At 41.0% G+C, this 230,686-nt stretch carries 193 protein-coding genes (2 of these 193 only partly in view); 107 read left to right on the top strand and 86 right to left on the bottom strand.

All coding sequences use genetic code 11. The features are described from left to right. The 4 genes from PP2015_RS17570 to PP2015_RS17585 all read left to right on the top strand — a co-directional run. Nucleotides 1-690 carry the 3' portion of an efflux RND transporter periplasmic adaptor subunit gene (locus tag PP2015_RS17570; protein ID WP_058031737.1) on the top strand. 591 nt of this gene lie to the left of the window's left edge, so only the last 690 of its 1,281 coding nucleotides appear in the window; its start codon lies beyond the left edge, outside the window; its stop codon occupies nucleotides 688-690. Nucleotides 691-767: 77 nt separating this feature from the next. Then, nucleotides 768-1,460 carry an ABC transporter ATP-binding protein gene (locus PP2015_RS17575; protein ID WP_058031738.1) on the top strand — a complete coding sequence of 231 codons (693 nt, stop codon included), beginning with the start codon at nucleotides 768-770 and terminating at the stop codon, nucleotides 1,458-1,460. A gap of 6 nt (nucleotides 1,461-1,466) precedes the next feature. After that, nucleotides 1,467-2,789, top strand: a complete 1,323-nt coding sequence (locus PP2015_RS17580; protein ID WP_227009269.1) for an ABC transporter permease — start codon at nucleotides 1,467-1,469, stop codon at nucleotides 2,787-2,789. Between the two features lie 9 nt (nucleotides 2,790-2,798). Beyond that, nucleotides 2,799-4,007, top strand: coding sequence for an ABC transporter permease (locus PP2015_RS17585; RefSeq protein WP_058031740.1), 1,209 nt, complete (start codon nucleotides 2,799-2,801; stop codon nucleotides 4,005-4,007). 79 nt (nucleotides 4,008-4,086) lie between these two features. Here the strand turns inward: PP2015_RS17585 and PP2015_RS17590 are convergent, their stop codons facing one another. Both PP2015_RS17590 and PP2015_RS17595 read right to left on the bottom strand, forming a co-directional pair. Beyond that, nucleotides 4,087-4,827 (bottom strand): 5-oxoprolinase subunit PxpA, encoded by a 741-nt coding sequence (locus PP2015_RS17590; RefSeq protein ID WP_058031741.1) that lies wholly within the window; start codon nucleotides 4,825-4,827, stop codon nucleotides 4,087-4,089. Nucleotides 4,828-4,838: 11 nt separating this feature from the next. Then, nucleotides 4,839-6,635 (bottom strand): glycoside hydrolase family 3 protein, encoded by a 1,797-nt coding sequence (locus tag PP2015_RS17595; protein ID WP_058032540.1) that lies wholly within the window; start codon nucleotides 6,633-6,635, stop codon nucleotides 4,839-4,841. A 227-nt stretch (nucleotides 6,636-6,862) separates the two neighbouring features. Here PP2015_RS17595 and PP2015_RS22135 point away from each other — a divergent pair, with 227 nt between their 5' ends. The 5 genes from PP2015_RS22135 (at nucleotide 6,863) to PP2015_RS17615 (ending at nucleotide 10,345) form a co-directional block, all read left to right on the top strand. Beyond that, entirely contained in the window at nucleotides 6,863-6,994 is a 132-nt protein-coding gene (locus PP2015_RS22135) for a hypothetical protein (protein WP_257720525.1), read from the top strand. After that, nucleotides 6,987-7,937, top strand: coding sequence for an ABC transporter ATP-binding protein (locus PP2015_RS17600; RefSeq protein ID WP_058031742.1), 951 nt, complete (start codon nucleotides 6,987-6,989; stop codon nucleotides 7,935-7,937). Before PP2015_RS22135 ends, PP2015_RS17600 begins: the two co-directional genes overlap by 8 nt. Next, nucleotides 7,934-8,671 carry an ABC transporter permease gene (locus PP2015_RS17605; RefSeq protein ID WP_058031743.1) on the top strand — a complete coding sequence of 246 codons (738 nt, stop codon included), beginning with the start codon at nucleotides 7,934-7,936 and terminating at the stop codon, nucleotides 8,669-8,671. The genes PP2015_RS17600 and PP2015_RS17605 overlap by 4 nt, the downstream gene beginning before the upstream one ends. Before the next feature lie 189 nt (nucleotides 8,672-8,860). Continuing rightward, the gene (locus PP2015_RS17610) at nucleotides 8,861-9,319 is read left to right on the top strand and encodes a transcriptional regulator (protein WP_058031744.1); all 459 of its coding nucleotides are present in this window, start codon (nucleotides 8,861-8,863) and stop codon (nucleotides 9,317-9,319) included. A 360-nt stretch (nucleotides 9,320-9,679) separates the two neighbouring features. After that, complete coding sequence (locus PP2015_RS17615) at nucleotides 9,680-10,345, top strand: hypothetical protein (protein ID WP_058031745.1); 666 nt, start codon at nucleotides 9,680-9,682, stop codon at nucleotides 10,343-10,345. Nucleotides 10,346-10,407: 62 nt separating this feature from the next. On the opposite strand, the gene PP2015_RS17620 is transcribed toward PP2015_RS17615, so the two are convergent. Together PP2015_RS17620 and PP2015_RS17625 are read right to left on the bottom strand one after the other, a co-directional pair. Then, the gene (locus PP2015_RS17620) at nucleotides 10,408-12,975 is read right to left on the bottom strand and encodes a serine hydrolase (RefSeq protein WP_058031746.1); all 2,568 of its coding nucleotides are present in this window, start codon (nucleotides 12,973-12,975) and stop codon (nucleotides 10,408-10,410) included. A 169-nt stretch (nucleotides 12,976-13,144) separates the two neighbouring features. Beyond that, complete coding sequence (locus PP2015_RS17625) at nucleotides 13,145-13,882, bottom strand: helix-turn-helix transcriptional regulator (RefSeq protein ID WP_083496663.1); 738 nt, start codon at nucleotides 13,880-13,882, stop codon at nucleotides 13,145-13,147. A gap of 111 nt (nucleotides 13,883-13,993) precedes the next feature. Here PP2015_RS17625 and PP2015_RS17630 point away from each other — a divergent pair, with 111 nt between their 5' ends. Then, complete coding sequence (locus PP2015_RS17630) at nucleotides 13,994-14,509, top strand: hypothetical protein (protein WP_058032542.1); 516 nt, start codon at nucleotides 13,994-13,996, stop codon at nucleotides 14,507-14,509. 98 nt (nucleotides 14,510-14,607) lie between these two features. Here PP2015_RS17630 and PP2015_RS17635 read toward each other — a convergent pair whose 3' ends face one another. Beyond that, nucleotides 14,608-16,686 (bottom strand): TonB-dependent receptor, encoded by a 2,079-nt coding sequence (locus PP2015_RS17635; RefSeq protein WP_058031747.1) that lies wholly within the window; start codon nucleotides 16,684-16,686, stop codon nucleotides 14,608-14,610. Between the two features lie 93 nt (nucleotides 16,687-16,779). On the opposite strand from PP2015_RS17635, the gene PP2015_RS17640 reads away from it, so the two are divergent. The 8 genes from PP2015_RS17640 (at nucleotide 16,780) to PP2015_RS17675 (ending at nucleotide 27,123) form a co-directional block, all read left to right on the top strand. Continuing rightward, nucleotides 16,780-18,201, top strand: a complete 1,422-nt coding sequence (locus PP2015_RS17640; protein WP_058031748.1) for a PQQ-dependent sugar dehydrogenase — start codon at nucleotides 16,780-16,782, stop codon at nucleotides 18,199-18,201. 258 nt (nucleotides 18,202-18,459) lie between these two features. Then, a complete protein-coding gene (locus tag PP2015_RS17645; protein ID WP_058031749.1) occupies nucleotides 18,460-19,323 on the top strand; it encodes an AraC family transcriptional regulator in 864 nt (287 codons plus the stop codon). 314 nt (nucleotides 19,324-19,637) lie between these two features. After that, nucleotides 19,638-22,343, top strand: coding sequence for a tetratricopeptide repeat protein (locus PP2015_RS17650; RefSeq protein WP_161568531.1), 2,706 nt, complete (start codon nucleotides 19,638-19,640; stop codon nucleotides 22,341-22,343). Between the two features lie 131 nt (nucleotides 22,344-22,474). Beyond that, on the top strand, nucleotides 22,475-23,377 hold the full coding sequence (locus PP2015_RS17655; protein WP_058031751.1) for a prenyltransferase: 903 nt from the start codon (nucleotides 22,475-22,477) through the stop codon (nucleotides 23,375-23,377). 85 nt (nucleotides 23,378-23,462) lie between these two features. Continuing rightward, nucleotides 23,463-23,804 carry a transporter substrate-binding domain-containing protein gene (locus tag PP2015_RS17660; RefSeq protein ID WP_058031754.1) on the top strand — a complete coding sequence of 114 codons (342 nt, stop codon included), beginning with the start codon at nucleotides 23,463-23,465 and terminating at the stop codon, nucleotides 23,802-23,804. Further along, complete coding sequence (locus PP2015_RS17665; RefSeq protein ID WP_058031757.1) at nucleotides 23,801-24,133, top strand: hypothetical protein; 333 nt, start codon at nucleotides 23,801-23,803, stop codon at nucleotides 24,131-24,133. Before PP2015_RS17660 ends, PP2015_RS17665 begins: the two co-directional genes overlap by 4 nt. Before the next feature lie 77 nt (nucleotides 24,134-24,210). Then, the gene (locus PP2015_RS17670; protein WP_058031758.1) at nucleotides 24,211-25,629 is read left to right on the top strand and encodes a mannose-1-phosphate guanylyltransferase/mannose-6-phosphate isomerase; all 1,419 of its coding nucleotides are present in this window, start codon (nucleotides 24,211-24,213) and stop codon (nucleotides 25,627-25,629) included. A 45-nt stretch (nucleotides 25,630-25,674) separates the two neighbouring features. Continuing rightward, nucleotides 25,675-27,123 carry a phosphomannomutase gene (locus PP2015_RS17675; RefSeq protein WP_058031760.1) on the top strand — a complete coding sequence of 483 codons (1,449 nt, stop codon included), beginning with the start codon at nucleotides 25,675-25,677 and terminating at the stop codon, nucleotides 27,121-27,123. Between the two features lie 32 nt (nucleotides 27,124-27,155). On the opposite strand, the gene PP2015_RS17680 is transcribed toward PP2015_RS17675, so the two are convergent. Further along, a complete protein-coding gene (locus PP2015_RS17680; RefSeq protein ID WP_058031762.1) occupies nucleotides 27,156-27,482 on the bottom strand; it encodes a hypothetical protein in 327 nt (108 codons plus the stop codon). Nucleotides 27,483-27,617: 135 nt separating this feature from the next. Next, on the bottom strand, nucleotides 27,618-28,328 hold the full coding sequence (locus PP2015_RS17685) for a DUF4097 family beta strand repeat-containing protein (RefSeq protein WP_058031764.1): 711 nt from the start codon (nucleotides 28,326-28,328) through the stop codon (nucleotides 27,618-27,620). Between the two features lie 209 nt (nucleotides 28,329-28,537). Between PP2015_RS17685 and PP2015_RS17690 the strand changes: the two genes are divergently transcribed. Both PP2015_RS17690 and PP2015_RS17695 read left to right on the top strand, forming a co-directional pair. Continuing rightward, complete coding sequence (locus PP2015_RS17690; RefSeq protein ID WP_058031766.1) at nucleotides 28,538-28,969, top strand: DUF3293 domain-containing protein; 432 nt, start codon at nucleotides 28,538-28,540, stop codon at nucleotides 28,967-28,969. 126 nt (nucleotides 28,970-29,095) lie between these two features. Then, nucleotides 29,096-30,223, top strand: coding sequence for a hypothetical protein (locus PP2015_RS17695; RefSeq protein ID WP_058031768.1), 1,128 nt, complete (start codon nucleotides 29,096-29,098; stop codon nucleotides 30,221-30,223). Between the two features lie 96 nt (nucleotides 30,224-30,319). Here PP2015_RS17695 and PP2015_RS17700 read toward each other — a convergent pair whose 3' ends face one another. Beyond that, nucleotides 30,320-33,547 carry an EAL domain-containing protein gene (locus PP2015_RS17700; protein WP_058031769.1) on the bottom strand — a complete coding sequence of 1,076 codons (3,228 nt, stop codon included), beginning with the start codon at nucleotides 33,545-33,547 and terminating at the stop codon, nucleotides 30,320-30,322. Further along, entirely contained in the window at nucleotides 33,534-34,499 is a 966-nt protein-coding gene (locus PP2015_RS17705; RefSeq protein ID WP_058031772.1) for a cytochrome-c peroxidase, read from the bottom strand. The genes PP2015_RS17700 and PP2015_RS17705 overlap by 14 nt, the downstream gene beginning before the upstream one ends. A gap of 238 nt (nucleotides 34,500-34,737) precedes the next feature. Between PP2015_RS17705 and PP2015_RS17715 the strand changes: the two genes are divergently transcribed. After that, nucleotides 34,738-37,140: a hybrid sensor histidine kinase/response regulator gene (locus PP2015_RS17715; RefSeq protein WP_058031776.1), complete on the top strand. Its 2,403-nt coding sequence runs from the start codon at nucleotides 34,738-34,740 to the stop codon at nucleotides 37,138-37,140. Between the two features lie 22 nt (nucleotides 37,141-37,162). Here PP2015_RS17715 and PP2015_RS17720 read toward each other — a convergent pair whose 3' ends face one another. Then, nucleotides 37,163-37,786, bottom strand: coding sequence for an arylesterase (locus tag PP2015_RS17720; protein ID WP_058031778.1), 624 nt, complete (start codon nucleotides 37,784-37,786; stop codon nucleotides 37,163-37,165). Between PP2015_RS17720 and PP2015_RS17725 the strand changes: the two genes are divergently transcribed. Genes PP2015_RS17725 through PP2015_RS17735 form a run of 3 tightly spaced genes read left to right on the top strand, consistent with a single transcriptional unit; the run spans nucleotide 37,785 to nucleotide 41,376 of the window. Continuing rightward, complete coding sequence (locus tag PP2015_RS17725; protein ID WP_058031779.1) at nucleotides 37,785-38,498, top strand: ABC transporter ATP-binding protein; 714 nt, start codon at nucleotides 37,785-37,787, stop codon at nucleotides 38,496-38,498. The two genes, PP2015_RS17720 and PP2015_RS17725, sit on opposite strands and share 2 nt — an antisense overlap. Next, nucleotides 38,488-40,989: an ABC transporter permease gene (locus tag PP2015_RS17730; protein ID WP_058031781.1), complete on the top strand. Its 2,502-nt coding sequence runs from the start codon at nucleotides 38,488-38,490 to the stop codon at nucleotides 40,987-40,989. Before PP2015_RS17725 ends, PP2015_RS17730 begins: the two co-directional genes overlap by 11 nt. A gap of 36 nt (nucleotides 40,990-41,025) precedes the next feature. Next, nucleotides 41,026-41,376: a VOC family protein gene (locus PP2015_RS17735; protein WP_058031783.1), complete on the top strand. Its 351-nt coding sequence runs from the start codon at nucleotides 41,026-41,028 to the stop codon at nucleotides 41,374-41,376. Between the two features lie 92 nt (nucleotides 41,377-41,468). On the opposite strand, the gene PP2015_RS17740 is transcribed toward PP2015_RS17735, so the two are convergent. Together PP2015_RS17740 and PP2015_RS17745 are read right to left on the bottom strand one after the other, a co-directional pair. Then, complete coding sequence (locus PP2015_RS17740; RefSeq protein ID WP_058031785.1) at nucleotides 41,469-42,200, bottom strand: oxygen-binding di-iron domain-containing protein; 732 nt, start codon at nucleotides 42,198-42,200, stop codon at nucleotides 41,469-41,471. Continuing rightward, on the bottom strand, nucleotides 42,197-42,814 hold the full coding sequence (locus tag PP2015_RS17745) for a hypothetical protein (RefSeq protein ID WP_058031787.1): 618 nt from the start codon (nucleotides 42,812-42,814) through the stop codon (nucleotides 42,197-42,199). Before PP2015_RS17745 ends, PP2015_RS17740 begins: the two co-directional genes overlap by 4 nt. 152 nt (nucleotides 42,815-42,966) lie before the next feature. On the opposite strand from PP2015_RS17745, the gene PP2015_RS17750 reads away from it, so the two are divergent. Next, complete coding sequence (locus tag PP2015_RS17750; protein WP_058031789.1) at nucleotides 42,967-45,855, top strand: sensor domain-containing protein; 2,889 nt, start codon at nucleotides 42,967-42,969, stop codon at nucleotides 45,853-45,855. A gap of 22 nt (nucleotides 45,856-45,877) precedes the next feature. On the opposite strand, the gene PP2015_RS17755 is transcribed toward PP2015_RS17750, so the two are convergent. Continuing rightward, complete coding sequence (locus tag PP2015_RS17755; protein WP_058031792.1) at nucleotides 45,878-46,153, bottom strand: Rdx family protein; 276 nt, start codon at nucleotides 46,151-46,153, stop codon at nucleotides 45,878-45,880. A gap of 55 nt (nucleotides 46,154-46,208) precedes the next feature. Between PP2015_RS17755 and PP2015_RS17760 the strand changes: the two genes are divergently transcribed. Next, nucleotides 46,209-47,357, top strand: coding sequence for an exo-beta-N-acetylmuramidase NamZ family protein (locus PP2015_RS17760; RefSeq protein WP_058031794.1), 1,149 nt, complete (start codon nucleotides 46,209-46,211; stop codon nucleotides 47,355-47,357). Here PP2015_RS17760 and PP2015_RS17765 read toward each other — a convergent pair. Beyond that, entirely contained in the window at nucleotides 47,354-48,208 is an 855-nt protein-coding gene (locus tag PP2015_RS17765) for a MurR/RpiR family transcriptional regulator (RefSeq protein ID WP_058031796.1), read from the bottom strand. The genes PP2015_RS17760 and PP2015_RS17765 overlap by 4 nt on opposite strands. 252 nt (nucleotides 48,209-48,460) lie before the next feature. On the opposite strand from PP2015_RS17765, the gene PP2015_RS17770 reads away from it, so the two are divergent. Next, complete coding sequence (locus PP2015_RS17770; RefSeq protein WP_058031798.1) at nucleotides 48,461-49,834, top strand: Na+/H+ antiporter NhaC family protein; 1,374 nt, start codon at nucleotides 48,461-48,463, stop codon at nucleotides 49,832-49,834. 9 nt (nucleotides 49,835-49,843) lie between these two features. Here PP2015_RS17770 and PP2015_RS17775 read toward each other — a convergent pair whose 3' ends face one another. The 3 genes from PP2015_RS17775 to PP2015_RS17785 all read right to left on the bottom strand — a co-directional run bounded on the left by PP2015_RS17775 (nucleotide 49,844) and on the right by PP2015_RS17785 (nucleotide 51,735). Next, complete coding sequence (locus PP2015_RS17775; RefSeq protein ID WP_058031800.1) at nucleotides 49,844-50,443, bottom strand: hypothetical protein; 600 nt, start codon at nucleotides 50,441-50,443, stop codon at nucleotides 49,844-49,846. Continuing rightward, nucleotides 50,433-50,984: an RNA polymerase sigma factor gene (locus PP2015_RS17780; protein ID WP_058031802.1), complete on the bottom strand. Its 552-nt coding sequence runs from the start codon at nucleotides 50,982-50,984 to the stop codon at nucleotides 50,433-50,435. The genes PP2015_RS17775 and PP2015_RS17780 overlap by 11 nt, the downstream gene beginning before the upstream one ends. Before the next feature lie 115 nt (nucleotides 50,985-51,099). Beyond that, complete coding sequence (locus PP2015_RS17785) at nucleotides 51,100-51,735, bottom strand: energy transducer TonB (RefSeq protein ID WP_058031804.1); 636 nt, start codon at nucleotides 51,733-51,735, stop codon at nucleotides 51,100-51,102. 128 nt (nucleotides 51,736-51,863) lie between these two features. Here PP2015_RS17785 and PP2015_RS17790 point away from each other — a divergent pair, with 128 nt between their 5' ends. From PP2015_RS17790 to csrA, 7 genes are all read left to right on the top strand, one after another. After that, nucleotides 51,864-52,370, top strand: a complete 507-nt coding sequence (locus tag PP2015_RS17790) for a DUF3087 domain-containing protein (protein WP_058031806.1) — start codon at nucleotides 51,864-51,866, stop codon at nucleotides 52,368-52,370. A 73-nt stretch (nucleotides 52,371-52,443) separates the two neighbouring features. Beyond that, complete coding sequence (locus PP2015_RS17795) at nucleotides 52,444-53,058, top strand: GTP cyclohydrolase II (protein WP_058031807.1); 615 nt, start codon at nucleotides 52,444-52,446, stop codon at nucleotides 53,056-53,058. 105 nt (nucleotides 53,059-53,163) lie between these two features. Continuing rightward, nucleotides 53,164-53,970, top strand: coding sequence for a BPSS1780 family membrane protein (locus PP2015_RS17800; RefSeq protein WP_058031809.1), 807 nt, complete (start codon nucleotides 53,164-53,166; stop codon nucleotides 53,968-53,970). Continuing rightward, on the top strand, nucleotides 53,970-54,431 hold the full coding sequence (locus tag PP2015_RS17805; RefSeq protein ID WP_058031811.1) for a regulatory protein RecX: 462 nt from the start codon (nucleotides 53,970-53,972) through the stop codon (nucleotides 54,429-54,431). Before PP2015_RS17800 ends, PP2015_RS17805 begins: the two co-directional genes overlap by 1 nt. Before the next feature lie 4 nt (nucleotides 54,432-54,435). Continuing rightward, entirely contained in the window at nucleotides 54,436-57,039 is a 2,604-nt protein-coding gene (alaS, locus tag PP2015_RS17810; protein WP_058031813.1) for an alanine--tRNA ligase, read from the top strand. Between the two features lie 14 nt (nucleotides 57,040-57,053). Further along, nucleotides 57,054-58,274: an aspartate kinase gene (locus tag PP2015_RS17815; protein WP_058031815.1), complete on the top strand. Its 1,221-nt coding sequence runs from the start codon at nucleotides 57,054-57,056 to the stop codon at nucleotides 58,272-58,274. A gap of 91 nt (nucleotides 58,275-58,365) precedes the next feature. Beyond that, nucleotides 58,366-58,557 (top strand): carbon storage regulator CsrA, encoded by a 192-nt coding sequence (gene csrA / locus PP2015_RS17820; protein ID WP_058031817.1) that lies wholly within the window; start codon nucleotides 58,366-58,368, stop codon nucleotides 58,555-58,557. Between the two features lie 37 nt (nucleotides 58,558-58,594). Here csrA and PP2015_RS17825 read toward each other — a convergent pair whose 3' ends face one another. Continuing rightward, on the bottom strand, nucleotides 58,595-59,065 hold the full coding sequence (locus tag PP2015_RS17825) for a YcxB family protein (RefSeq protein ID WP_058031819.1): 471 nt from the start codon (nucleotides 59,063-59,065) through the stop codon (nucleotides 58,595-58,597). Between the two features lie 430 nt (nucleotides 59,066-59,495). Here PP2015_RS17825 and PP2015_RS17830 point away from each other — a divergent pair, with 430 nt between their 5' ends. The 4 genes from PP2015_RS17830 (at nucleotide 59,496) to PP2015_RS17845 (ending at nucleotide 69,261) form a co-directional block, all read left to right on the top strand. Further along, nucleotides 59,496-59,732 carry an OadG family protein gene (locus PP2015_RS17830; RefSeq protein WP_058031821.1) on the top strand — a complete coding sequence of 79 codons (237 nt, stop codon included), beginning with the start codon at nucleotides 59,496-59,498 and terminating at the stop codon, nucleotides 59,730-59,732. Nucleotides 59,733-59,746: 14 nt separating this feature from the next. Continuing rightward, nucleotides 59,747-61,528: a sodium-extruding oxaloacetate decarboxylase subunit alpha gene (oadA, locus tag PP2015_RS17835; RefSeq protein ID WP_058031823.1), complete on the top strand. Its 1,782-nt coding sequence runs from the start codon at nucleotides 59,747-59,749 to the stop codon at nucleotides 61,526-61,528. Nucleotides 61,529-61,536: 8 nt separating this feature from the next. After that, nucleotides 61,537-62,667, top strand: a complete 1,131-nt coding sequence (locus PP2015_RS17840) for a sodium ion-translocating decarboxylase subunit beta (RefSeq protein ID WP_058031825.1) — start codon at nucleotides 61,537-61,539, stop codon at nucleotides 62,665-62,667. 282 nt (nucleotides 62,668-62,949) lie between these two features. Further along, nucleotides 62,950-69,261, top strand: a complete 6,312-nt coding sequence (locus tag PP2015_RS17845) for a M4 family metallopeptidase (RefSeq protein ID WP_058031826.1) — start codon at nucleotides 62,950-62,952, stop codon at nucleotides 69,259-69,261. A gap of 61 nt (nucleotides 69,262-69,322) precedes the next feature. Here the strand turns inward: PP2015_RS17845 and PP2015_RS17850 are convergent, their stop codons facing one another. Next, nucleotides 69,323-69,505, bottom strand: coding sequence for a hypothetical protein (locus PP2015_RS17850; protein ID WP_058031829.1), 183 nt, complete (start codon nucleotides 69,503-69,505; stop codon nucleotides 69,323-69,325). 193 nt (nucleotides 69,506-69,698) lie between these two features. On the opposite strand from PP2015_RS17850, the gene PP2015_RS17855 reads away from it, so the two are divergent. Then, nucleotides 69,699-70,289 carry a DUF938 domain-containing protein gene (locus PP2015_RS17855; protein ID WP_058031831.1) on the top strand — a complete coding sequence of 197 codons (591 nt, stop codon included), beginning with the start codon at nucleotides 69,699-69,701 and terminating at the stop codon, nucleotides 70,287-70,289. Here PP2015_RS17855 and PP2015_RS17860 read toward each other — a convergent pair. Continuing rightward, nucleotides 70,269-71,396 carry a GNAT family N-acetyltransferase gene (locus tag PP2015_RS17860; RefSeq protein WP_058031832.1) on the bottom strand — a complete coding sequence of 376 codons (1,128 nt, stop codon included), beginning with the start codon at nucleotides 71,394-71,396 and terminating at the stop codon, nucleotides 70,269-70,271. The genes PP2015_RS17855 and PP2015_RS17860 overlap by 21 nt on opposite strands. Before the next feature lie 474 nt (nucleotides 71,397-71,870). Here PP2015_RS17860 and PP2015_RS17865 point away from each other — a divergent pair, with 474 nt between their 5' ends. From PP2015_RS17865 to PP2015_RS17910, 10 genes are all read left to right on the top strand, one after another. Continuing rightward, a complete protein-coding gene (locus PP2015_RS17865) occupies nucleotides 71,871-72,080 on the top strand; it encodes a cold-shock protein (RefSeq protein WP_058031834.1) in 210 nt (69 codons plus the stop codon). 232 nt (nucleotides 72,081-72,312) lie between these two features. Continuing rightward, a complete protein-coding gene (locus tag PP2015_RS17870) occupies nucleotides 72,313-72,720 on the top strand; it encodes a hypothetical protein (RefSeq protein WP_058031836.1) in 408 nt (135 codons plus the stop codon). Between the two features lie 211 nt (nucleotides 72,721-72,931). Then, on the top strand, nucleotides 72,932-73,591 hold the full coding sequence (locus PP2015_RS17875) for a GntR family transcriptional regulator (RefSeq protein WP_058031839.1): 660 nt from the start codon (nucleotides 72,932-72,934) through the stop codon (nucleotides 73,589-73,591). A 58-nt stretch (nucleotides 73,592-73,649) separates the two neighbouring features. Further along, nucleotides 73,650-74,528, top strand: a complete 879-nt coding sequence (prpB, locus tag PP2015_RS17880; RefSeq protein WP_058032543.1) for a methylisocitrate lyase — start codon at nucleotides 73,650-73,652, stop codon at nucleotides 74,526-74,528. An 84-nt stretch (nucleotides 74,529-74,612) separates the two neighbouring features. Continuing rightward, on the top strand, nucleotides 74,613-75,734 hold the full coding sequence (gene prpC, locus PP2015_RS17885) for a bifunctional 2-methylcitrate synthase/citrate synthase (RefSeq protein WP_058031841.1): 1,122 nt from the start codon (nucleotides 74,613-74,615) through the stop codon (nucleotides 75,732-75,734). Between the two features lie 157 nt (nucleotides 75,735-75,891). After that, nucleotides 75,892-78,483 carry a Fe/S-dependent 2-methylisocitrate dehydratase AcnD gene (gene acnD, locus PP2015_RS17890; RefSeq protein WP_058031843.1) on the top strand — a complete coding sequence of 864 codons (2,592 nt, stop codon included), beginning with the start codon at nucleotides 75,892-75,894 and terminating at the stop codon, nucleotides 78,481-78,483. Between the two features lie 47 nt (nucleotides 78,484-78,530). Continuing rightward, complete coding sequence (prpF, locus tag PP2015_RS17895) at nucleotides 78,531-79,703, top strand: 2-methylaconitate cis-trans isomerase PrpF (protein ID WP_058031845.1); 1,173 nt, start codon at nucleotides 78,531-78,533, stop codon at nucleotides 79,701-79,703. Nucleotides 79,704-79,830: 127 nt separating this feature from the next. Further along, nucleotides 79,831-80,424 carry a LysE family translocator gene (locus PP2015_RS17900; protein WP_058031847.1) on the top strand — a complete coding sequence of 198 codons (594 nt, stop codon included), beginning with the start codon at nucleotides 79,831-79,833 and terminating at the stop codon, nucleotides 80,422-80,424. Between the two features lie 322 nt (nucleotides 80,425-80,746). Next, nucleotides 80,747-81,211, top strand: coding sequence for a nuclear transport factor 2 family protein (locus PP2015_RS17905; RefSeq protein ID WP_058031848.1), 465 nt, complete (start codon nucleotides 80,747-80,749; stop codon nucleotides 81,209-81,211). Nucleotides 81,212-81,364: 153 nt separating this feature from the next. Then, nucleotides 81,365-82,486 (top strand): FAD-dependent monooxygenase, encoded by a 1,122-nt coding sequence (locus PP2015_RS17910; protein ID WP_058031850.1) that lies wholly within the window; start codon nucleotides 81,365-81,367, stop codon nucleotides 82,484-82,486. A 75-nt stretch (nucleotides 82,487-82,561) separates the two neighbouring features. Here the strand turns inward: PP2015_RS17910 and PP2015_RS17915 are convergent, their stop codons facing one another. Beyond that, on the bottom strand, nucleotides 82,562-83,122 hold the full coding sequence (locus PP2015_RS17915) for a mechanosensitive ion channel family protein (protein WP_058031852.1): 561 nt from the start codon (nucleotides 83,120-83,122) through the stop codon (nucleotides 82,562-82,564). Nucleotides 83,123-83,181: 59 nt separating this feature from the next. Beyond that, nucleotides 83,182-83,490: a DUF952 domain-containing protein gene (locus PP2015_RS17920; RefSeq protein WP_058031854.1), complete on the bottom strand. Its 309-nt coding sequence runs from the start codon at nucleotides 83,488-83,490 to the stop codon at nucleotides 83,182-83,184. Between the two features lie 104 nt (nucleotides 83,491-83,594). On the opposite strand from PP2015_RS17920, the gene PP2015_RS17925 reads away from it, so the two are divergent. Beyond that, a complete protein-coding gene (locus tag PP2015_RS17925; protein ID WP_227009270.1) occupies nucleotides 83,595-84,719 on the top strand; it encodes a Kelch repeat-containing protein in 1,125 nt (374 codons plus the stop codon). 61 nt (nucleotides 84,720-84,780) lie between these two features. Here the strand turns inward: PP2015_RS17925 and PP2015_RS17930 are convergent, their stop codons facing one another. Beyond that, nucleotides 84,781-86,142 carry a sensor histidine kinase gene (locus PP2015_RS17930; protein ID WP_157599108.1) on the bottom strand — a complete coding sequence of 454 codons (1,362 nt, stop codon included), beginning with the start codon at nucleotides 86,140-86,142 and terminating at the stop codon, nucleotides 84,781-84,783. Further along, entirely contained in the window at nucleotides 86,075-87,445 is a 1,371-nt protein-coding gene (locus PP2015_RS17935; RefSeq protein WP_058031858.1) for a sigma-54-dependent transcriptional regulator, read from the bottom strand. The genes PP2015_RS17930 and PP2015_RS17935 overlap by 68 nt, the downstream gene beginning before the upstream one ends. 177 nt (nucleotides 87,446-87,622) lie before the next feature. Here PP2015_RS17935 and PP2015_RS17940 point away from each other — a divergent pair, with 177 nt between their 5' ends. The 3 genes from PP2015_RS17940 (at nucleotide 87,623) to PP2015_RS17950 (ending at nucleotide 92,038) form a co-directional block, all read left to right on the top strand. Continuing rightward, a complete protein-coding gene (locus PP2015_RS17940) occupies nucleotides 87,623-88,870 on the top strand; it encodes an efflux RND transporter periplasmic adaptor subunit (protein WP_058031860.1) in 1,248 nt (415 codons plus the stop codon). 62 nt (nucleotides 88,871-88,932) lie between these two features. Continuing rightward, the gene (locus PP2015_RS17945; protein ID WP_058031862.1) at nucleotides 88,933-89,622 is read left to right on the top strand and encodes an ABC transporter ATP-binding protein; all 690 of its coding nucleotides are present in this window, start codon (nucleotides 88,933-88,935) and stop codon (nucleotides 89,620-89,622) included. Next, nucleotides 89,615-92,038, top strand: a complete 2,424-nt coding sequence (locus PP2015_RS17950; protein WP_058031864.1) for an ABC transporter permease — start codon at nucleotides 89,615-89,617, stop codon at nucleotides 92,036-92,038. Before PP2015_RS17945 ends, PP2015_RS17950 begins: the two co-directional genes overlap by 8 nt. 131 nt (nucleotides 92,039-92,169) lie before the next feature. Here the strand turns inward: PP2015_RS17950 and PP2015_RS17955 are convergent, their stop codons facing one another. The 8 genes from PP2015_RS17955 to PP2015_RS17980 all read right to left on the bottom strand — a co-directional run bounded on the left by PP2015_RS17955 (nucleotide 92,170) and on the right by PP2015_RS17980 (nucleotide 99,702). After that, a complete protein-coding gene (locus PP2015_RS17955) occupies nucleotides 92,170-93,720 on the bottom strand; it encodes a Calx-beta domain-containing protein (RefSeq protein ID WP_058031866.1) in 1,551 nt (516 codons plus the stop codon). 686 nt (nucleotides 93,721-94,406) lie between these two features. Beyond that, nucleotides 94,407-95,783 carry a M23 family metallopeptidase gene (locus PP2015_RS17960; protein ID WP_058031868.1) on the bottom strand — a complete coding sequence of 459 codons (1,377 nt, stop codon included), beginning with the start codon at nucleotides 95,781-95,783 and terminating at the stop codon, nucleotides 94,407-94,409. 209 nt (nucleotides 95,784-95,992) lie between these two features. Next, complete coding sequence (locus tag PP2015_RS17965) at nucleotides 95,993-96,172, bottom strand: hypothetical protein (protein ID WP_058031871.1); 180 nt, start codon at nucleotides 96,170-96,172, stop codon at nucleotides 95,993-95,995. Between the two features lie 318 nt (nucleotides 96,173-96,490). Further along, nucleotides 96,491-96,664, bottom strand: a complete 174-nt coding sequence (locus PP2015_RS21935; RefSeq protein ID WP_157599109.1) for a hypothetical protein — start codon at nucleotides 96,662-96,664, stop codon at nucleotides 96,491-96,493. Between the two features lie 318 nt (nucleotides 96,665-96,982). Further along, nucleotides 96,983-97,159 carry a hypothetical protein gene (locus tag PP2015_RS21940; protein ID WP_157599110.1) on the bottom strand — a complete coding sequence of 59 codons (177 nt, stop codon included), beginning with the start codon at nucleotides 97,157-97,159 and terminating at the stop codon, nucleotides 96,983-96,985. Continuing rightward, on the bottom strand, nucleotides 97,140-97,673 hold the full coding sequence (locus tag PP2015_RS17970) for a hypothetical protein (RefSeq protein ID WP_058031873.1): 534 nt from the start codon (nucleotides 97,671-97,673) through the stop codon (nucleotides 97,140-97,142). The genes PP2015_RS21940 and PP2015_RS17970 overlap by 20 nt, the downstream gene beginning before the upstream one ends. After that, nucleotides 97,674-97,928, bottom strand: coding sequence for a helix-turn-helix transcriptional regulator (locus PP2015_RS17975; RefSeq protein ID WP_058031874.1), 255 nt, complete (start codon nucleotides 97,926-97,928; stop codon nucleotides 97,674-97,676). Between the two features lie 1,120 nt (nucleotides 97,929-99,048). Next, on the bottom strand, nucleotides 99,049-99,702 hold the full coding sequence (locus tag PP2015_RS17980; protein ID WP_058031875.1) for a glutathione S-transferase family protein: 654 nt from the start codon (nucleotides 99,700-99,702) through the stop codon (nucleotides 99,049-99,051). Nucleotides 99,703-99,785: 83 nt separating this feature from the next. Between PP2015_RS17980 and PP2015_RS17985 the strand changes: the two genes are divergently transcribed. Next, the gene (locus PP2015_RS17985; protein WP_058031876.1) at nucleotides 99,786-100,316 is read left to right on the top strand and encodes a TetR/AcrR family transcriptional regulator; all 531 of its coding nucleotides are present in this window, start codon (nucleotides 99,786-99,788) and stop codon (nucleotides 100,314-100,316) included. A 630-nt stretch (nucleotides 100,317-100,946) separates the two neighbouring features. Beyond that, complete coding sequence (locus PP2015_RS17995) at nucleotides 100,947-101,822, top strand: DUF2971 domain-containing protein (protein ID WP_058031878.1); 876 nt, start codon at nucleotides 100,947-100,949, stop codon at nucleotides 101,820-101,822. Between the two features lie 571 nt (nucleotides 101,823-102,393). Here the strand turns inward: PP2015_RS17995 and PP2015_RS18000 are convergent. After that, nucleotides 102,394-103,194: a DUF2145 domain-containing protein gene (locus tag PP2015_RS18000; RefSeq protein ID WP_058031879.1), complete on the bottom strand. Its 801-nt coding sequence runs from the start codon at nucleotides 103,192-103,194 to the stop codon at nucleotides 102,394-102,396. Between the two features lie 72 nt (nucleotides 103,195-103,266). After that, nucleotides 103,267-103,617, bottom strand: a complete 351-nt coding sequence (locus tag PP2015_RS18005; RefSeq protein ID WP_058031880.1) for a hypothetical protein — start codon at nucleotides 103,615-103,617, stop codon at nucleotides 103,267-103,269. A 241-nt stretch (nucleotides 103,618-103,858) separates the two neighbouring features. Between PP2015_RS18005 and PP2015_RS18010 the strand changes: the two genes are divergently transcribed. The 4 genes from PP2015_RS18010 to PP2015_RS18025 all read left to right on the top strand — a co-directional run bounded on the left by PP2015_RS18010 (nucleotide 103,859) and on the right by PP2015_RS18025 (nucleotide 107,974). Beyond that, nucleotides 103,859-104,605, top strand: a complete 747-nt coding sequence (locus PP2015_RS18010; RefSeq protein WP_058031882.1) for a helix-turn-helix domain-containing protein — start codon at nucleotides 103,859-103,861, stop codon at nucleotides 104,603-104,605. 13 nt (nucleotides 104,606-104,618) lie between these two features. Then, on the top strand, nucleotides 104,619-106,016 hold the full coding sequence (locus PP2015_RS18015; protein ID WP_083496669.1) for an alpha/beta hydrolase: 1,398 nt from the start codon (nucleotides 104,619-104,621) through the stop codon (nucleotides 106,014-106,016). A gap of 210 nt (nucleotides 106,017-106,226) precedes the next feature. Continuing rightward, entirely contained in the window at nucleotides 106,227-106,673 is a 447-nt protein-coding gene (yiaA, locus tag PP2015_RS18020) for an inner membrane protein YiaA (protein ID WP_227009271.1), read from the top strand. Nucleotides 106,674-106,960: 287 nt separating this feature from the next. Beyond that, the gene (locus PP2015_RS18025; RefSeq protein ID WP_058031885.1) at nucleotides 106,961-107,974 is read left to right on the top strand and encodes a LacI family DNA-binding transcriptional regulator; all 1,014 of its coding nucleotides are present in this window, start codon (nucleotides 106,961-106,963) and stop codon (nucleotides 107,972-107,974) included. 70 nt (nucleotides 107,975-108,044) lie between these two features. Here the strand turns inward: PP2015_RS18025 and PP2015_RS18030 are convergent, their stop codons facing one another. Then, nucleotides 108,045-108,941, bottom strand: a complete 897-nt coding sequence (locus PP2015_RS18030; RefSeq protein WP_206646086.1) for a LysR family transcriptional regulator — start codon at nucleotides 108,939-108,941, stop codon at nucleotides 108,045-108,047. Between the two features lie 143 nt (nucleotides 108,942-109,084). On the opposite strand from PP2015_RS18030, the gene PP2015_RS18035 reads away from it, so the two are divergent. Continuing rightward, the gene (locus PP2015_RS18035) at nucleotides 109,085-110,077 is read left to right on the top strand and encodes a quinone oxidoreductase family protein (protein WP_058031889.1); all 993 of its coding nucleotides are present in this window, start codon (nucleotides 109,085-109,087) and stop codon (nucleotides 110,075-110,077) included. Nucleotides 110,078-110,136: 59 nt separating this feature from the next. Here the strand turns inward: PP2015_RS18035 and PP2015_RS18040 are convergent, their stop codons facing one another. The 7 genes from PP2015_RS18040 to PP2015_RS18070 all read right to left on the bottom strand — a co-directional run bounded on the left by PP2015_RS18040 (nucleotide 110,137) and on the right by PP2015_RS18070 (nucleotide 122,556). Next, nucleotides 110,137-111,249 carry a cytochrome-c peroxidase gene (locus PP2015_RS18040; protein ID WP_058031890.1) on the bottom strand — a complete coding sequence of 371 codons (1,113 nt, stop codon included), beginning with the start codon at nucleotides 111,247-111,249 and terminating at the stop codon, nucleotides 110,137-110,139. A 298-nt stretch (nucleotides 111,250-111,547) separates the two neighbouring features. Beyond that, nucleotides 111,548-113,032, bottom strand: coding sequence for an MFS transporter (locus PP2015_RS18045; protein WP_058031892.1), 1,485 nt, complete (start codon nucleotides 113,030-113,032; stop codon nucleotides 111,548-111,550). Nucleotides 113,033-113,246: 214 nt separating this feature from the next. After that, on the bottom strand, nucleotides 113,247-117,383 hold the full coding sequence (locus PP2015_RS18050; protein ID WP_083496671.1) for a hybrid sensor histidine kinase/response regulator: 4,137 nt from the start codon (nucleotides 117,381-117,383) through the stop codon (nucleotides 113,247-113,249). A 199-nt stretch (nucleotides 117,384-117,582) separates the two neighbouring features. Then, nucleotides 117,583-118,560, bottom strand: a complete 978-nt coding sequence (locus PP2015_RS18055; RefSeq protein WP_058031894.1) for a glucokinase — start codon at nucleotides 118,558-118,560, stop codon at nucleotides 117,583-117,585. Nucleotides 118,561-118,573: 13 nt separating this feature from the next. After that, entirely contained in the window at nucleotides 118,574-120,109 is a 1,536-nt protein-coding gene (gene treF, locus PP2015_RS18060; protein WP_058031896.1) for an alpha,alpha-trehalase TreF, read from the bottom strand. 18 nt (nucleotides 120,110-120,127) lie between these two features. Further along, a complete protein-coding gene (locus PP2015_RS18065; RefSeq protein ID WP_058031898.1) occupies nucleotides 120,128-121,357 on the bottom strand; it encodes an MFS transporter in 1,230 nt (409 codons plus the stop codon). 173 nt (nucleotides 121,358-121,530) lie between these two features. Then, nucleotides 121,531-122,556: a LacI family DNA-binding transcriptional regulator gene (locus PP2015_RS18070; RefSeq protein ID WP_157599111.1), complete on the bottom strand. Its 1,026-nt coding sequence runs from the start codon at nucleotides 122,554-122,556 to the stop codon at nucleotides 121,531-121,533. A 261-nt stretch (nucleotides 122,557-122,817) separates the two neighbouring features. On the opposite strand from PP2015_RS18070, the gene PP2015_RS18075 reads away from it, so the two are divergent. Then, nucleotides 122,818-125,076 carry a TonB-dependent receptor gene (locus PP2015_RS18075; protein ID WP_058031900.1) on the top strand — a complete coding sequence of 753 codons (2,259 nt, stop codon included), beginning with the start codon at nucleotides 122,818-122,820 and terminating at the stop codon, nucleotides 125,074-125,076. A 132-nt stretch (nucleotides 125,077-125,208) separates the two neighbouring features. On the opposite strand, the gene PP2015_RS18080 is transcribed toward PP2015_RS18075, so the two are convergent. Together PP2015_RS18080 and PP2015_RS18085 are read right to left on the bottom strand one after the other, a co-directional pair. After that, nucleotides 125,209-126,189: a glucokinase gene (locus PP2015_RS18080; RefSeq protein WP_058031902.1), complete on the bottom strand. Its 981-nt coding sequence runs from the start codon at nucleotides 126,187-126,189 to the stop codon at nucleotides 125,209-125,211. A 1-nt stretch (nucleotide 126,190) separates the two neighbouring features. Further along, on the bottom strand, nucleotides 126,191-128,695 hold the full coding sequence (locus tag PP2015_RS18085) for a TIM-barrel domain-containing protein (protein WP_227009272.1): 2,505 nt from the start codon (nucleotides 128,693-128,695) through the stop codon (nucleotides 126,191-126,193). 237 nt (nucleotides 128,696-128,932) lie between these two features. On the opposite strand from PP2015_RS18085, the gene PP2015_RS18090 reads away from it, so the two are divergent. Beyond that, complete coding sequence (locus tag PP2015_RS18090) at nucleotides 128,933-130,570, top strand: alpha-glucosidase family protein (RefSeq protein ID WP_058031904.1); 1,638 nt, start codon at nucleotides 128,933-128,935, stop codon at nucleotides 130,568-130,570. A gap of 74 nt (nucleotides 130,571-130,644) precedes the next feature. Then, on the top strand, nucleotides 130,645-132,453 hold the full coding sequence (locus PP2015_RS18095) for an alpha-amylase family glycosyl hydrolase (protein WP_058031905.1): 1,809 nt from the start codon (nucleotides 130,645-130,647) through the stop codon (nucleotides 132,451-132,453). An 86-nt stretch (nucleotides 132,454-132,539) separates the two neighbouring features. Here the strand turns inward: PP2015_RS18095 and PP2015_RS18100 are convergent, their stop codons facing one another. Further along, complete coding sequence (locus tag PP2015_RS18100) at nucleotides 132,540-133,556, bottom strand: hypothetical protein (RefSeq protein ID WP_157599112.1); 1,017 nt, start codon at nucleotides 133,554-133,556, stop codon at nucleotides 132,540-132,542. A 243-nt stretch (nucleotides 133,557-133,799) separates the two neighbouring features. Here PP2015_RS18100 and PP2015_RS18105 point away from each other — a divergent pair, with 243 nt between their 5' ends. From PP2015_RS18105 to PP2015_RS18140, 8 genes are all read left to right on the top strand, one after another. Beyond that, a complete protein-coding gene (locus PP2015_RS18105) occupies nucleotides 133,800-134,474 on the top strand; it encodes an ABC transporter ATP-binding protein (protein ID WP_058031907.1) in 675 nt (224 codons plus the stop codon). Continuing rightward, complete coding sequence (locus PP2015_RS18110) at nucleotides 134,471-135,469, top strand: HlyD family secretion protein (protein WP_058031908.1); 999 nt, start codon at nucleotides 134,471-134,473, stop codon at nucleotides 135,467-135,469. The genes PP2015_RS18105 and PP2015_RS18110 overlap by 4 nt, the downstream gene beginning before the upstream one ends. Then, nucleotides 135,462-136,643: an efflux RND transporter periplasmic adaptor subunit gene (locus PP2015_RS18115; protein ID WP_058031909.1), complete on the top strand. Its 1,182-nt coding sequence runs from the start codon at nucleotides 135,462-135,464 to the stop codon at nucleotides 136,641-136,643. The genes PP2015_RS18110 and PP2015_RS18115 overlap by 8 nt, the downstream gene beginning before the upstream one ends. Beyond that, nucleotides 136,640-137,830, top strand: a complete 1,191-nt coding sequence (locus PP2015_RS18120; RefSeq protein ID WP_058031910.1) for an efflux RND transporter periplasmic adaptor subunit — start codon at nucleotides 136,640-136,642, stop codon at nucleotides 137,828-137,830. The genes PP2015_RS18115 and PP2015_RS18120 overlap by 4 nt, the downstream gene beginning before the upstream one ends. Then, the gene (locus PP2015_RS18125) at nucleotides 137,827-139,062 is read left to right on the top strand and encodes an ABC transporter permease (RefSeq protein ID WP_058031911.1); all 1,236 of its coding nucleotides are present in this window, start codon (nucleotides 137,827-137,829) and stop codon (nucleotides 139,060-139,062) included. The genes PP2015_RS18120 and PP2015_RS18125 overlap by 4 nt, the downstream gene beginning before the upstream one ends. Before the next feature lie 1,096 nt (nucleotides 139,063-140,158). Next, nucleotides 140,159-140,656, top strand: a complete 498-nt coding sequence (locus tag PP2015_RS18130; RefSeq protein ID WP_058031912.1) for an SRPBCC family protein — start codon at nucleotides 140,159-140,161, stop codon at nucleotides 140,654-140,656. A gap of 41 nt (nucleotides 140,657-140,697) precedes the next feature. Then, nucleotides 140,698-141,552, top strand: a complete 855-nt coding sequence (locus tag PP2015_RS18135) for an AraC family transcriptional regulator (protein WP_058031913.1) — start codon at nucleotides 140,698-140,700, stop codon at nucleotides 141,550-141,552. Between the two features lie 175 nt (nucleotides 141,553-141,727). Continuing rightward, nucleotides 141,728-142,642, top strand: a complete 915-nt coding sequence (locus PP2015_RS18140) for an SDR family NAD(P)-dependent oxidoreductase (RefSeq protein WP_058031914.1) — start codon at nucleotides 141,728-141,730, stop codon at nucleotides 142,640-142,642. A gap of 579 nt (nucleotides 142,643-143,221) precedes the next feature. Here PP2015_RS18140 and PP2015_RS18145 read toward each other — a convergent pair. The 6 genes from PP2015_RS18145 to PP2015_RS18170 form a co-directional block, all read right to left on the bottom strand. Then, nucleotides 143,222-144,853 carry a methyl-accepting chemotaxis protein gene (locus PP2015_RS18145; RefSeq protein ID WP_058031915.1) on the bottom strand — a complete coding sequence of 544 codons (1,632 nt, stop codon included), beginning with the start codon at nucleotides 144,851-144,853 and terminating at the stop codon, nucleotides 143,222-143,224. Between the two features lie 257 nt (nucleotides 144,854-145,110). After that, nucleotides 145,111-146,118 (bottom strand): alpha/beta hydrolase family protein, encoded by a 1,008-nt coding sequence (locus PP2015_RS18150; RefSeq protein ID WP_058031916.1) that lies wholly within the window; start codon nucleotides 146,116-146,118, stop codon nucleotides 145,111-145,113. 82 nt (nucleotides 146,119-146,200) lie between these two features. Beyond that, complete coding sequence (locus PP2015_RS18155; RefSeq protein ID WP_058031917.1) at nucleotides 146,201-146,812, bottom strand: HAD family hydrolase; 612 nt, start codon at nucleotides 146,810-146,812, stop codon at nucleotides 146,201-146,203. Between the two features lie 6 nt (nucleotides 146,813-146,818). Continuing rightward, a complete protein-coding gene (locus PP2015_RS18160) occupies nucleotides 146,819-147,028 on the bottom strand; it encodes a hypothetical protein (RefSeq protein WP_058031918.1) in 210 nt (69 codons plus the stop codon). Nucleotides 147,029-147,037: 9 nt separating this feature from the next. Then, nucleotides 147,038-147,646, bottom strand: coding sequence for a DUF998 domain-containing protein (locus PP2015_RS18165; RefSeq protein WP_058031919.1), 609 nt, complete (start codon nucleotides 147,644-147,646; stop codon nucleotides 147,038-147,040). Between the two features lie 47 nt (nucleotides 147,647-147,693). Further along, nucleotides 147,694-148,542 carry a LysR family transcriptional regulator gene (locus tag PP2015_RS18170; RefSeq protein ID WP_058031920.1) on the bottom strand — a complete coding sequence of 283 codons (849 nt, stop codon included), beginning with the start codon at nucleotides 148,540-148,542 and terminating at the stop codon, nucleotides 147,694-147,696. A 132-nt stretch (nucleotides 148,543-148,674) separates the two neighbouring features. Here PP2015_RS18170 and PP2015_RS18175 point away from each other — a divergent pair, with 132 nt between their 5' ends. After that, nucleotides 148,675-149,358 (top strand): FMN-dependent NADH-azoreductase, encoded by a 684-nt coding sequence (locus tag PP2015_RS18175; protein WP_058031921.1) that lies wholly within the window; start codon nucleotides 148,675-148,677, stop codon nucleotides 149,356-149,358. Between the two features lie 24 nt (nucleotides 149,359-149,382). Here the strand turns inward: PP2015_RS18175 and PP2015_RS18180 are convergent, their stop codons facing one another. From PP2015_RS18180 to PP2015_RS18220, 9 genes are all read right to left on the bottom strand, one after another. Further along, the gene (locus tag PP2015_RS18180) at nucleotides 149,383-149,727 is read right to left on the bottom strand and encodes a hypothetical protein (protein WP_058031922.1); all 345 of its coding nucleotides are present in this window, start codon (nucleotides 149,725-149,727) and stop codon (nucleotides 149,383-149,385) included. Nucleotides 149,728-149,942: 215 nt separating this feature from the next. Then, complete coding sequence (locus tag PP2015_RS18185) at nucleotides 149,943-150,149, bottom strand: hypothetical protein (RefSeq protein WP_058031923.1); 207 nt, start codon at nucleotides 150,147-150,149, stop codon at nucleotides 149,943-149,945. Between the two features lie 213 nt (nucleotides 150,150-150,362). Next, the gene (locus PP2015_RS18190; protein ID WP_058031924.1) at nucleotides 150,363-151,535 is read right to left on the bottom strand and encodes a response regulator; all 1,173 of its coding nucleotides are present in this window, start codon (nucleotides 151,533-151,535) and stop codon (nucleotides 150,363-150,365) included. Further along, nucleotides 151,522-151,875, bottom strand: a complete 354-nt coding sequence (locus tag PP2015_RS18195; protein WP_058031925.1) for an Hpt domain-containing protein — start codon at nucleotides 151,873-151,875, stop codon at nucleotides 151,522-151,524. Before PP2015_RS18195 ends, PP2015_RS18190 begins: the two co-directional genes overlap by 14 nt. Then, complete coding sequence (locus PP2015_RS18200) at nucleotides 151,868-154,522, bottom strand: ATP-binding protein (protein ID WP_058031926.1); 2,655 nt, start codon at nucleotides 154,520-154,522, stop codon at nucleotides 151,868-151,870. The genes PP2015_RS18195 and PP2015_RS18200 overlap by 8 nt, the downstream gene beginning before the upstream one ends. A gap of 245 nt (nucleotides 154,523-154,767) precedes the next feature. Beyond that, the gene (locus tag PP2015_RS18205; RefSeq protein ID WP_058031927.1) at nucleotides 154,768-155,124 is read right to left on the bottom strand and encodes a cupin domain-containing protein; all 357 of its coding nucleotides are present in this window, start codon (nucleotides 155,122-155,124) and stop codon (nucleotides 154,768-154,770) included. A gap of 149 nt (nucleotides 155,125-155,273) precedes the next feature. Next, nucleotides 155,274-155,966, bottom strand: a complete 693-nt coding sequence (locus tag PP2015_RS18210; protein WP_058031928.1) for a polyphosphate polymerase domain-containing protein — start codon at nucleotides 155,964-155,966, stop codon at nucleotides 155,274-155,276. Next, nucleotides 155,963-158,599: a CotH family protein gene (locus PP2015_RS18215; RefSeq protein ID WP_058031929.1), complete on the bottom strand. Its 2,637-nt coding sequence runs from the start codon at nucleotides 158,597-158,599 to the stop codon at nucleotides 155,963-155,965. Before PP2015_RS18215 ends, PP2015_RS18210 begins: the two co-directional genes overlap by 4 nt. A gap of 2 nt (nucleotides 158,600-158,601) precedes the next feature. Next, nucleotides 158,602-159,327 carry a DUF4956 domain-containing protein gene (locus PP2015_RS18220; RefSeq protein ID WP_058031930.1) on the bottom strand — a complete coding sequence of 242 codons (726 nt, stop codon included), beginning with the start codon at nucleotides 159,325-159,327 and terminating at the stop codon, nucleotides 158,602-158,604. A gap of 212 nt (nucleotides 159,328-159,539) precedes the next feature. On the opposite strand from PP2015_RS18220, the gene PP2015_RS18225 reads away from it, so the two are divergent. Both PP2015_RS18225 and PP2015_RS18230 read left to right on the top strand, forming a co-directional pair. Then, complete coding sequence (locus PP2015_RS18225; RefSeq protein WP_058031931.1) at nucleotides 159,540-160,940, top strand: Lcl C-terminal domain-containing protein; 1,401 nt, start codon at nucleotides 159,540-159,542, stop codon at nucleotides 160,938-160,940. 9 nt (nucleotides 160,941-160,949) lie between these two features. Further along, nucleotides 160,950-161,570, top strand: coding sequence for a hypothetical protein (locus PP2015_RS18230; protein WP_058031932.1), 621 nt, complete (start codon nucleotides 160,950-160,952; stop codon nucleotides 161,568-161,570). Nucleotides 161,571-161,595: 25 nt separating this feature from the next. Here PP2015_RS18230 and PP2015_RS18235 read toward each other — a convergent pair whose 3' ends face one another. Further along, nucleotides 161,596-162,273, bottom strand: a complete 678-nt coding sequence (locus PP2015_RS18235; RefSeq protein WP_083496726.1) for a tRNA (adenine(22)-N(1))-methyltransferase — start codon at nucleotides 162,271-162,273, stop codon at nucleotides 161,596-161,598. Nucleotides 162,274-162,394: 121 nt separating this feature from the next. Between PP2015_RS18235 and PP2015_RS22020 the strand changes: the two genes are divergently transcribed. From PP2015_RS22020 to PP2015_RS18280, 9 genes are all read left to right on the top strand, one after another. Continuing rightward, nucleotides 162,395-162,787, top strand: coding sequence for a GFA family protein (locus PP2015_RS22020; RefSeq protein ID WP_227009273.1), 393 nt, complete (start codon nucleotides 162,395-162,397; stop codon nucleotides 162,785-162,787). 10 nt (nucleotides 162,788-162,797) lie between these two features. Beyond that, entirely contained in the window at nucleotides 162,798-163,289 is a 492-nt protein-coding gene (locus PP2015_RS18245) for a GNAT family N-acetyltransferase (protein WP_058031933.1), read from the top strand. Further along, the gene (locus tag PP2015_RS18250; RefSeq protein ID WP_058031934.1) at nucleotides 163,274-163,672 is read left to right on the top strand and encodes an ACT domain-containing protein; all 399 of its coding nucleotides are present in this window, start codon (nucleotides 163,274-163,276) and stop codon (nucleotides 163,670-163,672) included. Before PP2015_RS18245 ends, PP2015_RS18250 begins: the two co-directional genes overlap by 16 nt. Before the next feature lie 9 nt (nucleotides 163,673-163,681). After that, the gene (locus tag PP2015_RS18255; RefSeq protein ID WP_058031935.1) at nucleotides 163,682-164,278 is read left to right on the top strand and encodes a class I SAM-dependent DNA methyltransferase; all 597 of its coding nucleotides are present in this window, start codon (nucleotides 163,682-163,684) and stop codon (nucleotides 164,276-164,278) included. Between the two features lie 107 nt (nucleotides 164,279-164,385). After that, nucleotides 164,386-165,087, top strand: coding sequence for an aspartate/glutamate racemase family protein (locus PP2015_RS18260; protein WP_058031936.1), 702 nt, complete (start codon nucleotides 164,386-164,388; stop codon nucleotides 165,085-165,087). Then, nucleotides 165,065-165,514: a hypothetical protein gene (locus PP2015_RS18265; protein WP_058031937.1), complete on the top strand. Its 450-nt coding sequence runs from the start codon at nucleotides 165,065-165,067 to the stop codon at nucleotides 165,512-165,514. The genes PP2015_RS18260 and PP2015_RS18265 overlap by 23 nt, the downstream gene beginning before the upstream one ends. 124 nt (nucleotides 165,515-165,638) lie before the next feature. After that, nucleotides 165,639-166,190 (top strand): nucleoside/nucleotide kinase family protein, encoded by a 552-nt coding sequence (locus PP2015_RS18270; RefSeq protein ID WP_058031938.1) that lies wholly within the window; start codon nucleotides 165,639-165,641, stop codon nucleotides 166,188-166,190. 26 nt (nucleotides 166,191-166,216) lie between these two features. Next, a complete protein-coding gene (locus PP2015_RS18275; RefSeq protein WP_058031939.1) occupies nucleotides 166,217-167,086 on the top strand; it encodes an NAD-dependent epimerase/dehydratase family protein in 870 nt (289 codons plus the stop codon). A gap of 102 nt (nucleotides 167,087-167,188) precedes the next feature. Then, nucleotides 167,189-167,905: an SIMPL domain-containing protein gene (locus PP2015_RS18280; protein ID WP_058031940.1), complete on the top strand. Its 717-nt coding sequence runs from the start codon at nucleotides 167,189-167,191 to the stop codon at nucleotides 167,903-167,905. Nucleotides 167,906-168,178: 273 nt separating this feature from the next. Here the strand turns inward: PP2015_RS18280 and PP2015_RS18285 are convergent, their stop codons facing one another. The 10 genes from PP2015_RS18285 to PP2015_RS18330 form a co-directional block, all read right to left on the bottom strand. Continuing rightward, nucleotides 168,179-171,277, bottom strand: a complete 3,099-nt coding sequence (locus PP2015_RS18285) for an efflux RND transporter permease subunit (protein ID WP_058031941.1) — start codon at nucleotides 171,275-171,277, stop codon at nucleotides 168,179-168,181. Further along, nucleotides 171,277-172,392, bottom strand: a complete 1,116-nt coding sequence (locus tag PP2015_RS18290) for an efflux RND transporter periplasmic adaptor subunit (protein WP_058031942.1) — start codon at nucleotides 172,390-172,392, stop codon at nucleotides 171,277-171,279. The genes PP2015_RS18285 and PP2015_RS18290 overlap by 1 nt, the downstream gene beginning before the upstream one ends. 12 nt (nucleotides 172,393-172,404) lie before the next feature. Next, nucleotides 172,405-173,130 carry a TetR/AcrR family transcriptional regulator gene (locus tag PP2015_RS18295; RefSeq protein WP_058031943.1) on the bottom strand — a complete coding sequence of 242 codons (726 nt, stop codon included), beginning with the start codon at nucleotides 173,128-173,130 and terminating at the stop codon, nucleotides 172,405-172,407. Nucleotides 173,131-173,720: 590 nt separating this feature from the next. Continuing rightward, nucleotides 173,721-174,158, bottom strand: coding sequence for a hypothetical protein (locus tag PP2015_RS18300; RefSeq protein WP_058031944.1), 438 nt, complete (start codon nucleotides 174,156-174,158; stop codon nucleotides 173,721-173,723). A gap of 170 nt (nucleotides 174,159-174,328) precedes the next feature. Then, nucleotides 174,329-174,922 (bottom strand): Crp/Fnr family transcriptional regulator, encoded by a 594-nt coding sequence (locus PP2015_RS18305; protein WP_058031945.1) that lies wholly within the window; start codon nucleotides 174,920-174,922, stop codon nucleotides 174,329-174,331. An 81-nt stretch (nucleotides 174,923-175,003) separates the two neighbouring features. Beyond that, nucleotides 175,004-175,588 (bottom strand): DUF6151 family protein, encoded by a 585-nt coding sequence (locus PP2015_RS18310; protein ID WP_058031946.1) that lies wholly within the window; start codon nucleotides 175,586-175,588, stop codon nucleotides 175,004-175,006. A 180-nt stretch (nucleotides 175,589-175,768) separates the two neighbouring features. Next, nucleotides 175,769-176,896 (bottom strand): serine hydrolase domain-containing protein, encoded by a 1,128-nt coding sequence (locus PP2015_RS18315; protein WP_058031947.1) that lies wholly within the window; start codon nucleotides 176,894-176,896, stop codon nucleotides 175,769-175,771. 225 nt (nucleotides 176,897-177,121) lie between these two features. Beyond that, a complete protein-coding gene (locus PP2015_RS18320) occupies nucleotides 177,122-177,595 on the bottom strand; it encodes a hypothetical protein (RefSeq protein ID WP_058031948.1) in 474 nt (157 codons plus the stop codon). Between the two features lie 151 nt (nucleotides 177,596-177,746). Further along, a complete protein-coding gene (locus tag PP2015_RS18325) occupies nucleotides 177,747-179,141 on the bottom strand; it encodes a S41 family peptidase (protein WP_058031949.1) in 1,395 nt (464 codons plus the stop codon). An 81-nt stretch (nucleotides 179,142-179,222) separates the two neighbouring features. Next, nucleotides 179,223-180,101, bottom strand: a complete 879-nt coding sequence (locus PP2015_RS18330) for a helix-turn-helix domain-containing protein (protein ID WP_058031950.1) — start codon at nucleotides 180,099-180,101, stop codon at nucleotides 179,223-179,225. Between the two features lie 411 nt (nucleotides 180,102-180,512). On the opposite strand from PP2015_RS18330, the gene PP2015_RS18335 reads away from it, so the two are divergent. From PP2015_RS18335 to PP2015_RS18345, 3 genes are all read left to right on the top strand, one after another. Further along, nucleotides 180,513-182,327, top strand: coding sequence for a cytochrome c peroxidase (locus PP2015_RS18335; RefSeq protein ID WP_058031951.1), 1,815 nt, complete (start codon nucleotides 180,513-180,515; stop codon nucleotides 182,325-182,327). Between the two features lie 166 nt (nucleotides 182,328-182,493). Then, nucleotides 182,494-184,095, top strand: coding sequence for a sensor domain-containing diguanylate cyclase (locus tag PP2015_RS18340; protein ID WP_169792733.1), 1,602 nt, complete (start codon nucleotides 182,494-182,496; stop codon nucleotides 184,093-184,095). A gap of 194 nt (nucleotides 184,096-184,289) precedes the next feature. After that, on the top strand, nucleotides 184,290-185,036 hold the full coding sequence (locus PP2015_RS18345) for a substrate-binding periplasmic protein (RefSeq protein WP_058031953.1): 747 nt from the start codon (nucleotides 184,290-184,292) through the stop codon (nucleotides 185,034-185,036). Here PP2015_RS18345 and PP2015_RS18350 read toward each other — a convergent pair whose 3' ends face one another. Further along, nucleotides 185,037-186,089 carry a porin gene (locus PP2015_RS18350; RefSeq protein WP_058031954.1) on the bottom strand — a complete coding sequence of 351 codons (1,053 nt, stop codon included), beginning with the start codon at nucleotides 186,087-186,089 and terminating at the stop codon, nucleotides 185,037-185,039. Between the two features lie 112 nt (nucleotides 186,090-186,201). On the opposite strand from PP2015_RS18350, the gene PP2015_RS18355 reads away from it, so the two are divergent. Then, nucleotides 186,202-188,163, top strand: a complete 1,962-nt coding sequence (locus tag PP2015_RS18355; protein ID WP_058031955.1) for a methyl-accepting chemotaxis protein — start codon at nucleotides 186,202-186,204, stop codon at nucleotides 188,161-188,163. A gap of 53 nt (nucleotides 188,164-188,216) precedes the next feature. On the opposite strand, the gene PP2015_RS18360 is transcribed toward PP2015_RS18355, so the two are convergent. The 5 genes from PP2015_RS18360 to PP2015_RS18375 form a co-directional block, all read right to left on the bottom strand. Then, nucleotides 188,217-188,633, bottom strand: a complete 417-nt coding sequence (locus PP2015_RS18360; protein WP_058031956.1) for a BLUF domain-containing protein — start codon at nucleotides 188,631-188,633, stop codon at nucleotides 188,217-188,219. Between the two features lie 149 nt (nucleotides 188,634-188,782). Continuing rightward, complete coding sequence (locus PP2015_RS18365) at nucleotides 188,783-190,084, bottom strand: DUF2252 family protein (protein ID WP_058031957.1); 1,302 nt, start codon at nucleotides 190,082-190,084, stop codon at nucleotides 188,783-188,785. A gap of 221 nt (nucleotides 190,085-190,305) precedes the next feature. Further along, entirely contained in the window at nucleotides 190,306-190,494 is a 189-nt protein-coding gene (locus PP2015_RS21710) for a DUF1272 domain-containing protein (protein ID WP_083496674.1), read from the bottom strand. A 10-nt stretch (nucleotides 190,495-190,504) separates the two neighbouring features. Then, on the bottom strand, nucleotides 190,505-191,740 hold the full coding sequence (locus tag PP2015_RS18370) for a S41 family peptidase (RefSeq protein WP_058031958.1): 1,236 nt from the start codon (nucleotides 191,738-191,740) through the stop codon (nucleotides 190,505-190,507). Further along, nucleotides 191,737-192,687 carry a GlxA family transcriptional regulator gene (locus PP2015_RS18375; protein ID WP_058031959.1) on the bottom strand — a complete coding sequence of 317 codons (951 nt, stop codon included), beginning with the start codon at nucleotides 192,685-192,687 and terminating at the stop codon, nucleotides 191,737-191,739. Before PP2015_RS18375 ends, PP2015_RS18370 begins: the two co-directional genes overlap by 4 nt. A 427-nt stretch (nucleotides 192,688-193,114) precedes the next feature. On the opposite strand from PP2015_RS18375, the gene PP2015_RS18380 reads away from it, so the two are divergent. From PP2015_RS18380 to PP2015_RS18395, 5 genes are all read left to right on the top strand, one after another. Next, the gene (locus tag PP2015_RS18380; RefSeq protein ID WP_058031960.1) at nucleotides 193,115-193,789 is read left to right on the top strand and encodes a TorF family putative porin; all 675 of its coding nucleotides are present in this window, start codon (nucleotides 193,115-193,117) and stop codon (nucleotides 193,787-193,789) included. Between the two features lie 158 nt (nucleotides 193,790-193,947). Continuing rightward, nucleotides 193,948-194,751 (top strand): substrate-binding periplasmic protein, encoded by an 804-nt coding sequence (locus PP2015_RS18385; protein WP_058031961.1) that lies wholly within the window; start codon nucleotides 193,948-193,950, stop codon nucleotides 194,749-194,751. 99 nt (nucleotides 194,752-194,850) lie between these two features. Further along, the gene (rraA, locus tag PP2015_RS18390) at nucleotides 194,851-195,330 is read left to right on the top strand and encodes a ribonuclease E activity regulator RraA (RefSeq protein WP_058031962.1); all 480 of its coding nucleotides are present in this window, start codon (nucleotides 194,851-194,853) and stop codon (nucleotides 195,328-195,330) included. A gap of 265 nt (nucleotides 195,331-195,595) precedes the next feature. Continuing rightward, nucleotides 195,596-195,766, top strand: a complete 171-nt coding sequence (locus PP2015_RS21950; protein WP_157599113.1) for an RraA family protein — start codon at nucleotides 195,596-195,598, stop codon at nucleotides 195,764-195,766. A 104-nt stretch (nucleotides 195,767-195,870) separates the two neighbouring features. Next, nucleotides 195,871-196,734: a hypothetical protein gene (locus tag PP2015_RS18395; RefSeq protein WP_058031963.1), complete on the top strand. Its 864-nt coding sequence runs from the start codon at nucleotides 195,871-195,873 to the stop codon at nucleotides 196,732-196,734. Nucleotides 196,735-196,841: 107 nt separating this feature from the next. Here the strand turns inward: PP2015_RS18395 and PP2015_RS18400 are convergent, their stop codons facing one another. Continuing rightward, the gene (locus tag PP2015_RS18400; RefSeq protein ID WP_227009282.1) at nucleotides 196,842-197,822 is read right to left on the bottom strand and encodes an ABC transporter substrate-binding protein; all 981 of its coding nucleotides are present in this window, start codon (nucleotides 197,820-197,822) and stop codon (nucleotides 196,842-196,844) included. Between the two features lie 288 nt (nucleotides 197,823-198,110). Here PP2015_RS18400 and PP2015_RS18405 point away from each other — a divergent pair, with 288 nt between their 5' ends. Beyond that, on the top strand, nucleotides 198,111-201,332 hold the full coding sequence (locus PP2015_RS18405) for a S41 family peptidase (protein ID WP_083496675.1): 3,222 nt from the start codon (nucleotides 198,111-198,113) through the stop codon (nucleotides 201,330-201,332). 36 nt (nucleotides 201,333-201,368) lie between these two features. On the opposite strand, the gene PP2015_RS18410 is transcribed toward PP2015_RS18405, so the two are convergent. Both PP2015_RS18410 and PP2015_RS18415 read right to left on the bottom strand, forming a co-directional pair. Beyond that, the gene (locus tag PP2015_RS18410) at nucleotides 201,369-202,148 is read right to left on the bottom strand and encodes a substrate-binding periplasmic protein (protein WP_161568609.1); all 780 of its coding nucleotides are present in this window, start codon (nucleotides 202,146-202,148) and stop codon (nucleotides 201,369-201,371) included. 4 nt (nucleotides 202,149-202,152) lie between these two features. Beyond that, a complete protein-coding gene (locus PP2015_RS18415; protein ID WP_058031967.1) occupies nucleotides 202,153-203,283 on the bottom strand; it encodes a porin in 1,131 nt (376 codons plus the stop codon). A 94-nt stretch (nucleotides 203,284-203,377) separates the two neighbouring features. Here PP2015_RS18415 and PP2015_RS18420 point away from each other — a divergent pair, with 94 nt between their 5' ends. Beyond that, entirely contained in the window at nucleotides 203,378-205,255 is a 1,878-nt protein-coding gene (locus PP2015_RS18420; RefSeq protein ID WP_058031968.1) for a methyl-accepting chemotaxis protein, read from the top strand. A gap of 14 nt (nucleotides 205,256-205,269) precedes the next feature. Here PP2015_RS18420 and PP2015_RS18425 read toward each other — a convergent pair whose 3' ends face one another. Both PP2015_RS18425 and PP2015_RS18430 read right to left on the bottom strand, forming a co-directional pair. Then, the gene (locus tag PP2015_RS18425; protein ID WP_058031969.1) at nucleotides 205,270-205,758 is read right to left on the bottom strand and encodes a GNAT family N-acetyltransferase; all 489 of its coding nucleotides are present in this window, start codon (nucleotides 205,756-205,758) and stop codon (nucleotides 205,270-205,272) included. A 15-nt stretch (nucleotides 205,759-205,773) separates the two neighbouring features. Further along, a complete protein-coding gene (locus tag PP2015_RS18430; RefSeq protein ID WP_058031970.1) occupies nucleotides 205,774-206,370 on the bottom strand; it encodes a TetR/AcrR family transcriptional regulator in 597 nt (198 codons plus the stop codon). 121 nt (nucleotides 206,371-206,491) lie between these two features. Here PP2015_RS18430 and PP2015_RS18435 point away from each other — a divergent pair, with 121 nt between their 5' ends. From PP2015_RS18435 to PP2015_RS18445, 3 genes are all read left to right on the top strand, one after another. After that, nucleotides 206,492-207,592, top strand: a complete 1,101-nt coding sequence (locus PP2015_RS18435) for an MBL fold metallo-hydrolase (protein WP_058031971.1) — start codon at nucleotides 206,492-206,494, stop codon at nucleotides 207,590-207,592. A 203-nt stretch (nucleotides 207,593-207,795) separates the two neighbouring features. Continuing rightward, nucleotides 207,796-209,658, top strand: coding sequence for a S8 family peptidase (locus PP2015_RS18440; RefSeq protein ID WP_058031972.1), 1,863 nt, complete (start codon nucleotides 207,796-207,798; stop codon nucleotides 209,656-209,658). A gap of 332 nt (nucleotides 209,659-209,990) precedes the next feature. Then, entirely contained in the window at nucleotides 209,991-212,093 is a 2,103-nt protein-coding gene (locus PP2015_RS18445) for a PDC sensor domain-containing protein (protein ID WP_227009274.1), read from the top strand. Between the two features lie 39 nt (nucleotides 212,094-212,132). Here PP2015_RS18445 and PP2015_RS18450 read toward each other — a convergent pair whose 3' ends face one another. The 3 genes from PP2015_RS18450 to PP2015_RS18460 all read right to left on the bottom strand — a co-directional run bounded on the left by PP2015_RS18450 (nucleotide 212,133) and on the right by PP2015_RS18460 (nucleotide 216,674). Next, a complete protein-coding gene (locus PP2015_RS18450) occupies nucleotides 212,133-213,023 on the bottom strand; it encodes a leucine-rich repeat domain-containing protein (protein ID WP_058031973.1) in 891 nt (296 codons plus the stop codon). 127 nt (nucleotides 213,024-213,150) lie between these two features. Then, a complete protein-coding gene (locus PP2015_RS18455) occupies nucleotides 213,151-214,974 on the bottom strand; it encodes a PKD domain-containing protein (RefSeq protein WP_058031974.1) in 1,824 nt (607 codons plus the stop codon). A 263-nt stretch (nucleotides 214,975-215,237) separates the two neighbouring features. Further along, entirely contained in the window at nucleotides 215,238-216,674 is a 1,437-nt protein-coding gene (locus PP2015_RS18460) for a chitinase (RefSeq protein ID WP_083496676.1), read from the bottom strand. Nucleotides 216,675-217,173: 499 nt separating this feature from the next. Between PP2015_RS18460 and PP2015_RS18465 the strand changes: the two genes are divergently transcribed. From PP2015_RS18465 to PP2015_RS18475, 3 genes are all read left to right on the top strand, one after another. Next, nucleotides 217,174-217,962, top strand: a complete 789-nt coding sequence (locus PP2015_RS18465; protein ID WP_058031975.1) for a thioesterase family protein — start codon at nucleotides 217,174-217,176, stop codon at nucleotides 217,960-217,962. A gap of 188 nt (nucleotides 217,963-218,150) precedes the next feature. Further along, nucleotides 218,151-219,632, top strand: coding sequence for a methyl-accepting chemotaxis protein (locus PP2015_RS18470; RefSeq protein WP_058031976.1), 1,482 nt, complete (start codon nucleotides 218,151-218,153; stop codon nucleotides 219,630-219,632). Beyond that, nucleotides 219,622-220,155 (top strand): DUF6436 domain-containing protein, encoded by a 534-nt coding sequence (locus tag PP2015_RS18475; protein ID WP_058031977.1) that lies wholly within the window; start codon nucleotides 219,622-219,624, stop codon nucleotides 220,153-220,155. The genes PP2015_RS18470 and PP2015_RS18475 overlap by 11 nt, the downstream gene beginning before the upstream one ends. Nucleotides 220,156-220,166: 11 nt before the next feature. On the opposite strand, the gene PP2015_RS18480 is transcribed toward PP2015_RS18475, so the two are convergent. Next, entirely contained in the window at nucleotides 220,167-220,682 is a 516-nt protein-coding gene (locus tag PP2015_RS18480) for an RNA methyltransferase (RefSeq protein ID WP_058031978.1), read from the bottom strand. An 826-nt stretch (nucleotides 220,683-221,508) separates the two neighbouring features. Between PP2015_RS18480 and PP2015_RS18485 the strand changes: the two genes are divergently transcribed. From PP2015_RS18485 to PP2015_RS18515, 7 genes are all read left to right on the top strand, one after another. Continuing rightward, nucleotides 221,509-221,982, top strand: coding sequence for an NYN domain-containing protein (locus tag PP2015_RS18485; protein WP_058031979.1), 474 nt, complete (start codon nucleotides 221,509-221,511; stop codon nucleotides 221,980-221,982). 198 nt (nucleotides 221,983-222,180) lie between these two features. Next, nucleotides 222,181-222,591, top strand: coding sequence for a YjfI family protein (locus tag PP2015_RS18490; RefSeq protein WP_058031980.1), 411 nt, complete (start codon nucleotides 222,181-222,183; stop codon nucleotides 222,589-222,591). 14 nt (nucleotides 222,592-222,605) lie between these two features. Next, on the top strand, nucleotides 222,606-223,292 hold the full coding sequence (locus PP2015_RS18495) for a PspA/IM30 family protein (RefSeq protein ID WP_058031981.1): 687 nt from the start codon (nucleotides 222,606-222,608) through the stop codon (nucleotides 223,290-223,292). Nucleotides 223,293-223,297: 5 nt separating this feature from the next. Then, nucleotides 223,298-223,636: a hypothetical protein gene (locus tag PP2015_RS18500; RefSeq protein ID WP_058031982.1), complete on the top strand. Its 339-nt coding sequence runs from the start codon at nucleotides 223,298-223,300 to the stop codon at nucleotides 223,634-223,636. A 32-nt stretch (nucleotides 223,637-223,668) separates the two neighbouring features. Further along, entirely contained in the window at nucleotides 223,669-224,271 is a 603-nt protein-coding gene (locus PP2015_RS18505) for a hypothetical protein (RefSeq protein ID WP_058031983.1), read from the top strand. 84 nt (nucleotides 224,272-224,355) lie between these two features. Then, nucleotides 224,356-226,518, top strand: a complete 2,163-nt coding sequence (locus PP2015_RS18510) for a flotillin family protein (RefSeq protein WP_058031984.1) — start codon at nucleotides 224,356-224,358, stop codon at nucleotides 226,516-226,518. A 216-nt stretch (nucleotides 226,519-226,734) separates the two neighbouring features. Further along, on the top strand, nucleotides 226,735-230,686 hold the 5' portion of the coding sequence (locus PP2015_RS18515) for a DNA repair ATPase (RefSeq protein WP_083496678.1). Its footprint extends 1,856 nt past the window's final position; the window shows 3,952 of its 5,808 coding nt (coding positions 1-3,952); it begins with the start codon at nucleotides 226,735-226,737; its stop codon lies off the right edge, out of view.

A 230,686-nucleotide genomic window follows, 5' to 3' on the forward strand; every position in this document is an offset into this window, starting at 1 on the left:
CTGCGCGAGTTTGAACATGTGAATAAAGAAGTGGCGCTACTAAAAGAAAGTCAGCAATTTGAAATTCAAACCTATGAATTTGAATTCAATGCACAAAAGGTAAAAGTCGCTGAATTACAAAGGCAAGTGTTAGGCCTTGAAGTACGTTCTCCGGTTGCTGGTTTGGTAGGCAATTTAAATCTAGAACAAAAGAATACAGTCAGTAAAAACCAGCCATTAATGAGTGTCGTTGACCTCAGCGAATATGAAGTCGAAGTGTTAATTCCAGAAACTTATGCCGATGATTTAGCCCTAGGCATAGAAGCCGAAATCAATTTTAACGAGCAAAGCTTCATGGGAAATCTAGTTGCCATGTCTCCTGAAATAACCAAGGGGAGTGTGCAAGGTAAGGTGAGATTCACGGGCACAGCGCCCGATAATTTAAGACAGAATCAGCGGCTCACTACACGTTTGATATTAGAACAAAGATCACAAGTAAATTATCTGCCAAGAGGTCGATTTTTACAAAACTATGATGGTATGCACATCTATGTACTACGCGATAACGAAGCGGTAAAAGTACCAGCAAAGCTCGGTACGAAAAGTTTGTCTAAAGTCGAGGTGATTTCAGGTCTCGCGCTTGGCGATACTGTGATTATTTCTGACTATCGAGTATTTGAAAAGGCTGCAAGCGTTAAAATCCTTCAATAAAATATATTTATTAAGTTTGCTTAGCGGGGTAGCAACTTATCTCATCGTTTTGGAAGAATGAAAAATAAGGAAAGGAAATGTTGAAAATGACTGGGCTTGCAAAAGCCTATATAACTTCTGATATTAAAACACAGGCGCTTCAGCCATTTGATTTGGCTATAGGGCTGGGAGAATTTGTTTCAGTCATCGGTCCTTCAGGTTCGGGTAAAACCACTTTTCTGAATATTGCTGGGCTACTCGAAAACCATAGTAATGGCGTATACGAGCTCGATGGACAAGATGTTTCAAAGATGTCTGATAAACAAAAATCAGCGTATAGAAATGAAAAAATTGGCTTTGTTTTCCAGAGCTTTAATCTGATCCCTGAACTTAATTTATACGACAACATTGATATGCCTCTGCGCTATCGAAAATTTAATGCGAAAGAGCGTGATGAGCGCATCATGAAAGCATTAGAACAAGTAGGTCTTGCTGGTCGCAAAAACCATTATCCAACACAATTATCGGGTGGTCAGCAGCAGCGTGTTGCAATTGCCCGTGCGATTGCAGGTTCGCCAAGTGTTATTTTTGCCGATGAACCTACAGGTAATTTAGACTCAAAAATGGCTCAAGGTATTATGACATTGCTGCAAGACATTAATGCGTCAGGCACTACGATTATTATGGTGACTCATGATAATGAACAAGCACAGCTTGCGCAGCGAATTGTGCAAATAAAAGATGGTGTGCTCAGTGAAGAGTCGCCTGTTTTGACTCAAGCTATCGCTTAAGGGGTCATGATGTTTTCATATTATGTGAAATTAGCGCTGATCAGCTTAAAGCGAACGCCATTACTCAGTTTTTTAATGGTAATGTTGATAGCTATGGGGATTGGCGCAACAATGACGACCTATACCGTCAACTATATGATGAGCCAAGACCCCATACCCTCAAAAAGCGATAACTTATACTCAGTGCAAATTGATAGTAGAGGTGATGGCGTAGATTATAGTTACCTTGATACTATCCCACCAGAAATGACTTATCAGGATGCAATGAGCATCCTCAAATCTGATATTCCTAAATATCAAGCTGTGATTAGTGCAATCCGTACTACCGTAAAAAATCCAGCAAAGCATGACACTGCAGTAACAAGAGAAGTACGTACAACCAGTGCTGACTTTTTTCCTATGCTTGAAGTGCCATTTTTATATGGTAGAGGCTGGGATGAAACTGCGGATAACAACGCAGAGCTAGTCGTTGTATTGACTAAACAAGCGAATATGCGTTTTTTTGGTGGAGAAAACTCAGTTGGCCAAACACTGCAATTAGGCGAGGATTTATATCAAGTGGTGGGCGTGCTTGATGATTGGTTAATAGTTCCAAAGTTCTATGGCCAAAATAATGCTATGTATTCACAACCATTCGATATTTTCATGCCATTTAGCGCACAAATAAGCAAAGAAATTTTTACCACCTCACTCATTAATATTACGTGTTGGAAGCCTGCTGAAGATGAAAGTACAGCTGCTTTTCTCGCTTCGGAATGTTCTTGGATAAAAATTTGGGCTGAGCTAGAAAATGATGAAAAAAAGCAGCAATTCCAACTATTTTTAGATAACTATGCGCAACAGCAGCAAGCACAAGGGCGCTTTGCTAACCGCATTTTGAATAAACTTGTATCTGTTAAACAATATCTTAACGAAGAAAAGATTGTCCCTGAAGATAGCAAAATAGCAGTGTCGCTTGCCGCATTATTTTTGATTGTTTGCTTACTTAATTGCATGGGGCTGATGATGGCGAAATTCCATGGTAAAGCCGGAGAAGCAGGATTGCGCCGAGCTGTCGGGGCGAGTCGACAACATTTAATTGCTCAATTTTCAGTGGAACTAGCGGTTGTAGGCTTTATTGGGGGCGTTTTAGGTCTGCTTTTAGCACAACTTGGCTTAGTTGCTATGACGAATTTATACAGTCACTTGCATAGTTCGCTAATGCAAATGAATGCCCTGATTGTGGTTATTACTTTGGCTTTAGCTGTAGTGATCAGCTGCATTTTTGGTTTGATACCGATTCTAAAAGCCAGCCGAATTCAACTTTCAAGTCAGCTAAAAAGCTTATAGGAGTTAATTATGAGAGATTTAGCCCCGATAATTAAAGCTTTATTTAAAGAGAAACTGGTACCTTTTCTGCTGATTTTACAGATAGCAGTCACTTTTATGGTGATGGTGAATGCTGTAAATATGATCAGTGAGCGCGAGAAGTTGATGTCTAGGCCCACTGGTGTTGATGAAGAAAATGCTTTTTATGTTTTGACTAATTTGCAGGGACCTGCTGAGAATTATATCGCAAACTTGAGCCATGATTTGGCAAGCTTACGCGCAATTGAGGGGGTTGAAGCGGTCTCTCCTTTAAACGGTGTACCTCTAGGGTTATGGGGTAATTATACTTCTGTTTATCCTAACTTAGATACAGAGTACCCAATTGATGTGGCAGGATATTATGGTTCTGATGAGCATATTGTTGAAAACTTAGGCCTTACATTAATTGCTGGAGACAACCTGACTTTAAGCGATACTACGATTACCGCTAATGGTGGTCATAATATTTCTTCTAATATTTTAATTACCAAAGCCTTTGCTGAGTTAGTGAGCCCCGAAGATTGGCGTCAAGCTGTAGGGCAGACTGTTTATACATCTAATACACCTCAGCGCATTAAAGGGATAGTAGAGGCTATGCAAGGTGCTTGGCCACGGTGGTATGGTGTAAATGGTTCAATTATTTATCCCGTTATCGAAGTAAATAATACAATTCGTTATTTTGTGCGGGCAGAGCCAGGCCAACTTGATAATATAATGGAAGAGGTCAATAAAGTACTTCTAAACACACCCGGACGCGTCATTGAAAAAATGCTGACGATGGAAGAGGTGAGGTTAAGGGCGTATAAAGATGATAATGCAAGTAGCAAGCTACTTATATCAGTCTGTATTGGATTGTTACTTGCAACAAGCTTAGGTATTTACGGGCAAGCTCGATTTTCGGTTAATCGTCGTAAAAGGCAGATTGGCACGCGCAGAGCATTAGGGGCTAGTAAAGGGCAGGTAATGCGATTCTTTATGCTTGAAAATGCTGTGGTGAGTGTTACGGGGCTTGTTATTGGCTTTATTGCTGCATTATCCCTAAGCGAACAATTTGTTCAACATTTTGGTTTAACACCTGTACCGTTGCCGTATTTATTATCGGGTATGGCTGCATTGTTTGTGTTAGGTCAGTTATCAGTGAGTTATCCTGCACTGCAAGCGTCAAGAGTGGAACCTGCTATCGCAACGCGCAGTGCTTAAATACTTTCGCTTAATTGAAAAAGCCAGATCATATTTTTACTAGGTAAAATTTTGATCTGGCTTTTTTGTGTCTGAACAGTTATTTCAGCATCTCCTTATCGATCAATTGCTTAATCTCTTTCACTAAGGCAATACTGGCTTCGTTATCACCGTGAACACATAAGGTATCTGCTCTTAGTGCGAGCGTGCTTCCTGAGCCCGTGGTGACTGTGCCTTGAGTCAATAACTGCTCGACTTGTGCCATCAAAGCAGGCTTGTTATGCACTGCATTCGGCTCAGTTCTAGGAGTTAAGCGCCCTTCGTTGGTATATAAGCGATCCGCAAAAGCTTCAAACAACAATGGTAGGTTATATTTTTCAGCCATGGCCAAGTGCGCAGTTTGCTCGTTGGTCGCCAGTAGCATTAACTTTAGCGGTTTGGCATAGCTACTCACTGCCTGCATGACAGTTTCTAAAATGCCGTTATCGGCCATCATATCGTTATAAAGGGCTCCATGTGGTTTTACATAACTAATTGATAAACCATGTACTTGTGCCATACCGTCAAGGGCTGCAATTTGATAATGCAAACAATTTACTAACTCATCATGACTGAGCTTCATAGAGCGACGACCAAAGCCTTGCTTGTCGGGGTAGCTTGGGTGAGCACCAATTTGCACATTATGCTTTTTAGCAAGCGTGAGGGTTTGAGCCATCACATCAGGGTCACCAGCGTGAAAGCCACAAGCAATATTTGCCAAATCAATTACTTGCATGGCGTGGCTATCTAATCCCATTTGCCATGCGCCAAAGCTTTCGCCTAAATCGCAATTTAATAACATGTTTGCTTCCTTTAAATACTGACAGGGAGTTGGCCTTCAGGCTTTTCTAAACCCAAAATCACTTTTGCTAGCGCAGTAAACGCAGGACCAGAGATCATATTTTTACTAACTACATCGACATTGTAGGCATAACTGGCCAAAACCGCTTGTGCGTATGACACATAAGTCGGTATCTCATAGGGCGCGCGCAGGCTAATAAATAGCGTTGGCTTTCCAGCAAGCTTTGCCTGCTTAAGCAGCGCTAATAGTGCTTTTGGCTGTTCATTACGTTTGAGCTTAAAACTGTCAAGGGCCTTTACATCATCCATACCACCAATCTCAACAGCACTTTGTTGTGGGTTGGCATGGGCGGCTATGATCAGGTCTGAGTTAGTAATATTTTGATCTGCTTGTTTTGGATCGAATCCTTGTAAGCTGCTACACGTGATGTTTAATTCTTGCTTGCTTAAAGAGAGTAAAGCTTGCTCAAGAGCATGGCATTTTTGCGTGTCAGGCATGACCAAATGGATGCGCTTATGTTTAGCTTGAATAGGCAATAGATCTTGGTTTTTCACTTGAGTGATGGCGGCAACAGCGAGTTCACTTTCAAGTTGTCGGTGACTCGGGTTCCCTAATGTTGCTTTAGCAATGGCGGCAGAGCGGGGCGCTTGGTCTGCCAAAAATTGTTGTTTGAGTGAAATGATACGCTGTGCCGATTGTGCTATTTCAGTTTTATTTAGCTCACCTAAAGCAACAGCCGCGTTCAGCGCACTCATTAGTTCATCAAGCTTTTTAATATCGTCAGGAGTACGAATGGCAATCGGCATTAGGGCTATATCAACCCCAGCTTTAAAGGTTTCAATCACTGCGGATGTTGGGGTAAAAAAGTGGCTGATCCCCGCCATATCGAGTGCATCGGTCACCGTCACACCTTGGTAGTTCAGCTTTTCTCGTAGCAAGTCGTGCATAATTTTTCGCGACAATGTAGCCGGTTTAATCATGGCTTCGCCTTGTTTGTTCACAAAGGTGCTGTTATCAAGTACGGGATATTGAATATGCGCCGTCATGATCATACCAGGCGCGTGCTTATCAATAATGTATTTAAAAGGTGCAAGCTCAACCTGTTCAATGCGTTGTAAATCGTGTTTAACAAGCGGCAAACCAGTGTGGCTATCGACCGAGGTATCACCGTGACCCGGAAAATGCTTAAGCGCTGAAACGACGTTTTGCGCTTCAAATGCTTCAACTTGTGCTGCACCCATTTTTGCTACTTCGAGTGGGTTCTCTGAGAAAGAACGAACGTTGATCACCGGATTATCCGCGTTGTTATTCACATCAACGGTTGGCGCAAAGTTTACATTAATGCCAAGGCTGTTTAGCTCTTTACCAATGGCGGTGGCCACTACACTGGCATAGTGCGTACCGTGCTTTTGGTAAGTTGCCCCTATGCTCATATTACCTGTGAACGAAGTCGCCTCAGCACGGTTGATACGAGCTACACGGCCACCTTCTTGGTCAATAGAAATAAACAAGGGTTGAGGATGTTTAGCTTGCTGAGCAGCCGTTTGTAAGTCATTGGTGAGCTTTACGATTTGTGTAGTATCTGGCACGTTTTCGGCGAATAAGATCACGCCACCAATGTGGTGTTTAGCAATCAAATCTGCAAGTGCTTTGGGCAACTCGGTCATACCTTGTCTACAGGCTTTTGACCTGCCGCTATCGCAGTAATAACGAAAATCTAGCATCAACTTTTGACCAAGTTGTGCTTCTAAAGGTAGTTCAGAGGCATGATTGAGCGATTTCGCTGCACCGCTGGCACTGATTGTCATGGCGATCACCATCCCGATATGTTTTAAAAATTGCGTCACAGGCTACCTAAATTATCTGGCCTTAAACTGAATGAGCTAATTTAGCATTTGCAGCACGGAATTAATAACCTACGTCGATAAAAACATGACACTTGTCATATCAATCAATGACAAACCTCACTGAAAACGTTTCATGCCTTTAGCCATACTAAACCCATCAAAGTTAATCTCGCACTGAGGAATTGGTTATGGAAAGCATCATGTGGGCAGTATTAGGTATGGCATATTGCTTAATCGCAGTCGCATTAAGCACTTATAAATACAATCGAGGTAAGCCATTTTATAGTAAATCAAGAAACACCGAGGTGAACTATGACTAATTCAGTAGTGGTTTCGGTTAACAACTTACACCATAGCTATGGTGACAAATCCGTCCTTAAAGGTTTAGATTTATCATTAAAAGCAGGCCGAGTTTACGGATTTTTAGGTGCCAATGGTGCAGGTAAAACAACGTTAATTAACTTGCTACTAGGCCGATTAAAAGCGTCACAAGGTAGCGTTGAAATACTGGGTAATAGAGCGGGTTCTGCTGCTGCGAAAGCTAAAGTAGGCGCTATGCTACAAATCGGCAGTTTACCTGCGAATTTGACTGTACTTGAACAACTCAATTTATTCGCGAGCTACTATCAGTCTCCAATGCCTGTCTCTAAAGCGCTGCGTTTGAGTGACTTAAATGCCCATGAAAATTCACCATTTAGCAAATTATCAGGTGGCCTAAAGCAACGTTTGTTGTTTGCCATTGCCATTATTGGCGACCCACAACTGGTATTTTTAGATGAGCCTAGCTTGGCAATGGACGTAAATGCCCGTCAACAAATGTGGCAAACCATTCGACAATTAAAAGCACAGGGTAAAACGGTGGTTTTAACCACGCATTATATGGAAGAAGCTGAAGTCCTAAGCGATGAGTTATTCATTTTAAATGAGGGAAAGATCATCGCACAGGGCTCGCCAAGTGAGTTAAGTCACAATATGCAGTTAAGTGAAGTGAGTTTTGCTTGCGAACTGAATGAGTCAGAACTCTCGGCTTTATTACCTGAGTGGTCGTGGCAAGTGAATGAGGGGAAGGCTGCAACCCGCTGTAAAGCACCAAACGCAATGTTAAAGCAAGCATTTGTAAATGGGCTTAGCTGCGATTTACTCAGCGTTAAACCTTCATCGTTAGAGCAAACCTTTCTTTCACTGACAGAAACCGCTGAACACGAAGACAAAACACCAGTAAATTCAGCATCAGAAAAATCTGCCAAGGAGCAAGCAGCATGAGTAGCATAAGTTTATATAGTCTCAAACAAGAAGCGTGGTGCGACTCTAAAAGTGTATTTAGAAACTTAGGCTTTGTGATCCCGACCTTAGCGTTTCCATGTGCCTTTTACTTGTTTTTTGGAGTCGCTATGGGAGATGAAAAAACCAGTAGCTATTTGCTAATAAACTACATTATTTTTGGAGTGATGGGCCCCGCTTTATTCAATTTCGGGGTTAATGTCGCAACTGATAGAGAGCAAGGTCTATTGGCGTTGAAACAACTATCGCCTATGCCTGCTAGTCAGTACTTAATGGGTAAAACCTTTACGGCTTTGTTGTTTTCGACGCTGATATTTATTCTTCTTTCTACTTTTGCTGTGTTATTCTCAGGCGTGAGTATGTCGCTACTTAAGTGGGGGCAGGTCTATGCGTTAGCGCTGTTAGGTACTTTACCATTTTGCATGCTTGGCCTAGTGATGGGCTTAAGTTTTTCAGCAAAATCGGCCCCTGCGCTTGTAAATCTAATTTACTTACCCATTTCGATGCTGTCAGGTTTATGGCTACCAATTACTATGTTTCCTGAAGCACTACAGTGGTTTGCTTGGGTATTGCCAAGTTATCATTTATCTCAGTTAGGTCTGAGCATTTTAGAGATGCACCAAGGCTTTAACTTAGCGTGGCATTTATTAGGCGTTGCATTATTTACATTGCCGTGTGGATATCTAGCTACAAAAAAGTACAACTCCATGAAATAAAATCATATTGTAACGCCCCTTTACAGAGAGGGGCTTTACCTCTGGGCTTCATTCCTTTACTCTTAACCTGTTGTTAATTATTTCTTAAAAAACATGAAGTTTAGTTTTCAGATTTTCCAGTTCGATTGTGAACACAAAATCCTTACCCGCCACGGAAAGGTTATTAAGCTAAAAGACAGAGCTGCGAATATGCTCAAGTTCTTTATTTTGAATAACGATAGAATTCTGTCTAAAGCAGAGCTATTAGAAACGGTTTGGCCAGAAAAAACCGTGTCTGAACAAGTCGTTTTTCAGAACATCAGTCACTTACGTGCCATTTTTGGTAACGATGCCATTAAAACCTTTTCAAAAAGAGGCTATCAGTGGCAATTAGAGCTTACCGAAGTCACACAGCAAGCTGAAGAAGTTGTCGCGGCCCCAGCGTCACAAGCAGCTACAAAAACCGCGCCTGTTACAGAAGAAAGCAAAGCTGAGAGTGAGTCAAAAAATAGTGAAAGCTCAGACAGTGCTCAGCAAAATGATGCGCCAGCTTCTGACAGTTCACCTGAGCAGCCTGCAAAAGAGAGTAAGTCGACAGCTTGGCTCGGCATTTTGGGCGCTGCAGCCTTAGTTGTAGCAACAGCGATTTGGATGGCTGTTAAGTCTTAATTTATTTCTCTCTTTCTTTTAATAAAGCGATGGCAAACGTCGCTTTATTGCCCTCTTTTTTTTCATAAAAATCAAAATCTTTAAAAATCCTTTTGAACTTTCCTGTATGCATCTAAGTCAGTTATACCAATCCTCTTAATTAAGCGAGCTATTTTGAGGCAAGAAAAACTTGTCGATAGTGAGGCGAAAATTTTGATGTTTAGTTGTTCTCGGCAATTGCTCCTGCATTGCTCTACCTTCTGCATCCATGCAGTCGTAAATGAGAAGTTTTTAACGAAGCTAGCGTCAGTTTTAGTCCCTCAAAATGATTGAGTATTATTGAGGGTTGGTATTTCACATAACTACCAAGGAAGCATAATAATGAAATTATCAACAGTATTTGCAGTAAGCGCATTAATTAGCAGCTCTCTTTTTAGTCATTTTAGTTACGCAGAAGGGCGTAGTATTGAATATGGCGAGATGAATCAAGTGCGCGACATCGCCACTAATCAGACAAAATCAAAGTATTTTAAAACTGCATTTAAACTGAAAATTAATAACCCCGACATTAAGTTTAGTGATGTAAAAATTTGGCTTGAGCGAGAGGGTCAGGTAATTGCCAATGCAGTCATTGATATAGAAGGTAATATCAGTCTACCTATTCTGCCTCAAGACGAAGCAGAAAAGACCATGTTACACACAAATAAAAATAAAGATGATGTGGGTATTAGCTTATATACGGATGTGATCCCACTCGATAGTGCTTTGCTCAAATATTCCGACGTATTTGTTTTGCTTGATGATATTAACGCTTTCACCGAGCAGATGGCCGGTGGGTTTTCTATGTTCATTCCTAGTATGGACGAAATCAAATTCACCTTTGATGCCCCTGCAACCATTACTGTAAAAGACAGCAAAGGCAAAACCAAAACATACAAAACAGACGATGACTTTGTGATTGAAATTCCAAAAAAGAAACGCTGGATGCAAAGCGACACTTGGCTGCAATTTAGTGCTCTACCAACTAGATACGAGCCGATTAATTAACTCTTACATTAAGTATACAGAGCGTAAAGGGGCTTTACGCTCTATTTAGGTAGCATTCCTATCTACTCTTCATAACCATTAGCAAAGGTTCTTACTAACGCTTCTATTTCAGTAAATGTTTGTTCACTGTTTTCGTTAAACGCATCGGCGTTGGTCAATAAAACAAAGCCGTTTTTACGTTTTAGGTCGGCAAATATTTTATTTCGAACACCAAAGTCGGTGCCGCCATGAGAAATAAACTGCTGGTCGATATTCCAAAAATAACCATGGTGGATTACGGTTTGTGCAGGCTCATATTGTATTGATAGCATGTTTTTAACGGCGTTTTGGTCAAGTACTTGTTCATCACCGATTTTGCCTTCATGGATACTGGCAAGCAAAAACTGATTCAAGTCTTTCACGCTAGAGACGGCATTACCATCGCTGTAGGTGATAGAGCCGTAATCGGGTAGAGTAAATAATTCGCCGGTTTGTGGGCTAAATCCAGCTCGCTGAACAATGGGCTTTTGAGGTTTGTCGATGGCCCATTCTGTGTTGTGCATATTGAGTGGACCAAACACCGTTTTTTGGCTCAAGCTAGGTAGGCTTTGCTGACTATCTTGTTCAAGTACATAGCCGGCCAGTGCTGCGCCAACATTTGAATAAATAGAGGCATCACCCGGTGTGAGTCCAAATTGGCTGCTAAAGTTTTCATTAAAATAATAGTCACCTTGTGCTGATAAATAGTTTTCGAAAAAGCGAGGCATATCAGGGTCAATCACTTGCGGGCAGTTGTTATTCTGTGCCAATAAGTTCATTAAGCTGCTATGGTTGTCACGTAAATAGTAGCTACACAAATAGACGGCGTTATTGTCGAGAATACCACTGCTGTGGGTGATCAAATGTCTTAGGGTAATGGGTTTATCAGAAGTCGGGTTATCAATTGAAAACGGCAGCTGTGGCGCGATGTTTTTATCTAATTTAATCTGCCCTTGGCCTTCTGCATGAGCCAGTGTGGCACCCAGCAGAGTTTTACTGACTGAAGCAAGGTAAAAGCGACTATCTGCTGTTACTGGGGTACCGCTTTCATCTGCGATCCCAAAACCATTTTGATAAACCACTTTGCCGTCATGAATTACGCCCACTGCGATGCTAGGAATATTGCCTTTGGTTTGTAATTGCTCAAGTGCGGTTTCGAATTCATCTACTGCAAGTGTTGGGTGAGTGTGTTTGTTCAGTTGCTCAAGCGCAAAGTCATAACTAGAAAAGCGTGCTTCGTCGAATGAATGAACTGAGAAGGCGCTCTGTGCGTGCTTAGGCACAATACCTATTAACTCAAATGCTTTGCCTTGAGCGTTGCGATACACCTCGTTTGAAAGGCCTACCTCCCAGCCATTTGGCAGCGTAAACGTTAATATGTCAGACAGTGCGCCTGAGGTTGGTTCGCCAACAGTATGAATATGGTCGAACTGTTCTAAAGTCATAGCCAGTACTTCACCTGCACTTACAGTCATTTGACTGGTTAGTAAGTAAACTGGGTTCGTATAAGCGCTGTCATTTTTAAGCACTTGATACCTAACTGGTAGGCCCATGCCAGCAGGTGTCACTGCTTGTTTATTAACTGCGAGTACGGTTTTATCTGCAAAATAGTTGGCAACTTCTAAGGCGATGGCATCGTGTCCACCTTGATTATTACGTATATCTAAAATGAGGCCATCAGTGTCTTTTAATTGCGCCATTACTTTATCGAGTAATGTTTCTGCAGCTGCCAGTTGTGCTTCGGCGGTGACATCTTCGGTGTCGCTAAAGCTCTCCAAGTTATTGAGTACAATCACCCCGACGTTGTCAGCGGTTTTGCCCCAAAGTAAGGTTGGAAAATCACTCTGCGCAGGAAATTGCGACATGCTGTCAGGTTGTAAGTAAGCTTTGCTAATTTCAGTATAATGGCCAAGCATGGTATTAAATACGTCATCTAAACTGGTTTGCTCGCCAGCTCTTAAAAAGTTTCCTTGAATACCGACTGCCGCTTTCATAAAAGGGCTATCTTTACCGACATAAAAGTTGGCATCTTTGGCCCAGATATTCACGTGTCCGTCTTTTAATGGGGCAACCATCGCCGCGAGTGTGCTAAATAGTGCTTCGTCAGTCATGTCGTCACTAATTTGCGGTTTAAATTTTACATATTGCTGTGACCAATCGACGCCTCTTAACTCAAAGAAGGCATAGTAGTCGTTGAAGGCATGCCAAAAATACTCAAAAACTTGGTTAGGACTTGCGTCCTCAGTGACATTAATCGGTGTATTACACTGTGTTGGTAGGGCTTTATTTATGGTATAGGTTTGCGCATGAATTTCGCCTTTTTCGCGCAAGTTTAATGCGGTATCGGTCGATTTAAGCTCAGCGATGAACTCTTTATTGGCTTGTTCATGACTTAATTGGTTCACTTTTATGCAACCAAAAGTATTGTATTCATAAGCACTTACCTTGTTATCTTGAATGTCTAACACGGCGCCGTAAGCGGTTTTATTCCATACGCCTTCGGCTTTTTGCAGTTCGGTGCGCGTATCTTTGTCACTAGAACATCCGCTGAGTACTAGGGTGGCGAAAAGTGCGGTTGCAATGGGTGTACGAGAAAACAATTTGACTGACATTTTTTATATCCCTTGATGAAATGAGCGTTTAGCTTAGAGGGATGAAGGGTAATAAACTGTTGTTAAGTTGCGCGAAAATGTGTGCTCACAGGTACAGCTTTAAACACTTTTCAACATTCTTTTTGAATATTTCGACTAGCGGTGCAAAGGCAAAGTTGAAACCCAATGCTTACAGTAATATTGGGCTGTCGGTTGCGATTAGGTGTGAAAACTCAGTAAAAGGCCGCAAAACAAATGTTTCTTCTATGACGTTTGAATCTTGAATGCGGTCAATTCGAAAAGTGCGATAATCTTGCCTTAGATGATCCCACGCAAATACATACCACACTGGGTAGTTAAAGTATAAATAGTGAGGTTCTATTAGTCGCTCGGTGACCGTCTTTTTTTCATCTATATAGCTGATGTTGATTGGTTGCTGATATAAAAATGCAGCACTTAACGCATGGCATTCAGGAAACTGTGATTGTTCATAAGAGGCATGAACTTGCGGTGAGGCTGAACTACCAATGAGCACGCGATTTCTCAGTGCTTTAATATTGGCTTTTTGATCTGGAGACAACAAAGCCAATAATTTGTAGCGAATAGAGTTTAAGCTTTTCATAAACAAAGGCGAGTTCATCTTTTCGCAAATGGCGATACTGATCAGTAAATCTATCGTTTCACTTGTGGTGAGATTAATTTTGCCAAGTCCCCATTGCCGATGAAGCCGCACACCACCGCCTCTGCCTTTGTCAGTATCAATTGGCATACCACGCGCTTTGAGAATATTGAGATCGCGAAATAGCGTACGTGTCGATACATTCAAAGCGTCTGATAAATCTTTCGTGGTCAGAAAGTCTTCGGACTTTAGCATGCTTGCTAATTTGTCTAGCCTTTCAAGATGGCTTTGGGTTTTTGCTCTTTTCATATATTAAATATGACACAAAATGTCACCCAAGTTAATAAGCTACTCATTCTTGGTGCTTTAATCCGTTTTCAAAGTGCCAACTTTCAATTTAATTATTTGATGGAGCTACAAATGACAGAGCAACAAGCGAGTAAAAATGGTGTAGGCGTGCAAGCAGATGTAGCAGGGGCGCAGGATTTTGATTTTGTTATAGGCAACTGGCGTGTGCATCACAAGCGCCTAGATAATATGTTTAGCGAAGACAAGCGTTGGGTTGAATTTGAAGGGCTTTCTTCAACTTCACACATTCTAGGTGGAGCAGGTAACGTTGAAGATAACCTATTGTACTTTCCTGATGGTGCCTTTCGTGCTGTGGCAATGAGAGCATTTAATGCTCAAACTGGCCGTTGGTCTATTTGGTGGTTAGATGGTCGCTTCCCAGATAAGGTGGATACGCCTGTGGTCGGTTCGTTTAAAAATAACATTGGCCTTTTCTATGCCGATGAAGTTATCAAAGGTAGAAAAACCAAAGTAAGATTTCAGTGGGACGCTAGCATGCCAAATAACCCTAAATGGGCGCAAGCATTTTCATTTGATGAGGGAAAAAGTTGGGAAACAAATTGGACTATGAGTTTTATTCCTCAATAGTCAGAATAGATTTCAACTATCACTGCCTTTTTGAGAGTGGACTCACGCGAAAACGCTTTGCTTGGGTCCACCTTTGAGCTTAGGGCTAAATCATCGCTTTAAAAAGCGTATTTTAATTTTAAGCTCATATTTCTCGGCTCACCAACAAAGTAGCGATGATTACCAAAGGCAAAATCTGCACGCTCTGCGTAGCGCTCGTCTGTGAGGTTCATCATCGCAAATGACGCGCTTAACTGTGGGTTAATTTGCCAGTCGGCTCGCAGATTATAAATTTTATGGCCTGCATAGCTTTGTGTATTGGCAGCATCTAAAAAGTAGTCGTCTATTTGCTGGCGTTCTAACTGAGCCATGATAGTTCGTGTAACTTGCCAATTGATATGCAGGTTAAGTAATAGTTTTGGCGCGGTATCTATGTCGTTTCCCTTGATTTGAGCGCTATTAGTTGGGTTATTTAAATAAGTGTGCTCGCTATAGCTAAAGGCCAGCTTAGTACTGATGGTACGCGTTACTTGGCGGTTAAGTGCAAACTCGATGCCCTGGTGTTCGGTATCTAGGCCATTTAAATATTGGCGGTCGGCGTCTTGGTAAATGCCGTCTTTTTTCTTTAAATGATAAACCGAGAGCTCAGCAAAGAGGTCTTTATCTACATATCGAACACCGGCTTCAGTTTGTCTGGCTTTGACACTTTTTACATCGCTGGTGAGCTGACCGTTCTGAAGGCGGTATAATTCGCTGGTATGGGGTGCTCTAAAGCTTCGATCATGTTTGGCGAATAGTCGTGTTTGTTTATCAATTTTATAGCTGTAGCCAAGTGCATAACTGATATCGTCAAATTGGTTACTTTGGCTTGCAGGGCGAGTATAACGACATCCCCCGAAGCCACAGGCTGTGCCATCGTCTTTTAAATTACCAGGGCTTAAATTGTTTTGATAATCGTAGTCGGTGTTATCGTAACGCAGTGCGGCAAAAGCATTATGTTCGTCTGTGATTTTGGCGTCGAGCTGAGCGTAAGTGGCAAAACTTAGCGCATCAACGTCATAATCATAGTGCTTTCCTTGCGGTAATACGCCACGTAAAAACGCAGAGTTTGATTCGGTGTCGTTAGCTTGGTTTTGTTTTAAAAAGCCGCGAGTGATGTCGATGTCAGAGCCAAGCGTTAAACTTAACATATCAGACAGCTGACTTGCGCGACGTAATTGTAAACCTATACTCGAATGGCCGTTTTCTTCGACAGGCGTGCCCGGTAAAAAGTGCATTAAAAAGTCCATATCTGTATGGCGTAAATATGGATTAACCTGCCAGACCGCATTTGGCGTACTTAATGTGTTAAACATGGCGTAGCGCATCGACAAACTGTTTCGGTATGCATCTGGAAAATCATTAATACGCAGTAATGATTTATCTTGATAGGCATTTTCACCACGCTGCAAATAGCCCGCTGTATCTTGCTCTAAATTGGTTAGCGTCACTCTGTGGGTAGTTTGCCAATCACCTAAACTGTGCGAAGCTGCCACTGAGAGTTTTTGCTGCTCGTAGCCCGAACTATCTTGAAAGCCGCCATCTGAGGTAAGTGTTAAGCCCACTAAAGTATCGAGGGCTTCAGTTTGTTGGCTGTAAAGGCCATTTACACGATAAAAGCTATCTTCACCTAATTCTAAGCTCACCATAGGCGTTGCATATAAACTTGGGCTAAATACGTTGATGGTGCCATGAATGGCATTTGAGCCGTAGCGAGATGAATTCGCGCCTTTAACCACTTCGATGTTATCTGCAAGCTCAAAGTGGGTGTCGAATAATTGGTTTACGTTACAAAAGCCTGGCGCGCGTAAGCTAATGCCATTTTCAAGCGTTAAAAACTCAGCACACGAGCCTGCGCCGGTTAAAACAGGTGAACGCACCGATAACAATGATTCTTGGCCGTTACCACGACTTAACCAAGTGCTAGATGCTTGGCTTAGCAATTGGTTTAAATGCTCTGCGTTGCTTTGCTCAATGCTTTGTTTAGTGATTTTATTGGCGTTACCAATCAAGTCTAAATGCTGGGTTTGTGTGCGGTTGGCGGTGGTGATTAGGGTTTCGATGTCTTTATCATTGGCGCTTGATAAGGCTTGAAAACTGATGCTCGCGCAACTTAAAAGAGCCAAAGACAAAATAGAAAATTTAAACGTTTCTCGCACAGAAGTGGTCCTTTATCGCAACTTGACGGTAATTATAAAAGTGCCTCATTATACTGAATAAATTCAAAACACGATCTACCGTCGAGCAAAATTATGTATCAAAAAGTGTTTAAAACCACGCTGTTAAGTGCAGCTTGTATGTTGAGCATGGCCTCGCATGCTAATAACCAGAACGTTGAACAGCTATTTAAAACAACCTGTGCGTCGTGCCACGGTCAAGAGTTAACAGGTGGTATGGCTGGTTCTTTAATTGATAACCAGTGGATGACGGAAGGCACAGATACTGCGCTGGCGAATGCCATTAAAAACGGTATTGTTTCGGCTGGTATGCCCGCATTTGGCGCGACGTTAAATGAAGAGCAAATTCGTACTCTGGTTGTATACATTCGTGAAGCAGGTGCAAAAGCAAAGCAAGCGAAACAGCCAGAATCGCAAATGGGCAAGTCGTTTAATACGGATTATCACAAGGTGACAACCAAAGAAGTGACAAAAAGTGATGGCATCATCTGGGCGATGGATTTTTTACCTGACGGCAGTTTGCTTTATACCTTACGCGAAGGCGAGCTTTGGCACATGACCAAAGGCGGTAAAAAAACGCAGATTAAGGGCACGCCTAAAGTATGGCATAAGCGTCAAGGTGGGCTGTTAGATGTGTATCCTGATCCAGATTATAAAAACAATGGCTGGATTTACTTGTCGTTTAGTAAGGGTGCAGGAAAAAACAGCCAAGGCCAAGAGGTGGCGTTCACAGCCATTGTTCGCGGAAAAATTAAAAATGGTGAGTGGGCAGATCAGCAAACCTTATTTGAAGCCAAGCCAGAAAATCATCAAAATCGCGGTTGGCACTTTGGCTCTCGTTTTGCCATTAAAGACGATTACTTATTCTTTACCAATGGTGACGAAGGGTTACAAGATGGCGCTCAGGATATCACCACGCAAAACGGTAAAGTACACCGTATTTTCAAAGATGGTCGCGTGCCAAAAGATAACCCGTTTTATAACGAAAAAGGTGCGCAACAAACTATTTGGACCTACGGCAACCGTAACCCGCAAGGCTTAACGTTACACCCTAAAACAGGAGCACTGTGGTCTACAGAGCATGGTCCGCGTGGTGGTGACGAATTAAACTTGATCACCAAAGGCACTAACTATGGCTGGCCAAAAGTGACATATGGTATGAACTATAATGGTACGCCTATCACGCCACATACTGATTTACCTGGTATGCAACTACCTGTGCACCAATGGACGCCATCTATTGCTGTTGCGGGTATGAATTTCTACACGGGCAACAAGTTTAAACATTGGCAGGGCGACTTATTTGTCGGCAGTTTGGCTAAGAAGCAATTGCACCGCTTGCGAATTGAAAACGGCAAAGTCACAGAAGATGAAATCATCTTAAAAGGTCTAGGTCGTATTCGCGATGTCGTGACTGCACCCAATGGTGAGATTTATTTAACCATTAATGACCGTAATGCGAATCAAAGTAAGATCATTGCAATCGCGCCTAAATAACGCTTAGAACAGACGAAAAATAAAGTCGGTGCTACCGGTATTTTACTCGGTAGCACCGACTTTACGTCTGGCTACTCTTGACATGCTCATCATCGTAAAGCCCCTTTACATACTCTTTTATTCAGATTCAAACCTCACGACATCATCTTTAATTTCTTGCTTTGATTTGAAACATTGAACATACAGCAATTTCGGTCAAGTAAAGCGTTTGCTGTATGATTAAGCTTGTCTGCAGTTTTACTAACACATAGGCGCTTTATGCAAAGCAATCTTTTACAGCAACGTATTTCGCTGGTTTGCGATTACATCAATCAACATTTAGATGATGAATTAACGGTGAGTTTGCTTAGCGATGTAGCTGCTTTATCTAAATTTCATTTTCATCGCGTATTTATGGCTTTTATGGGCATAAATGTGGGCAAGTATATTTTGCTGGCGAGATTAAAGCGGGCATCTTTTCGCTTAGCGTTTGAGCGCGATATTAAAATTATTGATATTGCACTTGAAGCTAAATATGACAGTGCTGACGCGTTTTCACGCGCTTTCAAGCGTACGTTTGAGCAAAGCCCTTCAAAATTTAGACAAGGTGCAAATTGGCCTAGTTGGTATGACGTATTTGATTTTTCACCGCAACCAATAGAGCAACAAATCATGCAAGTAGACATTATCAACTTTGAGCAAATTAACATCGCGTTTTTAGAGCATAAAGGCGCAGCAAATCGCATCTTCGAAACAGCTGGGCAATTCATTGCGTGGCGAAAAAATAGCGGGCTTTCACCACTCAATATGAGCCGAACATTTGGTATGCCAAATGGTGACCCTGAAACTATGGCTGAAGACGAATTTCGCTTTAAGCTGTGTGGCTCAGTAAAAGCTGTCGTACCCGATAACACATTTGGTGTCGAAAATGGGGTTATTCCAAACATGCGCTGCGCCAAAGTCAGACATTTGGGGAGTCACGATAACATGGAACAAACTATACGTTGGCTTTACCAGCAGTGGCTTCCACAAAGTAGTGAACTTCCGAGCGATCATTGCTGTTTCTTCGAGTATCATAATTTTGTGCACCAAGTTGATGAGTGCGACCTTATCACTGATATTTATTTGCCGCTTCAGGAGTAAAAGATGGCTTTCTTTGAGTTACAGCTATGGATAGTTGATACTTCAGACTGTTTAACCTTGAGCTTTGGGTATTTAATATTATTGTCATGCATACTTTTTTATCTTAGTTGCACATTGATGAAACATGCACGGGTGAGCAACAACACGCCTTAATGTGTTGTTGCTGATTTTGCATTACTAATTAATGCTTATAGATTCGCGAACCTACCAATTAGGCTCTACACTTTGACTATGTTCATGGTTTAAAGAGTCAATCAATGCGCTATTGTTTACTCGTCTTTTTCTTTACGATGAGCTTTTTTGTGAGGGCTGATGTGCCCAGCACTGAGGACGTAAAAGCTGCAAAAGGACATAAACAATTAGTGCTTTTAAATCAATATATGCGCTCGCAAGCTTTTATTGATGCAAGAACTGCACTTTCACTCGCTGAGTCACTTAAGCCTAACTTACCCCTAAATCAATTTCCGAAAGAAAAGCTATATCTGCATTTGTGGCAAGGTGTTGCGCTTAATTTTATTGGTAATCGTCGAGATGCTTTAATCTTGCTTGATACTGTGATTAATGAATCGACCAGTGCAGGTTTATCGGATGTGACTGTTGAAGCGCTTTTGCAACGTGCAACCATCTATGAAGAGCAGTCGAATAGCGATTTGGCTTTAACCGATCGCTTTAATGTTTTGTCTATGATTGAACATAAAGGCGATTACAAGTTGCTGGCAGATACACAAAGCGCCATAGGCATGACTTATTTCTCTCAGGCAAAGTTTACCCGCGCCTTTGAATGGTTATTGAATGCCAAAGAAAACTATAAAGCGATCGATCTCGAAAGGGGGGTTGTTCACACCTTAGGTCGAATTGGCTCAATTTATCGGTCGATAGGGGATTTAGATAACGCGTTAAGTTATCAATTAAAAACGATTGAAGGGCAAAGAAAAGTAGGCAATAAGAAAAGCTTAGCCATCGCTTTTAATAACACCGCCATTGTTTATAAAGACCTCGGGAAATACCAAGAAGCCATTGAGATGCATACTGAATCACTCGAACTCAAGCGTGAGATTGGTTATGAGCGCGGTATGGTGTATTCATTTAATAATTTGGGTGAAACCCACCGATTAGCTGGAGATTTAGCAACAGCAAAATCGTACTTAGCACAAGCAGAGGAGTTGGCGAATAAATTAAATAATCGCATGCTATTAGGCTCAACCAATTTGTACTTAGGACGGATAGCGATCACCGAGAAGCGTTATGAAGATGCTGAACGCATTTTAGCGATGGCTATGGAAACCTACCGAAAACGAAACTCTGCATCTCGCATAGCTGAAGGATTAGTGGAGCAGGCTAACTTAGCGATGCAAACTCAACAGTATCAGTCGGCGGTATCTCTTTTAAAAGAAGCGATTGAGTACGCCCAAAAAGCACAGAAAAACGTGGTGTTGTTTAAAGCCTATGATTTGTTATCTCAAGTGTATGCCAATATTGGGGACTTTCGCTCAGCGTATGATATGCAAGTTACCTTTAGACAGAGCAAAGACAAGCTATTTGATTTAAACAGTCAGCAGCGGGTCGAAATGCTTGTTGTGCAGAATCAAATTGAAGAAACCAAGCGCAACTTGGAGTTTGTGAGGCAGCAAGCCAAATTAACCGAATCAGAATTAAATAACAAAATCAGTAAAAGAAATTTATTGATGCTTGCAGTAATGAGTTTTGTGTTGTTGCTTTGGTACTTATATAGACAAAGGGTAAATAAACGAGAGCTGAAATTAGTTAAACAAAGTCAATCAGAAATAGCCGAAAAAGAGCAAAAGCTAAGTTTGGCACTTTGGGCGAGTGGTGATGTGTTATGGAGCTGGGACTTAAAAGCTCATACTGTATCGAGAGAGAATGCTGACGACTTGAGTGCATTACCCGATGGAAAAGTAGATCCAACCTGGCAAAACTTAAGGGCTCACGTGCATCAAGATGATTTTAACCGCCTGACAACGCATTTGGAGTCAATAAAAAATCAGCAAGAAGCCGCTTTCGAAGTTGCATATCGTGTAAAAAATAAAGCCGGTGAGTGGGCGTGGGTACAAGATAAAGGCAAAGTCGTAGAGATTGACTCCGAAGGACGACCTTTAAGAGTGGCAGGGATCCAGCATGATATCACCATTTTGAAGCAGCAAGAGGCTGACTTGGTTGTGTTAAATACTGAGTTAGAGCAAAGAGTACAGCAACGAACCAAAGACTTGGTGGCTGCATTGAATGACTTAAAAGCAACGCAACAAAGTTTGGTCGAAGCTGAAAAAATGGCCGCTTTGGGCTCTTTAGTTGCAGGGCTTGCACATGAGCTCAATACACCACTTGGTACAGCTATGATGGCAGTGACTCATTTACATGCTGAATTACAACAACTTGATGCCAAGGTCCAAGATAATAGGATAACTAAAACGGAATTAACCGAAGGCTTTAAGGTTCTGGCTGAAAGTGGGGACCTAATTTTCAGCGGGGTTAATCGCACCTCCGCTTTGGTTGAACAATTTAAGCGAGTCTCGGTTTCAGAGCGAGGCGAAGGACGAGCAAGCGAAAGCTTTGCTGTTTTGGTTAATGCTGCGTTTAAAACTGCTTGGCAAGCATCTGGAGCCCCTAAACATGTTGAGCTTCTAGAGGTATCTGACGGGAACATTACTACTTATAGTGACCCGTTAATGCAAGTCTTGGAACTGTTGATCAGTAACGCCATCAATCATGCCGAATCGAATGATCAGTTGAGTATTAAAGTGTCTTGTTATGAGCGTAACAACTTTTATGAGGTGCTGGTTGAAGATAATGGTATTGGAGTGGCTGAAAACGAATTAACTAAGATATTCAACCCTTTCTATACACTAGCGCGTCACAGAGGTCACGTTGGTCTTGGGCTTAATATTGTGTTTAACCTTGTATCACAGGTTTTGGGTGGAGAAATCAATTGTGAGCGCTCTGAACTTGGCGGGGCAAAGTTTAGATTCACAGTCGAAAAAGTGCATGAGAAATTACTTGTGTAAATGTTTAAATAGGATGCTATTTGGCTTTGACTGCTTCATTGTACTTCAGCTATTACTTACCTTGTGCTAAATCAATGTTCACAAAAAGAAACTTGCTAATCTAAGTACTCTAGTTCTTAACTGGGCAAGTCATGAAAAACTTTATCTCAGCATTACCAAGTACACGGCCGCCTTTCTTGCTCTTAGCACCGCTGTGTGTGCTGTTAGGCAATGCGATTGCGCAATATCATGGTGCAGAGTTTCATGGCTGGCATTTTCTTTTCGCCTGCATGGGGTCTGTATTGTCTGCGGTTGCAGTGAATACACTAAACGAGTATCAAGATTTTCATAGCGGCTTAGATTTAATCACTAAGCGAACACCATTTAGTGGCGGTAGTGGCTTACTTAAGCAAAATAGTGCATTGGAAAAGTCAGTTTTAAGTCTTTTCCAACTGGCATTAGGCAGCTTGTTTCTTATAGGTATTTATTTTGTGTATCGCTTTGGTTTGCCTATGTTGACGATAGGCTTACTGGGGCTTGCGGTTATTATTACTTATACAAACACCTTAAATCGACACCCTTGGTTATGTTTAATATCACCGGGCTTGGGGTTTGCATTACTGATGGTACTGGGTAGCTACATCACACAAGGACTAACACTGAACTGGCAAGTGTTGCTGATAGCGCTTATCCCTTTCTTCACCATAAATAACCTGCTGCTAGTGAATCAATTACCTGATATTAAAGCTGATCAACAAGTAGGTCGTAAGCATTTTGCGATTTATTACTCAGTGAATGCAGCTGTCATCTGTTTTTCGGTATCAGCAGCTTTGGCATTGCTTCTTATGGCCATAGCATTGTATTTGGCAGTCTTGCCATTTAAAGTCATCTGGCTGACGCCTATTTTACTATTAAACTTTTTGGCTATTCCTAAATTAGCAAAGTTGAAACATGATATAGCAAAGCATCCCCAAAGTATGGCGTTAAACGTTGTTGCAGCGAACTTATTGCCTCTTGTTTTGTCGGTCATACTCCTTTTAAACGGGCCTATCTGATTTGTATATTCGAGTACTTCTTGTTTTTTTATTAAGCGTTTCATTTTCTTTATGGGCCGAGCCTAAGAAGCAGATAGATCTACCTATGCTTACTTCTTTAACCTACTACGCTGAAGATTATCCGCCATCGGTATTTTATGAGGGCGAGGTGTTGCGAGGGATTTCAGTGAGAATGCTTCGGGCAATATGGCAAGAATTAGGAGTGAAAGCTCAGCCCATAGAAATAGTGCCATGGGCACGTGGTTATAAAGAAATTATCAGTAAGCCAAAAACCGTCTTGTTTGCCATGTCGAAAACAGCTCAAAGAGCCGATAAATTTAAGTGGGTAGGCCCCATCTACTCCGTTGATTACATATTAATTGCAAAAAAAGCAAAATATTCAAATCCAAGCGGTTATCAGAGTTACATAGTCATTCAGTTGCGGTGATACGCCATGATGCCACAGAGCAAATCGTATTAGATGCTAATTTTGTCGAACAGCAAATTGTAGAAACAAACAATATGTATCAAGCACTGGCAATGTTTAAGGCTGACCGTGTTGAGTTAATGGCAATCTCTCGTTCAGGGTTACGTAAAGCCATCAGTGAAAAAATGCTACAAGTCGACGATTTTGAAGAGGTGTTTCTACTAGACACAGTCGAAGACTATTTTGCATTTAGTAAAGATGTTCCCGATGTGGTCATCAACGCATTTCAGCGTGCTTTCGATAAGCATAAACGGTTAAATTTAGCCCTCATCGACGAATTTAAACTTTAAAAGCTAAGGTTTTGCGATTAAGCACAAAGGCTTTTAGAATAACGAGGTGAACCTCATCTAAAAGCAAAATCCATACTATGATCGTACCCGTTGTTATTGCTGGTGGCTCAGGCACCCGTTTGTGGCCTTTGTCTCGTACTCATTATCCGAAGCAGTTTTTGCCTTTGACTGGCGAGCAGTCATTGTTGCAACAAACGTTGCTGAGATTAAAAGGCTTGGAACATGATCCTGCGATTATTATTTGTAACGAGGCGCATAGATTTTTAACCGCAGAGCAAGTGCGATTAAGTGAGATACCACACTTTCCTATTATCTTAGAGCCAGAGGGGCGCAATACAGCGCCCGCGATTGCATTGGCAGCATTTAAAGCGTTAGAGACAAATCCTGATGCAACTTTGTTAGTGATGCCTGCCGATCATGATATTGGCGAGCTTGAACCGTTTTTAAATGCGATAACACTGGCTACAGAGAGTGCTGGAGAGGGCAAATTAGTCACCTTTGGTATTGAACCTACCTCTGCGCATACTGGCTATGGTTACATTCAGAAAGGCCAGCCTTTGGAAAGGGGCTTTACAGCTAAACAATTTGTTGAAAAACCCGATGAATTAACCGCAAAGGGGTATGTTGAATCAGACCAGTTTGTATGGAATAGCGGTATTTTCATGTTTAAAGCTCAAGTATATTTAGACACTCTAAAGCGTTTTAACCATAACATATTTGAAGCTTGTTTTAACGCCATGCAAAAGCAGCAAGATGATTTAGATTTTACGCGTGTAGATGCCTCAGCCTTTCTAGCTTGCCCAAGTGATTCAATAGATTATGCGATCATGGAGCCTTTAACAGCACAACAAAATGATGCTGTGGTGATGATCCCCATGGCAGCTAAATGGAGTGATGTAGGCAGTTTCGATGCGCTTTGGCAGTTACTTGATAAAGATGATGAACAAAATGCAATTGGTGGTGATGTGATCGCAATCGACACGCAAGGCAGCCTGTTGCTGAGTGAAAATAAACTATTAGCCACGGTTGGTGTAAAAGACGTGGTGGTAGTACAAACCAAAGATGCAGTGTTAATTGCAGATAAGAATAATACTCAAGCGATAAAACAAGTGGTTGCTCAGCTAGAACAAAAATCTCGTGTTGAAATGCACCAACATCGTGAAGTCTATCGCCCTTGGGGGAAGTTTGATGCCATTGACGAAGGCGAGCGCTTTTTAGTGAAGCGGATCACAGTAAATCCAGGTGCACGTTTATCAATGCAAATGCATCACCATAGAGCAGAGCATTGGGTGGTGGTAAGTGGCACAGCCAAAGTTAAAATAGATAACAAAGTTCAGTATGTGACCGAAAATCAGTCTGTATATATTCCTATTACAGCTGTTCATAGCCTTGAAAACCCAGGAAAAACAGCTTTAGAGCTGATAGAAGTTCAGTCGGGTAGCTATTTAGATGAGAGTGATATTATTCGTTTTGAAGATGATTATGGGCGTGAATAAGGCGCTATTTCTCAATAGAAAAGTTATTAATAGGCACCATAAAAAGTGAATGTCTCAAAGCTAATTAAAAATACTTCCATTAAATTTGGCACCAGTGGGGCGCGTGGTTTAGCCGAAGATTTTTCGCAAAATGTGTGTGTTGCGTTCGCAATGGCTTTTATTGAGCATGGTAAGCGTTGCGGCAAATTGAGCGATGACAACCTGTGTGTCGCTATTGGTATTGATAATCGCCCTAGTAGCTACGAAATGGCCCAAGGTGTTGCTACGGGTCTAATAGCATTGGGTCTGGATTATAAGTTTCATGGGGTCTTACCTACACCTGCCTTAGCCTATGCCGCAATGCAGAGAGGGGAGGCTTGTATCATGGTAACAGGCAGTCATATTCCGTTTGATCGAAATGGTTTGAAGTTTTATTACCCAGAAGGCGAGATCAGCAAGTTTGATGAGCAAGATATTTTAAGTCAATACATCGAGCTTCCTGATGAACTTAGTGCTCCAGAGTTAATTGAATGTGAGTCGGCTACAAATACCTATATCAATCGTTATTTAAATTACTTTTCTGAGCTGAATTTAACAGATAAGCGAATAGGCGTTTATACCCATTCAAGTGCAGGTCGAGAGCTATACCTCAGACTACTCCAGCAAGTGGGTGCAACCGTTGTTGAGCTTGGCAGAAGCTACACCTTTGTGCCAATCGACACCGAAGCGGTAAGTAAAGAAGATCAGCAAACAGCCAAAATTTGGGCTAATGAACTCAATCTAGATGCCATTATTTCTACTGATGGTGATGGCGACAGACCACTTGTGGCGGATGAGTGCGGTAATTGGCTTAGAGGCGATGTACTCGGTTTAATTGTTAGTCAATTTTTAAAAATAGAAGCTCTAAGCGTGCCCATTAATTGCAATTCAGCGATTGAGTTGAGTGGTTGTTTTAAGCAAGTGGCGAGAACAAAAATAGGCTCTCCGTTTGTTATTGAGGCATTTGTACAATTACAAAAGCAGCACAAAAAAGTCGCTGGATTTGAAGCAAACGGCGGGTATTTACTTGCAAGCGATATTGATGAAGACGGTAAGTTATTATCTGCGCTGCCAACCCGAGATGCCTTATTACCTATTTTAGTTGTTTTAACTCAATTAGCTAAGCTGCCAATATCTAAAATGATGCCGGGTTTACCAAAACGCTACACTGCCAGTGGCAAAGTAGAACATGTGCCTTCTTATGTTGGGCTTGCTTTCTTAAAGGCGCTACAAAGCGATACAGAACGTTTACTTGCCGAATTGGATATTACATATCGTGTCATTGAGTTCGATAATACAGACGGTACTCGATTGATTCTGAGTAACAAAGACATAGTGCATTTTCGTTGTTCAGGTAATGCACCTGAAATGCGCTGTTATGTTGAGTCTGACTCTGGAAAAAGAGCCGAAACATTATTGTATTGCTTAAAAAACAAATTGAGCTATTTAACTGAACAGGCAGCAACAACGAAGTGACATTCACTTTGCTACACTGTCTCCAAAAAGTGCTAAACCTTACTGATAAGTTGAAATACAACTGGGGTTTGAGCTGCTAACACCAGTACTGAAGAATAAAATACAGCTTTAATGGCATTTTTTAGGCCACGATATTCAATTAATGATTGCGAGATAATTAAACTTGCTAAAGGAAGTGCTAGAGCGCTGCCGATCACAAATGCGAGCTTTTCATTTGCTTGTAGGTTAAATCTATCAAAGTCAACCATATACAACGATGTAATGTAAGCGGTTAATGCCATACAAATAATAGACACAACCACCATTAAGATTTGTTTTATTGACACTGATTTTTGGCGTACTTCAATGATAACTTCCATGTTTGCTCCTTGTATCGCTGATATATTTCATTGTTTGTTATTGCGCCATCAGTCAATGCGACTGATGGGCAGACTATTCATACTAACCCTCAAAACAGCTCACTTAATTAAGAGAGTTGGTGCTAAGTTTATAGGTTACTCGTCAATCTCAACTTTGCCCTTGATGTTCTTGATTTGCAATCCGCCTGAACCTGAGTCTTCAATGACTAAAGCGCCGGCACCATTTACACTGATACTGCCTGAGCCATCGTCAATGGTGACTGTGCCTAACACTTGATTAGCATAAATATCGCCGCTGCCATCATCAACTTTTAGGTCGCCTTGAGCGTTGTTTACGGTAATGCTGCCTGAGCCATCTTCAATCTCAATATGCTTACCACCTGAGATTTCAATGCTGCCAGAGCCATCGTCAATTTCAATGTCACCATTTACTTGTTTGATATCGATACTGCCAGAGCCGTCGTCAATGATAAGGCCAATATTACTCGGTACTGTAATCGTTAGATTAATTTTAGGTCCCGGGCTATTTACTTGCCAACTATTTGAATTACTTGCTCTTGCAACCAGCTCGGCTCTGCTGCCTTTGTTTTCTAGGGTGAGTGTGAAGTCATCAGCGCTGTAAGCAAAAATCTCTGCATCTACGGTAATGTCAGTGGCGCTGTCGCTACCAACAATTGATAAATTACCAGCGCCAGCTTCGGTTTCTAAGAATTTTAGGTTTGTGGCACTTAAAGTGAGCTGTTGGTTATCGAAATATTTTGGTGCGCTACCAGGGCCACTTTTAACATGAACAATACAACCACTTAATAAAATTGCTGCGCTTAAAGGTAAAAGGGTTTTTAGCATCTTAATTCCTACATGTGCTTTTTTGTTATTATAGTTAAAGCAATATAGTGACCAATTTGCAAGTGTTTGATTTGTAATGAATTGTAAGTTTTCGTGTAAAATGTGATTTTTAATTTAGCGAAAAGTTAGTTTTTTTCCTCACTATATTAGTCAGTTAGTTAAATTTCATAATGGATCTGAACTCAAGTTAACTCGTTTAAGGTGATTACATGATCGAAGAAACACTCTGGCAAATTTATCAGCTCAGTTACTTTCAAAGTACTTGTCGAGTTATGCCTTATCAGACAGTAACAGGTCATCAATCAGGTGCGATTATCAGCGTATGGAACCCTCATGGGCAGAATTTAACTTTGGCGCATAATAAACGGCTCGAAAGATCGGCGATGCGTTACCTCCGCGACCAAAACGTTGCTTACAAAAGGTTGTGGGGCGGTAATAAGGATATGAGCTATCGCGAGTTAAGCATATTTGTTCCTTGCTCGTTGCAGCAGGCGCAGCATTTATCTGTCCATTTTAAGCAATTAGCATTTTATTATGTCAGCGCTCGAGGGCGAGTGAGTTTGCATTGCTCGAAGCAAACTAAGCCTATGTGTTTTGTAAGCAAACACCTAAAAAAGCGCTGGATTGCTAGTCATGCTTGAATATCTCAATTCTAAATGATCATCTAAACCAACTTACTTTACTAACGTGTTAGTTGATGAATAATTTTTTTGTAGTGATTTTGTTGGTTTTTTGTTATTTTTTTATTGTGATATAAGGATATATTAATGAAATTACCAATCTACTTTCTAGTCTTACTTTTTTGCTTTTTTGATAAAGCACATGCCCGTATTAACTATGAATCAGTTATTTGTGATGACTGTAGCTACACTGAAGCAAAGTCAATTGCAAGGCGTTATAAATATCAACCAGAGCTTGAGTGTTTTGTTGAGTCTGTAGGTACACCCGATGATCAGCAATGTCGATCATCAACAACTGAGTTAGTGGTTTATGATCTTCAACAAGAACAGTTTTATGGCTTCTACATTGGTTATACCAATCAAGGTCGGCCTTTTCATGAGATGTCTGTTGAAATCAGAGAAATGCAGCAAATCCCAGCTCAAATAAAGGAAATGCTTATTAACACCGGAAATGGCTATAAGATTATGACTAATGTAACTCGTGATCTTAGAGCTAACTTTGACCTTAATTCTCTTATAAAAAAACAATCTCGCAACTCATTTTCGATGTTTAATCAGCAAAGAGTCGAAAATGATATATTGCTTATGGCTACAGACTGTTCTAATAGTCCAGAAAGTAAGGCTATGGAACTAGCTCATAACCTTATCGCAATGAGTGATATAATGATGCATGCGAATGATAAAGCCAGTAATGATGGTAATTATAAAAATTCATTCCAAGGTACTCGCATCACAGGTGCAAACTTTCAAGTTGCTTTAGGTGGTTTAGGAGTAGGTGGAACGGTTGAGTATTTTGATGAAACTAAGAATGTGATCACTGACTTTACGATAAGTCATTCATGGCACCTTGGAGGTGCAGCCAGAAATAAAGTAGTGTTTAAGCTTGAGATGGTTGAGGGCTCCATCGATGTAAGCACTGATGAAAAGTTGACTTATGTTGGCGGGGTTTCATTAAGTTCAATTAAAAAAAGTGGCTCCTCCGCTGGAACACTCAAAGCAAGTGACATCTCACCTTGTTTAGCTGATGCTATAGATAGACAGTTCCAAAAGACGGTATCATCTGGCAGCAACCCTGGAAGTGGCGCTGCGCCAAGTTGGCGTAATACACCTCTTAACTCTAGAGGTGGAGGGAGCTTGCAAAGGGATACATGTAAACACACATATTACGACTTAAACGGAAATCCATTGTTTTCTTTTGAGGGCCCCTGCCCTTAAGTAGATGTGACTAGCAAAGTAGTAAAGTTGCTTTTATTGCTTTGCTTTTTCCTATTTATCCGTTTTTTCAAATTCAACTTATCTATCTTTAGTTATTTATATTACAAAATCACTTGTACTTTCTGTTAACTTATTTTTCTTGCAACAAAAACGACAAATGTGTTCATTTACCCAAGTTTGCAGTGCGTCAATAGGAAGTGGTTTAGCGTAAAAATATCCTTGTACATACTGTCCACCTAAGTCGTTTAGGCTTTTCAATTGAATATTGTTTTCTACGCCTTCAGCAATAACTTTAAGGTTTAAGCTGTCAGCCATTGAGACAATCGCTTTAACCAGAACTGCTGAGTCTTCACTGGCAGTCAGGTCTGAAATAAAGCTACGATCTATTTTAATGGTGTTGATCGGGAAGCGACGCAGATAACTGAGAGAAGAATAACCTGTACCAAAGTCGTCAATAGCAAGTTGTGCCCCTGTAGCACGCAAATCTTGTAACCAATTCATCACGGCTTGGTCGTTGTCGAGTAAGATACTCTCTGTAATTTCTAAATTTAATAAGTTGGCATTAAACTGCGTATCATTAAGGATAGTTGAGAGTATTTCAGCATTAAACCCTAAGCGGTATTGTTGACTAGAGACGTTAACTGACAACATACACTGACAGTCACAATTTGAATTGAGTAACTGAATATCAGAACAGGCTTGTTTAATGAGCCACTCGCCCATTTCGTTGATTAGCCCGCTTTCTTCGGCAACCGGAATAAACTCTTCCGGAGAAATAAAACTGCCATCACTCAGTTGCCAGCGCATAAGCGCTTCAACTCCATACAAAGAAGCGCTTTGGGTATCGACAATCGGCTGATAAAAAAGGTTCAACTCCTGATTCTTAATGGCATTACGGAGTTTATGTTCTAGCTCAACGCGACGATTGACTTGCTGCTGCATGCTTTTTGCGAAAAAGTGGAACTGATTTCGGCCATTTTCTTTGGCTTTATACATGGCTAAATCAGCCAGTCTAAGTAATTCTTTTGAATTGTCTGCGTCTTCAGGCAGCAAAGTGATCCCTATGCTTGCACCTGAGAAGATTTCAAAGCCGTGGATCACAAAGGGCTTAGACATTTCGTTTATAATTTTTTGTGCCACGGTCGTACAGTGCTCAATTGATGCGATGTTATTGAGTAAGATCACGAACTCGTCGCCACCAAATCGTGAAACAGTATCGCTTTTTCGCACAATGTGATTTAATCGCGTCGACACCTCAATAAGTAACGCATCGCCAGCTTCATGACCCATGGTATCGTTAATCCGCTTGAAACGGTCCAGATCAATAAATAATAAGGCACTTAATTGTTTGTACCGTTGGCTATACAATAAACTCTGTGAGATACGTTCAAGCAGTAAGCTACGATTCGGTAGATCTGTAAGGGCATCATAGTAGGCTTGATATTGGATCTTTTCTTCTTGTGTTTTACGCTCAGTAATATCAGAAATCACCGCAATATATTGTTGGATATCTCCGTCTTCGTCACGCACCGCACTTATCGAAAGCCACTCAGGGTAAAGCGACCCATCTTTGCGTTTGTTCCAAATCTCTGAGGCCCATTGATCTTTTTCACTCAGCGTTTGCCACATTTGTTCATAAAAAGATTTATCGTGTTTACCCGAACTAAGCATAGAGGGTTTTTTGCCTAAAACATCGTTGCTACTGTAGCCAGTAATGCGAGAAAAGGCAGGGTTTATGGCGGTAATTTCAAGTTTACTGTTCGTTGTCATGATCCCTTCTTGGGTTGCATTAAATACTGCCGCCGCCGTCTTTAATTTTGCATGGGCATGTTTTTGCTCGGTGATATCTTCTTTTACTGCGATATAGTGAGTAACTTTTCCTGCTTGGTCCCTTATTGCAGAGATCCGTGCTTGCTCCCAGTAGTGTTCGCCATTTTTCTTTTGATTATGGAACTCACCCCGCCATTGCCCTTTTTCTTTTAACTCATGCCAAAGCGCACGATAATCTGTCGCAGTTAACTCTGAACGAAGCACTCGAGGTGTTTTTCCTAATACTTCCTCTAACCTGTATCCTGTAATACGTTCAAATTTAGGGTTCACATACTCTATTTTGCCTCGGGTATCGGTGATCACGATAGATACAGGGCTTTGCTCTATGGCATGGCCCCATTTTTTTAACGTTTCTTCGGCATGTTTGAACGAAGTAACATCGACACTCACACAAGCGGTTGCACCATCATGCGCCTGGTTTAATGTGGTTCGGATCCATTTACCAGCTAAGCTGCAGTGTAAGGTTTGATTATGCGACTCAATTTTATTTATTAGCTGACTACTTTGTAATCTTTGCCATTGTTTAAGTGTTTTAGGAGCATTATTTTGATCTATTTCATGGTGATCAAACCAACTATGATTCGAGAGGATCAACTGATTATTTTTATCGAATAGCGCAAACCCTTCCTCAATGGAGGTAAGCGCCTCTTTGAGTAGCTTGCCAGATCTAAAAGCACTAAAGCGAGCATGGTTTAAACGTCTGAAAATAATGATTAGGGTGAGTAATAACGCTGCACTGAGCAGTAAAGTAAGTTGACGATTCTCTTTACTGCTTTGTAATTTTTGCAAGTGATACCGGTTGTAACTGCTATTGAGTGTATTAAATGCAGACTTACTCTGGGTTGCAACAAAAGCGTTGTATAACTGTTTTAAATCGTGTTGTTGTGCTAGTTGAACCTGTAAATGTTGTTCTAAGTTTTTGATTAGTGGGCTTTGACCTTTGTCTTTGATAGCCGCTAATTTACTTTGTATTTCTGCCAGCTTTAATTCGTCAGCATGAAAGTTATAAGTCAGCACATCGCCATATAATTGTTGGGCTAACAATGCATTTTTATCGCCTTGAAGCTGTAACTCTCTGTTTAGTTGAGGTAAATAAAGTAAAGTATTACGCATTAAAGAAGCTGCTGTTTTCAAGCGTTCTAACTGCTGCATCTTTTCATCTAAAAGCACAAAATATTGAGTTACTTTTTGCTGTAAATCTTGCGTTGTGGTCGCAAAAGGTGAGATTTGAGCATTAGTAAGAGATTTAAGGTTATCTAGGTTTTTTGTGAGTGTAACCAGTTCATCATACTCTGGCATATCAGCTGCAATGATTTTTAAAGCAAACTGATTGAGCTGAGCATCAACAGCATTACTTGCAAATAAAAACTGAACTCTATTTTGGTGAGCTGTATTGTCATCTTGTGCACTGCTTACCAGTGCATATGCAACCCAAACCAGCATAAAAAGTATCGCTAGATTAATGACTTTACTTAATAAATTACTCTGCTTCATGAGGACTTGTTAATTCTGGATGTTGGCCGACTAGGCTTGTTAAAAAGGCGCGGATTAATTGAATATCTTGTTCAGGAATAGCTCGACCTAATTGGTATTTGGCCATCACTCGAATGGCATCACTGAGATTGTCTTGACTGCCATCATGGAAGAAGTGAGTTTGCAAGCTGCTCAGTCTGAGACTAGGAACCTTAAAGACATGCTTATCATATGGTTTTTTTGTCACCATATAACGGCCTAAATCCGCTTCAGTGATCTCGCCGCCACGGTCTTGAAAATAGTTACCAAAATGACCTATTTTTGAAAACATATTGCCACCGACATTTCTGCCTTGATGACAGCTAATGCAGCCATAACGCTTAAACAGTTGATAACCTTGCTTTGTTTGATTATCAATGGCGTTTTGCTCGCCTTGTAACCAACGATCAAAAGGGGCATTAGTGGTCACTAAAGATTGCTCAAACTCGGCAATGGCATGCTGAATGTTTTGTTGGCTGATTGGGGATTGGTAAATTCGATTGAATTTTGCTGTTAGTTCTTTATCTGTGGACAATTTTGCGATTACCTCTGACCAAGTTGTGCCATGCTCCTTCGGGTTCGTAATAGGGGCATCGACTTGATCAAATAAATCAATTCTGGCACCACTCCAAGTTTGTCGTATGTTAAAGACTGCATTGTAAACAGTGGGCGTTCTAGTTGCGGTTTTCTGGCCCTCTACACCATTAGACAGAGCTTTGTTGTCAGCGCCATTGGTCGTAAGCTGGTGACAGCTTGCACAGCTAATCTTATTATTCTTGGAGAGACGCTCGTCAAAGAAAAGGGCTCTACCTAATGCTACTTTTTCATTATTTAATTTTGATAGAGCAAAAATAGGGGATATTGGTTCTTTGGCAAATGCCACATTGAGAAAGAAGACTGACAATAAAACTACAAACGGGCGAGTTAAAGTCATGGCGAGTTACTTATCACGAGAAAACTAAGTAGAAATTAGCATCGGTTTCGCTTTAGGTTTTTGATATGGGTTAAGAAACTGATAAATGATTAACCACAATACGACCATTTCATTCTTTTGTATTGTTTTTAAATTGTTTTGGAGTGCATTGTTAATAACTGAATATTTGCAAGCTTTTGAGTTATTCCATAATTCGTAGTCTACAGTTAAGAGAGTTGGATTCATTTGCTTGTTTTGTATGAGATTAAAAGCTCGTTTGACCTTAGTATTCTTTTTATCTTCTTTACTGCCATTGTTGGTTGTATTTGTGGTGGTTATTTCCCATAGCAGTCAGCAAGCTCGACGATTTAGTCTAGATGCTGCGCAAGCTAAGTCTCAAAACGTGGCGGCTGTATTTGAGCAGTATTTTGTCGCTAAAGTGGCCGAAGTTGCATTGATGTCACAGGATCCACGAGTTAAATCTATGGACTTCGCATCGATGCGTTCTTATTTAATTGCTGAAAAGTTTCGCCAAACGCATTCGTTTGAAAAATTTATTGTGGGTACGCTTGAAGGTACCTTTTACAACACAGAAGGCGGGAACCCTTACCAAGGTTTACGTAGAACGTTTGATGACAAATCTCCATCTGCCAAGCCTAAAACCATCATTAAGAGAGACTATTGGCAAGCAACCATTGGCACCAATAAAACGGGAAGTGTCGTTAATTATGTATCAGAGCCTATGATTTCGTATACAACCGGCGTTAGGCAAATTGTGATAGCGAGTACTATTTTTGATGAAAATTTTAATTTGGTTGGCTTGTTAGGTGGAGCAGTGCCATGGCAAGAGGTAGACCGATTGGTAGAGCAAGTTCAAAGAGAGGTCATGCATTCTTTTTGGTCTGATGCGAAGTTTTTACTGGTTTCAAAAAGTGGTATTTATATGTATCACTGGGAGCCTGACAAAGTGATCCAGTTAAAGTCAGAAAATAACAAATGGGTACTTAATGATATTGGTGAGAAGATCAGTATTCGTAAAAAAATCACCCAAGAATCTGACCCTCAACTTCAGAAGATAGGGCTTCATATGCTTGCAGGCTACAGTGGCATTAGAGAGGTATATGATCCGATATCAGAACAACAAAAACACTACTTTTACTCGCCTATTCCTAGTACGGGATATGCCATTGCCGTGGTATTACCAAATGAAGTTATTTTTGCACCTGTTAAAGCACTGCAAATGCAGCTTTGGGGGATTTTATGTATTTTGAGTCTGGCACTTATTTTTCTTTCCCGGTGGTTATCAACTCGTTTTTATCAACCAATTAATTCACTTATCAATGCCGCTACGTGTATTTCAAAGGGGAACTATGATTTTAAAGTGAACATCAAAGGTAAGGACGAAATCGGGCAATTATCACGTGCTTTTATGGTAATGAAAGATCAAGTTTTTTTGCGTAATGCAGAGCTTGAGCGCAGAGTAGATAGTCGTACTAAAGATCTACAAAATGCGATTGAGCAAGCGCAAGATGCGCTGAATGTGAAATCTCGATTTTTGGCGAATATGAGTCACGAAATTCGCACTCCGATGAATGGGATCCTCGGTACGTTAAATTTATTGAAATTAGAGGGGCCTTTGTCTGGTAAACAACAGGAGTATTTAGATATTGGCATAAAATCGAGCGAACATTTACTCGAGATCATTAATAATATTCTTAACATAGCTAAGTTAGAAGCGGGAAATGAAAAGGTTGAGTATACGGTTTTTTCTCTTAAAGGCTCTGTAGAACATGTTATTAAGATGCTCTCGCCTATGGTTGACAAAGAGTATATTCAATTTAAGGCTTGTTGGGGTGAAGGAGCGCCTGATTTTATTGAGACAGATAAAACCCGTTTGGAGCAGTTATTAGTGAATTTAATAGGTAATAGCATAAAATTCACAGAGTCGGGTCATATCTTTATTCATATTGATACAGGCTCGCGAGAGAACGTGTCTGAATTATCTATTTGCGTTGAAGACACGGGTATTGGGATCGACAGCGGTGATCAGCAAAAAGTCTTTGAGCCGTTCTCACAAGTAGATGAGAGCCATTCTAGACAGTTTGGTGGGACAGGCCTTGGGCTTAGCCTTTGTAAACAAATCGTCAGCTTACTTGGAGGAAATATAAAGCTTGAATCTGAACCCTCTAAGGGAACGAAGATCACTTTTACTATCCCGATTCGCGTTGCTGTATTAGAATCAATAGAAACCCCGCCAGAGCCCTTGGAGAATAGCTTACCTAAGCTTAATGGCGATATTCTGCTCGTGGAAGACAACCCCGTTAACCAAATTGTTATCAAGGCATTACTAGAAAAAGTTGGATTACAAGTCGTACTCGCACAAGATGGTGAAGTTGCTTTGGATATCCTTAAACAACGGTCTTTTGATTTAGTATTAATGGATATGCAAATGCCCAAGCTTGACGGTCTTGAAGCAACGAAGCTCATTCGACAACAACCTAAATGGCAAAACTTACCAGTTATTGCGTTGACCGCGAATACACAAAAATCTGATATGGAAAGCTGTTTTCAAGCTGGCATGGATGATTTCATCGCTAAACCAGTCGAGATAGCCAAGTTGTGCCACATACTATCTCGCTGGTTAGTTCACAAAAGAACTTAATGTGTGATAGGAGTACTGGTCATTAATTCTGTTTTAACCAAGTATTAAACTCTCGATACATGAAATCACGAATAATAGGTTGTGCCTCGGCATTCGGGTGAAGGTTATCCTGCATCATCAATGATTTATCTGTTGCGATTTCAACCATAAAATACGGCATTAAATAGCTATCTGTCGAATCAGTGACCTTCTTATAAGTGTCTGAAAACATCTTGGTGTAACGAGGGCCTAAATTAGGTGGGATTTGAATGGCCATCACCGCGACTTCGGCACCCGCTGCTTGGCTTTTTTCAACGAGGGTAGTGAGGTTCTTATGAAGAATTTTCACGGGAAAGCCGCGAATACCATCGTTCCCGCCTAGCTCAATTAATACATGGGTGGGTTTGTGGGCTTGTAACCACGCATCAATTTTTAAAATTGCATTATCGGTTGTTTGGCCGCTAATGGCTGTGTTGATGATTTCGATATCGCTTTGTTCTTGCTTATATTTATTTTGTAACAAATAAACCCATGCTTGCTCTTGTTCAAGCCCGTAGCCAGCGCTTAAGCTATCTCCAATGATCATGATCTTGTCTTTTGCAAAACTCGTAGAAGAAATAAGTAAAAATGCAAGAAATACAGCTAACTTAAGGAATTCTCGTAACATGTCGGTACTTTCTCAGTTGAATATTATAAATGTCGAGGGACTCAGCAAACGCGTAAACACCCTTGAAGGTGAGCTTATTATCCTTAGTGATATCAATTTTGCTGTCAAGCCCGGTGAGTCAGTTGCGATTGTCGGCGCGTCGGGTTCAGGTAAGTCTACCTTACTCAGTTTGTTGGCCGGTCTTGATGTTGCCAGTAGCGGTGATGTGCATTTGGACGGTGAAGCATTAAGTAAGCTAGACGAGGAGCAAAGAGCGAGAATTCGCGCCGAAAAAGTCGGCTTTGTATTTCAATCTTTCATGCTAGTACAGAGCTTAACGGCGCTTGAGAATGTGATGTTACCCGCTGAGCTTGCAGGCGATCACAGTGCTAAAGAACAAGCCGTTGAATTACTTAAAAAAGTAGGATTAGAGCACCGTCTAGGCCATTACCCATCTCAGTTGTCTGGTGGTGAGCAACAGCGTGTCGCCATCGCAAGAGCCTTTATTGGCACCCCAAAAATTCTGTTTGCAGATGAGCCATCGGCTAATTTAGATACTAAGAACGGTCATATTATTGAAAACCTCTTGTTCGATTTAAACAAACAAAATGGCACTACACTTATTCTTGTCACCCATGATGAGCAATTGGCTCAGCAGTGTGATCGTATCATTCATATCGAAGGCGGTATGTTGGAACAAATTCGAGAAGGAGTGACTGCGAATGTGGGTTAAATTAGCGTTTAAGTTATTCTCTCGAGAATTTCGACGCGGTGAACTGAGCATTATTTTTGCGGCGATTGCGCTTGCAGTGCTGACAGTATTTAGTTTGGCATCGGTGACGGAGCGTATCGGTTTAAACATAGAGCAAAAAACCGCAGATTTTATTGCCGCTGATCGCCGTCTTTCAAGCAACCATGAATTTGAACCAATCGTACAAAAAACAGCAGAAGAGTTTGGTTTAGAAACAGCTGAAATGCTGTTTTTCGATTCTATGTTGTTTGCTAATGACGAGCTGGTGCTTGGCTCTGTAAAGGCGGTATCTAGTGCTTACCCTCTAAAAGGCCAAGTCGAGTTAAAAGATAATCTCGAAGGGCAAAGTTACCCAATTCGTGGTGCACCAGAGCCAGGCACTTTATGGCTGAGTGAAGGCTTGTTTTACAGTATGGGCTTAAAAGTGGGTGATACCGTTGAGCTTGGTGCGGGTGAATTTACTGTGGCTAAAGTGCTCATGAGCGAGCCTGATGCGCCTTTGTTTTCTTTGGCGGGTAACAAGCGCGTCCTGCTGAACTATGTTGATATTGCAAGAACGCAAGCGGTACAGCCGGGTAGTCGTGTATTCCACCGTTTATTATTTGCAGGTTCAGAACAAGCTCTAACCGATTATTATGCGTGGCTAAAGCCACAACTAAAACCGAATCAAAGTTGGCAGGGAATAAAAGACAGGCAATCGCCACTTGGCGAAAATTTAGCCCGTGCTGAGCGTTTCTTATTACTTGCTGGTTTATTTGGGATAATGCTGGCAGCAGTAGCGATGGCGGTTTCAGCCAAGCGTTATTGTGAGCGCCAATACGACCCTGTGGCGATGATGAAAACCTTAGGTGGTAGCCGTGCAACAGTACGCAAAATCTTTCTTACTCACTTAACTTTGGTGACGTTATTCTCAATCGTGATAGGTCTAGTTATCGGTTCTATGCTGCAAAGTGTCGCCGCAGATTACCTAGCAAATTTTATGGATACGACGTTACCAGAAGCGGGTCTTAAGCCTTGGCTTTTAGCCGTATTCATTGGTCTTGTATGTGCTTTGATGTTCTCGCTTAAGCCACTATTAGATTTGTTCGACATTCCGCCGCTGCGAGTTTTACGCCGTAACCTTGGTGACAGTCTTGCGTTGAGTAAGGTACATATTGGTGTGTCGATTTTGACGATTTTCGTCTTAATGTGGCTGTTTAGTGGTCAAATCATCACAACATTGGTGCTGTTTGCATCTACTTTATTGGTGATTGGCGTGCTGTTTGGTATCTCTCGTTTAATCTTCGCTGCAGGTCGTAAACTTGGTCTTCGCCCAGGCTCTAGCTGGTCGCTTGCAATTGCAACACTGCAAAAACGTGCAAACACCAATGCGGTGCAGTTGATCACGTTTGCGCTCGCAATAAAGTTAATGCTGTTTTTAGTGGTCTTGAAAAACGACATGATCTCAGATTGGCAGATGCAGGTGCCAGAAGATGCGCCAAATATGTTTTTAATCAACATTGCAGAAGACGAAATCTCGCCGATCAAGCAGTATTTTGACGAGAATCAAATAACGCATGAAGCATTTTTCCCGGTATTTAATGCGCGTGTAAACGCAGTTAATGGTGAAGAGTTTGCGCGTCGAGTATCAAAACAAGAAGGTGAAGAGGAAGACGATAATGCCCGCCAAGGGGTTAACCGTGAGCCGAACTTAACGTGGTTAGACGAAGTGCCAGAGGGCAATGAAATCGTTGAAGGTGAATGGTTTAGTGGTTCAGAACGGTTAGAGGTCTCGGTATTCGATGGCTGGAAAGAGCGCCTTGATTTAAAGCTTGGCGATGAAATTGAGTTTTTAATCAATGAGCAAAAGTTCACAGCAACAGTTACTAGTTTCAGAACCGTAGATTGGGGCACGCTTAAGCCAAACTTTGTGATGATTTTAAGCCCTAACTTTGCCGGTAAAATACCGGTTACTTACTTCAGTGCTGCAAAGCTTGAGGCGCAACATACCAAAGGCATTAGCAAGCTGTTACAGCAGTACCCAACAATCAGTATGATTGATATTAAAAATCGTATTCAACAGGCGCAGTCGATGATATCTCAAGTGTCACTGGCCATAGGTTTTGTACTTATGATTGTATTGTTTAGTGGCGCGCTTGTGCTTATCTCTCAAGTGCAAGCAAGCCTTGCTGAGCGTATGCAAGAAGTGGTGATATTAAGAACCCTAGGGGCTAAAGGCAGTTTAATTAAACTTGCGACACTGTATGAGTTTTTATTGCTTGGTGCGATTGCAGGCGTTGTCGCTGCACTGGTGAGCGATATTGCTCTGTTAGTTATTCAGCAGCAACTCTTTGGTGTTGATGGTCGTTTACACCCTTATATTTGGGTGTTAGGGCCGTTAGCGGGTGCGAGTTTTGTGGCTTTCATAGGTTACTTTATGGTGGCAAAAACTATGCGGCAGAATACCCAGAAACTGCTACGTTCATTGGCTTAAACTGTAAGTTACTTGATTTATTAAAGGAATTAAAAGATGAAACATCATGCTATTAATTATGTTGAATTTGCAGCGAAAGATTTAGGTAGTACAGAAGCGTTTTTTCACCGAGTGTTCGGTTGGGATTTTACCCCTTATGGCCCAGAATATATTGCTTTTAGCGGCTCTGGTTTAGAGGGGGGCTTTTATCAAGCTGACAAGATGGCGAATGTGAATTCTGGTAGCGCACTGGTGGTGATTTATAGTGAAGACTTAGAGCGCAGCTTGGAAGAAGTGCAAAAAGCGGGTGGTACAATCAGCCAAGACATTTTTACCTTTCCAGGCGGTCGACGATTCCACTTTTTAGAGCCCAGTGGTAACGAGCTGGCAATTTGGTCTGACAAGTGACCAAATCGCTCATGACTCGTTAATCATTTTAATTAAAAAACCCAAACTTGATGTTTGGGTTTTTTGTCTAAAATACTGTGGTACTGAGCCGTCTAAGAAGCGATTCCAACATCTAATTTGGCAAACCACTCTAAAAATTCTTGAACTGCCTCGCCTTTGAAAATGCGACCATGTTGCGGCGCCATTATCTCGATATCGAGTTCTTTGACACGAGAAACCCAATTATTTTTAGCTTTATTAGATGGCATCCAACGGCGGTGGAAGTATTCCATATGCTTGACATGTTTTGCAAAGTCCTCAACAAACATAGGAACCTCACCATGCTCTAAAGATGCGCCTATATCGCCACTCATCAATATTTTAGCCTGCGGGTCATAGACATTAAAATTGCCAGATGAATGCAAGTAATGAGCAGGCACAAACTTTAAAGTGGCAGAGCCAATTCTGACCTCGCCGCCATCATCTTTAATTGGCACATACTCGATATTTTCCATACCAAAGTGTCGAATAAAACCTTCCCATAGCCAGGGAGCATAAAGTTTTGCATTCGGAATGGTTTTATCCCAAAGACCCAGTGATGAGATTATGTCCGGGTCTTGATGAGAGGCAAATAGAGTGGTCACATGCTCAAGATCAATATGCCTTAAAATGCTGGCTAACATGGGGGAGAATAGTTCTACACCGCCAGGATCCAGAATTATCGCTTCTTGTGCACTTTTAATGAGATATTGGTTAGTATCAATAATCTTTTCTGGCTTACTTTCATCTCGCCCCAGTACTATCCACGTGTGACTCGCACTTGAATATAGTTCGGTTGATTTCAACGCATCACTCCTCTTAATTTTGATATTTCACTGAGGTTGTCAGTTACAGCTGCTTTTATTCTTTTAGCAGCGCTGGCTATGAAGTCAGAAACTCCTTGCAGACTTTCGCTAAAGTCACCCGCGTTTGAGGCTTCTACACGGCTCGTAACAGCAATGTATTCGGCACTTCTCATCTGTTTTTGTATGTCTTCAAAATAGCTCTCTAAATTAAAAATGGCGTGTTCGAGGGCTTTAGACTTAATAGTCAGGTCATCACATCCATTTGAAAGCAATATGTCTAATGCTTTGTTGTCTGAAGCGCTTTTTGCCATCTGAATATGATTAATAAAGTTACTACAGCGAACAACAGCAAGGGCTAAGGTAAAAAGTTGGTTTGATAAGTTGGTAATTTCAGCTGTTGTTTTGATGGTTTGGTCAGAAAATTCATCAATAAAATTAGTTATGGGCTTAAAACCAAACGCTGAATCGCCAGCACGAAGCGCAACAACGCGCGCGTTTTTTGCCGTCAGAGATAGGTTCTTCGCCTCGGTCAAGATGATATCTAAGTTGGCAATGATATTGGCAACCCTAATAAAATTTCCAACAGCATCAGATGATTGAGCAGCTTTAAGCATTGTTTCGCTCTGGTGAATATTTTTATTGAGCATAGATAATAAATTCGGAAGTTTCTAGGTTTGGATTTTTATTATAGTTACTTAGTTACCTTGATTATTTGAGCTTCATCATAAACACTTATATTTGGTCAATGTTGATTTGGGAAGAATGGATGCATCGCAACAACATAGCATTATCATTCCTTATTGTTTTTATCGCTTACTTGTGCGCGGCCTTGTTGGGTGAAGCGTTCAAGGTCTCAGAAGCACCCTTTTCAAATCATTTAATCTTGGTAGATGTCGCTTGCTTGTTGATTGCTCATCGTTTTTGGCAAGGTTCTAATCATTTTATTTTTCCACTCTTGGTACTTTCTCTGACTTTTTGTTTCTGGCTATTTTCACTTCCTTTGTTAATCATTATTAGTGTGGCTTGGCATCTAGTGATCGTTGGGCTGGTTTATTTTCTGGCTACAAAAATTCGTCAATATCAAATTAAGGGGGGTGGACTAAAGCAGCTTTCGCTCGTATACATGCTTGGTGCGGTGTCGTTTATATCTCTAGCTTTCGTTTTGTCTCAAGGAAGTATGTATTTTATCGCCATAGAACCAGAGCAAGGGTTTGAACACTTGTTACAAACCTGTTCAGTATTATTTTTTGCTTCACAGGCCTTGTCTGAAAATGACCAGCATAAGGAAAGTTATTTTTCTAAGCCTTTAATGCTTATTTGTGCTGCTTGTTTAATGCTGGTACCCATTGCTTGGTTTTCGTTAAGTAGTTTTTTCTTACTCAGTTTACTGCTTTTTATTGCGAGCCGATTACGGTTAGGTGTTAATCAATTTGTGACGCTAAATATACTTGTAACAGTATTATTCTCTTTGCTACTAACCCTATCTCAGCGAGTTACCAGCCTGTCAACGTTGGGTGTTAGTGGCAGTGTTGAGCTTCTGGTTTTGGTATTCGTGTCTTTATTTTTATTGACAGTTTTATTGGCGCATGCACGAGTTCAGCATAGCTTTGAATTCAGCCAAGTGATGCTAGTCACTATCGACGAGCAAGGGAAAATCGTTCATGCCAGTAAAGGTTTCACAGACGCGATGCAGTGTAACTTTGAGGATTTACATGGGCGTTCTCTGAGTGAATATATGAGCGAAGAAAATGCCAGTGATTTACTGAAGTGTGGTGCACAAGGTCAGTCACATTTTTACCTTCCTGAAGTTAAGCTAACTACTTTCTCAAAAACTAAACTTTCATTAAGTTTGTTTGCTGATGTTATCGATGATAAAGACAAGCACACTCAGACAACCATTTCATTTCAAGATATTTCTGACAAATTAATGCTCACTCAAGCTCTGTCAGAAGAAAAAGAGTTGTTAGAAGTAACGCTCAGTTCAATAGGTGATGGTGTTATATGTACTGACAAAGCCAGCCGAATTACTTATATGAACCCTGTGGCTGAGGCGGTTCTAGCTAGATTGACTAAAGAAGTAAAGGGTAAGCCTTTTGGTGAAGTCATGCCTTTATTTCATGAAGATACACTTGAGCCAATAGAGCGAGTGACAGATGATTGTATGAGACAGCGTGAAACTTTAGGGTTACCAGAGCTTACATGTATAAAAAATCACTTAGGTTTAGTGTTTGCTATTCAAGACTCCATTTCGCCTATTTATAGTAAATCAGGTGAAATCATTGGCTCTGTGATGGTGTTTCAAGATGTCACAGAATCTAGAATGATGAGTAGAAAAATGAATCATCTAGCCCATCATGACTCTTTAACTGGTTTACCGAACCGTTTATTACTACAAGACAGGCTAGCGCAAGCTTGTAAACGTGCAGATAGAAATCAGCATGTTTTCGCGGTTATCTTTATTGACCTTGATAAATTTAAAAATATCAATGACTCATTGGGTCATGATGCAGGTGATCTGTTACTTCAAGAGGTTGCGCACCGATTAAATCGAGGGTTGAGAAATTGTGACACTGTTGCGCGTATGGGGGGAGATGAGTTTGTTATTTTAGTAGATAGTATCAAAGAGCGTGCACATATTCATACTGTCATAGAAAAGGTACTAATGACTTGCAGTGGAGAATATGAGTTAAAGGGGATCCAGTTGAATGTAACCTTGAGTGCCGGTATTGCAGTTTACCCTGATGATGGTACTAACTCTGAAATGTTGATGAAGCATGCAGATACGGCGATGTATCGTGCAAAAAAAATCCAAAAAAGTAATTATCAATTTTATAATTCTCAATTAGATAGAGAAGTTGAGCAGCGTATTGAGCGAGAAGCTGAGTTAGTTAAGGGCCTGAAGCATGGGCAGTTTGAACCCTATTTTCAAGCTATTGTTAACGCGAAAAGCTTTACTCTTGAAAAACTTGAAATGTTGGCTCGCTGGCAAACTCAAGATAAATTAAAAGGGCCTCATGAGTTTATTGGTATTGCTGAAGAAGCGGGGTTGATGAATAAAGTAACGCTTCAATTGCTAGAGAAGGCTATGACGTCGCTGGTGCGCTGGATCACAACTTCAGTGAATTTGCAGCTCAGTGTAAATTTAACAGCTGAACAGCTACTAGATGAAGGTTTTCTTGATGATTTTGAATCCTTGCTTGAACGTTATCAAATCTCTCCTAAAAATATTGAATTAGAAATTACAGAAACATCCCTGATTGCAAATTTGGACCAAATGCGACAGTCTTTGGAGGTTTTACAAGATAAAGGGTTTAGTATTGCTATTGATGACTTTGGTACTGGTTATTCAAGTTTAACTTACCTAAAGTATTTGAAGTTCAATACTCTAAAAATAGATAAAAAATTTGTTGATGATTTGAACTACGAAAGTGAAGAAGATGACTTAGCCGTGGTGATCATTAACATGGCCAAAAGCTTAGGAGTGAGTACCGTTGCTGAGGGCGTAGAGTATTGTGAACAAGCAAAGCGATTAGCAGATGCTGGTTGTTCACAACTACAAGGATATTGCTTTGCTAAACCAATGCCCATAGATGCCATTGGTAATATGGTTGAATTGGGTACCGTAATGAGCCAAATACACAGAAAAATGACTTAATCAGGCTAAACTTAAGCCAACGCTATTTATCTATGTGCCCCAAGTCTCGACTTGGATCGAGTTTGTCTCTGACACGGCGTTTTAGTTCTTTTGCCTCAGGAAAACCGCCATCTTGCTTTCGACACCAAATTAACTCGTCATCGTAGTAAATTTCAAACACGCCTTTTGAAGCTGGGGCCAGTGCTACCTGTTGTAAGTCATCAGAAAATGTTGAGAGTAGCTCTTGGGCTAACCAGCCGCTTCGCAGAAGCCATTGGCATAAAACACAGTAATGAATGGTAATGGTCGGTTTTTTCATTGTTTTTCAGCGCAAATTGGTATGATGCTCATATTATGTCTGAAAGGGTTTTGTTGTGAAAGCCAAGCTATTATTGATCTTAGTCTTGTTGTTTAGTCCTTTATTAAAAGCACTAGAAGTCGGTGCTGAGCAAGTGCAAACATATTTACCATTAATAAAAGGTAAACGTGTAGCTTTAGTTGTGAATCAATCAGCGCGGGTAAAAGAGCAGCACTTGCTTGACGTGCTATTAGAGAAGCAAATTGACGTTAAGAAAGTATTTTCTCCTGAGCATGGTTTTCGAGGCAAGCAAGATGCAGGTGCAAAAATCAATGACCAATTAGACAGTAAAACCGGGTTGCCGATTATTTCTTTGTATGGCAAATCCAAAAAGCCAAGATTGGATGATTTGGCGGATGTGGATGTCATTATTTTTGATATTCAAGATGTGGGCGTTCGCTTTTACACTTATATCAGCACTATGCATTATGTACTTGAGGCTGCCGCTGAAGCTGGAAAAAAAGTCATCGTGTTAGATAGACCTAACCCTAATATTAACTTAATTGATGGGCCAGTTTTAGAGCCAGAGTTTCAATCATTTGTTGGTATGCACCCAATCCCAGTATTGCATGGCATGACAGTTGGAGAGCTGGCAAAAATGATAGTGGGAGAGGGGTGGTTAAGCACCGTAACTCAACCTGAATTAGTTGTTGTCGCAGTATCAGATTACGACTTATCAAAACCGTTTGGATTGCCGATTAAGCCGAGCCCAAACTTGCCTAATAGTCAATCAATTGCGCTCTACCCTTCATTGTGCTTTTTTGAGGCAACGCCGGTGTCTGTTGGTCGTGGCACCGATTTTCCATTTCAGGTCTTTGGGCACAATGAAGTTAAGTTGGGCAAGTTTCAATTTACGCCCATCTCGACGCCTGGTGCTGCGCTAAATCCAAAACTGCAAGATACAATCGCTTATGGTCAAGACTTAAGAGCTTATAAAAGAGTAGGGTTTGACTTAGCTTGGTTTGTAGGCGCTTACAACGCATTTAAGTCTGAAAATAAGGTGTTTTTTAAATATCCAAAGTTTATGGATAAGCTGGCTGGCACTGATAAATTAAGAAAAGCGATGCTTTCCGGACAGTCTTTAACTGAGATCAAACAAAGTTGGCAGCCTGCGCTCAAGCACTTTAAACTGCGACGCCAACCTTATTTGATCTATGAACGCTAGTTGTGGCGGATAGCGCGCATATTGTCAGTGGCAAGGCTTGCGCGCTTTTGCCAACGACTATGAGATTGCGTTAAACCTAAAAATAGTACGTCAGTAATGAGTGTACACGCCGTACGAGTCAGTATGCCTGCATGCTCTACAGGTTCTTTTTCGAACGCAGTAAATAGATTTAATTCAGCTTGCTCTGTTAGGGCGTTGTTTCCGTATTTAGAAATTGAGACCACGCAGCATTCGTTTCGTGTTGCTTGCTCTGCTAACGTTACAATACTCTTGCTATCGCCAGATGAGCTGATTGCGATAAATAAGTCATCTTTATGCATAGTCGCTAAGTAAGCGGATGCGCTGATCTCATCAACTTGTGATAATGCAGGTAAGCCTATTTGTTGCAGTTTTAACGCAAAGTCATTTGCAACGAGGTTACTGCTGCCTATACCACTTATCAAAATTTTGCGTGCACTTTTAATTTTGGAAATGACCTGATTAACATCTTCACTTTGGTTTAATTGAAGTGTTTCCTCTAGAACCGTAGTTTTATGCTGTATCAATTTTGCGGCTAAATCAGCAATAGGGTCATCGTTATTTGTTGGTAGTCGTTCATTCGTATTAAGCTGCTTTAAGCTCTGTAGGTTTAGATCATCAACAATGGCTAATTTAAAAGCAGGGAAGCCTTTATAGCCAAGTTTTTGCGAAAACTTGATGACACTTGACTGGCTCACCCCCGCAGCTTGAGCAAGCTCGATAGATGATAGCGTTCTGATCTGCTGTGCGTTGTCTAGCACAAAGTTTGCTAGCTTAGCTTCGCTGGCTGAAAGCTGAGGCAACAATGCTTTTATTTTCGAAAATGATGACATGATGTTTACTTCTTAGATAACGTTGTACCTATTATAGGGTTTTATATTAAAAAAGGTAGTACGTTTATTATTGTTATTTTCGACACAGTGTACCATTTTTAGTGAAAGTGTTACATAAGTGTTTTTTCTTAAAAACGCAAAAGCTTGGTTTTTCAAACATTACTCATTAAGCTTACGTGTTTAATCGTGCTTAGCGAATTACACTTCATTACAGTAATTTGTAGAAAATAATAACTGCACTTAAGGAAATTTATGTCTTGGTATGCAATTTTACCACCGCTCATAGCCATTTTGGTGGTTTTTTGGCGTAAAGAAGTCATCATGGCTTTGCTGTTAGCAGTGATTAGTTCTGAGTTTTTGTTGCTATATACGCAAGGACAGTCTGGGCTACTGACATTTGTTAACAGTGTTGAACGAGTCATTTCAGTGGCAACGTCAGCAGGAAATAGTCGAATTCTGATATTCAGTATCGTGATTGGAGCGCTGCTTGCTTATATTCGAGAATCAGGTGGTGTGGCTGCGACAGTTAATAAATTGATGAATATTGGGGTTGCAAAAAGTAAGCGTCAAGTTGGGTTACTTACCATGTTTACCGGTACTTCGGTGTTTATTGAATCGAATATGAGTGTGCTGACGTCAGGTATTGTTTCACGAGGCTTGTTCGATAAATTTAAAATGAGTCGAGCTCGTTTGGCCTACATTATAGATAGTACCAGTGCGCCTGTGTGTATCTTGATATTATTGAATGGCTGGGGGGCTTATGTGCTCGGACTGTTAAGTAACTATGAGCTTGAGCAGTCAGCAGTGAGCATTCTTTGGAGTTCTGTGGCATTTAACTTTTACGCCATTATTGCTTTATTGATTGTGCTTTACACCATTGTATTTGATAAAGTGCACGGCCCTATGAAAGAAGCCGAGCTACAACTTGAAAAACAAAGCTTAGAAATCGATGTGGGCCCTGCTGCGAGTAAAGCACGGTTTATGTTAATCCCTCTACTGACTTTAATTGTCAGTATGATTGGTTTTATGTTTTGGACTGGTAATGGCGAACTGGCCAGTGGGAGTGGCTCTAAGTCGGTACTTTATGCAACGGTTTTAGCCTCTATGGTTGCTTATTTACAGTTAATTGCGCATAAGCAATTTACCCATCACCAGCTTGTTGATATTGGCTTCAAAGGCATGGGGGAGCTATTACCACTAGTCAGTATTGTTTTGTTGTCTTTGACTTTAGGCGCGAGTTTAAAAGAGCTGGGTACAGGGCAATTTGTTGCTTCTTTAGTTGGTGACTACTTACCTATTTATTTGATTGTGCCAGTCTTATTTTTAACTGGTGCGGTAATGTCATTTACTACGGGGACGTCTTGGGGCACATTCGCTATTCTTATCCCAATTGGTGTACCGCTCATTCAAGCATTGGGCTTGCCTGCTCCGCTGGTGGTTGGGGCGATTTTAAGTGGAGGTATTTTTGGTGATCACTGCTCGCCTATCTCAGACACCAGTGCGGTTTCAGCACTGGCATCAGGATGTGATTTATTGACACATGTGAAAACACAATTACCTTATGCGCTTGTCGGTGGGTTACTTGCATTGTTAAGCTTCTTTGTTGCAAGTCTTATCATGATTTAAGCTGATAGATTAAGGGCAGCTATAGATCCCCTGGTTTTGATTAAGGGTTGTTAGGTTTACTAGCAGCCCTTTTTTATTACTAGTAAGGGCTAGCATTTCACCTTGACGAAGTTGCCCCTCAAGGTTGATATCTGATAAATCCCTGACCAGCGATTTTTCAATCTCCAGCAAAGTGTTTTCTTTACAGTCAGCTATTAACAAGAATTCTGTGTTGTTATCAATGATTCGGCCATGGAATGAACGCGCTTGTGCGAGTAACTCTGAATGTTTTGCTTGTATGCTTTCAGGGTTTTGTAATGTGTGATTTCGAGTAATATGCACTTTATATTGACCATCTTCTTTGCTGTGGTGTTCTATATGTTCATACTGGGTCAAGTCAAGCGCGTACATCTGGGTGGTTTCATTTTCAGGTTGTATCCATAACGCACCTAAAAATAGCAAACCAGCGCAAGCCATTGCCCATTGTGCCTGTTGCCAAAATTTATTTTGTTTAGGCTGGCGACATTTGGCCTTCATCAGCTCAAGGTCTTGTTTCGTTAAACCCTGCTGTTGCTTACGCTGTTGGTAAGCGTGTTTCAAGGTCTTATCAAAATCATCTTCATTCGCCATGGGAGTCTCCTAAACGCTGTTTTAAAGCTTGTTTGGCGTAGCGTAATCTGGTTTTTATGGTTTCTACTTCGCTATGTGTGATCGTTGAGATTTCTTGTAAGCTGAAGCCTTCTAATTGCAGACTGAGCGCTTCTCTTTGCAAAAAAGGCAGAGTAAGGAGTGCAACATAGAGTGCGTTTTTTTCATCCCTTTCAGCTTCGTTACTCACAGCTTCATGGTGTTGCTCATCGAGTGAAGATAGACGGTTCTGTTTCTTAAATTCGTCTAGTAGAGCATTGCGAGCGATTGAGAATAGCCATGCTTTTGGTGTTTGCTGATCACGGTATAGATGGCTTTTTTCTACAACGGTGAGCCACGTTTTTTGGCAAATATCTTTTGCCAGTTCACGATCGCTTTGTCCACTCAAAAAATGAAACAGGTCTTGGCTATAGGTATTGATTAAAATCTCTATATAGATATCTTCGCCAGTCTGTTTATACGCCTCTAGTGGATCTCTGCTGGGTGAAACCTTATGTAACCATGTCTTTAATGCTATCAGCATAGGCACTTTCCCGATTGTTCTTTTCCCTATTGATTGGCTTATCTCGCTGACAAGCCAATCAACTCAACTTATACCAATCCTCTTAATAAAGAATTATTGAGGATTGGTATTTAGCTTATTGCTGTAATTTGAACTCTAACACAACTTGTAAACCGGTTTGCACTATCGTCTGGCCGTTTTCCATTTTTGGGCGATACTTCCATTTCTTTAATGCTCTTAAAGCCTCACGGTTAAAGATTCGTTTAGGTTCAGCATTAATCACTTGCGCATCAATTACATTGCCTGCTTTATCAATTGAAAATGCCATTTCAACCCAGCCTTCTTTACCATCACGAGCAGCATCAGTAGGGTATTTAGGGTCAACCCTGACAATGGGAGTTGCATCGCCATCTTGAGGTGCAAATACTTGTGCGTTGATAGGCGTGCTATCTAATTCAATGACTGGACCGCCAATACTGATTTGAGGCCCCGTTACTTCCGTCGGTACGGATGTCTGTGTTCTAGGTGGTTGTGCTTTAGGTTGAGGTGGCTCAGGCAACTGCCTTGTTTTAACTTCTACGTCTGAGTCAGGTCTGTTTTGCATGATTTCAAACTCTATAGGTGGTTTTACCTCTTGTGGTGCACGTTCGTCACTAGTGATCAAATAGTCCATAAATGCAAATGCAGCCATGGTTACTATGGCACCGATTAAAATTGATGCAGATACTTTCGTCATGGTTTGAGCTGGAGTTGGCATGGTGTAAGTCATCATAATGAGCGCCTCTTTATTGTTTGCTTACTCCTAGAACGACGCAGCATTAAAAAAGGGGTGAAAAAATTTTAAATTTTTTTATCAACCGTTCCACAGTACAATACGTATAGGTTTGCCGAGGAAGTAATATGCAGTTACAACAAATTGATAAAACGCGTTATAGAAAACATCTAAATAAAGTGATTTTTGCCTGTATTGCCGCGCTCACAGTGGGCAGTTTAGGGATAGCACAATTGCTTATTTTATTGTTCCCAGATGCAGATGGTAGTCACTTTCATTGGAATTTACTGGGCGTGGTTGTGACTTCAATTGTAATTGGTTTGACTTTAAAAAAGGTCAAGTCGCACCCATTTATGTTTGAAGTTGCGTATGTGTGGGATCTGAAACAAGCACTTAATCGCATCACACGTAAGATGATGGCTATTAAGAAAGCCTCTAAAGAGGGCGATGTTGACGCGATGTTGGCTATGCAGTTCAGTTATTCTGGGTCTAAACAACTTTGGACGCTAGATGACAACACCATCACGATGGAAGACTTGAGTATGTGGCAAGCTGAGTTAGATGCATTGGCGCGTGAATATCAAGTTGAATTGGATATTACTAAATACGATGAGCGCATTTTAACTAAGTTTTAATGAGCTTCTGAATTTCAAGCCATTATTTTAATTAATGGCATAACATTTTTAAATTATTAGGTTCGCAAAAGTCGTGGCAGAAGTAAGAGCGAGAGTGAAGCTGAATGTAGGACAGCACAGTCATATTCCTGCAGAAATTGTATCGTTTCATGGTTTGAAAGATGGTGAAGAGCACGTTGCTTTAATCTTTAATGAAGCTGATAAGAATGAAGTGCCGCTTATTCGTATGCACTCAGAGTGTTTAACGGGAGATGTATTCCATTCTTCGCGTTGTGACTGTGGTGAACAATTAAATGAATGTATCGAAACCATGCATGAGCAAGGTGGTATCATTTTATACTTACGCCAAGAAGGTCGTGGTATTGGCCTTTACAACAAAATCGATGCGTATGTTCTACAGTCGCAAGGTATGAATACCTACGAAGCGAATAACCACTTAGGTTTTGATGATGACTTGCGTGATTTTTCAGACGCTGTTTTGATGCTTCAGGCGATGGGCTTAAATCACGTTAAACTCATGACGAATAATCCACGTAAACTAAATGCGTTAAATAATGCAGGCATTGAAGTTGATAAGGTTGTAGGTACTCACGCACACATTAAAGACGGTAATCGTCATTATTTAGAAGCGAAAGTGAAGCATGGTTCACACATGTTAGATATGGAAAAAGTACCTGAGAAAAAGTAGCTTTTTCATCCTCTTTTGTATCCGAGAACACAATGCGACCTACTATGGTCGCATTTTGTGTTTTGATAGGTATAATTCCAGTGTTTTGATTAGTTTTAGGTCTTTATGTCTTCAAAGATAAATGTTTTTAGTGCTTCTGCGGGTTTGCAGTGGTTAAAGCAAGGTTGGAATATCTTTAAAACCCAGCCTATGACTTTTATGTTTATGTACATCTTTATGATTGTTGTTGCATTGATTCCGTTGGTGCTTCCTCCTCTGCAATTAGTAGCAGCATTTACGGCGCCTTTTTTAACGATCGGCTTTTATTTGGCCGTTATTAGCAAGCAGCAAGGTAAAACCATTAGCCTTGCCGATATACTTAAACCGTTTTCGATCAAAGGCCGTCGCCTAAACTTATTTAGACTTGGCTTATATCAAATGGGCGCAGTAATTTTACTGACACTATTAGCTGACAGTTTATTTTCTGAAACTTTCGCGCTGATGCAGCAGGCAACAGAAAACCACAATCATGAGCAATTATTAGCTGAAGTGATGAGTACCTTGTCGATTGGCAACATTGGTATATTTTTATTAGCTCATGCAGTGAATTTAATGGCCTTCGCTTTTGCGCTACCTTTGGTCTTTTTTAAAGGTGAAAACCGTATTTTTAAGGCGCTGGGGCAATCTTTAAAGGTGTTTCAAACGAATATGGTACCGCTTACTGTATTTAGCTTAGTGATCGGTGTATTAATGCTGGCGGCAATGCCATTAAGCTTTGTGCCTTTACTGGTTATTATGCCGGTGGCTTACATAGGCTTTTTCTGTTCATATCAGGCGATATTTCCTGCTGATGATGCCAGTGACAATAGCGGGCAGGGCGAAAAACAAGCGTCGCAATCAAGCGCAATCAACACAGGCAGATTTGACGCTTAATGGATGAGCAAACAAAGCAAAAGCTAAAAAACTACGTGTTGTGGCTGTTAGGCCGTCAAGAGTACTCAAAAAAAGAACTCGCACAAAAACTGAGAATGAAAGATGCGAGTGAAGACTATATTGAACAGCTTTTAAGCTGGTGTGAGTCCTTAGGGTATATTGATGAAAAGCGCTACTGCGAGAGCTTTTTACGCAGACAAATAAATAAAGGCTTAGGTCAAAAACGTGTTTTGGCCGAAGCGACAAATAAAGGGGTTGATCGGGCCCAACTGATGACGCTAATCGAAGAACAAGAAATAGATTGGTTTGAATTAGCGTTAGAGACCTACCAAAGAAAATACGGCTTAGGCGATAAACAACTCGATTATAAAGAAAAAGCCAAACGGGTGAGATATATGATGTACCGTGGATTTGGCTATGAAGAAATTAATTTTGCAATGCAAGCAACAATAGGTGACTGATCAAATGCAGCAAATGACTACCGCACAGTTAAGGCAATCGTTTTTAGATTACTTTGCCAAACAACAACACCAAGTTGTACCTTCAAGCTCACTAGTGCCGGGTAACGACGCAACGTTACTTTTCACTAACGCGGGTATGGTGCAATTTAAAGACGTATTTTTAGGTGGCGAAAAGCGCCCTTACACGCGAGCGACTAGCTCACAGCGTTGTGTTCGTGCTGGTGGTAAGCACAATGACCTTGAGAATGTAGGTTACACTGCACGTCACCATACTTTCTTTGAAATGCTTGGTAACTTCAGCTTTGGTGATTACTTCAAGCAAGACGCCATCAAGTTTGCATGGCAGTTCTTAACAGAAGTTGTTCAGTTACCAAAAGAAAAGTTGATGGTAACGGTTTATCACACTGATGATGAAGCATTCGACATTTGGGCAAAAGAAGTGGGTGTGCCTGAAGATCGCATTATCAAAATTGATACGTCTGATAACTTCTGGTCTATGGGTGATACAGGTCCTTGTGGTCCATGCTCTGAAATTTTCTATGATCACGGTGAGCACATTTGGGGCGGTCCTCCAGGTTCTCCAGAAGAAGACGGTGACCGTTTCATTGAAATCTGGAACCTAGTATTCATGCAATACAACCGTCATGCTGACGGCACAATGGAGCCACTACCTAAGCAGTCAGTTGATACAGGTATGGGCCTTGAACGTATCGCTGCAATTTTGCAAGGTGTTCACTCAAACTATGAAATCGACTTATTCCAAAACCTAATCAAAGCCGCTGCGGCAGTAACTAATGCACAAGACTTAGAAGATAAGTCACTTCGCGTTGTTGCCGATCACATTCGTTCATGTGCGTTCTTAGTGGCCGATGGCGTGATGCCTTCAAACGAAGGTCGTGGTTATGTACTGCGTCGTATTATTCGTCGTGCAGTTCGTCACGGTAACAAGTTAGGCGCAGAAGGCGCATTCTTCTTTAAGCTTGTTGCGGCACTTGTTCAAGAAATGGGTGAAGCGTATCCAGAGCTTGCTAAGCAACAAGAGATCATCGAAAAAGTACTGCGTATTGAAGAAGAGCAGTTCGGTAAAACACTAGACCGCGGTTTGGCAATTCTTGAAGAAAACCTAGCAGACCTTAAAGGTGATGTGATCCCGGGTGACGTGGTATTCAAACTTTACGACACTTATGGTTTCCCAGCTGACTTAACTGCTGATGTTGCGCGTGAGCGTTTCATGACAATCGACGAGCGCGGCTTCCAAGAGTGTATGGAAGTTCAACGTAAGAAAGCTCAGCAAGCTGGTAAGTTTGGTGCTGATTACAATGAGCAACTTAAGTCAGAAAAGACAACTGATTTTAAAGGGTACGATGCAACTCATTATAGCGGTACTGTGGTTGAACTATTCAGCCAAGGTGAAGCTGTTAATGTATTAGAAGATGGTCAAGAAGGTATTGTTGTATTAGACCGCACACCATTCTATGCAGAGTCTGGTGGTCAAGTTGGTGATACTGGTTCATTAAAAGTAGCTGGTGGCGAGTTTGTTGTTACAGACACGACGAAACTAGGTAATGCATTTGCACACCACGGTAAAGTCGTTGGTCGCATTGGTGTAAATGATAAAGCCGATGCACACATTGATGCTGAACGTCGCGAAAACATCAAGAAGAATCACACGGCAACTCACTTAGTACATGAAGCGTTACGTCAAGTGGTTGGTGAGCACGTAGCACAGAAAGGCTCATTAGTGATGCCAGATCGTTTACGTTTTGACTTCTCTCATTTTGAAGGTGTGACGAAAGCACAGCTTCGTGAAGTAGAGGACTTAGTGAACGCTGAAATCCGTAAGAACTTCGCACTACAAACAGAATTAATGGACATCGACGAAGCGAAAGCAAAGGGTGCGATGGCGTTATTCGGTGAGAAGTACGATGATGAAGTACGCGTTGTTTCAATTGGCGATTACTCTATCGAATTGTGTGGTGGTACACACGTATCACGCGCTGGTGACATCGGTCTATTCAAGATTGTGTCAGAGGGCGGTATCGCAGCAGGCGTTCGTCGTATCGAAGCGGTAACCGGTGAAGATGCGGTTAACTATGTGTCTGAGCAAGAAGCACAGCTAAGTGAAATTGCAGCCCTTGTGAAAGGTGACGCAAGTAACGTACTTGAAAAAGTGGCTGCGCTTATTGAGAAATCTAAAGGCCTTGAAAAGCAAGTTACTCAGCTTAACGACAAGCTTGCAAGTGCAGCTGGTGCCTCATTAATTGAGTCAGCCGTTGATGTAAATGGCGTCAAACTATTAGTTGCAAATGTTGCGGGTACTGAATCGAAAGCACTTCGCGGCATGGTTGATGACCTTAAGAACAAGATGGGTTCTGGTGTTATCGCGCTAGGTGTTGCAAATGGCGATAAAGTAAGTCTAATTGCCGGTGTGACGAAAGATTTAGTTGGCAAAGTAAAAGCTGGCGAACTAGTTAATCACATGGCAGCACAAGTGGGCGGTAAAGGTGGCGGTCGTCCAGACATGGCCCAAGCGGGTGGCTCTCAGCCTGAAAACCTTGACGCAGCGCTGCAAAGCGTTAAAGCATGGGTGAGCGAAAAGACGCAATAATTGCGATGTAACTCGTGGCATTAATTGTTCAAAAATTTGGTGGCACTTCGGTAGGCTCGATTGAGCGTATCGAGGCTGTCGCCGATATCATCATAAAAACCCAACAACAGGGTCATCAAGTCGTTGCCGTTGTCTCTGCAATGTCTGGTGAAACCAATCGTTTAATCTCTCTCGCACACGAGATCGACAGCCGTCCTAGCAGTCGTGAACTCGATGTGTTGGTGACTACTGGCGAACAAGTGACTGCGTCGCTTTTGGCTATGGCCATCATTCGTCGTGGACATCCTGCAATTAGCTTACTTGCTGATCAAATTGGTATTCAAACTGACAATATGTTTGGTAAAGCGAGAATTGAGTCCATCTGTACCGACCGTTTAAATCAAGAAATGGAACATAACCGTATCGTGATTGTGGCGGGGTTTCAGGGGCGAGATCGAGAAGGCAATATCACGACACTCGGTCGCGGTGGCACAGACACAACCGCGGTAGAGTTAGCGGGTGCATTAAAAGCGGCTGAATGTCAGATATTCACAGACGTAGATGGTGTTTACACCACAGATCCTCGCATTGAGCCAAATGCACGTCGTCTTGAGCAAATTACCTTTGATGAAATGTTAGAGATGGCAAGCCTTGGCGCGAAAGTCTTACACTTACGTTCGGTTGAAGCGGCGGGCCACTATCGGTTACCACTTAGGGTTTTATCGAGCTTTTGCCACTCAAAAGGGACGTTAATTACTTACGAGGAGCCAGATATGAATAAAGCCCCAGTTTCAGGTGTGGCTGCAAGTAAAGATGAGGTATTAATTACGCTTAAGCAGTTACCAAATCAGCCACAGATCTTAGCAAGCCTGCTCACCGTACTGGCTGAAGCGGGCATTGCAGTAGATATGTTGACTCAATTAAACCACCAACTTGATAAAATAGACTATGCTTTTACTGTGCACAGTAATGATCATCATCAAGTTATTGAGCTTTTGACACATAAGCAAGAAAGCCTCGGTTTTGTTGAATTAGTGTGTGATAAGGAAGTGGCTAAAGTGTCTGTGATAGGCATTGGCCTGAAGTCTCATGTAGAAGTTATCGCACAGTTTTATACGGCAATGTCTCACGAGAATATTCGAGCTGACTTAGTGACAACATCCGAAATGAAAATTTCGGCTTTGCTGCCGCAAAAGTACTTAGAATTGGCTGTTAGAGCATTACACAGCACATTTTTATTGGAAAGTATTGAGTAAATTGGTTTTTTTGCTTACTTTTATGACAACTTTTCATTAAAATGAAATTGACGCGGAATCTTCTAATTTTTGGAATAACAGGAGCAATAGAATGCTAATACTAACTCGTCGAGTGGGTGAAACCCTAATGATTGGTGATGAAGTAACTGTAACTGTACTAGGTGTTAAAGGTAACCAGGTACGTATTGGTGTTAATGCACCTAAAGATGTTTCAGTTCACCGTGAAGAGATTTACATGCGAATTCAGGCTGAAAAGTCTGGTCCTGCAACAGGTAACATCTGATCAGCTTTTAGCGAATAATTTAAGGAGCCACTATTCATTAGTGGCTTTTTTTTTGCGCTAAAATAAATTTAACCGTCTCATCATCCAATGCACTTAAAGATAAATATTGTGCACCTCGCAGCGAGTAGATAAGTAGACCTTTGTCTGTTTTTATAACTTTAGTGATGTCTTGCCAATTGAACACAAAGGATTTGTATGGGTTGGCTGCTTTTATTTTATCTTCGTCAATTTCAACAGTTACTTTGGAGCCACTTGCTCTGCTGATCATCTGTCTTGCAACCCACCATGGGCGACGGTAGTAATATGACACACATTCTATAACCGCCAAAATGATTAAGAAGTTCCCTAGATAACCGTTCTCCAAGCCGTAAATTGAGACTAAACCAAGGAGAGTTAAAAAACCAACTAACGCATATTTAGGTTTATTTGCTTTGCCAAACTTTTCAGACTCGTCAAAACACTCCTGATAATAGGGTTTATCAAGGGTAAACTCGTGTTTATACATAATGACTCACATCGTTTTATGAAGTCGATATTTTAACAAAATTTATATCGACTGCGTATTTGAATTTTAAAATGTTTATTCTAATTATTGGAAAGCAATTCTTTGAATGAAGAGAATGATTAATGAATTAACTATTGGTCTTACCATTTCTTTTCTTGTTTTAGCTTGTGGTTCTTGTAACTTTTTTGTCACCTATATTTAAATTTTTCTAAATAAACTTACGCTATTTTGAATATTTTTCATATTTATCTTCCGAATGATGCTGTTTTATCAGTGTTTTAGAGTTAAGTCTTTGCTGTGGTTTGACTTTTATTATTGGTAATACCAATTTACAATGTTGTTTACAAGTTGAACTCGTTTGTTATGATGTTGAATAAATATTTATAAAAAATGATTAATGACGCAAAGTGCGTTGTGAACAAAGGGGGAGAACATGGATATAGGCGCTTTATTGCTAGAAGCTGCTAGCTTGATGCTCACTGGTATGGTGGGGGTTTTTGCTTTTTTATCTATCTTAATTTTTGCAGTGAGTAAGCTTTCACTTGTGGCTGGTGGAGATGAACCAACTAAGCCGCAACGCCAACCTGCTAAACGTCCAGTATCAAACGGCGTACCTAACGCACATATTGCTGCTATTAGTGCTGCTGTAGCTCAATACAGAACAAAATAATAAAGGGGTCCACTATGTCAAAGTTAAAATTAACTGAATTGGTTTTAAGAGACGCACACCAATCGTTGCTTGCTACGCGAATGCGCCTAGAAGATATGCTGCCGATCGCAGAGAAATTAGATAAAGCAGGGTATTGGTCTGTTGAGTCTTGGGGTGGTGCAACTTTTGATTCTTGTATTCGTTATCTAGGCGAAGATCCTTGGTACCGTATTCGCGCTTTAAAAGAAGCTATGCCAAATACCAAACAGCAAATGCTTTTGCGTGGTCAGAACTTACTGGGTTATCGTCATTATGCCGATGATGTGGTAGAGAAATTTATTGAGCGTGCACATCATAATGGTGTAGATGTTTTCCGTATTTTCGATGCCATGAATGATGTTAGAAACCTTGAAACAGCAATTAAAGCGGCGATAAAAGTCGGTGCACATGCACAGGGCACCATTTCTTACACTGTCAGTCCGGTTCACACTTTAGATATGTGGCTAGATCAGGCGAAAAAGCTTGAAGCCATGGGTTGTCACTCGATTTGTATTAAAGATATGGCGGGTTTATTAAAGCCATATGATGCAGAAGAGCTGATCACTGAGCTTAAAAATACTGTATCGGTACCAATCGCCATGCAGTGTCATGCGACAACAGGCTTAAGCACTGCCACATACCAAAAAGCCATCGATGCAGGTATTGATATGCTTGATACCGCTATTTCGTCTATGAGTATGACTTATGGCCATAGCGCCACAGAGACCATGGTGGCGATCACAGAGGGTACAGCGCGTGATACAGGTTTAAATCTTGGCGAGCTAGAAGAAATTGCGAGTTATTTCCGCGAAGTACGAAAGAAATATGCGGCATTTGAAGGTAGTTTAAAGGGCGTTGATGGCCGTATCCTACTCGCTCAAGTGCCTGGTGGCATGTTAACTAATATGGAAAACCAGCTTAAAGAACAAGGCGCGGGCGATAAGCTAGATGATGTTTTAAAAGAGATCCCAGCTGTTCGTAAAGACCTTGGTTTTATTCCGCTTGTGACACCAACATCACAAATCGTCGGTACTCAGGCGGTACTAAATGTTCTAACTGGTGAGCGTTACAAGACCATCACTAAAGAAACGGCGGGTGTGTTAAAAGGTGAGTATGGTTCAACTCCTGCTGAAGTTGACTCAGAGTTACAACAACGCGTATTAGATGGAGCTGAAGCGATCACGTGTCGCCCTGCTGATTTAATCGATGCAGAACTTGATAGCCTTGAAGCTGAGCTAGTTGCTAAAGCTAAAGAAGACAATATTGAGCTGGCTGATGATCAAGTTGATGACGTGTTAACTTATGCGTTATTCCCGCAAATCGGTCTTAAATTCCTTAAGAATCGCAATAACCCAGATGCGTTTGAGCCGAAACCAACTCTAGTTACCACTGAAAAGCCTACGCCTGCAGCAAAACCGGCTTCTCCACAAAAACAATCAACAGAGCGTTACAGCGTGCAAGTTGATGGCAAAGTATATGACGTTGTTGTGGCACCAGGTGGTGAACTTAAAGAAGTGCAAGTGAAAGACAGTGAACTTATTCCACAGTCAGCATCGGTCAGTACGAGCGAAACACTGAATGCACCGCTTGCCGGTAACATTTTTAAGTTATTGGTGCGTGCAGGAGATGCAGTCGCTGAAGGCGATGTAGTCATGATCATGGAAGCCATGAAGATGGAAACAGAAGTGCGTGCAACGCACAGCGGTACGGTTGCAAATGTCTTAGTCTCTGAAGGTGACTCTGTCGCAACGGGCGATGCCATGATTGAGCTTGCATAGGGGGTCACATGGACGGGTTGTTAAATTTATGGCAAGCAACGGGCCTTGCCAACTTTACCGTGCCAGCTCTAGTCATGATGGCGGTGGGCTGTGGTTTACTTTACCTTGCTATAGCAAAAGGGTTTGAACCTTTACTCCTTGTGCCAATTGGCTTTGGTGCAATCTTAACGAATATTCCAGTTGCAGGCTTAGCAGAGCCTGGTGGCTTGTTGTATTACGTTTATTATATCGGTATTGATAGTGGTGTTTTTCCGCTGTTGATATTTATGGGCGTGGGCGCGATGACAGACTTTAGTGCACTAATTGCAAACCCACGTATGTTATTACTGGGTGCTGCAGCGCAGTTTGGTATTTTCGCGACACTATTCGGCGCTATTGCGCTGAATTTTGTGCCGGGCTTTGAGTTTACCCTACAGGATGCCTCTGCAATTGCCATCATTGGTGGTGCGGATGGCCCAACGGCAATTTTCTTAGCATCAAAGCTCGCACCTGAACTTCTGGGCGCGATTGCAGTAGCTGCGTACTCTTATATGGCATTAGTACCAATCATTCAGCCACCGATCATGCGTGCACTAACGTCTGAAGAAGATAGAAAGATTGAAATGCCACAATTACGCCATGTGACTAAGCGTGAGAAAATAATCTTCCCGCTTGCGGTACTTGGTTTAGCGATTATGTTCTTACCGTCAGCATCTCCGCTGGTTGGTATGTTCTGTTTAGGTAACTTAATGCGTGAGTGCGGTGTTGTCGACAGGTTAAGCAATACAGCACAAAATGAGCTTATCAATATCGTGACTATTTTCTTAGGTTTAGCTGTGGGCTCTAAATTATCCGCGTCAGAATTCTTAACGGTTGAGACGTTAGGTATTTTAGTGCTTGGTGCTTTGGCTTTCTCAATTGGTACAGCGTCGGGTGTTTTCATGGCGAAAATTATGAATAAGTTCTCGAAACACCCAATTAACCCATTGGTCGGTGCGGCAGGGGTATCTGCGGTTCCAATGGCGGCGCGAGTAGTGAACAAAGTGGGCTTAGAGAATAACCCGCATAACTTCTTGTTAATGCATGCTATGGGACCAAATGTAGCGGGTGTACTTGGTAGTGCAGTTGCTGCGGGCATTTTATTAGCTCTTGTAGGGTGATCTCTAACTTAATATAAATTTCTTCCAACCTAAATGCGCAGCTTCTGGCTGCGCTTTTTTTTGTTCTGGGTTTTTACACCAAACCTCAAAATTGATTGCTTAATTAAGAGAGTTGGTATTATTAAAATATTCCTAAAATACTAGTTTTTTTAACAATTCTTTACTTTCTCTGTATTTGCTGTTTGTTTATCGGACATCATTAAAGGTATAATTATTCTTTTGGCAAAAAGCACTTCGTGCTTTTCGTCTATCATTTGTTTTCTATGTTAAAAAAGGAATAGCATGGCTAACTGGACAAAGTTAGGGCTAATTTCTTCGGCGGTTTTTGCTAGCCTCGCAGCACATAGTGCTGACTCACAAAGGGTTACGAGTAAGAACCAAGCTGAGGTTAAAGCTCTCATATCAGCTCAATCTACTTTATCAACAAACCATACTTATTTTGCCCCAATTACGAATCATGGTGTAAAACAACTAAAAACAAGTCACCAGCGTATGCAGCAATATGTGCTTGATACGCCTATTTGGGGTCAACAATTAAGTATTCAAAGCACCTCGCAACATGTTTCAGGTTTTTATGCTGCTAACTTAGACGTAAAACAGCTAAAACAATTTCAAACTCAAACTTCTAGTGCGAATGATTTTGCTCACGTAATTCTAAAAAAAGCAAAACTTGATGCTAATACAGCTTATGAGATTCATAAAGTTAAGCGCTATGTATATTTAGAGAATGGAAGTGCTGTTTTTGCACAATTAGTGCAACTGGAAATTGAGTTGCCAAATGAAGTACTTAAACCTACTGCTTTGATTACAGAGCATAACAATAAAGTTGTAAAATATTGGGATGATATTCACCACGTTGAGGCTACAGGTCCTGGCGGCAATGAAAAGATGGGCCGCATAGAGTTTGGCGATGACTCGCCAGCTATGCAAGTGACACAAGATGGTGATACATGTTACTTAGAAAATGATAAGGTAAAAACAGTTTCTTTAGAGTCTGACTCTAATAATACTGAAGCATTTTCATTCCCATGTAGTCGCAATACGCATAAAGAAGTTAATGGTGCCTATTCCCCATTAAATGAAGCTCATGCTTATGGCACAGCTGTATTCGATATGTATAACGATTGGTATGGTACGGCTCCGTTAACGTTCCAATTACTAATGCGTGTTCACTATGGTAATAGCTACGAAAATGCCTTTTGGGATGGCAGGGCAATGACATTTGGTGATGGCGCTAATAGATTCCATCCTCTTACTTCTCTTGATATTGTCTCTCATGAAGTTAGTCACGGCTTTACTCAGCAAAATTCTAACTTGATTTACAATGAGCAATCAGGTGGCATTAATGAAGCTTTCTCAGATATGGCTGGTGAAGCTGCCGAGTTTTTCCTCAGAGGCCAGAATGATTGGTTATCAGGTGCTGATATCGCTAAAGAAGGTGAGGCACTAAGGTTTTTTGAAACCCCTTCTCTAGATGGTGTATCAATCGATCATGCTGACGATTATTACGGCGGTATCGATGTGCACTACAGCAGCGGTGTGTTCAACCGAGCGTTTTATCTTCTTTCTAACACAGAAGGCTGGGATACCCGCAAAGCATTCGACATCATGGTTAAAGCGAATCAGCAGTACTGGGTGCAAAGTACCGACTTTGTTGATGGTGCATGTGGTGCAATTAACTCTGCTATCGATTTAGGTTATGGCATTTATGATGTTATAGCTGCTTTTGAGCAAGTTGGAGTGAGCTGTGACAATATTCGCTTTGTCGATAACGATGAAGATGGGATGGATGACAACTGGGAAATTGCTTATGGTTTGAACCCAGAAGATTCATCAGATGCTGCGCTTGATTTAGACGAAGACAACTTAACCAACCTGCAAGAGTACCAGTTTGGTTCTTATCCTAATAACACAGATAGTGATGATGATGGTTTATTAGATGGTGAAGAGGTTAACCAGTATAATACCTCACCTGCTAACTCTGATTCTGATTCTGATAAGATGCCTGATGGTTGGGAGGTTCTCCATAGCCTAGATCCTACTTCAGCGATAGATGCCAATGGCGATGCTGATGAGGATGGGTTCAGTAATGTGATTGAGTTTTTCCAAAGCACAGACCCGAATGATCCAACGTCTTTCCCTGAAGGTCCAATTGAACATTACTTTAACTTTGAAGATGGTTTAGTACCAGCTGGATTTACTCACTCAGATAGCAACTCGCCTTGGTTTGTTAGTGAAGTTGATGGTAGGAAAGTGCTAACCAATAATGATATTGGTGATGATCAACGAACAAAGACTAAATTTGAATTTGTTTCTGAGCAAGCTTTCGTTACCTTTGATTATAAACTAGATACCGAAGCGTGTTGTGACTTCTTAAAAGTTTACATCGATGGTCAGGAGGTGCTGAGCGTAGCAGGTCAAGAGGGCTGGTTTAATTTCACTGAATCAATCTCCGTGGGCGCTCATGAAATTGAATTTGAATTCACGAAAGACGGTAGCGTAAGTACTGAAGCCGATGCGGTTTATATCGATAACCTTTATATTGGTAGCACGCTCCCAGATTCTGACCAAGATGGCATGCCTGATTTTTGGGAAGAGCGTTTTGGACTGAACCCGAATGATGCCTCAGATGCTGAAACAGACACTGATAATGATGGTTTATCTAATCTAAACGAGTTCTTAAATTCAACCAACCCAAGTTTAAATGATACTGACAATGACGGAATGCCTGATGGTTGGGAAGTACAGTATGGTCTAGCACCTACAAATCCTGAAGATGCAGCTTTAGACGCTGATAATGATGGCTTCAGTAATTTAGATGAGTATAGAGTGGGTACTGCGCCAAATGATTCAGAATCAGTTCCAGAGCCAATAGATATTACGACCTCTTTTGAAGCTAATACGTTACCAGATTGGATGAAAACACCAGATACTTCTGATGCAGCTTGGATTATCGATGGGGATATGACGTCAGACGGCCAGCAAAGTATCCGTTCAGGTGTTATTACCGACTCTCAAAATAGTGCTTTTGAGATTTCAGGTGCATTTGAACAAGGCCATTTATTGTTTGAATTTTATCAAGATAGAGAACAGTGTTGTGATAACTTGGTAATTAATATAAACGACCAAGAAGTTTATCGTTCGAGTAATGAACAGAACCAACAGTGGCTATCTCGAAGTATCAGTATACCTGCTGGTATCAATAACATTAAATTTATTTATGACAAAGATGGCTCTGTATCATCCGGTGAAGACCTGATCCGTTTAGATAATTTTGTGTGGTTAGCAAATAACAGTACTCGTGACACTGACAATGATGGTTTACCTGATGTATGGGAGCTAGAGTATGGATTAGATTGGAATGACGCAGCTGATGCGCAGACCGATTCAGATTTCGATGGCTTGACTGCGTTACAAGAGTTCCAAGCTCAGACTAGCCCAATTAATTCAGATACAGATTCAGACTTATTACCTGATGGTTTTGAAGTAAGTAATGCATTAAACCCGCTTGATAGTAATGATGCAGCGTTAGATTCAGATAATGACAGCTACACCAATCTTCAAGAATTCTATGCTAACAGCGATGTTAACTCGTCAGTTTCTATACCTCGTGAAATTACTCAGCTAAATGAAGATTTTGAGGGTAACGAATTACCTGAATGGTTTGTACAAACTGTGGATTCAACGACAACTTGGCAGTTGTCTACAGATTGGCATCAATCAGGTAATCAAAGTATAAAAGTAAATCAAAACAACAACAGTAATAGTGAACAGGTTGCAGGTTTTGCAATTGCTGGAGAGTTTGAAGCTGGTTTGATGGTGTTTGATACTAATGGTGGGAATCTACGAGTCTATTTAAATGATCTGCTAGTCAAAGACTTTTATTCTTATCAAGAAATGATGAGTGCGATTCCGCTCACAAATGGTTTTAATGTAATTCGGTTTGTAGGTGACAGTAACACGTTTATTGATGACATCACGTTCGGTATAGAGATACCAGCAGACAGGGATTCTGATAACGATGGTATCCCAGACCTTTGGGAACTAGAATATGGATTGAACCCTAGAGATAGCTACGATGCAAGTCGCGACGTCGACTATGATGGTTTGACCAATATTCAAGAATACAGCTTAAATGCTGATCCAACATCTAGCGATACAGATAATGATGGTGTTCATGATAGTGAAGACTCACACCCTAACGATGCTTCTCAAGGTGAGAATCAGGCTCCAGTATTTGGGGATTTAAGTGAGCAAACAATAGAAGCACTAGGTAAGCAAACATGGATTACAGATGTTTATAGTCCTGAAGTAACAGACAACGGTCATCTAGAGCCTAATGTCTATTTGGTGAGTAGTGATTACTTAGAGTTGGGGTCGCATCAAGTTACTTGGCGTGCTCGTGATAATGTAGGTAATGAAACAGAAGACCATGTTCAAACAATTACTATTGTGGACACCACTGCACCAGAGTATAGGTCACGCCTGTCTGAAGTAGTTGTTACAACTCATGAACAGCTAGCAGCTTTAATGCTTGAACGTAATGTATTTTACGACAGCGTAGACCATAACGATGTATCAATTAGTATTGACTCAAGTGTTAGCTTACATGCAGGCAATCGTCGTATACCAGTGTCAGTATCTGATAAAAGTGGAAACTCTGTGACTCACTTAGTCGAAGTTCAGGTATTACCTGAATTAAGAATCCCTAAAGTATTAGTGATTGCGAAGGAAGGTGAAATGAGTCTACCGCTAATTCTTGATGGTGAAACGCCTTTAGGTTCAATTCGATTGGAACTAGAAGCCGATGGGAACTATCTTGGCTATTATTATCTAAATTCTAATGAGCTAAAAGTTTCGCCTCAAGTTAGAATTGAATCTGAGCTGTTACTTAATGGAACAAGTATCAAGATAAGTGATGTTCGAGGCGCTTATTTAGTTGACCATGATACGTCATTGTTGACTGTTCAGGCGGAACAATATGCACCAAGTGTCACAGCAAGTATCATGTTTAATCAAGTTCCAACATCTGTTTTAGAGTCAAATAAAACTTATGCTGAGCTAAGATTTGCTGTTGAAGATTTAAATGTTAGTGATGAACATACGGTAGAGATCAGTTCTGAATTTTCATCAGGCTATCTGAGTTATGAAAATTGGAGCCGAGCTGGAGTATATAGCTTTAATCCAAGTGAGTTAGAAGTTGGAACTTATAACATCACCATTAAAGTCACAGAAACCAACACAGATTCAGCATTATCTAGCGAAATTGTTGTGCCAATCACTATCATTGCGCCATTAGAACTAACTGATGCCGATACTGACAATGATGGTATCAGTGATGCTGAAGAAGGGATAACTGACAGAGATCGTGATGGTATTGTTGACTATCTTGATGCTATTAGTAGCCCAAGTATTGCAATACTAGGTGATGACCAGTCTCTAAATGTGTTAGACATGGGCGCGCGAGTTACGTTGGGTCGAGTTAAGTCAGGCCTTACGGATGGTTTCGCAACGGATATGTCAATCACTTCTGAGATGGTTGAGCAATATAGTGAAGATAAGTTTGGTACTACTGAGCAGTTATTTGATCCTCATTATAGAGATATCAGTAAAACAGCTAACGTAACAGCTATTTTGTACGCTAATAATACAAATGCGACATTATCACTACCAAGTCAAGTAACCACGTTAATAGACACAACGCCAAAAGTAAGAGCTTTAACCTCAAATGGCTGGGTGACTTTAACTGAGATTACAACAGAGACTTCATGTGCGAATTGTTTGGTATTTAGTGTAACTGACGGCGGTGAAATGGACTTGGATGGTTCAGTTAACGGCCGAGTAGAAGTTGTTGCTAAGTTGGCAGTTGCAGATGCAAACCGTTTACCAGAGCTAGTTCTAGAAACTCCTGAAAGTATTGACGAGAACTCTTCTTTTGAACTAGATGCATCACAAAGTTTCGATTTAGACAAAGACGAAATTAGTTTCACTTGGTCCATTTCGGATACTGTGATAGGTCTAGAACCTGGAGAGTCAGGCAAAGCGACACTTACTGTAGGTGAATTATCAGAATCTATCGATACTGTATTAACTTTAGTATTGAATGATGGCTATGGTGTTGTGGAACATGAGTTTAATATAACCTTTAATCATGTTAATGCTTTGCCTGTAATTACTATGACTGACTTTATTGAGGTGAATGAGCAGACTGAAGTTACAGTCTCAGCATCGGCTTCAGATAAGGAATCAGAGTCACTAAGTTATGAGTGGACACAGAAAACTGGTGTCGTTGTTGAAATTCAAGATGCAACATCACAAACTTTAGCTTTTACAGCACCAAATGTAACTGCTGATACAGAGCTTGAGTTCGAGTTAGCGGTAAGTGATGGCACAGATATCACTAAATCTGTACTTAAAGTAAAAGTGATGAATACACAATCTGATGGCTCTACCGATAATTCTAACAGTGGCAGCAATGGTAATGAGGCTAAATCAGACGGAGGCTCAGGTGGGGGCTCTATGCCTCTTTGGCTTCTGGTTGCGAGCTTAGCTGCTGTACTTATAAGACGTCGAAGCCATGTAACGCTTCACTAATTATGTCTAAAACCCAAAAGGCCAGAGTTTTTCTGGCCTTTTTTGTTTAGCGTCACGCGTTTTAATTATAACCATATAGAAAGTTTTGTTCTGTATGTTCTTTTTCTTGCTCTTCAAGCTGCATGAGGTTTGCGACTTCTTGTTTGTAGGAACTGCTTTGCTTTACGTCTTCTTCTCGGCGCTTTTTAATAACGCCTTGGCTTTTTAATTCAGATGGCATTTGGGTGATCTCTGAAATTTTCATTTTATCTCTCCTCGAGTTGCACGCTTTGAAGTATTGATATTCTGTATAGGTTGTTCTGCAGAAGTTGTACCAAGAAAAACTTATGTAGACACTTTAAGTATTTATAGAAAAGATTTATTGATCTCGCTTGCTATTTCTTAAATTAATTGCATCAATAACGGGCAGTAACTCCTCAATTTAGTGCAAAACAACCATGACTAAGCCATATTCTCAAGCGTGTGAAAACAACAAAGACCCAATTCTAAGTAAGATAAGAAGATATTTAACGGGCAAAGAAAGAATTTTAGAAGTAGGAAGCGGTACTGGGCAGCATGCAGTGCACTTTGCAAGGCATCTTCCGAATATAAGTTGGTACACGGCAGATCAAGCCATGCATCATGAAGGGATTAACGCTTGGTTAGATGAAGCTAACTTGAGTAACTTAATTGCGCCAATAACACTAGATTTGAACCATGATTGGCCTGTGACTGAAAAGTACGATGCAATTTACACTGCTAACACGTTTCATATTGTGTCTGAGCCTTTGGTTGAAAGGTTAATCAAAGGCGCTACCAAACACAGTCAAGCGCAAAGTCATTTATTCATTTATGGGCCTTTTAACTACAATGGTCAGTTTACCAGTGAAAGTAACCAAGGCTTCGATGCCATGTTAAGGGCAAGAGACCCACAAAGTGGTATTCGAGATCAAGAATGGGTTGTATCTTTGGCAAAGAAACACGGCTTTGAATTAGTTCAAGACCACGAAATGCCTGCAAATAATAGGCTATTGGTGTTTAAACGGTAATTTAGCTTCACACTCGGTAAAGTACAGCTGTAAGGCTTGGGCTTCTCTTTCGCAATAGTCTTGTAGCGCAATTCTAAACTCTGGCCTAAACAAGGTGTGGTAAGAGTGACGCCAAACTGGCTCAAAACCTCGAGCGAGCTTATGCTCGCCTTGAGCGCCGGCATCAAAAGTGGTGATGCCTTCTTTTATCGCAAGTTCAATGCCTTGGTAATAACAGAGCTCAAAGTGAAGCGAGTCATACTGGGACTCAATTGCACCCCAGTAGCGGCCGTATAGAGTATCACCTGAAACAAAATAAAGGCTAGTGGCTACAATATCATCATCTTTGAATGCGCAGCATAAACGAACAGCATACGATAAGTTTTTTATAATCAAGGCGAAAAATTCGCGATTTAAATAGCCATTATGGCCCGAGCGCTTTAAATAAGTCAGGCGGTAACTTAAATAAAAGGCATCGAGTAAGGCATCATCAACTTCGTCACCTGAAAACCAGTGTATGGATAAATTCTGTTGTTGTACTTTTAATCGCTCTTTAGTGATCATTTTCCGCTTTCGAGCATTAAGCACTGATAGAAAGTCATTGAAGTTTTGATAGTCTTTATTTTGCCAGTGAAATTGTACATTGCGTCTTGGGATCAATGTGGTATTGCCAAAGTTTGCATGTTCAGATAAAAAGTTAAGATGGATGCCACTGAGACCATTTTCACCAAACTCAAGTAAAGTTGCTTCTATATAACTAATTAATTCAGGCGTGATGTGTTTGCAAAGAATGCGAGGACCTTGCACAGGGGTAAAAGGTACACCACACAGCCATTTAGGGTAATAATCTAGCCCATACCTTTCGTACGCTTCAGCAAATGCCCAATCAAAGACATATTCACCATAAGAGTGGTTTTTTATAAAGCCAGGTAAGATAGCCACAATATGATCGCTTTGTTTAATGACAAGGTGCTGAGGCTGCCAACCTGTTTGTTTATTTACGCATCCGCTTTTTTCTAACGCACTTAGCCAAGCATAACCGGAAAAAACATGCTCATTTGTGAGTGAGTCCCAGGTTTGTTCCGAGATATTTAAAATCGAGTCTACAAAGTCATGCTGATAGGTCATCGGGTACACAAAAAATTAAGGCTATTTTAAATGGCATGATATCAGATTTAATTTTGCCTTAAACCGCCCTTATGCTCTAAATGAAAAAGCAAGCTTAGAACTTAGCGTGCTCAATAAGTATTCAACTTTTAAACACCTGTGACTTAAGCCAATTTATCACCCGGTTTAATTGATGGATCATAACTATATTGATTTATATACAATAATATTACATGTAAGCGTATGCCTAACGCAGTGTGAGAGATCTACCTGTAATTAAAAATTAATCATTTTTTGACCTAAAATCGTTTGACTTAGCATGAGAGGGCTTTACTATGAAGACAGACAAAAATTTGTCAGTGTTTATAAATTTCCACCACGTTATTGTATGAGTCATACTTGTAGTACCGTCCTGAAGTTTTTAAGTACCGTCTAGTTTTTGCTCTATGCGCCCACAAGGGCATAGTTAATTTTAAAGATCAGGATATACATATTATGTCTAATACAGTTACTGGTACCGTTAAGTGGTTTAACGAGTCAAAAGGTTTTGGTTTCATTGCACAAGAAAATGGTCCAGATGTTTTCGCACACTTCAGCGCTATCAAAGGTGACGGTTTCCGCACTTTAGTTGAAGGTCAGAAAGTAGAGTTCACATTAGCTACAGGTCAAAAAGGCCCACAAGCTGAGAACATCACTGTACTTTAAGTGTTAATCACTTAACAAGAAAGCAAGCACTAGCTTGCTTTTTTTATGTGTGGTGCAAACTAGTGAACGAAGTTCGCGCTGTTTGCGCAAGGTGAAACGAGCAAGTTTAACCACATTAAAAACAGACACCTTATCGAAGCAAGGTTACTTTTGCGCAAGGGCGACGAGTGACCGAAACGAAGTTTCGCAGCACGAGGAGGTGAGGGTATGGATACCCGATGGACGTAGCTACATGGATGTAAAACAACACAGCATCCAAAATTTGTCATTTATAGTGCGCGCAGCAAGACTAGCGTTGAGCGTGAGGCCTTGGATGGCCGAACCGGACCCAAGCTACATGGAAGTATTACAACTCAACTCTTATCAAAACCGAAACGAAGTTTCGCAGCGCGAGGAGGTGAAGGTATGGATACCCGATGGACGTCGCTACATGGATGTAAAACAACACAGCATCCAAAATTTTTCGTTTATAGTACGCGCAGCAAGACTAGCGTTGAGCGTGAGGCCTAATCGTGCAAAATATACGTTGCGTAGCAAGGTTAGTTTTGCGCAAGGTGAATTAGGCAGTTTTAAAAAGTGCCAAGACATTTTCAGGCTACATGGATGTAAAACAACACCGAGCCTAATCCCTCAGAATTAGAACACTAGAAAGTAACTCTGGTTATAAAGCTACACCCCAACAAAGACCTCTTCATCTATAACCAAATCTATACACTCACCCCCCCAATATTCATCAAAATTATAGACACTATATCTAAAATTGTCGACAATCTTGTCGTTTCTAGGTTGACGTTCACGTAAAGCACTACTATATTGTCTACAACTTATTAAACACGGCTTTAAGATTTACTATGTCGATTTTTCAAGAAAATGCTGTAACAGCCTCAGATAAAGCGTTTTTTCGCTTAAGAAAAGAGATTGTAGAGGGTGAAATCCCAGCATCAGCAAAACTCAGTGAAACTGAGTTGTCGACAAAATATGAAGTAAGCCGTGCAGTAGTCCGAGAAGCAATTAACCGTTTAGAAAGCTGTAACTTGGTTGAGCGCAAGCCAAATGTGGGTGCACGTGTGGTGGCATTAAGCCCTGAGGGATTAATTGAACTTTACCAAGTGCGTGAGTCACTAGAAGGCATGGCAGCGCGTCTTGCTGCAACTAATATGTCTGATAACGAAGTAGCTGAGCTTAAGCTGTTACTGAATAGCCAGTCAGAAAATATCAAAACCACAGAGCGCTATTATCAAGAAGCGGGTGATTTAGATTTTCACTATCGCATTATTCTCGGCAGCAAAAATAATCATTTAATTAATATGCTGGTCAATGGTCTATATCACTTAGTGCGTATGTATCGCGTGCAGTTAGGCATGGCGGGTCCTCGTGTGAGTACCGCTTTTGATGAGCATAAACATATAGTGCAAGCAATCAGCAATCGCGACCCTGAGTTGGCCGAAATGTTGATGCGCCGACACATTATGTATTCAAAAAATAATATCGAAGCCAAGCTAAACCAGTGAGCTTCTTACACACATTTTCAGGATAACCAGAGAGATCATCAAGATGACAACAGGAACTATCAGTGCGGGTAAAAAATTCCGTGATGCATTAAAAGCCAATCAACCACTGCAGATCGTGGGCACAATTAATGCCTACAGTGCAATGATGGCGAAGAAAATCGGCCACCAAGCAATTTATTTATCAGGTGGCGGTGTTGCAAATGCCTCTTATGGTCTTCCTGATTTAGGCATGACTTCTCTAAACGACGTTATTGCTGACGTACAGCGTATTACTTCAGCATGCGATCTACCACTGATGGTTGATATCGACACAGGTTGGGGCGGTGCATTCAATATCGCAAAAACAGTACGTGATATGGAAAAAGCCGGTGCAGCAGCTGTACATATGGAAGACCAAGTTGCGCAAAAACGTTGTGGTCATCGTCCAAATAAAGAGATCGTTTCAACAGAAGAAATGGTTGACCGTATTAAAGCGGCAGTCGATGCGCGTACTGATCCTGACTTCTTCATCATGGCGCGTACAGATTCATTCGCGCAAGAAGGCTTAGAAGCCGCGATTGAGCGTGCAAAAGCTTATGTTGCCGCGGGTGCTGATGGCATTTTTGCAGAAGCCGTACAAACGGAAGAACACTACCGTGCATTTAGCGAAGCGCTAGATGTGCCAATTTTAGCGAACATCACAGAATTTGGTAAAACAGAGCTTTGGAATAAAGAAGAGCTTGGTGAGTGGGGCGTAGATATGGTGCTTTACCCATTAAGTGCATTCCGTGCAATGAACAAAGCCGCTGAACTAGTTTATCAAAGCATTTTACAAAACGGCGATCAAAAAGCTGTCATCGATACCATGCAAACTCGTATGGATCTTTATGATTACCTTGGCTATCACGACTACGAGCAGAAGCTTGATGCGTTGTTCGCCGAAGGCAAAAATAAGTAGTAGTAATTTTGAAGTGCAGGCAATGAACCTGCACTCAGCACATATCAATACCCAGCAGGTAAAAATAATTCAGGAGACAACATCATGGCAAAAGTACTAAGCGGTGCAGGCCTACGCGGACAAGTAGCGGGTAAAACAGCATTATCAACAGTAGGTAAATCAGGTTCTGGCCTAACTTACCGCGGTTACGACGTAAAAGACTTAGCTGAAAACTGTCAGTTTGAAGAAGTGGCGTACCTTATCTTAAAAGGTCACCTACCAACGCAAGCAGAGCTAGACGCATATAAAGACAAGCTACGTGCAATGCGCGGTCTGCCACAAGCCCTTAAAGATGTACTAGAGCGTATTCCAGCAGACGCACACCCAATGGATGTGTTACGTACGGGTTGTTCAATGTTAGGTAACCTTGAAGGTGAAGCGACATTTGATGAGCAAGACCAAGTAACTGATCGCATGCTAGCGGTTTTCCCAAGTATCATTTGTTACTGGTACCGTTTTAGCCATGATGGTGTGCGTATTGACGTTGAAACAGATGATGATTCAATTGGTGGTCATTTCCTTACAATGCTACACGGTGAAAAAGCCAAAGAGTTACACGAGCAAGTTATGCATGTGTCTTTAATTCTTTATGCAGAGCATGAGTTTAATGCGTCAACGTTTACAGCGCGCGTTTGTGCATCAACGCTTTCTGACATGCACTCATGTGTAACAGGTGCGATTGGTTCACTTCGTGGTCCACTACACGGTGGTGCTAACGAAGCAGCGATGGAACTGATCGAAGGCTTTACTTCACCAGATCATGCTGAAGCTGAAATGATGGGTAAACTTGAGCGTAAAGAAAAAATTATGGGCTTCGGTCACGCGATTTACTCAGAATCAGATCCTCGTAACGAAATCATCAAAGGCTGGTCTGAAAAGCTAGCAGCAGATGTGGGTGACGACGTACTTTACCCTGTATCAGTACGTTGTGAAGAAGTCATGTGGCGTGAGAAGAAGCTTTTCTGTAACGCTGATTTCTTCCATGCATCAGCTTATAACTTCATGGGTATTCCGACTAAGCTATTCACGCCTATCTTCGTAATGTCTCGCCTAACGGGTTGGGCTGCACACGTGATGGAGCAACGTGCTGACAACCGTATTATCCGTCCTTCTGCGGAATATACAGGTGAAGAGCTACGCCCTGTAACGCCAATTTCAGAGCGTTAATTTAAAGTTTGAGTGACAAAGGCCGACTTTGTCACTCGCTACCGTCACTCAAACTTAAGCCTAGAGCTTGAGTTTTACCCTATGGATTTCATATTTCACCTAGGCAGCTAAAACCTATGTAATTTGAAAGACGATGGGATAAAGAAGTCAGAAAGTTATGAATACCAAATACCGTAAGATCTTACCCAACTCTCAACTCGCTTATTACGATACACGTGAAGCTGTTGATGCCATTAAACCGGGCGCGTATGCCACACTCCCTTACACATCGCGTGTACTTGCAGAAAACCTAGTTCGTCGTTGTGAGCCTGAAAAGCTAGATGCAAGTTTGTCACAGCTAATTGACCGCAAACGCGATCTAGATTTCCCTTGGTTCCCAGCACGTGTTGTGTGCCACGATATCTTGGGCCAAACCGCCCTTGTTGACCTTGCTGGCTTACGTGATGCAATTGCTGCAAAAGGTGGCGATCCGTCTAAAGTAAACCCAGTTGTTCCGACTCAGCTTATTGTTGACCACTCGTTGGCGGTGGAGCACGCAGGTTTTGAAAAAGATGCATTCGAGAAAAACCGCGCCATTGAAGACCGTCGTAACGACGACCGCTTTCATTTTATCAACTGGACAAAAACTGCATTTAAAAACGTTGACGTTATCCAGCCGGGTAACGGCATCATGCACCAAATCAACCTAGAGAAAATGTCGCCGGTTATCCATGCGCGCGACGGTGTAGCATTCCCAGATACCCTAGTTGGTACCGATAGTCACACGCCACACGTTGATGCACTCGGTGTAATTGCAGTAGGTGTAGGTGGTCTTGAAGCCGAAAGCGTTATGCTAGGTCGAGCTTCTTACATGCGCCTACCAGATATTGTCGGTGTTGAGCTGAAAGGTAAAGCACAACCAGGTATCACCGCAACGGATATCGTATTAGCAATTACCGAATTTTTAAGAGCTGAAAAAGTAGTTGGCGCTTACTTGGAGTTTTATGGTGAAGGTGCGGCAAGCTTAACACTTGGCGACCGTGCAACCATCTCAAACATGACACCAGAGTATGGCGCGACGGCGGCGATGTTCTACATCGATCAGCACACCATCGATTACTTAAAGATCACCGGTCGCGACGACGAGCAAGTTCAGCTTGTTGAAAACTACGCAAAAGAAACAGGTCTTTGGGCTGACAGTTTAGAAACCGCTGAATATGAGCGCGTTCTTACTTTTGATTTATCAACGGTTGGCCGTAACATCGCAGGCCCTTCAAATCCGCACCGCCGTGTATCTACTTCTGAGCTTGCACAAGCGGGTATTGCAGGCACAGTTGAAAACGAAGAAGGCAAAATGCCAGATGGTGCGGTGATCATTGCGGCAATCACCAGCTGTACTAATACCTCTAATCCGCGTAATGTAATTGCCGCTGGTCTACTCGCACGTAATGCCAACGCAAAAGGATTAACTCGTAAGCCTTGGGTTAAATCATCTCTGGCACCGGGTTCAAAAACAGTAAAAATGTATCTTGAAGATGCAGAGCTATTACCAGAATTAGAGCAACTTGGTTTTGGTGTTGTGGCATTTGCGTGTACAACTTGTAACGGTATGAGTGGCGCGTTAGACCCGAAAATCCAACAAGAGATCATCGACCGTGACTTATACTCAACGGCGGTACTGTCGGGCAACCGTAACTTTGATGGTCGTATTCACCCATATGCAAAACAAGCTTTCTTAGCGTCTCCACCATTGGTTGTAGCGTATGCGATTGCCGGAACCATTCGTTTTGACATCGAAAAAGATGTCCTTGGTCATGACCAAGACGGTAACCCAGTTACCCTAAAAGATTTGTGGCCAACGGATGAAGAGATCGATGCAGTGATCGCTAAAAGCGTGAAGCCAGAGCAATTCCGCCAAGTATACGAACCAATGTTTGACTTAAACGTCGATTATGGCGAGAAGAACGATCCGCTTTACGACTGGCGTGAAATGAGTACCTACATTCGTCGCCCACCATATTGGGAAGGCGCACTAGCCGCTGAGCGCACCATGAAAGGCATGCGTCCACTTGCTGTACTAGGCGACAACATCACTACCGACCATTTATCACCTTCAAATGCGATTTTAGCAAGCAGTGCAGCAGGTGAGTATTTGGCGAAGATGGGTCTGCCAGAAGAAGACTTTAACTCATATGCAACCCACCGTGGTGACCACTTAACCGCGCAGCGTGCAACCTTTGCGAACCCGAAATTGTTTAACGAAATGGTGTTAGACGAAAACGGTGAGGTAAAACAAGGTTCATTAGCGCGTATTGAGCCAGAAGGTAAAGTAACGCGCATGTGGGAAGCCATCGAAACCTACATGGAACGCAAGCAGCCGTTGATTATTGTGGCAGGTGCGGACTATGGTCAGGGTTCATCACGTGACTGGGCGGCCAAAGGTGTGCGTTTAGCGGGTGTTGAAGTGATTGCGGCAGAAGGTTTTGAGCGTATTCACCGTACAAACTTAATCGGTATGGGTGTATTACCTCTGCAATTCGAAGCCGGTACAACCCGCAAAACTCTCGGTCTTGATGGTACTGAAACCTATGACGTTATTGGTGAGCCAAGCCCGGGTACAACGTTAACCTTATTGATTAATCGTCAAAACGGCGAGCGTGTAGAAGTGCCTATGCTATGTCGTCTTGATACTGCAGAAGAAGTATCAATCTACGCGGCTGGCGGTGTTCTTCAAAGATTCGCACAAGACTTTTTAGAAGCTAATAATTAATAAATAAGCGGATGGGGCTTTCTCATTCGCTTTTGAAGGATTTTTAAATGGCTTTCAAACCACAAATTAAAGTACCAGCAACTTATATGCGTGGCGGCACCAGTAAGGGCGTTTTTTTCAACCTTGCTGACTTACCTGCTGCGGCGCAAGTTGCTGGCGAAGCACGCGACAACTTATTGCTACGCGTGATTGGTAGTCCTGATCCATACGCAAAACACACAGATGGTATGGGCGGTGCAACATCAAGCACCAGTAAAACTGTGATTTTGGCAAAAAGTGATGTGCCAGATCACGATGTAGATTATCTATTTGGTCAGGTAGCAATTGATAAGCCTTTTATCGATTGGAGCGGAAATTGCGGAAATTTAACTGCCGCGGTAGGCGCATTTGCAATCAGCAACGGACTAGTTGACGCTGAACGTGTGCCTGAAAACGGCATTGCGGTTGTGCGTATTTGGCAAGCAAACATCAAAAAAACCATCATCGCGCACATTCCTATGACCAATGGGGAAGTGCAAGAAACCGGTGATTTTGAGTTAGATGGCGTGACTTTCCCTGCAGCCGAAGTCGTGGTCGAGTTCATGGACCCAGCTGACGGCGAAGGCGATATGTTCCCATCTGGTAACTTAATTGACAGTCTTGAAGTGCCAGGTATTGGCACTTTCCCTGTGACCATGATCAACGCGGGTATTCCGACCCTATTCTTCAATGCAGAAGATTTAGGTTACACAGGCACAGAGTTACAAGAAGCCATTAACAGTGATGCTGCCGTGCTTGAGCGTTTTGAAACCATTCGCGCTCATGGCGCAGTGAAAATGGGTTTAATCAAAGATATCGAAGAAGCAAAAGTACGTCAGCATACGCCGAAAATCGCATTTGCTGCACCTGCTCAGGCTTACACTGCCTCAAGTGGTAAAGCAATTGCTGAGTCTGACATCGATGTGTGTGTACGTGCACTTTCGATGGGTAAGCTTCACCACGCCATGATGGGCACAGCGGCTGTTGCAATTGCGACCGCAGCTGCAATTCCTGGCACCATAGTGAACTTGGCTGCTGGTGGTGGTGAGCGTGAAAGCGTCACCTTTGGTCACCCATCGGGCACATTAAAAGTCGGTGCAGCTGCAAAACTTGCCGATGGTAAATGGCTGGCTGAAAAAGCGGTCATGAGCCGAAGCGCAAGAGTGCTAATGGAAGGCTCAGTACGCGTACCGCAGGGTTAATCTTCAAGAATGACAGTATTTAAGCAAATTGTTCATGAGTTGTGATACTCCCAAGGCCCGAGAGGGCCTTTTTTAATGGCTGAATCACTCCGTATTTATATTTTCAAAGTAAAGGGATTAGGAATAAATGATAGAAGCAGTTACCACCTTGGCACTCACTACCGCACTTTTATTAGGCTCACCTGGGCCTGCACCACTTGCCCTAGCAGGTGTCGGTGCCAGTTTTGGTTTTAAGCAAGGATTAGGGTTTCTTGCTGGTATTCTACTCGGCTTGCTGGTGGCAATTAGCTTAGTGGCATTGGGGTTAGGCAGTTTGTTTGAGCAATTCCCAACGGTCAAACTCATTTACCAAGGTATCGCAACCGCTTACTTAATTTATGTGGCGTATAAGATCGCGAGTAATACCAGCGGTATAGAGCAAAGAGCTGGGGCAGCACCAAGCTTTAAAGATGGTTTTATATTAAATTTAATCAACCCTAAAGCCTACGCCGCGTTTTTAGCTATTTTTGCAAACTTTATGATCCCTGCTAGTTCACCGGTTTACAGTGCCATGTTAACTGCTACGGTTAGCTTTATTGTTGCTGTTATCGTTGATGGATTATGGATGGCTATCGGCAGTAAACTCAGGCCTTTTTTTGCAAAACCCGAGCAAGCAAAATGGCTGAGGATTGCGTTTGCATTGCTGTTATTAGTGAGCATTGGCGCGTCTTATTTCCTCTAAGTTTTCACACCAAGCTTTTGTTGAAAGAAACACACAAATTGTTACTTATTAGTCGTTTACATAGTAAGCAGGGTGAGAGAGGCTAATACCAATCCGCAATAACACTTAATCATTTTGAGGGATTAAACCTGATGATAGCTACGTTAAAGATTTCTCATTTAGAATAACTAAATAACGAAATATTTGCCTTGCCTACATGGATGTAGGTACCTCAGCGATAGCAGGACGCGTGAGCGGTGCTACCAACAAGGTTTTCTTGCCTCAAAATAGACTACTTAGTTAAGCGGACTGGTATAAGAGCAGAACTTCCAAGGAATCACCGATGTTGAATTTAAAATCTAGTCTACAAGTCATTGCGTTTGCAGCTGTTGTGTCTTTCTCTGGCGCAAGTAGTGCAAAAGCCACCTTTAATGCTGAACATAACGATATCGTTAAAACAGTAAACAGTTACTTTAAAGGCATTGCAGAGTCAGACGAAGGCTTAATAGCACAAGCTTTTGAGCTAGAAAATGGTCATATAAAGTCTATCGTGACAGATAAAGAAACTGGCAAGCAAAGTATTCGCAGTCAAACCTTAGGTGACTTTGCCAAGATATTTAAGCAGCCGACTAAAGATCACTGGCAAGCCCATATCCTTTCGATTGATGTTGTTGACGAGCAAATGGCCATGGTTAAGTTGAATTTTGAAACATCAAAAACCCATTACATAGATTACTTAGTGTTATATAAATTCAATGACGCTTGGCGGATCGTGAATAAGACGTTTGTGGCTAAGCCAAGAACATGAGCATTTTGATGACAGCGGCACTTGATTGTTTATTGAGAGCTTTTTTGCATCTAACACTTTAAGTAAAGACCTAAAGCTTAACAGATAAGATGACTTTTCAGGCTAATCTAATGCTATATTGCGCTTAAATTTACATGTTATAAGAATAATCTAATGCGCATATTAGTTGTTGGAGCGGGTATTGCAGGGTGTGCTCTGTATCGTCGCTTAAAGCCACTCGGTCATGAGATTGATATTATTGAAAAGTCATCAGAGTTAGCTTCTGAGGGCGCCGCGATTTGTTTACCTGCCAACGCCATGCTTGCGCTAGAGCAATTAGATTTAGCCGAGCAGGTTAAACAGCTTGCTTTTCAAGTTGATCACATAGAATATGCGCTGTCATCGGGCAAGACCTTAGCTTCTGCTTCACTACATGAAGCGCCTTTAAATAAAGCGCCTTTTGTCGCTTTGAAGCGCGATGCGCTGATGTCTGTTTTAAGAGACGGCATGGCTGCTGATGTGCAGTTAAACACTTGGCCAACAGAACTAAGTCAAGAAAATAAAGAAGTGTCGGTGACTTTCAATACAGGTGCTTGTAAAACGTATGACCTTGTCGTTGCGGCTGATGGAATTAACTCAGCCACAAGAGGTATGGTTCAATCAAATACATCATTGCTGACTCATCAAGTCACTAACTGGCGTTTTATTACTAAAAAGCCTAAAGCCAATATACAGCCGACTTACTATGTGGGAAATGACTCTGCATTTATGATTTACCCAATCAGTGACAGCGAGGTGTATTGTTATGGTCAAATTATGGATGAGCAAGGTCAGTATGCTGCATTATCGAGTGATAAAGCACTGCAAGATATCTTCTCAGAATATGATGTGCCCGTTGCACAATGTGTAAAAGGCTTAACCGAAAAACAGCATATAGTGCTTGGGCAACTTAAGAGTGTAGGGCAAACAGAGTCAGTATTTGATCGCGTGGTTTTAGTTGGGGATGCGCTGCATGGTTGCCCGCCGAGCCTACAGCAAGGTGCAGGCATGTCTTTAGAAGATATAAACTGTCTTGCAGATAACTTAAGTAATAAGCCTGTAGATAAAGCACTAGAGGCCTATAAAACAGCAAGGGCGGAGCGAATCGCTTGGACGGTATCTGAATCTAATAAAATCATTAAGCTAGCAGGGTTAGGACGTTCGCCAATCGGTCGATTTATTCGCAATAGTATTATTCGATTGAAAGGCCCAGCTAATGTTGTGGGTTGGCGAAAGCTACTTACAGATTGGCAGTAATAGCTTTAAATAATCTAGAAATTAGATTATTGGTTACAAACCCCTATGTAGATATCCACAGGGGTTTTCGTGTTATTAAAGAGGTGAAGTGTTTTTAGGCTCAACCGCTTCTTTAGCTTCAAGCTTTTGCTCTGAGCTAGCAGGCTCTTTTGACTCTACTTTCTTTGGGTTTTTAATCACCCCCTTTTGCAGAATAAGTGTATTCGGATAGGTGATCAGCTCATCTTCACGGCGAATAAGAACATGAAACAGCGAAATCTCTTCAATAACGCCTGAAATATCGTCGTCTTTGTCCATGACTTTAATTCTGTCACCAACACGGTATGGAAAGCCGAAGAAAATGATTAAGCTGGCTGTGATATTACTTAAAATCGACCACTGGGCAAAAAGTGCCACACCTAATACAGCAAACACTGACGACATAAATAACGCCACTTGCGAGTAGGCTAGCCCCGAAATACTCACTATTAGCGGAATAATGAACAGCAACGCAACGATATAAATGGTTTTACTGATGTATTTGATACGAAAAATACTGACGCCTTTTTTATTGCCATAACGATGGATCAAAGAGTCGATAAATTTTAGTGAAAGAAAAAAGCCCAAAATAATGAGCACGATCGTTAAGGTTTTCATGTTATTCCTAAACTTGTCTTAAAAATATGTGGTAGGTAAACACACTACTACTGTACAACTTAAATCTCAGTGACTTCAACAATCGCATCAGTATTGAGCTGACCATAAATATGTGGAAAAAGCCCAAGCTCAGGGTTATTAGTAGCCCCTTCGTACTTAACTTCAGGTTTGATGAGGTTTGGGTCAACTTTCAACAACGATAGAGGACCTTGGTCTTTATAAAAGCGCGCCAACACGTAATTAATTTGTGTCTCCGAGCATGCATGAATAAAGCCCTCAGTTTCAATTGAAGGCGTGCTGTAAAAAGCTTTACCAAGAGTTACTGCCACCTGCTCTGTCGGCAAAATTAAGTAAATAGCATCTTGCATTAAAAGTTCCTCATTCTGTATTGGGCGAGATTGTACCTTAGAGTTTGCATTCATTGAGATCTGTTTTCTAAATTTCGCTCTATAATCATTCAGATGAAAGAATTATGTATGACTTATTTGGTTGTTGGACCCAAATCAATACATTGACGGTTATGTTTGTGATAATCATGTATGAACAGATCAGAGACGAAGGAGTTTTAGTGAGGCTTTTAAACAAATTAGTTCTGTTAACTTGCATGCTAGTAGGCGCAAAGTCATTAGCGGCTGACTCGCCTACGCCTTCACAGTGGAAGCCTGCGCCAGACTTACCGATTACTTTTCAAGAAGTGTATCCTGCCGTGTTTATGGACCGAGTGTTCATCGGTGGTGGCTTTACCACGACAGATTCTGACAGTTTTTATGGTTTAGGACCGACACGAAAGGTATTCATCCTAAATCCCGCAGAGCAGTTTTGGGAAAAAGCGCCTGACTTACCTGAATCTCGACATCATTTGGGGATGACGAGCAATATTCATTATGTATATGCCATCGGTGGTTTTACTGGTCCTAAAGAGGATGCGTGGCAGCCGCAGCGGGCGGTGTATCGCCTAGATAGTAGAAAAAGTCGCTGGATGAGTGCGTCTTCTTTACCTATTCCTATGGCCGAGTCTGTTTATGCAAACGTCGGTAAAAATATTCATGTGATTGGCGGGAAAACGCGAAAACGTGGTGAGACGCAAAACATCGACACCAACGCCCACTATGTGTTGGTGAATAACGCGTATTGGCGAAAAGCCAAACCCGCACCGACAGCCCGCGCTTCGGCCGCAGGTGCAGTGATCGGTAATGACATCTATGTGATTGGCGGACGGACTGGCGGTGAAAATCGACAGAACTTAAACACTGTTGAAGTATACGATACCCAAACTGAAACTTGGCAAACTCGCGCTCCTTTACCGATTGCCGCGGCTGGCCTTGCTGCTGCCGTGATTGATGGCAAGATTATCGTCTCAGGCGGCGAAGCTTTTTCGAACACCGGCAATTGGCAAGATGGCAAAGTGTTTAACTCAGTGTTTTTGTATGACCCTAACATTGACGAGTGGCAGGAGCTTGAGCCCTTACCGACCCCGCGTCATGGTCACGGTAAAGTGAGCCTAAACGGAGAAGTATATGTGCTCGGTGGTGCCGCTAAAATTGGTCCGCAAGAAACTCTATCAAGCACTTTGATTTATCATCCAACACAAGACTGATTAAAAGTAGAAAGCGTTAGAGTCTTCTAACGCTTTTAATTCAGGCTCTTCTTAGAAGCAATTATAAAACCAGAGTAAACTTAGCCCCTTCACCTACCTCAGAGGCCACTTTTATACGTCCTTTATGGCGATGAATAATTTGCTGACTAAGGGCTAAGCCTATGCCTGAGCCCTTAGATTTAGTGGTAAAAAAAGGCACGAAGATCTTCTCAAGTGCACTCTCTTCTATGCCATCGCCGTTATCCTGTATGGTGATTTCGCATTTTCCATAGCGGTTAATGCTCGCAGTGATATTCACTGCTTTCTCATTTTTTTGACTTATCATTAAGGCATCTAGCGCATTGGTGATTAGGTTAACTAGCACTTGCTCAAGCATCTTTTTATCGCCTGAGACAGTTAAGTTTTCGGGCTCAATCGAAAGTGTTAAAGCGATATTGGCCTCATCAAACTGTGGTTTAACGAGCGGCTGCAAATCATCAAATAGGCTTTGCACAGAGAGTGGTTGTAGCTCTAAATGAGGAATATGTGTGAGCTTACGATAATCTTCAATAAACCCAAGCAAAGACTGACTGCGAATGCCAATGGCGTTCAGGCTTTGCAGGTAATCGTCGACTAAATCTTGATCATCTACTTGGTTTGCAAGCTGCTGCTCTGTGATGGTCGCCAGGGTGTTTGAGAGCGAATAAATAGGAGCGACAGAGTTACCAATTTCATGAATTAATACGCGAATAAGCTTTTGCCATGAATCCATTTGCGTACTTTCTATTTGCTCAGAAATGGCTGTAAACAGCCAAAGCTCATAGCGACTATTATGGTAATTAAAGGCGAAATATTTAAATAGCATGTCGTCTTCGACACTGGCACCTTGTTTGGTTTGTTCAAGAATAGACTTTGCGCTTAGGAGTTCTTTCGCATCGCTAAACGTTCGAATGTCTAGGCTTTGCTTAGCGGTATTGTTACACACAACTACGTCTTGCTGATTCTTGATGAGGATCACCCCTGCATCAATGTGTTGTAGCATGGTCTCAAAAATAGCGACTTGTTCTGCTTGCTTGAATTTATCGTCTTGTACTTTTTTGATCAGGTCATTGCAGATTTTTTGCTCTTTTGCACCTAGGGTGTGGGTTTCACTGAGGCGAAAACTACTGTCTTGATATTTCAGTGCATTGATGACTTCGTTGAATTGCTGTTGCTGTTTGGCAAAAAGCTTGAGTGTCAGGGCTGCAAATAGAGCTGAGCCAAAGAAAGCCAAAATGCTGAGCAAAGTGGCATGGCTGAATGCAACACCATAAAGCCCAATACAGGCAAAACCGACTGCCGAAACAAAGTAACCCAACACCGCTGCGCTGTTTTTATTAAACACCGTACTTCTCCATTTTGCGATATAACGACGCACGGGTGATACCGAGTGCTTTAGCTGCATGGCTAATGTTGCCTTTAAAATCAGCAATGGCGCGCTCTATGGTCATTTGTTCAATGTCAGCAAGGTCATAGGTGTCGAGCTGCGCAGCAGCGCTTTGCGTCTCTTGGCTAGGCATGAGCTGAAATTGCAGTTGTTCACCGTCTGATAAAATCACTGAGCGCTCAACTAAGTGCTGTAGCTCACGAATATTGCCCGGCCAATCATAGGCAAGTAACTGCGCCATGGTCTTATCACTCACCGTTTTATGGCCTAGTTTGTATTTTTTGGAGTAAAGATCGGCATAAAACTCTATCAGCAATGGAATATCTTGCGGTCTATCGCGTAGTGCCGGCAGTGTGATCTCGACGGTATTGATGCGATACAACAAGTCTTGTCTGAACGAGCCTTCACGCACCATGTCGTATAAATTCATGTTGGTCGCGGTGATCAAACGAATATCGACCGAAATTTCTTTGCTACCGCCAACAGGGGTGATCACGCGGTTTTGAATAGCAGTTAATAGCTTGCCTTGTAATTCGAGTGGAATATTCCCGATTTCATCTAAAAAGAGAGTGCCGGTGTCGGCCAACTCAAAGCGACCTTGCTTGTTTTCTTTGGCATCGGTGAATGCGCCTTTGGCATGGCCAAATAGCTCACTTTCAAATAACGAGCTGGCAATGGTACCCATATCAACCGATAAAAAGGTATCGTTAGCACGCAATGATTGTTTATGAAATTCTCGGGCGATAACTTCTTTTCCTGTGCCACTTTCACCTAAAATCAGTACATTGGCATCGGTCTTTGCGGCTTTTTCGAGGGTTGTGAACACTTGCTCCATGGCAGGGCTTTTGGCAATGAGGTTCTCAAATGGACGATTTTGATCTGCCAAAGACAGCGCCGCGATTTGGTTCAGCTTTTTGCTTTTTTGGCGCTGTGCGCTCAAGTCAATACAGTTCGCAACGGTTGCCAGTAGCTTTTCGTTTTGCCAAGGCTTGAGCACAAAATCACTGGCCCCTTGTTTGATGGCATCCACTGCCATCGACATATCGCCAAAAGCGGTAAATAGCACCACAACGGCGTCTTCGTCGATGGCTTTGATTTGTTTTAACCAGTAAAAGCCTTCAGCCCCTGAGGTTGATTCCCGGGTGAAATTCATATCGAGTAAGATAAGAGAAAAAGACTCTTTCTCCATGGCGTCACTGATGTTGTGTGGGTTATCTAGTGTGACAACACGTTTGTAGTGTTGTTTTAATAACATCTTAGTGGCAATTAAGATCTCGGCGTTGTCATCAACCACCAAAATCGACTTATCAATTACAGCCATGGCGCATTTCCTTACTTTCAAAGTGTACGATATCGTACACCAAGTGTTTTAAAGTTTTACACTTTTATCTGTGTTAAATCGCACTTAAAATGGTAACTGATTGTTTTATATTGGTTTTTGTTTCTGGCATAGTAATTGTCTTATATCTAACAAATCTAAACGATTAGGATGTTAGAAATGGATAAAGTGATCAGCAAAAAACGCACATTTAAAGCAGGGTGGTTGGCAGCGCCAGCAATTGCCATCGCGTATTTTTTAATAAGCAATACCGCGAATAGTAGTGGCAGTCATTACAACCTAGAAATGGACAAAATTAAGGTCAGTACAGTCACTCGTGGTGAATTCACCGATATGATCCCACTGCGCGGCAATATTACCCCGAGTAAATCAGTGTATTTAGACGCCATTGAGGGCGGCCGTGTAGAGCAGCGCTTTGTAGAGGAAGGCGCTATGGTTAAAAAAGGCGATAAGATTTTAGCCTTAAGCAATACTGGTTTGCAGCTAGATGTTATCTCTCGTGAAGCACAAATTTCTGAGCAGTTAAATAACCTACACAATACTCGTTTAGCCATCGACCAAAACCGTTTAAATCTAAAGCGCAACTTATTAGAGCTGGATTTTGAAATTAAACAGAGTGAGCGCAAACTAGCTCAGCATAAAAAGCTGGTGGCGAACAACCTAGTATCGCAAGACGAATTAAAAGCCGTGATTGACCGCACACAGTACTTAAAAGATCGCCGCACGCTGGTAATTGAACAGCAAGAGCAAGATGAGCTTATTCGTACTGCACAAATTGCCCAACTTGAAGACAGTGTTGCACAGCTTAATAAGAACTTAAGTTTCGCCCGTAAGAACCTTGAAAACCTAGTGATCAAAGCGCCGATTGACGGCCAGCTAACCGCATTCAATGCTGAGCTGGGAGAATCGAAGTCGCGAGGTTCACGTTTAGGTCAGGTTGATATTGTCGGTGAGTACAAGGTCAGTGCGTTAATTGATGAATTTTATCTGGGCCGTGTATTTGCTGGGCAAACCGCAAAAATCACCCATCAAGGTCAAGATTACACACTGACACTTGCAAAAGTGTATGCCGAGGTAAGTAATGGTCGTTTTGAAGTTGATTTAACCTTTAACGATGCCTTACCTGAGCGTATTCGTCGCGGCCAAACGTTACAAATGGAACTGCTACTTGCCGATGCAAAACCAGCCAAGATGATCCCAAATGGCGGCTTCTTCCTTGATACAGCTGGTAAGTGGGTGTTTGTAATCGAGCAAGGTAGTGATGTTGCTGTTCGTAAACAAGTTCGCTTAGGCCAGCGCAATAACAAATTCATTGAAGTGTTAGAGGGATTAAATGAGGGCGACAGAGTTATCACCTCAAGCTATAGCACTTTTATCAACATGCAGACTTTAAAGCTGACGCAGTAAACGTGCGTCACCAATTAACAATTAGAAAGATTTAAAAATTAAAAAGAATTAGGACTAAACAGATGATCAACTTAACTAACATTAGCAAAATATTCCGCACAGAATCAGTCGAAACACATGCGCTTGATAGCGTCTCGCTGCACGTAGAGAGAGGTGAGTTTGTGGCCATTATGGGTCAGTCTGGCTCGGGTAAATCAACGCTACTGAATATCGTCGGCATGCTCGATCACATCGACCAAGGTGAATACATTTTTGATGGCAAAAACATTAGTGGCTTTACCGAAAATAAGCTGGCCGACATTCGCAAAGACAACATTGGCTTTATCTTCCAAAGCTTTAACTTAATTGATGAGCTAACCGTTTTTGAAAATGTTGAACTGCCATTGGTTTACCAAGGCATAGCGAAAAAAGAGCGTGAGCAGCGCGTATTGGCGATTTTAGAAAAGGTCGACATTGCGCACCGCAAAGATCATTACCCACAGCAGCTCTCAGGCGGTCAGCAGCAAAGGGTCGCAGTAGGGCGTGCCATTGTCGCAGAGCCAAAAATGCTCTTGGCCGATGAGCCAACAGGTAACCTAGATTCCAAAAACGGTGAAGAGGTCATGAAGTTACTTGCGCAATTAAATCGTGAAGGTGTAACCATTGTGATGGTTACTCACTCAGATCACCATGCCAATTACGCACACCGCGTGATCAATGTATTAGACGGTCATATCGTGTCACAAAATATGCAGGAGGTGCGTTGTGCTTAATAACTATTTGACCATTGCCTATCGCAATCTGTTAAAACAAAAACTTTACTCAGGCATTAATATTTTGGGCTTAGCCATAGGCTTGGCGATTTGCATCAGCATGGCAATCTTTGTTGAGTCTGAGTTGGGTTACGATAAACACATTAATAACCATGAAAACATCTACCGTACGTCTTTAAAAATGACAGTGCCAGGCTCGCCAGCACAACATTTTGCACAAGGCTCGGTATATAACGCTGAACGTTTTTCGGCAAACTTTGATGAGATCCAAGAAGCAACGCGACTACGTGAAATTGGTGCCACTTTAGGGTTTGGTAATACACATTTTAGTTATGATGGCATTAATCTAGCCGATGCCAATGCGATTGAGTTTTTCTCTTTAGAAATGTTACAAGGCGATGCACAAACAGCCCTTGCTGCTCCAAATTCTGTGGTGCTGACAGAATCTGCGGCACAGCGTTACTTCTCAAGCACTAATGTGATGGGCGAAACCCTAATGTTAGCTAATCGCATTAGTTTAAAAGTCACAGGGGTAATTAAAGACTTACCAACACGTACTCATTTAGATATTTCAGCGCTAATTAGTATGGGTACTGCCCCTGAGTTTTTACAAAACCCAAATTGGGATCAAAACCCAAGCTTTAACTATCTGACTTATTTTCAGCTTGCGCCGAATACAGATATCAAAGCCCTTGAAGCTGGCTTTCCTGATTTCTTAGAAAACCATGTTGGCGAAGGGGTGAGTGATGCGCTGAATTATACGCTGATTAACATCACTGATATTTATCTCAACTCTCACTTCTATGGTGAAATGAAAGAAAATGGCGACATCAATATCGTCTATTCATTCAGTATTATTGCCGCGCTTATTCTACTGATTGCGTGTGTGAACTTTATGAACCTGTCTACCGCAACGGCGACTAAACGCGCAAAAGAAGTTGGGGTACGTAAAACCCTAGGTGCGAAGAAACACAGCTTAATTACTCAGTTTATGGTTGAAGCTATTATGCTTTGCTACATTGCTTTATTCATCGCCATTGCACTGGTTGAGGCGACCTTGCCTATTTTCGCTGACTTTATTGGCAAAGAGCTGGCATTTACCTACTTTGATTTAGGTACATTAGCTATTTTATTATCTCTGGGTTTATGTGTCGGGTTGATTTCAGGTGCGTATCCAGCGTTTTATTTAAGCGCCTTTAAACCCGCTAAGGTGCTGAAAGGTGAAGTGACGCAAGGTAAAGCTGGGGCGTTACTGCGTAAAGGTCTTGTAGTTTTTCAGTTCAGTGTGGCAATTATCTTGATTGTGGCGACCGTGGTTGCAAGCTTGCAGTTAAGCTATGCGCGTAACATTGACCTAGGTTATGACAAGTCGAATACCTTTGTACTACGTGGTTTATATACCACTGAAGCCAGCCCACAGCGCGATGCCATTAAAACGCAACTATTGGCGAACCCAAATATTAGTAGCGTAACCAAAACATCACGTTTTCCGACGGGAGCTTTAACAGATGCTATGGGCTTAATTCACCCAGCAACAAACGAAATGCAGCTTATGCCTGTGCTGTCAGTCGATGAAGACTATTTCTCGTCTTACAACATTAAGTTGCTTAGTGGCCGAGGGTTCAGCCGTGACTTCACTGCAGATGTGATTTCTCGACCTTCAGAAGAAAATCCAAACCCAGAGTTTAGTGTGGTCATTAATAGCGTAGCCGCTAAAACATTGGGTTATACCCCTGAAGAAGCAGTAGGTAAGCAGTTTAAAGTGTTATTTACTCGCACTTCTGAAGGCACAGCGACCATTGTAGGTGTAACAGAAGATTATTATTTCTCGTCTTTAAAAACAGAAGTGGCGCCAACCTATCACTTACTTAACCATAACAACGGTTACAACATGTCGATTAAGTACACAGGCGACACGGCGCAAGTACGCGACTACATTGAGCAAACATGGAGTAAATTTGTACCTGAGCAGCCGATCGCATTGGATTACTTAGACGATAGATTCAACCAGATGTATCAGCAAGAAGATAGAGAATTCATTGTATTCAACCTGTTCTCTTTACTGGCTATTTTCATTGCATGCTTAGGATTATTTGGCCTGGCATCCTTTACCACACAACGTCGTACCAAAGAGATTGGTATTCGTAAGGTGCTAGGCGCATCTGTGCTAGATATTGTTATCTTAATTAATAAAGAGTTCTCAAAGCAGGTGTTGATTGCCAACATCATTGCATGGCCTGCTGCCTACTTCATTATGCAAGAATGGTTAAATAGCTTTGTGTATCGTATTGATTTATCAATATTGCCATTTGCAGTTGCAACGACTTTGGCCTTTGTGATTGCGTGGGTAACGGTTGGCTCGCTATCAGCAATTGCAGCGAAAGAGCGACCAATTACAGCATTACGGTATGAATAGGGTATATCAAGATATATTAAACTTTGATAAAGCCAGATAGTGATAACTGGCTTTATCTCTCAGCAAAAAAATGGCTTCTATAATGAAGCCATTTTGCGTTTGCACTATTGTGGGAGAGTACTTGAGTTACATTACCAACAACCGTTTGCGCAATTTACATTGTGATGATTGTGTATTTGAGATTTATGACCGATGTGAACATTCACCGTCACACCGTTATAAGTCAACGTTGCCCATGCCACCGTACCATTGTTCATCCACCAAGTACTTTGACTGTCTCCTGCATAAGCAAAGCTGCCAGACAGTGTTTTCGTTGCTATTTTTTGGCTACTGATATAAAAGTTAACTACGGTGCCAGCTGGTGCATTTGGAAAATACCCTTTGATGCCTCTAATGCGTTGGCCATGACAGCATCCATCAGACCCTTCCCAATTTACTTGACCATTTTTCGCCGCATTTTGTAACTGTTCAGCGGTATTAGGGTCATTTTCTATAATGGTTGCTGTTTGCTGTGAGCTTCCTGAGGCATTGTCAGTAGCAGATACATGTACATTAAATTGCTTGTTTCCTTCGTATACTGAGTTATCAATGGTGGGGATCTGTATCCGATGATGAGTTTCACCGGCAGCAATGGTAATAGTTTGGTCAGGGTAGGTGTAATCATTATTAGGCGAAGTAATAGGGGTTGTTGAAACATCAACTTTCACGTCTTGCCCGATTGGCCGACTAAGAATTATATCAAACTCTAATGTGCCTCCTTCATTAACTGAAGCAGTAATAGCAGATAGTGATATTTCGGGCAATGTGAGGGGTTGGCAGAGCGGAGTTTCTGGACAACCTATATTATTCGAATTATCTATCGCTAGATCATTTAGTTGTGCTGGGAGCGTTGTCATTTTACAGGCCTCCCCAGTCAAAGGATGAACTTGATAAAGATCGGTTTTATTTAAGCTTCCATAATCATTCGTTTTATCACGGCTGACTATTAAAGCACCTTCACCATTAAACACTGCTCCTGTTAAAGTCGTAATTGCATGGTCGGTTAGTTTACTTAAATTTAATGTTTCCAAGTTAACAGTAAAAATAGCCGAGTTAGTGATTAAAAACAGCTGGTCTTGATAAAAAGCCAAATCGCCTCGCCACATCTCACTGTCTTCCGAGTAACCAGAGAGTGTGCCAAGCAATGTTGTTGCGCCAGAGTTTGGGTCAATACTGTACAGCTTATTAAAATATGAGCCGATCAGCAGGCCTGTATTTTGGTTATAAGCTAGGCGGTACATAGGTTTACTTTTGGCGAGCGAAATATGGTTTTTGGTTGTCATATCAACATAAGCAACCCGTGTGTACTTGTGTCGACTTGCTGAAATCGGCAAAGATTTAAGTTCTGTGCTATTTAATTCAACATCATTTAAATCAAGCTGATACTCATATGCTCTAGGGGCACTGATATAGTACAAGCGATCCAAATCACTAGCATAAGCCAAAGCCGCGGAGCTAAAGAGCGCTTTTGAGTGAATATAGGTATCTCCACTGTACTCATTCACATCAAATATGAGACCGACTTCACCTCGACCAGCATTAATACCATAAAGTTTGCCAGTACAATGTGCTGAGTAAACCTCCGCTGATAACAAGCAGCATAAAGTTATGAATAAAGTAGTTAAATGGTGGATTTTCAACATAGCTTACCTCTCTAAAAATTAGATGAGTTCTGGCCAATCCTTGAAAGAATGTTTTATTTTTGAGCTGTTAGTAATCCATAAAAACCATCGTTTGTAAACATTTATTTTACATTTAATAATGATAAGGTGCTGTTTATTTGCTTCTGGATGTGGTTTTTTTGTGTGTTTTTAGCAATTTACTTCATATCAAGTAACATCAATTTAGAAATAAAATATACTGCTTATCAGACTTGTGTATTATTTATATCTAGCTTTGATTTTCCAAGTGAAGATATTAGGTACAAAGAGTGACATTTCATGTGAGGCTGAAAGGTACATAAAGTCATGTTTATTGAGTTCAAGCAATTTGAGGTGGTTTGTGATAGCCGTTTTGAGTTTTTTACACTATTGCGTTTTGTGATGTTTAACTTTCCCGAAAGTGCGAACGATTTAGTAAACCCTAAGTAGGTTAATACCAATCCGCAATAACATTTAATCATTTTGAGGGATTAAAACTGACGCTAGCCACGTTAAATATTTCTTAATTAGAACGGCTAAATAACGAAATTTTTGCCTTGCAATCGACAAGTGTTTCTTGCCTCAAAGTAGACCACTTAATTAAGAGGATTGGTATTATTCCAGTATTAAGTTTTACCTTAGCGCACCTATAAAGCTATGAGTGTTTGGTGTTAAGCTAAACAGCACGTTTACTCGGCAATTTGAGTTTCATTTTTGCTAATGGCTGCATATCTTTGATTGACTCCTTGAATATACGTTTTAAATGCCACTAACTCTTCACCTTTCAACTGAATATTGCTTGGTTGCTTCATGGTTAATGGGTTAATTGCTTTGCCATTTTTATGCACTTCATAGTGTAAGTGACGAGCTGTAGACATACCGGTATTACCTAAGTAACCAATTATTTGGCCTTGTTTTACACTCGCGCCTTTTTTAATGCCTTTTGCGAACCCTTTTAAATGCGCATACAGGGTGCGATAGCCGCCATGATGCTCTAATAAAACACGATAACCAAAGCTTTTACTGTAGTTGGCCTTGAGTACTTTGCCTTTACCTGCCGCCATAATAGGCGTACCAGTTGGTGCACTGAAATCAATGCCTTTGTGTTGGCGAGTGTAGCCTAAAACAGGGTGTTTTCTCTTACCAAAAGACGATGAGAGTCGTGCGCCATTGAGCGGCGTTTTCATTAAAAAGTTTTGTGCGAGCTTCCCATCTGCAAAGTAATAGGCGTCTTCGAACTGGTAGAGTTGGTAGACGTCTTTATTGTTCACAAACTCTATGGCAACGAGTTTTTGCGGGGCACTAAACTTTTCGAATAAATGCGCGTCTTGTTGTACCGTTGATTGGCTAAAGTTCAATGTAATCTTATCGCCAGTTCTGATCTCACGTTGAAAGTCGACAAAATGAGACATAGCTAAAATCGCACTGTTTATCACATTGGCGGGGATCTCTGCCTGACTCGCGGCTTTATAAAGACTTTGACTGATCTCAAACGATTTACTGAAGCGACGCTGTCTCACTTCTATTGAAATAGGCGACAACTGCCACGTGTTATCAATTAATGTGGCTTCAATTAATTCGCCATAGCTAGTGGCAAAGCGAAGGTGTTTTTGTTCTTTTGCTGTGTCAGTGTCTGTTGTGTCGTTGCTGTTTATGTCTGCATCAGTCATTGTTTCAGCGTTCATAACAGGCGTATTGACTATGTGTGTGACAACATCGAATTGAGTCCCAGATTTAATTTTCTTAAAATCAAAATGAGGCTTTATGTCGCGGGCTAGCGCATAAATTTGCGACAAACTGAATCCGGCTTCTTTTAAAACATGAGTAATGGTTTGGCCGCGTTTTAACGTATACGTTGTGACTTGAGGTGGAACTTCAAGCGGCTCTGGCTCAGCGATAATCTCTGCTGGTAATTCAGTATTAGCAGCATCTTTGTGGTTGTCTGCTACAGCTGTATCAGCGGCTGTCTGCGCTGAAAGAGGTTCATTTGGTTGTTTTGCTTGCTCATTGTTGTCATTGCAGCCAACTAGAAATGTGCTTAACAATAACAGTCTTTTTAAAGCCATATTACTTCCTTGAAACATCGCTGTTGAACGAATGTATTTTCATTTTATTTTTATAGTTAGATTTTTGTCTGCTCAGGCATTCTAATCGCGCAGGGTGCACGTCAGCTGAACGGGTTATTTAGTGTAGGGGCTTTTTGGTAGGAATAAAACAAATAAACCCTGAAAATCAGGGTTTATTTAGGTGATTGAGTTAATTAGTGAAGACTAAATTAACCTTCGTCAGGTGTATTAGTTTCGACAGGTAAAGTTGATGCTTTGTAGCTTCCGTCGGCGTTGGTTAACTTTTTTTCTTTTTCACCTGTGCGTGGAGGAAGTTCTGGAACTCCAGTTCCACCTCCAGCTGTTCCACCTGCAATGAACTTTAAATCACACTGCTCTAGCTGTTTCATAATTAGATCCTTTTTTATTTTTCATCACCACGAGTTGGGGGAGGAGGGCTGATAACTACACCGCCACCGCCACCTTTAATTTTCTTTAGTTCATTAAATTCTAGCTGCTTCATTGTTATGTCCTTTTATATGTAATGAATGAAAATTGTACTGCTAAATACTATGTAGCGCTTTACATACAAAGTCAATATTAGGTACAAGCAATGTAAGTGTTTTAGAAGGTTATAATTTAACTTTTGAGATTTTTTTGATTTGATAAAAATAAACCCTGAAAATCAGGGTTTATTTAGGTGATTGAGTTAATTAGTGAAGACTATATTAACCTTCGTCAGGTTCGATAGGTAATGTTGCTGGTTGGTAGCTACCATCGGCGCTTTTAGTTTGATCAACCTTATCTTCACCACGAGGAGAATCTTTAGGTACTACCGTACCACCTGCAGGGCCTGTGCCACCAAAAATTAATCTTAAATCACTAAGTATTAGTTGTCGCATAATTTAATCCTTTTTTATTTTTCATCACCACGAGTTGGGGGAGGAGGGCTGATAACTACACCGCCACTGGCTCCTTTCACTTTTTTTAGTTCATTAAATTCTAGCTGTTTCATTATTATGTCCTTTTATATGTAATGAATGAAAATTGTACTGCTAAATACTATGTAGCGCTTTACATGCAAAGTCAATATTAGGTACAAGCAATGTAAGTGTTTTAGAAGGTGATAATTTAACTTTTGAGATTTTTTTGATTGGATAAAAATAAACCCTGAAAATCAGGGTTTATTTAGGTGTTTGGATTAGTTAGTAAAGACTAATTTAACCCTCGTCAGGTGTATTAGTTTCGACAGGTAAATTTGCAGGTTGGTAGCTACCATCGGCTTTGGTAGATTGATCTACTTTCTCGTCACCGCGAGGAGGGTTTTCTGGTTGTTTAACGCCACCACCAACACCACCTTTTATTATTTTAACTTCTCTAAGATTCAGCTGTTTCATAATTATATCCTTTATTATTTGTTGATAATGACAAAGCCGCTAGACAACTAAAGATATGTAATACTAACTGAAGTTTACCTAAGATGTAACTTTTGAAATACATATCGTCAATAACGAATGATTTATATAAAAAAACTTCGCTGTAAGATATTAAATTAGCCAGCATGGATATCAAAAACAATATTATTAACGCAGCTTCTTGTTGGCTAAACTCAAGCGTTTTAGCTCGTTCAAAAAACTTTAAATTTGTAATATTATGAAGATAAGTAGCTAAAGAGTTCCTATATAGTGAGGGCAGTAAAAATAAACTATTCATGAACATCACCCAACCATAATAATGCGTTGTCCATTTGATAGTGTATTGGTAACTGTATAGGTCAATGCATTCAATAGTAACGAGTAGAATTAAAAGCCATCTAGCCCCAATATTCTTCCAACATCTAACTAAAGCAAATAAAAAAATTGGCAATGGAGCGTATGTGAAGTAATTTAAATATTCTGATAATGCTTCCATTTAATCTTTCCTTAAAAACGAAAAATAAGAATCTAGGTCGACACCGAAAATGAATAACACATCTAATAGTTGTGTCATGGTCATTTCACTTTTGCCTGACTCCCAATTACTTATCGTAGATTGATCAACATTGGATATCATTTTTTTAGCCAATTGCGCTTGTGACATACCTTTACTTTGCCGCATTTGCCGTAGTGAACGTTGCACATGAAGCTTAAAGCTTTCTGCACTGCGCTTTCTTTCGATTTCCTTCATTCAACCCCTATCCGTGTTTTAACAAATTAATAGATAAAAACGGGGACAGGCTACCATGAGAATATTCATTTGTATATATTTTGTTAATTGTCGTGCGAAATATACTTTGCGAAGCAAAGTTATTTTTGCGCAACCATAAATTAGCCATTTTAGCCGAAGTTGAAGTAATAGCTGTTGTGTGCGAAGCAAAGTTACTTTCGCGCAAGGGCGACGAGTGACCGAAACGAAGTTTCGCAGCGCGAGGAGGTGAGGCTATGGATACCCGATGGGCGTAGCTACATGGATGTACATCAACATTTCTCTCAAAACTTTTTAGCATCTCGTCATTTATGGCGACATTTTAAATTAGCCTTCAATTTTACTTCTTGTCGCGTTGGCGACGGCAACCAAAGGGCGGCTGAGTCATTCAATTTGAAATAGCTCCGAAATTCCTCCTTGAAGCATCAGCCTGTCGGCATCCATGCCTCCACTTCCTCGCGCTGCGATGCTTCGCATCGTTCACTCGTCACCCATCCATGGACTAAATCAGCCTTGCAGCGCATCCATGCGCTGACATTACTCATCAATTGCTTACTTTAAGGCAAGATAGAAGGGGGTAGAGGAGTTGTCTGTTGGTTTTGTGTATTTCGTTTAGCAAATTTTGAGTCTGACAGTTTTGTGGGTCGTCATTTATTGCGACATTTAACACTAAATCAGCCTTGCAGCGCATTGCCTAGATGGATTTAGGTACTTGGGATTTGTCTGGAACAAAAATCCCGCCATGCGCTGACATTACTCATCAATTGTTTAATTTCGGCGATATAGAAGGGGTAGGGGGCTGTCTGTTGGTTTTGTGTACTTCGTTTAGCAAATTTTGAGTCTGCCAGTTTTGTAGGTCGTCATTTATGGCGACGGCAACCAAAGGGCGGCTGAGTCATTCAATTTGAAATTGCTACGAAATTCTTCCCTGAAGCATCAGCCTGTCGGCATCCATGCCTCCACTTCCTCGCGCTGCGATGCTTCGCATCGTTCACTCGTCACTTATCCATGAATTATTTTCAGATGAGGTGGAAGGGGAAAGGGGCCTCAGTTGGTTCTAAGAATAGATTGCACTGTGCAGACCTTCCCCCCCGTCTATTTGTTAACGATTAAAACTCAACACCTCAGCGCAATGCGGGTAGTCAAAAGCTGCTTGATAATACCGCTTAAGATCAGGGTATTGGTTAAGCAAGTTCAAATCGCCCTCTAATCCATGAATGTAATCCAGCATTGGTAGTGAGATCGCATCAACTAAAGTGAATTGCTCCCCTAAAAACCAATTACTTTTCTTACTTTGCGAGTTATATTTTTCTGCCAATATTTTCAATGTTGAATGTGCTGCTTGCTTTCCTTTTTCTAAAGCTTCTAAACAAGGTGTTCCATCTTGATTTGCTGGAAACTTTAAGGTTAAAACATACAAAGAGATCAAATCACGATAACCATAAATCGACAGCATGCTACTCCAAGCATCGATTGAGGCAGCTTTTTTTGGGTCACTTGCAAACACGCTTGGGCCTGTAAGTGTATCTAGATAACGAGCAATGGCATTAGATTCAGGCAAGATAAAACTACCATCAATTAATACCGGCACCTTGCCATAAGGGTGGAGCTTTAATAGTCCTTCAGAGCCCAATGTGACATCTTCACCTTGCCACTGGTTATGCAACGAATAGGGTAATGACTTTAATTTACAGATCATCTCAATCGAGCGAACAAATGTTGAAAAATCAGGACCTACAATCTTAAGTGTGTTCATTTTTACTTTCCTTTTCTGAATGGTTGCACTCGATATTATTTGCAACGACAATATGTTCAAGATCATATTTTTAAGGAATAGCCATGCCTTGGGATGTTACGCATAAAACTAAAAGCAAAGAGAAAATTCTGATCTGCGCTGCCAAGCTTTTTGTCGAAAAGGGCTTTGATGCTGTTGGGATCAATGACGTGATGAAATCAGCAAACATGACACGTGGTGCATTTTACGCGCACTTTAAGTCAAAGGCTGACTTATATAATCAAGCGCTGGTTGTTGCAGCATTTAAAGCCAGAGAAAATATCACGCATGGTTGCGACCAAGGTTTTGCAAGTTTGCAACATAACTACTTACAACAAGGGCAAGATCCTGCCCTGAAAGATAACCAGCAATGCCCGATAGCTTTGTTGATCTCAGACATCAGACAGCGAGAGCCGTTAGTCAGAGAAACTTACGAAAAAGTATTTAAAGGTTTTGTGAAATTTATAGAATCGCAAGGATTAACAGAAGCAGAAGCGCTTAAAGAAGCTGCGACTATGATTGGTGCAGTAGCCTTATCGGAGTCGTTGACTGATAAAAACTTGGTGGAGAAGCTATTGGTTGCCTGTCAGAGGTAAGGTGCAAAATATACGTTGCGTAGTAAGGTGAAATGAACTGTTTTGACTGAAGTTGAGGCAATTGAAATGTGCCTTCAATTTTGCTCTTTGTCATGTTGGCGAAGGCAACCAAAGAGGGGTAAGTATTTCAATTTATACTGAGCAGAAAATCATCCTTGAAGCCTTTGCCTGTCGGCATCCATGTCACTATTTTGAAGAGCTCATTTTGTAGGTCGTGCTTTAGCGCGACAGGTTTAAAGGCTGCCTTCAATTTTACTCTTTGTCGCATTGGCGACGGCAACCAAGGGGAGGCTGCCGCCGACCGCCCCTTGGAACCCCATGGCGCCCCTCTATCTCGCTGTTTCTTCAAATAATGCAATTGATGTGAACGTAAACGGCTGAATAGTCCATCCATGGACTAAATCAGCCTTGCAGCGCATCCATGCGCTGACATTACTCATCAATTGCTTATTTTCAGGCGAGATAGAAGGGGTAGGGGAGTTGTCTGTGGGCTTTGTAGTTGAGCAATACGATATTGATATTTAATATTTCTATGTAGCAGGTAAGTCTAAGATTCATCGTTTGTGGTTTTACGTCTAAGGTGTTTATTATCAACTTCAAGTTGAATAAATTATTTTAAAAGGGAGTGGAATGGATAGTTGTAATGAAGAAGTTATTTATCATTACACTTCAGTGGAAGTGTTGATGAATATGTTTAATGGCCGAAATGGAAAGTCTTCCTTATGGGCTTCAGGGGCTAACTCGATGAATGATTATTTAGAGAATCATTGGGTTATAGAGGTCGTAAAAAGGTTGCCGATCCAAAAAATTCTTAGTGGTATTTTGAATCGACCTGACCTAGGAATAAATGCAAAGACAATTAAGAAGTATGAATCTATCTATTTTGAAGATTTAATTCTAGATATCTGTTCAAATAGAGATAGTAATGTTATTACCTTTCTATCTTCATTGAGTTATGAGAAAGACAAATTGAGTCAATGGAGAGCTTATGCGGATAATGGAAGAGGTGTTGCAATTGGTTTTACTAAATCGAAGCTTAAGCCTTTTTTGAAAGCAAATAACTTTCGTTTGAATGATGTTGTGTACTGTGAAAAAGAACAATATAACGAACTAGAACGTTTTATGTACAACCTAATTATTGAAGATGTACAAAATGAAAACGATAACATATTTGAATCTTTGAACGATACACTCCTTAAAGATGATAGAAGGCTAGATTGTTTGCTTGAATGGTGTGCTACTTATAAAAACCCAGCTTTTGCAGAAGAAAAAGAAGTCAGGATTTGGTGTAGTCGAAAATTATACAGAGAGAAAATCGAGTTTAGACACTCGCAGGGGTCCATTATACCATTTATGAACTTTTCATTCGACGCAAGTTGTATCGCCGAAATTGTTCTAGGTCCGAAGTTTACGGAAGCAAATGAACCAGCATATTTAGAAAGCTTTCTTTTTCATAATAAATTAGAACATGTAAATTTAATATCATCTAAAGCTACTTATAGATAGTTTGTGTAAGCATAATTCTTACAGACAACTCCAATTCCCTTTTATCACACCCTGAAAATAATGAATTGATGAGTAATGTGCTCTCATAGATGCGAGCCAAGCCATGCTTGTACATGGACGTACCATCATGGCGTGTACGTTCATCGATATTTTTAACAACAGTTAAAATTGCTTTTTTCACCTTGCGCAAAAATAACCTTGCTTCGCAACGTGTATTTTGCACGATTAGTGTGATGAAGGGCGCCGTGGGGGTGACGAGTGACCGAAACGAAGTTTCGCAGCGCGAGGAAGTGGAGGCATGGATGCCGATAGGCCCAAGCTTCAGGGATGAATCTCAGCTCAGTAACCAATTGAAATGCTTAGCCTCCCCTTGGTTGTAGTCGCCAATGCGACAAAGAGTCAAATTGAAGACTAACCTCAAAATGTCGCCATAAATGACGACCTACAAAAGGCTTGAGAGAACAATGTTGTTATATATCCATGAGCTAGAAAATTCCTCTGCATTTTTTAAGCATGCTCATTTCATCTTGCGCAAAAATAACCTTGCTTCGCAACGTATATTTTGCATGTACTAAAACAATTTACTCACCTCTCCACCCTCATAAACTACCGCTTCTTCCATCAAGCCAAACTCTTTTAAGTATCGGCCAATACTCGTAAAGCTAGTCGTTTGAATCTTTCGTCCATGGTCGTCGGTGCTCACGCCTTTGGCAAACCAATTCCCTAATGCCAATTTAAAGCGGCTCACTTTCACTGGCTGTGGCGTGAAATAGGCTTCGGTATTGGCTTTAATACGCATCATGTCGTCGGTTTCGTATATTGCTGCATTGATCACATTCAGCGTATGCTCTGTACAGTTTTGAAATTGGTTGTTAAACGGGTTGGCGATTAATGAGTAATTTGGGTTATGTAGTGCTTTATTTTTACCTGACGCGATGGCTTCAATTAAACGGTATTGCAAGTCAGGCGAGGGAATAATAACCCCGGCTTTTAGACGCTCTACGCCCCAGAAAAAATCGACAGGGTAGTCAGTCATTAACGCACTCTTTGCTGGGTTATCGGCATTTTGATAGAGGTTATAAATGGCATAGCCTTTAGCCTTGTCGCCATTGTCTAGCGTGATCTGAGAATAAACGGCAATAGCAGTATGAGTGAATTGAAAACCACGAGGTAAGTCTTTTTGTGGTTGACCTAAACGCGCAATTATAAATGCACGCGCGCCCTGTTTAGCTGCATATTTTTCGACTGATTTGGCAAAGCTTGCGACTTCTTCGGCTGAAAATTTAGATTCACTGTTTTGCTGGCTGCCTGCAAAGGTGTCTAAAGAAAGCAGCAGAACAAATGAGAAGAAAAAAGAATTAAAGTAGCGCATAATTTGCTCCTTAATTAAAAGCTGTAAAGGGGCTTTACAGCTTTTGTTAGGTATTTAAGTTAAATAGCTTTATTAGTCTTTATTATCTGACTTCTTCATTTGTTCTGCGGGTGAGCGGTCAACGGTAATGGTGATCTCGGTAATTTCGAGTGGTTCATGCTTATCGATTTTATGTTTACCTGATGCGGCATCTATTAGTGACTCGCCAACGGCTTGGCTTGCTGATGCGGTGCTGCCAACAACTAATAGTGGCACTGCGACAACACCACTGGCTACTTGAGCGCTGGCTGTAGTGCTGTGTGCACTAGCCAGGACTGAGTGGCGGCTGCCTTTGCTGGCATGTTCAGACGCTGACTCTGCGTTCGATACAAATGACGTCAATGCAATTAAACCTAATGTGAAAAGTTGAGAAATGCGTTTCATAGTGGTGTCCTTTAAAATCCAACATACTGTGTTTGTTTGCGTTGACTACAAGTTAGACCAGAGGATTAATTACGTAAACTCAGTTATTAGATGTAGCAATTTAAGAAACTCTAAGTATAGTAATCCTAAACTATCTGGCGTTTTACACTGGCTATTTCAATTTTCTAGGTTGTTGGCAGTAATGACTCTCTTGTCATCTATTCGCTTTTGAAAGCCATTGGTAATAAATTTAAGGAACACTATGAGCCAAATTTCGCAGGTGAGCGATACACTTAAAATGCTGCTTAAACAGCAAAAGCTAACTTACAAAGACATTGCCGAAAAACTCGACATGAGTGAGGCTAATATCAAACGCATTTTTGCTCAGCAAAGCTTTACCTTGCAACGCTTAGAAGAGATCTGTCATTTATTGCAGATTAGCTTGTCTGATTTATTTACCATCACCGAGAAGCAGCAAGACCAACTAACAGAGTTAACGTTAGATCAAGAGCAAGAGCTTATTGATAATCCTAAGTTGCTGCTCGTGGCGGTCTGTGTGCGAGATGCATGGCAGTTTGATGACATTATTGATCAATATGATATCGATAAGTTTGAGCTTATTCGCTTATTTGCAAGGCTTGATAAAATAAAGCTAATACAACTATTGCCAAACAACCATTATAAACTGCTTATTGCCCAAGATTTCAGATGGATCAAAAACGGTCCGTTAGAGCGCTTTATGGAACAAGAAGTGTTGCATCGTTTTATGGCAAGCAAGTTTGATGAAGAAGATAGCTTTCGTTTTTATTTACGTGGACGTTATTCCAATTCTTCGATTGAGATTATTCAACGAAAATTAAATCAGTTGACTAAAGAGGCGGCGATCTTAAATCAAGAAGATTCAGCGCTTCCAATTTCGAAACGCAAACATATGGGGCTCTTATTCGCGATGCGAGCATGGGAACCAACTTTATTCGAGCAGTTTCGACGCAATAAATTAAAAGATTAGAGGGACACTTTCCATGTCAGTTAATACTATTTTCAAAAAAGCGATGTTGAGTACTGCAGTTTTCTTTACAAGTGCTTTCTCAGCCAATGTGTTTGCGGTCAATGTGTTTACGACTAAAGCCGCTAGTTCGCTTAATTGCGTGACGATTAATAACGACCTTGTGCAAATCGAAAAATTTAAACAAGCAGGTACCTATCGATTTGCCAAAGGCGGTGTTCAGCGCATCAACTTCGATTTTGCATCAGAGCAACCTTTTAAAAATTACTTGGTTGCTGCGCGCGCGCATATTAATGCGCAAAACCCTAAAGCAAACATGCCTTGTCCAATTAAAACAGAAACCAGCAAACGCTTGTATGCAGATAAGCCACTTCAAGTTGTAGACTTAATCACGCCGTTTGAACTCAAAGCCGTTAACGAAAAGGCAGCGGTATTGCTTATTCATGGTTTAACGGATTCGCCATATTTATTTCATGATTTAGCCAACTCATTTGTAGAGCAGGGTATATCTGTGCGTACTCTGTTATTACCTGGGCATGGTACGGCAGCAGAAGCCTTGGTTGATATTGACCAAGCTGATTGGCGACAGGCGGCATCATATGCCATTAAAAGTATGCTTAATGATTTCGATAATGTTTATTTAGGTGGTTTTTCAACAGGTGGTGCTTTGGTTGTTGATTACTTGAATCACAATGCTTTGAACGAAACTGAGCAGCAAAAACTTAAAGGGGTAATGCTGTGGTCACCTGCCAGTGAAGCAAAAGCGGGGATGGCATGGGCAGCGAAATACGTCAGTTGGTTTCAAGACTATCTAGATGAAGCGGCAGATATCGACTTTGCTAAATATGAATCGTTTCCTGCGAATGCGGGTGCACAAGTGCATGCACTGATGAAGCGAATCGAACCGCAAAAGTTAAAAGGGCTGCGCAATATACCGTTTTTTGTGGTCGCGAGTGAAGTGGACCAAACCATAGAAACTGATGCAACGGTAAACATGCTGGCCCGCTGGCACGGACAAAATGGTGCAGCGCAAGCACAAGATAAACTTGTGTATTACTATGCAAATAAAGGTGAAGATCAACTTAATGCCTTGCCTAACTCATTAAAAACCGTCACGACCTTTTCGTGTGCAGGGCAAGTTTATTGTGAAAGTGTGCTTGATATAGCGCACACATCCCCAACAAATGCGCCGAGTAACCCGCATTATGGTTGGCAGGGCAGTTATCGTAATTGCGAGCATTTAACAGGTACAGATCTATTTGCCAGTTGTAAAACAGCCAACGCAGTGACTTTAGGAGAACTAACAGAAGCGAACTTAGAAACGACCCCTAATTTGCAGCGTTTAACCTTTAACCCCTATTACGATCAAATGCTTGAACAGATGCAAGGGTTTATTAAAAGCACTTTGAGGTAATCATTTCTAAGATGATAAGACTTTTTAACTCACTCGCCCCTGAGCTCTGTCGGGGGTTATGAACAATAAAGCTGTATAAAAGTTTATTAAAACAATACTTTTAGTCCCCAAATACTAACCTTTGATAGTTAGGGTTTACTAAATTGACTATGTCTCTAATACTGAAGCCACTTACAAGACGTAACGAATTCAAGAATAATGGAGACACAGATGATGAATAAACAAACACTTAATAAACCAAGTAAAGCTTTTAGAATGGCGTCAGTTGCTATGTTAGTAGCAGGTGTCGCGGCATTTCTAATTGGTTTGGCAAATGCGACTATGCAATTGAATGAAAAGGGTTATTACCTAGCTGTATTATTATTTGGTCTGTTTTCATTCGTGTCTTTACAAAAGACCATCCGCGATAAAATGGAAGGCCAAACCATTTCAAAACCTTATTTTATGATGTGTTGGGCCGCTGCAGGGTCTGCAATTGCCTTGTTAACGGTTGGATTAGTGAACGCAGAGTTGTTACTGAGCGAAAAAGGCTTTTACGCTATGTCGTTTTTATTGAGTGGTTTTGCTGCTATTACAGTGCAAAAGAACGTACGAGACGTGATGGCATTGGGTGATGACGAAGTTAGAGAAGAAGTGGACCTAGAGTCTCAATCATAAATAAGCATTACTATTTTGCAAAAACGTGGGTTCACTCCCACGTTTTTTTTGCACTTACTTGCGCGACATAAAGTCGCGCCTACAATCGGCTATTAGTGCCGGTACAGGTTCTTTTTGTAGGCGTGGGTTTACCCCACGCTTTTTTATTTGCATTACACTGAGCGAAATAAAACCGCACCTGCAAAAGAGAGCCGTTTTTACTATACTAATCAATCCTGTGCTTTTCACTACACATAAAAGGTCTACTCAGGTATATTCTTACATGAGTCTAACTACGAGTTTTGTCTGTGAAAAAAGCAACGTCTTTCGATATCGCTTATCTTGCTGGGGTGTCTCAATCAACGGTCTCGCGCGCTTTGCGTAATAGCCCTTTGGTGAACCAAGAAACCCGAGAAAAGGTGCAAAAAATTGCCAAAGAACTGAATTACAAAGTTGATAAAAACGCCAGTAACCTGCGTTCTCAACACAGTGATACGTTAGCCTTGTTACTTTTTGAAGATCCAACCGATGATGGCTCAGCCATTAACCCTTTCTTTTTATCTATGCTGGGCAGCATTACCCGTGCCTGTGCAGATAGAGGTTATGACTTATTAGTCTCTTTTCAGCAAGCCAGTAACGATTGGCATGCCGATTTTGAAGACAGTAACAAAGCTGATGGTCTCATTTTGCTGGGCTATGGTGATTATGTCGACTTTGCTGAAAAGCTCACGAAACTATCCGCACAAGGCACCCATTATGTACGCTGGGGTGTGGGTGAAGATCAACTCAAAGGCTCGGCAATTGGCTGTGACAATTTTGCTGGTGGTAAAGAAATAACGCAACACGTGTTGAAGCAAGGCCGTAAAAAGTTAGCTTTCTTAGGCACAGCATCCAGTCATGCGCCAGAGTTTTTCGACAGATATAAAGGCCACTGTGCAGCGCTAAAAGAGTACGGTATTAATGCAGATAATAAGCTGCAAATAAATGCTTTATATACAGAAGAAGCAGGTTATGATGCTGCGAAAAAATTACTCGACTCAGGCGTTGAGTTTGATGCAATTTGTGCGGCGTGTGATTTGATTGCGGTAGGTGCTATGCGCGCTTTAAAAGAGCATGGTTTAAGCATTCCTGAAAATGTTGCTGTTGCTGGCTTTGATGACATTGCCGTTGCTAACTTTACCTCGCCACCGCTTTCTACGGTGAAACAAGACACAAAGCGTGCAGGTGAGTTACTGGTCGAAGCGTTACTGGATATGATCGCAGGCAAAGCGGTAGAAAGCCGTTTGATAGAACCTCAACTTATTGTTAGGCAGTCTTGTTAGCTTTTCTAAATCGAACCAGAAAACTGTTCATTACAAAGTGTTTATTACAAAGCAATCAAATCTATTGTGCTTAGGCTGGTTGCTTTGCTTCAAATCTCTCTTTTATATATTCAATTAAATGCTTAATTTGGCTTTGTGCGTGTCTACGCCCCATGTAATAGGCATACATGACTCGTGTTCTAGGTTTTAATGCTTCAATATCAATCAATTCAAGCTTAAGTCCATCAAGCATAGAGGTGGGTAAGTAAGCCATATACTGACCTGTTTGCACTGCATGCAAAGCTAACCCCAAATCATCAACAGTGAGTTGCTCATTGGGGGTTATCAGTCGTTGCGCTTTTTTGTCGTCAATGAATGCCCATTTTTCAGCAGGTTTAACAACAACGCTTGGCAACACTGTAAGTTGATGTTGAGTAAGTAAATTTGACTTAATCTTGTGATTTTTTAAAAAGTGCTGATTACAACAAACTGTGTAGGGAATATCCCAAAGAGGCTGAGCGATTGCAGCTGAGTCAACTAAAGGGCCGACTCTAAACGCTAAATCTATACCGTCATTAACCAGTTGTTTATTCTGGTTTGATAACGCCACCTCAAGTTTTAACTCACTGTGTAGAGTTGAAAAGTCTATTAACCACGCCCCTAAGAAATCTATACCTGCACGGACTGGCATAGATACACTGAGTTTTCCTTTAAATGAAACTTCATCTTCTATTGCAGATGTGATGGCGCTTCTTAGACTCGTTAGCATCGGAGCGCTGTCATTGTAGAGATTAAGGCCTCTCTCTGAGACTTTAACTGCTCGCGTAGTTCGGTGTAACAGCTTTAATCCTAATTGATGCTCTAGGTTATCAATTCTGCGACTAACAGTACTATGTGGGATATTTAGCTGGGCAGCGGCTTTTTTCAAACTGCCAGACTTCACTACTGCACAAAAGATAGTTAAATCATCGAGCACTCTATCCATCATTTACTTCCAAAATAGGTTTAACTCGATTATTCCATTTTTGCAATTGTGATGTCCAATATCACCAATTACGCACGTATATAATTCTCTCTATTATTGCTTCAGTTCATTTATAAACACTTTTTTTAAGTAAACAGGAGTAGGTTATGAAAGCAATTCAGTTAGAGCAAACAGGCAGCAGTGAACAGATAAATTTCACGAAAATTGACCCTCCAAAACTTTCCGAAGGCCAAGTATTAGTAAAGGTTGCAGCAGCACCTGTGAATTTTATAGATACGATTATTCGTGAAGGAAATATGCCGCCGGGCATGATGCCTGAATTACCTTTTATACCTGGTGTTGAAGGTAGCGGCATTATAGTAGATGCAAATAATAGCAATTTGTCTGTCGGTCAAAGAGTTGCATATCTGGGACCAATAGGTGCTTCTATGTATGCAGAGTATACGGCAGTTGAAGCCGATAAACTTGTTTTGATAGATGACAGTGTTGATTTAATAGAAGCTGGCGCTATGCCGGTCACATATTTCACGGCATATCATATGTTACATAATGTCGCGCGAGTTGAAGCAAATAAATTTGCGCTTATATATGCTTCTACTGGCGGTGTCGGCACAGCCTTAATCCAACTGGCTAAAGCAGCTGGGCTGAAAGTCATTGCGTTGGATAGAAAAGACGAAAAAGTAACTAGAGCGCTTGAGTTAGGTGCTGACTTTGCATTTAATTCGACTCATGATTGGATATCTGAGGTTAAGCAGGTAACTGGAGGTAACGGCGTTAATTATATTTTTAACCCTGTTGCTGGAGATACCATTAAAGATGACATAGAAGTTCTTGCTACTTTGGGCCATATAGTAGTTTTTGGTTTTTTAGCAGGCGCTGGCGAAACAAACACACAGCAAACAATAATGCAGCACTTTGGTAAATCACCGACAATTACTTATTCTGAGATTTATGCGACTTATTTTAATAACTTCCCTCTAGTGAAATCGTCTTTAGAGCAAGTTTATAGGTTATTTAAAGCAGGCAAGGTTAAACCAATCGTATCGACCTTACCATTAGGTGATGCAAAAAAAGCACATGATCTGATAGAAAGTGGTCAGGTAATGGGAAAATTAGTACTAACACCTGGCTTTTCTTAATATCCACATTAGGACAGTCGGTGATAAACCAATACTGTCCTAATTTTGCAGTGTTATGCCTATATATTCCCACCAGGCTTTAAGTTGCTTGGCACTGTCTGCGGAATACTCTTGTCAAAGCTATCATCACTCAAGGCATGAATAAAAGCCTCAATAGCATCTAGTGTTTCTGAATCTACATCATCAAAATTCAAATTCGCCAGCTCTTCTGAGTTTCCAGGGTTGGCAATGTCGTCGTAAAATAGAATTGCATCACGCAATGTCGCTTCTGTACCGTTATGCATATAAGGCGCAGTGAAACTGAGGTTTCGAAGTGAGGGTGTTCTAAAGCGCTTCTCATTACCTTCATCAACAACTCCTAGTTGAACTAACTTGGCGTTTTCTTTTACAGGGAGTTGATGTAATTCAAAGTCAGAGAACATAGGACCGTCATGACATTGCGCACAACCAGCTTCAACAAAAGCATCCATACCGCGAATTTGCTGATCGGTTAAGGCGTTTTCATCACCGCGTGCGTACAGGTCAAAAGGACTGTTTGAGGCGATTAAACTACGTTCAAAAGCGGCAATCGCTTGTGTGATTCGTTCGGCATTTATAGTTTCATCGCCAAATGCATTATTAAAAAGGCTGCGATACTCAGCGATATTAAGTAAACGCTCTGAGAGTACCTGCATAATGTCATCTTCTGAGATGGTATCCCCGCGCATTTCAACGTCAGATTGCAAAACGAGCAAAGCTTGCTCTTCTAATGAATTAGCACGTTTGTCCCAAAACATTGGGCTATTTAGCGGGTCTACTGCTCCGTCTTCATCCATACCATTAAAGGCGGTATTTAAAATCGTTGGTGCATTGCGATGGATAAGCTTTCCGCCATGCCTATTTTCAGACAGGCCAGAGCCGCCCACACCAATGCTTAAGTCTAAATTTTCAGCATAACCATGATTTGGGTGATGACAACTTGCACAGGCTATATCTTTATTTCCCGATAGAATAGGGTCCCAAAATAGTAGTTTGCCTAATTTAACTTTTTCATCAGTCGTTGGATTATTTTCTGGTGAAGGGGGAATACTTGGCAGGCTGCCTATGTTGTTATCATCTTCAATAAAAACAGGTGTGTCATTATTGCATGCGCTAAGGGCTATCAAGCTAGTAAGTAATAATAATTTTTTCATACACATCTTCCGCAGAAATACAGAGCTCACTGTTTTATTTAGTAATTGGAACTGTGAGCAGTTGGAGAAGCAGCAAAACATGGCTACAGATAGTTGTGCCATCGCTTCCAATTTATTGTGAAAAGAATAAAAGCAGAGCAGTCTAAAAAATGTCTAATGGTTTCAGAGAATGTTGAAAGGTAGTCAATAAGGAAGGAAAGAAATAAAAAAAGCCGATTGAAGTCAGGCTTCAATCGGCTTTTCGCTTGGGATAACGTTAAATAAACTTTAACTTTTAAACGTTACTTTGATTCTCGTATTAAGCAGTTGCTTGCTCTGAAGTGGTCTCAGCTGTTTCCGAGCCATTTTCTTTTACAAAGTAAACAGCTAAGGCTGCGAGTAGCATTGCACCACCGGCCATCATCATGATGTAAATTGCTTGGTTTTCAAATACTGAGGTTAAGATCCAACCTGCAAACAAGCCTGATACAATTTGTGGCGCGGCAATGGTGAAGTTGAAAATACCCATATACACGCCAGTTTGTTTCGGCGGTAAGCTGCCTGCAAGAATGGCATAAGGCATAGCTAAAATCGCTGCCCACGCCATACCTACACCAATCATTGAAATAAGTAACATCACAGCACCTTGTGGTACTTCGATTTCAGTGATCCCTAAGTTCACCATTGTCAGCGTACTGTCTTGCCAGAATATGATACTGATATAGCCAATGGCACCTGCTAATAGTGAGACAGAGTAAGTCAGCTTACGACCAATTTGGTTGGCGACTTTCGCCATAAATAATGACGCAATAGCAGCAAAAACCGAGTATGCAGCGAACATAATGCCGACCCAGTCGCCTGCCGTACCCTTAGCTTGTGCAATATGTGCAGGTACTTGGCCAACTTGAGATAGGTAGTCAGGATCAAACCATTTTGCATCCACCCCCCAAATATGCTGAGTGATGGCTGGCATGGTGTAAACCCACATAATGAATAGAGCAAACCATGAGAAAAACTGCACAACAGCAAGACGTTTCATCGTTTCAGGCATGGTCTTCATTAGCCCAAAGAAACCAGATAGGCGCTCACCCAGTGGCAGTTTTTCAGCTTCTTGATTTAGTTCTGGTAAACCATTTTCACCAGGTGCGTATTCTTTTGTGCGAAGAACAGTCCAAAGCACTGAGCCTAGCATGACGGTTGCACCGATATAGAATGCCCAAATAACAGAAGGGGCGACTTCACCTTTATCTGCAACGTTTTCTAAACCAATTACATTAGTTAGTAAGAAAGGCAGAATCGAACCAAATACTGCACCGATATTGATAAGGAAAGACTGGATTGAATAACCTAGGTTGCGTTGGTCTTCTGACACCATATCAGACACAAGTGCGCGGAATGGCTGGAAAGCCAAATTAAATGCAGCATCCATCAATGCCAGCATCATGGCACCGAATAAGAGCGGTGTCATAAAGGTGGCAATATTTGAAGAGTTTGGCATCAGTAACATACCAAATGCAGCGGCAATACCACCGGCTAAAATATACGGATTGCGTCGCCCTAAGCGGTTCCAAGTTTTATCTGACGCTGAACCAACAATTGGTTGGATGATTAAGCCCATTACTGGGGCAACTAGCCAAAAAAGAGAAAGAGAATGAAGATCGGCGCCGAGGTCAGAAAGAATCCGACTGGCATTGGCGTTTTGTAAGGCAAAGCCAAACTGTACGCCTAAGAAACCAAAACTGACATTCCAGATCTGCCAGAAGCTCAATTTTGGCTTGGTGTTTTGTTTTTGTTGTCTGGTCATAAAACGACTCTTATTGTGAATTTATACCAATATTTTACTGGTGACTTTTACTAATTAGCCTTCACTTATTAGTAAGTCTAAACCGAAAAAAATGGCATTTAATATGACATTCAATCAATACTACCGAGTATACGAAACAACCACCATGTTATGCATACGTATTCAGCATTGTGTAAAACACTAGATTAAGTGATCGTTAAGCGAAGTACGCCGCTTATTTTAATGACCACTCTTTCAGCTTTTCAATGACTTGCTCTTCAACAATTGGTTTTGTGATGTAGTCACTCATGCCAGCATCAAGGCATTTTTGTTTGTCGCCCTGCATGGCATTTGCAGTCATTGCAATTATGGGAATATTGGTATTATCCTCACCTGCTTCGCCTAATCGAATAGCTTGAGTTGCTTGATAGCCATCCATCTCCGGCATTTGACAGTCCATTAAAATTTGAGTGAATTTGGTTTCTGACTTTAATTTTTCAATGGCTTGCAAGCCATTTTCAGCAACTTCAGTTTTTATTCCTACATTACTTAGAATTTTCAGTGCAACGAGTTGATTGACCTTATTGTCTTCCACGAGCAGTACATGGGCTTGGTCAGCCCAGTTTTGCAGCTCATTAGAGTTTTCACTTTCAGCAGAGTTCGTGACAGTTAAACGTTTGCTCTCAAGCTGTTGCCTAAGTGACACGCTAGCTACCGCGAGGGTTTTTAACAGTGAGTCTTGTGTCATTGGTTTGTGGAAATAGGCATCAACGCCAAATTCAAAAACCTGAGCCTGAGTAAACTGTTCATTGATCCTGCCCATCATCACCAGCTTGATATTGGTAGAGGGAACATGCGCTCTGAGCGCTTTTGCTAAAGGAGCGCCTTGCATACATGGTAGATATTTGTCGAATAATATAATGTTAAAATCAACCGAGCGTTCAATTGCTTTATGCTCTAGTAAGCTTAAAGCAGACTCGCCACTCACGGTTTCAGTAACATTAACTCCCCACCTAACAAGTTGTTTTTTCATCGCTTGTCTACTAGAGCTATTAGCATCGATAACTAGCACATGAAGATTGAGATCACTCAAGTTATGTCGCTCGCATTCAGTGCCACTATGGACAAGACTCGTTATTTCGAAGCTACTGCCAACGCCAACTTCACTTGTTACATTAATGTCTCCGTTGAGAAGCTGACATAGCCTTTTAGTAATACTTAAACCAAGTCCTGTTCCTCCGTACTTCCTCGTAGTGGATGCATCGACTTGGCTAAAAGCATCAAATAAGGTGGCCAGTTTATTCTGAGGTATACCTATTCCTGTATCTCTTATTAAGCAGTGAAGTATATGCTCATTTTTGTTGTTTGTAGGTTCTAAATAAGCAGCAATAGAGATTTCACCATGTTCTGTGAATTTAATCGCATTACTGATAATGTTTGTTAATATTTGCCTTATGCGGCCAGGATCAGAGTAAATGTTATAAGCTTCTAATTCTGATAAATCTAATATAATTTCTACGCCTTTGCTTTGCGCATTTAAAGACATAGATTCTGCAAGTAACTCTATTAATTCTCTTAAATTAAACTCGATATGTTCTAGTTCGAGTTTGTCAGCCTCTATCTTAGAAAAGTCCAAAATGTCATTGATCAGTGTAAGGAGCGAGTTGGCGCTCGTTCTTGCAATATCTACGGTGTGTGCCTGTTCTGAATCTAACCGACTCGCTTTAAGTAAATTTAGCATGCCGATTACACCATTCATCGGTGTTCTTATTTCATGACTCATGTTGGCTAAAAAGTCTGATTTTAGTTGCGTGGCTTCTTCTGCTTTTTCTAATGCGGCTGCAAGATCCTTTGCTTGTAGTTCGAGTGACGCTGTTTTTTCAGTAACTTGCTGCTCAAGCCGAGTAACAAATTGCTTTTGTCTCGTTATTTCTAAATTTTGTAACCTAGTTCTCAGGTAGATTGCGGAGATAATTGCAGCTGCAGACAGTAACGCATATAGAGTATATGCCCACCAAGTTTGCCAAATAGGTGGAGACACATGCAGGTTAACAGTCAGAATATTTTCACTCCATTCGCCATTATTATTTGTCGCCTTGACCATAAACCTATAGTCGCCACCATCTAAATTAGTGAATGAAGCAATATTTCTGTTGCCTATCTCAATCCAATTGTTGTCATACCCTTCAAGTTTGTAGGCATAGTGGTTTTTATTTGGTGAAATAAAGTCTAAGACAGCAAATTCAAATGAAAAGACATAATCTAAATGGGAAAGGCTTATGTCTGTGACATATGAGTAGGGGACATCCAACTTCACTGGTTGTCCCATGATATTAAAGCCAGTTAAAATTAGATTAGGCTCTACTTGATTACTGCTCAAAGAAATAGAGCTAAAATACTCAATCCCACGTTGGCTGCTGGTAAATAAAGTATTATTGCTTGCTTTGACTAAGCTACTAGGGTAGTAATTCAGTCCTAGAAGGCCATCTTGGCTGTCAAAATTCCTAATAGTATTGTTTATTGGTGAGTATTTAGAGATGCCTTTGTTCGTTGTTAACCAAAGATAACCTTCAGCATCATCTGCAACGCCTCTGATTAAGTTAGTAGGTAAGCCATCTTCTTTTCTAACATGCTTGAAGCTCTGTGAGTCAGGCTGGTAAAGGTTTAAGCCTTTTTGCGTTGCAATCCATATCTCCCCTTCCTTGGTTTGATGAATGTCTTGAACAATACTGCCAAGTAAGCTGTCAGGGTTATACCGGTTGCTTTTAAATGGCATGAAAAACTGCATGTCTTCTTGCCAAAGGTTTGCACCATCGCCCGTACCTATCCACATATTATTTTTATTATCTCTAAATATCTCGAGCACTTCCGGGTGAGTGAGTCCATACGCAGAGTCTAAATGCTTGAATTGACCAGTTTTAGGGTTATAAGTGTAAACCCCGTTTTTATATGTCCCTATCCAAATATTTCCGAATCGGTCAGAGTTTAATGCACGTATCTCTCTAAATTCTTTGTGATTGGGATCATCTTTAGGGTAGGTAATTTGTTTAACTTCTCCGGTTAATAAATTGAATTGCGCGAGTCCCTCGTCTTGAGCTACCCAAAGAACTTCGTTACTTGAAAGATAAAGCACGGGTCGTTCAAGAAGGCGGTTATTATTGAATCCATTGTTAGCTGAAAAAATAGCATCGTTTAGCTTTATTAGCTTCTGTGATGACACTTTCCACCTAAATATTTCGGATTTAGAAGTGGCAATAAGTAAGTCCCCATTATCATCCGATAAGATCCCATTTGGGGCTACTAATTCTGGGTTTTGTAGTGATTTAAACTTTCTGTGTGGCACTAATTTATAAATACCTTGTACTTCATTAGTTATCCAAAGCGTTTTGGCACTGTCTTCAAAGATTATTCTCAAGCCATTATTGTTCTCTAGCTCTAGTTGCCTGATTTGATTATTAGCGGGATTAAATCTGAATACGCCTTTGCTGGTAACAAACCATATAAACCCTTCTTGATCTTGGATCATAGAATTTACTTGGCCTAGGTTTTCACCGTTAATATTACCGATAGGCAAAAACTCTTCTGATTCCAAGTTAAATGAAAATGGCCCTTGTTGGGTGCCAATGTAAATGCTGTGTTCTTTCGTCTTCAGAATATGGCGAATTTCATTAGCGCCAGTAGGCGTTTTGTTATCGGGCTCGGGAAAGTAATACGTAAATGAATTGTTTGTTTTGTCAACTAAATTTAACCCATAACTGGTCGCGACCCAAAGCATATCTGATTTGTGATTCTCGATGTCCCAAATTCGATTATGGGAAAGACCTGGCTCACCATTTATTGCTTTTTTTATGTGTGCAAATTGGTTTTTACCTAGATATTTATTTAGTCCTTGATCATAGGACCCTAACCAAATTGTGCCATCTTCATCGTGGTGGAGAGATTGAATACGGTTTGCTGAAATAGAGTTGTCACTTTTTGGGTCGTGGATATAGTTATCAAACTTGCCTGTCTTGGGGTTATATCGATTTGCTCCACCACCCCATGTGCCAATCCATACATTACCTTTTCTATCTAGCATTAAGTTACCGGCATCATTATGAGACAACCCGTTATCGCTCATGCTATCAAACTCGAATAAAGTGACCTTTCTACCGTCGTAACGCATTACGCCATTTTCTGCGGTACCAAACCAAATAAGCCCTTGTTGATCTTGAATGATCGAATATATTTCTGAGGATACAAAACCATCTTCAGCAGTGAGTTTTTTTACAGCGTACTCGTTAGCCAACAATGGAATTTGGGCATGGCTGTGACTCGATATAAAAATGAGAGCAATTAAGAGTGCACAGACAAAATTAAAGATTTTATGCATAAAGGGCTTTTGGTTTTTTTTGTTAACCGGCGTGCATTAAGATTAGTTTAAAAATGGGACTATTTCTAATTAATCTAAGTTAAGTTTCATTGATTTTTTAGCAGCTTATAAAAAGTTTTCAGCTTGGGTAAAGTACACAGAATATTTAAAAACATGCTTGGCAGAAAAACGTTTGATTGTTTATTTCTGCCATACATAATTACATTTGCATCGAAAATGCTGCTGCCCCTAATAATCCTGGCTGATTTTCTATGATCACATAAGTCGGTGCTTGGCGTGGAATGTGTGATAATCGGCCTTTGCTCTCAAAGCGCTCTCTGAATGCCGTTGATTTTAAGAAATCAACAAAGCGCGGCACTATGCCACCTGCGATATAGACACCGCCGAGGCTATTGCATGTTAGCGCCAAATTACCTGCAAATGCACCGAGTACGCGACAAAACACATTGAGTGCTAGGTTACAGTATTCACAGTCATTGCTTAAACCGCGCTCTGATACTTGCTGTGCTGAAAGCTTTTCAGTGTTTGGGTTTTGTTTAATGGCAGAAACAGCCTGATAAACCTGCTCTAAGCCATAACCCGACAATAATTGCTCGTAAGATACACGCTGCTTAATCTTGTTTAAGAAACGCAAAATCTCAATTTCGAGCTCGCCAACTGGGGCATAATCAACATGACCCCCTTCGCCACTGACACAGTGCCATTTGTCACCAACAGGAATTAGATTCGCAACACCTAGGCCGGTACCTGGGCCACACACTGAAATTGGTTTACCAGCAACGGCTTCACCATCACCGATTTTCACTTTTTGTGCATCACTCAAAAGTGGAATAGCCATGGCAATGGCAGTGTAATCATTAATCAGCGTTAAAGATTCAAGCTTTAATGTTTCTTTTAATGCCGATTGAGAAAACTGCCAAGGCAGGTTTGTCATTGAAATCAAATCATCATCCACCGGGCACGCGATGGCTAAACAAGCACTTAAGCGGCTGTTTTCTAATTGCTGTTCGCTGATATACAGCTTTAATACTTCAGCAAGACCGGCGTAATCAGCACATTTATAGGTACTGATATTGCGGTAATAGCCGTCGGCTTGCTCGTCGACAATGGCAAGACGAATATTGGTGCCGCCAATGTCTGCGATAATATGAGTGATGAGCTTTGCATTTGTTGTCATAATGGGCACCTATCTATTTAGGATCTTCGGCAATATTTTGTAAGCGATGATAAAAGTCGAGTGTAACGCCATTCGTCCAGCCAAAACCTTCTTGTACTTCGTATTCTCCGCCACTGGCAATATCAACGACCTGACATACATTATATTTCTCCATTAATTTGCCCGTTTGAGCAAAAATCGTTTCAACCGATTGAGTCCAATGTTGCATGATTTTTATAGCAAGAGAGTTGTGTTGATAGTTCATAAGACCTTGAACACTAAACCATTGCAGCGGTGCCCAGCCATTTGGTGCGTCCCATTGCTGCTTGGTTTCAGACAAAGTAGTGACCAGGCCGCCACTTTTTAAAAAAGCCCTTTCAAGTTTGTTGGCAACAGCCTGTGTTTGCTGCTCCGAAGCAACTTCGGCAAATAAGGCGACGCTTGCAGCTAATGACTCTACCTCTGAGCGTTTATTTTCGATATGGTCATAGTCAAAATAAAACTGTTTTTCATCACACCATAAGTACTGATTGATTGCGTGTTTTCTTTGTTCGGCACGAGTTATATAGTCATTTTGCTTTTTCTCATTACCTGTTATTTCAAAACAGTGGGCGAGATTCGTCTCAAGCTGTAGCATTAAACAATTCAAATCAACGGGCACAATTGCGGTAGTTTTCACAGACATTAAGTCGTTTGGATTGGCTAACCATCTCGAGCTGAAATCCCAACCTGACTCGCAGGCAGCACGAATATTGCGATAGAAATCTGAGCGCTGTTCTTCTGGGAGTGTTAAAGCCATCTCATAATCTTCTCGATACGACTCGGGCCTAGGTGTTGCTGCATTATCCCAATAGCGATTAAGCAAGCTGCCATCAGGCATTTTTACCACTCTCAGTGTTTGCGTATTTTCTCCATTTAGCGTGTCAGCGCCTTGCATCCAAAACTGATACTCAGATTCTATGGCATCAATATATTGGCGGATAAAGTCGTTACGATCGGCTTTTTGTTCGGCGAGTAACATAACGAGTAATGACATAACTGGGGGTTGTGAACGTGTTGCATAGTAGCTACGGTTACCATTTGGGATGGTACCCACACGCTTGAGAAGACTCACCATATTATTGAGCATACTTTCGACAATATCGATTTTTCCCGAATGGATCAGACCAGCAGCGGTGAAGTAACTATCCCAGTAATAGATTTCTTGAAACCGACCTCCGGGCACAATGTATGGATTCTCTAAAGCGATTAAAGAACTTTCTACTTGGGTGTCCGCTGGCTTTTGTAAAATATCCCAAAGACGTTCGATGTGCTCTTTGATGTCACTGGTCTTTTGTGATGCTGATAACTCCCTGACATGTTCAAGCTCAAAATGCGTTGAAACAAACTCAACTAAATCAAAGGTTGTACAATCTTTTTGCGTGGTATAACGAGCAAGTGTATCTGCATAGCTGGTTTTGGGTTTTGCGTCGGCAAACGTTTTACTATCTTTGAAGATTGCTGCAAGTTGCACGCGTTGAAACAGCTCGCTTTGGAAAAACGCGACGCTTTCATTACAAAATGACTTCATTGAAATGACCTATAAAAATTACTGTGAAACACGTGCTGTGGCAGTGCGAAAACCTCGCAGAGCGATGAAAACACCGAGCATGGGTATTAAAGAAAGATAAAACGCAGTTTGACCATCAAAAAACTCAAACACAGTGCCGGTAATAATTGAACCTGTCGTCCCGCCAAGTGCTGAAAATACCACGATAAGTCCTGTCATTGGCGCGTGTTTTTCGATTTCTAATGAGCTCAACATAATAGAGTTTAATACCGGATAAATAGGCGCCATTAAAAGCCCTATAAGTGGCAGCAAGTAAGCCGCTAATGGCAAATCGCTTAAGCTAGAAATGTCACGAGCTTCAATGCTCTGTGTTAGAGGTAAGATGCCAATTATTAAAGCTGCCATGCCGATAATGCACACCTGTAGGAAGCGATACCAATTAACATGCTTTAGTATTTGCCCTGCGAGTAACCTGCCTGCGGCGAGAGAAGCTGCGAATATACTGGTCATTTGCACGCTGATATCGACGGGCAACTGGAGAATTTCGCGATTGAAAGTAGGTAACCAAGTGCTGATCCCTTGCTCAATTAAGACATACAAGAAAATTGAAATAATAAAAATCAGGACTAATGGTTGGTAACTCATCTTCAGCATAGAGATAAACGCATCAGCAAAGTTCACGTTCTTTTCTGAAGATACAGGTGCTTTAATCGGTGAAAAAGCAACTAAAACACTGGTAAAGATGAGGAGTGCGGCCAATACATAGTAGACATTGAGCCATGCAAGAGACTGCAAGTTATTGGTGTCTATAAAGTAACTAAATAACCAATAGCCAATTAAACTACCCACCATAAAAATCCCCTCAACGGTATTGAGTGTTGATGAATGAGATTTTTCTGAATCTGATATTTGTCCAATGATTGAGTAAACAGACACTTTAACGAGAGCGAACGAAGCACCAATACACGCGAACAGTAGCTTTATAACTATGAAATTACCAAAAACGGGTGCCGCTAAGCTGGCAGCAGTGACTGCTAAAAGCCCGGTTAATAACGCTATTTTGTAGCCGATACGAGGAATAAATGCGGCTACTAAAAATGACACAATGGCGATGGGTAAATCTTTAAACCCTTCTAATGTGCTTGCTTGCACTTTAGAAATTCCAAAGCTGTTTATGGATTGCAAAATGACCGTACCAACGCTATTCAGCAAGATAGCGAAGATAAAGTAACATGCTGAAATAGCAACTAAAGTGACAAGTCTGGACATGCTAAATACCTAGTTGTTACTACCCGTTAGTGATAGTTATTTATTGTGGTTGATTTAGCTAGTCTATGCCGATAAAAAAACAAATGCAAACGTTTGCATTTTTGATTTCTAAAATTAATAGTGTCATTCTTGGAGAGAAATGCAGGCACTAAACGATAGCAAGGTTCTGAAATTTAATAACTTTCAGGTGTGGAACGTCGCTTGATCAGTTCAACTTCAAGTACTTTGCTTTGAGCTGGTTTTTGCTCAAATTGACAAATTAACTGCTCAACCATCAATTGAGCTGCCAAATCAGTATCTTGTCGCACAGTAGTGAGTGCAGGGTGGAAGAGTTCAGCCATGTTTATATCATCGAAACCAACTACGCTAACATCGCCGGGAATACTGACATATCGCTCTTTAAGTGCTTTTAAAGCACCAAATGCTACCATATCACTGACGGCAAAAATGCCATCAAAAAATAGCCCTCGATTTAAAATTTCTTGATTTACTTTTTCATAAGCTGCTTTACTGGTGATATCGATATCTATGGTCAGGCTAGGGTCAAAATGAAGTTCAGCTTCTTTTAATGCTTGCTGGTACCCAAGGTAGCGCTGCGCCATTTCAGTGTGCTCGGTGTCACCAAGGAATAATACTTTTTTACACCCACTTTCAATAAGTTGCTTGGTAGCCAAATAGCCACCGTATTGGTTGTCACTGCCAACAATCGGGTAATTTTTATTGAGTTTTGGGTCGCCCCAGACTACTAAAGGCGCTTTTGCTGTAACGACATCATTGACGTTATCCTCGCTTTTTCCTTGACCAACAATGATTAAACCATCAGCGCGTCGGCTGCTGATGAAATAACTAGCCCAGTCACTATCAGCCATCATTGAGTTTGAAAGCAGCATTTCATAACCCGCTTTGTTAAGTGCGAGGTTCAATGCACTGACCATTTTGAGTAAAAAAGGGTCATTGATGCTTTGTTCAGTATGATCTGTGAGGTTCAGAATCACTGCGACGACATTGGTTTTTTGCGTTCGTAATTGGCTTGCCGCATGATTAATACTGAAGCTGTGTTCTTTGGCTAATGCTTGAATTCTTTCTCTAGTTTCTTTTTTTATCAATGGGTTATCTCTTAATGCACGAGAAGCCGTTGAAGTAGAAACGCCAGCGAGTTTTGCTAATCCAGTTAGCGTTAAGCGAGACTCTTGAGTCAAAGCCACATCCTCAATTTTAAAATAGACGGTAAGACAAGGACATAATGCAAAAATTCGGTAATTTTTGCAAACGTTTGAAAAAATGGTTTGCAAACGTTTGCAAAAGCTCATATGTTAAATAACAAGTATTGACTTTTAAGCAACATAATCTCAAAGGTTTAATACGCCCTAATGCAACAAACGCTACACTTAATCCGTGTAATGAGAGTAGCGATTGTTTAAATGACAACGAAGATAAAACACGCTAGGGGACAACAGCAAATGAGCAAAAAGTTTTCTTATAGTGCGATTGCATGTGCAATATCAGCAACGCTACTCAGCCAAACAGTTATGGCTGAAGATGCTGCGAAAGACGAGCAAAAGATAGAACAAATCGTCATCAGTGGTACACCAGGTGGTAATGGGATCAGTAAAAAAGATGCCAGCTTCGCCGTAACAAACTTAGACATTTCACTTATTGAAAAGTTATCTCCTAAAAGTACGGCAGACTTGTTTAAAGCGGTACCTGGCGTGTGGGTAGAAACTTCGGGTGGTGAATCAGGTGCGAATGTATTTGTACGTGGTTTTCCAGGTGGTGGTGATGCACCATTCTTAACATTATCGTTAGAAGGTTCGCCAGTTTATCCTGCACCGACTTTGTCATTTTTAGAGAACTCCTCGCTATTTCGTATCGATGAAACCATCGAAACGATGGAGGCTCTAAGGGGAGGTCCAAACCCTGTTGTATCAAATGGCCAGCCGGGTTTAACGACTAACTTTAGATTAAAGCGTGGCAGTGAAGACACAGAAGCGCTTGCGAAGTATTCAACTTCTGACTACGGCTTACAGCGTTTAGATTTGGTGTTAAGTGGTGAGCTCTCTGACGACTTTTATTACATGATTGGTGGCTACATCAAGCGTTCACAAGGTATTCGTGATGCTGGCTTTACTTCAGAAAGAGGTCAGCAATTTACGATTAACCTGACCAAAGAATTTGATAACGGTGAAGTCAACGTCTACACCCGCCAAACCGACGACACAGGTACTTGGTATTTGCCTACCCCACTTAACGTAGAAGGGGTCGATGCGGGGTATACCCAAATCGGTACTCTAAACCGTCAAGCACAAGTGTATTACGGTGAAAGTGACCATGCTCAAACCTTTGATTTTGGTGAAGGCCGAGGTTGGAACGGTCATGTGTCAGGCGGTAGTATTAAGTTTGAATTAGGCAATGGTTGGGAGATCATCGACCGCTTTAGCCTAACGCAAGGTAAAGCTAACACATATGGATTAGTACCAAATGGCTCTGCAACAACGGTCGCCGAGGTTGCTGATGATGGTGTTTCTGCGCTGGGTGCAGTTACAGGAAAAGAGTATGCGAGTGACACGCCTGTTCAGCAAATTGGTCGCTGGGTTGTGCTCAAAGACATTGAAGCTTTCACAAATGATCTTGCAGTATCAAAATCGTTTGGTGACTTAAGCATGTCAGTGGGCCTATACAATGCTTCAACATCAGCAAAAGATTGGTGGACACTTGGAAACCATGCGTATCATGTACTTGAAGCGGGTGGTGAAATGCTATCGGGCATTGAGTGTAACGATGATGTAGAAGGGTGTGGCTGGAACTATGACATCAACTCGACTGGAGATGCAACAACATCAGCATTGTATACAACACTGAGCTATGAGCTGAATGACGACATTACTCTTGATGGTGGCATACGACGCGAAACGCACGAAGTGGAATATTCTGTAGATGAAGGTCTTGATGGGGTTATAAACAAGACGGTGTCTTATGAGCAAAGCAAAACGTCATGGACTGCTGGAATTAACTACAGCTTGAATGATGAAATGGCTGTATTTGGTCGTGTGAACCAAGGCTACAAAATGCCTTACTTTGATGACTTCAGAGACAATTATGGCGTGTATTCGTCGGGTGAAGACTTAATCAAAGAAGTCACTCAAGGCGAGCTTGGTTATAAATACATGACTGATAGCCTACAAGCATTTGCGACTTTCTTTAGTAATGAAGTGAAAGGTGACACGTTTGTAAGAAGACCTGGTGATCCAGCAGAAATTCTGACAAACGAAGCATATGGTGTAGAACTTGACATGAACTACGAGGCGGAGCAAGGCTTCAAAGTTCATTTGAATGCGACTTTACAAGAAACTGAAATTACCGAAAGCCCGAATAATGCAGGTAATGAAGCACAGCGTCAGCCAGCTTGGCAAGTTCGCTTAACACCAAGTTATGAATTTGACTTAGGTGACGACCAATACTTGACGGTTTACGGTACATTATCTTCAGTTGATGACCGTTGGGGTAACAACGAAAACACCGTGGTATTGGGTGGGTATAGCAAGGTTGATTTTGGTATTTTGTATGAACCGTCAGAGCGCGTGAAAATGCAATTAGCAATTGATAATGTGACGGATAAAATGGGCATTACCGAGGGTGATCCACGTAACCCAACATCGCCAAATGGCCGATATATTCTACCAAGAAGCGTAAAATTCAGCGTATCTTACGCGATTTTCTAAATTAAAGACTTTTAGCTAGCACAAAGGCCATACGTTTCAACGTATGGCCTTTTTTGTTCGGTATTAAAGAAGCTGAAAGTCTAAAGGTGAATAGGTGGCATAACTAAATTGTTATGCCACCTCAAAGTTAGATTAGCTTTGCATCGCATAAGCCGCAGCACCCAATAGGCCCGGCTGGCTTTCTGTGATCACATAAGTTGGCGCTTGACGCGGAATGTGTGATAAACGGCCTTTATTTTCAAAGCGCTCTCTAAACGCAGTTGATTTTAAGAAATCAACAAAGCGCGGCACTATGCCACCTGCGATATAGATACCGCCGACGCTATTGCATGTTAGCGCTAAATTACCTGCAAATGCACCGAGTACGCGACAAAACACATTGAGTGCTAGGTTACAGTATTCACAGTCATTGCTTAAACCGCGCTCTGATACTTGCTGTGCTGAGAGCTTTTCAGTGTTTGGGTTTTGTTTAATGGCAGAAACAGCCTGATAAACCTGCTCTAAGCCATAACCCGACAATAATTGCTCGTAAGATACACGCTGCTTAATCTTGTTTAAGAAACGCAAAATCTCAATTTCGAGCTCGCCAACAGGGGCATAATCAACATGACCCCCTTCGCCACTGACACAGTGCCATTTGTCACCAACAGGAATAAGATTCGCAACACCTAACCCTGTACCTGGGCCACACACTGAAATTGGTTTACCAGCAACGGCTTCACCATCACCGATTTTCACTTTTTGTTCATCACTCAAAAGTGGAATAGCCATGGCAATGGCAGTGTAATCATTAATAAGCGTTAAAGACTCAAGGTTTAATGTCTCTTTTAAAGTCGATTGAGAAAACTGCCAAGGCAAGTTTGTCATTGAAATTAGATCATCATCCACCGGACACGCAATGGCTAAACAAGCACTTAATCGGCTGTTTTCTAATTGCTGCTCGCTGATATAGAGCTTTAATACTTCGGCAAGACCGGCGTAATCAGCACATTTATAGGTGCTGATATTGCGGTAATAGCCGTCGGCTTGCTCGTCGACAATCGCAAGACGAATATTGGTGCCGCCAATGTCGGCGATAATACGGGTTAAAGACTCAGACTGTTGTGTTGTCATGTTATTGAACCTGTAGTGTCAATGGCTGATGCTGCCAGTTAAATTTCACCGTTAAGGTGCTGTTTTTATTATTCCAATCATAAGATTGAATGATTTGGTCGCCTACCTTAACCTGCTTTGGCTGCTGTTGCCAGTTATGGATTTTTAAGGTGATTTCACGTGCTTTAGGTATGCCCTTGTAGCCTTTGCCCTGGCGCATAAGCAGCATGCCCAGTTGGCTATTATTCTGCTTCGCTGCGAAGTTAAGTAGTTCAAACTCTCCGCGTTTGTCGGCATTCATGGTGTGGCCATCGTCTTCATACATACTGCCTGTAGCATTTTGTACTTGGTTATCGGCCCAATAATGTAAGGTTAGGTGCTCAGAGCTGTAGTTTTGCGTGGTTTGGAACTTCTCAACCATAGGCACAAATGCCCCCGCTTTAACGAACACAGGGATTTGCTCAAGGTTTATCTCGACTTTATGTGTTTTGCCGCCTTCCAACTTTTTGCCAGTGAAGTAGTTAAACCACACACCTTCTGGCAACGTGACGTCGACAGAACTTAAATTAGCTGAGGTAATAGGGTGTACAAAAAACGCATCGCCCCATAGGTAGCTGTCTTTGTTCGAAAGGTCTGTATTGGCAGCGTCATCCATAAAAGTTGGTCGCATCAGCGGGAGACCCGATTGGCTATTCTGATACGCTAACGTGTAGTTATAAGGCATCATTTGGTATCTAAGTTCGATGAACTGACGCAAAATATCTTGCGTTTCTTTATCGTGGAATACCACTTCTGAAGGAATATGTTCTTGACCATGCGGGCGATAAATTGGTTGGAACACACCGTATTGTAACCAACGGATATACAACTCTTTATTAAACTGCTCACCACCGGCAAAACCACCTAGGTCAGAGTGCGTATAACCCAAACCAAACATACCCATTTGCAGTGATAACTCAACTTGCGGTTTTAATCCGCCCCAAGTTCTATTCACATCCCCAGTCCAAGGCACCATGCCGTAGCGCTGAGAGCCAGCAGCACCTGCACGCATTAAAATAAATGGACGTTGTTCAGGTTGCGTCGTTTGTAAATGTTGAAATAACATTTTTGCCCATTGATGGCCGTAGGCGTTATGAATGGCATCGGCAGACACTTGCTGGCCATTATCTAGGGTGTGCAATGCATCACTCGGGTGTACTTCTGGTTCACCTAAATCGCCCCACCAACCTTGTACACCTTGTTCAGCAAGTTCTTGATAAATATTATTAAACCAGTTTCGACCTGTGTCGTTGAAGACGTCGACAATGCCGGTATTACCAAAGTAAAAATCAAACGTTTTTGGGTTGCCTTCGACATCTTTTGCCAGCACTTTTTGTGAAACTGCATCATCCCAGCGTTTTGAACTTGAAAGAATAAATGGCTCAGTGATCAAAATAGGTTGAATGCCTTGCTCACGTAGTTCGCGCAGCATTTTTTCAGGTTCAGGAAACGCGTCTTTATCCCAAGCGAGGTTGCCCATATGGCCCTGAATGTCTTTACCAAACCAATATAAGTCAATGATGATGGAGTCGAGCGGGATATTCAGCGCTTTGAATTTAGCAACTGTGTCCATTACTTCTTGTTGTGTGCGATAACCAAAGCGTGAGGCAAAATTACCAAACGCCCAGCGAGGTAATATGGGCTGTGTGCCACTGATATCGGTGTAGTTGGCGATCAGCTCTGGGTAAGAATCACCTGCAACAACAATATAAGCGTTACGTCCTGCCACAGCTTCAAACTGCAAAACATTGTGTTCAGACTTTGCTAAATCAACCCAGCCTTTGGCGCTGTTATCGAATAGCAACATATATTGTTTATTCGACATCACCGCAGGCAAGCTGTAATTCATTTGTACTGATTCAGTTTCGTAGCCGTAATGCGCACGGTTGTATAGAGGTAAACGATGGCCGCGGCGATCCATACCTAATACGCGCTCACCTGTGCCAAGTAATTGCTCACTGTCATTTAAGTTAAAGCGAACACCATGTACGTTATGTGTTTGAGTTTGGCTGTCTTGCTGTTCAATCACTGTGCCTGAGTAAAAGCCTTGTTCTTCTTTTACTAGTAATTGTTTGCCTTTAAAGTAACTGACTGAATAAGGCTGCGTGGTAATTTCGACACGCATATTGCCTGCTGAGCCAACAAGCACATTGCCTTGCTGTGAAGCCTTCTGACTAAAGAGTAAGGTATGGTCTTGGTGTGTTTCACTGATGGTATAAGAAGGCAGGTTACTTGCCGAAACAGCAGCTTGTTTGGCATTGAATACCGCTTCAATGGCACTGTCATTCAATGCTGAGAAGGTAACATCACCCAGTGTTGTGGTAACCGTCAACTCACCATTTTGATAGCTGTGAGACACATATTTATGCGCTTTTGATGCAATGGTATAAGGTTTGTCATTGTTCTTATTTTCAACAGCTTGCACTGTAATGAGTGGATTTAAAACCAGTCCTGTAACTAGGCTAATACCCAAAAAAACTTTACTCACACCCAACCTCTTTGTCATTTTTCTTGATGATTGCATCATAGCGTCATTCATAAAACTGCAAATCCTGAATACGTATGCAAAGGCTGTTACGAAAAAATCATAACGCGTATTCTTTATGACAATATTATAACGACTATCCGATTATGCCTCGGGTCTTTTAAAACTCAGTGCCACTAACTGTGACACTGAGAACAAAATGAGGTGTAGGGCGATGAAGAAGAGTCTTTGGGGTTTTAAATGAAAGAACAAATGTGGTGGCGCGGCGCCGTTATTTATCAGGTATATCCACGCAGCTTCTATGATGCCAACCAAGATGGTATCGGTGATATTCCGGGTATCATCGCAAAATTAGACTACATCAAAAGCTTAGGTGTAGATGCGATTTGGGTATCGCCATTCTTTAAATCTCCTATGAAAGACTTCGGCTACGACATCAGTGATTATCGCGATATTGATCCGCTATTTGGTCAGTTATCAGATTTTGATGAGCTGATCGCCAAAGCCCATGACCGTGGCATTAAGATCATGATTGACCAAGTATTGAGTCATACATCTGATCAACATGCTTGGTTCTTAGAAAGTCGTGAAGATAAAACTAATGACAAAGCTGATTGGTACGTATGGGCTGATGCTAAGCCAGATGGCACACCACCAAATAACTGGATGTCGATTTTTGGTGGTGTTGCGTGGACGTGGGAACCGCGCCGTCAACAATACTACCTGCACAACTTCTTAACCAGTCAGCCAGACCTTAACTTCCATAACCCAGAAGTACGTCAAGCAACCCTTGATAATATTGAGTTTTGGCTAAAACGTGGTGTAGATGGCTTCCGTTTAGATGCAATTAACTTTTGCTTTCATGACGCGCAATTACGTGACAACCCGCCTAAAGCGCAAGAGCTGCGTACCAATATCGGTTTTGACTCAAAGAACCCGTATGCGTATCAGTATCACTATTACAACAATACCCAAGATGAAAACTTGGGCTTTATGGAAGACATTCGCGCACTATTAGACAAGTACCCGGGCACAGTCGCACTTGGTGAAATCTCGTCTGAAGATTCATTAAAAACCATGGCGGAGTACACCCAAGGTGATAAGCGTCTTCACATGGGGTATAGCTTTGATCTGCTAACAGATGACTTTAAAGCAAGCTACATTAAGCAAGTCGTAGAGTCATTAGAAGCACGCGTATCGGATGGTTGGCCATGTTGGTCTGTGTCGAACCATGATGTTATTCGTGTTGCGAGCCGTTGGGGCAGAACACAAAACGCTGAAGGTAATGCAACACTCGCGAAAATGTTGTATGCGATGATTTCATCACTGCGCGGAAGTGTTTGTAGCTATCAAGGTGAAGAGCTTGGCCTAGTTGAAGCTGAAATTGCTTACGAAGACTTACAAGACCCGTATGGCATTACGTTCTGGCCACAGTTCAAAGGCCGTGATGGTTGTCGTACTCCACATCCTTGGGAAAGCCAAAAAGACAATGCAGGTTTTAGTACTGCTAAACCTTGGTTACCTGTGCCTGAAGCGCATTATACTACCGCAGTAGATACCCAAGAGCATGATGAAAACTCAGTACTAAATAGCTACCGTCATTTCAGTGCATGGCGTAAAGGCTTTGAAGCAATTCTTTACGGTGACATTGAGTTTATTGATACGCCGGAGCCAATTCTTGCGTTTAAACGTAGCTACAATGGCCAGACACTTTTAGTCTGCTTTAACCTAAGTAATGAAACGCAAACCATCAGCCTTGAGGAGTTAGGTGTAAGTGAGCTATCACTTATTACAGATCATAAGCTTGTGACAGCGACCATTAATGACAACAACTTAGAAATGCCAGCGTTTGCGAGCGTTTATGCAAAGCTTTCTTAATTGAAAGTAAGCATGATACCAATCCTCAAAATAGACTAATTAATTTAGAGGATTGGTATAAAAAAGGAGATCCTATGTTTAAATCACCACTGAATAAAATTGCCTTATCGCTGATGTTAGCGACAGGTCTTACAGCGTGTAGCCAATCAGCGAATACAGCAAAAGAGTCAGCAGCGCAGGCGAATACCGCAGTTGCAGCGACCAATGTTGAACAGTTTGAGCGCAAAGCGGCTAAACTGACACCGTATCAGCAACGAGATTTTCGTGATGAAGTATTCTACTTTGTGTTGCCAGACCGTTTTTATAATGGCGATCCGAGTAACGATATGGGCGCTGCCGAACACGATACTAAACGTGCGTTATCTCGTGGTGGTTTAGACGTCACTCACAAAGGTATGTATCACGGTGGTGACTTAGCAGGTTTAACTAAAAAACTGCCTTACCTAGATAACATGGGTATCACCGCGATTTGGTTAACGCCTGTGCTACGTAACCGTGCAATGCAAGCCGATACATCGGGTTACCACGGTTATTGGATCTTAGATTTTACCGAGATTGACCCACACTGGGGTTCAAACGCTGAGCTTAAAAACTTCATTGATCAAGCACACGAACGCAATATCAAAGTGTACTTTGACATCATCACGAACCACACGGCTGACGTGATCAAATACGAACAGTGTCATGGTAAAGATGGCCTAGGATGGTTGGTTGAAGGTGACCGCTGTCAGTTTAAAGACAGCAATACACCAGAAAGCGAGCGCTATAAGCCACTGATCCCTAAAGGCGAAGAAGTAGTTAAAGTACCCGCTTGGCTAAACGACATTGATTTATATAACAACCAAGGTGACTCACATTGGTCGGGCGAAAGCTCAATCAAAGGTGACTTTGCTGGGTTAGACGATGTCGACACCACACAACAAAAAGTGGTTGATGGCATGATCGACATCTACAAAAACCTGATCACCGAGTTCAAGCCTGACGGTTTTAGAATTGATACAGTAAAACACGTAGACATGTCATTCTGGGAGCAGTTCTCGCCGGCACTGATGGATCATGCTGCCTCATTAGGTATCAACAACTTTATGATGTATGGCGAAGCGTATAGCTTTGAGCCAGAACTACTTAGTACTTTCTTAACTGAAGGTAAAATGCCATCGGTACTCGACTTTGCACTGCAAGGCAGTATTGAAGCGGTTGTGGTGAATCAAAAAGGTACAAGTGAACTGACTAAGCTTTTCGCGAAAGATCATTTATACAAGCATGAAGATGGTTTTAATGCCAATCACCTTGTGAGCTTTACGGGTAACCATGATATGGGCCGTATTGCATATCGCTTAAAGAGCAGTGACTTTAACTATAGTGAAAGCGAAATGGTTGAACGGACTCTGCTTGCCCATGCTCTTATGTATTTTAGCCGTGGCGTACCGGTAATTTACTACGGTGATGAACAAGGTTTTGTGGGTGACGGTGGCGACCAAGATTCAAGACAAAACATGATGCCATCATTTGTTAAAACCTATAACGATGATGACCTGTTAGCCACAGATAAAACCACAGCTGACGACAACTTTGATACATCGCACTTGTTCTATCAGCGTTTTGCTGAATATGCTGAGCTATATCAAGCGCATATCGCACTACGTCAAGGTGAGCAAAGCATTCTATTCTCACAAGATGAGCCTGGCTTATTCGCCATCAAACGTGCGTATCAGGGTGAGCAAGGTAAGCAAAACCTAGCGGTTATCTTTAATACCAGCACGAAATCTCAGAGCATTAAGCCGACTGGGATGAGTGAAAATGCGAAACTGATTTATCAATCAGCTGAAGGTGAAAAAGGCCAAGTAGCGGGCCTTGGATTTAGCGTTTATCAGCTAGATTAATCTAATAACAAAGGCCAATTCATCACGCCGAAAAAAGCCCCATTTGCTTATGCAGATGGGGCTTTTTTGTTTATTGTCTGAGTTAGCTATCTCAAAAACGCAAGCTGCTCATAGTGCTCTAGAAATATTTCAAGATTAGGTGAGAGTGCAATAGGAGTAAATTTCACGTCTTCGACTTGTTCGGTCTTGCTTACCCTGACGACATCTTCCTCAGCAAATTGCCAATATTGTTGATCATACTTAGGGCCTCTGACTGCTCTAAGTAAAGATTTATAGTAAGCCCTATAATGCTCGCCAAGAACTTCATCGACTTCTTCGAGTGTGATGCGAATATTATTGTTTAGTTCTAACCATTCTTTTGATTTTTTTAGCTGTTGCTCAAATGGAAAGGCCATCATGCTTTCTACTGCGACTTCATCGAATAGCTTAATATTTTTCTGTGCGTCTTTTAGGTTGGCTTTTAAGCCAGCGCAAAGCGCATCACAGGTTGCTGTTTTAACCCTGTTTAAAAGCTGCTGCTGCAGTAACTTTAGCTGCTCAATGTACTGCGTATTTAATGTGATTAAATGGTAGGCCTGATCTTTATGCTGCCAAGGTGTTAATGCAATTGCTTTTTCTGAATTTTGAATCAGTGAATTTAGTTGGAATAAGAATTCATTTAACTCAATGATATTCCATTCTATTGGTGCTTCATTTAGCAATCGCTGCCCTTGTGAAATTAAAGCAGAGTGTTTGTTTAATAAGGTATGGGTGCTTTTCACTAACTTTTGTAACACATCGTCGCTGAGGATCTGTTTAAGAATAGTGTCTGCCGCCATTGAATTGTCTAATTGTTTTGCCTCAGCGGCTAAATTAAATGCAGTTATCAGCTCTTTTTGAGTAAGGTGTGCTTGTGACTGTGAGACTTTTTTAATGGCTGCTTTATGTTGCTGTGCTCGTTGTTGCCACGATGTCTCACCGAGTTCAACAAGTTGCTGCGCGAATTGATATTGGCTTTGGTGATCTCGTTGCACTTCAGCTTGGTAGTAACTCTCTTCAAGTTTACTTTCTTTGCTACAGGCGGCCAGTAGGCAAACACTTAAAAATATTAGACTTTTTCTCATAACAATCACTGTTTTCCGTAACCTGAAAGTTACTATAGTGGAAACAGGTTTGAAATGTAACCATTATTATTTGGCATTTTATGTTTAATTAGTAATGCTTTTTTTACTATAAGGTTAACTTTTAGTAAATAGGTACAGTTTTGTTTATTGTTACTAAAATCAGTCGCTTATGGTAGTTGACTCAGTTGTTCACATTGTATACGGTTATTGTTTAATAAAAATAATAACCAAGGATTGTAGCAAGTGATTGAAGTTAAAAACTTATATCGCGAATACGGTAGTGGGGAAACGCGCGTCACCGCGTTAAGTGATGTTTCTATATCCATTGATGAAGGCGAATTCGTTGCCATCATGGGCTCGTCAGGCTCTGGAAAATCAACGCTCATGAACATATTGGGCTGTCTAGATACGCCGACACAGGGTGAATACTTTTTGTCGAGTCAGTCTATTCAAGATATGCGCGATGAAGACTTATCAAAAATAAGAAACGAGCGTATTGGCTTTATTTTCCAAACCTTTCACCTTTTAACCCGTTTGAGTGCACTTGAAAATGTCACTCTGCCGCTGCGTTACAGCGAGACTTCACCAGAAGAAGCCAAACAAAAAGGCTTAGCCATGCTTGCCAAAGTCGGACTTGATCATCGAGCAGGGCACAAACCGAATGAAATGTCGGGTGGTCAAAGACAAAGGGTGGCCATTGCCAGAGCCTTAGTGAATGAGCCTAAAGTTATTTTTGCCGATGAGCCTACGGGTAATTTAGACAGTAAAACCTCTCACGAAATAATGTCACTGTTATGTGACTTACACGCTCAAGGGCACACTATTGTGATGGTGACCCACGAAGATGATATTGCCGAGTATGCAAAGCGTATTATTAGAATGAAAGATGGCGTGAAAATAGAGGACAGCCGCCGATGAAAGCTAATTTAAAACAAAGCACATTAAAGCCATTGTGTTTGGCTATGTTACTTTCAAGTTCAATGTTCAGCGCGGATAGCTATGCAGAGGATGTTCAAAGTATTTTCATCACAGGTGAAGTCAAAGCAGGAGATAGCCAAACTTTCTTTTCGCCACAAAGCGATACTTGGCGTGTGCAAATTGAATGGATGTTGCCAGAAGGCGAAGTGGCGAAGCCTGGCGATGTGGTGGTGGTATTCGAAGGCGGCTCTATCGCCAGCACCATAGAGCAAGATGAAGTGAGTCTTAATAATGCGCAAGACGAATTAAAAAGGCAGCAGAATAAAGGCCTGCAGGCGATTTTAGAAGCTGAATTTGCTTTAACGCGCGCAGAGCTTTTACTTGAAAAAGCGAAGATAGACGCCGCAGTGCCGAAAAGTCACGTTAGCGTGTTCGACTACGAAGAAAACCAACTCAAACTTGAGCAAGCGGTGATCCAAAAGCACAAAGCCAAAGCCAGTCTAGCTGAAGCAAAAACCACAGCGCAGGTGAATATTCGTAAACAAGAAATTGAAATCGCACGTTTACAAATTAACTTAAAAGAAAACCGAGAGCGCTTAAACGATTTAACCCATAAAGCAACCAATCAAGGCCCAATTCTGTATGCAAACCACCCTTGGTATGGCTCTAAGCTATTTTCGGGGGCGACTGCACAACCAGGCTGGAAAATTGCTGAAATTCCAGCAATGACAGGGCTTTATCTTGAGGCTTGGGTACATGAAATTGACTACAAGCACCTTACTCTAGAACAAAGTGTTAATTTGACCCTAGACGCCTACCAAAAAACACCTATTACAGCTAAGTTAACTAATTTATCGACACAGCCAGAAGAGCGTCAAGAGTGGGGAAAAGACGCCTATTATCGTGCTGTTTTCTCATTTGATGAAACACAAAAGCTAAAAATACTACCGGGGATGACAGGCCGCGTGCGTTTGCAAGGAGATCAAAGTGAATAAGTTTAAATTAGGCGTACTAGCCAGTATTGTCGCTTTATCATTAGCAGGCTGTGGCAGTGATGAGTTTGACTATCACACTGTCGAGAAAACCAGTTTTCAGTTGGCTGTACAGGCCAATGGTGAACTAGAGTCGGCAAAGCAGTCGTTGATTGCACCACCTTCCATTGCTCGCATGTGGCAATACAAGGTGAAGTTTTTAGCACCAGAAAACAAGCAAGTAAAAAAAGGTGAGGTGGTTGCGGCATTTGACGATAAACCCGTGCGCGATCGCTTAATTGATAAAAACAGCGAATATGATCGCGCAGTCAAAGAGCTTGAGAACCAAAAAGCACTCGAAATTAAAAACCAAGAAGAGCTTAAACTAGCCCTTGCCGAAGCACAGATGAATTTTGATATTGCTGAGCGTAAAGCTGACATTAACGATGATTCGCTTTCAGACAACGATAAGCGCAAGGCGCAGATAGATTTCACCATTGCTAAAAATGACCTAGAGCTGGCACAAAAAAAATTAGCATTTCAAAAAGAAACCAAAGAGCTCAATATTCGATTGGCTGAAGGCAAAGTCGGCCGTTTGAAGGCCGAAGTAGACGCTCTAAAGCAAGACATAGAAAGGCTTAAAGTCAAAGCCCCTATGGATGGCATTGTGATGTATTACAGCAATGCCAGTGGCGAAAAGCCGACTGTGGGTGAAAGTGTGCAATTTGGCCAGCCGGTTATTGAGATGGCTGTAATAGAAGACATGCAGGTGAAAGCGCAAATTGATGAAGCAGACTTTGGCCGTATAGCCCTTAATCAACATGTAAAAGTGACTATAGATGGGCCTGAGCCGCTCATTACTTCAGGTAAAATAACCACTATAGGCAGTGCTTTTCGTGAAAAATCACCACAAGATAAACGCCGCATAGTCGATACGTTGATCACCTTAGATGACATCGATGCTGCGATCATGCGTCCAGGGTTAACTGCTCGGGTAGAAATTGCTACAGATAAAATTGAAAACGTTTTAGTTGTGCCTATCTCTGCAGTACACAGTGACCAGTTAAATGGTACTCAATCTAGCGCTTATTTAATCGAAAAAGACGGTGACAAGGTGCCTGTTCAGGTCGGTAATATCAGTAATGGTTTTGCAGTGATCACTAAGGGTATAAAGCAAGGTGATGAGGTACGTCTATGAAATATTTAGCGATAGTGATCAGTGCATTATTCCTAACTGCTTGCTCTGAACCTGCAGAAGTCAATGCACAATTAACCTATACAGTTAAAACAGCGCCATTTAAGAACTATGTTGAGGCAAAGGGCGAATTAATCGCAGCAACAGAAACAGTGATCAGTACGCCAGCTTCATCTCGTGGCCCACAAACGCTCGCTTGGTTAATGCCTGAATATTCGCAAGTTAAAAAAGGCGAAGTGGTAGCGCGATTTGACGGTCGTGTTATGAGTAAGCAAAAGCGCGAAAGTGAATTTTCAAACGACAAGGTCTCACAAGACTTGTCTGGCAAAAATACTGAAATTGACACAAGAAGAAAGCATCTAGGGTATGACATTGATATTGTTGAAGAAGAAAAGCAATTTGCTGAAACCTTCTCAATTGATGATGTTCGCATCATCTCCAAACTCGATATCTTAGAGCAGGCGCAAAAGGTCGATTATCTGAATGCCAAAACGGACTATTTTAATTGGCAATCAGAGCAATTTAATAGCAGTGCTCAAGGTGAGTTGGACCTCTTAAATATGCAAAGTCAGCAGCACCAAAGCAAAATTGATATGCTCAATGGTAACTTGTCGTCATTAGAAGTGGTTGCCCCCCACGATGGCTTGTTAACGCACAGTGTAAACTGGCGCGGCGAAAAGCCTAGAGCTGGTCAAACACTTTGGCCGGGGCAGAAAATTGCGGGTTTACCAGATATCTCGGTGATGCAAATTAAGTTATTCGTGAAAGAGCGTGAAGCCATTAACTTGCAACAAAATCAAACGCTGGAGTTTTCTTTGATCTCAGATCCGAGCAAAACTTTTACAGGCAAAGTGACCAAACTTGCGCCATTTCCTAAATCAATCAAACGCCAAGACCCTCAAAAATACTATGAGCTGACTGCCAGTATTGATGAGCAAGGTGCACATTTGCGACCTGGTTTAAAAGTCGCAGCCAATATCATTGCCAACCAAGCAGCCGAAAAACTGGTAGTGCCTAAGTTTAGTGTATTTGCCGATGAAGACGGTGCGTATGTGCAACTTAAAACGGCCTCGGGTTTTAGCAAAACCCCTGTGAGTTTGGGACAAAGCAACTTAAGCCATGTCGAAATTACCCAAGGCCTCTCAGAGGGAGATGTGATTGCTTTGGTCGATAAGGAGGGCAAATTATGAATCTAGTGGGCTTATTTAAAGATGCGGTAGTACAGCTACAGCAACATAAACTACGCACCTTTTTGACACTGCTTGGCATGATCTTCGGTGTAGGTGCCGTAATCGCCATGCTCAATATTGGTGAAGGCGCTCAGCGTGAAGCATTGAAAATGATCGACTCCATGGGTCTAAACAATATCATTGTTGAAGCGAAAGATTTTGAAGAAGAAGAGCTGAGAGAGCAACGTAAACACTCAGATGGTCTGTCGCTCAATGATGGTAAAGTCGCCGTTGAAGCCTTGCCTTTTATCACTGATTTTGCTGCAGAAAAAGTGGTCGAAACCTACCATGTATTCAGTGAATACGCTAAGTTCGAAGGCCAAGCCGTGGGGGTCAGTGAAAATTACTTTAAGCTGGCACATTTCGATTTAAGTGCAGGGCGTTTGCTAAACGAGCAAGACGGACAACACTTTTCTCAAGTGGCGCTGCTCGGTGCCAATACCGCTAAAACCTTGTTTCCACTTGGCGATGCGGTAGGCAAGTCAGTCAAAATTAACCATCTGTGGTTTGAAGTCGTAGGTATTTTAGAAGCGCCATTTTTGAAAAAGAAAGAGTTTCAAGGGGTGAAGCTAGGCGACGAACAAAACCAGATTTTTATCCCGTTAAAAACAGCCATTCACCGTTTTAAAAGTGAATTACTCGACCCTGAAATATCGCGCATTAAGCTGGCAACTGAGCCGGGCTTTAGCCCAGTGATGGCCGCACAAGCCATTGATGCCTTGGTCAAGGGGCGTCATAACGACATTGATGATTACAAGCTGATTGTGCCTGCAGCGTTATTAGCACAGCAAAAACAAACCCAGCAAATTTTTAATATCGTAATGTCGTGCGTGGCAGGCATTTCACTGCTGGTGGGCGGTATTGGTATTATGAATATCATGTTGGCAACAGTGTTAGAGCGCACCAAAGAAATCGGCTTACTGCGCGCCATTGGTGCCACGCAAAAAGACATTCAAGTTCAATTCATTACAGAGAGTTTTACTATCTCAATCTTAGGTGGTTTGCTTGGGGTGTTTTTCGGTATCGCTTTATCTGAGTTGATCGCCTTCTATTCAGAATGGGCAGTATCTTGGTCACTCAGCGCCATCGTTTTATCTTTCAGCATCTGTGCATTGGTGGGCCTGACATTTGGTGTTTACCCAGCGATTAAAGCGTCAAAACTTGATCCGATAGAAGCACTGCAGAGTGATTGATTTAAGGTGAAGTAAGCGAGTTAGCTAGGGATGAGTTAGCGAGCTGAAAGCAACAATCTTAAAATTAAAGACACAAAACGCAGGTGCAGAAATGTGCCTGCGTTTTTTTAATTATATTTATATCTAATCGAAATGATTTTAATCCTTGAAGATACGCTAATTTTTGTAGGCACAGGTTTATTCGGCATAAAAAAAGCGCAATGTAAAATCGCGCCTACAGCAATTACCTGTTTAGTTTTTTGAATGTAGGCCGTCGTTTACGGCGACAAAGTTTTTATGCTCCGGTAGCACCGACTTTATGCCGGGTATTTTATGTCGCCATGGTTTGAATATTTTGTCGGGCTGAAGCCCGACCTACAACATGAATTTACCTAGAATCCCGGAACCAACTAATCCTGTTGGCGCTGGCTTATCCTGAGCATAAAAGCGCGATATAAAATCGCGCCTACAGCAATCATCTATTTAGTTTTTTGAATGTAGGTCGTCGTTTACGGCGACAAGGTTTTTATACTCCGGTAGCACCGACTTTATGTCGGGTATTTTATATCGCCATGGTTTGAATATTTTGTCGGGCTGAAGCCCGACCTATAACATGAATTTACCTAGAATCCCGGAACCAACTAATCCTGTAGGCGCTGGTTTACCCTGCGCAAAAAAGCGCGATATAAAATCGCCCCTACAGCAATCATCTATTTAGTTTTTTGAATGTAGGTCGTCGTTTACGGCGACAAGGTTTTTATGCTCCGGTCGCACCGACTTTATGTCGCCATGGTTTGAATATTTTGTCGGGCTGAAGCCCGACCTACAACACGAACTTACCTAAAACCCTAGAACTAACCAATCCTGTAGGCGCTGGTTTATCCTGCGCAAAAAAAGCGATGTAAAGTCGTGTCTTCATTAGTATTCTAGATGACACTTGTGATAACGGATTGTTACTTATGCTTTTCTCAATTAGTCCAGCTTTGAAATTTTACGGCCAAGTTCATATAAAAGTATCCATAATTAATTTCTTAGAACAGCAAGAAATATCAAAAAACACATTTTAGCTACCCCTATACTGGATCCATATTCAAACGCCGAAGGCATAGGAGCTAATATGAAAATCACTAAGAAAACGGTAATAAATAAACCCGCAGAGCAAGTTTGGCATTTAGTTGCTAATCAGTTTGATAAAGCTCATTTATGGATGAGCCCAATACCTAAATCTGTAGCATTAGGTGAAGGTGAAAGTAAGTTGGGAGCAAAGATGCAAGGTCGAATTTGCGATTTAAGTGATGACCCAAATGGTGCAAAAGTAAAAGAAGTGATCACTGCCTATGATGAACTTAGTATGTCAATCTCATTTGATGTTTTACCTGTGAACAACCCTGCAGTAATCCCTATAAAACAGAACCATGTTCAGATGACAGTGCGTACTCTCGGGGTTAACCATTGTGAAGTGTGTTGGACTGCGTCGCCAAGCTTGAAGTGGTTTGCGTATCCGTTTTATCCGCTACTGCGTTTGGTATTTCCTGTCGCATTTGGCAAACTATTAAATGGGTTAAAAGAGTACTCAGAGTCAACAAACATCACTTTGAAAGCGACTACTGCGTGAGTTCAACTCGAGTAATATTAAGAACAAAAGAGGATAGTGGCATGGAACGTTTCTTTAAAAGTATTGATTATATTGAACAACACTTAGATCGAAAGATCAGTGTGCATGAAATTGCTGCTGCGTCCCACTATTCAACTTATCATTACAGTAGGATATTTAAAGCATTGGTTGGTGACACTCCAAAAGAATATTTACGAAAACGCAGGCTCACTTTGGCAGCTAAACGTTTGTTGACCGAAGATGTTGGTATATTGGAATTAGCTTTGGAATGCCAGTTTGATTCGCAAGAAGCCTTTACCAGAGCATTTAAGGCGTTATTTGATATGACACCCGCGCAGTATCGAAAAATTAATGAGCCGTTTAGATTATTGTATAGAAAACCCTTTAGTGAAAGCGACCTAGATCATCTTCAAAACAGCGTTAGTATGGAACCCGAAATCATTAATCAACCAGCTATGAAAATTGTTGGTATTGCGAATGAATATGAAGACGGTGACTTAAGTTTACCAAAGCTATGGAGTGGCTTTAGGCCTTACAGAGATAGCATTCCCAACCGTGTTGGCGATCATTGGTTTGGTATATATGAAAATTACCAAGAAGATGAAGACACCACTCGGTTTGTTTATATTTGCTCTGCAGAAGTAGAAAATTTTGAAAATGTACCAGATGGATTGATCACCCGTGAAATCGAAGCACAAACCTATGCCAGATTTACTCATCAGGGACCCATAGCTAAAATTGAAGAAACTTTAAGGTATATCTGGGGTAGTTGGTTGCCTAAAAGTAATTATGAGTACACTGATAAACCTGACTTTGAGTTATTACCCGGTGGATTCAATGATGAAGACCCTGAAAATAAGGTGTACCTGAATATCCCGATAAAATTAAAAGCCTGACCTTGTCGGGCTTTTTTCATTTTTGCGATTTCAAAATTTTCTGACTTTACGGTATTTTTCTGACTTTCAATACACACCTCGCTTATTAAACACAGCAAGAAATATCAAAAATTACTTTTCCTAAACACCTATTCTAGTCACATAGCCAAGTACATATTTACATATAGGAGTTCAGATGATCAGAAGCGTATTAATCACAGGCGCGAATGCTGGTTTAGGTAAAGAGGCGGCCAAGCAACTGGCAGCTCATGCAGAAATAGACATGATTTATTTAGCATGCCGTAACCCAGAAAAAGCCCTTGCCGCACAAAAAGAGTTAGAAGGTGAAACAGGTCGATCTATTTTTAAAATATTGATAATGGATGTAAGTAATTTACATTCGGTGCGCACAGCAGTACAAAATTTGGCAAAGCCTGTTGATGCTTTGGTAATGAACGCAGGAGGGACAGGTGGAAGAAACTTTAATCGGCTTAACGAACAAGGTGTAACGGAGATTTTTGCGGTAAATTTACTAGGCCATGCTGTTTTAACCGAAGAGCTAATTAAAGCTCAGAAACTTATTAAGGTTGCTATGTATGCGGGTTCTGAGGCTGCAAGAGGTGTTCAAGAAATGGGCATGAAACAACCTGAGTTTATAGATTCTTCGGTGGAAGAGTTCATTTCCGTATGTGACGGGAGCCTATTTGGAGACATTACGGATGCGACAATTCCTTATGGCCCTATTAAATACATGGGGGCTATGTGGATGTCGGCTATGGCAAGGCGCTATCCTGAGGTGAGATTTATAACTATGAGCCCTGGGGCGACGACTGGGACTGAAGGGTTTAATTCTTTGTCGTTTGTTAAACAATACGTAATGAAAACCATGATGAAAGTAATGTTATGGCTAGGTAAAGTACACCAAGTTGAAACTGGTGCTCAGCGTTATTTAAGAAGCTTGTTTGATACAAGTTTGGTCAGCGGTACATTTTACGCGAGCCAAAAAGGTTTAACTGGCCCTATAAGTGATCAGTCGAAACTGTTTAATGATTTAGCTAATCACAAGTACCAAGATAATGTATATCTGGCGATAAAAAAATTTGCAGATTAGTAAAAGCTTAAGTTTTTCTCTAAGTGGTTATGCAGGCCAAAATATTCGTCTAGAACTCTTAGAAAGTACTCAAAAACTAGATGTAGTAAATGTAAGGCCTAGTAGAGGACTTCTTCTTATGGGCTGTTAGAGAGAATGCATTAGCAAAAATCGTGTTTACGTCATCCGTAACAACGAACATGGCGGATGTATAGATATGTTCAAAAGTTTAACTAGTAGTTCCCGTAGGCGCAGGTTTATCCTGCACAAAATAGCGCGATGTAAAATCGCGCCTACAGCAATCACTTGTTTAGTTTTTTGATTGTAGGTCGTCGTTTACGGCGACAAAGCTTATATGCTCCGGTAGCATCGACTTTATGTCGGGTATTTTATGTCGCCTTGGTTTGAATATTTTGTCGGGCTGAAGCCAGACCTAGAACACGAACTTACCTAAAACCCTAGAACTAACAAATCCTGTAGGCGCTGGTTTATCCTGCGCAAAAAAAGCGCGATATAAAATTGCGCTTACTTTTCAAATCAAAAATTGTTTTGCAGTCAGTGGCGGTGCTTCACACATACCGCGCTCTGACTTTTATATTTTTAAACCTTAAACTCTCTTACTAAATCACTTAACTCTTGCGACATAACACTGAGCTGCTGGCTGGCAGCATGGGTGTGTTCAGCACCGGTCTCGGTTTGCTCTGAAACCGCTGCGATGCTAGCCATGTTATCTGCAATGACTGCGATGTTATCAGACTGCAATTGCGCTGCAGCGGCAATCTCGGCGTTTGAAAGCTGAATAGCCTGCATCGCGCCATCTACTTGCTGTAACGTCTCATTACACTGCTTACTGATCAACAAGCCTTCATTAGCAGACTGCTTACACAGTACCATTTCATCAACAGTGGCTTTTACCCCCGTGTGAAGTTGGTTAATAATGGCTTGAATATCTTCTGTTGATTGCTGGGTTCGCATTGCAAGCGTTCTAACTTCATCAGCTACAACGGCAAAGCCTCGACCTTGTTCTCCTGCTCGAGCAGCTTCTATTGCGGCGTTGAGGGCCAGTAGATTGGTTTGCTCAGCTACCTTTTGGATCACATCGAGTACTTCGGTGATCTTATCAGAGCTATTTTGTAGCTCCTTCACCGCGTGTTCAGCACTATCTACTCGTTCAGCTACTTCATTGATTGAGACAGCGTTGTCATTAATATGTTTTAAACTCTGCGATGTTAACTGACCAGCATGTTCTACGTTATCAAGGGCACTTTGTGTTTGTTGAAATACTTCTTGGGCTGACTCGTTTAGGTGGCTGACTTTGTCTTGAACTGACGCAGTTTCTTGATGCTGTTCAACAATGCCGGTTTTAATTTGTTGTGTAACCACAGATAGCTCTTCGGCTTGAGACGCTAACGACATGGTATTTTCGTTAATATTGTCTAGCACATGTCTAAACTGGGCATTACTTTCATTAAAGGCGCGTCCCATTTCAGATAACTCATCATTACCTTGATGCTTTAGCTGAATCGTCAGATCTTTCTCATTCGCAACTTGAGTCATGGTGCGAGTCAGTTTATTCAATGGCTTTGTGATATTACGTGCTACATATTGCGAAACAATCAGTAATATTGCGATGTAAACCAACATTTCAATGAGAATGCTACGCAAGGTCTGGTAGTAGGTCTCTTGAATATCAGTTAGGTAAATCCCCGTGCCAATTACCCAATTCCAATGTGCCTGTTTTTGTACATACGATACCTTTTCTTCTTGTTCAGTTGACCCTGGTTTTGGCCATTGGTACGTAACAAAGCCTTGACCATATTGTTCTGCAGTATCAACAAATTGTGTAAAAGCATTACGAATAAATGGTTTTACATGTGTTGTCATTGATTGGTTGTTGAGTGCGGGTTTAATTGGGTGAGCAACCATGTCACCTCGATTGTCGAATACAAAAAAGTAGCCTGATTCACCGAAGCGGGTGTTATTGATCAAATACTTTGCTTGTGTCTGCTTTTGCTCAGTGGTTAGGTTGGCCGACTTGGCAATGGCATTCAGTTGAGAGCTGACAGATTCCACAAGGCCTATCGCCTTTGTTTGTCGTTCAGCTGTCATTGTGTCTTTCAATTTGTTTGCAGCAGAGAGTTGGATCCCCACTATAATTGCGATAGAGATAGCAATAGAGATTCGCAGCTTATTGGCAACTTTTACTTTGCCAAGCAGGCGGTTGATGTTCAAAACAATGACCTCACATTTTGTATGTATATTGTTAATGAAATGGCAGTGGGTGGGGAGTTTACCCTAAAAAGGTGCAATAATGAGATTTATTTTTATTAATGAGTTATTACTTTTTGGATCTTTATATGCAAAAACCTGATTAAACATCAGTTTTTTATTATTCAGTTAATGTAAATGAAAGTGAAAATTAGTAATGGTATTAGATTAGAAAGGTAAGAGAGGCATAAACCAAGTTCTGATCTATGTCTCTTTTTATCTTATAAATGGGCTTTGAACCAGCTGACAATCTCAGCATCGGCTTGTGATTTAGAGCGTTCTAAAAAGTGATTGTCTTCAGGGTATAACACTAACTTGTGCGGTACTTTATGCTTTTTGAGTGCGGCTGCTAAATTCTCAGAGTGAGTAGCTGATACGCGCTTATCTTTTTCACCATGGATCAGCAAAATTGGCCTGTCTTTTGGCAGGGTATCTACCCAATTTAGTACCGAGCGTATGGCCAGTTCTTGGTCTTTATTTTGAGCATAATTTGGAATTCGGTTTTTATAGACTTTTTCCATATTGGCACGTATCTCAAGACCCGCTTTTAAATCGGCGCTACCGGCAATGGTCGCAATGGCTTTGATTTTTGAAGTTTGCTTAGCGGCCAAATGTGTTTGCATACCGCCTCGACTCGCGCCAAACATACCAATTCTATTAGTATCTGCACCGTTTACATGAGGTATCAAATCAAGCAGAGCTAATACATCGTTAACGTCTTCTCCGCCAAATTGGTCGAGGTTATCATCTTTGCTGAAAGTGCCTCGATATTGTGAGCCAATGATCACAAACCCTTGTTCGGCAATTGGAAATAGGTTCGCCATCATGGCGCCAAACACCACACTCCCAAAGTTACCATTACCCCCTCGGTTATAAATTAAGGTTGGTAAAAGTTGCACAGAACCTTTCGGCTTGATGACATAACCCCAGACATCATTACCGTCGACCTTGTATTTAAAGTTTGTGCAATTGAGCTTATCTTTGAAAGCGTTAAATTGCTCTTCACCAAAGCGCTCATCAAACACTTTCATGCGTTGAGCGATTTTCTGAGGTTCAGTCACCCTTCTTTTGATTTTATTTTCGATCATGCCACGCCAAATAGCATAAGTTTCAAAGCGGCCACTGAAGCAATTTTTTTGTTGCTCAACTTGTTGGTTGTTAATTGTTGGAGCTGCAAGTGCACCGATAGAAGAAGATAGGGCTGCAGTTAAAATAAGAGGTTTTAGCATTGAACATCCATTTATTCTTGTTTGTACCTAAAATATCTTTTGATGACGACTTAAGTCAATGAAAAACATGGTTTAGTTTAGATTATTGCTTCACCCAATTCATATATTGTTCGTCGGCGAGAGACAAAAGTGCATGGTCTTCTGGTGTGTCACCATAGGCGTAAATACGCTTAAATTGGTCGAGATTAAACATAGATTTTACTCGCTCAGCCTTAGTGTGATTGCTCACATCCCCGTTTAGATAAAGCCCTGTAAATTTATCATTCTTAATCGCAAGTTCACTACAAATTAGTTCAACCCCAAGTGAACGACACCAAGGTTTTAAGTACAGGTCTATCGAAGCTGATACCACAACAACGGTATCACCCTGTTCTAAGTGCCATTGCAAACGCTCAATGGCTGGTTTGCGAAGGTGCTTGGGGATCACCGTAAGCGCGTATTCTTCTCCAACTGGGCACAGGAAGCTGATGGGTTTGTTTTTATAAGCAACAAAGCTTGCTAACTTTCGCAAAGTTGGCGCTGGGAAAAGGCCCAGTTTATAAAACCCATAAAGAGGAAGTAATGTCAGCCTAATTAACCAAGCGCGCTTTTTTGTCGCTGAAAACTTCAAGAATTTAGTGAACATATCGGCATCGGTTAAGGTGCCATCAAAATCAAAAAGGGCTAAGTTTTTATTACTCAACTTGTCAGTCATATGGGCTTAACCCTGCAAATGAGCCAGCAAGTGCGGCTCTAGTTGCTTACTTAGGTTGACGAACTTTTTAGATTGAATATCTAAAAACAGCCAGCCATCAGTCCCCATGATCTCTAGCTGCGATATTGCTAAAGAATTTTGGTCAGAAACGTCTCCTGACACTCTAAAAATACCTAACGGCGTATGAATGCGGCTAATTTCAAAAGATTGCTTCATTATTGATTATTAACTAAAAGAGATGACTAGAGAGAGCACGCTCAACCAGGCTAGCTGCGTGCCATAAGAAATACGCTGATATAGCCCAACTTTTTGTTTCTGCACATAGGCTTTCTTCATCAACATGAGGGTATAAATAGTAGCAATAAGACTCATGATTGAAAAAGCTTTAAACGCGATGCTGTTAATGGCAGAGAGCGGCGCAATGAGCATGAATATAGGGGCTAGCAACAGTGAAAGTAACATAAATAAACCCGCCCATGAATGAATGTTACAGTCACGACTCGGTGCTTTGGTGTAAGGATCTGCATCCATAGGGAAAAAGCCTGCAACCCAAGTGCCTAGACCATGCACGACAATACATACTCCAGTAAGCTGAAGCCATATATTAGGTTCTAAGTTAAATACATACGCACCAAAGAGGCAAAACAGCACACCGAGCGGGTAGTTGTTGATAAGTGGAGAAAACCTTTGTGTTGGGCTACCAACAGCACCAAGTTCACTACAAAATTGCTCGTTGTGATTGTAGTTAGGGTAAAGTTTTGCTGCTGAATAAACACCTAGCACCAGCCAAATTGACGCGATTAAACCCATTAAAGACATGACTTGTTCAAGCATCTGATTACTCTCCTTAATTCATCGTTTACTCGATGCTTATTGTTCCATTACAGCATGAGATTGTCTAACCATTCGATGAACACATGGTTGTGTCTAGTAGTATTTTTTTGTTTGTTTTCGATGTAGTAACAAAAGGCAGAATCGATAGCTTGGGTATTTAATTCTGCAAGTAACCCCGCTTGTCGGTAACCTTGAGTGAGCGTGTAAGAGCAAAACACATAGGCGTTTTCGAGCATGGCTTGTTGAATACCAAACAGCTCTTGATCGAAATACTTAACGACAACATGTTTGTCTTGTAATGCATTAAGGGCAAGCCAGTCTTCAAGTGGGGCGTTTGGTAAAGCGTTGTTTTTCCACTTGGTGGTGTAAATGGTCACGCTTTCATTATTGATGAACTTATCTGCGATATGAGGCGCACTAAACAGATTAAATTGCTCGCACTTGATGATATCTGCTTGATTTTGTTGCTCACGTATTCCAAATCGAACGGGTAAGGTGAAGTTATCTGTTGTGAGTTGCTCACCACTGGTGATGTTGACAGTTATTTGAGGGTATTGCTGATAAAAGTGGTGTAGCGCTGGAATAAGCACCAATGCGGCAAAAGATGAGGTGGTTGCGACATTGATCAAGTTGTCTTTCGCCGTCACTTTATCAATACCAGCTTGTATGATGTTAAAGCCTTGGTTTGTGGCATCTGCCAATTGTCTTCCTGTAGCTGTAAGCGTGACTTTTCTTGTTTCACGAATAAACAAGTTCACACTAAGTCGTTGCTCAAGGTTATTTATGTGGTGAGAAACAGCTGTGGGTGAAATTGCCAGTTCTGTGGCTGCCGCTTTAAAACTCCCCAGTCTTGCTGCTGACTCAAATGCTTTTAGTGCGGGTAATGAAACATTCATAGTGCTTATCGTTAACTTAAAAAAATAAAATAGATAAGTTTAACTCATCTGTAAATGTTTTTTACTCGTTTGTTAAAGCATCAAAAAGTGACAAAAATGACACACAAATTAAAACCAATGAGGCATTAAAGAATGTGTGATGTATTACATGTAGATGCAAGTGTAAGAGCGCTTTCTAACGACAACCCGGATCATGATTCTATTTCTAAAAAACTAGCCAGAAGATTTATTTCAGAGCTGAAAAAGCATACTCACATAGATGAGTATATGTATCGAGATATCGGAGTGAACCCACCGCCGTTTATTACGCAAGATTGGATTGGTGCGGTGTTTACGCCAAAGGCTAGCAGAACGGCACGGCAACATCAAATCTTGGCTCAGTCTGATATGTATATTGCTGAGCTTGCAAAAGCGGATGTGGTCGTAATTTCATCGCCCATGTACAACTATGGCATGCCTGCTCAGCTCAAGGCGTGGTTTGATCAAATCATTCGTATTAATGAAACCTTTGATTTTGACTTAGCCCGTGGCGATAAGCCTCTAGCACCGTTAATGTCGGGTAAGACTTTAGTTATTATTACTTCAAGTGGAGAGTTTGGTTTTGAAAAAGGCGGCATCAACGAAGCGCATAGCCATTTAGTGCCGCATCTTCGCACTTTGAGCAAATATTTGGGGGTTGATCAAATTTTTGAAGTCGCCTCTGAATATCAAGAATTTGCAGATGAACGCCATACAAAATCAATGAACATGGCAGAGCAGGAATTAAGCGTTATTGCTAGCGTTTTAGCTGAGAAGAAAAGTGTGAAGTTAAAATGATTTCAACTTTAGGTAACTAGCTTCCTAGTTACCTAGTCTTCTAGCCCAATTACCTTTATGTTCAGCTAGGCAGTGTTCTTCAGAGTCGTAACTGACCACTTTAGCCACTGACTTTATTTTTAATTTCATTATATTTAACTCTTTGCTGATAAGATTGAGTAAATATGCATTCTGTGAGGAGTTTAAGTAGTCATTCAATTGCTCGTTTGTATCAAACACACAGGTGATCTTTAAGCTATTTGGAAAATCTGAGTAGTTAGCTTGGTGAGTTAGCCATTGAAACCCTTCAATATCTTTGAGCGCTGTATCGCATACTTGCGTAAGAGATTCTCTGAGTTGATTGTCTATTTTTTTGTCGGATTTGCGCATAGAAAAATACCTGAACTGCTCTATTATATTTATCGGCTTTGATGGGCAGTATACAGGGCGAAAAGCCATTTGAAATCGAAATATATAAGTAAAGCTGATCATAGATATTATCTCATTGTTGAAACCTCACCCTGTGGTAGTAAAAAGACTAAAACCAGAGCGAACTTTTTGTTGAGAGTGTTGCTCTGGCAATTAGGTTTTTAAATAATTTGTCATCAGTTGTACCCTAAAATACAAGCTTCTTCGCGAGATGCTTCATGCTTTTCGCCCATAAATTGCTCATTAAGGTCATGCAATTTGCACTCTTGCTTAGCCATCATATCAAGTACTTGTTTGCGATAATCGTGCGAGCTATTAAAAAGCTGTGCGTTTAGTTCAGGAAATAATTCTTTAAGGTTTTGATAAGTAGTTAGCGTATACATGGCGGCTTCCTCTTTAAGTCTTTATTTTGCTCAATGTTTATTTAGCAGAGGACGTGCCAATTATAAGTTATTGATAATATTTACAACGAAACTTAAAAGGTTTCGTTTTGAAACTTAATTTGCAATTTGCGAATGAAATTACAAAGCAAATACTCTAATTTGGGAGCTTAGTGTAGTCAAAATACAGGCCGTGCAGTAAGCATCAATATCTGACTAATCTAGTACTTTATGGATTGCGTTTAAAATTTCTTCTTTAGTAGAGGGCTTGAGAATATAACCATCTAAGCCATGGTTGGCCCATTTTTTCACAAGCTGCTTGTTTTTATTACCTGATAGGGCAATTACAGGTGTCGTTTTATTTTTACCAATATTTCGAATATGCTTTGTTGTGTTTAATCCATCTAAATTAGGTAAGAATAAATCCATCAAAATCACGTTGTATTGTTGCTGCTTTATTTTTTTTATAGCAGCTAACCCGTCATCTACTTGTTCAATTTCAAAACCTTCATTAGCTAAAACATCACTTATCATTTCTCTATAAATATGATTATCTTCGACCAATAGAATAAAGGGGGCGGGCGCAAAAGTATCAACAAAGCCCAGTGCACTTATATCATCATTGACCTCTTTGTTTGGAGAGATTGGTTTATTTATTTCTTGAATTAACTGGCTGTTTAAAGTTTGCGATTGTTTCAAGCCATCAACAAGCTCGAGTATTTTATTTGAAAGAGAATGTTCTAAAGCACTGAGTAAGGGCTGTAAATGTGTTTCATTAAGATCATTAAATATCTGCTTGCTTAAGTTATCTGGTAACTGCTCTAAAATACCTTGATTAAGCGTGTTGACCTCATTTTTGCTTTTAATAATTTCTTCTACTAATGATTCTTTATAACTTAACCCCATTTCTATAAGGGAGTTGATTTCTTTATCTTGATTTTGCACCAAAGTGCTGAGTGATGTTACGTATTCAGATGTGTTATCAAACCTCTTCAATCCTTCGAATACAATGAGTTGTAACCTAAACTTTTCATATAGAGGTTGAAAAACAAAATAGCTATCGAAAAGATCTCTAAGGCAACATTTAAAAGCTAAACCAGACTCTTTATTACTGCACAGCAAGACACTGTAGTGGTTTTTTACTAAATAGTTTTTCTTTATTAGTTGGTTATAGAGGCAAACACTTTTTTTGACGTCAGATAAAGCGAAAAGCAATACTTTTGGCGCGAGTTGTTTGATGTCTTCCAATGCGGTTTTTTTTACAATGAGGCAGCTAAAGTCTTTAGTTTGTTCAGAGATGATTTCATTAACGCCATGTACATCATCTTCTCGATGAGCTAAAACTAAGACGGATGGATGGCGCTTTGTGATTCGATTATGATTCGTCATTTTTAAGCTCCATTTGTATCGCTTTTAACTCGTGATTTAACTTGATCAACAATTGTTTAATTGCAGATTTATTTTTGCTTAAGCTTTGTAGTTCAATACTTTCTAAGAAGTAAGCACAACGCTCGGCTCCAACAGCTCGTGCCGAGGTTTTAAGGTAGTGAGCTTGCTCTTTAATGTTTGAAAAATCGTTTTTATTAAATGACGTAACAATGTCTTTAAGTAATGTTGCTGATTGACCTAAAAACTCAAATTGAAACTTTCTTATTTTTACAGGTTCATCGCCAATAAGCTCAATGATGGTTGCTTTGTTGAGGGTTTTTAGTTGAACAGAGTTACTCATACCAACGCTCCATTATTTGCTTAATATCACAAAGTTTTACTGGCTTGCTTAAAAAGTCACTCATTCCTATTGAGGTACAAAGCGCTTTTTCTCCCTTCATAACGGCGCCTGACACAGCAATAATCGGGATAGGCTCGCGTTCAGCTGCTGCTTCTTCAGTACGAATGAGTCGAGTCATTTCATAGCCGTCTATTTCGGGCATATGGCAATCAGTTAAAATTAATTTGTAATGGCCATTGCGCCAACAATACAGTCCTTCTTCGCCATTATTGGCGACATCACAGTTAACTCCGAGTCTGGCTAGTTGGCTTTTAAGTAACTTTTGATTTAGAGGGTTGTCTTCAACTAAAAGCACATCGTTGGTTGTGTTAATTACAGTGTTAGACGCTTTTTCTGAAGGGGGGTTAGCCTCTAAGGGATCTGTTACTTCAATGTCTAAATTATCAAGGTCTAGATCTAAGTCTAGGTTTTCTAGTGTCAGTTCGTCTTGAGCTAAATCTTTAAGCAGTTTTTTTAAGTTTGAGAGTGTTACTGGTTGGTTGGCGTGAATCGCAAATTGTGAGAGTGCAATACTGGCTTCGTGGCGAATGCTGGGCTCAACAAGGATTAAAGGACACGGATTATGTTCTAGCTTTGCACATATTTGAATCAATGTAGATAAATCAGAGGCAAGAATGACAGAGTGAGCAGTGTGTCGGGTAGCAGAGTTGAACCTATCAATATCTTCACAGTGAGTTGTTTCAAAGTGATTATCGATGAGAGTATGGAGATAATTACTATTTTCTGATGGAGTATCAAGGTGCAATAGGCTGAGTTTATCTTTATCTACGAGCATTTTATCTGCGACTTCCATCCAAAAAGGCGCTTTGATGGTAAATTGACTACCTATGTGCAACTTACTTTCGACGAGGATTTGTCCACCCATTAAATCGATTAATTTGCCACATATAGATAAGCCTAAGCCCGTTCCGCCAAATTTTCTTGTTGTCGACTTCTCAGCTTGAGTAAATGGCGTAAATAAACGACTCAACGTTTCTTTTGTCATCCCTATACCAGTATCTGAGATCTGGACTTTGACTTCTGCCTGATAGGCGTTTAGAAATAAAATAGAAGTGTATATAGTAATTTCTTTATGCTGGATGTGCGCTGCATTAGTGAACTTTATGGCGTTACCTAAAATATTTAATAAGATTTGCCTGAAGCGGTTTTCATCACCTTTGAGCATACGCAGTTCAGGGTAATGCTCGTATACCTTTAATTGAATACCTTTTTCTTTAGCGGAAGCTGAAAAAGTACTGATCACTTCATTGAGCAGTTTTGAAATATCAAAAGAGACGGTCTCTAGTTCTAGCTTACCAGCTTCAATTTTATTTAAATCAAGAATATCGTTAAGTATAGATATTAAATGATTTGCTGAAGTTGATGCTGTCGTGACTAGCTCTCTCGATTCTGAGCCCAATGAAATGTGAGAGAGCAAATCCAATGAGCCGACGATACCATTAAGCGGGGTTCTAAGTTCATGACTGATCATAGATAAAAATTCAGACTTTATTTTGTTCGCATGTTCAGCCTTTTCAAGCGTTTTATGTAACTCTTTGGTTCTCTCTATGACCCTACTTTCTAGCTGTGTATTGAGCTCTTTCAATGCTTTTTGAGCAGTTAAGGTTTCGGTTTGGTCTATACATACCCCATCAATTCGGCAATGCTTTCCGGTTTGGTCGGTACCAACTCTCCCCTGAGCAAATACATATATCAACTCATTGTTATTTAGAATACCTCTGTAGTGCTCTCTAAACTCAGCTCCGGTCATTAAACTATGTTCAAGGGCTTTAAGTACTCTGTCTTTATCTGCGGGGTGAAGCCGTTCTATCCATTTATTGATATTGCCGATATCTTGAGGGGTCATTTTAAAAATATTATTGGCTTGTGAATCCCAGTTCCACAGCCATTCATTATTTTTCTTTGTACTGCGCCATGTGCCAATTTTTCCAGCTTCAATGGCAAGTTGCTTACTTTCATTAGCATCATTCAGAGAAAGAATGGCAAGCTTTTCGATAGTACAATCTTGGATTGTACCATTTATCCATTTGTCTTTAATGCGGTTACAGAGGCTGCCTTTTAATGCGAGCCATTTCTCATCGTTGTTTTGACTGAGTTTAAAATCAAACTGTAATGGCGCGCCTAGATTAATATGATTTTCGAAAAAAATAGGAAATTGTGGTCTGTCTTCTTTATGAACAAAAGAAAGTAACTTTCTCCAACTTACATTTTGTGATTGGGTTAAGCCAAGAAAGTCCCGAGCAATATCAGAGAGGTATACTTTTTTAGTATCTATATTGAATCCCCAGACACCAATGCAAGAATTTTCAATCGCACTATTTAAAAAGTCTAGCTGCTCATCTACCTCATCATCAGATATGTTAAACACAAAACAAAAGCCGCTATTGATTTTGTGCTTACTAAAAGAGATAACCTTGCCCTGGTAAATTGTTTTAATTGAGTTGCTAACATCGAAGTTAGCATTGAACACACTGCCTATTGGCTGGTGTAAGAGTAAAGACTTCTCTAGATAGCACTCTGCCGCATTATTAACACAAGTAATAATGAGAGAGTGGTTAGTTTTGATATAAGGAATAGTGTCTTCCATGAATTTTTCCTAACAAAATAGGATTAGGCAACATCATAAAGTATAGCCATTGGTTTATTTTTGAACAGGAAGCCTATTAATAATAAAGTCAGGTTAAATCGAAGTTGTAAAAACACTATTTATTGAGGAAATAAGGCAATTCATGAAGTGACTCTATGTAAAGAGCAGTTCAGTTGATTATGCCAGTGCCATAAGTCTAAATTAATCGGGTGATTATGATTTCAGTTGCTTATGAAGAGCATGCTTCAAAGTTTGCTGTTTTTGATTTCTGTTTCAACGATGATGATTTCACTGTTGCCGATATTTTTAACATTATGCGTACCGCCAGGCATATACAGGGTTTGGCCATCTTTTACAGTGATAATACGAACAGGTTTGCTGGTGTCTTCAGGTGTGATGGCAAGCTTGCCACCTTTGACAAAATACACAACGCGGTTTGCATAAATATGTGTGTGCACGCCTGATTCACTGCCAGCAGGATAAGTGGCCCTGATCACTTCAACGTCGGCGTTGTCGAGTAAGATTTCTTTTTTTGCTTTGGTGGCCGCAAAGCTCGATGTGCTAGTGATGAGTAGTGCGCTCAGAAGTGTGTATTTCATCATGTTGATATCATTATTATTTTAAGTAGGTAAATACTATGACGTATTTTAAATGTATTGCAAAGCGCGATATAAAATCTCTCCTACATGTTTAGAGCTAGTGTGGTCTCAACTGTGGCTGTAGGCGTGGGTTTACCCCACGCACAACATAGCTATTGCCACATCAGTTGTCGAATACCATTCACGTACTTTGAATGGCGGGACTGACGAAGCGGGCAAGTCGCTAATAAACGGCTTAGCTCTTTCTCAAATTCAGCATCGGCTTTGAGCTCAAGTAACACATAATCTCCGAGCGGCACACTTCTGTGCAGGTTTGCATCGGCTTTATACCTTTGGTCATAGACACAAATGTTCTTATCAAATGTTGCTCTAATTTTCTGGCAATTTGAAATAAAATACTGGCGTGTATAGCGGCAGATAAGCACGGGGGTATGCTCAACGCCCCAAAGTAATTGCCCTTGCTCAGGCAGTTTGTCAAAACTGAGTTTTAGCGCTTTGGCCCAGCTAAACTCTAGATCATCAAAATCAAATTGGGTATCGAAAGTGACTTTGTAACCTTTCCCCCCCTGACGATGTTTAAACTCCAGTTTGGCTTTATTGGCATCATCGAGCTGATTGTACCAACGAATACGTACTTTCTTGCGGACACTGATCCCACTGAGGTTTTCTTCATAGCGCTCTAAATGAGGGGTGTCCAAATATAGGCTGTTTACATCTCGATCAGGGAAGTGCGGCTTAAACCATAAAGCATGGGTCATTAGCCATATTCTAACTTCTTCTAAACGGTTAAGCGGAATAGGGATCTTAACCTCGAAACGATAATTTGGTGTGTTATCTGTATTCATCTTGGTTTATCCGATTTCATAATTGTTCTGTAAAGGCCCTTTACATCTAGGTCTTGGCTATCTATTGCAGTGCCATTAATAGTCAGTACGCTGCCTGTTTCGACGGTGATTTTATTTTCACATTGTGCATCTAGGCAGTTAAATTCACTGACATCTAAAATTGCACCACCAAAAATAGGCTTCTTCGAATAGCTCATAAGTGCGTGATGTGTAACATTCTCAGCCGTGATATTGGTTGCTGTTATCTTGGTATCGTCTTTGGCAACTAGGCCGAAATTAACGTTATTAAAACGCGCGGTGTTCACCGTTAAATGACTGCGTTCACCACCTGATATGGCTTTGTCTCGCACACCATTGAATGACACATTATTGAGCGTAAGTTTTGAACCACTGACATCAATACCGTCTCCGCCAGAGCGAAAACCTATGCTTCTAAACTCACTGTCATTGACGCTACCCACGCAAAAGTCACAGTCAAAGGCATCAGACAATGCATTGGTGATCAACATACGATTAATTTCGATATCTCCATTAATGATGTTTAAGCCATCTTCTGACTGGTTTTCACTAATGTGAATGTCTTCAAGGAGCACCGGTGTTTTAACAAAATAGGTTGCACCGCGGGGTTGCCATAAGCCTAGCTTCGGGTTGCTTGAATAGCTGATATTGAGATGTCTAACAACCGATTTAGGACTGTACTCGTTTGAGAACACACTGAGTCCCGACCATTTTCGGCTATTGACTTGCTTGGTCAATGACGCGGGGTTATCAGTAGTACCTTTCACTGTTAAGTTGCCGAATACCATTAAGCCCGCTTTGGTTGCAAACTCTAAGTGAGCGCCAGCGGGCAAAACCAACTCAGTGTTATTTGGGGTGACTAAAAAGTCGTTAATTTGCCAAGTCCCCGGTTTTACATACCAATGCCCTTCATTGACTTCAATAAACGGGTATTGGCTCATTAATGAAGCGTTTAACGGTTGTGGGCGAGGAATAAAGTGCAGTGGCGCGATGTCTTTTTTAAACTGAAACGTAGCAATTTTTTTGCTCGCTAAGGCTGCACGTAAATCAACTGCAACAATGTCAGCAGGTAAGTTAATGTTGAGTGTCTCACCTGGGTTCAACACCCGAGGAAAGTCCGCGTTAACCTCTTCAAGCTCAGAGCGATCTTCATAGCGATTAAGACCGGTGATACTTTTTAAGTGCAGTGATTCCTTATCGTTGTTTACGAGTTCTAATACGCCAGTTCCAGATCTAGAATTAAAGCGCGCTAAGATATCCCAATTGGCGTGGCCTGCGTAATCTTGCATTTGTTGATGCAGGCTCGCATCAAACTGTCCAATATTTTGGCAACCAGCACCTTGGTAATCACTTTGCCAGCACATGATTTGAGTTTTCATAATCGTTAAATCAAAAGGTGCCAATAAAGGGCTATCGCCATGTAATTTGTTCAGTAGTGTTTGTTCATAGGCTTGTAATTCAGGTATTAAGTTTTGATTAATACGTTCAATTAAGGTTTGCTTAGCAATATCATAATGAGAACGAAGAATTGGGTCATCTAGCATAGCTTTAGAAAGGGCAAAATCATGGCTAGGTGGCGTCATTAACCAATGATGTTTGGCAGGTGTAACCGCAACATCACTTTGGATGGGCTCGAATTTAGCTAAATGCGGGTTGTAATACCAGCGCCAGTTATTCCATGTGAGCGCATGCCATGCCCCCCATAAATCGACAGTAGCTAAGTATTGCCCCATTTTTTTAGCATCAAATACATCACTAGCAGGGCGTTTTTTATTTAAAAAGTCATCCAGCAGCGCAAGTGCAATCTGTCTTTGTTGGCTCAGCGCTGGGTTGCCGAGAATGGTGCCGCGCTGCAGCTCACGGGGTTTAAGTACGCGCGTGATCTCACCTGCACTATTTTGAGTTTGTTCATGTATATCGAGTCGAGTTATCAAGCCTTCGGTACGATCGTTCACTGCAAGTAAGGATTGACTGAAGGCTTGCTCTACAAACATGGTGCCCCAATCTACGCCGTTTAGCACGACGCGAACTGGCATGTTTTTAGGCGCAATAATATCAAAGTCAGCCAACTCCATCGTTTTACTGAATAAGCTAGGACCTTGATGAATGCGCACATTTGGGGCTACTAAAGCAAATTTTCTAGATTCAAATAAGGCTTTTTTCTTTTTTAGTTCAAAGCGCAATGACCAACGTGTGTCGTTGCTAACATGATCAAGCATGTCACCTTGAAGACGCACTTTGGCAAAGTACTTTTGTTGGTTTAAATAAAGGGTGGCATTCACTTGATTGCGCTGCTCGGCAATGATGCCGTTTTTAAGCGCGTTGTTTCTATCTTGTTCAAGTTTGAGCCAGTCCTGGTATTTAATATCGACTTTGATAACAGGCAAGTCTTTATCGGCAGTCAGCAGGCGCTTAGGTGCAAGGCTGATGTCTTGCACCAACTGCATGAGTTTGCTTTTACCATCTTCGTAGTGGGCAACATAGCCGTTATGGATCAGGGCGATTTTCACTGCATTCACTGACGGTATTAACAGTAATATAAGAATTAACACGCCCAGCATAAACGCCTTGCGTTCGGGTGGGGTGTAAGTTGCTTTAGGCGTATCGAGTCTCATAACTACACTCCCGCAATATTATGTTGCTCAAGCAGTGAAATGTTGATCCCTTGGTACTTTTGCTTCAATGTATGCATGAATTCATCGATTTGTTTGGCTTCTTTGATTGAGATAAAGAAAGCGGCATCGAAGTGTTGCTCGCCAGTATCAAAGCGGCGCAATTCAAGGCGATCAACATACTGCTCTAGAATGTTTTTTACATCCGAAATAGCAATGTTCACAACGGGGTCATCACTGCGATAGTTAAGCGATAAAAACAGGCCATTCTCTTGTACATCTTTGCTGTGGCGCTTCTTAACCCAAGTCACTAATAACAGAGTGACAACACAAGCAACAATGGCTGCGAGAGTTTGTCCGGCGCCAAGGGCTACTGCTACACCTATGTTTAAAAATAAATAAACAAGCTCTTCAGGTTCTTTGATAGGCGTTCTGAAACGTACAATCGATAATGCGCCGACTAGACCAAGTGCTAAAGCTAGTGAGGCCTTGACCACAGTGATGATCAAAATAACCGTGAGCATAAGCAGTGGGAAAAGACGAGAGAAGTCTTGGCGATTACAAAATGCACTGGCGTACTTTCTAAAGTGGAAGCCAATGATACTTGCCATGATAAAGCCCATTAACAGGTTCAAAATCAAAGCACCAAGTTGCACGCTTGCATAAGGGAAAAACATCGAGCGGATGTCTTTAGGTAAAAATGCAATTAAGAGTGGGTCGACAGTTTCCATAATCATTCCTGCATATTTTTAAGGTTAAAACACTGAAATTAATAATTTAATTTTGAGTTTCTTAGTCCTTTAAATGACAGCTGATTAATTCAGATATTAAGCCTGTTAAGTTGAAAGTTGTGATAGGAGTTGCAAACTCTGTGCTAAAAACTTTTTTGGTATGAAAATTGAGCGTTAAGTTTAACGAAAATAATTCGATTAGGATGCGCGATATGAACTCACAAAAAGCTCTGTCAGTGTTGTTATTACTGGCTTTCACCTCAGCTTGTAAATACGAGCCGGTAAGTGAAAATACACAAGCTCAAAGCAGTAACAACTCAACAAGCCCGGCTGGAAATTCGCAAAATGCGAACACAACTGCGCCGTTACCGCCCATTGAAGTTGCAAAATGCGACGGAGAATGTACTTGTGATGAATTTAGCTCGCCATATAACGATACAGGGGTGACTTTTGCGGGGGATTATCCTGAAACGAACCTAGCATCATGTGATTTACAGTCAGGATTCAATCAAGACTGTAGCAATGGACGAGATAGTATGACTGACTTGGCAAAAACAGGAACTGGAAATGCAAGCTTCGATTACACCAAATTAGATACGCAAGGTCAGCCGCTTTCAGTGAATGCGGCGCAGTGGCAATGTGTGCGCGATAATGTCACAGGCTTGGTTTGGGAGGTAAAAAGTCCCGGAAACACGGGGGGAATTCAAGACAGCAGCTTTTCTTACTCTTGGTATGATGAAAGCTTACCCGATTATTCTACGGCAGATAATGGCGAGTGTGACGACAACTGTGATTCTCAAAGTTATCTTAACAAACTCAACACGCAAAAAGTTTGTGGCTTTGATGATTGGCGGTTACCAAATAAAATTGAATTACAAGATTTAGTACATTATGGCAATTCACAACCCAGCATTGATCGTGACTTTTTTCCAAATACTCAAGTTGGATTTTATTGGACTCAGAACATAGATACAGATGATACCAACAGCGTTTGGTCTGTGGGTTTTGGTACCGGACGAGTTGCTGGGGGCTTAAGTTCAGAGCCTAAGTACATAAGAGCAGTGCGTGGTGAGCAAAACCTCTATGGCATAGGTGAAGTAGTAAGTGAGGCCGAAAAACTTATTACGAATAGGCAAGTATTTGCTGGTAACCAAAGGTGTAGTGAACGCGTGAGTTTTTCTGCGCCTTCCACAAGGTACCTTCAAGACGAACAAGGCAATGTTTTTGATAAGCAAACAGGCCTGATATGGAAGCGATGTGTAGCAGGGCTCTCAGGTAGCGAGTGTAAAGATGGCAGTGCTGAGCAACTAGATTGGCAGCAAGCCTATGAATATGTTGCTAAACTCAATGATGCAAATACAGGCTCGCAATGGCGTTTGCCGAGTATTAAGGAGCTTCAGGCTAATAATGAATTAGCGTGCGAAGAGCCTGCGCTTAACCCATTTGTTTTTCCAAATGTACCAATGGGGCAAGTTTGGAGCGGTACACCGCATAATAAATTTGAAGACAGCAGTTACAACTACGAATACAGAAATAGCATTATTTTTTATAACAACCGCACCGTTAAACACTATGTGCATGCTGTTAAAAACTGTGCTGCAAATTCGCAATAGGAGCGTTATATGGATTATTTAAAGTACTCACTCATATCAGTTGTTATGTTTTTGGCTGCGCCAAGCTTTGCCGAAAACGTCAACTTTTATAACTATTCTTATGGTGTTAGCTATCAGACCCTGAGTGTGAATGATATCAATGAGGGTACTGAGCTTGATATGCAAGTAGATGATATGGCGCATTCAATTGGTATTTATTACAAAGGCGAACCTCGTAGCTTTTATCAATTCGCAATCGGTTTAGATTATGTTTATATCGAAGATGACAATCCGTTTAGTGAAGAAGTTAAAAATGCGATTACGGGTGAGGTTGAAAGTAGGGAGTCAGATGTTACTGGTACTTCAATCTATGGAGAGCTGGGTCTCATATCAAAAGATCATCTAGTCGAGAACTTTACGATAGGGGCTCTTGCTGGTTATCGTTATAACAATATTAGCCGTTCAATTTTTCGTTGCAGCAGTTGTGAAGAACAAGAGTTAGATAACTTCAAAAGTTCTGGTTATATAAAACCTTTTATCGAATATCAGTTTACTCGCCGTATACATGTTCAACTGAGTTATAGTCATTATTTCAACGATGAGGGCTTTGAGAATAGCATTGGTCTACACATCAGTTTTATGTCGTTGTAGCTAATTGAACTCCGGAGTCTTGGTTTTAAGCCTTTATCGAGGGCACGACTTGCTTGTAAGCAGAAATAATATGCGCCACATCGTTATTTTTGCCTTTAGCAATGCGTTGATAATGGCTGAGCATTTGTTTTAAATATCGCTCGGCTACGTCGAGTTGTATTGCATTTTCAGCTTGCCAGATCTGCTTACCGACCGCTGAGACAGGCTGGCTGTTTGATTTAGATGAAAGTAACATGACTTCGTAGAAACGTTTGTTATCTTCAACTAAAGCCTCCTGTACTAAGCCTAATTTTAGTTCATTCAGCTTGGCTCTTAGCGTGAATAGGTGATGTACAGGGCAAACTAAGTAATCAATGTCTAGGTTTGGATGTTGGGCATTAATGTTTGAGATAAATTGCGCGGTTAAATCGCCACCCACGCCAGCAATAATCACTAAATGCTTGCCTTTATGATCTTGCAAAGGCAGATGCGATACGTCTAAACAGTGAACTCGCCAATTATGCTGGTCATAGAATGCCTGCAGTTTGCTTTCAAGGCTTTGCATCAACTCAGGCACAATATCGATAAAATGGATGGTTTCATCGTTTTGCTTATCTAAAAGTGCCGCACCTAAATAACCGTGATCACAGCAACAGTCCCAAATATGGTCATAGTGAGGTGGCACCATAGACTTGATTAATTTTAAGCGTTTGCTGAGTTTCAAAACTTGACCTTGAAAGTATAAATATAACAAAACACGCTATTGTAAGGTGTTTAAAAGTTTTGGCGAGTATCTAAATGATTTAGTGTTAAGGTATTCCACTTAAATGAAAAAAGGAAGTATTATGCAAGCAAGCTGTCATTGTGGCGATGTCACTGTAGAACTGTTACAACCAATTGATTTAGTTACGAGCTGTAATTGCTCAATGTGTTATAGATATGGAGCAGTTTGGGCCTACTTTTCTCCTCAAAACGTCAAAATTAATTCGATAAGAAGTAATACAAAAACCTACAGCCATGGTGATAAGTTAATTGATTTTCATCATTGCGCTTGTTGTGGGTGTATAACCCATTACACTCCGACTGAGTTAGGTAATGCTGACCGAATGGCTGTAAATTTAAGAATGTTTAAGCGAGATATATTAGAGCAAGTCAATATTCGTTATTTTGATGGTGCGGACTCATGGACTTTTTATGAGCCTAATGCGACTCAAAAGGCACTCACTTCTTCAGTATAGGAGCGAAAATATGGAAATTAAGAGAGTTAACTACGAAGACTTGACCGCTATTACAAACTTAGTCGAAGCCGTCTCAAAAGTTGCTGTGCTGCCGTACTTTAATGATCAGGGTAAGCAAGAATATATAGCACGGGTGCTACCAGATATAAAAATGACCCTCGATAACGATAACTTTGTTTCTGTAAAAGCAGTATCAAACGACGCCCTATTAGGCTTTGCAGCAATGAGAGCCGGAAATTACCTCACGCATTTATTCGTTTCGCATCAAGCGCAAAGGCAAGGTATAGGGAGAAAGTTATTGCGGCACTTGCTTGATTCAACTGATGCGCAAGAGATAAAACTGCGTTCAGCAGTTAATTCCGTCGATTTTTATTTAAAATGCGGTTTTGAAATAACCGATCAAGAAGGTGAGTTTAATGGCATACGATTTGTGCCTATGTCATTGATAAAGTCAAAATCGCATAAATCGATATATAAGGAGAGAGCATGTCAGGCATTATAGAATTAGAGACGCTTTTGCAAAGTATGTCACCCGAATTACAAGCAGGTGAATTCGTATTTTGTACGGTAAAGAATTCGCTTTCAGAGGTTGTGTCGCTGCAACCAATTGCAACCTTTATGGAGCAAGAAGGGCTTACTGTAATTGTTGAAAAGCAACAAGCAGAACAAGCTAACCTAGAATTTGATGGTGTATTTAAACTGATCACCTTAACCGTGCACTCAAGCTTAGATGCAGTTGGGTTAACCGCAGCGGTTGCCACTAAACTGGCAAAGCACAATATTAGCGCGAATGTAGTTGCTGCGTTTTTTCACGACCATATTTTTGTCCAAACCGACAAGGCAGAGCAGGCTATGACAGCGTTAAGAGAATTTACCAATGAATAAGGCCCTGTTATGAAACCTGAAGAAATAGGCAAAGCCTATGATCAAATAACTGAGCGTTGGGCGGCAGATACTTTCAATATGTCTAACGGCATTGCACAACATGAAAAAGCCATTGCTTTTACCCAAAATAGGGATAAAGCGCTGGATATTGGCTGTGGTCGTACAGGGCGTTTTATTGAGTTGTTGTCTCAAGCTGGTTTTGATGTTTCAGGGCTTGATGTCTCCCAAAAAATGCTCTCGCTTGCAAAAGAGCGACATCCGCAAATCACTTTTGTTCACGCTGATATATGCAGTTACGACTTACCTTATAAATATGACTTTATTACTGCATGGGACAGTATTTGGCATATTCCTTTAAGTGAACAACGTAATGTTATTACCAAAATCGTCGACAGTTTAAATGCGGGTGGGGTGTTTATTTTCTCGTTTGGTGGCACTGAGTCAGAGGGTGCACATACTAACTGCGCTATGGGTCCTGAGGTTTATTACTCCTCTTTAGGCACAAATGGTTTTGTGTCGTTGTTAATAGAGTTGGGCTGTACTATTAAACATCTTGAATTCGAACAATATCCAGAGTTGCACACTTATATCATTGCCCAAAAGTAAAGAAGCAGAAAGACCAATCTAAAAGTTATATAGACAAATAAAGTTGCTGCTTAAGAGGTTTTCTGAAAAAGTGAGCGTATAAAAATATATCAACAGGAGTGCTCGTAATGAAAACAATAGGCCTATTAGGCGGGATGAGTTGGGAGTCTACGGCAAGTTATTACAAGGCCTTGAATGAAGGTATTAAAGCGAAACTTGGCGGTTTAAACTCGGCAAAAATTTGCTTGTATAGTGTTAACTTTGACGAAATCGAGCAGCTACAACATCAAGGTAAGTGGGCAGATACCGCAGTGATTCTCGCCGATGCAGCAAAGTCAGTAGAGCGTGCAGGTGCAGATTTCTTGATGATCTGTACTAATACCATGCATAAAGTAGTGCCAGAAATAGAAGCACAAATTAACATTCCTATTCTTCATATTGCCGATGCGACAGCTCAGTACTTAGTTCAAGATGAGATTTCAAAGGTGGGCTTATTAGGCACCCAGTTCACTATGGAGCAAGACTTTTACAAAGGCCGTCTGAGCGATAAATTCGGCATTGAAGTCATTGTGCCCGATAAAGATGACCGCGAGATTATTCATAATGTTATCTATGATGAATTATGTCGTGGGATCATCAATCAATCTTCTCAAGAACAATACCTCAAAATTATTGCCCGCCTTCATGAGCAAGGCGCACAAGCGGTGATCTTAGGGTGTACTGAAATTGCTTTATTGGTTAATCAAGCGAGTACTTGCATTCCTTTGTATGACACCACCGCAATTCATGTCGAGCAAGGAGTAGATTATGCACTCAGCAGTGATAGGTAACTTCTTTGCTATTCGGTTGGAGGTATATTTCTTACTTTTCTCTTTATTTGTTTTTTCTCCAAGCAGTTTTTCTACTGAGAAGTATTGCAAGCCATCAGATGGGGAAGCTCAATGTAAGGAAGTAAAGATTGGCTCTGCGGCGCTATTTACGATTGCCTTATTAGAGTCTGTGGTGCCTTACTGTGCAAAGTATGAAGAAGCAAATAAAGAAATTCGACAGTTTTTCAGGGATAAACAGTGGGAAGTTACTGAAGTGAAGAGGCGTTCATTGTTGAGTGACTACCCGACTGAATATGATGAACTTATGGCAGGTAATCGTAAATTGCATAAAGATGCAAGAATTACTGAAAAGCAAAGGAAAGAAGTGTGTTTTAAGTGGGCTAACTCAATCAAAGAATCTGATATTTTGGCAAGAGATTTAAGGTAGCTTAGGCCTTAATAAAATGTCGAAGCCGTGCTTTAGGCCCGTAGTTGTTCTGCCGTTATAAAAGCTCGTTTAGTAAAATGAAAAAGCAAAATCACAATCATTATCACAAAAAATGGTGTAAGGAATGCAACAAACTCGAGTTATCGCTTTAAGTGGTGTTTCTGGTGCAGGGAAAACTTCTGTTATTAAATGCCTTGCTGAAGAGTTTAATAGCCCAACATTGTTGTTCGACGATTTTGTAGAGCCGAACACTTACCCTTTAGATATGAAGGCATGGCTGCATCAAGGTGCAGATATTTCGCAAATAAAGTCTCCCAGACTCACCAAAGCACTCAGTGAATTAAAAGTACAATGTGGTTCGCCGATGATTTTTATCGAAGAACCTTTCGGGCGAGAGAGGGTTGAAATAGCCTATTTAATTGATTATGTGATCATGCTCGATATGCCTTTGGAAGTGTGTTTATCAAGAGTGAGCCAGCGCCATCTTAAAAACAGCAATGACCCGTCTACAACCCTAAGTAACTATATGCGAAAATATGACGATCACTTAAGAGCGGTTTATATAGCCGCAGCCAATCAAGTTCGTCAATCAAGCGACCTTATTATCTCAAATGTTGGTACAATTGCATCCATTCAAAGCGCAATAAGCGATTGGTTGCATGACAACGGCAAGTGATCGTCATTTTTAAATAAGAGATAGCCATGAAAGTGTTAGTAACAGGTTCTGCGGGCAGAGTCGGGCGTGCAATTTATATTAAATTAATGCGTACCCATCAAGTTGTAGGCCTAGATAAAACACCTTGCTCTACCGCCGATTATATTGGTGATATTCGCGATCAAACGCTGATCCAGCAAGCCCTCGAAGGGGTCGATGTCATTATTCATACCGCAGCCCTACATGCGCCCCATGTCGGATTATTATCTGACGATGAGTTTCAATCTATTAATGTCGATGCCACAGAGCAATTAGCCCTTGAGGGTATCAAGCTAGGAGTAAAGCAGTTTATTTTTACCAGTACAACAGCACTGTATGGCCATGCATCGACTCCTAAACACACCACTGGGTGGGTTAATGAGCAAATTACTCCACAGCCAAAAACAGTGTATCACCGCAGTAAAATTGCTGCTGAAGACAAGCTGAAATCGATTTCTGATGTATTTAAACTGCCTGTGACTGTACTGCAAATGTCACGCTGTTTTCCTGAGCCGGCCGACTTAATGGCGGTATATAGACTTACTCGGGGTATCGATGCGCGTGATGTGGCTAGTGCGCATTTAGCCGCGTTAGACACGCGCCTTACTGGGTTTAATCGTTTTATTGTGTCAGGAAAAACCCCGTTTAAAGCATCAGATTGCCCGCGTTTATTCAATGACGCCGCAGGTTTAATAAAGGAACAAGCCCCAGAACTGGCGGAGACGTTTTTACAGCGAGGATGGACACTACCCAATCAACTAGACCGAGTTTATGATTCTTCTGCTGCGCAGCAAAAGTTAGGGTGGCAACCAAAATATGGCTTCGAGTCGGTAATTGATATGTTGGATGTAGAGCTGGCTGAAGTTTTGCCTATTTAATTTCTTTTTAAGTACTCAGTCTTCATGCTCATATTTGGTTAAGTTAGGTGAGCTATGATTTAGCCTGTTGAAATAGAAATAACAAAAATTTAAGGACATGTGATGCAACCTAAAGCAAACAATAATCTGCTATTGGCAGCGGGGATCTTTTTGGGCCTGACATTATTTGCGGTCATTGCCTCGAATGCGGCAATTTCAATTAAAGAATATGAGCGCACCGTTACGGTAAAAGGCTTGTCAGAGCGTGAAGTGCTCTCTGATGTAGTGATATGGCCAATTCAATTCAGTGCTGCTGAAAATGACTTAAAAGCTCTTTATGAGTCACTTGATGAGAAAACAGCTCACATCAAAGACTTTTTAGAAAAGAACGGCATCAAGTCTGAAGATATTAGCTTTACTTCTCCGTCTGTGACTGACAAATCGGCGCAGCAATGGGGTGATAATGCCCGCGCTGAGTTTCGTTATACCGCGCAGCAAAATGTAACCGTCTATTCGCAAGACTTAGATGCAGTGAGAAACGTCATGAGTAAACTGTCTGAGCTGGGTAAACAAGGCATCGTGTTTACCTCAGGTAGCTACCAGTTTCAAACCGAATATATTTACTCCAGTTTAAATGAACTTAAGCCAGATATGATCGAAGAAGCAACCAAAAATGCCCGGAAAGTGGCAACAAAGTTTGCCGAAGATTCAGGTAGCAAGTTAGGTAAGATTAAACGTGCCTCGCAAGGTCAATTTAGTATTTCGGCTCGAGACAGAAACAACCCGCATATTAAGAAAATACGGGTTGTATCAACCGTTGAGTATTATTTGTCAGATTGATTTTTCTGTAGGCGCGACTTTACATCGCACTTTTTGAATGTTTTTACGTTGGTTAAATTTACGTTGTAGGTCGGGCTTTAGCCCGACAAAATATTCAAACCATGGCGAAATAAATTACCCGACATAAAGTCGGTGCTACCGGAGCGTAAATACTTTGTCGCCGTAAACGACGACCTACATTCAAAAAAACAGACTGGTGGTTTCTGTAGGCGCGATTTTACATCGCGCTTTTTGAATGGGTTTGCATGGGGTAAACCCACGCAAACAATATGATCACAATGAATTAGCAAACTTAGTCTCAGTTAACGAGGCTTCAGTTTCCATTTCACCACGGTGGTCTTTTGCCAGCATTTGATAAAGCAGTGGTAATACAATCAGTGTGAAGAAAGTACCAATCAACATACCTGCTACTAAAATAATACCAATACTATTTCGTGCTTCTGCGCCCGCGCCGGTTACCAATACTAATGGGAAGTGACCAAGTACCGTTGCACCTGTTGTCATTAATATTGGGCGTAAACGTGTCGCTGCAGCGCCTTTAACCGCTTCAAGTTTCGACTTACCTTCAAGTTGCAGATGATTGGCAAACTCTACGATTAAAATACCATTTTTTGCAATCAGACCAATTAAAGTAATAAGGCCAATTTGGCTATAAATATTAATCGTCGTTAATTGTAAAAACGGTAGCATCAGAGCACCGGCAAGCGCTAATGGCGCACAGCCCAGTAACACCACAAGTGGGTCGCGGAAGCTGTTAAATTGAATCGTCAGTAAGAAATACACCACAATCATCGACACTAACAGTACGCCAACCATGGTATTGCCTTCTTTACGTAACTGGCGCGATTCTCCGGCATGGTCGATTGAGTAGCTTGCAGGCAATATGTCTGCTGCAATCTCTTCAACAGCCGTTAAACCTTGCTCTTTGGTTACGTGTGGTAAAACACCCGCTAAGATCCTAAATGAACTTTGTTGATTAAAAGACCCTAATACGCGTGGGCTCGTGAAGGTTCTTAAGCTCGCAAATGATGACACAGGAATAAGCTCACCAGAATCCGTGCGTATCTTCATGTCTAAGATGTTTTCAGGATTGTAACGGTCACCGTTATCAACTGCTGGAATAACACGATACGCCTTACCATCTTTGTTGAAGTAATTTACAAAGTTATTCGACATTAAAATGCTCAGCTGTTCGTTTACCGATTGCAGGTTTAGGCCTAAATCTGCAATTAATTCGCGGTCAATTTCCAGCTCTGCTTGTGGTAAATCGATTTTTAAATCGGTATTAACGAACAAGAAGTTGCCACTGGCATTCGCTTTCGCGATGATCTCATCAGCATATTTCTTCATTGCCACAGGGTCGTCATTGGCTCTGACTACCATTTCGATATCGAACTGGCCCGCAGTTGGTAAAGAAGCTGGCAAAATAGGGAACAAGCTCAAGCCATTTACACTTCCAAGGCGCGCAAATAGGTCGAAGTATAAGTCATGAACCGAATTTTCACGCTCTTCATAAGGTGCTAACTCAACCCCACCGAAACCAGCGGCTGCGGTGATAATTTGCCAAGTGAATTTTGCGCCTTCAGTTTCATTCATGACCTTTGCTGTGTCATTCATTCGACTTGAGGTATAGGCCTGAGAAGACTCAGGTGGCGCTTCAACCACGACTTGAATGCTGCTTTGATCTTCAACTGGCGCAAGCTCTTTTTGCGATAGTAAATAAAAAGGTGCAGACAATAATGCGAACACAATGGCAATAAAAAACACTTGAGGACGCCATGCAAACAACTTATCTAAAGACTTGAAGTAGAAACTTTGTAACTTGTCGAAATAGCTATTTACTTTACGTGTAAGCTTACCTTCTTTACCACCCTCAGGGCTGACATAAGCACTCATGATCGGAGACAGCGTGATAGCCACTAGGCCCGAAATTAATACCGCAATGGCCAAAGTAAACGCAAACTCACGGAATAAGAAACCAGTTAAACCTGTTAAGAAGCCAATTGGGGCGTATACCGCAGCAAGGGTTAAGGTCATGGCAATCACGGGCACTAATAACTGACGCGAGCTGATAAGCGCAGCTTGCAATCGAGGTTTGCCTTCTCGCATGTGACGCGCCACGTTTTCAACCACCACGATGGCATCATCAACCACTAAACCAACCGATAATACGATGGCTAGAATGGTTAATAGGTTTAATGAAAAGCCCATCATCGAAATAACGGCGATGGCACCTAAAATCGAAATCGGAATGGTCACCAATGGCACAAGTGCTGTTCTGAAAGAGCCCATCATCGCAACGATTACAATACCTACAAGTAGCACTGTTTCGGCAAGTGTCGTGAAGATCTCTTTAATTGAGTCACGCATGTACAGCGTACCATCGTAACCAATTTCGATATTCATACCATTTGGTAGACCATCGTTGATCTGCGGTAACTTGGCATAAAGCGCGTCACCAATGTCGATTTCATTCGCACCAGGCAGCGCCCAAATCGCTAAGAAAACGGTGTCATGAGAATCTAAACGTGCCGTAACCATGCCTTCGGCTTCGCCTATTTCGATGTCGGCAACTGTACCAAGACGAAGTTGCGAGCCGTCTTGCTCTTTGATAATTAGGTTTTCAAAATCGGCCACGCTTTTCAGGCTGGTATTGGCCATTAAATCGATGCGTTGACGGTTGTTTTCACTGTAACCTAATGTCGCAATGGTGTTATTTGCTTGCAGTGCAGCAAACACATCACTGGCACTTAAATCATAAATAGCGAGTTTATCTGCGTTTAACCAAATACGCATTGCAGGGTCGCGGCCACCTTCAAGGGTGACTTTTTGCACGCCCTCAATGTCGCTCATGCTTGGCACAACATTACGAATAAGATAATCACTGACTTCACTGCGCGGTAAGCCTTGCGACTGCACATCTAAATAGAACACGGCATAGGGGCTATCGGCACGCACAATTTGGATAGCGGGGTCTTCAGCACCCGTTGGTAACTCAAACTTAATTTGGTTGAGCTTAGTGGTTAATTCAGCGAGCGCATCTGTGGTGCTATGGTTTAGCTCAAGCCAAGCTGTGACTTTACTAAAGCCCGCAGTGGTGACTGAATCAACATAATCAACGCCGGGCACGGTTGAGGTTACACGTTCAATTGGCTCTGTCACATAGCCTTTAACGACATCAGCAGACGCACCTGTATACACGGTATTGATAACCAGTGACGCACTTTCAATCTTAGGATATTGCTGTACCGAAATCTTTTGCGCGGCGTTTAGGCCTGCCAAGATGATCAATACCGACAGTACAATTGCAAGTACGGGGCGATTGACAAAAATGTCCATGAAAGAAGGTTTGTTCTCATGTAATGCACTCATTACTGACCTCCGGTATTATCGTCCGTCGTGGCTAATTGCTCATCTAATGGCGCGGTATAAACCAAAATACCTTCCCTTAATTTAAATGCGCCTTCGCCAGCGATAAACTCACCGCCATTTAGGCCAGATAACACAACTTGTTGGTCACCTAACTTTTCACCTAATGTGACTTTGATCGGTTTAGCGCGCCAGTTTTGTTGATCATCTTTTTCAAGTGCATAGACAAACTCACCAAAGTGACTACGAGTGATTGCTGCGGTTGGTACGACAACCGCATTGGTTGTATAGAGCGGTACACGCACGCTGGCAATTTGGTTATGACTGAGCGCGCCATTTAGATTCGCGATTTCAGCTCTATAGCTTTGCTGTCGAGAGTTGGCATCTAGCATTGGCATTTTAGCGATGACCTTTGCTACAACTTCTGATGTGTTTTGATTCACCAGTGCGACTTTCATTTCTTCACCGATTTTAGGCTGGCGAAGTGTTTGCGGTACTGAGAAGTCGACCCAAATAGTGTCGTTCAGGCCCACTAATGTGGTGATTTGAATATTTGCATCGATAAGCTGACCCACTTGATATTGGCTTAGCCCAACTTGGCCTTTGAAAGGGGCGGTAACGGTTTTTTTGTTAATAACGGCATTGAGGTTTTGTACTTCGGCTTTAGCAACGGCTACATCAGCGCGTGCTTTGTCGACTTCATCCGGGCTAATGCGTTTTTGTTGCAGCAGCTTTGTTACTCGTGAATAGGTTGATTCAGCTAAAGTAACACGTGCTTTTGCAGCGGCGAGCTGTGCCTTTTCGACACTGGTATCTAAGCGCAGCAACACTTGGCCTTTTTCAACAATGTCACCGGGTTTAAAGCCAACGTAATTGATAGGGCCCGGATACTCATTGCTAATATCGATGATGCTCGGTGCTTTTAACTGGCCGATCACCTTGCTAGTTTGCGTATACTGAATTGTTTCAGCGTAAACGCTAGCCACTGACGCCGAAGGTTCAGGAAAAGATTCGCCAAACGCGATCATGGCTTGAATTTGGTTAAACTTGGTAAGTCCTAATCCGCCTATAACCGTAAAGATAATGAGAATGCTGACAATCCAGCGTTTAATATTCATGGTGTTGCTCCCTTAACGTAATTCTAAATTAATAAGTGCTTGCTCAATTCGCTCAAGAGAGTCTGGCGTGATTGGAGACTGCCAAGGGTAACTGTTGAGAAGGCGAATTGTGCTACGAATGATTGGTGCGTTGAAGGCAATAGGCTCTAGTAGTGAGGCTGTACCTTCGATAATCTGTTGCTGTTGCTTAACGCGTAAAACTTGCTCGTAACCTACGGTTAGTGCCCAGCCGCTAACGATAATTTCTTCAATGACTTCACTTAAATTAGGCACTTCTTTGAGCTCGCCCGCATTGATCCCATCCATGATGGCAAGCTTGAAACCTTGCTCACATAAATTACAAGCTTCAATCATTTTGCCTGACCATAATGACGAGGCGCGTTTGATCACCGCTTCGTTGGTTGCGTAAGACTGCAGCTCGTAATCAAACTCAAAACATTGCAGCTTCTTCGGGGCAATGAGGGTGATTGCCAGCATTTTCTCTGGGGTAGACAGAGGAAGCTTTAAAACACGCTCAAATACCGCTGAGGCATGTTTAAACGATTGAAATGCTAGCGCAAGCACAATGTCTTCTTTACTTTGAACAAATTTATAGACAGATCCCATCGACAAGCCTGCAAGGCGGGCAATTTTTGCCATGGTGAAATCGGTAATTGAGGACTCTTGGATACACTGAACAGCCGCATCAAGGATCATTTCTTGTTGCTGTTCAGGGCTAAATTTTGGTGCTGGCGCCATACTTTATATCTCTTAAATCTTTAGAATAACCACATTCGAATGGTATTCGAATGTGGTTATTCTAGTTTTCTTTGGGGTTTTGTCAACCAATGGCTGGCTAGAAAACCCACTTATTTGATTTTAAAAATTGCTTATTAAATAAACTCAGAGAGTTAGCTTAAAGCGATTGAGTGACGCACTTTAAAACCTCGAGTAAGGCTAAGGTCAAGGACTTATTTGAAAGTTTTTAAGAATGCTTTAAAAGTGCTGCTTTAAGGAATAGCTATATGGGTTCTTGTAATAAATGGAGGTATAAAAAGGCGTAAGCGAGAGCTGGTCTTGCCTTTTTCACCTTTTTATACCGGTTCAGTGTGAGGTGAGGCTTAGGTTTTATATGTGCACTGATTGGCACACATTATTATCTGTCGTTGTAATTACAAATTCGACGATAAAAAAGCCCAACCTTCTTGAAACCGAGATGCTCATTGAAACCGCTGGATTCATTTCACCCCATATGAAAAGCCAGTATCTTTAAGCAAGCTGACTACTTACTGCTTTTTAAAGCTTTTGACCTAAACCAAGACACTTTTTAAGTGTTTGTTGTATATTGCTTACGATTGCCCCAATATTGGTAATAATCCAAAAGCCAACAAAGTACAGGCGAGCAGTGACAATAGAGACCCAGTTCGTACCATCACTTTAACTGTAAATTCGGCATTAACGTTTGCTGAAAACCCCGCGCCAGCAATGGGGAGCGCTTTACTTGCACCAGTTATAGATGCAATGGTTATTCCTAACCAAATAAGTATGAATCCAAATACAGAACCATAAGCTGCTACAGTTTCCCAAAACAAAGGCAGCTCAACCAAAGACCAGATAACTCCAAAGATCGCTAAAGCCATTGCGCACTGAACCGCAGTCAAGTGACCAGAAAGAGCCATACGGGAGTTTTTTACCACTGGTATCAAGGCACCTTGTATTAAACCGATAAGAAAAAAAACAATTCCAATAAAGATTAGTTGTGCACCTATTTGTGTAAGTTCTATCATGACGTTCCTTATATATGCATAAAACTGGGTTAAGAAGTAATATTTACATTACTGACGTTATCAGTGTTTAGCAGAGGACTTTGCTGGTATTGGTTTTTAAATTTTTGAAACGCATTCATTGTTAATCTCCATAAAAAATACATGGTAAAAAACGGAATACTAAAATTCATTCACCTAGATTCATTTTTTAATTTACTTAGTGTCTGTGGCGCAATACCAAGATATGAGGCTATATGATAAGACTTAACTTGTTTAAATATAAAAGGATACTCGTCAAGTAAACGGGCATACCTCTGGGCAGCAGTCTCTGACATAAGAGAAAGAACACGTTTGTATGTAGCAGAATAGTAGGTGTCATGTATCCATATTCTCGCTAAGCGCTCCCATTTTTTGTCTTGTGATATGAGCTTGTTAATCGCTTCTAGGGACGCAACATAAAAAACCGAGTCTTCTATAATTTCAAAATTCAGCATTGACCCAGTTTTTTCAGAAAAGCTTACACTGTCGTCCATAAAGTGATTTAAGCCATGCTTACTTTTTCCGCGAAAATATAGCTGCCAAGTATGCTCTTTGCCATTTATATCAATAAAATATGATCGAGCTAAGCCACTTTTAATAAACCATATTTCACTAAATACGTCACCTGCATGATGTACTATTGTTCCTTTTTCTACATATCTTATGTCAAATATTTCGCAAGCATCAGCCCACTCATCATCATTTATAGGAATAAAGTGCTCAATCAGCTTTCTAAAATATTTCATAGAATTACATCTGTTGGTTTTTAATATAAAGCTGCCACTAAAATGGGGAAGGGCATCTTGTCGTTTGAATGCATCGGTATTTTAGATTTCATTTCGACTAACTAAGCTAGGTTCGACAATTGGTTTACCGTCTTCATGAAAAAATGGATTAGGGCTACCTTTTCCAAAGATTTTCCAGATAAGTAACTTTCTCATGATAGTAAGCAAAAGGCGAGCCTTTGATTTACCAGCTTTAAGTTCGTCTGACGGGTTTCCTGTGGCATGCTCTGTATATACAGAGCCAATGATAGGGCCTATTTTCAAGTCGATATTTTGATCTGACGCGATGAAAGAATGTACCAGCCCCACAAAAGGTAAATTTAACCCAACTGTATTTCCTATTGGCGTTTGACAACATGATGCATACCAGCGATATAAACCTTTGTCACTAAGCTTAAGGCAGGAAATATTCTCTAAACCATGATTGATTTTCATACGTGAAGGGTCGATTTGGAATATTTCTGTACCACCAAATTCATTTAAAATATTGTCAGCCTTATCGAACTGTTTGGCAAAGTTTCGGCAATCTTCGCAGTAGCAAACCAATCGATTACCGCACCCTGGTTTTACATTACTAACGACACCTGTTACTCCCCCACAATTACACTTTAATTTTAAATCTTCCACTTGAACTCCATTTTACGCAAGACTGAATGACATTACTCCTAATAAGTCTTTAACATTATATTTTTATTTATAATCAATGTTTTAACTTTATTTCAAAGGAACCTTTTCCTCCCCTACAATCATTGAAGATTGCAGCATAGTTGCCTGTTAATATTCGCAGATAAGAGTACAAAGCCAAATTTACGAATTTGGCTCTATGGCTTCTTTGTACGCGATTAAATGGTCAAAAACCTGCTCTGAAATGGCTTCTAGCGCTTCTTGAGTATCGCCTTTTGCTAAGTTTGTGACGATGAAAATACCAATATTTTGCTTCGGATAAATAGCTAGCCAACTAGACGTGCCCATTGAGCCGCCACTTTGATATAGCATGATTTCATTTGAATCGTCTTGAGCTGTGTTCCAATAAAACGCTGTGCCATGACCCATCCAACTTTGTTCTAAAAGTTGATGAGAAATAGCTACTTCAGGCTCTGAAGATAATTGATGGCGCATATAATGTGTCATGGACTCAAGGTCTGAAGTTAACCCGCCGCCTGCATACCAATATGCACTCGCCAAGGGCATCTGATTACCGTTTCCATCTGAACCGATTGTAACCTTACTCACCTCCGAATGTGCGCGTCTGAATTTAGTATTCAGCTCTCCAGATTTGCTGGTGATCATGTCAGTAACCAGCAATTCAAAGGGTTTTTGATACACAGATTCAATAATATAAGCCGCTAAATTAGTCCCCACGCTAGAATAGACATAGTCCTCGCCAGGTATAGAGCTAAGCGTCACTGCTTTAAGGTCGTTAAAGTAATCGGCTCTGGTGTATTTTGATATTTTTTCAAAATATCTGCCTTGCTCTATATCTTCGCGACTGACAGCAAAACTATATGGTAGCCCACTGGTGTGCGTTAAAAGGTGTCGCAAAGTTATATATTGGTTGGAAAGTTCTAAATTTTTGTATTTGTCATCTTTAAGGTATTGGCGAATATCTTTATCAAGCTCAACTTTGCCGTCCTGAATGGCTTTTGCAACAACTAATCCTGTATACGTTTTGGTGATTGAGCCAATTTCGTAAAGTGTTTGGTTATTAGGTGCATCACCATTGCTTAAGGTTCCTAAGTGATATTGGTACGTTTTGTCTGCATCTACCACAGAAATGGAGACGACCTGCCCAGCGTTTCCATCAATAAATTCACTAAGCTCCTCTTTTGTGTTTGCTTCAAAATTTATTGCATCATGACTTTTACACGCAGCCAACACTGAGAATAATGAAGCAACCAATATAGACGGTATGGTGCGGGTTAGTAAGTGGTTCATTGTTTTCCTTTTACAATTATCAAAATCACTTATTAGACGTTAAGAACGAGCAAAAGGTTTAAATGTTGAATTAATTTAGATGCTTAACAAAGCCAACGCAGGGCTAAGGTTTGCGTTTAAAGGATGCGAGAGAGGTATTATACGAAAGGTATGCAATAAGGCTGAACAGATCTGCCTTATTGCATTTGATAGTTAAATAAGAACGAAAAGAGTTTTCTTATTCGATTATTTAAGTACGGTTTTCTTTAAAACTTCCGCACTATCTGTGGTAATAAATTCAACGATTTTGCCATTTTCGATTTTGAAAATACTCACCTTGTCGTCTTCGCTTGGTAAAAATGCCAGTTCATCATCTTCTTTGGCCAGTACGATGTTGTACTTTTGTTTTTGCATTTTTGGAATTGCAATATAGCTGCTAATAAGCCCCGGCATTCCACTGATGTCAGCGTAGTATTGAACATTGGCTTGTTGTAGCGTTTCGTTAGTTTGACCTGCAAACGCATCGCGCGTTACACGGCTGCTATCCATGTCATGGGCGAGCACTAGCCACTGGGTACTTGACTTAAATGAATGCGGTTTATCAAACTGGTCGTTAAGTGTTGGGAGCTTGATGTTATCGCCAATCGACAAGACTTTTGCGTTTACAGCAAATGTCAGTAATAGAGTAGAAAGAACAGCGATTTTTTTGAAAAGATGCATAGTGGCATACCTCATAAAGTGATGCGTGATATTTTTAGCTGTTATCTATAAATTGTCTAGCACCTTGTGCAAAGTGAAATGTCAGATAAAGTCGATGAAAAAAGCCAGCATATAGCTGGCTTTGGTATGCAGTTAGTAATTTAGCCATTAACTACAGCATATTTTTTGAAACCGTGATTTCGGTAAGCGCGTCTTTTAGCATCGTTTTATGCTCTTCGCTTTTGACTTTTGATAGTCCGATATTAATGACGGTTTTCGCTTCATTAAGTTGGTCCAGTCTTGCCAAAGCGCGTGCCCAATACTCGTATAAGTAGAGTTCTTGCTCGTTAAAAGTGACTGCAATTTCAAAAAGGAAAACGGCGTATTTAGGTGAGGTTTCCCAACTCTCATAGGCTAATTCTGCAAGCTCTTCGTCTGAAAGGTTGAGTGCATTTATCAGGGCTTTCGTTTGTTGTTGATAGCTCTGCCTTATATCAGTCAATGACTTCTTTGACTGTTTTGCATCATTTAATATCGAGAGCAGTTTATCGAGTGGTTGTTCGCGTTCAGCTTTGAGTGTTTGCCAATTTTTCTCGACTTCAATGCTTGCCAGTTCAATGGCTTTGTCTAGCGCTTGATCTTTTTTTGTTGCAACATGTGGCACCACACCGACCGTTTCCCAATTAGTTTTGGTGATAGGGTTTATGGCAGCACCCGTTGCAACAAACATTCTGAAGTTATCGTTGATGGTAAACATGCCACCTGGGTTCGCTGCACCTCGCGTGGTTTCGCCCACCAAAGTAGCGCGTTTTCTGGTTTGCATATTGTAGCTAAATTCTTCTGCTGCAGACGCGGTGCGATTACTGGTTAATACATATAGAGGTACATCAGGCAACTTCTCACCAGCGACCTCATCTAAAACGTAGTAGTCGATGGTTTCGTTGTCTTCTCTGTAATATAAGCTGTTTAATAACAGCTTTTTATCGAAGAAGTAACTACATAAATACTGAACTGTTCTTGGTGAGCCTCCACCATTTTTGCGCAAATCGATAATGATGGCGTCAGTATTTGCCAGTAGCTTCATTGCTGAGTCGATATATGGCTGGCTCTCTATTAAGCGGTAAAAGCCACGTAAGTCCATGTAGCCTATGTTATTTTCAAGTACTTTTGCGGCAACTACACCTTTGTTTTGTGAGCCAAAGCGGGGAGGGTTCAGTAAACTATCGCGTAAGCGAGATTCAGCGCCTTTAACTTCTTGGTTAACTGGGTTTGCTCTCACTCTTAGATGACGATCTTCGGCTGTTTCTTTTAACCAAATAGATAGAGCTTTGGCAAATTCTTCGCTGTCAGTGTGAGCCATAAACTCGCCTTGTTTGAAGGCCAGCTTTAATTTTTCATTGGTTTTTGTTGCCACTTCAGGGTAAACATAATATTCAGACATTAGTTCGCTTACTTTGTCGATTACTTGTTGTTTTTCGGTTTTTGAAATGGCTTGGGCAAGCGCTGTTTGGCTATTTAGGCCAATGAAGAGTGCAATAGAAAGTGCGGTTTTCTTAAATGATGTCATAGCATTTTTTCACAAAGTGTCCTTGTTAAGAAAAACTTACCAAGTTCGCACACGAAAAAATTGTAAAAAAGTTAAGTAAACTTAAAAAGGGTCGTATTTCCCTATAAATCGATTGTTGATAGTCGCCTGAAAGCCTTGATTTAATTGTGACTCGGCAGAGCTTAAATAGCGTTTGGGTGTTTGCCCGAGTAGGCTTTTAAACTCTCGATTTAAATGGGCTTGGTCAAAGTAGCCGGCATTAATAGCAGATTCTGTCAGTGTTTGAGTAGAAGATTGGCTGTACAGTAAAAAGTTGTTTAAGCGCCAAATTTTGCATAGCTCTTTAGGCAATAGGCCGATGTTATCGAGAAAGTGCTGCCTGAGAGTGACTTTACTTATCGAAAACCTCTCACACATGTCTGAAATTTTTATATCACCTCGGGCATTTAATATTGCGTTGGTTTCGGCTCTTAAGCGGGGAGAGATAACAAAGTCATTAGCAATAAATTGCGTGTGTAGCCAAGGCGTTATTTTCTCTATAATTACTTGCATTGATATGTCGATGTTGTCTTGATCAAAATGAGTTAGTTTCGGCAAAACATCAAGCAGGTAGCCTGAATGACTAAGTAATTGCGTGATCGATTCTATGGCGTTTTTCACTTCAAGTGATGACATAAACGCCTGTTTGAGAAATGAAAATGGCTTTAGCCTAACGCCAAAAATCCACTGCGGATGCATGCTACTGAGAGTGTACGCACTGATCTGTTGACCAACAATTGATGCTCCTGCGGGGATATGCTCGATAGATTGACTAACCCCTATTCTGGAAAAACAAATTGGCTGACAGTGAAAAAGTAAATCAAAGACGCCTTGTGGTATAAATAATGCCTGCTCTGAAAGCTTTTGGCACCAGAATACTTCGATTGAATGAGATAACCAAGATGGGGGAGGGAGCTCTAAGTAGTATTTTGATTTCAACATTGTATACCTATCATCGCTTGCTCAAAACAAGCTCAAGCCCTTCTGTCACGATACCAATCCCTAAAACAGTGGTAGTGACTTTATAACTCGTATAATGCAACTTCTTTTCTGAGCTGAAGTTAAGCATAAATATAGTGTCTCACTAGATTTTAAAATGGAGAAAATTGTCACGGTATGTGTATCTCAAGCCCTTAATTTAATCCTTTTGAATTACCGCTCTTTTTCTAATTCATATTTTTTCCTTATTTTGGTTTTAGTCTCAGAATTGGGGCACTTATAAGTGGCTTAATATTTCATAACCCTATGAACTTAAACTGAATAATAATAAATATCGAATTTACACAATCAAGGAAACGTGTAATCAAGCACTCGAAAGCTGTTTACAGGAGTAAACACCTGAGGAGAAAACACATGTTTGGACAACGTCACCACAGCGGTTTAGTTAAACTTTGCTACGCATCTTTGTTTAGCGCCGCACTTTTCGCCAATGCAAGCACATCAATTGAAACGAGCGCACCGACTGAACTTGTCGCCAAAGTACGTACCAGTACTGAAGTGGGTTTGAGCTGGCAAGCACCAGAAGGTGTATCGGGAATACGCGCCTATAGAATATTTCGTGATGGTCAGCGTATCGGCCGCACTACAATGACTTTTTTCGTCGACTCAAATGCATCACCCGGAGTAGCGCATACTTATCATGTTCAAGGGGTAGCACGCGGCAAGATCACAAGCCTAGCTTCAAATAGCGATACTGTAAAAACTTTAGCGCATGATAATAATGATGGTCTGAGAAATGGCTCGGTGATCCGCATTGGTATTGAAAGGTTAAGTGACCATTGCGGCAGCAACGATGTGACAGCGATTGCTGATGATGCTTTAAATGACTGTTTAGACAAAGTCCTTGATAGTGCAGGTATTGCCCCACAATTAGAAAACTTGCAGGCATATGTTGCCCGTTATCGCCGACAAGAAGATAGAGAGCTTATTGAATTAGGCAAACGCTTATTCTTTAGTAAAGCCTTAAGCCAGAATCACGATACATCATGTGCATCATGCCATCACCCAGCTGAGAGTTGTGGTAGTGATGGGCTTTCTCTGTCAATTGGTGTGGATGCCGAAAACCCAGATGTAATGGGATTGGGTCGAACAGATGGTATTACAGTGCCTGCGGTGGGCAGAACCTCACCTGCAGTGTGTAACTCAGCCCTGTGGGTTGGCAGTATGTTTTGGGATCAGCGTGTAAAACTCAGACAAGCCAATCGTGATAGCGAAGTAGGGCTTGTTTCAACCGCGCCTATTCAAACCCCAGAAATTGATGTAACTCGTGCTATGAACGAACAAGTGGATGCTAACGATCCGCTACGTTTATTGATGGCACAAGCACACTTCCCAATTACTGCACCTGCAGAAATGGGCGACCCAAGTGGGTTTGAATCACCGCAAGCTTACCGCGAATTTATCGCAGCTAGATTATCGACTCAGTGGAAGCCACTATTTGCAAAGGCATTTGGTGATGATTCAGTCAACTTTATGAGAATTGCCCGCGCAATGTCTGCATATCAGGCGTCATTTATGTTTATAGACAATCCTTTCTTTGATTATGTGCAGGGGGAGCATGAAAAATTAACGGCTGACGAAAAGCGTGGCGCGCTATTTTTCTATACTAGCGCTGGGTGCGCTAATTGCCATGATGGCGCGATGTTCACCCCTGAGCGAACTCGCGGACCTCTATACCCGCAAATTGGTTCACATGGTGTTGCTGACGGTAATGCGAAGAACCAATTCAGAATGCCAAGTCTACTTAATGTTGGCATAACAGCGCCATATGGTGATAAAGGCGTATTTGCTACATTAGAACGAGTGATTGAGCATTACTCAGATGTGACTGGCTCTCTAGAAAGGTTTTATGGCGAAAAAGAAACATGTCAGTTACCGCAATTTCAGCATTTGAGTGAATCGCAATGCGATGAAGTTGTAGGTGAAGCTGACAGTTTTGTACTTACATTAAATGAACAAAATCGAGCGGCCTCAGATAGAAGTGATGAAGCGATTATTAGAGGGTTTAGTGAAGAGCAAGTAAAGCTGTTAGCTGCATTTTTGCGCACTTTAACCGATCCTGAAGCTAAAGCGGGTAGTAACGAAGTAAAAGCGCTTATTCCACCCCAAGATGGCGGGCCAGATGGTCATCAGTTTGATGCCATTGATGGTCAAGGTAACGCACTGTAGATTAAAAAGGCTCAATAAAACAAATAGGGTGCTCAAAAAACAGCCCCTGTTTGTTTTATAAACATGACCTGCAAAATAATAGATTAAACCTATACTTAAGCTTGAGACTCATCAGATCGGAATCCTAATTCATCCTATGAGAAATTTGATAGCAAAAAGTCTACATTTGAAACTATTTTTATTGTTTGCGCTTTTGCTGGCAGGTTTTTCGTCAGTACATTTATTGATCCGCTATTATTGGACGCTACCTCAACTTGTGACGCTCGAAGTGGAGAATGATAAAAAAGATATCAAAAAGTTGGGTTCTGCATTTGCCAGAATTCAAAGCGAGATGCAAAGGCTAGCTTACGATAATGCAGTATGGGATGAAATGACTCGAGCTATGGAGCGCGAAGATACAACGTTTTTATCAAAAAATTATCACATCAAAGAATCTCTTCAGTCGCTAGATTTAAATGGAATGCATTTTTACGACTACACGGGAAAAGCCATCAGCCACTTCGCGTTAGAAAATAATGGAGAAGTTATCTCAGACTCGCTTTTTCAGATTGCCTCTGAACAACAAAAAGCGCAATTTTTAATTGTCCAAAGTGATGAACCAGTTCAACAACAGCAGCTACAATTTAAATCTGGGGTTATCAGTTTCAACGAAGAATTAATTCTGTTTGTAAGCAGTACAATAGTGCCCTCAGTGGGAACTGGAAAAGTTTACGGCAGCATGCTGGTTTGGACTTATTTAGATGATAAAATCAGCCGGCAACTTACTGAGATGATGCAGCGGCACATTCAATTACATACCTATTCAAATCTATCAAAAGAAAAATTGATTATTCCTTTCGAAAAATACAAAAGCTATCCAGAAATTAGGACTCAGGATGAGTTGATATATGTGTCTTTTAATGATGTATTCGGACAAGCGCAACTTGTGATGGCCTATAAGAAGCCAAAACGAATGTTCACAAATCAACTTATAGAATATTCCATGGGGATCGCTTTAATTAGTTCAGTGTTTATTCTCGCGTTTATTTATTACCTCATCGATAAAGTAGTGATAAATCCGCTCACTTCGTTGAGACGAACTGTGTATCGGGTCATTAAAGAGGGAGATTTTTCTCAGGAGACCAATATAAAAAGGCAGGATGAGATTGGTCACCTTGCACATCTAATTGATGGGTTGTTCTCAACAGTTGATACTCAAAAAACGATTTTAGTTGAAGCGAACCAAAAGCTACAAAAGCTCAGCGATACTGATGAGCTTACCAATATCGCAAATCGCCGAGCTCTGATGCAGTTTCTAAAACTTATTGAGCGAGAAAGAGAGAGCGCATTGTTTCCGGTCAGTTTAATGATGTTAGATATTGACCACTTTAAAGGTTTTAATGATCACTATGGACACCAAGCTGGTGACAATGTCATTAGTAAGGTTGCTGAAGCGCTAAACGGTAAAACGCGCTCTAATATGGATTTAGTAGCAAGGTATGGTGGTGAAGAATTTACTATTTTGCTTACTCAAGTGAGCGAAGAAGAAGCCTTATTGGTAGCAAATAAATTAAAACAAGCCATTTGGGATTTGAAAATACCGCATGAAAAATCCCCGACAGAGAAATATATTACCGCTTCTGTAGGCCTGACATCTTGCTTGCAAGCTGATGACTTTGAAATTGAGCAGATGTTTCGAATTGCGGATTCTGCATTATATGAGGCAAAAGATAGCGGTAGAAATGCTGTATTGAGCAAAATGTACAGAAAGCACAGTAGCGAAAATTAGAGGCTTTTTGTGTTGATTGAAAAGGGAAATAAAGAAAATATGAAGGGTTGGTTTTTAGCTATGCTTTATCTGCAAGAGTCAACAAGGCGAATGAGAGGTTCTTTTGCTATTCTGAATGTGAATTCTTAAATTTCAGGCTACCAGTTATCTAGCCATTGAGGGGCTTTGTGCGATTATTTCTTTTATTACTACTGATGTTATGTGGCAGTGGCCATACAAAGCAGCTTACTATAGCTATTGGCGACTACCCTCCGTTTGCAAGCAAGGCGTTACCAAAGCAGGGGATTGTGCCAAGAGTTATCAGAGCTGCTTTTGCCTCTGAAGGGTATACTGTTAAGTTTGAATTTATGCCGTGGGGAAGAAGCTTTGCTTCGGCATTAAAAGGGAAATACGATGCAGCTGCATTTTGGTTTTGTGTGCCAGAACGGAAAAAGAATTTTCATTGTTCTGAACCCCTCTATTACGAAGCCACTTATTTTTATTTTCGTAAAAGTAAACCGCTCACAGACTGGGGTAATTTATCAGAGTTAAGTGAGTTCAATATTGGAGCCACAAAAGGGTATAGCTACACGGAAGAATTTTGGGAATTCGCAAAGCGAGGTGTGTTAAATGTAAATACAGTCACATCCGATGTGCAAAATTTTAAAAAGCTCCTCAAAGGAAGAATAGATCTTTTTCCAATCGCAACCATTCCCGCCAAGCATATTCTTAAAGAGCATTTTGCAGCCGAAGAAGTTGAACAAGTAGCATTTCACGCAAAGCCTCTTATGGTAGAAAGTAGTCACTTACTGTTTTTAAAGCAGTCTAAGAAATCAGAGGTGCTGCTAAAAGCATTTAATAGAGGGTTAAGTGCCATTAAAGAGTCTGGGGAGTACCAAACTATCCTAAACTCTTTAGGCACATTTAAAACTTCTTCCGCAAAATATATATTTGTGAAGTAGTTACCAGTAATAGTCTAGCGTTAAGTACCAAGCAGCAAAGTCACCTTTATTAATACGCATATCACGGTCAAACCATGCATCCTGATTTAGGTATTCTAAGTAAACCCAGCCAGGGCCATAATTGTACCTAACACCTGGTGCCCAAGCGCTAACAGTAGAGTTTACCCCACCTTGGGTATTTGATTTTGCTAATGTTACATCAACTAAAAATGTCCAATCACCGACTTGATAACTTACTTCTGTATTATATCGGGTGTTCTTAATTTCATTAGGAAGGTTATTAGCGATGTAGTAGGCTTGCGGTAGTTGACGTTCACCGTCTATGTAACTCAGCTTTACGCTCAAGCTTTCAAACTGACCTTGGTAGTAAGCTGCCATTGCTTGATGCTCACCATCCGTCTGTTTTTTACCCGTCACAAACTCTTCGAGCTCCGCATTTTGTGCTGAAAACCCTAGGGTATGAGAGCTTGAAATATGCCACTGAAAATCACCAACTAAGGTGTTTAATTTCCGATAGGTATGTCGGCTTCCCCAATGTCTATTGTCGTCAGTGCTGTCTGTAGATGTACTTCGCCAGTCATCTCTTGGATAGTAAGCTATCTGAACAGTCGCATTACTAAAACTGCCTTGATACTTTAAACCGACATCCATTTGATCACCATATGCTGCAAGAAACATATCTCCAGGCCAAAAGTTGGCAGTTTTCCACGCAAATGGCAGTTGGCTCTTACCCATAACCAATTTGTGAGCTTCACTAAAATCATAGCTCACCCATGCCTTGTGTAGAACATAATCGGAGCCAGAGGTGTTGTTATCTGGATCAGAGAATCCTCCTGGTCCTAGCCTGAATTCAGCAGAATAGTGCCAAGGGCTGTGTTTATCATTTTTCTTGTCTAGATAAAAAATAAGCGCTTGATCACCTAGATTGGTGTCATAGCTGTTTTCATTATAGCTGTAGTTAATCCAAAAGCCGCCAGCATACCCTACTTCGGCAATGGCATTAGCTGATATGGTAATACACGGTGCAAATAGTAAATATGAGAGTTGACGCATAATATGTCCTAAATATACAACTACACTGCAATAATGATAGCGTAATTTAGCAACTTGACGTAACCAAATGCACTTACCATATTTATAAGAACACTCTTTACATGAATATGTTATGTCGATATCTAAAAAGCTTATTTGGGCGTTGCTAGCAACACTGTCAGCCCCAATATTGATTATTGCCATCATCATGGTGACTCAAGCGAGGCAGCAAGCGTTTGATAATTTTTCAACAGCGAATACGCGTGAAGTTGAGCAGGTTGATAATGCTATTTCAATGTTTTTTGCTGAGATAAGCAAAGATGTGATGTATATCGCACAGCACCCTGATGTAATCAAAGGACACTCAGGAGTTGCAACTTACATGTCTAGCAATGTTTCTACAGCTATGACACCTGAGAAAAATGGCACCATCGAAGCCAATATATTTGATTTATTTAATCAATTTGGCTCATCCCACCCAGGAATCGCTTACATCTATATGGGAAATCAGCAAGGTGGTTATACACAGTGGCCGAAAGGGAGTGTCAGCGCTAATTATGATCCCCGTCCTCGACCTTGGTTTAAAACCGGTCTTGAAGCAAGTTCACAGCCAATTAGAACCAGTGCCTATTATTGGGAGCCAGACGATGCAGTGATAGTTTCAACCGTCAAATCACTCAAAGATAACAGTGGCAATGTATTTGGTGTAACAGGCATGGATGTGTCGTTAAAAGGTCTGACAGAGCTGATACAAAATATAAAGTTAGGTGAATCCGGTTACTTGGTGTTGGTTGAAGATACGGGCACAATCTTGGTGGATGCAAAGCATCCAAGTAATAATTTTAAGTCGTTTTCTCAAGCTTCAAACGGGTTGTATACATCGTTATCGAGCAAGTCCTCTGGTCAAGCTGAAATAGATATTGGTGGTGATACTTATATAGCCAATATTTATACCTCACCTAACTTTAAATGGAAGTTTGTTGGGTTACTTAAGAAAAGTGAGGTGATGGCATCAGCGAATACGATGACTTGGATTATTGTGGTTGTTAGCGTTGTACTATTATTGCTGCTGTCACCATTAAGTGTGTATTTGGCGAGGTTAATTTCAAATCCAATTATTGAAGTCACAGATGGCCTTGAGCAAATATCACAGGGTGAAGGTGATTTAAGTCAGAGACTTCAAGTCAGAAGTAATGATGAAACAGGTAAACTGGCGAGTAGCTTTAACCAGTTTTTAGGCTCAATTGCGGCTTTAGTGAATGAGATAAATGATAGTTCTGGGAGTATTAATCAGTCTTCAGATAAAACCAAGGCGCTTTCTCAAAATTTAAGTAACTCAATTCAGATGCAACAAATGGCGTTGGAGCAAGCTGCTACTGCAATTAATGAAATGGCGGCAACAGCCAATGAGGTCGCCGCCAGTTGTGCCAGTGCTGCTGATTCTGCTAATCAAACTAAAGATGCGGCTATCGACGGCAAAATAGTGATTGAGAAAACCGTAGAGAGTGTGCAGAGCTTAAGCCGAACATTGAGTGATTCAGCGACAAATATTGAGCAATTAGATAATGAAAGTGAAAGTATTACGTCTATCTTAGATGTGATCCGTGGCATTGCTGAGCAAACTAATTTACTGGCCCTGAATGCAGCCATTGAAGCTGCTAGGGCAGGTGAACAAGGGCGAGGTTTTGCTGTTGTTGCTGATGAGGTAAGAGCCTTATCTGTTAGAACATCTGAATCAACAGAAGAAATTTCGACTCAGCTTTCTAAACTTCGTCAGATGACACAAAGTATTTCTCAAGAAATGAAGTCAAGTTTGCAAACGTCTAGTTTGACTGTTGATTACACCCAAGAAGCACAACAATCTTTTAATTCGATTACTGATTCCGTTGACTTAATTAGTGATATGAATTCACAAATTGCTACTGCGGCAGAAGAGCAACAGCATGTTGCTGAAGATATCAATCGTAATGTTGTTGATATTAAAACGGTTGCTGATGAGGTTGCTGAAGTGTCTGTCGTTGCTGAAAGTAATGCGCAAAACTTATCAGAGCTGGCAACAAGGTTAAATGCATTAGTTGGTCGATTTAAGACATAGTGAGGTTTTGCACTGTAAAGGCCCTTTACAGTAAGTTATGTATAGATATTAGTTTACGTGTGACTGAGTGCATCTATACGTATTTCTTGATGCGCAAACGCATATAAAAGTTTAAAGCTAAGTGGTTTTTTACTCTTTCCGGTTAGCTCTGTGACTTGTTGTGTTTGATTATTTTCATCAAGAGTTATTACGCCCATACTCCAACTTTTAAAGTTCCGATTTTCAATCGGGTTACTGATAATAGCCTCGACATTACAGTGTCGAGAATCAGAAGCAATCAATCTAAATAAGGCTAATACTTTTTGTTCTTGCCCTTCTATGACTTGCATGAAGTTTTTACCATCGTAAAGTAACATACCAGTTATGCCTTCAATTTTATTTCGACGTTCACATTCATGCCTCAACACTTCAAGCTCAGTCCAAGCGAGGGGGGCGGGTGTAGCACTAGTAAAAATAAACTCAATCAACATGTTAGGTTATTAACTGAAGTAATAGCTCTAAATAAAGTAGTATAAAAAGTTTAAGTTGGCATATAAATTTTCTTTTTGGGGCTTATTGAATCGGTTATGGATTGTGAATGAGCAGATACCTAGTTGCTGGATATCTGCTTTGAACGAGCTTAAAGAGATTCTTGGAGTAGGCTGCGAGTGATAGAACAGTCATCAATCACTTGTGTAACGTAATCGTTCGCAATTTGAACCATGTTTTTTAAGTGGCTAGGCAAATTTGCTACGACAGCCTTTTGAAAATCGAGTGAGCGGCGATCTCCTCGCATATGGGCGAGTGCAAGCGCTTCACCACAGCTCAGCGCATACTGAATAACGCCGCCTTTATCGGCTGCTCTCTTACCTAACAAAAAGTGTTCAGAATCAATGCCTACTCGGGCGTGGTGTCGTGAGCGTAGTAACCAATGTTTGTCTTGCCAAATAGTGTCATCAAGGATTAAATCAGGTCTACGCTGCATTTTCCTTTGGCAGTTGACTGTCAAATGCGCCGCAGAGAGTCGATTGTTTACTGATATCTTTGGAAAGTACTTAATGGGCGCAGCTTCTCTTTGCTGTTTAATTTCAACAATATGTGTTTTAGCTGCATCATGGGGCTGGCTCGGGCCCACTAAGACATAGTAGCGACCTAAATTATTTGAACCTGTGCCTGCGTTATGGCGCATGACGATATCGAGAATTTCATCGTCCATAAAAGGCCTGAACTGCATATACAGATTTTCATAAATATCATCTGGTAAAGGAATAAACTTGTCTGGATTCTGCTTGAACCGCCATTGCACTAAATCGACCTCTTTAGCTAAGGTACTTTTAGTCATGAAAGCTTCACCACCGACTACTCTAGTCAAAGCCTTTTGCCAGCGCTTATACAAAATGTGACCTTTGGAGAATACGGTGAGTGCAGTTTGGTTGTCGTTTTTCTTCTGTAAAGAGCGCTCGCATGTTTCGATATATGAAGTTAAGAAAGCATGCTGAGCAGAATGAACTTGTTGCTCATCAGCAAGCGGTTTAGATTTGAGCTTGTCACACTCAGACGCCGCCTGAATTTGCTCAGCTTCTGCTCGTGCTAAAGGTAGGCTCACCAAAAACCTTATTAAGTCCCAACTGGCGTGGCCAAAACAAGCGTCATCAAAATCATTGGGAGAGAACACAACTGTTTCACCATGAGACCCTTCTTCACTTAAAAAACCAAAGTTACTCGTATGGCAGTCACCCATAATTGTAGTAAGAGGAATATTCAGTAAAGACTCAGGTAAAGTGATTAAGTGGCTTGCCAAGTCGCGATACATGAGTGGGGCAGAACCACGTAAAAATTGAAATGGGCTATTGACCATTTTTTTGTGTTTTGAGAGTTCAGAAGAGGGGGCGCACCCATCATGTTCTTTGAAATATTGAACCAGCGTTTGTTGTCTTTCCACGAGTATTCCTTTGATGAACGTTTACTCACAGGTAGAGATATTGCGAGCAATGAAATTAATATCATTGTAACTATAAATACATTGCCCGCAATATTAGAAATCAGTTCAACGTTTATCGCGAAAATTTAATATTGTGCTTGCGCTAACTCTGTTTTTTCAGCCAGCTTGCAAGGCGTTCTAGCAGTTTAATGAAACTGATGCTAGAAGAAAAAAGTGAGCACTTAGCTTATTTCTACAGGACGTTTAGGCCTTGCTTCAAAATTACCACCGCAGTTGGGACACACATTATCAAACTCTTTTTCTACACAGTGTCTACAAAAAGTGCATTCATAACTACAGATCATTGCCTCAGTTGAATCTGAAGGCAAAGCTTTATCGCAGTATTCGCAATTGGGTTTTAATTGGAGCATGTGTTGTTCTCTATTTTTCGATTTCAGCCAGTACCGCTGATAGCACAGGGTCTTTGCCTTGCTGATAATCTATCCATGAAGTTTCAATCAACTCATCAGGGTGGACAGCATCTGTATCTTTAAAAAGAAACGGGTAATAGCGTTTTGATACACTCAGCTTTCTTTTTGAGTTAGGCAAAACGAAGCGATAGCTTTCGGAGAACTGGTTGGGATCACCACCGGTTGGCGTGCCGAAAATACGCGCATTGAGAATTTGTTTAAACTGTATGGTGTTACTCATTGCCGCTGAAAAGGTGTGTTCATCTGTGAAAACAAAGACACCTGTTTTCCAATTAAATTGGTCCAAAGGTAACAAGCAAGATGAAAAAGCTAAACCGGTGTAAAAACTACCACCGCCATTACCTCTAAAGTCGATAATTAAATACTGAGATTTAGCAGTCACTAATTGTTTTTGCAGTGCTTTGCACTCTGCAATTACCTGCTCAAAGCTAGGGTAGGCATCAAAATCAAAGTAAGCGATTTTATTTTCTTTTAACAAGCTTAAGCTTATACCCGGCATACCGATATCTAGCTTGTTTAATTTATCTGAGTGACTTTTAAAAGCCGAACTGAGTTTGGCAAATTCGCTCATCTCAACAGGGGTTATTTGTTCGAAGAGTGTATTTCCCTCAAGGTTAAACTCAAACTTTGTCGCGGCATTTTCTTTTACAAAGCCAAGGCCAAGTAACAGCTTATGTAACGTTAAGTAGTATTCAAAGCGGGTTTTTGCACTAAATTGATTGTCGACGCCGGGTAACATCGGACTGAGTATGTCAAATAACGTATTGACGGGTAATCCATTGATTGCTTTGAGTTCTGCCCCAATCAGATGCTGATATTGTTGGGTAGCATCTACTACTCGTAATTTATTTTCAAAGAATTTGTATCTGAGCGGAAAATGTTGGTGAGGCCCAGACATCATGAAGTAGTTGGTGTGTCCGTCGCTAATGGCACCTGTTATCACCATTAATCGTGCTTCTACTTGAGGCTCACTGAGTAGTGGTAAATCTTGTTTAAGCTCTTTCAATAGTTTCGCAAAGTCACTCTCAGCAAGCGTATGAAACGGTTCAATATGCTTGGTTCTGACTTGGCTTTCATAGAAGTTAATGTCTTCTAGCCAAGCTTGCTGCTGTTTAATTGAGAGTGTGTCTGCATATATGTCAAAGCTACAAAATGCGATAACGAGTAATTTAAAAACTAATTTCATGCGTGAGTGCCCTTAGCATACTGCGAAGGTGAAAGGCCAAATTGCTTTATGAAAGCACGTCGAAAACTATCGTAATTGTTAAAGCCTAATTTTTGCGAGATAAGTTGCAGGCTGATGTTTTCTTCACACAATAAATCTCTAGCATGATTAAGTTTGAGTACCCGAAAATAATGGCTAGGTGTGCAATTAAGATGCTGTTTAAAAAGTCGTGTGAGTTGACGCTCGCTCAAGTTACAAAACTCTGCCATACGAGTGACGGTGACAGATTTGTCTAATTGTGTGCTTAACCAATCTATTAATGGTGAGAGCTTTAAACTTTCACCAGACTGAAGTTCTAAGATATCAGAGTATTGTTGCTGTGAGCCTGCACGTTGTAAGTACACCACCAAATCTTTAGCGACTTTGGCAGCCATGCTATTGCCATAGTCTTCGCGAATAATTGCCAAAGCTAAGTCAACACCAGAAAGTACACCTGCGGATGACCAGATATTTTCATCTCGAATAAAAAGTGGTTCAGGTGTGACAGTTTTATTTGGATTTTGCATGGCTAAGCTATCGCAATGTCGCCAATGTGTTGTAATCGTAAAGGCTTTATCATCAAAGAGTTTGGCGAGAATAAACGCCCCTGTGCAGATGCTGAAGACGCGTTTTGCTTTTTTAGCTATGTTTGACAATGCATTGAGTTCTTTTATGCTCAATTGCAGAGTACGCATGCCTGTACCTCCACAAATGATTAAATCATCAAACTCAAACTCTCCTTGAAGGCAATAATCAACGCTCACACTTTGCCCATATGCCGTGTGCACGGCACCTTTTGAAATGCCTAATAACTTACATTGATAAGCATTTGCTTGAAAGTTATTGGTTTCCATAAAAGCTTCTAGTGGACCAAAGAGGTCAAGTGCCTGAAAGCCATCAGCAATAAAATAGACTTGTTTTACAGTCATTTAAGTTGTTCTTTTAAGTTTCTGTTTATAGATTAATCCTATAATAGGATAAGCAAATGTGTCATTTTATACTTATAAACGACAAAAAAAGACATTTTAAGCCTGGCTGTAAAAATATATAAATGAAATGTAGTAAAAAGAAAAAAGCCTACTAGGTGAGACGAATGAGGGAGCTATAACTCAATAATAGTTTACACCGAGATTATTTAACTTGGTGAAGTGTGTGGGTAAAGCAGTCCTCGTATTAAAGCGGCGATGCGTATGATAAATGATCATTCTAATAACATGCTTTATTCGCAATAAGATCTTGATTGATGCCGCTTAAAAGTAAATTTGATGTTCCATAAATAGTCGAATCATTTGTTTACAGCGGTTATTTTTGTACTAACCTCATCTTAAGAAAGAAAACTTTTTGCAGAGTTAAGTTATGAGAAAATCGATTTTATACACGCTTTGTTTTTGTTCTTTTCCCACTCTTGCAGACACTTCAGTTACGATTACTGGAGTGTCAGATTATCTGTTTAATGGGGTGAGCCAAACACAAGAAGATCCAGCCATTCAAGCTAGTTTTGATTGGGCAGGAGACACAGGCTGGTATGCAGGTGTTTGGGGCTCTAATGTTGACTTTGGTGAAGATACAAATATTGAGTTTGACGGTTATGTTGGCTATTACACTGCATTGAATGATGTGCTGAATTTAGATGTTGGTATTGCCCAATACACGTATCACGGCGCTGATGTGAGTTCTAGTTACAATTACGCTGAAGCTTATGCAAAGTTCAATTATGGCAACACTAATTTAAACTTTTGGTATGCATGGGATTATTTTGGTACGGGTGCAGGCCATAGCATTGTTATGCTCACTCATAACTTCCCTGTTAACGAGTCATTCTCGGTTGATGTAGGCATCGATTACTCTATGAGTATGGATGATGATAAATGGACTTGGGAGGGTAAAGACGATGACTACATTCACTGGCGAGTGACGGGTAATTACTCTGTCAGTGGTTGGGACTTATCTTTGGGTTACGAAGACACCGATCTCGACACCTATGGTGACTCGACCATTTTGTTTACAGTAGGCAAAACCTTTAGTTTATAAATAACCTCAGCTACTTCACCTCTATATTACACTGAACGGCCATTTCCATAATTCATTCAGGGAATGGCAATTCTTGATTTTCTTCCTATGCTTAAATTTAGACATAAACTTGAAACATTAGTTTTTCATACTCTTACTTTTATCTAAGGTATTGTTTGATGGAGTTAAAAAGGTGCTGTGTTGCTCTGCTATTCGCTTCGGCCTATGCTATTTCTTCAGAGCAATCGCTCACCATTTATACAGAAGAGTTTCCACCTTATAACTTTCTAGAAAAAAGTACTGTTGTGGGCGTGAATGCAGATATTGTGGCTATGGCTTGTAAAATGGCGAATATAACATGCAAGTTTGCACTATACCCTTGGAAACGCGCGATGACATTGAGTTTAAAAGACGGCCGCAGTGGCCTAATGTCTACTTCCAGGCTGCCGAGCAGAGAAAAGCAATTTCAATGGGTTGGTCCACTTATTTCTAGTCCAGCCTGTTTTTATAAGCTTGCTGAACGAGATGATATTCGAATAAACAATATAGAAGAGCTGGCTAATTATACGGTTGCTTTACACAAAGGCGACGCATATGAAGAGATTCTGAAACAATGGGGGTATAAAGAACATATCAACTATATTCCGTTTTCTGAAAAGTTTGACGAAATAAAAGCCTTCACTGAAGGCAAGCTTGATTTATTTATTGCCTCTGCAAATAGTTTGCGATTTCATATTCAAAACTATCGCCTGAGAGAAGATCAAGTGACCCCCGCGTTTGTGATTAGCGATCCCCGTCTAGGTGGCAATTATTTAGCCTTAAATAAAACCGTGTCAGAAGATATGGTTTTACTTTTGCAAAAAGCCGTCGATGAAATTTATGCTAAAGAGTTAGACTTACCCATTAAAGCTCGCTACCTCGAAACCATCACACAAATTTCAGAGCAAGAACTCTCGCTAGAAGCCCGTTGCACGCACCAATAATATGCATTCTATGAATAGCCGTTATTTACCTAAGAGATTGTAAATTTTTAAGTTTAACTGCTTAAGTAAGTATTACCTTGGCTTAAATTGGAATCATAAATGCCTGTTTTTACGACCCCAGAACTGTACGACGAATACGGCGACACTTTACAAGTTATGGAGCATGGCTTGGCACATTTTGGTAAATCACGCTATATGAAAGGCCAAGCCGTTATTATCCGCTGCCCAGAAGATAACAGCCTAGTTGGCGAGTTTTTAAGGCAACCGGGTGACAATAAAGTTTTAATTGTTGATGCTAAAGGCTCTAAATCATTCGCTTTTCTGGGGGATAACCTGACTATATCAGCCATTAAAAATCGATGGTCTGGCATTATCATTAATGGTTGTGTTCGCGATGTAGAAATATTAAAAACGTTACCCTTTTGTGTCATGGCGCTAGGACATGTGCCGCGTAAAACCAAAAAGCAGGGTTTAGGCTGTGTTCTGAGCTCAATTTCTTTACTCGGTGCAGAGGTGTCAGAAAGTGACTGGGTGTATGCAGATGAGAATGGGGTGGTGATCAGTAAAACTGAGATTTAGAGAGAGGGATTGTTGTCGCATTGGCGACGGCAACCAAAGGGCGGCTGCCGCCTACCACCCTCTGGACTCCCACGGCGCCCCTATATCTCGCTAAATCTTCAAATAACTAATTGATGTGAACGTAACCGCGATGTATTCGCCATCCTTGGCGAAATCATCGCTTGGCTCGCATCCATGCGATCGCATTACTCATCAATTACTTATTTTCAGGCGTGATACAAGGGGAAAGGGCGTTGTCTGCAGCTCCTGTTTTCAAAGATACAAATTGCAAGATGCGACTCCCATCATTGTGAAAATATTTCCCTTCTTTGTTATGGCATTAGGGCACGTTCCGCGTAAAACCAAAAAGCAAGGTTTAGGTAGTGTACTAAGCTCGCATACTTTACTTGCCGCAGACGTGTCAGAAGATGATTGGGTGTATGCAGATGATCAGTAAAACTGAGGAGTGCTGTTAGCAAAAATGCTCATTTAATCTATTCATTTTGAAATCGTAGTTAGTTAATATTTTTCCGTGACTATATTTTTGAGATTGAAGAAATAATGGAATATATAATTGTCGAAGATGACTACCTTTCTGAGCCAAGGCTGAATTTAATTTCGCCTCTGACAATGGATGTTATCGACTTTATCAACGCAAAGAATTACAAATCTATTTTGCTAAATCAAAGGTTGGGATGGAAGAGCCAGGAATTAGGTCTTTTAACGAAAGTTAAAAACTTAAAATGTCTATACCTCATGGACGATGAGATAAAAGACTTGGCTATGATTGAAGATTTACAAGATTTGGAGTATTTGCACTTAGAATGCTTAGGTGTGAAACAAGGATTTAATTTCGAGAAGCTTACTAACTTGAAAGTTGTAAAAATTGATTGGCGTCCTTGTTTTGAAAGCTTGCATCAAGTAGGTTGGTTATTGCAATTGAGAATAGACAAATACAAAAATAAAGATTTATCCAAGTTCAAAACTTCGCCTAATCTGAATAGGTTTGAGTTAGTACAAGCTACAATAGAGTCTACTAACGGTATTAAACAGTTTGTAAGGCTCAAAAATTTAATGCTTTATAGATGCAGTAAGTTAAAGGACATCTCGGAATTAGCGCTTACGGCTCTGTCTGAATTAAGACTAGAAACGTGTAAGAAAGTTGAAAATCTAGAAGCCGTATTTTGTATCAAAAGTATTGAATCTCTTATTTTAGAAAAGTGCAATTCTTTAAACAGCATCAAAGGCATATCCAACTTGCCTCTAAGGAAAGTTAGGATAAGTGATACAGTCATTGTGGATGGAAACCTATCTGAAATATTAAGCCTTAAAAATTGCAATATTTTCTTTGATAATAAGAAGCATTATTCACACAAGTATGTTTGGATAAATGATTACTCCGAGAAGGCAATCATACCTGTATAACAGCGTCCGCCAATGGCACACACCTAATTTTTAGTCTCTATCTTCATCCAGCAAATCTAATAAGAGAATTAAAAGAAGACTTATAGTATTCATGCTTTTTATGTCCACTACTCACAAATCAAATTGTCGATAGAAAACGTACGCTTGGTGTCTGAATCGCTCAAGAAGTCGGCAAAATTACACTGGTTAAAACGTTTTTGCTGCAATGCTGACATGAAGGCTTTATAGGCTTTAATGTTGCTGTGTTGAAAAATAGAATGTTTTATTCTTTCTGGCTGTCTTTTCCCTTCACTTATTTCTTTAATCATGACCATGGCATAGGCGCCGAGCGTTACGTGTCCTCCCACGGATACGGTTAGTCGATCTTCTGGTATGTCATTGTCCCAATTTATGCCACCAATCCTTGTGATAGGTGGGCGAAGATAATTGCGTACTGCAGCTGTGGCGCCACACGCCATCGCATCGTTAGCAGCCCAAATAATGTCTATATTTTTACGTTTGATCACCCCTTTTACTTTCTCGAATGCATGTTGTTTTGACCAGTTTGCAACCGTACTATCGACCAGTTGGATATTGGGATGCAATGCGAGGAAATCATCCAGTCCCTGCTTTCGTTCAATAGACGCTGGAGAAGTTGCGTCGCCATGTAAAGCCAATACAGTGACTTTAGATTGTTCTCTAGGGGAGATTAATTGGTAACTCTTGTATAACTGCTCTGCGAGTTTAAAACCAGCATCATAATTATTTGGAATAAGGCTGCCGGAGTAATAGACTCGTTGCTCGGCTGTCAATGAATCAAGCTCTTCGTCAGAGAGGTCGTTAAGTAACATGAAAACATTAATTTTTTTCGCAGTGATTTTCTTAACAAGCTGAATCGCAACTCCCTTTTCGTTTACGATAACAGCAAAATCGGGCTTTGCTTTGATAACTTCATCGGCAAAAGACTTCATAAGTATATGATTGCGATTTGCGTAAATAGTTCTCAAGTTAATATTTAAATCGCGAGCAGCTTCTTGCATAAAGTAATTTACATTTGGCCAAAAGTGCCCAGTCGGATTATCTGCGGGGTGTCCAGGGTTTAGAAACATCACATTCGGCTCATTTGCCTTTACGCTCGTAAAGGGAAAAAAACAAAACAACGTAAAAATAACTAAAACCCTAATCATGATTTCTCAATAAGATAAAACTTTAGTGCCATATTACTAATCATAGTCAGTTAAGCAAATTTTACTGTTGAGATTTTTGCATGAACGCAAAAAAGAGAACCAATGAGGCTTAATAGTTACATTTTGTCACAACCAACTTATCTCAAAAAGCTTTCACAGCAGACTTAAATGTTATTATGTAACATTACTCATTGTAAAAACGAGCGAAGAATGAAAATTAAAAATCTTGTTTTGGCCATGGCTGCCGTCGTTGCGCCTTTGGCTTCTGCGTTCCAAACGCAAGATACCCGTATCTTACGATTCCCTGATATTCACAAAGAGCATGTGACATTTGTATATGCAGGTGATATTTACGTTGCGAATACCCAAACGGGACAGAGTCAGCGGTTAACTTATCATGAGGGGTTCGAAACTTTTCCTAAGTTTTCTCCAGATGGAAGTAAAATTGCATTCTCAGCACAGTACAACGGAAGTCGCCAAGTTTATGTTATAAACCGCGATGGCTCAGGTTTGAAACAATTAACTTACTACAATGATGTTGGTCCTATGCCACCACGAGGTGGCTATGATTACCGTGTTATGGACTGGACGCCAGACGGAAAAAATATCGTATTTAGAGCAAATAGAACCCCTTGGGGTAAGCGAATGGGCCGCCCATACATGGTGCCAGCAGAAGGGGGTTTAGAGCAACCGATGGCAATACCTGAAACGGGCGGCGGTATGCTTTCTCCAGATGGTAGCAAGTACGTTTATACCCCAATTGACAGGGAGTTTAGAACGTGGAAGCGTTCACGCGGTGGTCGTGCTCAAGATGTGTGGGTGTATGATTTAGAAAATAACACCTCAAAACAACTTACGTCTCATCGTGCTACAGATCAACAGCCTACCTGGGTAAATGACAGTATTTATTTCGTTTCAGATAGAGACTACACACTTAATTTATATAAATACCGTGAAGGTAAGTCACCGGTTCGAATGACAACGCATGATGACTTCGATGTATTGTGGCCTTCTGCGGGTCCTGATGCGATTGTTTATGAAAATGGGGGGTATCTATACCGTTTCGATGAAGCGACAAAGTCCTCTGAGAAACTAACGATAAATGTGGAGGGGATCAGAGAGCACACTTTGCCTTACAGTAAAAATGTAAGTGACTTTATTGACTCGATGGACATCTCTCATGATGGTAATCGCGCGGTGTTTACAGCCCGTGGTGAAATTTTCACCGTACCTGTAAAACAAGGTCCGACTCGTAACTTAAGCTACACGCCTGAAGGCCGTGAGATAGAAGCCAGTTGGTCGCCAAATGGTCGATATATCGCTTATATGAGCGATGTGACAGGCGAGTACGAGATTTATATTAAAGATCGCGCTAACAATAATGAAGTTAAGCAGTTAACAAGTAATGGCACAATTTGGCGTTTTACACCTAAGTGGTCACCTGATAACAGCAAACTACTTTTTGCAGATAAAAACCATACACTTTGGTTACTTGATATCGCATCTGGCAAACAAACAAAAATAGATGTAGCAAAGTTTGATGAAAATGGTCTTACTCAATATGTTTGGTCGCCAAATTCAAACGATATTGTGTATGTAAAAAATAACGAAAACCGCTACTCATCGCTATTTCACTTCAATACTGAGTCAAAGAAGGTAACACGCTTAACAGATGAGATGACATCTGAAAGTAACCCGACTTTTTCTCCTGACGGTGAGTATCTATATTTCAGCTCTGAACGTGATTACAACTTAACATTCAGCTCATATGAGTTTGATTACATGTTTAGTCGAGCCACGCGAGTTTATGTGGTTGCTGTGAATAATCAAATCACCCCCATTAACGCTTTAAGCTCTGATGAAGCGGGCATTGTCACTGAAGAGACTGAAGATAAATCTCAACAAGAAAACACGAATGCGCTTGAGCCTCAAGGCTTTATGAAGCGTGTCGTTGCTACAAATGCACCAGCAGGAAATTATCGCGGCTTAACGGGTGTAGAAGGTGGGGTATTAACGCTATCTGGCGGTGCACTTAAGCTAATTTCGAATAAGCCTGATGGCAAAGTGGCGACAGTCGCTTCTGGCGTGAGTCAGTATAAAGTGTCGACGAATGGTAAACACATCATTGCTCGCTCAGGTAAAAACATCAGTGTGATCAAGCCTAAAGCAAAACAAGACCTTAAAGCGAATCAGCTGGATCTCTCTAAGATGAATTTAAAAATTGATCCTAAGGTTGAGTGGCAGCAAATGTATGTTGAGGGGTGGCGTACATTGCGCGATTGGTTCTATGATGAAAATCACCATGGCCAAGATTGGGATGCAATTTTAAAACGTTATCAACCAATGGCGGATGCGGTAGCACACAGAACTGATTTAGATTATGTGCTCAGTGAAATCGCAGGTGAAATTAATGCGGGTCATATTTATGTTCAATCGGGCGATGCGCCAACCGCTGAACGTAAAAAGCATGGTTTATTAGGTGCTGAAGTAGAAAGTCACCCGTCTGGTTTTGTAAAGATAAACAAGATTTATCAAGGCGAAGACTGGCATGAAGACTTCCGCTCGCCTCTGGGTCAAACAGGCATTAATGCCTCTGTAGGAAACTTCATTTTATCGGTGAATGGCCAAGCCGTAGATCAAGTGAGTAACTTCTTTGAATTGCTAGAAAATACTCAGGGTGAGCCAGTTGAGCTAATGCTGTCTGATTCACCGAGTTTTGATACTGCTTGGAAGGTGACAGTTAAACCTGTAGCCAGTGAGCAAGGTCTACGATATTTGGAGTGGGTGAACAGCCGAGCTGAATACGTCAGTAAGTTATCAAATGGCAAGATTGGTTATGTACATTTACCAAATACACACTATGAAGGTAACCGCTCTTTATTCAAGAACTTTATGCCACAAACGACAAAAGAGGCGATGATCATTGATGATCGTTACAACGGTGGTGGCTTTATTCCTGAACATTTAATTACTTGGTTATCTCGCAAGCCATTAAATTACTGGAAACGTCGTGGTGTTGAGCCAACTAAAACGCCAGCATTTGCACACGATGGTCCTAAAGCCATGCTAATTAACGGTTATTCGAGTTCAGGTGGTGATGCATTACCTTACTATTTCCGTCAAGCAGGTCTTGGTAAGTTAATTGGTACGCGAACTTGGGGTGGCTTGATTGGTATTTCTGGCAACCCATACCTTGTAGATGGCGGGCAAGTGATTGCTGCGACTTTCCGTATTCTTGATAATGACGGCAACTGGATCATAGAGAATGAAGGTGTAACACCAGATATCGAAGTGGTCGATCGTCCAGAGCTTATTCATGCAGGAAAAGACCCATCGGTCGAGCGCGCAGTTAAAGAGCTTCTTAAAGAATTAGAAGCTAACCCTAAAAAGCCGCTTGTCGTGCCACCTGCGCCGAGTAACTTTAGAGACTAAAAGTCATTATTCTTATAAGGGGCGAGTAGCCCCTTTTTAATCTTTGAATTCAGGGTGTTGCTCTTTGATGGTTAAGATTGCTTGGTTGAGTTTATGTATTAAATCTTCTTTATAAGCAAACTTAATATGTTCACTGTTACTAAAGCCAATATGCGCGGTTTGACGACTTATCTCATCAACTTCAACAAACTTTATATCAAGTGCACTGGGCATTTGAGCTAAGTTAAATTGTATTGCACGGCTATCATTTACATAGCAGTCGAGCTTCTTCTCAAGTAATTTTTGCAAATTCGACTGGGTGCTTTTGTTTTCCCATATTTTAATAGCCCCGCTTTTTATTAAAGCTTTATATCTGTCATCAAACATCAGATAACCTGCATTGATACCCACGTTTAGCGGTTTTTTGTTAGAGAAGTCTTTTAAATCAAGATTGCTTGGAGCTAAAAGTGCTGGCAAATATGTATTTGGGTGACAGACTGTGACAACTCTTTCAGTTAATAATGTGACTGAGTAGGGGCCAATATATGGGCGAGCTTGTCTGTGTATGTACGGGGGCAAAATTGCAAAAGCATGGCCTAATTCTATTTCCTTTAAAGCTCGCTTCCATGGCATCGCTTCAAACTGAAAATCGTACTCATTTTTCAATAAATTAGCCGCTTTTCTAATCAGATTAATGTAAATCCCTTGCGGATTACCGTTTACTGCATAGCTATAAGGGGGGTAATCCTCGTCAACAATTACTTTTACTTTGACAGCTTTTGCCTCACTGATATTTGATAAAAGCAATGAACAAAAGAGCAACAGTAATAATTGCATGCTCTTATTCATCTAAAAACTTCACATAGTCATATCTAAAGCCTACTGAAACAGAATCAAACCCAGAGTTGTTGGTATAGTCTTTTGTTAAATACTCCAAGTGAAAGCGTAGTTTGTCGGCCGGTAGCCACTCTAGCGTCACGTTATAGCCGTCAAAGCCATTGCCACTGCTATCTAGGCCGTCGTCGAAATCAAAGTATCCTAGCTTGAGTTTATAGTGCTTGGTAATTGGATAGCCCATAGAAATATCGAATGTTGAGCCATTTCGGTCATTACTTGTGATGCGATCGTAACTTTTATCTTGAAAACCCACAGCAAGATAGAGGTTTGATGGAAAAGTGTATGCACCAGAGAAAGCTAAAATGCGGTTCTCTCCTAAGTGCGTTTCAGCATCATATACTTGGTTGTTTTGATATGTCATCGCGAGATGAAGGTTATCGACATCATAGCTTAGGCCTGCGTTGAATAAGTCTGAGTAGTTAGCACCATTTTCGCCGTCGTATTGTGCGCCTGCTCTAAAGGTAAAATCACCGAGTTGTTTCGAGTAGGTGAGGAAGTTGTTCACGAAGAAAATGCTTTCTGGGTCGTAGGCAAACGGGCTACTTGCATGGTTAAAAATATCAACATACTCAGCGATATATAAGTATTGTGCGGGGCGTTGTTTACCTATGCCTACTTCACCAAGTGGTGTGTCTAGCGCGACATATACTTGCCTTGCTTTACCAAAATTGCCGTTGTTAGATAAATCTATACCCCATTCGCCATGTAGTGTTGCTTTAAATTCATTCGAGAATTGGTGGGTTGATTTAACGCCCATGTGCGATAACGCATCTCTGACGTCAGTGGTGCTTTCTCCTGCATTATCAATGTAGCCATAAGTTGGCCTTATGGTGGCGTAAAATTTAAGGTCTTTGTCAGACTTAGCTTTACTAGTTTGATCCAAACTCGGTTTTGCCGCTGACTTTTCGGCTACGGGTTGGTTTTTTTGGGCTTTTTCTAGCGCTTCTATTTTTTGCTGCAATAGTTTTAATTGCGCTTTTAACAAGGCTATTTCGTCTTGTGTATTTGAAGCTGCTGATACGTTAACTGCATAGATAAGACTTAGCAAGGCGGCGACAAAAGCGATGCTTCTCATAAGAATTCTCTGCAAAAGTGCGTGTTTTTTTGAGTATAGTTTATATTTACACAATGCTAACGGCTTTCTTGCTGAATTCGAATAAGGCTGAGAAATGAAGATTAGATCTAAGTTTTCGGTGGTATCAGGGGTTGTTGTATTTATGGTGATTTCGCTTCTGGCGCTTTCAACATATATTTTGGTTGAGAATAGTTTAAAGCAAAAAACACATGCCTACGTGGTTGATAATACCGCCTTACTCAGCAGCAGCATCAGTAATTGGATGGCTGGAAAAGCCGCGCAAATTCGTATTCTAAAACATCAGCTTGAAGCTGATTTCTCAAAAAGTAATTTTCAAAAATCTCTCGAAAATAATGCCCTCAGAAATGAATTTTTGCTGGTTTTTGGTACCTTGGCTGATGAAAGAGGGCTTCGTTCTAACAATAAAAACCGTGTTAACCCACCAGAGATCGACTTTCGTGAGCGGGCTTGGTATCAACAAGCTAAGAACAGTCAAGGCATAGTGTTTACACCGCCTTACGTTGATGCGGCTACAAAAGAGCTTTTGGTTTCTATTGTTACGTCAGTAAATAGCGCTGGCTTTAAAGGCGCTATTGGGGGAGATTTATCTTTACAAACGATCGCTGATAGCGTGAATACCATTAACTTCAACAATACGGGGTTTGCGTTTATTGTAGATGGACAAGGCACGATTATTACTCACCCAAATGCCAGCTTAAATGGCAAATCTAGCCAAGCTGTATACGAACTTAGTCCAAATAGACAAAGCGAAATTCTTGAGTTGAGCCATCAAAATGAAGATAAGCTGGCCTACTTTTTACCGCTTGATGACAGTGCAGGGGTTGATTGGTATTTGGCAGTGTTGCTTGATAAGTCTCTGGTTTATGAGTCTTTGTCTACTTTTACCAGTCGCACATTTATTTTTGCGGTATTTAGCATTGCGCTGTGTGTATTTTTATTAAGAAAGCTTGCTAAACATTTATTGAGTCCGCTTGATACGTTAGAAAGTGCGATTGGCCAAATTGCTAGTGGCGGCGGTGATTTGACTCGTCGTTTAAATGTGCAAAGTGAAGATGAATGCGGGGTTGTGGCTAATAACTTCAATCAGTTTTTATCTTACTTGCAACAGTTGGTGTCAGACATTAAGCACAAAGCTGAGAATATCACTTCCGAAAGTAATCATGCTTCGCAGTTGTCTATGCAATCATCTGAGTCTCTCAATCAGCAATACTTGTCGATAGATAATTTAGCGACAGCAATGCATGAAATGAGTACCACCTCTTCTGATATAGCTGCAAGCGCTCAAGATGCGGCGGCTTCAGTGACTGCAGTTAACAAGACTGCAGATGAGAACAAACAAGTATTTGCGAAAACCACCCAAGATATTGTGGAGTTGTCGGCGTCTATTAGTTCGGCTCAGCAGCTCAGTAGTGAACTGGCCTCTTACAGCAATAATATTGAACAAATTCTATCTGTGATCAACGGTATTGCAGAGCAAACCAATCTATTAGCGCTTAATGCGGCAATTGAAGCCGCACGAGCAGGTGAGCAAGGTCGCGGTTTTGCAGTCGTAGCCGATGAAGTACGAACACTGGCATCAAGAACGCAAGAGTCGACCACCGAAATTAAATCCATGATTGAGAAAATTCAGCATTATTCTTCGCAAGTGCAAACTTCGATGGATGAGAGTAAAGATAAGGCAAACCGTTGTGTTGAACATACACAAATTGCCAGTGATTCTTTAGAAAGCATTTCGAACGAAGTGAAAGAAATTATGGATCGCAATATTCAAATTGCAGCGGCCATTGAAGAGCAAAGTGTGGTGATTGAAGATATAAATAAAAACACCATTAGTATTCGCGATATCAGCCAGCAAGTAGATAGCTTTGCGCACGAACAGATCACCGCAAATGAACAGCTACTCGGTGATGTGAAGTCGCAGCAAAGCTTGTTGAATAAATTTATTGTTTAAAGGTGCTTTACAGATTATTCATCATTGAGCCATTTATACATAATGAGACTATCAACATAACCTAACTTTGGATGATTATAGGCTTTTGGTATTGTACCAATAACCTCATAGCCGAGCTTTTGCCAAAGCGACACTGCAACGGTATTAGTTGAGACCACTGAATTAAACTGCATGGCTTTAAAACCAAGCGCTCGGGCGATGTCTTGAGAGTGCTCACAAAGTTGTCTGGCAATGCCTTTACCTGCAGCCAAAGGCGAGACCATATAGCCGCAGTTACAAATGTGTGAGCTTGGGCCCATGGCATTGGCTTTTAAATAATAACTCGCTAGTACTTGCCCTTGCTCTTCGTAAACGAAAGACTTTAGCGGCGCTTCACACCATAGTGAATATGCGCTCGACTCGTCCATGTCTGGGTCAAAGGCATAGGTTTCTTGGGCTTGGATGATACGCTGAAAAGTTGGCCAAAATGCGGAAAAATCTGCGTGTGTCATTGCTCTTATCATATTAGCCTCTAGCTCTTATTTATTTTCATATCGTGCTAAAAACATAGTAATTGTTTGCTCAATAATATGCTTTTGCTGTTCAGGCGTTGGCTTTTCGAACCCATATAAGTGAGGGTAAAAAATAAACGACTTTAGCTGAAAAAGAAACTGTTTTGCTGCAAATTCGATGTCATCTATGGCTAATGCGTTGGCATCGACGGCATCTTTCAAGAAGGTCTCAATAAAAATCATGCAGCCGACTTTGTTGCTACCAAGTTGTGAGGCTAATTCTGGGTCTTTTAGCATCTGCATAAAGGCGATTTTTGCTATGCGCAAAAAATTTTCTGAAGTTAGTAGTTGCACTTCTTGCTCTGCAATTGCTTGTAATTGCGCATGTAAGGGTTTGCTCAGGTCAAATACCACAGCTTCGGTCGACATTAATTCATCTTTCATTTTGAATAAAATCGCATGAAACAGCTGCTCTTTAGTATCGAAATGGTTATAAACTGTGCGTTTTGATACTTTGGCAAGTTTTGCTATGTCGTCCATGCTGGTGGCATCGACGCCTTGCTCGTAAAACAATTGCTCTGCAGCAGCTAAAATGTGCAATTTCTTTTGATCAGATAACTTCATAATTTTCCTCTCGATAACCGCCATATTCTAAATCCGAATTAAAAAAGTTGCACTCAGTAGTTTACTTTTTATGTTTATAATGAAAAACTACACCGTGTAGTTTACTTTTGTTTGGTGCATTATGAAAATCAGTAAATGGTTAGGTGTAGGTTTTATTGCTTTAACAGTGGGAGCATGTTCAGTGAATAATCAATTAGCAACGCAGGATTCAACTTTGTCGCAAGGGTCGAGCTATTATCATAATGGCAAGTTTCATAACGACGACATTATGGAAGCGAATGGCTTTGGCAAAGTGCTAGGGTTAATCGGCCGTTATATTACTGAAGAGAAAAAACATGCAGTGCCAGACCAACCACTGCCTATGAAAGCCTTAAGTACTGAACAGTTACAGGCACTTTCAAATGATCAAATTCATATGGTTAAGCTAGGTCACTCGTCAATATTACTCAAAGTTTATGGTGAATTTTGGCTGCTTGATCCGGTATTTTCAGAGCGTGCGTCACCATTTAGTTTCTTGGGTCCTAAACGTTTTCAGCAAGCACCTATCAGTATTGATGATTTACCACAGATAGATAAAGTGCTTATCTCTCATAACCATTACGACCATTTAGATAAAACCAGTGTTAAGAAACTGGCCAATAAAACCAAGCAGTTTTTAGTGCCATTAGGGGTTGAGGCTGATTTATCGCGCTGGGGCGTAGAGCCGTCAAAAGTTTTGTCATTTGATTGGTGGCAAGAGCTACAAACAGATAATGCACTGGTTGCTTTTACCCCAACTAAGCACTTTTCTGGCCGTGCTTTATCGGATGGCAATAAAAGCCTGTGGGGGTCTTGGGTGATCAAAGGCGCTAAAGAAAGTATCTATTTCAGTGGTGATTCAGGCTACTTTGATGGCTTTAAGAAAATCGGTGAGAAGTATGGTCCATTCGATTTAACTTTCATTGAAACTGGCGCTTATGATAAAGATTGGGCCGATATTCATATGACACCAGAGCAAAGCTTACAGGCACATCTTGATTTACAAGGCAAAGTGATGGTGCCGGTGCACAATGGCACGTTTGACCTAGCATTTCACGCATGGTTTGAACCATTGGAGCGTGTCTCAAAAGCGGCGGATGAGCATAATGCTGTGATAAGAACACCCATAACTGGAGAAATTTTCAATTCAGATAAACATTTTGCACAAGTCTTTTGGTGGAAATCACTTATGCCAAGTCTGTAACCAAAATTTAACAAAGTGGTTTGTTTCAATTTTATTAAATTAACTAATTGAATTAAATAAACTAAATAGCCTAATGTAAAGCTATGGGTACAGATTTTAAGTTGAGAAAGTTTAAATTTATGTAAATAAAATGTGATCTTTGAGATTCCTTGCGCTATGGTTTGATTGATTTTTAATCAAACAACTAAGTAAAAGGAATCATTATGCGTAAATTATCGACTCTAGCATTTGCTATCGGTGCAATTGTATCTGGTCAAGCTTTAGCTCAAGCAGAACTAAAACAAGTTTCTGCGAGCAAAGCTATTCCAAATCAATACATTGTAGTATTTAAAACGCCTTCCGTTTTAAATATTCAAAGCGCTGATGCTGTAGCAAGTTATGCTGAGCAAGCCAGCCAAAAACTCGTAAATAGCTATAACGTAGATGTATCACGCAAGTTTGCTGGTTCTTTAAACGGTGTAGTTGTGAGTGCATCTGCCAATCAAGTTCAAGATCTGCTCAACAACCCTGATGTTGACTATATTGAGCAAGATCAGATTGTTAGCGTGTCTCCTCTAGCTGCAACCAATGTTGATCAAGGAAATGCGATTTGGGGCTTAGATCGTGTCGATCAACGTTCATTACCGCTTAACTCAAACTATCATTATGACTTTGATGGTGCAGGTGTAACGGCTTATGTTATCGATACAGGTGTTCTAATTTCTCACAATGAGTTTGGTGGCCGAGCTTCGCATGGTTATGACTTCGTAGATAACGATGCAGATGCAACAGACTGTAATGGTCATGGCACACACGTTGCGGGCACAATTGGTGGTAGTCAGTATGGTGTGGCTAAAAACGTTAATATTGTTGGTATCAAAGTATTAGGTTGTTCTGGTTCAGGTACTAACTCAGGCGTTATTGCTGGTGTTGATTGGGTAAAAAACAATGCATCTGGCCCATCTGTTGCGAACATGAGTTTAGGTGGTGGTGTTTCACAAGCACTTGATGATGCTGTTAACTCAGCGGTAGCCGCTGGCGTGACTTTCGTTGTAGCAGCTGGTAACGATAACTCTAATGCTTGTAACTACTCGCCTGCACGTGCTGCTGATGCGATTACTGTGGGTTCAACAACGAGCAGTGACAGCCGTTCGAGCTTCTCTAACTACGGTAGTTGTTTAGATATTTACGCACCAGGATCAAGCATTAAGTCAGCTTGGTACAACTCTAATACTTCAACGAATACTATTAGTGGTACATCAATGGCTGCACCTCATGTTGCAGGTGTTGCTGCGCTTTATCTTGATGAAGATAGTAGTCGTACGCCAGCCCAAATTGATTCTCTTTTAAGTAGTCGTAGCTCCAAGAATAAAGTAAGTGATGCCAAATCAGGTTCACCAAATGAACTACTTTATAGCCTAGCAGGTGATGGTGGTCCAGTTGACCCTGTTGACCCAGACCCAGCACTTGAAGATGGTGTTGCTGTAAGTATTTCTGGAGGTGCAGGTTCTGAAAGCTTCTATACATTCGAAGTTCCATCTGGTACTGAAGGTGTCGTGTTTAGTATGACAGGTGGTTCAGGCGATGCAGATATCTATGTCCAACAAGGTACAAAGCCTACTCAATCTTCATATACCTGTCGTCCATACAAAAATGGCAATGAAGAGACTTGTACTTTTAATAACCCAATGACTGGTACATGGCACGTAATGGTGCGTGGCTATAGTGCTTACTCAGGTGTTTCACTTAAAGCACAGACTTCTTCCGGAAGTGGCTGCGGCTCAAACTGTTTAGAGAACGGTGTACCTGAAACGAACCTATCAGGCTCTCGCAACTCTGAAGTTATTTACACCATTGATGTGCCAGCAGGTGTTACGCTTTCAGTGAATACATCTGGTGGTTCTGGCGATGCTGATCTTTATGTTCGTAAAGACTCTGCACCAACAACAAGCACCTATGATTGCCGCCCTTACCGTAGTGGTAACAATGAAAGTTGTAGCTTAAGTTCTGGTACAGGCGGAACGTACTACATCATGCTTCGTGGTTATAGTGCTTATAATGGTCTGACACTACAAGCAAGTTACTAAGAATTTAAATCCAATCAATTAAGTCGTTAGGTAAAAGCGCATGGAGCTATTAACTCTGTGCGCTTTTTATTTTTTATCATTTTAAATAGTTACAATCTTAATAAAGGCATTTCAATTCATTTTTCGTTGAGCGGATTAATACCGTGTTTTGATGAAAATCGTGTTTAAAATAAGGATTACGATTCAGTTTTAGCTAAAATGTTAACAGTGCTATTGCTTAGGCTTCATATTTCTACCTTAATTCCATATTAGGCTTGTTTTGATAGGCGTATATCGTCTGGAATTCAGTGAAATATAGCTTTCGAAAACTTAAATACAGATTGGAAAACAACGTGCGTGTAAAAGATCCTTGGGATAATCAGTTAACAAAACCTCTACTCACCTTATTTTTATTCATTTCTGTCTGTGGTTTTATCATAAATAGTTTTTATCAAATCCAGCAGACACGGTCTTTTAGTGAAGATGTTCGTGCACAAGTTAAAGCTCAGACTCTGAATGCAGCAGCTGAAGTGGGCGAAGAACTCGAAAAAATAATGACAAGTGTAGATAGGTTTGCGCGAGAAGTGACTGCAACGCCAGATAAAACATTTGTGCTGAAATTATTAGAAGATGAATTTGCTGTCAATGAAGACATTTACTCTCTAAATGTGACGTTTCACCCATATCAGTATCAGCATAACGTTCGTTATTTTAGTCCTTATTTTGAAAGGTTAACGGGTATAGAGCGTAAATATAACTTAGTTGATTATGACAAGCCTTATAAAGAATTTAGTTGGTATCACAGGCCTTTAAAAGAAGGGCCAATTTGGACTGAGCCATATTACGAGCCACAAAACAATGTGTTGATGACTACGTATTCTGTTCCTTTCTATCAATATAAAAATGCAAAACGAGAAGGAAAATTGCCTTTAGGGGTTGTACCCTCTGATATATCGTTAGATCATTTAACGGCTTCACTAAAAGAGCTTGATTTGGGATTAGGTGGCTACGGTATTTTGTTTTCCGAACAACAAAACTTAATTTCTCATCCTGTTTTTAGTCACGTTCGAGAAATGGAGAATTTAGGTGATTTAGTCTCAGAAACAGAGTTTGCTTATCTATCTAAGATCGCAGGCTGCTTTGAAAAAGATTTAGATTACCTATTCTTTAATGGTGAAACACTAGACAACAGTGAACATTATGCCGCTTGTACGAAGGTCCCGCATACGAATTGGACCTTGATCACGCGGATGTCTTCTGACATGTTTTATATGGACAGAGACGAACGACGCCAAAATAATATCCATATTATTGCGTGGGGAGCAGCCTCGTTTATCTTTCTTATTTTATTAATGACGAAAATAAGAAAGCTAACTTGGACACAAAATAACATACTTTTGTCAGTAACGCTGATTTTGAGTACTTCGTTAGTGCTTGAATTTGCAAGAAGTTTTAAAACTCTTGAACAAACTGACAATGTAGTGATCACAACACAAGCTCAAAGAGAGGCATTTTCATCAAGTTATAGTGACAGAATGGAAACAATGCATGTTGCAACACCAGAGTATGTGGCAACGGGTTTGTATGTCGAGTCTCTTGAATTTGTAAATGCTAATAACGTGCATTTGACAGGGCATGCTTGGCAAAAGCTAAGCGCTTCTCAGAAAACGTCTGTTGAACCCAAATTAGCTTTCAATCACACCGTTAATAGTAAAATTGAAGAAGCTTATCGACAGGATTTAAAGGATGGAGGTTTGTTAGTAGGCTGGCGCTTCTCTATAGAAACAAGACAGCAGTTTGATTACAGCAAATACCCATTTGATCATAAGAGTATAGAGCTGAGTTTTAATGAAGCTGATATGGGGGGTAATGTCATTTTGGTACCTGACCTAGAGTCTTATGAGAAACTATCAAAAATGGACAACCCAGCTGTATCCCCTGACATAGTGCTTGATGAGTGGTTGTTAAAGAGTAGTTATTTCAAATATCGATTTGAGAGTTACAACACCGATTTTGGTCTTGATACATTTTTTAATCAAAATGTCGCGCCTGAACTTAACTATAACATCAATATTGAACGTGAGTTTATCGGACCATTTGTAACGACCTTACTGCCAGTAATGGTTATGGTATGCCTGCTTTATGCATGCGTTGTAAGTATGAAGTACACGCCTTATGGTGACTTGCGTAACAATATCACCGCAGTTGTATTTACGATTTTGCTTGCCCATTACAGTATTAGAGAGCACCTACAAATTGATGAAGTTGTCTATTTTGAGATCTTTTACTTCTTACTCTATTTGGTATCTTCTTTGTTTATGCTGATTGCGCATCAATATTACAAAGCAAAAGAAGAAACTGGTGATGGGCGTATTTATAAACGCTTAGCTAATATTTGGTTTTGGCCTGTGATGACAATTTCAATTTTTATCATCACGATACTGACCTATTATTAAATGAAAAGACCTGCACTTGTGCAGGTTTTTTTATTATTACTAATACTTAAGTTCTTTTATCCAATTTAGTGTTTTCAAGTAGCGCTTAGTTTCATCAGTCAGAGGGTTTTCAGTCAAAAAAACTCGGTTGAGTTTTAAATTTGCGTCAAGATTGATATGTGAAATTAAATTATCTGACAGTGATAATTGGGACAACTCGGGAGAGTGGCTAAAGTCTACTTTAGAAAGTTTATTTTTATCTAGCCAAATTGTTTCAAGCTTTGGCAGGTGAATGGTTAATTTTTCAAGGCTCTGGTTACGATACGTGACAGTTTTAAGCTCAGGGTGATTAGTTAACTCAAAGTTTGGCTGAACAGTTTTATTTTCTATTAAAGAGAGTTTAATAAGTTTTGAGTTATTCGACAGATCAAAGTATTCGATTTCTGTCCAGCCTATTGTTAAGTCTTTAATTTCAGTATTTAAACTCAAATCTAGGTTTGTGATATTAGTGAAAGTGATATCGAGAGTTTCTAGGTTATTCAGAGCAGAAACATCGAAATAATTTATAACAACATTATTTAGCCTCAAATATTTTATTTGGTTAGTGCTCGAATATGACAATGTATCAATTAATACATTATCAAGAGCCAGAGATTGAAGCTTAGGAAACCAACCTGAATTGATGCTTAAAGCAAGTCTTCTTTCTAACGTGATGTCATCGCTTAGCGTTAGATCTTCTAAATTTTCGAGTATTGTTAGTTCACTGAGATCACCATTAATAAAGTGAGTCATATTACAAATTACAGTTTTAACTTTTGCTGGTTTATCTATTTTCTTTATATCAAACCCCTCAGACGGGCAAACATATAAGGAAGGTTCTTCTTCAGTTGGTGAGCCGCCACAAGCGACAAGGAAAACAGAGGCATATACGAGAGGGGGAATGCTTTTCAACTAATGTGTCCTTTCATTTTACAAATGTCGTAATATACATTGTTCCTTTTAATGATCTAGTTAAATTATAAAAGGCGACCACATATCCAAATGGTCGCCTTTGCTAGCAGTTGTTAATAAAGGAAATTTAGTTAGCTGTAGCCGTTAAGCTCACGCCGCTATAAGCGTTATAGCCCCTAAGCATAACGTGGTATCTACCTGCACCAGAACTTACAGTACATGTTTCTTCATTACCCCAGCGATAAGGTCGGCAATCATAAGTTGTTCGAGTTGGCTCACTACCTTTACGCACATATAAATCAACATCACCTGAGCCGCCTGTTATCACAATGGTTGCACCTGACATGCTTTCAGGAACATCAAAATAGAAGAATTGTTCATTGTTTCTAGCACCACTTAAATCAACTTTAGCAACACCATCTTTAAGTAGTTTAGGGTCCGAACCATCATCGACGGCTAGAGTATAGGTTTTGCTTGCTGTCGCACCTGTTTCATCAGTAATCGTAAGCATTGCAGAGAATTGACCTGCTGAAGCGTAAGTGTGGCTTACATTAGCGCCAAAACCGTTAGCAGAGCCATCACCGTATTGCCACTCGTATTGTGTGATTGCACCATTTGGTGATGTTGAGCGACTTCCATCAAATGTACAGCTAAGTAAGTTACAGTTAATATCAAAGTCGGCGATAGGTAGCGGATCCACCGAACCATTATCTCCTGATGGTATTTGGCCATTGAAGTGGCTTGAAACCTGAGGCCAAATTAAACTGATTTTAGCGCCTTTGTTTGTACATCCACCCAAATGATGAAGTGCAATAACATTGTTCGTTGCAGCAGCAAGTACGGGAGAACCTGAAGAGCCACCAATCGTATCACAGTAATAACCTAAGTCAGTACCTGTGCCACGGCCATTGGCGTTTGCATTGTTCACAGAGCAAAGACCGTTGCTGTCTCTGTCAGATTCAATCGACAGTTCCTTTGGATTACCAGAGCCATGCTGAGGAATGTAAATACGCTCGCCTTGAGTTGCATCGCGCACATCTAGCCCAAAATAACCAAATGGTGCAGCTTTTGCAAAATCATTAATGGTAAATAACGTATAGTCGAGAGTGTAATCTGTTTTTAACAGATCTTTACCTGTGACCTTAACAACACTCTCTAGGGTATTTCCATCACAACTAGTATGTTGATAGTTAAACCATACTTCTGTATTTGCCAGTTCAGACGCTGATTCAACACAGTGGTTATTGGTGAACATGCGGTTATCACTGCCTACGCGCCAGCCAGTACATAAGCCACTACCATTCATTAGTAATCGAGCAACAGGGCGAGAGCGTTCAAACTCTGTAGGGTTTGAATTAGCCCAGCACTGCACATCTCGACGTTCCATAGCACCACAAGTAGAAGCAATACCTACATCGGTTTCAATAGACCCAGTGAAGTCATTTTCTGTGCCATGGAAGTAACTATCGATTTCAGCATCTGCAAGTGCGATTTGGCTTTGCGCAGCAAAGGTATTATTAATTTGGCCGGGTGTGTATTCGACAATTACTTTGTCTGCTGAGACTGACATAGCATAAAACGATGAAATCCCATCATCACCCTGCGCTTTTGTTGCGGTACTCATATTGAACTCAGTGTATTCATAACGCTCGCTACCATCCTCAGAGCGCACGACAAGTTTGCCGCCATTCTGCAAGTTGATATTTTTAAAGTGCAGTTTGATGTAACTGGCATTCGGATGTGAAACCGTTTGTGTAATGACTGTTTGGTTCACAGTGTTTGCAGTTGCGAACTGACTATTAAGCGGCAGGTTAAGCTGAGCTGCTTTACCTATTGTGGTTTTTTGCGCTTGAGATGTGTACTTCATCATTTGTGCTTCTGTCAGAGGTGCTTGGGCAGCTACAGACAGTGAAACCGCACTTAAAAGCGGTAAGATGTGGCGTGCTTTCATTATCATATCCTTACAATTACTTGTTTATGGTTTTGGGAACCGAGAATAAAAGTAGCGCATATTAATCGCCGTGTAAAATATTTGTTAATTTATTTTAACTTTAATTTTACATTAGGTGTTTTTACAATCTCTTTTGCAAGCGAGTGGTTGAAAAGTAAAGAAAACAAAAAAAGATGATTGATAACATAATTATCAATCATCTTTTGGGTAGTTCAATAAGGAGTATCAGTACTTATACTTACTCATTAACTGGCGAACGCAGCTTATTTGACTATAGCCCAAGGACCGCCATCCGCTTTAGGTTGATCGCCTTGTGTCCACCATTTCGCGGTGTAAATGGCATTATTAAAACTGACTTTGTCACCTTTTAGATAAACTTTTGTGGCATCCCATGCTGCAATACCATCTACTGGTGGCTTGTCTTTAGGTGGATCAAGCTTTTCTACCACAGTTACATTTGGCCAATTAACATGCGATTGATAAAAATTAGTCACACACTTTTCATAATCGCCTGGTACTAGCGCCGAATAAGCAGTTTGATATCCCACTAATTTACACTCGAAAGACTGACCTCCAGGGCGGTCAGAGTGATAAGTCCAATCTGCTTCCCAGTTTGTGTAAAGTACATCCGCAGAGCCGTTGAGATTTAAGCTACCAAAAGGCGTTTGCTGCCAACAGGTATTTTCTTCGTCTGCTTCGATTGGAATGTTGTAATAGTTTGACAAACCTTCCCAGTAACGAATACGGTTAACTGGCTGACCTTTAGTACGGTTTTGCTCGCCACATTCAATGCCACCATTTATCACATTAATGGTGGTACCAAACCCATAGCCAATGCCGGCAGCGAGCTCTTTTTGAGAGGGAACCCATGTTCGGTCGATAACATGCAACATGGCAGGCTTAGGCGCTTGAGGTGTTAAGAAAAACCAAATAGCTGAAGCTAAGTTAAGCCAAGAGTCGGCAACTAAGCCTGGATTGTTGAGCAATACAGTCGCATCGCCATTGAACATCACCTCGGAAAAAGCCCCATAATTGAAGTGATAAGAAAGTTGCTTAGCACCTCGACCAAAATAACCTTGACCATCAGCACATGGCCAGCGACGGTTTTGCCAGTCGTTTTGTCCACACCCTGTCGTGTAACCTGGTTGACCTTCAGACCACCCCATTTCACGTACATGCACTAAAGCTTGTTGCCATTCTTCAAGTTGTTGTGGGTTGTCAGAAATATTATCTTTGGCAATATGTCCGCCAGTTTCTTGCGCAAAGTGAGCAAACGCCGTAATGATTGATTTCTTACAAATGGCATCAGAGTCTCGGCCGTCTGTATATTCTCCACAAAAAGCAGGGAATTTACCTATGGCACGTAAGAAACGAGTGTAGGTATATTCAGGGGCAGCCATACCCGTTAAAAAATCCCATTCTTGCTGACCAAACACACGTTCAACTCGCTTCACATTTTCAGGGTTGCTAGCATTGTTAGGCGTGATCGCTTCAACAATACTGTTGTCGCGTGTTTCGAGCGCTTTGGCCCAAATTTGATACATAGGATCTGAAGCTTTTGCATCACGGGCGGCGTTTATTTCTTGGCGAGATAACAAGTAGCCGTTCGGGTTATTTGGATCTTCTACAATGGTTAACGCGTTAGCCGAAGCAATTAAACCAACTTGCAAAGCAAGTAGTTTGAGAGAATGGGTTTTCATAATGGTTCCTTTGAATCGCATGTTTCTAAAATGGGTTTGTTTAACCTATTTTTAACATTAGATGGCAAATGACATCGCTGTCAAGTTGATGTGTTAAGGATTGTAAAATTCTTAATTACAGATAAAAAGGAGGTTAGACAGGTGTCATAGGAAATAATTTATAATTGCGTTTTTTGAGGTTTTTTGCATAAAAAAGAATTCTAATAGCCCTCTAGTTATTCGAGAAATAGATCATTTTTATATTTATAATCTAATATATTTCAGCTGTTTATTGCTTTTGTTGTTTTCGATGCATCTAGTGATTTGAAGAATGCGAATGTAACGTAAATAGTGTGTTTATTGAAATAATTAATGTGTGGCTTATTGATTGTAATTATTTGTCACGGAGAATTAATATTCAAATAGAAGACTGAATAGTATAAATTTTGATTGTGGTCGTACCAGTTTATCTGTGATATAAAAACATTCTCATATTTGGTTTCTACATTAGGCTTTTATTATGAATTTACAGAACGTCCTTTCACAGCTAGAACGGGGACTAATTGGAATAAGGCTTCCAAGCACTTGGTGCCAAGGTCGAACGGCATTTGGTGGTGTATCTGGGGCATTACTTTTTCAAGCTGTTAAGCAAGTCGTAAAGCCAACGCGACGCATTCTTTCAATTAGTACAAACTTTATTGGGCCGCTAATAGCTGAACAACCATTTGATATTAAAGTTGAAGTCTTACGTGAAGGTAAAAGTGCTTCTCAAGTACTGGCACGCATTGAACAAGACGGCAGTACTTGTGTACTAGCACAATTTTGCTTTGGTGAATCACGCAAATCTGAATTGCTAGTAAGTAATGATGAAGCCCACCAACTAGTTTCACCTAAGGTTGAGCAGTGTATTCCGTATATTCCTAATATGACACCAGAGTTTTTTCAGCATGTTGAAATTTGCTTACAGCAAGGTGGTATGCCATTCACGGGCGCTATGACGTCACATTTAGGTGGTTGGATGCGTTTTGCCGAGCATGAAGGTTCCCAAAATGAGCTGCAATTACTGGCATTGAGCGATGCATGGCCGCCAACTATGCTGCAGATGTACCCACGTCCAGCTCCTGCAAGCACCATGAGTTGGTATATTGAGTTTTTAAAGCCGGTACAACTGGAAGAAAATCAATGGTTTGGTTTTGAAGCTGTGACACACAATAGTGCTGATGGCTATGCAATCGAAGAAGCTAAAATCTGGCATCCAGACGGAGACTTATTGGCGCTGAGTCGACAAACTGTGGCGGTGTTCGCATAATTATCGAGTAACAGGGAACTGGTTAAGCAGTTCCCTTCTTTATTTCTAATTCTTTCTAAATTGGGAACGAAAACGGTTAAAAATTGTTTATTTAGCCCAGCTTCCTAAAAATATTCAATCCAAAGCATTTTCTAAAACGTAGCTTATACTTATAAATTAAAATATTCTAAACTCTATTGGAGCCAAGAATGAATTACCCGTGGATAAGTAAAGCGAATCGAATCTTCTCTGGTGTCTTAGTTGCACAATTTTTACTTTCGCTTTTTATCGCCTTTTTCACACAAACCTGGTTTGAAGCCATTGTGATTGGTCTATTTACACTTAGCCTACCTTTAGTTTTAATCAAGAGCGCCCCGCAATCCCCAATCACCAGGTGCAGCGTCGGTGTTGCCGTACAGGTTTTTGCCGCACTACACATTCAGCAAACGATGGGCTTAACAGAGCTTCATTTTGAAATATTTGTAATGTTAGCATTCCTGAGTTTTTATCGAGACTGGAAAGTCATTTTAGCCAGTGCTGGCTTTGTTGCGATACATCATGTTTTATTTTTTGCGATGCAGGTTCAAGGCTCTAATGTTTTCATATTCGAAGAGGGACATTTACTGTTTTACATCTTGATGATCCATGCTTTATTCGCCATTGTTGAAGCCGGTGTGTTGATGTATGTAGCAAAGCACTCTCACCGGGAAGCAGTTGCTGCACATGATTTATCGTCCAGTGTTAAAACAATATTGGCAAATAATGGTAAATTTGATTTAGCCAGCTACCAGCCTAGTGATTCAAAGCAATTGGCTGATTTTAATAAGCTGATTAGTTCATTTTCAAGCTTAATAACGCAATCAAAACAGGTGTCGGACTCTGTCGCCAAGATGGCTGATGAAGTAGCAGGTTTAACTTCACAAGCACAAAACGCGAGTGAAGATAATGCCAACCAAATCAATTTAATAGCCACTGCTGCTGAAGAAATGACGGTTGCCAGTGGCAATGTATCTGGTCAGGTTGCCAGTGCAAATGATAACGCCAACGATGCTTTTATCAATACAGATAAAACAAGAGCGATTATTGAAAGTTCGGGTCAAAATATTGATGCGTTAACTCAAGAATTGGCAGACACCTCAAATACGATCAGTGAGCTTGCCAATAAATGTAATCAAATTGAAGAGGTCATGAACGCTATTAAGTCTATTTCAGATCAAACAAACCTACTGGCCTTAAACGCAGCGATAGAGTCAGCGAGAGCTGGAGAACATGGCCGTGGGTTTGCTGTTGTGGCTGACGAAGTACGCAAACTGGCGATGAAAACGCGTGAAAATGCAGAGCAAATTAGTGATATAACTGCTTCATTAACCTCAGAGGCCGCTTTGTCAGTCGAACAAATGTCTAAGTGTTTAGAGCAAGCTCAAGGTACCGTGGCGCAAGCTAATGAAGCATCAGGTATGATGGTGGGGGTGGTACAAAGTATTCAAAGTATTGTTGATAACATGGCGTCTGTTTCTAGCGCTGCAAATGAACAAACTACGGTATCAGACAGCATTTCTCAGTCTACTCAGTCACTTGCGAGTAATTCAAAGCACTTGCAAAGCTCTACGGCTGAAATGGGTCAAAAGTTTGCAAGCATGCAGCAGCAAATTACTAGCTTGAATCAGGAAATGAGTCGATTTGAAGTCTAAGTTGTTGCCAATCCTATTAATTATTTGGGCTGCAGGTTTATTGTTTGCAGTCTTATATGCAGCAAGTAATAAACCCAAATACTTCGACCCACAAAATGTATTACATCAGTCGGCGATGTCTTTATCTTTTGATACTGAATTTGTTGAAGCATTGTCAAAAGAAAAGTTAGGACTCGCAGGTAGTGTGATCCATTTTCAAGGCCGTGATTGTTTTTGTCAGACTGTCGCACAAAGTCATATTAGTTCGGTAGAAAAGCTCGCTGAAAAACAGCAGTTTAACAATATTAACGTCACGCTAGATGAACCGAGCTCACTAAAAACGTATGTGCCTTCAGTACCGGCGGTTGCGGTGATAGACATGGAAGGTAAGTTACACTATTTCGGTCCATATTCGTCTGGTATGTTTTGCACTGAGGGAGATGGATTGGTTGAGCCATTTATTAAAAAAGATCAATTCGCTAGAGCTGGTGCAACCGTGATATCTCAGAGTCAGGGGTGTTATTGCAACCTAACCTCTGTGTAGATATTTATTATTTAAGGCTTAAACTTCAGTCGATTATTATTATCTCGTGAATCTAAAATTTGCTGTTTATTAAACTGCTGAGTGTGTTTTGCTGCGCGGTCATATAAAAGCACATTAACTGTAGCAGCTAGGTTCATACAGCCAGTGGTTGGCATGTAAACGACCGCACTGGCTTTATCGACAACCTCTTGTGGCAAACTGCCATCTTCTGGGCCGAATATATACAATGCTTGCTCTGGGTGCTCAAACAAAGGCAGTGGTGTTGCGCCTTCAACGAGCTCAACACATACGATAGTGGTGTCTTGGCTAACGGCTTGAGTTAAATCTTCAACTTGCGTAAGCGGTATTTTCTCACTGACATTTTTAGTATCGGTTTGGTGCTTTGTCGCGATGGCGTAACGTTTACCACAAAAAAACACCTCATTGGCCTCATAACAGCCAGCTGCACGCATAATACCGCCAACATTCGTCGGTGATTTAGGGTTGAATAAGCCGATGGCGCAGTAAGGTGAATGTTTATCTTTCATAATGACACTAAATTGATAACTAAAACCGGCGCAGTATAAACCTTTCTGAAGATATTTTCTCTAACTTAACCTGAGCTTTGCTGAAAGCTAATAATCTGCATAATGTGATTGATTCATTAATTATGAATACTGAATAGCACTAAATCACTTAAATTTACCTCACTTTATAATTACTTATTCTTAATAGGGCGTGTTTATCTTTGAGGTATGAATTTTGTTCAAATCAAAGGCTTTCAATACACGAAATGAGCTACGAAGCATAATGGGTTATGTTAGTGGCGAATGACAAAGTAGTGGAAGCCTTTGGGTGAACTCTCTGAGCAGAGCGAGTTGGCCATTTATTCGGCGTTATCGGCTGGCTTACATAGAACAACTATGCTACGCAGCCTCTGCCTGGCCTAAATACCCAACTCACTGCTGCAAAAACAAACAGCAAAGGTCAACACGCCCTCGAGTGTTTACTTAATCTGTGTTTTTTCATTACACTTTTTTGCCAATAACGGCACTAAAAGGATATTTACTATGAAACTGAATAAAAAAAGCTGAAAAACCTAACATCTGAAAAAGTACTCGCTAATGCAGTAACACCCAATGTGGCTGGTGGTTACTTCAATTCTGATACACCTGATTGTATTCCAACAAATCGAGCAGATTGCAGAACCGGTGCTATCTCATGCTGGAATGGTAAAGATTGCGCATTTACAAATCGCTACTTTATGTGTGACTAATACATGATAGCTTTGAGGCTTAGGTAACTGAGCCTCTTTTGGTTTTAACTACTTAATTTTTTGGTTAGCATGGGGTTTTAAATTGCTCTGAGCGCCAAATGAAAAAAATAGCTGTTTTTGTCGATGTGCAAAACATTTACTACACCACTCGAGACGCATTTTCACGTCAACTCAATTACCGAAAAGTTTGGCAGTTTTTATCTGAGCAAGGCGATATTACTCTTGCAAACGCCTACGCCATAGCCCCAAACGACGACTCACAGCACAAGTTTCAAAAAGCCCTCAAACACATCGGTTTTAATGTAAAGCTTAAACCTTTTATTCAGCGTAAAGACGGCTCGGCCAAAGGTGATTGGGATGTGGGGATCACTATAGATGTGCTAGAACATGCACCAGATGTAGACGTGATCTGTTTGCTATCGGGCGACGGTGATTTTGATTTATTGATGCAAAAAGTGGCAGCTAAACATGGTATCGAAACATGGGCGATTGGGGTTGAACAACTTACAGCAAATTCATTGATTAATAGCTCAAGCAAGTTCATTCCAATCGAAAGTAAGTGGTTACTATAAGTTTCTAATAATTAGGTTAGATCTAGAGTAAAAATTCTTAACCTTACATTAAGGCGTAACAATCAAACTTCAATTGTTCATAAAAAAAGCATTGACATAATATGTCATGTTGTGCGAATTTGAGAGACAAGGATGCAGCAATCGATAAAAGCCTTGCTGCTATTTTCTTAGGATAAAGAAATTTAAGGAATCGCGAACATGGATCTCAATGAACTCGCCCTACAACTTTCTAAGCAAGAAGCCGATGGCGCTTCTTTTGAATCATTTTTCATCAATCGAACTGGTCAAGACGTGCTGCAAGTCATTGTTGATGGCAACGATGAATTACCTATTTTTGTTACTCAAACCGATGAGCAAGTTTTGTGCATTTGCTACTTGTTTGAAGAGCAAGAAGTCAAAGCTGATTTACGCGCAGAGCTAAACGACACCTTGCTGCGTTTAAACGTGCCAATGCCACTCAGTGCATTTGCGAAAATAGATAATAAAGTCGCCATTTTTGGTGCTTTGTCTACCAATTCCACTTTTGAGCAGCTAAGTCATGAAATAGTGACTTTATCAGGCAATGCCATTGATGCATTAGAAGCTGTTAGCGAATACTTTGTCGAGTAAAAGGAGAGTTAATTATGAGTATGTTAAGAAAACTATTTACAGCAGTTAAGGGTGGCGCTCGTGAAGCAGGTGAAAGCATTGTTGATGCCAATGCCATTCGCATTTTTGAACAAGAGATCCATGAAGGCAAAGAAGCCATTACCGCTGCCAAACGTAACTTAACCGAAGTTATGGCTAAAGAAATGCAGCTAACGCGCCATATCAAAACTTTAGAAGATAAGATTGCACAACATGAAGAGTTTGCTTCTCAAGCACTCGACAAAGGCGAAGAGCCATTAGCATTAGAAATTGCTGGTAAAATTGCTGAGTTTGAAGAAGAAAAGGCTGCGCAATCGCCCACTCTAAGCCAGTACCAACAGCATATTGCGTCATTGAAGCAACAGATCAAAGATGCTGAAAAGCAACTACAAGAAAATCAGCGCCAACTGAGTATTGTTAAGACCACAGAGAGTGTACAGCAAGCAACGTTAGCTGTGAGCGATACTTTGACTGCAGGTGATTCTTCAATGGCTTCGGCAAAAGAGTCTCTTGAACGAATCAAACAGCGCCAAGCTGATCGTCAAGACAGATTGGCTGCTGAAAGAGAGCTAGCCGATGAAGCGCAATCATTAGAACAGAAAATGAAAGCCGCCGGTATTGGTGAAACCAATGATAGCAGTGCCGACATTCTTGCCCGCATTAAAGCGAAAAAAAATAGTTAAATACCATGAACATCAAGAAGGATACTTGGCAAAAGCAGGAGCGTGCGGTCAGGGCAACACAGCTTGCCTTTGACCTCAGTTCAGAGGTGCAAAAACATATCAAGAAGCAGGCGATCGACGACGAGGTGACTCCCTCAGACATGATCCGCCGAATTCTTGGCCTTGAAGTCAAATCAAAAAAGACCCGACAACGTTTGAGCTTTAACTTAAGCGATGAAGAGCTAAATCAACTCGGAGTGCAGTTCGGCATTGTTGAACCGGATGAAGCGCGTAAAAAGCGCTTAATCAAGCAACAAGTGGCCGACTTGCTGATCCAATTTACAGAGCAAAATAAACAAACCTAACCTCTGAAAATTAATAAATACATAGGGAGCTTATGGAATTTTTAAACATTGCACTCACTTTCCCCACGGCCATTTTCAGTACCTTGTTACTGATAGTGATTGGCTTTTGGTCAATTGCCTTATTGGGGTTTGCCGATATCGACATGCTTGAAGGTGATGTCGATGTGGATGTAGGTGAGTCAGATACAGGCTCATTAGGATTCGGCGGCGTACCTCTGACAGTTTCATTAAGCTTAGCGATTGTAATTAGCTGGTTTTGTAGCTTCTATGCGCACAAGTTCTTTGCCTATTTATTAGGTGATGGTGTGATGTTTTATGTGCTGGGTATTGCCATGATGTTGGGCTGCTTTTTTGTCTCACTCCTTGTCACAGCCATATTAGTTAAGCCGTTGCGTAAGTTCTTTCAGAGTAAAGAGGCTGCCTCTAAGAGCGATTTTATTGGTCTGGAATGTGTCATAGCTACAGGCAAAGTCACAACAAGCTTTGGTCAGGGCAAAGTTCAAATCAATGGTACAGAGCAATTAATAGAAATTAGATGTGATGAAGATAAAGCCTTCTCACTAGGTGATATTGCAGTGTTAATTGAACACAACGATGTCGCTAATACTTACACCGTGGTTGAAAAGCCTTGGTAACACAGTTTTAAAACACAAAATTAAACACTTGGGAAAATAGACTGGATTTATATCAGTCAAGAAAACACAACTTAGGAAGAAAACATGGAATTTCTTAATAATTTAGGACCGATTTTAACAGTTGTCGGCGTTGCAATCGCGGTTATTTTTGCCGTTATTATGATTGTTGGTAAGTTCTACCGTAAGGTCGATCAGGGCCATGCGCTTATTATCAATAAAATGAAAAATGAGCCAGATGTCACTACTACAGGCGGCATTGTTTACCCGGTTATTCACAAAATGGAAGTGATGGATATTTCAACCAAGCGCATGGTGCTAGAGCGCCGTGAAAATAGCGGCTTGATCTGTAAAGACAATATTCGTGCAGACATTGCTATTACCTTCTATATTCGCGTCAACGAAAACAAAGACGATATTCTTCGCGTTGCAAAGCAAGTAGGTTGTGAGCGCGCTTCTCAGCCAGAAACGTTACAAGAACTATTCGAAGCTAAATTCTCAGAAGCCCTAAAAACAGTGGGCAAACAAATGAATTTTGAAGAGCTATTTACTCACCGTAATGAGTTCCGTGATTCAATCAAAGAAGTCATTGGTCAAGACTTATCGGGTTATACCCTTGAGGACGTTGCCATTGATTACCTTGAGCAAACCTCAATCAATAAACTAGACCCTAATAACATTCTTGATGCAGAAGGTATTCGCCGTATCACCGAAAAAACCGCAGAGCAGAATGTTAAAACTAATCAATTAAAGTGTGATGAAAAAGCACAAATCGAGATCCAAAACCAAGAAGCACTTGAGAAATCACTAGAAATTGAACGTCAAAAAGAAGATGCGCAAGCTAAACAGCAACGTGAAATCGAAACCGTGCGTGCGCGTGAAACCTCAGAAGCTGAGCGTGTAAAACAAGAAGAGCGCTTAAAAGCCGAAGAGGCAAAACTGAAAACTGACGAACAGTTAGAAATTGCAGAGCAAAATAAACAGCGTGAAATCGATATTGCTGAGCAAAACCGTTTACGTGTGCTTGCGATTGAAGAAGAAAAAGTAGCCAGAGCGCGTGAGATTGAGACGATTGAGCGCGAAAAAGAAACTTCTATCTTGCGTATTAATAAAGAAAAAGCGCTAGAAGTTGAGCAAAAAGAAATTGCTGATGTACGTCGTGATCGCGTCGCGGTTGAAAAAACCGTAGCTGAAGAGCAAGAGCGTATCAAAGATGTACAAGTTCTTGCTGCAGCTGAGCGTGAAAAAGAAGCGATTGTTATCAGAGCTCGTGCAGAAGCAGAAGAAGCGTTGGTGAAAGATATCGAGTCTGCTAAAGCCAAAGAGCAAGCGGCTGAATTTAAGGCTCGTGAGCAAGAGAAAATGGCAGAAGCTGAGCTTCGCATTGCAAACCAAAAAGCTGAATCTAAGAAGATTTTAGCCGAAGCTGAAAAAGTAGAAATTGCCGCATCAGGTCTTGCAGAAGCTGATGTTATTAAAGCGAAAGCAGAAGCAAGCGCAATTCAAGGTGAAACAGACGCAAGAGTGTTACAACAAAAGTTAGCTGCCGAGGCAGAAGGTAAACGTAACATTGGTGAATCAGAAGCTGTCGTGATGCGCCAGAAACTTGAAGCAGAAGCTGAAGGTAAGCGTGAAATTGGTCTTGCAGATGCACAAGTACAAACTGCCATGGCAGAAGCTGTCGAGAAGCAAGGTGAAGCAGAAGCAATCAACCTTGAACGTAGAATGTCAGCAGAAGCGAAAGGTCTAGAAGAGAAACTACAAGCGCTTAATGCCATGGACCAAGACGCCCGTGATTACGAGAGCTTCACGTTACAGCTGAATCAGCAAAAAGAGCTAACGCTTGCGAAACTAGACATTGAAAAAGACATTGCAGCGAACCAAGCTGAGATCTTATCTAAGACATTGGGTAATGCCGATATCAACATCATGGGTGGTGACGGCCAGTTCTTCAACCAGTTCATGAAAGCCATTACGGTGGGTAAATCAATCGATGGTTTAGTCGATGAAAGCCAAACAGTTCAAACCTTGTTTAAAGATCACTTAAACGGTGACAGAAACATCATGGATGACCTAAAAGGGGTGTTAGCGGGTGCGAACGCGTCGTCAGAAACGATGAAAAACCTTAGCATGAGCAAACTTATGCAGCAGCTTAGTAACTCATCAGAGACTGAAAAGCAGCAGTTATTAGGTATGTTAGGCGGCTCATTGTTAAACGGCAATGCCAAAGAAGTTGAAAAGCAAGACTAGCGCAGCTTAGTAGCGAGTGGTTTACCCTGAACAAAATACTATTTGTGCAAACGATGTAGGTTGGGCTAAACACCAACCTACAGACGAATAGGGTTTTAATTGTAGGTCGTCGTTTACGGCGACACATACTCAGCTACGACAACACTTCACTTGTTACACGTACTTTGCCCTTTTTGTGAGGGCAACTTCTTTAAAGATTATTAGGACAAAGAGATTATGGCAGATCCAGCAAATGAAGCTGCGCTCGAACAGGGCTCCTATGACTTAATTAAACGTAGATTGAGTAACTCAGGTACACAATTACGTTCTCTCGCCGATGATTTAAACCAACAACGCGTTGATACCTTTGGTAGTACTGAACTGAAAGTAAAAGGCCGTGCCCGTGTACGTACAGAGCACAACTGTATTCCAAGAGACATCGTCTTAATTGGCGATAAACTGATTTTTGCTTACAACGTATTCTTGGGGTTAAAGAAAAATATTCATGTGAGTGATGTCTTCACTGTTCAAAAACTGGTTGAGCAGGACGATCACTATGAAGTAGAGCCTTATCCAAGCGAAACCAAGTTCCTGACAAATCCACGATTTTTAAGAGACTTTGAAGAGCTTTACACTTACTACAAAGAAACCCGTTTACAGCATTTATTCCAACAAGCGGGCAAAGTGTTTGCTTGCTTCCAAATTGGTGAAAAGCTCACAGATGTTCGCGTATTTCGTTGGGAAATCGCAGCTGATAACACCCTTGAGTATATCGACAATCGCGGTGAGCGAGACTTACAAGATAAGCAAGACTATGACTTTGAATGGGTAAAAACCGACCGTGCCGATCACGTTGAAGGGCGTTTTGGTCATATTAACGTACTCGACAAAATTTTTGTCGAAACCACAGGTGGCGACTTAACCATTAAAGTCGAAAATAACACCGATAGTGGTGAGGGGATCTATTCAGAACCTGTTGAAGATAAAAATCAGTCATTGGCCGATTGTGAGCTTGAATACGCTCAAGTGGGTGAATTGATCTTACTTAAAGTGCAGCCGTACCGTGAAAAAGATTGGCGCTTCTTTATTTTCAATTGCCGTACTGAGGTGGTTATTCGTCAAGATGCCATTGGCGATGCCTGTATTCAATTACCAGATGACCACGGTATTATTTTTCCGGGTGGATATTATCTTCAGTCAGGTCAAACGCGCTACTTTGATGATCAAATCGAGAAACTAGAGTTTCATCGTCAGGTTAAATCACCCAACGGTGAAGACGTACTGTATGTGTTTTACGAGCCAAATGAAGGTCGTTACGCACTCTTTGCCTATAATCTAATAGAAAAGAATCTACAAAACCCAATCTACTGCCATGGTTATGGGGTGTATGACGATGGATTAACGCTGACTTTCAAAGCGGACAAAGAAGAAGCTGAGCGTGTTCACCCCATTCAAATTTGGCAAAGCCCATTTTGCTCTGTCGAATTTGCCGCAAATGCGCCAGCACCAACCAGCATACTAGGCAAAATAGGTAACCCAGACTTAGTTCGTGGTATTTCAGACTTATACTCAGTTTGCAAAGCCATCAGTGAACAAAACCCAAATATCAACCACTATGAAGCCTTAATCGCACAAGCACGCAGTGTGCTTGATAGATATCATTGGTTAGCTGATTTCGAGGCGCTCACTGCGCTTATACATGAGATTTTTGAAACCTCAGAGCAGGTGCTTGATGAATTTGAAAAAGTAAAACAAATTCAAGAAACAGCGTTAAAGTCTCTCGCTGATATAAAGCAAACTGTGGTCGACACCCTGCGCGATATTCGCCCCGATAGCTTTAAGTTAACCAGTGAATTTGTAGCTGGGTTAGACGCTTTAAAGCTATTAAAAGGCAAAATCATCAGCCTTGAAGAGGTGAAATACATTGACCTTGCTGGTTTAAAAGCTCAGCTTAAAACCGTTGATGAAAAAACCGCACAGCTCAGTCAAGCAACAGCGCAGTTTTTACAACAAGACAAGGCGCTTGTACCTTACCATAACAAGCTTGATGAGCTGACTGCTGCCTCTGAAAAAAGCGAGGCGGTGACTGAGTTAAATGGCTTTTTAGCTCAGCTAGATACGCTAAGCGAGGAGCTCGACTTACTTAACCACACCATGCTCGATTTAGACATTGAAGACAGCCGTGTTCGCACGCAAATCCTTGAAGATGTCAGCGGTGTGTATGGCCTGGTTAACCGAGCTAAGGCAAGCATTGAAATTCGCCGCAAGAGCCTAGGCTCTGTTGAAGCCAAAGCGGAGTTTTCGGCACGCTTTAAACTCTTTAGTCAGAGTATTACCAGCAGCTTAAACAATGCCAAAACCCCAGAGCAGTGTGACGAACAACTGTCGCGGTTATTAATTCAGTTAGAAGAGCTAGAATCTCACTTTAGCGAGTACGACGAATACTTAGCTGAAATCATGGCTAAGCGCGATGATGTATACGAAAGCTTTGAAGCGCATAAGCAACAGTTGATGGAAGAGCGCCAGCGTAGAGCTTTAAACATTGCTAATGCCGCTGAACGTATTTTACAAGGCGTGACTCGACGCTCGCAAAGCTTTACTGAGCTTGAACAGATCAACAGTTACTTTGCGTCAGATCCGATGATCAGCAAGCTACGCGGGTTAACCCAAGAGCTGCAAGAGATTGGCGATGAAATTAAAGCGGATGATATTTTATCTAAGCTGAAGTCATGCAAAGATCAGGGCATTCGTGCCCTTCGTGATAAACAAGACATTTATGTGCAAGGCGGCAACCTTGTAAACATAGGCAAGCACGGTTTTAGCGTTAATAAACAAGCACTTGATTTAACACTTTTGCCTCGTGACGATACCTTAATGCTGCACCTTACGGGTACTGAGTATTTTGAGCCAATTCCAGATCAAGCAACTCGTTCGCAGCTTGAAACGGGTAAAGCCTATTGGGAGCAAAACCTTGTTTCTGAAAATGCCGACGTTTATCGTGGTGAATACTTGGCCGCTCAGGTTTTGGCATGCGCCAATAAAGGTGAGCAAGGCTTAAACTTTGATGTATTGAATGAGGCGGTTCAAAAAGATGAATTGCTGACTTTGGTACAAAAATTTGCCGAGCCAAGGTATCAAGAAGGATACGAAAAGGGCATTCATGATCATGATGCGTGCGCGATTTTAACGAATCTATTAGCGCAAAAGCGGGCTTTAGATTTACTGATTTATCCGGTTGGTTCACGGATTGTTGCTCAGCTTTATGCAGTGCAACTGTCAAAACAAGCGTTTACAGCATTGCAGCAGTCAGCTAAGCAAGCGCATTTAATGCAGACCATGTTTAATGATGCCGCTTTTTATAATGCTCAAATTCAGCAATTAGCTGACGACATTAAAGCGTATTCAGAACAAATTGCGGATATTTGTGCGGTATTTAATGACTTTTCGCTGCAGTTAAGTGCGCAATATCTATTAGATGAATTAGCTAAAAAGCACACTGAAGCAAAGTTTATTGTGTCAGGTAAAGTTAAGAACTTAGCTGAGCAGTTCCAAAGCAGTGCGAAAAGCAAAGGCTTTTGGGGTGAGTTACAAAATGCTCTAAAAGCCGCAAGCAATGTGAGTGATAAAGCCAAATTATTATTCAGTTGGTTAGTGGCTTATTCGCAAAACAGCCAAGTGCAAAGCAGTAATGACCAAAACAGCACATTTAACATCAACATCGCCCTTGAAGCGGCGACTATGGTGTTGCTGAGTAATGACAAACTTGCTGGGTTTTATGCCCACGATGCCAATGTATCTGAGCAAGTAACCGGTTTAATGGGGCAGCATCGTACGATTCAAGATCAAACTTTACAACTTGATTATGCGGCATTCTTTGCCCGTACTAATGCCTATATTGAGCAGCATGTGACTGGTTTCTCTGCATTCCAATCACTTAAGAGTGATATTTTAGCGACCCAAAAAGAGCGTTTACAACTTGATGAATTTAAGCCAAAACCACTGAGTTCATTTGTTCGAAACCAGCTTATTAATAAGGTCTACTTTCCGATCATCGGTGATAACCTCGCCAAGCAAATTGGTGCCTCAGGTGGTAATAAGCGTACCGACTTAATGGGTATGTTGCTGCTCATTTCTCCACCGGGTTATGGTAAAACCACATTAATTGAATATGTGGCAAACCGTTTAGGTT

This window comes from Pseudoalteromonas phenolica, from assembly GCF_001444405.1.
GTDB classification, from domain to species: Bacteria; Pseudomonadota; Gammaproteobacteria; order Enterobacterales; family Alteromonadaceae; genus Pseudoalteromonas; species Pseudoalteromonas phenolica.

Bases quoted from the DNA above. Each gene is read 5' to 3' on its own strand.
- treF (WP_058031896.1), bottom strand. From the start codon at position 120,109: ATGAAGTCATTTTGTAATGAAAGCGTCGCGTTTTTCCAAAGCGAGCTG.
- PP2015_RS17745 (WP_058031787.1), bottom strand. From the start codon at position 42,814: ATGCTTAAAGCTGCTCAATCATCTGATGCTGTTGGAAATTTTATTAGG.
- PP2015_RS18380 (WP_058031960.1), top strand. From the start codon at position 193,115: ATGAGAAAATCGATTTTATACACGCTTTGTTTTTGTTCTTTTCCCACT.
- PP2015_RS18195 (WP_058031925.1), bottom strand. From the start codon at position 151,875: ATGAGTAACTCTGTTCAACTAAAAACCCTCAACAAAGCAACCATCATT.
- PP2015_RS17785 (WP_058031804.1), bottom strand. From the start codon at position 51,735: ATGATGACTTACACCATGCCAACTCCAGCTCAAACCATGACGAAAGTA.
- PP2015_RS18190 (WP_058031924.1), bottom strand. From the start codon at position 151,535: ATGACGAATCATAATCGAATCACAAAGCGCCATCCATCCGTCTTAGTT.
- PP2015_RS17900 (WP_058031847.1), top strand. From the start codon at position 79,831: ATGATAGAAGCAGTTACCACCTTGGCACTCACTACCGCACTTTTATTA.
- PP2015_RS17870 (WP_058031836.1), top strand. From the start codon at position 72,313: ATGGATGTAAAACAACACAGCATCCAAAATTTGTCATTTATAGTGCGC.
- PP2015_RS18325 (WP_058031949.1), bottom strand. From the start codon at position 179,141: ATGACATCATTTAAGAAAACCGCACTTTCTATTGCACTCTTCATTGGC.
- PP2015_RS17855 (WP_058031831.1), top strand. From the start codon at position 69,699: ATGACTAAGCCATATTCTCAAGCGTGTGAAAACAACAAAGACCCAATT.
- PP2015_RS17905 (WP_058031848.1), top strand. From the start codon at position 80,747: ATGTTGAATTTAAAATCTAGTCTACAAGTCATTGCGTTTGCAGCTGTT.
- PP2015_RS17965 (WP_058031871.1), bottom strand. From the start codon at position 96,172: ATGAAACAGCTAGAGCAGTGTGATTTAAAGTTCATTGCAGGTGGAACA.
- PP2015_RS18500 (WP_058031982.1), top strand. From the start codon at position 223,298: ATGAACATCAAGAAGGATACTTGGCAAAAGCAGGAGCGTGCGGTCAGG.
- PP2015_RS18075 (WP_058031900.1), top strand. From the start codon at position 122,818: ATGAGCAAAAAGTTTTCTTATAGTGCGATTGCATGTGCAATATCAGCA.
- PP2015_RS18150 (WP_058031916.1), bottom strand. From the start codon at position 146,118: ATGCTAAAACCTCTTATTTTAACTGCAGCCCTATCTTCTTCTATCGGT.
- rraA (WP_058031962.1), top strand. From the start codon at position 194,851: ATGCCTGTTTTTACGACCCCAGAACTGTACGACGAATACGGCGACACT.
- PP2015_RS17620 (WP_058031746.1), bottom strand. From the start codon at position 12,975: ATGTCAGTCAAATTGTTTTCTCGTACACCCATTGCAACCGCACTTTTC.
- PP2015_RS18335 (WP_058031951.1), top strand. From the start codon at position 180,513: ATGTTTGGACAACGTCACCACAGCGGTTTAGTTAAACTTTGCTACGCA.
- PP2015_RS18435 (WP_058031971.1), top strand. From the start codon at position 206,492: ATGAAAATCAGTAAATGGTTAGGTGTAGGTTTTATTGCTTTAACAGTG.
- PP2015_RS17805 (WP_058031811.1), top strand. From the start codon at position 53,970: ATGGATGAGCAAACAAAGCAAAAGCTAAAAAACTACGTGTTGTGGCTG.
- PP2015_RS18495 (WP_058031981.1), top strand. From the start codon at position 222,606: ATGAGTATGTTAAGAAAACTATTTACAGCAGTTAAGGGTGGCGCTCGT.
- PP2015_RS17730 (WP_058031781.1), top strand. From the start codon at position 38,488: ATGTGGGTTAAATTAGCGTTTAAGTTATTCTCTCGAGAATTTCGACGC.
- PP2015_RS17720 (WP_058031778.1), bottom strand. From the start codon at position 37,786: ATGTTACGAGAATTCCTTAAGTTAGCTGTATTTCTTGCATTTTTACTT.
- PP2015_RS17850 (WP_058031829.1), bottom strand. From the start codon at position 69,505: ATGAAAATTTCAGAGATCACCCAAATGCCATCTGAATTAAAAAGCCAA.
- PP2015_RS17610 (WP_058031744.1), top strand. From the start codon at position 8,861: ATGCTCAAGTTCTTTATTTTGAATAACGATAGAATTCTGTCTAAAGCA.
- PP2015_RS18480 (WP_058031978.1), bottom strand. From the start codon at position 220,682: ATGAAAGATAAACATTCACCTTACTGCGCCATCGGCTTATTCAACCCT.
- PP2015_RS17645 (WP_058031749.1), top strand. From the start codon at position 18,460: ATGCAAAGCAATCTTTTACAGCAACGTATTTCGCTGGTTTGCGATTAC.
- PP2015_RS17985 (WP_058031876.1), top strand. From the start codon at position 99,786: ATGCCTTGGGATGTTACGCATAAAACTAAAAGCAAAGAGAAAATTCTG.
- PP2015_RS18385 (WP_058031961.1), top strand. From the start codon at position 193,948: ATGGAGTTAAAAAGGTGCTGTGTTGCTCTGCTATTCGCTTCGGCCTAT.
- PP2015_RS18155 (WP_058031917.1), bottom strand. From the start codon at position 146,812: ATGACTGACAAGTTGAGTAATAAAAACTTAGCCCTTTTTGATTTTGAT.
- PP2015_RS18265 (WP_058031937.1), top strand. From the start codon at position 165,065: ATGCACTCAGCAGTGATAGGTAACTTCTTTGCTATTCGGTTGGAGGTA.
- PP2015_RS18170 (WP_058031920.1), bottom strand. From the start codon at position 148,542: ATGAATGTTTCATTACCCGCACTAAAAGCATTTGAGTCAGCAGCAAGA.
- PP2015_RS18125 (WP_058031911.1), top strand. From the start codon at position 137,827: ATGAATCTAGTGGGCTTATTTAAAGATGCGGTAGTACAGCTACAGCAA.
- PP2015_RS17615 (WP_058031745.1), top strand. From the start codon at position 9,680: ATGAAATTATCAACAGTATTTGCAGTAAGCGCATTAATTAGCAGCTCT.
- PP2015_RS17725 (WP_058031779.1), top strand. From the start codon at position 37,785: ATGTCGGTACTTTCTCAGTTGAATATTATAAATGTCGAGGGACTCAGC.
- PP2015_RS18490 (WP_058031980.1), top strand. From the start codon at position 222,181: ATGGATCTCAATGAACTCGCCCTACAACTTTCTAAGCAAGAAGCCGAT.
- PP2015_RS18255 (WP_058031935.1), top strand. From the start codon at position 163,682: ATGAAACCTGAAGAAATAGGCAAAGCCTATGATCAAATAACTGAGCGT.
- alaS (WP_058031813.1), top strand. From the start codon at position 54,436: ATGCAGCAAATGACTACCGCACAGTTAAGGCAATCGTTTTTAGATTAC.
- PP2015_RS17580 (WP_227009269.1), top strand. From the start codon at position 1,467: ATGATGTTTTCATATTATGTGAAATTAGCGCTGATCAGCTTAAAGCGA.
- PP2015_RS18430 (WP_058031970.1), bottom strand. From the start codon at position 206,370: ATGAAGTTATCTGATCAAAAGAAATTGCACATTTTAGCTGCTGCAGAG.
- PP2015_RS18080 (WP_058031902.1), bottom strand. From the start codon at position 126,189: ATGACAACACAACAGTCTGAGTCTTTAACCCGTATTATCGCCGACATT.
- PP2015_RS17945 (WP_058031862.1), top strand. From the start codon at position 88,933: ATGATCAACTTAACTAACATTAGCAAAATATTCCGCACAGAATCAGTC.
- PP2015_RS18185 (WP_058031923.1), bottom strand. From the start codon at position 150,149: ATGTATACGCTAACTACTTATCAAAACCTTAAAGAATTATTTCCTGAA.
- PP2015_RS17735 (WP_058031783.1), top strand. From the start codon at position 41,026: ATGAAACATCATGCTATTAATTATGTTGAATTTGCAGCGAAAGATTTA.
- PP2015_RS18280 (WP_058031940.1), top strand. From the start codon at position 167,189: ATGCAACCTAAAGCAAACAATAATCTGCTATTGGCAGCGGGGATCTTT.
- acnD (WP_058031843.1), top strand. From the start codon at position 75,892: ATGAATACCAAATACCGTAAGATCTTACCCAACTCTCAACTCGCTTAT.
- PP2015_RS18505 (WP_058031983.1), top strand. From the start codon at position 223,669: ATGGAATTTTTAAACATTGCACTCACTTTCCCCACGGCCATTTTCAGT.
- PP2015_RS18510 (WP_058031984.1), top strand. From the start codon at position 224,356: ATGGAATTTCTTAATAATTTAGGACCGATTTTAACAGTTGTCGGCGTT.
- PP2015_RS18465 (WP_058031975.1), top strand. From the start codon at position 217,174: ATGAATTTACAGAACGTCCTTTCACAGCTAGAACGGGGACTAATTGGA.
- PP2015_RS21935 (WP_157599109.1), bottom strand. From the start codon at position 96,664: ATGCGACAACTAATACTTAGTGATTTAAGATTAATTTTTGGTGGCACA.
- PP2015_RS18440 (WP_058031972.1), top strand. From the start codon at position 207,796: ATGCGTAAATTATCGACTCTAGCATTTGCTATCGGTGCAATTGTATCT.
- PP2015_RS18330 (WP_058031950.1), bottom strand. From the start codon at position 180,101: ATGTTGAAATCAAAATACTACTTAGAGCTCCCTCCCCCATCTTGGTTA.
- oadA (WP_058031823.1), top strand. From the start codon at position 59,747: ATGTCAAAGTTAAAATTAACTGAATTGGTTTTAAGAGACGCACACCAA.
- PP2015_RS18295 (WP_058031943.1), bottom strand. From the start codon at position 173,130: ATGGCGCCAGCACCAAAATTTAGCCCTGAACAGCAACAAGAAATGATC.
- PP2015_RS18455 (WP_058031974.1), bottom strand. From the start codon at position 214,974: ATGAAAGCACGCCACATCTTACCGCTTTTAAGTGCGGTTTCACTGTCT.
- PP2015_RS18200 (WP_058031926.1), bottom strand. From the start codon at position 154,522: ATGGAAGACACTATTCCTTATATCAAAACTAACCACTCTCTCATTATT.
- PP2015_RS18405 (WP_083496675.1), top strand. From the start codon at position 198,111: ATGAAAATTAAAAATCTTGTTTTGGCCATGGCTGCCGTCGTTGCGCCT.
- PP2015_RS18375 (WP_058031959.1), bottom strand. From the start codon at position 192,687: ATGACTGTAAAACAAGTCTATTTTATTGCTGATGGCTTTCAGGCACTT.
- PP2015_RS17875 (WP_058031839.1), top strand. From the start codon at position 72,932: ATGTCGATTTTTCAAGAAAATGCTGTAACAGCCTCAGATAAAGCGTTT.
- PP2015_RS17980 (WP_058031875.1), bottom strand. From the start codon at position 99,702: ATGAACACACTTAAGATTGTAGGTCCTGATTTTTCAACATTTGTTCGC.
- PP2015_RS18315 (WP_058031947.1), bottom strand. From the start codon at position 176,896: ATGAACCACTTACTAACCCGCACCATACCGTCTATATTGGTTGCTTCA.
- PP2015_RS18225 (WP_058031931.1), top strand. From the start codon at position 159,540: ATGAACTCACAAAAAGCTCTGTCAGTGTTGTTATTACTGGCTTTCACC.
- PP2015_RS17925 (WP_227009270.1), top strand. From the start codon at position 83,595: ATGTATGACTTATTTGGTTGTTGGACCCAAATCAATACATTGACGGTT.
- PP2015_RS18460 (WP_083496676.1), bottom strand. From the start codon at position 216,674: ATGAAAACCCATTCTCTCAAACTACTTGCTTTGCAAGTTGGTTTAATT.
- PP2015_RS17585 (WP_058031740.1), top strand. From the start codon at position 2,799: ATGAGAGATTTAGCCCCGATAATTAAAGCTTTATTTAAAGAGAAACTG.
- yiaA (WP_227009271.1), top strand. From the start codon at position 106,227: ATGATGAATAAACAAACACTTAATAAACCAAGTAAAGCTTTTAGAATG.
- PP2015_RS17845 (WP_058031826.1), top strand. From the start codon at position 62,950: ATGGCTAACTGGACAAAGTTAGGGCTAATTTCTTCGGCGGTTTTTGCT.
- PP2015_RS18360 (WP_058031956.1), bottom strand. From the start codon at position 188,633: ATGTTGATTGAGTTTATTTTTACTAGTGCTACACCCGCCCCCCTCGCT.
- PP2015_RS17935 (WP_058031858.1), bottom strand. From the start codon at position 87,445: ATGGCTGTAATTGATAAGTCGATTTTGGTGGTTGATGACAACGCCGAG.
- PP2015_RS17600 (WP_058031742.1), top strand. From the start codon at position 6,987: ATGACTAATTCAGTAGTGGTTTCGGTTAACAACTTACACCATAGCTAT.
- PP2015_RS22135 (WP_257720525.1), top strand. From the start codon at position 6,863: ATGGAAAGCATCATGTGGGCAGTATTAGGTATGGCATATTGCTTAATC.
- PP2015_RS17630 (WP_058032542.1), top strand. From the start codon at position 13,994: ATGACAGAGCAACAAGCGAGTAAAAATGGTGTAGGCGTGCAAGCAGAT.
- PP2015_RS18030 (WP_206646086.1), bottom strand. From the start codon at position 108,941: ATGATGGATAGAGTGCTCGATGATTTAACTATCTTTTGTGCAGTAGTG.
- PP2015_RS17715 (WP_058031776.1), top strand. From the start codon at position 34,738: ATGAGATTAAAAGCTCGTTTGACCTTAGTATTCTTTTTATCTTCTTTA.
- PP2015_RS17750 (WP_058031789.1), top strand. From the start codon at position 42,967: ATGCATCGCAACAACATAGCATTATCATTCCTTATTGTTTTTATCGCT.
- PP2015_RS18370 (WP_058031958.1), bottom strand. From the start codon at position 191,740: ATGAAATTAGTTTTTAAATTACTCGTTATCGCATTTTGTAGCTTTGAC.
- PP2015_RS17775 (WP_058031800.1), bottom strand. From the start codon at position 50,443: ATGGCGAATGAAGATGATTTTGATAAGACCTTGAAACACGCTTACCAA.
- PP2015_RS18100 (WP_157599112.1), bottom strand. From the start codon at position 133,556: ATGAGAAAAAGTCTAATATTTTTAAGTGTTTGCCTACTGGCCGCCTGT.
- PP2015_RS17695 (WP_058031768.1), top strand. From the start codon at position 29,096: ATGAAATTACCAATCTACTTTCTAGTCTTACTTTTTTGCTTTTTTGAT.
- PP2015_RS17865 (WP_058031834.1), top strand. From the start codon at position 71,871: ATGTCTAATACAGTTACTGGTACCGTTAAGTGGTTTAACGAGTCAAAA.
- PP2015_RS18205 (WP_058031927.1), bottom strand. From the start codon at position 155,124: ATGATGAAATACACACTTCTGAGCGCACTACTCATCACTAGCACATCG.
- PP2015_RS17680 (WP_058031762.1), bottom strand. From the start codon at position 27,482: ATGGAAGTTATCATTGAAGTACGCCAAAAATCAGTGTCAATAAAACAA.
- PP2015_RS18425 (WP_058031969.1), bottom strand. From the start codon at position 205,758: ATGATAAGAGCAATGACACACGCAGATTTTTCCGCATTTTGGCCAACT.
- PP2015_RS17975 (WP_058031874.1), bottom strand. From the start codon at position 97,928: ATGAAGGAAATCGAAAGAAAGCGCAGTGCAGAAAGCTTTAAGCTTCAT.
- csrA (WP_058031817.1), top strand. From the start codon at position 58,366: ATGCTAATACTAACTCGTCGAGTGGGTGAAACCCTAATGATTGGTGAT.
- PP2015_RS18410 (WP_161568609.1), bottom strand. From the start codon at position 202,148: ATGCAATTATTACTGTTGCTCTTTTGTTCATTGCTTTTATCAAATATC.
- PP2015_RS17605 (WP_058031743.1), top strand. From the start codon at position 7,934: ATGAGTAGCATAAGTTTATATAGTCTCAAACAAGAAGCGTGGTGCGAC.
- PP2015_RS18210 (WP_058031928.1), bottom strand. From the start codon at position 155,966: ATGAATACAGATAACACACCAAATTATCGTTTCGAGGTTAAGATCCCT.
- PP2015_RS18135 (WP_058031913.1), top strand. From the start codon at position 140,698: ATGGAACGTTTCTTTAAAAGTATTGATTATATTGAACAACACTTAGAT.
- PP2015_RS17575 (WP_058031738.1), top strand. From the start codon at position 768: ATGTTGAAAATGACTGGGCTTGCAAAAGCCTATATAACTTCTGATATT.
- PP2015_RS17765 (WP_058031796.1), bottom strand. From the start codon at position 48,208: ATGTCATCATTTTCGAAAATAAAAGCATTGTTGCCTCAGCTTTCAGCC.
- prpC (WP_058031841.1), top strand. From the start codon at position 74,613: ATGGCAAAAGTACTAAGCGGTGCAGGCCTACGCGGACAAGTAGCGGGT.
- PP2015_RS17590 (WP_058031741.1), bottom strand. From the start codon at position 4,827: ATGTTATTAAATTGCGATTTAGGCGAAAGCTTTGGCGCATGGCAAATG.
- PP2015_RS18175 (WP_058031921.1), top strand. From the start codon at position 148,675: ATGTGTGATGTATTACATGTAGATGCAAGTGTAAGAGCGCTTTCTAAC.
- PP2015_RS17800 (WP_058031809.1), top strand. From the start codon at position 53,164: ATGTCTTCAAAGATAAATGTTTTTAGTGCTTCTGCGGGTTTGCAGTGG.
- PP2015_RS18130 (WP_058031912.1), top strand. From the start codon at position 140,159: ATGAAAATCACTAAGAAAACGGTAATAAATAAACCCGCAGAGCAAGTT.
- PP2015_RS17595 (WP_058032540.1), bottom strand. From the start codon at position 6,635: ATGACAATCAGTGCCAGCGGTGCAGCGAAATCGCTCAATCATGCCTCT.
- PP2015_RS18250 (WP_058031934.1), top strand. From the start codon at position 163,274: ATGTCAGGCATTATAGAATTAGAGACGCTTTTGCAAAGTATGTCACCC.
- PP2015_RS18055 (WP_058031894.1), bottom strand. From the start codon at position 118,560: ATGACAACAAATGCAAAGCTCATCACTCATATTATCGCAGACATTGGC.
- PP2015_RS17685 (WP_058031764.1), bottom strand. From the start codon at position 28,328: ATGCTAAAAACCCTTTTACCTTTAAGCGCAGCAATTTTATTAAGTGGT.
- PP2015_RS17670 (WP_058031758.1), top strand. From the start codon at position 24,211: ATGATCGTACCCGTTGTTATTGCTGGTGGCTCAGGCACCCGTTTGTGG.
- PP2015_RS18260 (WP_058031936.1), top strand. From the start codon at position 164,386: ATGAAAACAATAGGCCTATTAGGCGGGATGAGTTGGGAGTCTACGGCA.
- PP2015_RS17920 (WP_058031854.1), bottom strand. From the start codon at position 83,490: ATGCAAGATGCTATTTACTTAATTTTGCCGACAGAGCAGGTGGCAGTA.
- PP2015_RS17860 (WP_058031832.1), bottom strand. From the start codon at position 71,396: ATGACCTATCAGCATGACTTTGTAGACTCGATTTTAAATATCTCGGAA.
- PP2015_RS17770 (WP_058031798.1), top strand. From the start codon at position 48,461: ATGTCTTGGTATGCAATTTTACCACCGCTCATAGCCATTTTGGTGGTT.
- PP2015_RS18305 (WP_058031945.1), bottom strand. From the start codon at position 174,922: ATGAAATATTTTAGAAAGCTGATTGAGCACTTTATTCCTATAAATGAT.
- PP2015_RS18285 (WP_058031941.1), bottom strand. From the start codon at position 171,277: ATGAGTGCATTACATGAGAACAAACCTTCTTTCATGGACATTTTTGTC.
- PP2015_RS17930 (WP_157599108.1), bottom strand. From the start codon at position 86,142: ATGCAGCTAAAGCACTCGGTATCACCCGTGCGTCGTTATATCGCAAAA.
- PP2015_RS18015 (WP_083496669.1), top strand. From the start codon at position 104,619: ATGTCAGTTAATACTATTTTCAAAAAAGCGATGTTGAGTACTGCAGTT.
- PP2015_RS18120 (WP_058031910.1), top strand. From the start codon at position 136,640: ATGAAATATTTAGCGATAGTGATCAGTGCATTATTCCTAACTGCTTGC.
- PP2015_RS17700 (WP_058031769.1), bottom strand. From the start codon at position 33,547: ATGAAGCAGAGTAATTTATTAAGTAAAGTCATTAATCTAGCGATACTT.
- PP2015_RS18470 (WP_058031976.1), top strand. From the start codon at position 218,151: ATGAATTACCCGTGGATAAGTAAAGCGAATCGAATCTTCTCTGGTGTC.
- PP2015_RS17970 (WP_058031873.1), bottom strand. From the start codon at position 97,673: ATGGAAGCATTATCAGAATATTTAAATTACTTCACATACGCTCCATTG.
- PP2015_RS18230 (WP_058031932.1), top strand. From the start codon at position 160,950: ATGGATTATTTAAAGTACTCACTCATATCAGTTGTTATGTTTTTGGCT.
- PP2015_RS17690 (WP_058031766.1), top strand. From the start codon at position 28,538: ATGATCGAAGAAACACTCTGGCAAATTTATCAGCTCAGTTACTTTCAA.
- PP2015_RS17960 (WP_058031868.1), bottom strand. From the start codon at position 95,783: ATGGCTTTAAAAAGACTGTTATTGTTAAGCACATTTCTAGTTGGCTGC.
- PP2015_RS17955 (WP_058031866.1), bottom strand. From the start codon at position 93,720: ATGTTGAAAATCCACCATTTAACTACTTTATTCATAACTTTATGCTGC.
- PP2015_RS18090 (WP_058031904.1), top strand. From the start codon at position 128,933: ATGAAAGAACAAATGTGGTGGCGCGGCGCCGTTATTTATCAGGTATAT.
- PP2015_RS18180 (WP_058031922.1), bottom strand. From the start codon at position 149,727: ATGCGCAAATCCGACAAAAAAATAGACAATCAACTCAGAGAATCTCTT.
- PP2015_RS18290 (WP_058031942.1), bottom strand. From the start codon at position 172,392: ATGAATATTAAACGCTGGATTGTCAGCATTCTCATTATCTTTACGGTT.
- PP2015_RS18350 (WP_058031954.1), bottom strand. From the start codon at position 186,089: ATGCGTCAACTCTCATATTTACTATTTGCACCGTGTATTACCATATCA.
- PP2015_RS18110 (WP_058031908.1), top strand. From the start codon at position 134,471: ATGAAAGCTAATTTAAAACAAAGCACATTAAAGCCATTGTGTTTGGCT.
- PP2015_RS18275 (WP_058031939.1), top strand. From the start codon at position 166,217: ATGAAAGTGTTAGTAACAGGTTCTGCGGGCAGAGTCGGGCGTGCAATT.
- PP2015_RS18300 (WP_058031944.1), bottom strand. From the start codon at position 174,158: ATGATAGAACTTACACAAATAGGTGCACAACTAATCTTTATTGGAATT.
- PP2015_RS18065 (WP_058031898.1), bottom strand. From the start codon at position 121,357: ATGTCCAGACTTGTCACTTTAGTTGCTATTTCAGCATGTTACTTTATC.
- PP2015_RS17995 (WP_058031878.1), top strand. From the start codon at position 100,947: ATGGATAGTTGTAATGAAGAAGTTATTTATCATTACACTTCAGTGGAA.
- PP2015_RS18045 (WP_058031892.1), bottom strand. From the start codon at position 113,032: ATGACCAGACAACAAAAACAAAACACCAAGCCAAAATTGAGCTTCTGG.
- PP2015_RS17640 (WP_058031748.1), top strand. From the start codon at position 16,780: ATGTATCAAAAAGTGTTTAAAACCACGCTGTTAAGTGCAGCTTGTATG.
- PP2015_RS18000 (WP_058031879.1), bottom strand. From the start codon at position 103,194: ATGCGCTACTTTAATTCTTTTTTCTTCTCATTTGTTCTGCTGCTTTCT.
- PP2015_RS17755 (WP_058031792.1), bottom strand. From the start codon at position 46,153: ATGAAAAAACCGACCATTACCATTCATTACTGTGTTTTATGCCAATGG.
- PP2015_RS17780 (WP_058031802.1), bottom strand. From the start codon at position 50,984: ATGCTGATAGCATTAAAGACATGGTTACATAAGGTTTCACCCAGCAGA.
- PP2015_RS18140 (WP_058031914.1), top strand. From the start codon at position 141,728: ATGATCAGAAGCGTATTAATCACAGGCGCGAATGCTGGTTTAGGTAAA.
- PP2015_RS17830 (WP_058031821.1), top strand. From the start codon at position 59,496: ATGGATATAGGCGCTTTATTGCTAGAAGCTGCTAGCTTGATGCTCACT.
- PP2015_RS18270 (WP_058031938.1), top strand. From the start codon at position 165,639: ATGCAACAAACTCGAGTTATCGCTTTAAGTGGTGTTTCTGGTGCAGGG.
- PP2015_RS18010 (WP_058031882.1), top strand. From the start codon at position 103,859: ATGAGCCAAATTTCGCAGGTGAGCGATACACTTAAAATGCTGCTTAAA.
- prpF (WP_058031845.1), top strand. From the start codon at position 78,531: ATGGCTTTCAAACCACAAATTAAAGTACCAGCAACTTATATGCGTGGC.
- PP2015_RS17910 (WP_058031850.1), top strand. From the start codon at position 81,365: ATGCGCATATTAGTTGTTGGAGCGGGTATTGCAGGGTGTGCTCTGTAT.
- PP2015_RS18050 (WP_083496671.1), bottom strand. From the start codon at position 117,383: ATGCATAAAATCTTTAATTTTGTCTGTGCACTCTTAATTGCTCTCATT.
- PP2015_RS18035 (WP_058031889.1), top strand. From the start codon at position 109,085: ATGAAAGCAATTCAGTTAGAGCAAACAGGCAGCAGTGAACAGATAAAT.
- PP2015_RS17940 (WP_058031860.1), top strand. From the start codon at position 87,623: ATGGATAAAGTGATCAGCAAAAAACGCACATTTAAAGCAGGGTGGTTG.
- PP2015_RS18400 (WP_227009282.1), bottom strand. From the start codon at position 197,822: ATGTTTCTAAACCCTGGACACCCCGCAGATAATCCGACTGGGCACTTT.
- PP2015_RS18040 (WP_058031890.1), bottom strand. From the start codon at position 111,249: ATGAAAAAATTATTATTACTTACTAGCTTGATAGCCCTTAGCGCATGC.
- PP2015_RS18215 (WP_058031929.1), bottom strand. From the start codon at position 158,599: ATGAGACTCGATACGCCTAAAGCAACTTACACCCCACCCGAACGCAAG.
- PP2015_RS18420 (WP_058031968.1), top strand. From the start codon at position 203,378: ATGAAGATTAGATCTAAGTTTTCGGTGGTATCAGGGGTTGTTGTATTT.
- PP2015_RS18485 (WP_058031979.1), top strand. From the start codon at position 221,509: ATGAAAAAAATAGCTGTTTTTGTCGATGTGCAAAACATTTACTACACC.
- PP2015_RS18355 (WP_058031955.1), top strand. From the start codon at position 186,202: ATGTCGATATCTAAAAAGCTTATTTGGGCGTTGCTAGCAACACTGTCA.
- PP2015_RS18095 (WP_058031905.1), top strand. From the start codon at position 130,645: ATGTTTAAATCACCACTGAATAAAATTGCCTTATCGCTGATGTTAGCG.
- PP2015_RS21940 (WP_157599110.1), bottom strand. From the start codon at position 97,159: ATGAAACAGCTGAATCTTAGAGAAGTTAAAATAATAAAAGGTGGTGTT.
- PP2015_RS18395 (WP_058031963.1), top strand. From the start codon at position 195,871: ATGGAATATATAATTGTCGAAGATGACTACCTTTCTGAGCCAAGGCTG.
- PP2015_RS18005 (WP_058031880.1), bottom strand. From the start codon at position 103,617: ATGAAACGCATTTCTCAACTTTTCACATTAGGTTTAATTGCATTGACG.
- PP2015_RS18160 (WP_058031918.1), bottom strand. From the start codon at position 147,028: ATGAAGCAATCTTTTGAAATTAGCCGCATTCATACGCCGTTAGGTATT.
- PP2015_RS17660 (WP_058031754.1), top strand. From the start codon at position 23,463: ATGCTTACTTCTTTAACCTACTACGCTGAAGATTATCCGCCATCGGTA.
- PP2015_RS17625 (WP_083496663.1), bottom strand. From the start codon at position 13,882: ATGAAAAGAGCAAAAACCCAAAGCCATCTTGAAAGGCTAGACAAATTA.
- PP2015_RS17915 (WP_058031852.1), bottom strand. From the start codon at position 83,122: ATGAAAACCTTAACGATCGTGCTCATTATTTTGGGCTTTTTTCTTTCA.
- PP2015_RS18245 (WP_058031933.1), top strand. From the start codon at position 162,798: ATGGAAATTAAGAGAGTTAACTACGAAGACTTGACCGCTATTACAAAC.
- PP2015_RS18220 (WP_058031930.1), bottom strand. From the start codon at position 159,327: ATGGAAACTGTCGACCCACTCTTAATTGCATTTTTACCTAAAGACATC.
- PP2015_RS17705 (WP_058031772.1), bottom strand. From the start codon at position 34,499: ATGACTTTAACTCGCCCGTTTGTAGTTTTATTGTCAGTCTTCTTTCTC.
- PP2015_RS17840 (WP_058031825.1), top strand. From the start codon at position 61,537: ATGGACGGGTTGTTAAATTTATGGCAAGCAACGGGCCTTGCCAACTTT.
- PP2015_RS18320 (WP_058031948.1), bottom strand. From the start codon at position 177,595: ATGCATCTTTTCAAAAAAATCGCTGTTCTTTCTACTCTATTACTGACA.
- PP2015_RS18415 (WP_058031967.1), bottom strand. From the start codon at position 203,283: ATGAGAAGCATCGCTTTTGTCGCCGCCTTGCTAAGTCTTATCTATGCA.
- PP2015_RS18345 (WP_058031953.1), top strand. From the start codon at position 184,290: ATGTTATGTGGCAGTGGCCATACAAAGCAGCTTACTATAGCTATTGGC.
- PP2015_RS17655 (WP_058031751.1), top strand. From the start codon at position 22,475: ATGAAAAACTTTATCTCAGCATTACCAAGTACACGGCCGCCTTTCTTG.
- PP2015_RS18165 (WP_058031919.1), bottom strand. From the start codon at position 147,646: ATGCTTGAACAAGTCATGTCTTTAATGGGTTTAATCGCGTCAATTTGG.
- PP2015_RS21710 (WP_083496674.1), bottom strand. From the start codon at position 190,494: ATGCTCCAATTAAAACCCAATTGCGAATACTGCGATAAAGCTTTGCCT.
- PP2015_RS17790 (WP_058031806.1), top strand. From the start codon at position 51,864: ATGCAGTTACAACAAATTGATAAAACGCGTTATAGAAAACATCTAAAT.
- PP2015_RS22020 (WP_227009273.1), top strand. From the start codon at position 162,395: ATGCAAGCAAGCTGTCATTGTGGCGATGTCACTGTAGAACTGTTACAA.